This window comes from Rhizobium sp. rho-13.1 (assembly GCF_007000305.1).
GTDB classification, from domain to species: Bacteria; Pseudomonadota; Alphaproteobacteria; order Rhizobiales; family Rhizobiaceae; genus Rhizobium; species Rhizobium rhododendri.
The window spans coordinates 282,243-508,447 of sequence record NZ_SCFL01000002.1 but is presented as its reverse complement, the minus strand read 5'-3'; the positions used below and the strand labels follow the sequence as shown (position 1 = coordinate 508,447).

Below are 226,205 nucleotides of genomic sequence, written 5' to 3'. Positions count from 1 at the left end.
AAGGCCGGCGGCGAGGCGACGGAGATATATATGCGCTTGCCGCGCGTGTCGTCGAAGGCGGCGTTCTTGGTGTATTTGTAGCTGCCGTCCGTGTTGATCAGCAAAGTTTCGCCGTTACCGATATCGGCAGGCTCGCCGGCCTTGAAGGCTGAGGGGTCCTGCGCCTTGACGCCGAACGCACTGACCTTGCCGAGCGAACCCGCATTCGAAAAGACCGAGCCTGAGATGACGTAGTTTGTACCGTCCTGCTGCTGCTTGTCTGCAGCGTCGAGCCGTACTGCTGTCGTCTGTGAGGAGCCGTAAAAGGCCGTCCACCAGCCGGAGACGGTAATCTGATCCTTGTCGCGCAATGCGGTGACGAAGATGCCGAGTGTCGGCACCAACCAGACGATGACGATCAAAAGCACCATGGCGTGGAAGAACAGCCGGGCTGGGCCAATGCTGAAGAAGTTCCTGTCGAAGGTCATCTCAGTGCTCTCCCGTTTCCTGGTTGGCGCGCCGGACGTTCCAGATCATGATCGGCATGACGGCGACCATGATGATGAGGGCGATAACGGCGCTACGGCCGCTGTCGCCACCGCCACGGAACATCCAGTTGAACATCAGGTTGGCGAGTACCATCGAGTCCCACTGACCGTTGGTCATGGTGAGAACGATGTCGAAGACTTTCAGCACGAGGATGGTGATCGTCGTCCAGACGACGGCGATCGTTCCCCAGATCTGCGGCACCATGATCTTCCAGAAGATCTGCCAGCCGTTGGCGCCATCGATGACGGCAGCCTCGATGGTCTCCTCCGGGATGCCACGCAGGGCTGCCGACAGGATGACCATCGCAAAGCCGGTCTGGATCCAGATGAGGATGATCATCAGGAAGAAGTTGTTCCAGAAGGGAATGGAGATCCAGACCTCAGGCGTGCCGCCGAACAACTGCACGATGGCGTTCAGCAGGCCGATCTGGGTGTCGTTGCCACCACGATATTCGTAGATGAACTTCCAGATGACGGAGGCGCCGACGAAGGAGATGGCCATCGGCATGAAGACGATGCTTTTCGCGATATTTCCCCACCAGATCCGGTCGGTCATCACTGCGATGACGAGGCCGAAGAAGGTGCAGGCGGCCGGCACGACGGCCAACCAAAGGATGTTGTTGAAAATGGCCTGGTGGAACTCGCGGTCACCGATTGCCCACTGGTAATTGGCGAGCCCGACATATTGCTCGCCGCCCTTGTCGTAGAAGGACAGGATGAACGTGGCAACGACCGGGTAGACGAGATAGACGACCAGCAACAGCAGTGCCGGCCCGATGAACAGCCAGGGGCGGATGATCGAGCGACGCCGCAGATTGCGTGATGCGACGAAAACGTCGTCGCCATCCCGGGCCGGGAATGCGAAATCGAGCAACTTGTTGGAAAACAGGAAATAGGCGGCGCAGGCGGCGACGCCCAGAACCACGGCGCCCAGTGCCGAAGCGATCTGCCAGATCATAAGTCCCTCCCCTTGCGCATTTGATTGCTGCTTGTGGCGGCCGCCATCGTCGTCCTCCCCGACGCTGGCGGCCATCCTGACCGCCGCCGGATACCGGCGGCGGCTTTTCAGATGAGGGTCTTACTTGATGCCGTCCCAGGCTTTCTGGATATCGTCTGCCGAGGCCTGTGCGGACTTGCCGCCGACGAAATCCACCATGCCGGTCCAGAAGGCGCCGGCGCCGATCTTGCCCGGCATCAGGTCCGATCCGTCGAAACGGAAGGCTGTGGCCGAAGTCAGAAGCTCGCCTTCCTTCTTCAGCGTGTAGTTGGCGTAGGCACCGGTGTTGACGGCCTTGTAGGGCGTCAGGAAGCCGGATTGTGCCATCCACACTTCATGGGCGATAGGCGTCTGCAGGAATTCGATGAAAGCACGGGCGGCCTTCGAATCCTTGGTGATCGCAGCCAGAGTACCGGCGCCGAGAACCGGCTTGCCGAGCTCAGGATGCGAGGCATAGGGCGGGAAGTAGAAGAAGTCGGCGTCCTGCCCGAGCTTCGTTCCCTCAGGGAAGAAAGACGGGATGAACGAAGCCTGCTTGTGCAGATAGCACTTCGGCGGCACCGAAAAGAGGCCTTTCGGGCTGTCGCGGAAATCGGTCGAGGCAACGGCTGCAACGCCACCGTCGACATATTTCGCGTTCTTGGCGAACTTGCCGAATTCCTCGATAGCCCCCACGACCTTCGGATCGTTGAACTTCAGCTCGTTGGTGGTCCACTTGTCGTAGTCGGTCGGAGACTGCGTGCGCAGCATCAGATCCTCGATCCAGTCGGTTGCCGGCCAGCCGGTCGCGCCGCCCGATCCGAGCCCGATGCACCACGGCACGCCGCCGTCCTTGACGATCTGGTCGGAGAGCTTGATCAGATCTTCCATCGTCTTCGGCACGTTATAGCCGGCTTCCTCGAAGTTTTCCGGCACGTACCAGACGAGCGACTTCAGGTCGGCCTTGTAGGGGAAGGCGTAGAAGGCATCCTTGCCGTCCTTACCCTTGTAGGTGCCGTAGCTGACCCAGCTGTCGCCGGCGCCGTAGTTGGTCTTCACCCAGTTGGCCTGGTCGTCGCCGAGCGGCGTCAGGTAGCCCTTGCTGGCGAGATTGGCGAGCAGGCCCGGCTGCGGCAGGATCGCGACATTCGGCGGCGAACCGGCCTGGGTGTCGATGACGATCTGCTGCTCGTAGTTTTCCGACGACGAGTATTTCGCGTCAATGCCGGTAGCTTCGGTAAAATAGGCGAGAACGCTGGCGAACAGCTTTTCGTCTTCGCCACGCCACGGTCCAAAGATCGTGAGCGTCTGGCCCTTCAGATCGGCGTGGGCCGTCTTGAAGGTGTCGTAGCTCTTCCAGTTGAACTTGGAGTCTTCATTCGGCTTAAACTTCAGGTCGGCGGCCGATACGGAGCCGGCCATCACTGCGGCCAAAGCAATGCTCATCAGAAATGATGTCTTCATGTGATTTTCCCTCCCGTCACAATATCCAAAAGCATCTCCCACAAAACAGCGAGTGACACGCTATCCTCAAAGCGCTTTGGCTTGCGAATTCATTCTACTGCGGCTCTCTTGAGTCAAGCGATTTTACGAAACGACGACTGCAGATGCGAAATCTCGCATTGCAACATCGAATAAACGAAATATGACGCGATTTTTCTTGAGTCAAGGATGGCAAAGACATCATAATTGAAAGCGCTTTGGGAGGCGTTTGGGCGGAGCTGCCGGGTTTGGGTGGCCCTTTGTCCACTGTATGGAATGCGCGTGGGGAGGTCATCGGTGTGAACCTGAAACAGCTGTCGCAAATGCTCGGCCTGTCCCAGACGACTGTCAGCCGCGCCCTTAACGGATACCCGGAAGTCAGCCGCGAGACACGCGAAAGGGTGCTGGCCGCTGTCCGCGACACCGGCTATCGACCGAACACGGCGGCGCAACGGCTAGCCACGGGCAAGGCGGGCTCGATCGGGCTCGTCATGCCGACAGCGCCCGGACATCCGTCCGACGTGCATTTCGGAGAATTTCTCACGGGGCTTGGCGAGGAGGCGCTGCGGCACGATTTTCACCTCGTCATCATGCCGGCGCATCCGGAGGATGAAGTGGCGGCCCTGCGGCGCCTGGCGGTCAGTGGCAACGTCGATGCGCTGTTCGTCGCCTATATGCGGGCCGATGATCCGCGCGTCGTCATGCTGAAATCGCTGTCGATTCCTTTCGTTGTACACGGGCGCTCGTTCGGCAGCGAGCCTGACTACCCGTTCGTCGACATCGACAACGAGGCCGCCTTTTACGATGCGGCACGGCTGCTGCTGCAACTCGGGCATCGGAGGTTCGCGCTGATGAACGGGCCGGCCCATCTCGACTTCGCCATGCGCCGTCAAAACGGCGTGGTCGCGGCGCTCGCCGAACGCGGCCTGATGCTTGACGAGACCTCTGTCAGCAACACGCCGATGACCGACGAACAGGGCTTTGTGGCAATGGAGCGTTTCCTGCAGATGACGGAAAGACCGACAGCCATCCTCTGTTCCAGCACCGTTTTGGCGCTGGGTGCGATCCGCGCTGTCAATCAGGCCGGCCTCCGGCTCGGCGAGGATATCTCGCTGATTGCCCATGACGACGTGCTGGCGCTCTTGAAGCCGGAGAATTTCTCGGTGCCGCTGACGACCACCCGTTCATCGCTGCGGGCAGCCGGCGTCCGCGTCGCGGAGCGGTTGATCGGCGGGATCAAGAACCAGGGCCCCTACCCTGAACACGAACTCTGGAAGGCCGAACTTATCGTGCGCGCATCCACGGGGGCCGCACCAGCCTCCTGACGTTGCTTTAGAATGTCGGCGCGGTCCGGCCGGCGCCGCGATAGGCGGCAATCACCGTATTTGCCATCAGCATGGCGATCGTCATCGGGCCGACACCGCCGGGAACGGGTGTGATGACATCAGCGACATCGGCGCATTCGGCAAAGGCGACATCGCCGACCAATCGGGTCTTGCCCTCGCCGCGCTCCGGTGCGGCAATGCGGTTGATGCCGACATCGATCACCGTCGCGCCCGGCTTCACCCAATCGGCCTTGACCATCTCGGGCCGGCCGACGGCCGCTACAAGGATATCGGCGCGGGCGCAGACGGTGGCCAGATCCTTCGTGCGCGAATGAGCGATGGTCACCGTCGCATTGGAATTGAGCAGGAGCTGGGCCATTGGCTTTCCGAACAGATTGGAGCGACCGATGACCACGGCATTGAGACCCGACAGATCGTCACCGTGGGTCTGGCGGACGAAGAGCATGGCGCCGGCTGGCGTGCAAGAGATCAGTCCTGTCGCGAGATCGCCGGTAGCGAGCTTGCCAGCATTGACGACATGCAGGCCGTCGACATCTTTTTCAGGCAGGATAGACTGGATGATCGCGTCCGAATCCAGGTGCTTCGGCAAGGGCAGCTGCACCAGGATGCCGTCGATGGCCGGATCTGCATTGAGAGTTGAAACCAGGGTTGCGAGTTCGTCCTGGCTCGTCTCCAGAGGCAAGGTATGCTGGATTGAATTGAAGCCGCATTCCTTGGCCATGCGGCTCTTGGCGGCGACGTAGGTGTGGCTGGCGGCGTCGTCACCGACGATCACGACCGCAAGGCCGGTTTTTTTGCCGGTTTCCGTTGCCAATACGGATGCAGCCGCCTTCACGGCCTCGATGACCGATGCCGCCACCTGCTTGCCGTCGATTACTGTCGCCACGCGTATTCTCCCGGATATCGATGCCGCGGCAATCTAGCCCTGCCCTGCAGCGGGGATTTGCCTGTCTACGCCCTATGATGTCAAAACACGATATTTGCAAGACGGCGGGAAGACTTGTTCAGCGGCCAGCGGCCTGGCGCCGCGAAGCGTAGTTGGCGACCCTTTCGCGCAGCAAGGCCACATCATCGATGATTGCGGCCAGTGCTGTTTCAGGCTCTGTGCGCCCGGCAACCGGTTCCAGGCGGTCGTTGGCAACAGCGACACTGGCGTCAAAACGTTTCTGCGGCTGATCCAGCGGCACCCGAACCGGCGCCTGATCCTGAGGAAAATCCACCAGTAGATCGACCTTATCGAAATCGACGGCGTGATGGTCGTCCGACGGGCGTCGGAACGATCTCCGGACCAGCAGACGGGCGGCCACGAGCGCCAGCGCGATGGCAAGACCGCCGAGCGCGCTGCGAAGGCTCCGCCATGTCATATCGTCATCGATGGGTGTTGCTGCAGGCACGGCAGGTGTGGTCAGCGCCAGCGGAACCTCGGAGGGCTTCGATTGCGGGGCTGTTTCTTCAGATGCCGTGAGTGCCGCATCATAGGCCTGCCGGGCGGTCTCGACATTCTCCTGCAACCGGCGGAATGCCTCGAGATCGACATCGACCTTCTGGCCATCGAGTTCGGCGAGGCGATCCTTCAACTGTTTCACCTCAGTCGTGGTCGTCTTGACTTCGGCGTCGCTGGCAACCACCAGTTTGCGGATCTCGGCAAGGATCGACGCCCCCAGGGTATCGATGCTCGACTGAGCCGCGATCAGGCGCGGATGGCGCGGGCCGAGCTGCGTCGACAACTGACTGAGCGTGCTCCTCGCCGCTGCATAGCGATTGCGCAGGTCTTCGAGCGCTGCAGGCGAGCCGAGGTCTGGGGAGATCGCACCATCGAGCACGTCGGCCATCCTGACAGATTTGGCCGCTGTCAGGCGGATGGAAGCTGCCTGGACTGCAGCGTTTGCCGTGGCAAGCCGGTTGCCGAGAGCCTCGCGGCTGGCCATCAGATCGGTCGCGGCGGCTATCTTCTCGTCACCGGCAGCCGCTTTGAAATTCGCAAGGGCGGAGGTCGCGTCGTCGAAACGCTTGCGGTCGCTTTCGAGCGCAAGCTCAGCCGCGCCGGGCACTGAAGCCAAAGGATTGGTCGCGGCGTCGCGGACGGCGATGTCGGCAAGAAGGTTGGCGATGCGGGCAGACTTTGCCGGATCTTCCGACCGCGCCACAAGCGCAATGGCGCCAGATTGCAGATCGGGAGCGATGGTCAGTCTTTGCTTGAGGGCAAGCTGGGCGCGTGAAAAACTGTCGGCTGCAGCACCGCTGTCGGTGAAGAGGTCCCTGATGACGCTATAGGCCGTCGCCTTTCCGCCGCTGAACTCCGCATCGTGATCCAGTTTCAGGCGCGTCACGACCTGGGCCAGCGCATGCTGCGAGGTGATCCGCTGGAGGGTCGCGTCCATGAAGCCGGGCGTGGTGCGGGCAGCGCCCAGAAACTGCAGGCGGGATTGGGCGGCGTAGTGTGGCGGGGTCGCAAGCATCGTCGGCACGAGAGCACTTCCGGCCGTGACCGCGAGGATGAAGGCTGCAGATCCCCAGGAAATGGCTGCGCGTTTTTGCGGCTCGGAGAGCGACGGAGAGTACTCGGTCGGGGGCTGCAAATCGGCGTCGAAATACGCGGCATCCACCGCTGATGATTCGGCCGACGCAGGCTGAACGGGCGCTGGCTCGTCTATCGCCATGGATTGAGCCGGTTCGTCCATCTCCGGAGCAGCCGGTCGGCTGTCATCGGTGCGCAGGATTTCCCGAATCCGCAGGGCAAGCGGCACTGTCGCTTCCGGCGCAGTGCGGGCACCAGGAGCGGAAACGGGAAAAGGTTCGCCAGCCAGGGACCGCTGCAGGAAATCCAGCAATTCGGCCTGGCTCAGCCCGGATTGGCGGCGGTCGGGAGTAGTGTCGATCCGGTCGTTGTCGGACTGGAACACTCTGTTATTAAAATCGCTCTGTACCATGACGGCCGATCTCGCGCACAGGACCGTCGATCAATCGGCGGCAACTTCGGATGATTAACCGATTGTAAATTTTGATAGGAAAGAAAAGGTTAACAGTCGGCCGCGGCAAGCGACTTTCCACGATTAGCGCGCTGTTTTAGTGCGTTTTCTCAGCCTTCACCGCGTCGCCGCCGGGCGGGGCTTCCGGTGGGACAATCGGTACCGTCTTCATGTTTTTCTTGACAGGCGCGCCCTCGTTGGCGCGCACCTCGTCCTTGGAGAGATAGTCGAGCTGCTCGATCACCACGCTGTCGACATACTCGCCGCCCAGATGGCCGTTCAGGTTCTTCTTGATCTCGTCGCGAAAGGCTTCGACATTGAACGCCTTCGGCTTTGACATATCGATCATCTTGTTGCCGACCAGCAGCGTAAACAAAGCATCCGTCGTCAGGGCCGGCAAAGGTGTTTCGAGATCCTTCGCCTTGTCCTTGTCCATCATGTAGGAAATCTTGGTGATGAAATAGCCGCTGACGCCTGTGTCGCCAATGATCGGGACATTGATCGACTCGCCCTTGACGAATTCCTTGGCAGAAGGCTTGGCATCCGGGCTTGCGGCCGGGGCTGTCGCCATCTGGATGGAAAAGTAGACCGCCACCAAGGTGACGACGCACACCCAAAGGCCTGTGGCGACGAGCTTGATCATCCTGCCTGACGCACCGCGAACTGTTCCTGGGAATAGGTGCCGTCTGCATCGGCATCCTGCACGGCATTCTTCAGAATTTCAGCCACAGCGCGCACGGCTTCCAGATGGGCTTCGACGCGACGCGCGTTAAGCACCAGCTTCTTCTTCAGGCCGTGCAGCTGCTCGATGTGGGCAGCTGCCATTTCAGCGGGGTCGGTATCGCGAAACAGCATCGACAGTTCATAAAGGCAACGGCTCTTGTGGGCGTTGGAGACTTTGAGATCGAATTCCGCGTCCTTGCCGATGCGGTTGTTCTCGTTGTCGATGATCAGTTCCAGCCGGCCCAGGACAGACTTGATCCGGTAGTCGTTCGAAATAATTTCCATAGCCTTGCCCCACTTACACTTTCTGCGACGTCAGGGAATCCTGATTGGTCACGGTCGTACCGGTATTGTCGTTTTCTGCCGACGGCGTTCCGAACGTCTTGCGCTCGAAGTCGTCGATCATGCTGAGTGCCTGCCGCTTGTCGTTGTCGCTCGTCTCGACGTGGTCGGCGCCGGTTCCCCGGGTCTTGGAAAGCTGCTCGTGGTACATCTTCGCTGCGATGCCGACGCCGCCATCCTTGGCCATGGTGTTACCGAGCTGTTCGGCCATCATGCCCTTCCACATTTCACCGGCAGTACCCTTGCCGTAGAGCGTGTCGCTGTTTGGCAGGATGTTCTTGACGAAATTCTGGAGGACCATGGCCTCGAACTTCTGATAGGCGGCAGGCACCTTGCCCGTCGTCGATCGTTCGTTGGCATTGGCGAGACCCGCCTGCGTGCCGGCCTTGTTCAGAACGTCGACCGTCGACGCAAAGCCGTTTCCGGCTTCTGCAAGGCTGGTGGCGGCAAAGGCTGCGCGGTTGGCCTGAAGCTTGGCCTGCGCTGCCTGCAGGTCTGTCGGGTCGGCTGCTCTTACAACATCCAGGACCAAATCACTGGGGGGCGAAATAGCCACGTCACGTTCCTTTCGTATGAACTCGTGACGACTATGGTTTTTGAACCTTGCTGGAGGCTGGTGCGACGGCGGCAAATCGCTGATCGATGATATCGTAGACCGCATTGTCGTCGGATTCGCGTAATTCTGCGGCGCGGGCATCCATCATATGCTCCTCGAGCCGGTCCGCCTTGGTCCGCTCCTTCAGCACATTCATCTCGATAAGCGCCTGCATACCCTCAAGCTGCTGGTCGCGCAGTGTCAGGCGACCCAACCGCCAGGCATATTGCTGGGCAAAGGCCATATGCACTACATCGATCGAGCCGATGGCATCCACCACCTGGTCGATGGAGTGCCCGACCTCGGCGCGCACGCGCATGGCCTCCGCCAGCTCCTGCTCGGCCATCTGCTCCAGATGGCGCTGAACGGCCACGAGACGCTTCAGTTTCTTGGATCGGCTCTGTTCCGCCATTTCGTGCCCTGCCCGCTAATGACCGTTGTAGACGCTGAGGAACGCATCGGAAAACTGGCTGATCATCGCCGCCAGACTGAGATAGAGCATGAAAAGTCCGCCCATCAGCAGATAGGGCGTAGAGATGAAGTAGACCGGGATCTGAGGTGCGAGCTTATTGATGAAGCCGATCGAAACCTGGAACATCAGGCCGTAGATCAGAAAAGGGCTGGCAAGCCGCAGCATGATGTAGGTGGTCGCCTGCAGGGTATCGGTAAAAGAGATCAGCGTCGCCTGCATCTCGATATGACCGCCGAAGGGGATCAGCGTGTAGGAATCGATAAGCGCGCGGAAAACGTAGTGGTGGAAATCCATGATGAAGAGGATCATCAGGCCGCAGAAGGTAATCACGCCGGAAATGGCGGTTTCGCTGCCGTCTTCCACCGGATCGGCACCGCCCGGAGACGTCAAACCGATCATCATGGCGATGATCGTCCCGGCGAACTGCAATCCCAGCGTATAGAGCCGGGCCATCATTCCATACATCACGCCGATCAGCGATTCGGTGGCGATCAGCATCACATATTGCGGCCCACCGAGTGAGGCCTTCGGATAGATAGTGTCCCACAGCACTGGCAGAACCGCCATCGACAGCGCCACCGCCAGCAGCACGCGAATCTGCTGCGGCACGCGGGCCGATGAGAACCCCGGGAGAACCATCACGCAGCCGCCGATGCGACAGAAGCACAAAAAGAGTGCGAGGACGGTCCCCTGAGGGTCTGTAATCATGAAATAGCGCCCAGAATCTTGATCTCGATTCCCTTGGCCAATTCCACATGCGACAGGACAGGCAGCGTCGCAAACAGGCGTTCGATGATCATGCGCACATAGGAGCGTGTTTCCGGCGACGTGACAAGTACGAAAGGCAAGCCCTTGTCCATGAATTCACGGATAACTCGCGTCGCCTGCTCGCTGAATTCCTCGAGATTGCGTGGATCGATGTCGAACTCGATGATTTCGCCCTTTGGATCGCGCTTCAATGCCTGGTGGAACACCAGATCCCATTTCGAGCCCAGCCGCAGGACGCGCAGCACACCATTGTCGGCAAGGTCGCCGCAGAGCTGCTGCGACATGCGGACCCGGACGTGCTCGACGATCTGCTCGGTCTTGCGCACATGCGGCGCCAGTTCGGCGACCGCTTCGAGAATGAGATGCAGGTTGCGGATGGACACGCGCTCGGCAAGCAGCAGCTTCAGCACGGCTTGCAGGCCCGAGTAGGACATGTGCGAGGAGCAGATCTCATCGGCGAGCTTCTTGTATTCCGGGTCGAGGCGATCGATCAGGATCTTGACGTCCTTGTAGGACAGCAGCGCCGGAAGGTTGTTCCGGATGACTTCGCTCATGTGGGTGAGCACCACCGAGACGTTGTCGATCGGCTGGAAGCCTTCGCGCTTGAGGTCTTCCGTGAAGGCTTCGAGGACCGAGACGGCCGGCATGCCGAAGGCTGGTTCGCGGATATCGTCGCCCGGAACGGTCGGCTTGCGGCCGGCGCCGGTGACCACCAGGACTTCGCCCACGCGCAGCAGGTTGGACGCGATGGTCGTGCCGTGGATTCGGATCTGGTAGGATTTGTCGGCAATGGAGATATCGTCGGTGACCTTGATCTCCGGAACCACGAAGCCGTATTGCGAGGCGAACTTCTTGCGCATCTTGCCGACGCGGAATGCCAGTTCCTGATGGGCGCCGAGCAGCCTTGTCGAGACGATCTTGCCGAGTGCCAGCTCGATCTCGGAGGTCTTGAGGACGTTCTTGACCGAATCCTTCTCGAGATCCTTGGACTGGCTGACCTTCTGTTCTTCGGCGTCGCGGCGGAGCTTGTTGAGAGCCTCTGCCTGGCGCGGGATGAACCAGGCGCCGGCGCCCATGATGCCGCCAAGTGTGATGAACGGAATGAACGGAAGTCCGGGCATGATAGCCAGCAGGCACATCATGCCGGCGGCAACGCCGAGCGCACGAGGATAGCCGCTCAGCTGGTTGACGACGGCCTGGTCGGTGGACCCTGACGTGCCGCCGCGCGAAACGAGCAGGCCGGCTGCAAGCGAGATGATCAGCGCCGGCATCTGCGCCACAAGGCCGTCACCGACCGAAAGCTTGACGAACACATCGGCCGCCTGGCCGATCGGCATGCCATGGCGGAAATAGCCGATGATGATGCCGCCGAAGATGTTGATCGAGGTGATGATCAGGCCGGCGACCGCATCGCCGCGCACGAACTTCGACGCACCGTCCATCGCGCCGAAGAAGGAACTCTCCTCTTCCAGCTCCTTGCGCCGGCGCTGTGCCTCTCGCTCGTCGATGAGGCCGGCCGAAAGGTCGGCGTCGATGGCCATCTGCTTGCCGGGAATGGCATCGAGGGTGAAGCGGGCGCCGACTTCAGCGATACGCGTTGCACCCTTGGTGATGACTATGAAGTTGATGGTGATGAGAATCAGGAAGACGATCAGTCCGATGACGAAGTCGCCGGACATGACGAGATTGGCGAAGCCTGCAATAACGCCGCCGGCCGCATAGTCGCCCTCGTAGCCATGGGCCAGGATCACGCGCGTCGTCGCGATATTCAGCGCCAGGCGGGTCATCGTGGCGATCAGAAGAATGGTCGGGAACGACGAGAATTCAAGCGGCTTCTGGATCCACAGCGCGACCATCAGGATGAGGACGGACAGCGCGATCGAGAAAGCCAGGCCCATGTCGATGAGGAACGGCGGGATCGGCAGGAACAGGATGCAGAGCATCGAGACGATGCCGACGGCAAATCCTACGTCGCGGAAACTCGGGGCGACTTTCGGCAGGGGCAGCGAAGGAGGTAACGCCATTCTTCAGGTCCGTCTCTTCATGAGAGGAGGCCGGCGGACGAACCGCTTGCCGTATTCTCCTGTCGAGTTACGGGATGAAGCTTGCGCGAGGATGGCTCACACGCCTGCAGCCCGATCTGGTCCGCTAGAAGCCAGACTGGATACGGGAAAAGACCAGATTAGTGAAAATGCCGATCTGCGAACCGACAAACGGCGCCGTGATGCCGATCGTCACGAAAACAGCGACAATCTTCGGCACGAACGTCAAGGTCGCTTCCTGAACCTGCGTCAGCGCTTGGACGAGCGCAATGACGATGCCGACGATCATCGCTGCGGCAACCGCCGGACCGGCCGATATCAGCACGGTCCAGATCGCCGCCTGAAAGATATCCAATGCATCGGCTTCGTTCATCTCGGCCAATTTCCTGTGTTCAAGGCACGCTCGCCAGCCGCGACCGCGCCAATATATTTTCGGTTTCAGTGGACCTCCACAGCAGGAGTGACTGAAGCCAGATCGAAAGCTCTATTTGGCTGTCGAAGCGGTGTCTGTCGTCGTGCTCGTGCCTGTCGGCTTCACCACTGTTCCGTCGGTGACACTGATTCCCGGCTGTATCAGGACCTTATCGCCGGCAGCGGTAATTGCAAGGATACCGTCCGAATAGACGCTGACTTCCTTGACGACGCCGGTTACCGTGGCATCGGCGCTGACGATCGTCTTGCCGACGTAGCTTGCCGCCTGGGACAGCATCTGGTTCGACAGGACAGTTTCCAGATGGGCGTTCGTCTTGATCTGCTGTTCCACCTGCGAGAAGCTGGCGAGCTGCGAGATCTGCGCGCTGGCGTCCATCGGTGACGTCGGATCCTGCGTCTTCATCTGGGCAATCAGCAGCTGAAGGAAGTCGTTGTAGTTCAGCGATGCGCTTGCCGCCGCAGTCGTCGCGTTGGTTGCTGCGGCGCTGCTTGTCCCCGTGGCGGTAGCAGTTGCCGTGGCCCCCGTCGCGGTAGCACCTGCGACGGTGCTGACTGGTGTTACCGCCATGGTGCGATTTCTCGGCGGATCTGCTCAATGGTGGCAGCCGGCATTTCCGGGCTGTTGAGGATGCTGTCTTCAACGACGTAGAGGCCGCGGATAGACTTCAGTGCATCGAATGCCTTGCCGGTCGCGACCAGCCCGTCGATGCGCTTCAGTTCGGCCAGGACTTCTTCATTCTTGAAGCAGCTGAGCAGCATGACGATCGACTTGCGGAACAGCACCGTCGACTGATCCTTGCCTTCCGGATTGATCAGGATCATCTGGGCGATGAAATAGAGCTGGCGCAATGGAGTCGTTGCGTCCTCGGGCTGGAGAACGTGGTTTTCCAGGAGGAATGTCACGTCGTTCAGGAATTCGAGAGCGACCTTGCGGTCGACGCGCAGCACGGCTCCGTTGATGAAGATCCGTTCGCCGGCTTTAAGCGATATGCGAAGTGTACTTTTCATTTAAGTCCATCCCTGATGATGGTTGTGACGTCGATGATACCCTGGTAGTTTGTCGACTTCCGTCGCCTGATCCTGTCGCATTCCTTCAAGATCCAGATGGCGATAGAGATAAGGTTCGCACGCAGGGTGACATCAAGCTGATTTTCGGGGTTCTTGAGATCCTCGATGAAGGCAACCCAGACACGTCTTGTGTAAAAAAGTGCCTCGATCGATTCTCGACCGTATTTTTCTTTTTGCATCGCAGCCGTCAGAAGAGCGACCGACCGATCAAGGACCTGGCGTTCCCGCTCCTTGGCGTCGGCCACTGCGTCCTGCATGATTTCTGCATATGAGAACTGATACATTCATGCATCCTTCCTGGTCATTACGCCCCTTTGATCATCAAAGGTAATTTACGAGACTCAACTGCTGAATTTTCGAGACTATGGTGTAGGCAGTCTGCAGCTGGGTTTCCAAACTGTTGACCTTGGTAGATGCCTCGTATGGATCGACGCCCTGGAGGTCGACGATCCGGTTGTTGATGATGTCCTTCTGGGCACTGATGGCGTCGTTCGCCTTGGTGACCCGGGACTGCGACAGGCCAAGCTGGCTGGCCTGCGCATTCATGCCGTCGATGCCCTGGCGGGCGAAGCTGATGGCGTTCGTCGTCACCGCGTTCAGCGCCGCCTTGCTGATATCGGTTCCCATCAGCGCCTTTGCGACCGTGGCCGACAGCGCCATGTAGCGCATGCCGGAAGCGTTGCTGTTCGTCGACGTCTCGATCACTTCGGAGTTGTTGATCCGGCTTGTCATGTTCTGGTCGGAAGCACTCGACCAGCTGCTCCAGTTCGGGGCCGGCGACGTGTCGTCCAGGAACATCGGCTGCACCTTGGTGCTGATGAAATCGTTCATCTGGTCGGCAGTCAGGTCGCTCTTGGCAGTCACCGGTGGCGACTGGGCCGCCATGTAGTCTGTGAGTGCCGACTGTATTGCTGCCGTTGCGGCCGTGGTCTGATCGGTGACGGGCTGGACGTCGGTATTGGTGCCCGCAAAGATGTACTGACCGTTCAGCTGCGTGTTTGCGTCGGCAACGAAGGAGGAGATCGTCGATGTTGCCGTGGTCTGGGACAGCGCGATGCTGCTTGCATCTTGATTGCCCTGCAAGGCTACCAGCTGATCCAGGAATGTCTGCGACTGGCTCGTCATATCCGCAAGCCCGCTTTGCGTCGCGGTCATGCGCGCCGCCGCCGTGGAATTGCTGGCCGTAAGCGAGTCGAGACGGGAAACGTCGCGCGTCATGTCGATGCTCTGCGAGATGTTGCCACCCAGCGATACGCCCATGTCGGCATAGACGCCAGTCGTTGCCTCCAGAGAGGCCTTGGTCATCTCGTTCTGCGACTGCTTGATCGTCAGCCGCATGGCGTTCTGAATGGCACTACTTGAGATGGCGGAGAGTTTCATGGCTTAACCCGTCAGTTCAGTTGAAGGAGGGCAGTGAGCATATCGTTGACCGCGCTCAGGATTTTTGTGCCGGCCTTGTAGGACTGCTCGATGTCCATCATCAAAGTGAGTTCTTCGTCGAGGTTGACCCCCGTTCCGTTCGAATAGGCTTCCGTCGAGCGAGACGAGGAAGCTGCCGTATTTTCAGCTGCGGTCGATGCGGCGCTGCGTTCGCTTTCCACCCAGCCGACTGAGTTCGATGCAAAATCCATGATGCTGGAATTGCTGTCGACGCCGGCGCTGGGATCGAAATCTATGGCTGTGCCCATTGCCGTGTCGTAAGCATCCAGCTGCGTTGAATAGCCTGCGTCGCCGGACGTATTGTTGACGTAGTCGGTACCGTTGATACCACCATCGCGCAGAAGGTTCGGGTTGCCGCCCGCCGAGGTAATGACCGCCGGATTGACGGTGATCGAGGCAGCCATGCCGTCGATAACGGTAGCCGATGTCGGCGTGTCGCCCGGATTGCCGCCGGAGTCCGTATAAGTGAACAGGCCCGGGAGCTTGGAACCATCCGTCGTGTTGGTCTCGGAGAACATCGTGACCAGGCCGCGGCCGATCTCGTCCAGTTGCTTCTGATAGGTCGGTGCCTCGACGTCGCGGATCTGAAGCAGAGCCTGCAGCGTACCCTTGGCCGTGGTGTTGGCGCCACTTCCCGGTGCGAGGGCAACGCCGTCGATATAGACGCTGTTGCTGGGGCTACCGGCCGAATAGCCATTGGTCGGGGTGAAGGTGACTGCCCGGGGAAGTGTTTCAAACAGGGTCGCGCCGTCAGACGTATACAGTGCCATGTCGCCGTTAGCGCGATTGACCGTCTTGACCCCTACGATGGAAGAGATCTGCTTGAGGATCGCATCGCGCTGATCGAGCGCGTTGTTGGCGTCTGCGCCCGAGCCCGTCGCCGTCTTGACGGCATCGTTGGCGGTCTGGAACTGGCCGAGCAGTGAGTTCAGCGTACCGACAGTGGTAGCGATTTCCTTGTCGGCATTGGTGCGGATGGTCTGCACCGATGCAGTAGACTGGTTCAGCGAATTTGCAACGTCCTGGGCCGCCGTCACAGCGGCCTGCGCTGTCGTGTTGCTGTTCGGGGCCGCAGCATAAGCCTGGAGAGCCTCTCGGAAATTGGCAAGGTAGGTTGACGGCGCTGTCTCGCTGTCGTTGCCGCCGATCGTCGACTGGATATCGCCGAGGCCGGTCAGAAGCCGCTGCTGGGCGGCATCTGCCGAGGTTGACGCCAGCAGCTGGCGCTGAAGCGAGGGTTCTGCCGAGCGGGCAATCTGTACCACCGTCGCACCGTCGGCGGAGATGGTAGTCATCGCCTGACGTCGGGTGTAATCCGCGTTGCTGGAGTTGGCGATGTTGTTCGACACGACGGCGCTTTGCTTGCCCGTGTTGTTGAAGATCGCCTGCGCGGTATTGAGTGCCTGGGTGAGTGTCATGCTCGGCAGTACCTTAATTTATTATCGGACGAGGTTCACAAGAACGTCCATCAGATCCGAACCGGTCTGAAACACCTTGGAATTCGCCGTATAGCTTTTCTGTGCCTGGATCATCGTCGTCAGTTCGCCGGCGAGATCGACGTTGGATTCTTCCAACGCCCCTGCCTGGATGTAGCCAAGACCGCTCGACTGCGGGAAACCGGTGACCGTCACGCCTGACTGTCCATTGGCGGAGTAAACGTTGCCGCTGAGAACCGTCAGATTGTCCGGGCTCGCCACATTCGCCAGCGGAATGCGATACAGTGGCTTGCTGGTGCCGTCTGCATATTGCGCCGTTACGGTGCCATCGGTGCCGACGGTGACCTTGTTGACTGCGCTCGGTGCCTGACCGTCTGCCTTGCCGGTCGCGCCGAAAGAGGCGGCGAGCTGCGAGAAGCCCGAGATGTCGACAGCGATGTCTTGTGTACCACTGACAGCATTGGGGTCGCTGATGGCAAGCGTACCACCACTGGTAATCTTGCCGCTGGAATCGAAGGCCAACGTCCCGGAGCCGACTGCTGCAGATGAATACGGAAAGGATGACGTGCCGCCGGTGGCGGCATCGGAGCCGCGATAGACCGAGACGTCCCAGGTATCAGCCGCCGTCTTCGTGTAGTAGAAGTCGTACTGCACCTTGTTGCCCTGGGTATCGTAGGCAATCAGCGAAGTCTTCTTGGTATCGGTTGTCACCGGAGCCGTGTTGCTTGCGGGCAAGTTACCGGTGGCGACTGCCGCTGTCGAATCGAGATTGCCGGAGAACGAAGCTGTGGTGGATGCGACAGCCGTCAGGCCCTGGGATTCCGTATTGATTGGCACGAGACCATCAAAGCCGTTGACGACCACCGACGGCGAACCGGAGCCGTAGGAATAACCCATAAGGCTGTAGCCCGCAGCATTGACCAGGTTGCCGTTTGCATCCGGCGAAAAGTCACCGGCGCGTGTCAGGTAAGGGGTTCCGGCCGCATCCTGGACGACGAAAAATCCTTCGCCCTGGATGGCCAAGTCCGTCGTGGACGAGGTGTAGGAGAGACCGCCCTGCTGTGAAATCGCATACTGTACCGAGGTGGCAACACCACCGGAACTGTAAGTGCCGGCCGTGGTCGGCAGGACGAGCGATGAAAAGCTTGTCGACGAGGACTTGTAGCCCGTCGTTGCCGAATTGGCGATGTTGTCGGAGACCGTGCTCAAGCGGTTTGCTTGGGCATTCATCCCCGAAACCGCCGTCTTCATGCTACCGAAAAGACTCATCTGAAATCCTCGTTTTCCCGTTATCGCAAGACTAATCAATGGGCCTTGCGTGAAGCTGTCTGGTGGGGAGAGGAAAAGCAGATCATCATGAGGCGGCTTTTCGGGTAGTTCAAAATCGACTGGAAATCATTCCCAGTCGAAGCCGCAGGCTTAGCTCCAGTCGATGCAGTAGCCAAGGAAACGCTTGGAATCGACCGGGTCGAAGCCGAGCTTCCTGCGCAGCTTCTTGCGCAGCTTGGAGATATGGCTTTCGACGACGTTCTCTTCGACTTCTTCGTCGAAGATGCCGTAGATCGCGTTGAAGATCTGGGTCTTGGTGACGCGACGTCCGCGGTTGGAAATCAGATATTCCAAGATGCGGCGCTCGCGGCGCGGCAGGGCGAAAACTTCGCCGTGCACTTCCGGATCGCGGCCATCGGAGAAAACCCGGATGGCACCGACGTCGGTGAAATTTGCAACGGCCTTCAGGCGACGGCGGATGGCCGCTGCCCGTGCCAGGATCTCGCGAGGGTGCACTGGCTTGCGGACGACATCGTCGACACCACAATCAAAAAGTGCAAGCGTCGCTTCAAGCGAGGGGTGATCGCTGACCGCGATGACCGGCGCAAGTGTCCGATCGCGGATCGCCCGGGGGAGCTGATGTACATGCTCGCCCTGGCCGATGAGGAAGGCCTCGACTGCCGCGATATCGCTATCTGCTGCCGTCTGGACCCACTCGCCGAACTCCTCGGGGTCGAACCCCGTTGAAGGAATTCCCTCTCGCCCAAAGAGAGATGTGTAGCCGTCTTTAACAAGTCCGCGTTCGTCAACCACTACGATCATTCGCCGCCTCCGAATCAGTTGTGGATGTTTCCAATGTCGCTATGGGTACGAATCGAGCGAATCGCGAACAACTGTGGGAAGTGAGTGGCGAGAGTTAATAATTGCTTAAGTTTGACGCCCCGATTTGAACCACATCTAGTGGGTGGCGCATCATTTTAACACAAGAAAGCGGTGGAAAAATTAATACATTTTGAAGACGGCTATTGCCATGCCTTTTTCGTTCACGTTCTCGCCATATTGAGAAGCGCTAAAATGTGGCATTAATACAACTTTATCGGGGGTCATTCCCGGCAAAATGTGGCTGCGTTAGGCGTCCATTTTCCGTAACCGGTGGCGACGAGATTGGCGATCACCCGACAGACGTAAACCTTCTGCGCCGGGTTGTTGTTCGGACCCGCATGATAGCGCGCCACCGCCATCGTCCAGGTCTCGTGCTTGTCGTGCAAAACGCTCAAAAACTTGGCCGCATATTCGACATTGCTGTGCGGATCGAACATCGCCTCGACCGACGCGAAGTTCTCGCCATGAAAGTATTGGTTGATCTGCATACAACCAATATCGATCAATTTGGCACCGCTCTGATGCGCTTGCGCGAAGAGCTGCAGTGCCGCATTTTCAGATGCCGGGAAAAATGGCTTGCCTTCGATATTCATGGCGAAGGGGTAGAGGGAGCCCTTGCGGCCCGTTTCGGTCAACCCGACCGAGTAGAGTATGCCTTCGGGAATTCCGTATTTCAGCGCCGCCGCCTGGATTTCCCGCTCGCACATTCCTTCCGTGGTGGAAGCGCTGGCGTCAGAGATAGACGCCCCCGGCACGAGCCCGCTGAGCACTGCCAGCAACGCTATCGTCCGTACCCACGTTGCCTGCGCGCGAGATACCATCTTGATCACCGGCCTGTCGTCCTGAATTCTGTCTGCGAGCCTGGCCATCGCTGCCCTGCCCCTGGCTTGTGCCGGGTTGTTGCTGCTGCTGGCCCTGGGGGCTCTGCTGGTTGTTGCTCGATGTGTCCGGCGCGGTGTAGGTCACGGTCATGCGATCGACGCTGTAGCCCTGCTGGCGCAGTGAATCGATCATCGCGCTCTGGTCGTTGCTGAGCTGCCTGTAGGCCTCGGCAGAATGGACCTTGAGATCGACGGAAAGCTGCTCGCCCGAAAGCCGCATGGTCGCGGTGACGATCCCGAGATTATCCGGATTCATCTGAATTTTCAGAGTGTTCATGACTTTGCTGGCACTGGTCGTCGCCGATGCTCCGGTCAGCGCCGCATTGGGCTGCATGGCCGCTGCCCAGTCCTTGTTGCCCGTCAGCGAATTGGCAACCAGTGCCGAATTCGAGCCATCGGCGAGGCCGACGAAACGTCGGGAGTCGAGGACCGTAACGGTGGCCCCGGTGTCGCCGCTTGCCGATTTGATATCGAGCTGAGGCGTATCGTCAGCATTCCGGCTCGCTGAGAGATCCAGCGACTGTACCTTGCCACTCGCCCGATCGACGTTGAAGGTTACGGGGGCGTCACCGTCGGTTGAGGTGCCGGCAACGGCATTGCCCTGGCCAGCGCTGCCCATTGACGGCGCCAGCATGGCCATGCCTACGGCAACAGCGTCGCCGCTGTCGTCCGCGGCGTCGGCTGGAAGCGCATTTGCAACAGAGGCCGCGCCGGGATCGATCTTGCCATTGCCGGTGTGGAGCTGCCCGGCTGCGGCCAGAACGCTGGCTGATGTCTGTGCGGGGATGACGGCGGCCGACAAACCGGCTCCGAGCAGCGACAGCACGTCAGCCACCGCACCGTTGGCGACACTGGCGTCTGATGCATTGGCATCGGCGTCCTTGCTATCGTCGGAGTCAGCGCCGCTTTTGCTGCCCTTGACGCCGGGAAGATCGCCTTTGACGGGTGTGGCTGGCTCGCCTGTCGCCGCGCCGGCAACGACATCGGCCAGCTGCTGGGCGATATCGGCGGCTGGCAATTTCACCGCAGCACCATCATCTGCAGGGACGACAAGAGCGAGGGCAGCGGGCACGGCCACCGGGGCAGCGGGCAGCGAAACGAGGGGGGCGCCGGGCACGGGTGGCGCGACCGGAGGTACGGGAAGCAACGTGCCGTCGCCGACTGGCGCCGGGGTGGCCGACCCAGTGGCCGAGTTGCTGGCTTGAAGCAGGGTCTCGCCTGTTGCCTTGCCGGTATCGGGCTCAGAAGCGGTCGTGTCGACCGAATTTGTATCGGCAGTGCTGCGCTTAGACGCGGCATTCGCATCCGTGCTGTTTCCGGAGCTGCTGAGCGCATCCTGGAACCGCTGGGAATCGCTACCCGAGCCCTTGCTCCGGCTGCTGCTTTTTGAAAGAGAAACGACATCAGACCCGGCGGAAGCGCTGGTGATACCGATACCGGCCATGGTCAATTGCCTTCCTGCTTCAAAAGTCCGTCAAGCGCGTCGAGCTTCGATTGGCTTGATGTCACGAATGTGGTGAACGAAGAGTCGGCATCCTGCCCCCCTCCATCATGGGGTTGAGCCGCGCTTGCGGCGGCTCCTTGCCCGACAGCCGCCGCAGCGGGACTTTTCGTCCCTAGCGTCTCGACGCTTGCGGCTCCATCGTGTCGGGTCTCTCCGTTAGCAGGCTTAGTGCGTGAAGCTTGCGTCAGGCTTTGCGGCTCGGGAAGCCGCGTCACCGCGTCGGCGACCGTCTTCGCAGCGTCGCGCAGCGCCCGGTCCCTGGCGTTCAACTCGCCCTCTGGAATTTCGTTGATATCGTGGGCCGCGGCGTCAGCCTTGTCCGTCGAGACATTGGCGACGCCACCGTAGAAGTTGGCAAGCTGGTTGAACGAGTCGCCGCCATCGCTCGGAATAGCCGCCGCCTGGGCCGATGCCATCCGGGCTAGATCGTTCTTGCCGGCAATAGTCGCGCTCCTGGCGATACGAAGATAAACCTCACGCTTTCGCGCCCCGTCCATGAAGGAGAGGATATCGATTATGTCCTCCGGCTTAATCTCGGTGTTGTGATCGACCACGAGCTTTACGAAGAGATCGGCAAACTGGCTGGCATAGGGCGAATGCAGGAAGCGGCGGGCGTAGAGCTGCGAGTAGGTAAGGCTTTGCGGAACCATCTTTGCCTCGGTCGACAAAGCCATCGAGCGCCTGAGGGCCGCCTCTTCGACGATTGTCCCGGGGCTCGTCAGGCGCGCCCAGTCATAGAGCTTGAGAGCAGCCTTGGGGTCCTTGGCGCTCATGACATTGGCTGCGACCAGCGACAGGTAGGGACCGATCTTCTTGTCGCGATATTCCTTGGCCGTGTCGGCCAGCGTCTTGACGATGAGAAGGCCTTTGCCACTCAGGTATTTGCGCAGGACATCCGCGACGCGGTTGTCGAAATGACCGTCGACATCCCGTGCCATCAAAAATTCCAGAGTGTCCGGATTACCGCCGCTCATCGTATACACCAGCGCCGCATCGACATTGCGGACATCCTCGAAGACGGACCTGTCGGCAGATCGCAGGCGATCGTCGATGGTGGACAACATGAAGCGCTGCATCTCCTCGGCAGAGTGATCGCCGAGCACCACCGAATCCTGCACGAACTGCAGGGATCTCAGCATCTTGTGGGGCGCCAGATCCTTGTCGTCGGCATGCCCTACTCCCGGCAACAACGCGCCGAGAGCCAGGGTGAGCGTCAGCCCGTATCGATGCTTGCTGCGCGCCATGAACTATCCCTGGCTCCCCTGAACCAGGATCTCGATACGACGATTGGCGTTGTTGAACGGGTCCTCTGGCATCTTCAGGCGACGGTCTGCGAAGCCTGAGACCTGCGAAATGCGTTTCTCATCAAGGCCGCCGTGGACGAGCATGTAATAGGCGCTCTGGGCGCGGTCCAGCGACAGGCGCCAGTTGTCGCTCTCGCCAGCTTTGTACTGCCGGCCGTCGGTGTGTCCGCGCAGCACAATGGCGCCGGGGCGGTCAGCAAGGATCTTGCCGATCTTCGCCATTGCCAGAACCATCTCCTTGCGCGGCACGGCTGAGCCGATATTGAACATCGGATCGTTGCTCTGGTCCGAAATGGTCACCAGCAACCCACCCTCGGCCGGTGTGACGACCAGACCTTCGGCGAGTTTCCCGGCGACGCCACCGATCTCCTTCTGGATCGTCGCCTGCAGCGTCTTGGCATCCTGCGTCTCGGCGGCGGTCGATGCGGGCTTTGCCGCATCGGCAGCCTTTTCTGCAGCGGCCTCTGCAGCCTGCGCAGCATCGGCTGCTGCTTTCTCGGCAGCATCCATCGGCTTCTGCATACCCTCCGGCATCTTTTCGGGAATCGGCGGATTGGTGGGCGGCGGTTGCTGCGCCTGATCGCTGGCAGAGGCCTGCGTCTCGGGTATTTGCGGCTTGTCGGATACCGGACCGTTATCGGACGCGGTGGCCTTTGCCATGGCAACCACCTCGCCCTTTGGCTCGTCGTCCGTCTTGCTGGCTTCGCCGCCGTCCGGTTTGGAGCTAGGAGTAACCTTCACCTGCTTTGTCCAGAAATCGGGATCGAAGGGATCTCGGTAGGCCTTGCCGCCATCGGCGCCGGTTGCCGGACCGGAGGTGCTGGCACCGCCATCGCCCTTGGCGCTGACATTGGCCTGCTGACCCACCTCTTGGGCGATTTCCGACAGAACCGAATAGGGGTTCTCGAAGAAATCGGCTTCGGAATAATTGGTCTGGTCGCCAGCCGTCGACGTCTGGTCCTCGCCGGAAGCGGCCGAGGCGCCATTGGTCTGCTGGTCGGAGTTTTCCTTGGATTTTTCTTGCTTCTGCTCACCTTCCGCCGCGTCCACAGGCTTTTTAAGGCCTTTTTCGGTGGGCTTGGTATCGGCAAGCTTGATGGGATTGAAATAGGACGCAACGGACGCCTTGGTTTCCGCATTCGATGCATTGACCAGCCACATCACCAGGAAGAAGGCCATCAGAGCGGTCATGAAGTCGGCATAAGCGATCTTCCAGGCACCGCCGTGGCCACCCTCGTGGTCGCCGCCGCCGTGCCGCTTGATGATGATGATTTCATTCTTGCCGTTGTGGTGATTTTCAGCGTCGCTCATGAAAGGACGTTCCTCAGGCTATCGGCCCAGGCCGACATGCGGGTCACGAGCACGGCGTCGCCAATGGTAACGCAGAGGTCGACGTCCTGCGCCTCGACGAAGGTCAGAAGCACGCCGTCCGGATCGATCTTGGCGGCAAGGCTGTCGAACATGACGCGCCGTCCACTAACGGCAATCGGGCCCACAGCGCCGTCGAGAACCGCCGCCGTGACGCGGCTTGCGAGTTCGTCGATTGCCTTCTGCGTGAGCGTTTCGGTGAGGATCGGCGATAGCGCGCGAGCAACCTCGGCACTGACGGCGAGACCGATTGCAGTCGCCATCTGCTTGAAATTCTCGGCGATGCGCTCCACCGCTTCGGTTTCAAATTTCTGTTTCAATTCTTCCAGCGCCGCTTCATGGGCGAGCATGATCGCGTCCAGTTCCTCCTGGTGCGCCTCGGACAACGAAAGCGTGGCAGCCTCGTGGCCTTCGGCATAGGCTTCGCGACGCTCGGCCGCGAGATCGACCACCGGTAGTTCTTCCGGTTCCGGAAAGATCATGGTGTCTTCGAAAGGCATGCTTCTGAGCACCGGCGCCGGGGCGGCTGCCGGGGCCGGCTGCTCCGCACCGAAGTCCTTCAGGTAACGCGATAGCATCCGGGTCATGATGCTACCCCGAATGCCTGCCGGAAAACCGTCTTCAGACGTGCGGCGGCTGGCGCCGTCGGTGGGACTTTGGTGTTCAACACGTTGATCATTCCGCTTCCGGTTCCGTCAAGCGACTGCAAATTCCGTCCGGCACGCCCAGTCGTTCGATCGACAGGTTCGTACCCGATGACGGGAAAGTAGGAGTTCAAACTTGTGCGAAGGTGAATGATGCCACCCGGCCCGTTCGATCGACCCTCAGCCGTTCTGCAGCAAGACCAGGATCTTGCTGGCCATCGTGTTTGCAATGGAAAGCGACTGGACGCCCAGTTGCTGGGCTGTCGTCAGAGACGTGACGCGCGCCGAGGCCTCTTCCATGTTGGTATCCACGAGGTCGCCGACACTGGTGTCGATGGCGTCCTGAAGACCCGCAACGAAGGTCGTCTGGCTGTCGATGCGCGCCTTGGTGACGCCCATGTTCGATGCCGCAGACGTTGCTGCCGTCAGCAGCGAATGCGTGACATTTAGCATGTCGGTCACCTGGCCGGACGTCGTGGCGGCGCTCAGCGAGATTTCCGTGCCTCCAGACGTCCCTGTCGAGCCTGCCGGCGCCAGAAGATAGTAATTGCGGGCCGTGCCTGTGCCGTCGGAAGCGATGCTGTTGGCATCGACGGTCTTGGTGAGCAAGCCGCGGCTGGGATCGGCCGTATCGATCATCAGGGACTGCGAGGAATCGTAGTCGATCGTGTTGAGCGTGACCTGGCCTGAGGTACCGCGAACGAAATTGCTGATGACCGACTGGCTCGTGTCGGCGACCCCTTGCGAATTGTACAGCCAGTTCGAACCGGCAAAGGACGCGGATTCGACGGTGGATTGCAACTGCGCCTTGAGTGCCTGGATATCCGTATTGAGCTTGTCCTTGTCGACACCCGTCTCGCTCGCGCTGACGAGCTTTGCCTGGATCTCCGTGAGCACGTCGATCACCGAGGTCATCGCGGTGTAGGCGGTGTCGACCTTGCTGGCGCCAAGCGACATCGCGTCGCCGATGGTCTTCAGGCTCGAGCTGTCCGACTTCATCGTCATGGACATCGACCAGTAGGACGGATCGTCAGCGGCAGAGCCGATACGGTAGCCGGACGACACCTGCTGCTGGGCCGTGCTCAGGTCCTTGTTGACACCGCGCAAGACAGTGAGTGCGCCAAGCGCAAAAGCGTTCGTGGTCAAGCTGCTCATGGAATGATGCCCGCGATGTGTGTGAAGGTGCCAGGCCGGGCTGACCGGCGGCGACTTTTCGGCTTCATGCCAGCCTGCGCGGATGTTCTCCGGCTCGGCCTGTCGCTTGCAACAAACTGCTGCGTATTATCATTAACAAGCGATGAAGCCACGCGGCAAGCGCTAAATCGACCTTAGCAATTGCCGCGCAAGCTACACTCAAGGCTTGGCCTCTGAGACCGCCGGATGGCGGGCCGTTATTTGAACAGCGACAGGACGTTCTGGGCGCTGCTGTTGGCGATGGACAGGGACTGGATGGCGAGCTGCTGCTGGGTTTGCAGGGCAGTCAGCTTGCTCGATTCCTCTTCCATATTGGCATCGACGAGCTTGCCGACGCCGGCATCGATCGTGTCGCCCAGCGCCGAGACAAAGTTCGTCTGCAGATCAATGCGATTGGCAAGCGAGCCCAGTTGCGATGCCGCTGTGGTCATCGCCTGCAGCGCTGATTCGACCATGGTCAGGGCCTTGTCGACCTGTCCGGAGGTCATGCCCTTGATATCGAGGCTGTAGACAGAAAATGTCGTCGCGCCAAAAAGGGAGCCGCTGCCGATGATGCCGCTGGAGGTGTTGACCTCTCCGTAGGCGTTGGAGCCGAACAGGACATTGCCCTGCGAGCTGGCATTGAAGCGATAGCTGGTGCTGTTGACCGCGACACCGCCGGTGCTGGTGCGCACGAACGACGATACGACCGAGGCTGAGGCACCGTCTGAAGCGATCATCCAGTTCTGGCCGGAGAAGGACGCGGACTCGGCAACGCTTTCCAATTGCTGCTGGAGCTGGGAGATTTCTTCCTGGACATCCTTCTTGTCGACGCTGCCTTCCTTGGCGGTGACGAGCTTGTTCTTGATGTTCTGGACCACCTCGATGGCGCTATCCATAGCCGTGTAGGCTGTATCGACTTTCGCGGCGCCAAGGCCAAGGGCGTCGGAGACAGCTGAAAGGGCGCTGTTGTCGGAGCGCATCGTGGTCGCAATCGACCAGTAGGCCGCATTGTCCGAAGCCTTGCCGACGCGATATCCGGAAGATACCCGGCTCTGCGTGTCCTGCAGGTTGGTATTGATGCTGCGCAGTGTCTGCAATGCAGACATGGCTGGAACGTTGGTAAGAATGCTGGTCATGTCGAGGTGCCCCTTGATCGGCGTGAATTAGAAGGGACATTCCGGAAGGGCCGGGAACGGAGACCGGCGTCATGCCTGTTAACAGACCATTAGGACAGGTTAACCAACCGTTGCGTTAGCTCGAGATGACACAAATTTGGTTAACAGATCGTTAACTCTGGCCTTTTTTATGTATCGTAAAAATAAAACCGCGCCCCTTGGGGCGCGGCTCAGTGATCGGCTTATGTAGTAAGGCGTACGCTTACTTGAACAGCGACAGGATGTTCTGCGAAGAGGAGTTGGCAATCGACAGCGACTGGACCGCCAGCTGCTGCTGCGTCTGCAGCGCCGAGAGCTTGCTCGATTCCTGTTCCATGTTGGCATCGACGAGCTTGCCGACACCCGAGGTGATGGCATCGCTCAGCGACGAGGCGAACGTCGTCTGGAGGTCGATACGGCTGGACAGCGAACCGAGCTGGGCAGCAGCAGTGGTCATGGCCTGCAGGGCAGATTCCACCATGTTCATCGAGCTGTCGATGCCGGAACCCGTCATGCCGCGGATATCGAGGCTGTAAACGGAGAAGTCCGAGGAGCCGATGTGTTCGGTCGTGCCCAGAATGCCGGAGCTGGTTTCGGCTTCGCCGCTACTGTTGACGCCGAACAACACGTTGCCCTGCGACCCTGTGTTGAACGAGTAGGAGGACTCTGTGACAGCGACGCCGCCCGAACCGTTGCGCACGAAGGAGGAGACGACCGAAGCAGAACCGCCGGAGGCGGCAACAACCCAGTTTGCACCGTTGAAGGAGGCCGATTCGGCGACGCTCTTCAATTGCGCCTGAAGCTGGCCGAGTTCTTCCTGGACCTTTGCCTTGTCGACACTGCCTTCCTTGGCTGTGACGAGCTTGTTCTTGATCTGGCCGACGATGTCGATGGCGCTATCCATCGCCGTGTAGGCCGTGTCGACCTTGGCAGCACCCAGACCGAGGGCGTCCGATACTGCGCCGATCGCGCCGATATCCGACTTCATTGTGGTTGCAATCGACCAATAGGCTGCGTTCTGGGAAGCGTTGGAAATACGCAGGCCCGAAGAGACAGCGCTCTGGGTCGACTGGAGACTGCTGTTGATTCCACGCAATGTGGAAAGGGCTGCCATCGCAGCATTATTGGTGTTGATGCTCGTCATAAGATTTTTGCCCCTTGGCGGCGTGATTAAAAGGGACATTCCGGGTCTGTGCCGGAAACAGCTTTCAGCATCATGCCTAGCAACCCAAATCGCAGAGGTTAACTTGCCGTTTCAATGACCCTAGATGACACCATCATGGTTAATGAAAACTGAACACCTGATGAAAATTTAGATAAAAAAAACCGCGCCTTAGAGGGGCGCGGTTAACCTATTTTTAAGAGTTCGATCAGCGGCCGAAGCTTTTACCCTGCGGTTCTTAACGGAAGAGCGACAGGATGCTCTGCGACGAGGAGTTGGCGATCGACAGCGACTGGACGGCCAGCTGCTGCTGCGTCTGCAGGGCAGACAACTTGCTCGATTCCTGCTCCATGTTGGCATCGACCAGCTTGCCAACACCCGAGGTGATGGAGTCGCTGAGCGAAGAGGCAAACGATGTCTGCAGATCGATGCGGCTCGACAGCGAACCCAGCTGTGCAGCAGCACTCGTCATGGCAGACAGAGCAGCTTCAACCATGTTCATGGCGCTATCGATGCCGGCGCCGGTCATGCCCTTGATGTCAAGGCTGTAGACCGAGAAGCTCGACGAGCCGATTGTCTCGGCGGAGCCGAGGATACCGGTGGTCAGGTTGGCACCGCCGGAGCCGTCGGAGCCGAACAGGACGTTGCCCTGCGAGCTGGCGTCGAAGGCAAAGGCCGACGTGGTGACGGAAACGCCGCCGGAAGCATTACGAACGAAGGAAGACACGACCGAAGCGGAACCGCCGGAAGCTGCAACGACCCAGTTTTCGCCGTTGAACGAAGCCGACGTGGCAACGCTCTTCAGCTGCGCCTGCAGCTGGGTGAGTTCGCCCTGGACCTTGGACTTGTCGACGCTGCCTTCCTTGGCAGTGACGAGCTTGTCCTTGATCTGGCTGACGATGGAGATCGAGCTGTCCATGGCAGTGTAGGCTGTGTCGACCTTGGCAGCACCGAGGCCGAGGGCGTCGGATACGGCACCGAGGGCGCCGACGTCGGACTTCATCGTGGTAGCGACCGACCAATAGGTAGCGTTGTCGGCAGCCTTGGAAATGCGCAGGCCTGTCGAAACGGCGGTCTGCGTGTTCGTCAAATTGGCATTGACATTGCGCAGTGTCTGCAGAGCGGACATTGCTGCATTGTTGGTGTTGATGCTCGTCATAGGATTCATTGCCCCTTTGGCACTGGTTAATAGAAGGGACATTCCGGGTCAGGGCCGGAAACGGCATCCAGCATCATGCCTGTTAACCTTTAATGTTAGGATTAACTCACCGTTTCATAGGCCTAGATGACACCAATACAGTTAAGGAAAGAAGAACGTCAAAGAAGAAATAGATTAAAAAAAACCGCGCCTTAGAGAGGCGCGGTTAATTCTTTGTTTAGGAAGGTTTACCGATCGCGAACGATCGGTATTTTTAGCCTTAACGGAAGAGCGACAGGATGCTCTGCGACGAGGAGTTAGCGATCGAGAGCGACTGGATGGCCAGCTGCTGCTGTGTCTGCAGGGCAGACAGCTTGCTCGATTCTTCTTCCATGTTGGCGTCGACCAGCTTGCCAACACCCGAGGTGATGGCGTCGCTCAGCGACGATGCAAACGTCGTCTGCAGGTCGATACGGCTGGACAGCGAACCCAGCTGTGCAGCAGCGCTTGTCATCGACGACAGAGCTGTTTCCACCATGTTCATGGCGCTGTCGATCTGGCCGCCGGTCATGCCGGAGATATCAAGGCTGGCGACCGAGAAGTTGCCGGCGCTGGTGTCCTTGGTGCCGAGAATGCCCGACGTCAGATCGATGCTGCCACCGCTCGAACCGAACAGAACGTTGCCCTTTGCACCTGCGTTGAAGGTGTAGCTTGCGGAAGATACCGACACGCCGCCCGAGGAATTGCGAACGAAGGAAGAGACGACCGAAGCATCGCCACCGGAAGCGGCAACGACCCAGTTTTCGCCGTTGAACGAAGCCGACTGGGCAACGCTTTTCAGCTGCGCCTGGAGCTGTGTAAGTTCAGCCTGAACCTTGGTCTTGTCGACGCTGCCTTCCTTGGCAGTGACGAGCTTGTCCTTGATCTGGCCGACGATGTCGATGGCGCTGTCCATTGCGGTGTAGGCTGTGTCGACCTTTGCAGCACCGAGACCGAGCGTATCGGAGACGGCACTGAGGGCGCCGACGTCAGACTTCATCGTCGTGGCAACCGACCAGTATGTGGCGTTGTCGGAGGCCTTGGAAATGCGCAGGCCGGTAGAAACAGCGGTCTGCGTGCTGTTCAGGTTGGTGTTGACATTCCGCAGTGTCTGCAGTGCTGCCATTGCGGAGTTGTTGGTCTGAATACTCGTCATTAGGCTTGTCCCCTGGACTGGATACAAATGGAGGGACATTACCGGACTTCTTTACCGGCGATCACGGAGCGGCTTCATGCCTCGGTGCCATCGCAATGGACACCAAACCCGTCATGTGTGATCAAAATCACATCTATTTATTTCCAACTACTTAAATCCTTTTGGAACCGCCGGAGTCCTTGGAGTCATCATTAACGACTGCTGAATCCGCTAATTTACGCTCCGGCCTGACGCAAGGTCCGGGCGCCATTATGGCACTCGAATCTCTGGAGACGGGCGTCGTCCGTCCCTGACTGTCATCACGATCCGCGTGGAGTTTGGCTCTTGAATTACAAAGCTGCTTTTTCGATCGCCTCCGATCACTACCGAAAAGGCCACTACACGCGGGCCCTCGAGGCGCTCAACGCGCTGATCGACGTCGATACCTCGCCGAAGACCTACGCCCTGCTTGGGAAGACACTGCAGAAACTCGGCTTCAAATCCGAGGCGGCCAGTTCGTTCGAACTCGCGGGTCGCCAGAAGCCCGTGCGGGAGGAATATCTGCGCGACGCCCTGCTGCTGCACTTCGAGAGCGGCAATGAAGACGCAGCACTGGCCATCGGCTCGCTGATCTTCCCTTTGGCGCTCAAGGACCCCGACGTGGCCTATGTGCTGGCCACCATCCTGCTCGCGCGACAGCAGAAGGCACTGCTGGGCGGCCTCAAGAAAATCCTGGCAGACGGGTTGCACCTGCGCCATCTGACGCTGGCGGCCAAGCTTCTCAGCGACGATCTCTACGACGATGGCAACCGCCATATCGCGACAACGCTTTTCAAGCGATATCCCGACAACATCACCTTCCGGACGCTCAGCCTGATCTTCAGCCGCGAGTTCTCGGATCTTGCCACCATCGATATCCAGGCAGCACCCGTTTATGCGGCAACGGCTGCGGGCAAGCTCGACTACGTCCGCTACGACAACCCCTTCTTCCACCTGCACTGGTGTGGCGACGAGGCGCTGAACAAGCTTGCGGTGCACGATTCGTCGCCGATTGCCGAGGGACACAGCGACAAGCGCCGCAAGATGCCACACACATGGGGCGAGAAGATCCGCCTCGGCTATCTGTCATCGGACTTCTGGCCTGGCCATGCGACGATGAAGCTGATGCAGCGTGTTCTCGAGTTGCAGGACAGGGATCGCTTCGAGATCGTCCTCTTCGATCATTCTCCGCTGGACAGCCAGCAGGCCCAACCTTTCGACTTTTCCAAATGGGGCCGTGTCGTCGATGTCCGCGACATGAGCGACAAGGCAGCAGCGGATCTCATCCGGTCGCATAACATCGACATTCTCGTCGATCTCAAGGGCCACACCAAGGATACCAGGGCAAAGATCCTCAACCACATGCCGGCGCCGATCCAGGTAGCCTGGCTTGGCTTTCCCGGCACGACCGTCAACATCGACCTCGACTACATCATCGGCGACCACTATGTGCTTCCCGATCACTCCAAGGCGCATTTCCACGAAAAGTTCTGCAGGTTGCCGGAATGCTACCAGCCGAACGATCCGACCCATCGCCCGAAGCCGCGCCCGACCAGCCGTGCCAAGCACGGCCTGCCGGAAGACGCCTTCGTGTTTGCGTCATTCAACGGCAACCGCAAGATTACCTCCCAGATGGTCGACGTCTGGTGCAATATCCTCAGGCGGACCAAGAACACCGTGCTCTGGGTCGTCTGCAACGGACCGCGCGCGGAAGCCAATCTTGCCGCCCGCTTCGAGGCACGCGGCATTCATCGCAAGCGCATCGTATTCACCACCCGCATCCGCTATGACGAGCATATCGACCGCCAGGCGCTGGCCGACCTCGGCATCGACACCTTCCCGGTCAACGGCCATACAACGACGTCCGAACAGCTCTGGGGCGGCCTGCCCGTCCTCACTCTCAAGGGTACGAACTTCGCCTCCAGGGTCAGCGAGAGCCTGCTGAATGCCATCGGCGTACCCGAACTGGTTGCCCCGGACATGCAGGGCTACGAGGACATGGCCGTTGCGCTGGCCAACGATCGCGCTCGCGTGCAGGAATACAAGGAACGGCTGATCCGCAACCGCTACGTCATGCCGCTGTTCGACGCGGAGCGCTTCTGCGATCACCTGCAGATGGCTTTTGAAACGATGTACGAGCGCGGCAGACAGGGGCTGGAGCCAGAGCACTTCGATGTGCCTGCCCTGCCCCCGCGCACCGTGCCGTTCATGGTCGAGGACGAAAATCCGCACGCTATCGCCGCAGAATAGTTCGCGCGCGCCGGGGGATACTCCGGCGCCGGCGCGCTGGCGTCACGACTTACATCAAATCAGGTCAGTGGAAGGATCGGACGAGGCTGCCGACCAGCAGGTTCCAGCCGTCGATCAGCACGAAGAACAGGATCTTGAACGGCAGCGAGATGGATGTCGGCGGCAGCATCATCATGCCCATCGCCATGACGATGGTCGAGACGATGAGATCGATCACCAGGAACGGCAGTACGACGAGGAAGCCGATTTCGAAGCCGCGGCGGATCTCGGAAATCATGAAGGCCGGGATAAGAACACGGTAGTCGATCTTGCTGTCGACGACGACCGTCTGGCCGCGCTCCTGGGCGAGATCGACGAACAGCTTGATGTCCTTCTCACGCGTATTGGCGGACATGAAGGTTCTAAACGGTTCGGCAATGCGCTGCACGGCCTCCGTCTCGTTAATCTGGTTTGCCAGAAGCGGCGCGCCGCCATCCTTCCATGCCTGGTCGAAAGTCGGTGCCATGACATAGAAAGTCATGAACAGCGCCAGGCTTAGCAGGATCATGTTGGACGGGGTGGTGGAGAGGCCCATGCCGGAGCGCAGGATCGAAAATGCGATAATGAAGCGCGGGAAGCTGGTGACCATCACCAGGATGCCCGGAGCCACCGACAGGATGGTCAGAAGGCCGAATGTCCTGATGATCCAGGCCGCCGCCGAGCCGCTGACAGGCGCGTTGAACAGGTCTGTCGGAAGCTGTTGCGCCGCCGCCAACTCGGGCACCGCCATGATGGCGATGAAAAGGCATAGAAATCGAATCATTCGATGACGAAGGTTCTGAACATCACCTTCGATACGCGCCCTTCCGAGCGCAGGTCAACACGTTCCTGAATGTCGTCCCTAAGATATTGAAAGCCGCGCGGACCCTCGATCTGCTGGAGGGAAACCGTGCGGATATAGGCGAGGATATCCTGGTGGATATCTTCGGCCATCTTGACGTCCGTCGGCCCCTTGAACATCAGCGCGACCTCGAGCCGAACCCAGTTTTCCGACGGGTAGGCAAGGTTGGACGTGATGGGGTCCAGCTGGAGGATACCGTTGGCCTCGGGGACAACGGTTGGCAACGCGCCGTCCTCACCCTTCTTGCCGCCGGCCTCGGGCTTGGCCTCGGCTGCCTGGGCCTTTTCAGCTGTAAGTATCTTCGGAGCGACCATATTGCCGATGGCCCAGCCGCCGCCGGCGCCGACCAGGGTCAGCACCAGCACGCCGCCGATCAACGGGATCAGGGTACTCTTCTTTTTCTTGCCGTCTTCGTCGTCTGCCATGACGGTCCGCCTTTCATTGTATCTCGTCTACAGCCGCTACAATGGCGACAGAAGGTCGACAGCCTGCTGGCCGCGCGGCGGCTGCTGGATTTCCGTCAGGCGACCGCGACCGCCGTAAGAGATGCGGGCTTCGGCGATCTTCTCGTATGAGATGGTATTCTCAGCGGTGACATCCTGCGGCCGGACGATACCGGCGACGTTGAGAATGCGGATTTCCTGGTTCATGCGAACTTCCTGCGAGCCGCTGATGACGAGGTTGCCATTCTCCAGGATGCCGGTGACGACGGCGGCCACCAGCAGTGTGACCTGCTCGGAGCGCTGCATCTTGCCCTTGGCATCGGTTGAGGTGTCAGAGCCGTATGTCCCGGCGCCCGACGTCTTCGGGTTCCAGCCCAGAATATTGGCGTTGACGTCGTAGTTCATGCCGCTCTTGTTGGTCCGGTCGCGATTGGTCTCGTTATCCCAGTTGGCCTTGTCGTTGATCGATATGTTGACCGTCATGATGTCGCCGACATTCAACGCGCGGGCGTCCTTGAACAGCGCCGCCTGCGAATCGCTCCACAGCGAATAGCCCTGTGCCACCTGATGCGGCCGCTTCGGATAGAGAGACATCTGCGGCGTCTGGGCATATTGCAGCCCGCTGCCGATCGGGCTCATGGCCGGCGCCCGACCGATTTCCTTGATCGCCTGCGACTGGCAACCGCCGAGGAACACCATTGCAGCCAATGTGACGGGGAGCGACTTGTTCATTGTGTGTCCTTGGCCTTCGACGTGTTCGGATCAGACGCGCTGGACATGATGTTGGTCACGGTCGCCGCCTTCTGCGGGTCCATTTCGCTGAGGATGAGGCTTGCCTGGCTTGGTTTCAGCTTCATGATGATCGCAGAAGCGATGGTGATCTTCACGTCGTTGAGGCTGGCGGCGGCGGCATCCGGCTTCATGTTCTTGTAGATCTGGACCAGGCCGTCATCAGCCTTGGCAAGGAAATCGTTGCGGCGCTTCAGCCAGTCCTCGTACTCAGCCTTGCGCTGGTCCATGATGGCAATGCGGACGTCGACATCGGCCTGAAGTTTTTCAAGCGCCTGCTTCTGCAGCAGGTAGCGCTGGTCGCGAGCCGGCTCCGCGATATTGGTGCAGAACTGGCGGATCTCATCCTGGCTGCTCGATGGATCGACCGCCGGCTTTGCCGTATCCTCGGCAAACGCACCGGGGATGATCAGCAGCGCCGCACCGACCGCCGCCAGGGCGACAGTCTTGCAGTTCGCCCGAAGATGCACGAGGACGTCTCTACCCATCATTGAAGAACGAGCTCCGCTTGCAGTGCGCCAGCCGATTTTATGCCCTGGAGAATGGCGATGATGCCATCGGGCTTGACGCCGATATTGTTGAGACCGGACACCAGGGTCTTCAGGTCGGGCCCCTGCAGGACTGCGACGCGGCCGCCGGACTTGGTCGCCGAGATGTCGGTCTGGTCCTGGACGGCCGTCTCGCCGTTGCTGAATGGCTGCGGCTGGATGATCTGCGGGTTCTCGCTGACCTGAACGGTCAGCGTTCCATAGCTCACGGCAACCGGCGAGACCCGGACGTCGGCGCCGATGATGATCGTTCCGGTGCGCTCGTTGATGACGACCTTGGCCGGCGTATCGGTCTGGACTTCGAGATTTTCGAGATCGGCCATCAATCGGGTAAGATCGGCCGTCTTCGGCTTGGCGATCGCCACTTCCTGCGAATCCTTGGCTTCGGCAATCGGCGCGCCGAAACGGGACGAGGCGTAGGCATTGACCGTGTCGGCGATGCGGATCGAGGTCGAGAAATCGGGGTTGCGCAGCTGCAGGACGAGATTGACCGAGTCCTTGAAGCGCGACGGCAGCTCGCGCTCGACGATGGCGCCTCCGGGCACGCGACCGGCAGTCGTGACGCCCTCGGTCACCGTTGCTGCCGCGCCCTGGGCCTGAAAGCCCGAAACGATGACGGAGCCTTGCGCGACGGCATAGATCTGGCCGTCGGCACCGCTGAGCGATGTCATGATCAGCGTACCACCGCGCAGCGAGCTTGCGTCGCCAAGCGAGCTGACCGTCACGTCGATGCGGCTGCCGGGGCTGGCGAATGGCGGAAGGTTCGAGGTGACCATGACAGCGGCGGTGTTCTTCGCGCTGGACTGGCCGCCTTGCGTCGAGATACCGAGATTCTGGAGCATGGCGCGCATCGATTGCTCGGTGAACGGCGACGAGCGCAGGCCGTCGCCGGTGCCCTGCAGGCCGACGATCAGGCCGTAGCCGATCAGCTGGTTGTCGCGGCCGGCCTGCAGCGAGGCAATGTCCTTGATGCGCGAACTCATCGCTGCCGCCGGACCGGGTGCGGTCAGGCTCGGCAGCATCAGCAGGATGGCCAGGAAAAGACGCAGGCTTCTCATTTTGCTACCACACGGATCGTACCGTTCTCGAGGACCGTGCCGTTGACGATGATGCCGGAATCGATGTTGCGGGCGCGGACCTTGTCACCGATAGAACCGTCGTCGAGGGGCGTTCCGGCAGCCGAAATCATCATATCGCCCATGCTCATCACCAGCCGGACGTTGGAACCGCGCGTCACGGCAAAGGGCTGGCGAAGCGCAGAGATCGCGATCGTACGTCCGGAGAGCAATGTCCGCTTCGACACCCGACCGACGACCTCGTCGATCGAGCGGGCGAAGTCGCCGGTGAGGTTCGGATTGGTGATCTGCACCTCTTCCAGCTGACCGCTGCTGATAACGTCTCCGGGATAGATGGCTTCCGTCGGAACGACCGCCTTGCCCATTCCCAGATCTTCCGCACTGGCGCTGGGGGCCAGCACGAACCCGCAGGCCAGGCCGACGACGGCGAGCCACGCGACTGCAACGCTTTTTGCCTGGCGAACGATCATGTCCGGCTCTCTCTTTGCTACTTGAGGTTTTTGCTGACCACCGAGGCCATGTCGTCGGCCGTGGTGATAACCTTGGAATTCATTTCATAAGCGCGCTGGGCCGTAATCAGCTCGGTGATTTCCTTCACCGGGTCGACGTTCGACGATTCCAGGTAGCCCTGCTTGATCGCGCCGAAGCCATCGAGATTGGGATTGGAAACGACGGGATCGCCAGAGGCCGGGGTCTGGGTGAACAGATTGCTGCCCATGGGCTGCAGGCCTGCCTCGTTGACGAAATTGGCGAGCTGCATTTGCCCAAGGATCGTCGGCGTGGCCGACGTGCCGATGGTGGCGGAAATTTCGCCGGAGGTGCTGATCGTGATCTTGCTGGCGTTGCTTGGAACGGTGATCCCAGGCTGCAGGACATTGCCGTCTACGGTGACGATCTGGCCGGTGTCGCTCTTGTTGAAGGAGCCGGCGCGGGTGTAGGCCGTCGTGCCGTCAGGCATCTGGATCTGGAACCAGCCACGACCGACAACCGCGACGTCGAGATCGTTCTCGGTCTGCGACAGCTCGCCCTGGATATGAATGTTGCGGACGGCGGACGTCTGCACGCCGAGACCGATATTGGCGCCCTCGGGTACGGCTGCCTGGTTGGGGCGGTTGGAGATGCCCTTGGCCCGTTCCGTCTGGTAGAGAAGGTCCGAAAACTCGGCGCGGGAGCGCTTGTAAGCCGTCGTGTTGATGTTCGCGATATTGTTCGCGATGACCTCGAGATTGGTCTGCTGGGCATCCATGCCCGTAGCCGCAATGGCAAGCGCTCTCATGTCTTCGTCCGATCCCGTTAAATCTGCATTTTCGTGATGTCTAGGAAGGCCGAAACAAGCTTGTCACGGACTGCGACGGTCGTTTGCAGGGTCTGGTTGGCCTGCATGACGGCATCGACCACCTCGCGAGTGCCCATGGTGCCCTTGATACCGGCGAAGGAAGCCGCTTCAGCTCCCTTCAGGGTGCTGACCGTATCCTTGGCCATGTTGCTCATGACAGAAGCAAAGCTCATGCCGGTGTCGGCGCCAGGCGTTGCACCCGGGGTGGTCACGCCAGTCGACAGGCCGGGCATCAAGCCTGTTGTCAGCGACGAGGACGCATCTTCCGAAACGCTGCCGAGGCCGCGCGTCATCGAAGAAAGTGAGGTGAGACTTTTGATAGCGTCAATCATGATCAGGACTTCAACAAATCGATGGTGGAATTGATTAGATCGCGCGATTGCTTGATCGTCTGGAGATTGGCCTCGTAGGAGCGATTGGCTTCGCGCATATCGGCCATTTCAACGAGAACGTTGACATTCGGCATCTTGACGTAGCCCCTCTGGTCCGCAGCTGGATTGCCGGGGTCGTATTCCTCGACGAACTTGCCCTGGTCCTGACCGACTTTCTTGACGCCGACCGTGGTCAGGTTGTTGGTATGGTCGAGTTCGGCGCCAAAGGTTACCGTCTTGCGGCGGTAGGGGTTGGCGCCCGGCGTGTCGCCCGTCGAACGGGCGTTTGCGATATTTTCCGAAACGATGCGCAGGCGGGTCGATTGAGCTTCGAGACCTGAGCCTGCCACCTTCATGGCAGCAGTTAATGGATCCATTTTTTATTTCCCCACGACCATCATCATCATGCGATTGAAGGAACTGACGAGGGCGGTGTTCAAACCGTACTGCCGCTGAATTTCACCGGTCTTGGTCAGTTCGGATTCCAGGCCAACGGTGTTGCCCGATTCCTGGACACCGATTTCCTGGTTTAGAGAGGCTTCCTCGACACCGATTTTGTCGGTGCTGCCCATTTCGGTGCCTGAAAGATGCGCCGGGTTCGTGCGCGCCATGCCAACCGTCTGGTTGTTGAGCACGGCTTCGAACGGCGTGACGTCCTTGGCATGGAATTTGGGGGTGTTGGCGTTGGCGATGTTGCCTGCAACCACCTGCTGACGCACCGACAACCATTCTGCTTGGCGCGATGCTAGGTCAAAAAGCTGGATCGGTTGCATGGGGATCATCTCCATTCGTATGCCTAGACACTAGGCCGGTAATCTTGCGTGGGACTTGCGGCAAACGCGTTTGATTGCGTAACTTCGAATATGCGCGGCCGTCGCCGATACGCCTCTCCGCCCAGCACCGCGCGGGCGATGCTGCCGTCCTTCCGTCGGGAGGTTTTTCCATGAAACGAAGCGCCCAAAAGGCGCGCCGTCAGTTGGCGTCGTAGACAGCGCCGGTCGAGGTGATCATCACCCACTTGCCCTTGCGCTGCTCGAGGCGCGAAAGGCGGCTGTTGTCGGGAAGGACAGACCCGATCCTCACGACATACATGCCGGCTGCATCCTGGATGAGCGCACGCCCGTTGGAAACGTGCAGCAGGCGAAAATCGGACACGCCCGGAAACGGCTGGTTTTCGGCATCGGCGCCTTTGACGTCGGCGGGAGCGGCGGTGCCGGTCGTCGCCGTGGTCAATCGATCGGTATCGACCAGGGGCTTGCTGTCCGTCTCGTTGCTGTTGGCCAATCCCATCGGAGAGACGCTGAAGACGTTGCGCTGCTCCCAGCTGCTCGGCAAAGCACGGGTGCGTTCGCCCTCAGCCACCTGCATGCCGAACTTGTCGGGGTTCAGGAATACATACCAGGGGAAGAAAGCCGACAGTGCGGCCAGCGCCAGACCAGCACCCTTCAGCGCCGTATCGCCACGCAAGACACGCTTGCGCTTCTGCTCCGTCAACGGCTTTGCGCCGGCGTCTGTATCGATTGCTTTCACGTCAGCCTCTGGGTCTTGCGTTGGCCGGGGCGGCAGCACCATTCTTCAACGCCGTTGCAAGGTCGGTGAAGGCATCGATCGAGGGGCGATCGTTCGGCAACTGCTTAAGAACGTCGTAGATGAGCGGGACCTGCTTGATCGCCATGTCGACGTCCGCGTCACTGCCGGCCCGGTAACCGCCGATGAGACGGAGATCTCGAGTTTCCTCGAAGCGGTGGACGAGAGACTTCAGCCGCGACACCAGCTTCTCCTGGTCCGGCGTCCATGCCTTTCGGGCAAGACGCGAGACTGACGACAGCGGATCGATCGGCGGATAGCGTCCCTCTTCGGCTAGGCTGCGCTGCAGGACGATATGGCCATCGAGAATGCCGCGGGTGGAATCGGCGATCGGGTCGTTGTGATTGTCGCCGTCGACCAGGATCGAGATGATCGCGGTGATCGTCCCGGTACCTTCCGGGCCGGGACCGGCGCGCTCGAGCAGGCGCGGCAGTTCGGTAAACACAGAGGCCGGATAGCCACGGGCAATCGGCGGCTCGCCGGACGCCGTCGCGACTTCGCGGATGGCGTGGGCAAAGCGCGTGACGCTGTCGACGATCAGAAGCACATTGTCGCCGGCATCGCGAAAATGTTCGGCGATGGTGATGGCTGCGAGCGGCGCCATCTTGCGCAGCATAGGGCTTTCATCGCTGGTGGCGACGACTGCGACCGACTTGCTCATATGCGGACCGAGCGTGTCTTCGATGAACTCGCGGACTTCGCGGCCACGCTCGCCGACCAGCGCGATGACGACCTTGTCGAAAGCCTCGGCGCGCGCCAGCATCGACAGCAGCGTCGATTTGCCGACGCCAGAGCCGGCAAAAATGCCGAGGCGCTGGCCGAGGCACAGCGGCGTAAAGATATCGATGGCGCGGACGCCGGTCTTGAACCCGGTCTCAACGCGCTGACGGGTCATCGACGGCGGGGCGAGGTTTGAGATCGAGCGGGGCGTGGAGCCTTGCGTCAGGGGACCCAGCCCATCGATAGGCTCGCCCAGCGAATTGATCGTGCGCCCACACCAGTCGCTGGATGGGCTGATACGGAAGGCACCCTTCTGGATGACCTTGTCGTGAATGCCGATCGGCTCGCCCGGCTCGATCGGGCAGACGAAGATCAGGTCCTGCTCGACCCGCACGACTTCGCCGAGGTGGACGCCCGTCGGAGACAGATGGCCGACGAATTCGCCAAGCCGGACGTGCCGCGAGAGGCCGGAGACGGTGTAGTGGCCAGCGGCAATGGTCCTGACATGGCCGCCATGGGCAACGGCGTTCTCCGGCGTGCCGTAGTAGCGGGCAAGCTCGGCGAGTTGCCCAAGCTTCTGCGAAATCGGTATTTCCGGGAGCACAGGGGCCGCCGGCGTCTCATCCGGATCTTCGAGGCCTAGCGGATCCAAGATCGTGTCTTCGAGTTGATCCATCTACCGACCCCTTAAGATGACTTGCTGCCGAGGGTCTTGATTGCCTCGTCGAGCGAGCTTTCGCTCGAGCCCGTCAGCGTCGATATGTTGTCGAAGGCGCGGCTGACTTCGATCAGCTGCGTCATCTCGCGCATGCCATTGACGTTGGAATTTTCGAGATATCCTTGAGCAACGCCGACCTTGGAACTGTCGACGACCGCCTGCGGTGTCTGCGAGGCAATGATGCCGCTGTTGGAATATCGCACGAAGCCCTTGCTGAGGTCGGCGGTGTAGAGACCGATCGTGCCCATCTGCTTGTTGTTCTGGAAGATCTCGCCGTTGGCCGTGACATTAGGCTCTCCGCCCTGCGGATTGAGCTGGATCTGCCCGCCATTGGGATCGAGGACAGGGAAGCCCCGCTCCGATACAAGGGCTCCAGTCGATGTCATCGAAAACCGTCCGTCGCGTGTCAGAACTGTGCCGGCGGGAGTATTGATGCCGAACCAGGCATCGCCCTTGACCGCGAAGTCGAACAGGCTGCCGGTATTCTGCAGTTCGCCGGACTCGGTTGAAAGATAATCGTTGCCTTGCGTCACGAAGGCGACCTTGGAGCCGAGCTTGTTGTCGGTGTTGCTGAGCACCTGGTTGAACTTGACCTCCGTGCCGCGAAAGCCAGTGGTGTTCACATTGGCCATGTTATCGGCGATCGTCGTCAGCCGCCGCTCGAGGGCCATCTGCGAGGATAGAGACACATAGATACCAGACTGCATGGCAACGCCCTCCGGACATTGGAGAATAACGGAAATGGAAGCCGCCGGTGACGTGCATGTCCATTCGTTAGATGGGCATGGATGCCCTTGCCCTGCCTTATCTCAGCACTTCCTTGTGCGAAGCTGACACTATGGAAGACTTGGCAAAAACGGCGTGGGAAACAGCCTCACGCAAGATAGGCAACCTACTCCAGACATCAGAAACAACGTCAGGTATGGACCGTCGATGAACATCATAATCGGATTCGTTGTGACCTTTGGTTGCATCATCGGTGGCTTTATGGCCATGGGTGGCCATCTCGGTGCGCTTATGCAGCCATTCGAGTTCCTGGTGATCGGGGGTGCCGGCTTCGGCGGCTTCATCATGGCCAACACCATGAAAGTCATCAAGGATTCCGGGAAGGCACTGGGCGAGGCGTTCAAGCATTCGGTGCCAAAGGAACGCAACTACCTCGACGTGCTCGGCGTCCTCTATGCCCTGATGCGCGACCTGCGCACCAAGTCGCGCAACGAGATCGAAGCACACATCGACAATCCGGACGAATCCTCGATCTTCCAGACGGCTCCGACGATCCTGAAGAACAAGGAACTGACGGCCTTCATCTGCGACTATGTCCGCCTGATCATCATCGGCAATGCCCGCTCACACGAGATCGAGGCGCTGATGGACGAGGAAATCAACACCATCCTGCATGACAAGATGAAGCCATTCTACGCGATCACGACGATGGGCGACGCCTTCCCGGCTATCGGTATCGTCGCGGCCGTTCTCGGCGTCATCAAGGCCATGAGCCATATCAACGATCCGCCGGAAGTGCTGGGCGAGTTGATCGGCTCGGCACTGGTCGGCACCTTCCTCGGCATCCTGCTGTCCTATTCGGTGTGCGCGCCGCTGGTTTCGCAGATCAAGATCGTCCGCAGCAAGCAGCATCGCCTCTATGTCATCGTCAAGCAAACGCTGCTCGCCTACATGAACGGCTCCGTACCGCAGGTTGCCTTGGAATACGGCCGCAAGACAATTTCGGCTTATGAGCGTCCCTCGATCGATGCCGTCGAGCAGGAAATGATGAATCCGGGCGGCGAGAACAAGGCAGCTTGATGATGGATGATACACCGCGTACGCCGATGAGTCCGACCCTTCTCGCCAAGCTGACCGGCGGCCTGGGCGATCACCAACGGGTCGAGAAACTTTGTGCCTCGATCGGTCAGGTCTACAGCGAATTCCTGCCTGACCTTATCAAGAGCGAGATCGGCATCGACGTCGTCGTCTCCTATGCCGGCAGCAAGACCGGCGCCATGGACGAGCTGATCGAAGGGCTCGGCGCGAACGTCGCCGTCGTCCACGGCTCGTTGCGCAACTGGTCGCCGAACTTCGTGCTCGGCTGCGGCGCCGGATTTATCCTGACGCTGATGGAGCGGATGCTGGGCGCGATGCCCGAGACCATCACAACGCCGAAGCTGCGGCCGCTCTCGCTAATGGAGCTCGACCTTGCCGTCATGGTGTTCGACAAGATCGCCAGCGTGCTGCGCTCCGCCGTCAACGCACCGGGCGGTTTCGAGCCCTACCTCGAGCCAGCGCAGAATATCGAAGACGGCAAGCCGCCGGCGGAAGGCCAGCCGGACGAGTATGCGGCAGCCATCAAGATGTCGATCAAGCTGGGCGCCGCCACATCGCATTTCATGCTGGTGGTGCCGCAGAAGGTCCTCTTGAAAACCGTCGTCACGCCACCGAAGGCGAAGAACCAGACGGTGAAGTCGGAAGCTTGGACCCAACAGATCACGGAGCAGGTTCACCGTTCCCATGTGACGATCGACGCCCGCATCCGGCTGCAATCGCTGACGCTGGAGACAATCTCCAAGCTTGCCGTCGGCGACGTCATTCCGTTCATGGACAGCAGCGATGTGAACGTCGAGGTCAGCGCCAACGGCAAGGACATCTACATCTGCGAATTCGGCAAGTCCGGCGAAAACTACACGGTGCGTGTCAAGGACACCGTCAACTCCGATAGCGAATTGCTCAAGCACCTCATGAATTGATCGGTTTCCAAAGCCCGGGGCTGCCAACGGCAGCTTGAGGCAAGTTTCAAATGGAATAGTAAAGTTATGGCACCCAGGAAAACAAAAACTGTTGGCGAAGACGCTCTCGACCTGCCCGGCAACGAGGACGAGTTGAACGATGCGATCGACGGTTTGCGCGGCGTCCTGAAAAAGGATGCCGGCGACCTTTCAGACTTCGGCGGCGATTTCGGCGCTGAGGACGACGACGCTGCAGCCTCGCCGATGAGCCTTTCCAGTTTTGGCGATTTCGGCGATGATAGCGCATCGACAGATTCGGATCTTAGCGACCTCGGAGATTTCGGCGGTTCGTCGTTCGAGACACAGCAGGCGCCAGGCAGCGCGCTGACGTCGAACATGGACCTGATCATGGACATCCCGATCGATGTCCAGATCGTGCTTGGCAGCAGCCGCATGCAGGTCTCCGGCCTGATGAATTTGACGGAAGGGGCGATCATCGCCCTCGACAAGAAAATCGGCGAGCCGGTCGAGATCACGGTCAACGGTCGGCGGATTGCTCGTGGCGAAATCACCGTGCTGGAAAATGACGATACGCGCTTCGGGATCAAGCTAATTGAAGTCTTGGGCACGAAGAAAGCCTAATACCCCCCAAGTCTGGGACGGAGAAGACCATGATGGACTTTGACGATTTCGGCGGCGCTGTAGCCGAGAAACCGTTATCTCAGGCTGAAAAAGCCGCGGCCGTCCTTCTTGCCATGGGCAAGGAGGTCGCGGGACGTTTGTTGAAATATTTTACCCAGCACGAATTGCAGCTGATCATTTCGTCCGCCCAGTCGCTGCGCCCCATTCCCCCGGACGAACTGGCAATCCTCGTTGCCGAATTCGAAGACCTGTTCACCGAAGGTGCCGGTCTGATGGATAACGCCAAGGCTATCGAGAGCATTCTCGAGGAGGGCCTGACGCCAGACGAGGTCGACAGCCTGCTCGGCCGTCGCACAGCCTTCCAGGCCTTCGAAACGTCGATCTGGGACCGCCTCGGCGAAGGCGAACCGGCTTTTGTCGGCAGCTTCCTCCTGAAAGAGCATCCGCAGACCATCGCCTACATCCTGTCGATGATGCCATCGTCGTTCGGTGCCAAGGTGTTGATGCAGATCCCGGACGCCCAGCGCGCCGACATCATGAACCGGACGGTCAACCTCAAGGACGTCAGTCCGAAGGCGGCACAGATCATCGAAAACCGCGTCGTGGCGCTGTTGGCGGAGATCGAGATGGAACGCAACGCAGGCGGCTCGGCCAAGGTTGCGGAACTGATGAACGAAATGGAGAAGCCGCAGGTCGATACGCTGCTGAGCTCGCTCGAAACGTTGAGCCAGGCTTCCGTCGACAAGGTCCGTCCGAAGATCTTCCTGTTCGACGACCTGATGCTTATGCCGCAGCGCGGCCGCGTCCTGCTGCTCAACGACATCTCCGCCGACATCCTGACGATGGCCTTGCGCGGGTCTTCCGGCGAGATGCGCGAGACGGTGCTTGCCTCGATCAGCCCGCGCCAGCGTCGCATGATCGAATCGGATCTTGCCGCCGGTACGAACGGTATCAACCCACGCGAGATCGCCATCGCCCGCCGCGCAATTGCCCAGGAAGCGATCCGGCTGGCCAATTCCGGCCAGATCCAGCTCAAGGAACCCGTCGTTGCCGACACCGAGGCCGCTTAACCGCAGCTGTTGACAAGGCCGTTACGGCACATAGCCCGAGTTGAACCCGGCGACCGGGAGGTCTAGACTCTCACAAAGATCAGGCTGCGCATGATGCGCGGCCTTTCGGTTTGAAAAGGGCAGCGGATTTGGCCGACGAGGACAAAGACAGCAAGACCGAGAATCCGACCGAGAAAAAACTTCGGGAAGCGACAGACAAGGGCAATATCCCGATGTCACGGGAGGCAACGCTGTTTGCCTCCATGCTTGCCACCTTCATCTACATGATCTTCTTCCTGCCGGATCGGATGGCCCGGATGGGCCAGGTGCTTCGCGACCTGTTCGAAAATCCGGACCAATGGAGCCTGGAAACCGGCTCTGACGTGATGTCGCTGTTCGTCAAGATCGGCTGGGAAGTTGGCAACCTGCTGTTACCGGCGGTCGTGCTGTTCTTCCTGTTCGGCATCAGTTCCTCGGTCGCCCAGCACCTGCCCTCACCCGTGCTCGATCGCATCCGGCCGCAGATATCGCGCATTTCGCCGGTTGCCGGCTGGAAGCGCATCTTCAGCGTCCCCGGACTGGTGGAATTCGGCAAATCGATGATGAAGATCGTCGTTGTCGGGATCATCATGTTTTTCGTGCTGCGCAGCGAGTTCTTCAGCTCGATCGATTCGATGTTTTCCGATCCGCAGACGATTTTCGTCCGGCTTGCGAGCATCATCAAGAAAATCCTTGTGGTCGTGCTGCTGGCGACCGCGATCGTCGGTATCATCGATTTGTTCTGGACGCGCTACCATTGGTACGACCAGCTGCGCATGACGAAGCAGGACGTCAAGGACGAATTCAAGCAGTCGCAGGGCGACCCTATCGTCAAGGCACGCCAGAGATCGATCGCCCGCGACAGGGCTCGCCGGCGGATGATGAAGAACGTTTCGCGCGCAACACTTGTCATCGCCAACCCGACCCACTTTGCCGTGGCGCTACGTTACGTCAGGTCGGAAAACGATGCGCCGGTCGTCGTGGCAAAAGGCCAGGACCTGATTGCACTCAAAATCAGGGAAATTGCCGAGGAAAACAACATCCCGGTGTTCGAGGATCCGCCACTTGCGCGCTCCATGTTTGCGCAAGTCTCGGTCGATAGTGTCATCCCGTCAGTATTTTTTAAGGCCGTCGCAGAACTGATTCATCGTATCTATGCGGCGAAATCAAATAATAAGCGGGTACCATAACGAATGAAAAGATGCCCCTACTCCGAAAAACGCGAACAGATCCTTGCCGAGGCCATTAGCCCTGTGGCAAGCGAACTGAGACTGCTTGACGCAGCGGACCTGATTTCCCTGCTGCGTTTTGAATCCTATGGCAACCTTGCCGACCTGGTTGCCTCTGCCGCAGAACTCTACTTCCTTCCGGGCACGGTCAATTTTGGCCTAGGGGGCGACTATGCCCTCGAATGGGGCGGCCCGGCGGAAGTCAGCATCGACCTCGAGATCAAACCGGTCGGCATAACCGTCTACGCCAAGCTGGCGTTGACCGAACACCATGCCGGCGTGGAGATCAACCACATCGCCTTCGACAATCCGTCGAGCGATCCGGACGAAAATACGGCTATGCTCGCCCAGAGCCTCAGCCAGGCACGTTACACCATACCGACATCCCCGGCGATGGACGCCTGAAGCGTCTGAACTGCCGAAATCCCATTACGAAACCAGGGCGACGCATGACCGTCGCCCTGGTTTTTTGTCCGACGTGTTCAGCCCCGCATCCCTGCAGCATTACACGGCATGGCGGCCAACATTGCCACGGAGTAATGCTGGCTGCGATTTGAATTACTTTTCTGTAATTCCGACCCCTAATCCCGCTTTATCGGCGAAAATGTGGTCATATCCGCGATATTCTGATTATTTATGTTTAACATGACACCCGTTTCGAGCGGGCTATTACTTGGCGTCGAAGTTCAGGCGAACCCATCTGCTGCATGGCAGACCTGCCTGAGCCTTTCATGCAATCGACCGCTAACGCGAGACAGGCGGCCCGGCATCGTGTTCACACGCTCGCAAGGGACCAATATCATGTCGTCAATTCTTCAGAGACACCGGACCGCAGCCCTCGTTGGCGCTGCTTTCATCCTGGGGGCGGCCTCGCTGCCGCTGGTTTTCAATAGCACGGCCGCCAATGCCGCAGGCCAATCCGGCGCTGTCGGCGGGATCATCGCCGCCAACGGCTCGTTTGCGCCGATCGTCAGCGCCGACAAGCCTGCGGTCGTCACCATCACCACGACGATGAAAGCCGACAATGTCAGCGACGACAGCGACAGTTCGCCGATGGACCAGCAGTTCCGCCAGTTCTTCGGCGGTCAGGGCATGCCGATGCCGCAACAGGCGCCGCAGGGCCGCCAGGGTCACAGCCAGGCCCTCGGTTCCGGCTTCATCATCAGCTCGGATGGCGTGATCGTCACCAACAACCACGTGATCGACAAGGCCATCGACATCAAGGTGACCCTCGATGACGGGACGGAGCTCCCGGCTAAGCTGCTCGGCGCCGATCCGAAGTCCGACCTCGCCGTCATCAAGATCCAGTCTCCCAAGCCCCTTGCCACCATCGCATGGGGCGATTCCGACAAGCTGAAGCTCGGCGACCAGATTCTCGCCATCGGCAATCCCTTCGGCATCGGCACGACGGTCACCGCCGGCATCGTTTCCGCCCGTGGCCGCGACCTGCACAGCGGCCCCTACGACGATTTCATCCAGATCGATGCGCCGATCAACCACGGTAATTCCGGCGGTCCGCTGGTAGATAGCGACGGCCAGGTGGTGGGCATCAACACGGCGATCTACTCGCCCAACGGCGGCAGCGTCGGCGTCGGCTTCGCCATTCCGTCCGACGAGGCAAAGACCATCGTCGCCAAGCTCGAGAAGAGCGGCTCGATCGACCATGGCTATCTCGGCGTCGAGATCCAGCCGGTGACGCAGGATATCGCCGAAGCCGTTGGCTTGACCCAGCCGCAGGGTGCCCTGGTGGCGCAGGTAAGCGACGGGACGCCGGCCGCAAATGCCGGCGTCAAGAGCGGCGACATCATCACCGGGCTCGGCGGCAGGTCCGTGAAAATGCCGAAGGACCTGTCGCGCTTCGTGGCCGACCTGTCGCCGGGTACGAAGGAGAGCCTGACAGTGTGGCGCGACGGTAAGTCCGTTGACCTGCCGGTAACGGTTGGCGGCAACGACAAAGGCGACGAGCAGGCTTCCGTCGAGAGCGGCGACGCGCAGCAGGGTCACAAGCCTGCGCTGGGCATCGGGCTTGCGGAACTGACGCCGGAAGTTCGCCAGTCGCTCAATCTTCCCGATAGCGTCACAGGCGTCGTGGTGGAAAGCGTCAATCCCGACAAGGCTGCAGCGTCCGCCGGCATCCAGCCAGGCGATGTGATCGTCTCGGTCAACCAGAAGCCGGCCCGCAACGCCCATGACGTTCAGGCTGAGGTGGCGCAGGCCAGCAAGGCCGGTCGCAAGTCAGTTCTGCTGATGATCGAACGGGACGGCACAAAGACCTTCGTGGCCGTGCCTTTCGCCGCTGCCTGATACTGTCCAGAGCTCAAGCTTCACCCGGCACACGCCGGGTGAAGCGCGTTTCGGCCTGCAGTGAAGGAATGGATGACGGTGATGTCAGCTGATATAGCCAAGCCGGATGGACTTCGCGATTGCCTGGATGCGATTGACGCTATCGAGCTTGATCGTCGCCGAGCCGAGATAGGCGTTGACCGTATGCACGGAAAGGCCAAGCTTGTCCGCTATTTCTTCGCTGATCCGGCCGTCTCCGGCCAGTTGCAGGCAGGCGATTTCCCGCTCGCTCAACGATTCCACCGCAGAGTTGCGCCGTTCGTCCAGCGATAGCAGATCCATCATGATCTGGCAGCTTCGACCATGCAAATCGACGATGACGTCGCTGCTGACGTCGATAAAATTGGCGGTGAACAGGACGATTCCGTTACCCACGGTTCCCAGCCGGACCGGAAACACAATGCCGGCATAGGGCAGCATCTTGGATTTCAGCCGCAATGTGAACGAGGCAAAATCGATGGCTTCGGCCGTGCTCTCGTCGTCAACGCCGTTCCACATGAGCGGCAGCAGCGATTTTTCGAGATGCTCCAGCATGTCATCGCCGTAAGCGTCGAGAATGGCCTTCGTGACCAGGGGATTGGCCGGACCGAAGTTTTCCAGCTCGCAGACCAGACGCAGCCTGTTGGGAAGGCCAGAACCGGCGACGCGGTAAATTGCGAAATTCTGGGCGTCGATCAGTTTCTGCATCGCGACTAGGCGCGGGAAAAGGTCGGAACGGCTGGAGATACGGTGAACCCGCGTCATCTTCAGTTCGCGCGATACGGTCGTTCTGTCCGGCGCGTATTTCATCGTGACCCCTCAGACCAGATTGTTTCTGACCGCAAACGCGATCGCTTCGGACCGGGTCTTGGTTGCGGTCTTGCGCATGACGCTGGTTATGTAATTGTTGATCGTGTTGCGTGAGATGCCGAGAATCATGGCGATTTCGTCGCTGGTCTTGCCCTCGGCGATCCAGAACAGGCATTCCAGCTCCCGGTCCGTCAATTCGAAGCTGCGCTCGCCCTTGCCCTCGACGCAATGCCCGAAGCTCGCGAAATAGGCCGTCAGCAACCCGACTTCGCGAAGACGTTCGGGCGACAGGATGAAACCGTCACGATAGAGCAGCATCAGCGACAGCCGGGTGCGGCCGACATTGAGTGTCAGCGAGCAGTACTGGCGGCTCGATCCCTCCGGCAAGGTCACGTCGTCGGGCAAAACCGAAAAGCTTGGCTGGAACAGCAACATGCACTTCTCGATCTCGGTGGTCCGCACATAGGCGCCGACGAGATGGGATGCCAGCCGCCGGACGAGATCGAACGGCCAGTCGGACGACATGACGAAATCGAGGCCGCTCTCCTGGAGCAGGTCGCAGCGGGCGAGCATATAGTGGGAGGCGCCGATATAATCGGTCAGGGCGCGCAGGCCCGAATGGATGTAGGGGGAGCCTGCGACGTCCATCAGACGCAGGATAAGCTGGTCACGGGTCATGCTCTTGGCGGGAAGCGTTGGGAGAATAACATCCCCTTCGCTGCGGCTCGCCTGAAGTATATTCATGTCCATTTGCATTTCCTGCCATGTTAAACGTTTAACGTGGGCGCTAGGACGTCCTGCCTGGACTAAATCTGACCTTGAGTGTTTTAACTCTCTGTCCCCGAATCACTATGAACAAACGTACACCCTGGAGCAGCAGACCTCCAAGTTCTAAGGATTTCGGAGACATCTATTCTCTGTATTTGAATATACGATCAAAATCGGCCCCCTGATCCATTCCCCGGTTCAACGTTAAAACGATTCTGCAAAACCATCAATGGCCGGCTTTCGGGAAGAACAAAGGCGTCGGACCGATCACGAAAAAAGGCCGGGAATGAACCCGGCCCTTGTGTCAGGCGGCGACGTCGACTGCCCATTTTCGGAGGATTTTCGCAGCGCGTTCTTCGCTCATTTCCACCATGCGCGACAGGCGACGTTCCGGGCCTTCCTTGACGCGGCGATTGAAGTTGCCGTCGTCGTCGCCCATCGTCAGCAGGTCGTCGGTGCTGTCGAAGCCGAAGTCGGAGCCGAAGCCGTCCATCAGGGCGCCACCGGCGCCGGCACCGCCCGGAGCAAAGTCCGGCAGCTCCAGGCCTGCTGCATCCGGCAGGGCGCTATCGGCTTCTGTACCGGCCAGGCGTCCACCGGCTACCGAGCGGATCAAAGGACGGAAGCCCATCATAATGATCAGGAAGGCGACGACGACGAAGGCGAGCGAGTTGATGATGCCAGCCATGTTGCGGCTCAGCATGTCCATGATGCCGGGGCTAGAGGCCGTGTCGTCGAGCAACTGGGTGTCGAGGAAATCCATGGCGTTGACGGTAATGATATCGCCGCGCTTGGGGTCGAGGCCGGCAGCCGTCGCGACGATCTTCTGCATGTCGGCGATATAGGCGTCGATCTTCGCCTGGTCGGCGGGTTCACCAACCATCTTGGCGATGCGACCCTTGTTAACGACGACGGCGACCGAAAGCTTCTCGAGCTTGTAGCTGTTACGGACGGTGGCCGTGGTCGTGCTGTTGATCTCGTAGTTGGTCTGCTCGTCCTTCTTGTCGGTCTGGTCACTGTTTTGCGGGCTGGCGCCACCCGATGCGGGCGCCGCCTGGGGGATGTTCTGTTCGACCGTCGCAGCCGTGTCAGACTGCTGCTGCTGTGATTTCTGGTTTTCTTTGGTGGTGCGGACCGAGCGCTCGACCTTGGATTCCGGATCGTAGACCGTCGACTGGATCTGCTGCGTGTCCGTATTCAGCTGCGCCGTGACGCTGGAGCGGAAATTGTCCATGCCGAGGAACGGAGCAAGCGCCTTGTCGATGTTCTTCTCGACCTCGCTCTGGACGTTCTGGACAATGCCGAGGTTACGGTTGAGGGCATTGTTGCCCGGATCGTCGCCGGAGGCGAGCAGCTGGCCGGTGGAATCCAGGATCGTAACGTCGTCGACTTCGAGGCCGGGCACGGCCGAGGCGACGAGATGGCGAATGGACTGGGCAGACTTGCGGCCAGCTTCGGAGCCGGCGCGGATCATGACGGAGGCTGTGGGCTTTTGCCCGGCTTTGCGAAAGTTGCCGACATCGGGCATAACGATGTGAACGCGGGCGGCGCTGATGCCGTTGATCGAGGTGATGGTGCGACCGATCTCACCTTCGAGAGCGCGAACGCGAGTGACTTCCTGCATGAAGGAGGTCAGGCCGAGAGAGCCGACATTGTCAAACAGTTCGTAGCCGGCATTGGTGCTGTTGGGGAGGCCTTTTTCGGCGAGCAGCAGACGCGCCTTGCCTGTGGTGCCTGCAGGGACCGTGACGCTGGTCCCGTCGGTGCCGACCTGGAATGCGATATTGGCTTCTGCAAGCGCGATGCTGATCTGGTTGAGGTCCGGCTTGTCCAGGCCGACGTAAAGTGTCTCCTGGGCGGGCTTATTGACGTAAAGGGCTGCGCCCAGAACCACGGCAATGGAAAGCACTGCGACGCCGCCTAACGCCATAAGGCGGTTTCGGCCTAGATTCTGAACATTCTTCAATATCTGAAGTAGTTGATTTAACAGATTCATTCTGTTCTCGCACGCTTCGTCAAAGACCAAACTGGCTTTGTGCCCTGCAGCGAAGATAGGCAGCGAAGCTTGCGCGAGCGTTTCTTCCAACGCGGTCGGGGGTCGCGTGGGCTCGGAGTAAGCCGCGGAAGACCGCGTCTTGCGTTTCGATTTGCGTGGCGACTAGAAGAAGTCGAAGTCGCCGGCAGCCTTACTTAGCGGCTGCGAATGGCCGTGACGAACGCCGCCGCCGAGGGCCCTTTGCATTTCGGAGAGCTTCACCAGGCTCAGTGCGGTCGCGACGTCGACGATCCACGCTTCCGGAATTTCAGCCGTAAAGGTATCGATGAACTCGGCGATGCCGCGGGTTTTCTGCACGGCGAGATCGATGCCCTGCATGACCTTCATGGAATCCGGCGACTGCGCGTCGATGCCTTTCAGTTCCAGCAGTTGCGGCTCGATGCGCTCGATCAGGTAGGCGACGTCATGCAACTCAGAAACTATCCGCATGAGGATGGCGGGCAGCGCCTCCTCGACAGTCGAAGCCTCCGTAGACGAGATAGCGTTCATGAGTAGACCTCGCTTTTCAAAAGAATTCGACCGTGTTTTCGACAGGCCTGGCTGCAACGACCGGACGGCGCTCAAGATCGACCGTCTTCTTGGTTTCGGCACCGGTCAGCGGATATTGCCGCGCCCGACCCGATACCGGCCAGAATTCAACCTTGCGCCCGTGGTCGCCCCCCGTGCTGGAGCCGACGACACGAATGCCTTCGTCACGCAGGAACTGCACGGCAAATGCGGCATTCTGTTCGCCGACATTCGAGAAGGTCGCAATCGTCTTCGCACCCCCAAATATCTTGGCTTCCAGCCGATCGCGGCGGGCTCCCTGCTTAAGGAGCCCGTTGATCAGCAATTCCATGAGATGGACGCCATAGCGCGTCGCATCTCCGCCGGTCATCGGCGAGCCGGCATTGCCCGGCAACAGAAAGTGGTTCATGCCGCCGACACCGGCGACAGGATCACGCAAACATGCAGCCACGCACGAGCCGAGAATGGTCGACAGCACCGCATCCGGGTCGCTGAGAACCTTGTACTCGCCTTGTATGATGTGCACGCGCCGGACTGCACCCTCGGTGATCATTTCAGGGCTCCAAACACAGCCTCGATAGCCGCCTTCATCTTCTCGATGGTAAAGGGCTTGGCGAGAACGTTGTTTGCACCCAGGGCCGCCGCCTTCTGCACCAGGGCACGGTCGCCCTGCGCGGTCAGGATGATGAACGCGGCTTTCTTGGTGGCCGGATTCGTCCGGACCGCCTGGAGCAAGCCCAGGCCGTCCATCTTCGGCATGTTGAAGTCAGAGATGACAAGATGATGGGGCTGCTGCGCCATGATCTTCATCCCCTGTTCGCCGTCGCCAGCCGACGTGATTTGCTTGAAGCCGAGTTGGGTCAAGGCATCACTCAAGAGTAGGCGGCTGGTGACCTGATCATCAACGATCAGGACTTTGATTTTCTCCGCAAGAGACATTATTCGCTCTCCTTTCGGGCGGCTGTCATTTTCAATATTTCGTCACCGATGGCAGACAGTGCAAGCTGCTGCTCAACCGCGCCAAGTTCGTGTGCAACTCTTGGCATTCCGTAAACAACGCAGGTTTTTTCGTTCTGTCCGATGGTTCTTGCACCAGCATGGCGCATTTTTAGTAAACCTGCGGCCCCGTCACGACCCATCCCGGTCAGGATCACACCCACGGCGTTGCGCCCGGCCAGTTCTGCAACCGAATCGAACAGAACGTCTACGGAGGGCCGATGACCGTTTACCGGATCGCGGTCGATCAGACGGCAATGCGGCGCCGAGGCACTGGCGACCTGCAGATGACGCTCGCCACCGGGTGCGAGATAGATCTTGCCGATCTCCAGCCGTGCACCGTCAGTCGCTTCCTGCACCACCGGTGCGCAGAGACGGTTCAGCCGCTCGGCAAAGCTTTTGGTGAAGGTCTGCGGCATGTGCTGGGTAATAACGGTCGGCGGACAGTTTGCCGGGAATTTCTGCAGGACGGCGATCAGCGCCTCTACACCACCTGTCGACGAGCCGATGGCAACGATCTTCCGGCCGACCCGGAAGTCGGCGACGGCAGTTGGCGTTACCGGAGCCTGGCGGGCCGCCTGGCTGGCAAACTGGCGCTGCGAGCGGGCCGCAGCCTTCACTTTTTCGACGAGATCGCCGAAGGGGTTACGCTCGCCGGCGACAGGTTTGCCGACGCAATCGAAGGCGCCGATCTCCAGTGCCGCGAGGCTCGCCTCGGCGCCCCGGTGTGTCATGGTCGATACCATGATCACCGGCATCGGCCTAAGCTTCATGATCTTCTCGAGGAACTCCAGGCCGTTCATGTTCGGCATCTCGATGTCGAGCGTGATGACGTCGGGATTGAGTTCCTTGATGGCGGCACGGGCCTCCAGGGCATCGCTCGCCTGGCCAACGACGTTGACCCCGGGATCGGAACTGAGGATCGCCGTGATCAGACCCCGCATGGTGGCGGAGTCATCAACGACAAGGACGCGGGCCGGAGCGCTCATGACTTGTTCCCCGCGCCTTTGCCGATATAGCGGTAGGTGGTGATGCCGATATTGTCGAAGACGTCCTTGGCCGGGCCGGACACGCGCTCGGAGTGGCCGATATAAAGATGCCCCTTGTCCGGCAGAAGACCGGCGAAGCGCTGCCAGATTTTCACCTGGGTCGGCTCGTCGAAGTAGATGACGACGTTGCGGCAGAAAATGACGTCGAAATTGCCCTTGAACGGCCATTGTGCCATCAGGTTCAATTCGTTGTAGGTGACCAGCCGCTTGACGCGATCGTCGACCTGGAACTTCCTGCGGCCCTGGATCTCGACTTCCTGGAACCATTGCTTGCGCATCGCAGGCGAGACCGTCTCGAGAGCCGCTTCGTCATAGGCGCCGGTGCGTGCGATAGCCAAGATCTTCGGGTCGATGTCGGTCGCCAGGATCCGGAAATCGTAATCCGCGGCGTTCGGCATCAACGACAGTACGGTGAGCGCGATCGAATAGGGCTCCTGACCGTCTGAACTGGCTGCCGACCATATCCGCACCCGGCCGCCGGCCTTGGCACGGGCGAGCAGGCCCGGCAACACTTCTGTGCGCAGATGGTCGAAGTGATGATTTTCGCGGAAGAAGCGGGTGAAATTGGTGGTCAGGTGCGACAGCATTTCCCTGCGGGCAGCAGCTCCGGCAGGCGACGACACGAGCTGACAATATTCGCGAAAGCCGGAAATGCCGAGATTGCGGATATGCTTCGACAGCCGTGAGTAAACGAGCGATGCCTTGGTCTCGTTGAGCGAAATACCGGCATCTGCGTAAATCATCGCGGCGACTTCCATCAGGTCCCGGCGTGTCAGCGGATATTCACCACTGGCAAGGACTTCATCGGGCGACTGCCGGCTTTCTGCAAATCCCATAACACTCATGCTGCTTGGCTTTCGATGTCGGGGAACAGGGTTTCGAGTTCGATCAGGCAGATCATCCGACGATCGATCGACAAGATCCCGCGGGCGAACTGCTTCTGCAGGTCGGACGCCATTTCAGGCGTCGGCTGGATGATGTCTTCGTTGATCGTCAGAATGTCGGAGACGGCCTCGACCAGCAGGCCGACCGTGTGCCTTCTCACCTGCGTCACGATGATAACGTGGCGGACGCTCGGTTCGGACGGCCGCATGCCGAGGCGGGCGGACAGGTCCATGATCGGCAGCACGACGCCGCGCAGATTGATGACACCGAGGACATAGGGTGGAGCGTACGGGATCCCCGTTGCCGGCGTCCAGCCGCGGATCTCTCGTACCGACATGACATTGATGCAGAATTCCTGATCGCCGATGCGGAAGGCGATCAGTTCGCGCATACCTTGTGCTGCAGCCTTGAGCGGTTGGGACATGATCTTACCCCGCCGCCGCGTAGGACATCTCGGCCTTCAGTGCCTGGCCGCGCGAAGCCGCCACGACGGCATCGACGTCCAGGATCAAGGCCACGCGACCGTCGCCGAGGATTGTCGCTGCCGCGATACCCGGGACATGGGTGTAGTTGGCCTCGAGGCTCTTGATGACGACCTGGCGCTGGCCCTGGATGGCATCGACCATGAGCGCGCGCTGCCCTCCGCCTTCCGATTCCACCAGCAGTGCGACGCCCTCGACCGGGTTGGCCTGGGTGGCACGGAAGTTCAGGATGCGGCCGACGTCGATCAGTGGGCAGAAGGAATTGCGGATCGAGATCAGGCGATGGTTGGCGCCGAAGGAGTGGATGGCGGCGGCTTCCGGCTGCAGGGTTTCGACGATAGCGGTCAAGGGCACGACGAGGGTCTGGCCGGCAACAGTCACCACCATGCCATCGAGGACTGCGAGGGTCAGCGGCAGGCTCATCGTGAAGACGGAGCCGTGGCCCGGCTTGGACGTGATGTTGATACGGCCGCCCAAGGCCTGGATGGAGCGCTTGACCACGTCCATGCCGACGCCGCGACCGGAGATGTCGGAGATCTTGTCGGCAGTCGAGAAGCCTGGAAGGAAGATCAGGTTGTCGATTTCCTCGTCCGTCAGATTGGCGTCGGACGGGATCAGCTCGTTCTCGATAGCCTTCTGGCGGACACGTTCGCGATTGATGCCGGCGCCATCGTCGGCCAGTTCGATCAGGATGCGACCGGAGCGGTGCTTGGCCGTCAGGCGGACGGTGCCCTCGGGGTTCTTGCCGAGCGCAATGCGCTTTTCCGGGCTCTCGACGCCGTGGTCGACGGCGTTGCGGATCATGTGGGTCAGCGGCTCGGCGAGCTTGTCGATAACCGTCTTGTCGACTTCGGTATTTTCCCCCTCGGTGACGAGACGGATCTGCTTGCCGGTCATGTCGGCGATTTCGCGGACGATACGCGACATGCGCTGGAACACCGGCTTGACCGGCTGGGCGCGGATCGCCATGACCGAGTCCTGGATCTCGCGGGTGAGCTGCTGCAGCTCCTCGAGGCCCATATTGATCGACGATGTGCCGTTGCTGTCGTTCTCGACGACGCTCTGTGACAGCATTGCCTGGTTGATGACCAGTTCGCCGACGAGATTGATCAGCCTGTCGACGCGGTCGAGGTCGACGCGGATGGTCTGGCCGGCGGCGACGGTGCTGTTGGCACCGGCTGCATTCGCAGCGGCGGCCGGCGGCTCCCTCTTTTCAGCGCGGGCAGCGGCCGAGGCGATGGGCGTGACATTGCTTGCGGTGTCCGCAGCCATGACAGCGGCGGCGGCCGGCGTGGACGCCACTTCATCGTCTGCGGGTGCAACGTCGTCATCAAGCGACGAGAGATCGAACGGCACCGGTATCATCGGAAGTTCTTCCGCCGAGACGGCTGCGTCGAGATCTTCAGCGACCTTGATCTCCAGTTCGCAGTCCCATTCGGCAAATTCGAATACGGTACGGACCGCGTCTTCGCCCCTATCGGTCTTGATCGAGATCGTCCAGCTGAAATAGGCGCCTTCCGCATCGAGATCCTGCAAGGCGGGGAGCGTCTGCATGTTGCAGCGGATGCTCATCTCGCCTAGTCGCGACAGGTCGCGCAGCAGGAGCGTCGCGTCGTTGCCCTTGGCATATAGCTCGTTGCGAGGCTTGAAGCTGATATCGTATTGCGGCAGCTCGGCCACTACGTCCTCGGCGCCGTCGAACTCGTCGAAGGTAAAGGGCACAGGCTGGAAGCCGCTGTCGTCGCTCGGTGCGGGCGCAGCAACGGGAGCAGCAACCGCGACAGATTTGGGCGCGGGTGCCTCGTGATGGTGCGACGAGGCGGAGGGCATGACCCCCTGAGCCAGTGCTTCGAGTTCCTTGACGAGGCCACGGCTTCTGCTCTGGTCGACGGTACCGCCGTCGCGGGCGACGTTGGTGAGGTCGGCGAGCACATCGGCCGCCTTCAGCATGACCTTCAGAACGTCCTGGTTCGGCTCAAGCTTGTTGGAGCGGACGCAATCGAGCGTCGTCTCGAAAACGTGGGCGAAGGCAACAAGGTCTTCGAGACCGAAAGCCCCTGCCCCACCCTTGATGGAATGAACGGCACGAAAGACGGCATTGACGGTTTCCGGATCGCGGTCGCCATCATTCAACTTCAGAAGACCCGATTCCAGTTCGGCGAGCTGTTCTTCGCACTCTTGGAAAAAAATCTCTTTGATTTCGTTCATATCCATCGGAAGAAATCCTAATTAAGCGGTTACACGCTCGATAGCATCGATCAGTTTGACCGGGTCGAAGGGCTTGACGATCCAGCCGGTGGCGCCGGCCTGGCGTGCGCGGTTTTTCTTTTCCGCGTCGCTTTCCGTCGTCAGCACCAGGATCGGGATGGCGCGGAACTTTTCGTTGCGGCGGACACCTTCGATGAAGCCAAAACCGTCGAGACGCGGCATGTTGATGTCGGTGACGATGACGTCAGGATTGGCGCCTTCCAGCACTTCCAGGCCTTCGATGCCGTCCTCTGCCTGGATCGTTTCGAAACCGGCATTGTTGAGGGTGACGAGCAGCATGTTTCGAATTGTCCGTGAATCATCCACGGTGAGCACTTTTTTCTTCATTGCCGGATCTCCTTTGCGAGCAGGTGATCTATGTTGACCCCGATCAGCTGCATGGTTTTCTGAAATGCATCCGACACCTTCGAAAAGGTGAAGGAAAGCTTGTCCTCTTCCCAGGTCTTGGCAGCAGCCATGATCACCTGGACGCAGAGGGCGCCGACCCGTTCGACGCCGGAGGCGTCGACCACAACATTGTTTCCACGTAGCCCCATGAGCTTGCTGCGGAGCGTCGAGGCCTCGTTGAGGTCCAGCACTGCCACCAGGCTGATCTTTTTGTCTGCCTTCTTCGCTGCCATTACTGCCTTCCTTGTCGGTTGAATTCTGTCTTCGACGCATGCGGCCGAGAGGTGCGATCGTCAGTAAACACTCCGGTCACCCCCGAAGCCTGCGACCCGCAACGGGAAATCGTAGTGATCCCCGGCTGCCCCTTCGCCGAGCGGTGCGACGGGCTTGATGTCCGGGCGTACCGGCGCAACCCTGTCGCTGGAAAACTGCTTCTGGCGCGCCACGCGGAATTCGCGGATCGTCTGGCCGAGCTCGACCACCACCGTGTGGAGGTGATCGGCCTCATCGCCCGAACTGCGGGCAAGGCTGCTCGATGCGGCGACCTTCGTGCCCAGCATGTCGACTTCTGCGGTGACCGCGCGAAGGTCGGCTGCCTGTGCATCGGTCGCATCGGCGATACCCGAGATGGCGTCGTTGATACCGGTAACCTGGAGGACGATGCCGCCGATGGCATCCTGTGTGCGGCCAACCATCTGGACGCCGGCAACGACCTGCGCCTTGGTGCCGGTCACCAGTGTCTTGATCTCGCGGGCGGCCTCGGCGGAGCGCTGGGCTAGAGCCCGCACTTCCTGGGCGACGACAGCAAATCCGCGGCCTGAATCCCCGGCCCGGGCTGCCTCGATGCCGGCATTGAGGGCGAGCAGGTTGGTCTGAAAGGCAATCTCGTCGATGCTGCCGATGATCTGGCCGATCTTTTCGGCGGAGGTCTCGATGTCAGCCATGGCGGCAATCGCCTCGCCGACAATCTGGCCACTGTCTTCGGCGGCCTTGCGCGTCTTGACCGCTTCCCGCTCGGCCGAGCGCGTCGTCGCAGCATTGTCGCGCACCTGATCTGCCAGCCCGGCCAGAAGCCGTGCATTGGCGATCAACTGCCCGGCGTGGTCGGCGGCTGATGTATCGAGGCTGCGGCTGTCGACGGCGATGCGGTCTGCGGCGGTCTCTATCGTCTGCACACGGGCGGAGAGCGAACCGAATTCACCCTGTATGGCTTCGAGCGTCGTGTTGAGCATTGCGACAAGCTCGGCATAGGCTTCGGGGACGTCGGTCGGTGCGCGCACCGTCAGGTCACGTTCACCGAGACCACTGATGACATCGGCGAAGATGGCGCGGGCCTCGGCCTGGTCGGTGACGCGCTGCTCTGCCAAGGTGCGCTGGTGCTGGATGCGCATTTCATTGAAGCGCAATGACACGGCGATTTCGACGTCGACCATGACAAGCCTGACGAGGCTCGCCACGAGTTCGGCAGATTCCCGGGCACGGCGCTTGCCGGCCGGCAACATCGAACCACCGGCGAGATCGCCGATGACGCCCGCCAGCAGATGTTCCAATATGACACCATGGCCGGCAACGTGCCAACGCGGGTCGAGGCCCATCTTGCTCTCGGAATCAGCGAGGACTTTGACCCGCTCGGCATAGAGACTGTCGAAGCGCGCATCCGTCAGCACATCCCAATGGGACGATTGCAGATCGTGCAGCCGCTCGAGCTGCGCTTCGCTGGTGAAATTTCGTGCCGCATCGGGCATGGACTGGAAGCGGTGGAAGAGATCGCGCAGGCCCGCTTTCAGATGCGACTGGAGCATCGGGCGGTGGCGGCGGAGCGCTTCGCACTGGTCGGCATCGAGGCCGGCAAAGCGCAAACGATCGCGAAGGCTGCCTGCCTGCGTCCTTTGTCCCTGCTCTGGTATCGAGTCCTGTGTCAAAACCATTCCCGCCGCGATGCCGGGACGAATGTCCCAGCGGAATTATGCAATCGTTCAATATCAACGGTCTGCGATGGGGCACGGGCATTGGGGATCTTGAGACCCGACGGCAATGCGCGACGCGTTCATCTAGGTTGAAACTGTCTAGGAGAGATCCGGGCCAATATCCGGTACGAGGGGGCGGCGTCATGCCTGGTGGGGAGGAGCAATATCTTCCCATTCCGACGTGTAACTCAATGTTTATGGTTAATTCCTTGCTTGAAGGTTAACACACCGTCGAAGATGAGCGCATTCGAATAAATCTTTTATGCGGCGAAGTATTATTGCTGCTAGAGTAGAGCCACAAGTCACACGCAAGGTTGACGGCCTAACTGTAAAGTCAGAGTCACGTCCACGCCCCTTTGAGGTAAGAGCAATGATTGTTCTTGGTCTGAGCGCTACGCTCATTGCCAGCATAACGCTGTTTGCATTCACCATTTTGAGCCGCATCGACGACTCGCGGCAAAAGGTTGCCCTCCGGGTTCTTTAAGCAAGCTTCGCAAACGCAACTTCAATAATATCGCGATCTGCCACGCGATGGATATTCGATACGTTGTCGGAAGCCGACGCATTTCCTCGTGGCAGCGAGCCACCTGTCCCAATATCTTGAATGAAACCTTCAGGCGTTGACAGGATTGATTGCCGGCTGGAAAGTATCGTCAGCTTTCTTCGCAGTCGAAGTCGCTCGAAGGTCTAACTCCTACCCTGGTGGATGCTTCACTTCCGCAAACCGACGGTCCATCCAAGCGGATCGATGTTGGTAAAGACGACGCCGCCGTCTTCTAGAGCCAGTTTAAGCTGTGCTTCGGTGGCGCGATGGATGTCGTGCCGGGCGCCTTCGTAGTCGCGTATGGTGCTGCGCGAGACGCCGGCTTTTTCCGCAAGGTCGCTTTGCGTCCAATCCAGGAAGCCGCGCGCCGCACGACAATGCGCGGGCGTCAGAATAGCTGGCTTACTGCCTTGATTCACGGCTCAAAAATACCCATATTGGTCACTCTAGACCATATATGTCATATTATTTACAGGATTTCCAGCCGGGGGACACCACGATGCCGCACGACACACCTTTGATCTCAACGATCGTCATGGGTCTCGTGCTGGCTTTCATCTTCGGCGCCATCGCCAACAAGCTTCGCATGCCGCCGCTGGTCGGCTACCTCGTCGCCGGTGTCCTTGCAGGCCCCTATACGCCGGGCTTCGTCGCCGACCAAGGGTTGGCACCCGAGCTTGCTGAAATCGGCGTCATTCTCCTGATGTTCGGCGTCGGCCTGCATTTTTCGCTGAAAGACCTGCTGTCGGTGCGCTTCATCGCGGTTCCGGGAGCTCTCGTGCAGATCGCCTTTGCCACACTGCTCGGCTGGGGGCTCGGCGAATTGATGGGCTGGTCGCTCGGCGGCAGTCTCGTCTTCGGCCTGGCGCTGTCTGTCGCCTCTACCGTCGTGCTGCTGAAGGCGCTGCAGGAGCGTCGTCTCGTCGAGACAGAGCGCGGCAAGATCGCAGTCGGCTGGCTGATTGTCGAGGATCTGGCGATGGTTCTGGCGCTGGTGCTGATCCCCGCCGCCGCCAGTATTTCCGGCGATGGTCATGCGCCGGTCGAGCCGCTTTCCGCCGCTGTCAACAGGCTGTTCGATCTCGATCTCGGAATTGGCGGCATCATCGGCATGACCTTGCTGAAGGTGGCGCTGTTCGTGGCGCTGATGCTGGTCTTCGGGCGCCGCGTTATTCCGTGGATCCTGCATCGCACCGCCCATACCGGCTCGCGCGAACTTTTCCGTCTTGGCGTGCTGGCGATTGCGCTCGGCGTCGCCTTCGGTGCGGCCAAGCTGTTCGGCGTGTCGCTGGCACTCGGCGCCTTCTTTGCTGGCATGGTGCTTGCCGAAAGCGAACTCAGCCATCGCGCCGCGCAGGAAAGCCTGCCTCTGCGCGATGCCTTCGCGGTGCTGTTCTTCGTCTCGGTCGGCATGCTGTTCGATCCCAGCATCCTGCTGGAGCATCCGCTGCTGGTGTTGGCGACGGTGTTCATCATCGTGGTCGGCAAGTCTGCCGCCGCCTTCCTGATCGTGCTGGCATTCCGCAAGCCGATCGGCACGGCGCTGACGATTTCAGCAAGTCTGGCGCAAATCGGCGAATTCTCCTTTATCCTCGCAGCAATGGGCGTCGAACTCCGCCTGCTGCCCGAGCAGGGCCGCGACCTCATCCTTGCCGGCGCCATCATCTCGATCATCCTCAACCCACTCGTCTTCTATGGCTGCGGCCGGCTCAAGCGTCGTCTCGATGCCAAAAACAGCTCGTTGCAGGACGCCAGTGCTGAAGCGGATGCAGCGGCACAGACGCACGCTGCGGAAGAGGAGGTGCCGGTTATCGGCGCCGAGCGGGACCCTGGCCCGACGACACTCACCGGACATGTCGTGGTCGTCGGGTACGGCCGGGTCGGCAGCATCGTTGGCCAGAACCTCCTGTCTTCCGGTACACCATTCCTGGTCATCGAAGATGCAGAAAAACGCGTCATCGACCTCAGGGACAGCGGCATAGAGGCAATTTCCGGCAATGCTGCCTCTGCGGAAGTTCTGGGGTTCGCCAATCTCACCGCCGCCCGCAGCCTCGTGATCGCCATCCCGAATGCCTTTGAGGCCTGCAGTGTCGCCGAACAGGCGCGCAGCCTCAATCCATCAATCCTGATCGTCGCGCGGGCCCATTCTGACGCCGAGGTGGACGAACTGACGCGCTATGGCGCCGATACCGTCATCATGGGCGAGCGGGAAATTGCGCTGGGGATGGTTGACCGGCTGCGTCAAGTGCATCATGACAGGCCTCTCTATGAAGATGCGCCGTCGGCTGATAGAATAGCTGACACGCTTGTAACTGCACGTGAATAGGTCGTTTAGCCCTTGAGCCTGTCCGACGACGGCATTGCCGACAGCGAAGAGATGAGACAGCCTCGCGGCGCGGTGCCCCGCGTGATGGCGTCGTTGATCGTTGCTTTCTTTGCCTATCTGGGTCTTGCCCTCGGTGGCGGCTTTGCAACGTTCGCCAGTACAGAGACCAACAATTTTTCTGCGGCCAAGGGCAGCCAGCAGCCTCATTACATCACCCAGCGCGACAATGCCCGGGGCGTCGTCGCTGCCGAGCGCAGTGCCGAGCCCAAGGCCAGCTGGCATGATGGCAACGCTGCGCTGCTAGCCTTCGCCACGCCGATCCACATTTTCGACGACGACGCCGGGTGCCTGCCACCGCTGGCTTCATCGCTTTCCGGGCCCGGCAACGTCCGCGCCTACCTGGCCCGTGGCCCGCCGGCTGCTTCCGCCTGACCGAACGCGCGCTTCGGCGCATCTCCCTTTACACCAGACACACGCGCCAGCGCTTTTCCCGCTGGCAAACGCGTATTCAAGGATAGACATCATGCGCACCTCTCCATGGCTCGTGTTCACCTACTCGGTGATCATCGTGCTTGGCATGCTCATCGCCCTGCCGAACGTCCTGCCGCAATCGGCTCTCAACCGCATTCCCGCCTGGCTGCCCCATAGCCAGGTCGCACTCGGCCTCGATCTTCGCGGCGGCTCCCACCTCGTTCTCGAAGTCGACGAAGGCGATCTGGTGCATGAACGTCTGCAGACGCTTGTCCAGGATGCCCGCCGCGTGCTGAGGGCGAAGAACATCCAGACCAAGTCGGTCGTCCAGAATGCGACGCAGGTCGTCATTGCGCTCACCGACCCGTCGCAGAGCGACGCGGCCGTGACCGAGCTGAAGACGCTGGCAAACACCATCACCACCGGCATCAGCGCCGGGCAATCCGACCTCAACGTGGCCTCGAATAACGGCATCATCACGCTTGCCTATTCGCAGGTCGGCATCAATGCCAACGTCGATGCCGCCGTCCAGCAGAGCCTCGAGATCATTCGCCAGCGCGTCGACCAGGTTGGCGTGTCCGAGCCGACCATCCAGCGTATCGGCAACAACCGCGTTCTCGTGCAACTGCCGGGCACCCAGGATCCTTCGCGCCTGCGCGAATTGCTGGGTTCGACGGCGAAAATGTCGTTCCACATGCTGTCTGACAGCGGCGACATCACCAACCCCGGCCCTGGCGTCACCGTCATGAAGGACGACAAGGGCAACAGCTATGCGATCCAGGATCGCGTCGAGCTCTCCGGCGACCGCCTCGCCGATGCCCGCGTCTCGTTCGACCAGAATACCCACGAACCGCTGGTGACGTTCCGCTTCGACAGCGCCGGTGCCAACCGCTTTGCTGAAATCACCCGTGCCAATGTCGGCAAGCCATTTGCCATCATTCTCGACAACAAGGTGCTGAGCGCGCCGGTCATCCGCGAACCGATCACCGGTGGCTCCGGCCAGATCTCGGGCAACTTCACCGCCGAAAGCGCAACCACGCTGTCGGCTCTGCTGCGCGCCGGCGCCCTACCGGCCAAGCTCACCGTCATCGAGGAGCGCACGGTAGGCGCCGATCTTGGCGCCGATGCCATCAAGATGGGCATCTATTCAGGCCTCGTCGGCTTTGCCCTCGTCGCCCTGTTCATCTTCGTGCTTTACGGCACCTGGGGTATCCTTGCCAACGTCGCCCTGCTGATCCACACGATCCTGACCTTCTCGGCCCTGACGCTTGTCGGCGCCACGCTGACGCTGCCGGGCATCGCGGGTATCGTCCTCGGCATCGGCCTTGCAGTCGACGCCAACGTGCTGATCAACGAGCGTATCCGTGAAGAGACCCGCAAGGGACGCGGAGCCTTTGCCGCTATCGACAACGGTTTCCGTCGCGCCTACTCGACCATCATCGACGGGAACATGACGGCGCTGATTGCCGCCGCCATCCTGTTCTACTTCGGCTCTGGCCCGGTGCGCGGCTTCGCCGTCACCATGGGTCTCGGCCTGATCATCTCGATGTTCACCTCGGTCGCCTTCGTGCGCGTCGTGATGATCGCCATCGCCCGCCGTCGCAAGCTGAAGGTCATCAACATCCAGTCGATGTTCCGGTTCTCACCCTATGACCGGCACATCCAGTTCATGAAGGCCCGCTTTTTCGGCGTCGCAGTGTCGGCGATCCTGTCGCTCGCGTCGATCGGACTGTTCATCTATCCGGGCCTCAACTACGGCGTCGACTTCCGTGGCGGCATCCAGATGTCGGTGAAGACGCAAGGGACGGCCGATCTTTCGACGTTCCGCGAAGGCCTGAACACACTCGGCCTGGGTGAAATCACCCTGCAGTCGTTTGGCGACAAGAACACCATTCTGGTCCGGGCCCAGCGCCAGGATGGCGGCGAGGAAGCCCAGACGGCAGCAGTTACAAAGCTGAAAGCCGAAGTCACCAAGATCGACCCGACAGCAACGGTCGAAGGCACCGATGTCATCGGCCCGAAGGTTTCGGGCGAACTGGCTTGGGCCGGCATCCTGTCGGTGGTTATCGCCAGCTTCGCGATGCTGTTCTACATCTGGTTCCGCTTCGAATGGCCGTTTGCCGTCGGCGCCATCGTGACCTTGGTGCTTGACGTCACCAAGCTGGTGGGCTTTTTCGCTATCACCGGCCTCGACTTCAACCTGACGGCCATCGCCGCGGTGCTGACGATGGTCGGCTACTCGGTCAACGACAAGGTCGTCGTCTACGACCGCATGCGTGAAAACATGCGTCTCTACAAGTCGATGCCCTTGCGCGAGATCATCGACAAGTCGATCAACGAAACCCTCGCCAGAAGCCTTTACACCAACGCTACCGCATTCCTGGCGCTGGTCCCGATGGCGATCTGGGGCGGCAGCGCCGTGTCGAGCTTCGCCATTCCGATGGTGTTCGGCATCCTCGTTGCCGGTGCATCGTCGATCTTTATCGCGGCGCCGATCCTGCTGTTCCTCGGCGACTGGCGCACCCGCCACCGCGCAGTTACCGTCGCAAACGACGCCAAGGCAGCAGAAGCCGAAGCGGCCAAGCCGAAGAAGCAGCTTCCGGCAGCGGAATAAAAAAGAAAGGGCGCCCCGGCAGGAGGCGCCCTTTTTCTTTACTCCATAGCCGGATCAGATCTTTGGACGGTGCAGCGGCAGCCCCGGCTTGGGCGCCGGGATGCGCTCGATGGCGCCGTGCTCCTGTTCGGTGATCAGCACCTGCTTGCCATCGACGGTGAAGGCGACGTTGCTCGGCAGCGTGCCGTTCGTGCGGATATGGCCAGAGAGCTTGCCGGACGTGTCGATCAGGCAGATGTCGCCCTGGCCATACACGGCGCAGTACAGTGTATCGTCGCGATCGAAGGCCAGTCCGGCAGGTCCCTTCAGGCGCGTCCCCATCGGCGAGCGCAGGGCGTGGGCAAAGATTTCCTGCCGGCCGCCAAGCACCTGGCGGTAGATATTCCCCGTCAGCATCTCGCTGTAATAGAGCAAGCCGTTCGAATCGAAGGCAATGCCGCTCGCCAGCAGCAGACCCGCAGCCAGCGACCGGAGCACGCGCCCGTCGGCGGGATCGATCTGGTAGATGCAACCATTGTAGGGCGCATTCAAAAAGTCCGGCCGGATTGTTTGGCCGATGACGAGATCGGCAATCCGAACGCCGGCGTCGCTCATGTACAGAAGCCCGTCCGGACCGAAGGCGAGATCACGCGGCAGGACGAAGGGTCCCGTCTCGCTGCCTTCGATCATCTGCAGCATACGACCTTCGGGCGACAGGCGAACCAGCGAGTTTTCCGGACCGCCAGCCACCCAGAAGCAGCCATCGCCATCGACAGCCAAGCCTGACGGACGTCCTCCCGGTCGGCAGATTTCCCGGCGTTGGCCGTGCGGTGCGATTACCGATACGCACCGGCGGCCGTCTTCCATCTCGACATATGCGATGCGCCCATCCTGCAGTCCGACCGGCCCGTCAGGCTGGTGCAACCCGACTGCAATCGTCTCATTCATTCCGACGCATCTCCCGGGGTACGCAATAACATTAAAGACATTGCTAACCTTTCCGATTCGTTAAGTAAACGATAGCCGACCGCCGTCCCTCTGGGCATCGTTGCGTCAAACAGACCCAAGCTCGCTTGACAGTTTTCGCCGATTCAGAACATTTAACGAACATTCGGGCAATCTAATGGTGCTCCGAAAATCTTCGGAAACTCAATAACGGCATGGCAGCGGCCGCTCCGGAGCAATAGAGGAGAGCCGATGAACGCCGCCTATCTGGAAAAACTCAATCCCGAGCAGCGGCTGGCCGTCGAGCACGGCACCGACATCGACGGAAGCCATGTCTCCGGACCCCTGCTGGTGATCGCCGGTGCCGGCTCCGGAAAGACCAACACGCTCGCCCACCGCGTGGCGCATCTCATCGTCAAGGGCGCCGATCCGCGCCGCATCCTGCTGATGACCTTCTCCCGCCGGGCTGCTGCCGAGATGGGCCGCCGCGTCGAGAAGATCTGCGCCCAGGTGCTCGGCCCGAAAGCCGGGATCATGACGGACGCACTGGCCTGGAGCGGGACATTCCACGGCATCGGCGCGCGCCTGTTGCGCGACTATGCCGAACAGATCGGCCTCGACCCGGCGTTTACGATCCACGATCGCGAAGATAGCGCCGACCTGATGAACCTTATCAGGCACGACCTCGGTTTTTCGAAGACCGAGAACCGCTTTCCGACCAAAGGCACCTGCCTTGCCATCTATTCGCGCGCGGTCAATTCCGAGACGCCGCTGGACCAGGTTCTGCGCGATGTCTTCCCGTGGTGCGCCACCTGGGAGAATCAGTTGCGGGAACTCTTTGCCAGCTATGTCGAGGCGAAGCAGGTGCAGAACGTCCTCGATTACGACGACCTGCTGCTCTACTGGGCGCATATGGTGCATGAGCCGCTGATCGCCGAAGACATTGGCAACCGGTTCGACCATGTCATGGTCGACGAATACCAGGACACCAACCGGCTGCAATCGTCGATCCTGATGGCGCTGAAGCCCGGCGGACAGGGCCTTACGGTTGTCGGCGACGACGCCCAGTCGATCTACTCCTTCCGCGCCGCGACGGTGCGCAACATCCTCGATTTCCCCACATCATTTTCGCCGGCCGCCCGTATCGTCACGCTCGACCGCAACTATCGCTCGACGCAGCCGATCCTTGCCGCCGCCAACGCCGTCATCGATCTCGCCTCGGAGCGCTTTACCAAAAACCTGCGCACCGAGCGGACATCGGCACAGCGCCCGAAGCTGGTGACCGTTCGCGATGAGGCCGACCAGGCCCGCTACATCGCCGACATGGTGCTCGAGAACCGCGAGGGCGGGACAATTCTCAAACAGCAGGCGGTGCTCTTCCGGGCCTCGCACCACTCCGGCCCGCTGGAGATCGAACTGACGCGGCGCAACATTCCGTTCGTCAAGTTTGGCGGCCTGAAATTCCTCGACAGCGCCCACGTGAAGGACATGCTGGCCGCACTGCGCTTTGCCCAGAACCCGCGCGACCGCGTGGCCGGTTTCCGACTGATGCAGCTTCTGCCCGGCGTCGGGCCGTCGACAGCACAAAAAGTGCTCGACCGGATGGACGACGAGGCGAGCCCGATTACCGCGCTGACCGAAATCCCCGCCCCGCCTCGCAGCGGCGATGACTGGACCAGTTTTGTCGAGACCTTGCAGGCGGTGAAATCGGGCAAGGCCGGCTGGCCGGCTGAAATCGGCCTGGTGCGGGAATGGTATGCGCCACATCTGGAGCGCTTGCACGAGGATGCAGCGACACGGCAGGCGGATCTTCTGCAGCTCGAGCAGATCGCCTCGGGCTATCCCTCGCGGGAACGTTTTCTGACCGAACTGACACTCGACCCGCCGGATGCGACGAGCGACCAGGCCGGAGTTCCGCTGCTCGACGAAGATTATCTCATCCTCTCGACCATCCATTCCGCCAAGGGCCAGGAATGGACCAAGGTATTCATGCTGAACGTCATCGACGGCTGCATTCCCTCGGATCTCGGCGTCGGCACCAGCGCCGAGATCGAGGAGGAGCGTCGGCTGCTCTACGTGGCGATGACCCGCGCCAAGGACAATCTAGACCTGGTGCTGCCACAGCGCTTCTTCGTCCACGGCCAGAACGCCCAGGGCGACCGCCACGTCTATGCCAACCGCACCCGCTTCATTCCTGCGACGCTGCTACAGTTCTTCGAAGTCTGCGGCTGGCCCACCGCCCGCTCAGACTCACCCGCCGCGCAGCAGGCAAGGCAGATCCGGGTGGATGTCGGCGCGCGGATGCGAGGGATGTGGCGGTAGCGGCGGTCCCTCATAGCGGCGCCAAGACCAAGTGGAATGTTCCGTTCGACGTCTTCCGGATTGAGTTTCCATTGCCGTCTATAACGCCTCTGACCATGCGGCGCATGTTGGAGAAGCCAGCGAAGGTCACCGTATCCACCGGTTCATCAAGCCGGATAGAGACGGAATAATATTTCCCCGTGGAGGACAAAGCGTTGATCGCGCCTTTGAAAACCTGTCCAAGATACCGCCCCTGCACCCTTTGACGCAGGAAAAAAGGCGCAGGCACTGCCTTTGCCAGGCGTGCCGACAGGGTGTTCCAATCGCGAGCATCGGACTGATGCGCAATCACCTCGAGTGCCTGGCCATGACCCAAACTTAGACCCTGGAGAGCTAAGGCGGTCTTCAGTTTATTTGCTTGCGCTTTGGCTTCCGCGATGGTTCTGACAGTCATGACGGGCTCCCCATGCCACTCAGGCCTATCCCGCCCGTGAGCCTACGCGTTTTCAAGGCAGCAGACAGCACCAGCAGAGCGACAATCGCGGTGAGACTATCTGCCAGCGGATAGGCGAACCAGATAAGATCGGCGCCCCCTATCGCTGCAATAACCGCGATGAGCAACGGCAGCAGCACGAACGGCTTGGCTACCGTCAGCAAGCCCGCCAGCGCCGGTTGGCCCACGGCCTGGAAATACATTCCGAAGACAAAAATCGGTCCTGAAACCAGATAGAACGCCGCCATAGGCCGAAAAAGCCTTCCGGTTTCGGCAATCACATCGGGATTTGAGACAAACAATGCGCCGACCCTACCCCCGGCGCAGAGCAGAAAAACTTCCACTGCAAAACAATAGACCAATACGGTTGTCGCCGCGATCCAAAGGGCCTTGTCGGCGCGGGCGGAGAAGCCGGCACCAACATTGTTGCCGACGACGCTCTGCATAGCCACCGCGATCGCCATGATCGGCAAAAACGCGAAACCGAAAACGCGGGTCACGATGCCATAGGCGGCGATGGATTTCTCGTAATCTACGCTGATGCCGAGACGCAGGGCAAGAAGCACGGCCGTTCCCGAAAGTGCTATGCCTATGAAACCCAGACTGACCGGCGCTCCTAGCGCCAGCAGCCGTCGCCATTCCCCTGTCCAGCGGTTCCGCCAGAGGCTCCCAAGGGGCATCATCCCGTCGACAAACGGGCGCAAGCCGACCAACAGTCCCAACCCTATTGCCTGCGCGAGTATCGTGCCGAGCGCCGATCCAGCGATCCCGAGTTCTAGCAGCACGATCATGAAGTAGTTCAGCACAATATTGATGAGCGTCACGGCAAGCGACATGAGCGCCATCAACCCCGCTTTTCCCTCGTTCCTCCAGGCATCGGCGTGAATCCCCAACAGGAACTGCACCGGAGTTCCGAATATGCTAATCGCCAGAAAGACCCAGACCATTTCCGCAACCGATCTGTCGGAGCCGGCACTTCGCAAGGCAAAGCTCCATCCTCCCGCCAGAAATATCAGGATCAGCATTGCGGCGATGAGCAGGGCAAGCCCATGGGCGGCCGCAAAGGTCGCGGCAGCGGCCTGGCGGGCAGCGGCGCCAAGCTGGCGAGCCAGGAAACTGGACATCCCGGCGCTGACGAGCGTGGAGAGGGCAATGGTTAGCATGAGCACGGGGAAGGCGATGCCGACCGCTGCCATGGCTTTCGTGCCGACGAACCGACCGAGGAATGCGGCGTCGACGATACCAAGAAGCCCATTCATCAGCATGATGGCAGCCATGGGCAAGGCGGTAGCGGCAAATATTTTGTGCACAGGCGCAGTCAGAAATAGGTTGTCGTCAGAATGTCCTGTGGACATTGCTCACTCCTCCAGAGAGGCATTTCGGCTGAGGATGGGAGCCCGCATTGCCACCACCGAAATGCTTCGAGGGTGAGGATAATCTGTCTGCCGAACTTCACCGTGACTTGCGTCTGCAGGCGGCAGGTGTTCGTAACCCGTGCCACTTCAATCACTGCGGGAAATCTTTGTCAACGAGCCAGTTTCCGGGGGACTTCGCTTCAAGAGCCGCGGAGGGGTGCCGGGGCTCCGAATTCTGGCGGATTTAGCCGACAAGCTTTGGTGTGCCTCACACTGGTCTGGAGAGCAGGCCCGTGGCCAGTGCCTGAAACGCGTCGATGGCCTTCGGGAGGACGGTCTCGGCATCTTCACTTGCAGCGACCCACAACGCGGCATTCAGCGCAGCCCCGCTGAGAAGTCGGGCAACCGCTTCGGCATCCAGGGGCTTGAGTATCCCTTTTTCCATAAGCCTTTGCACCGCCTGCCTTGTCACATCGAGGCAGTTGTCCTGACTGGGCCATTTCGATGGGTCTCCGAGGACAGCGGGGCCGTCCAGCAGAACAATCCTTTGAACCTCGGGGTCAAGCGCCATCTGGATATAGGCCGTCGCCTCCGCGAGCAGACCCTGCCACTCGTCTGATTGGGCCGCACCAATCGCCTTGGCCCGTTGCGCCATCTCTGAATCAATCTCGTTGACCACGGCGGCGAGCAGTCCGCGCTTGTCTCCGAAGTTGTGGTACAGCGCGCCGCGCGTCAGGCCAGCATCAGCCGTCAATTCGTCCATGGACGCGGCGAAATAGCCTTTTTCCGCAAACGCCTTGCGCCCGGCGGCAATGAGCTTGCCGCGGTTTTCTTCCATCGTCTCGGCGCGCCGCTTTGCCATTCATCATTCCAATTTCACATACGTACCGTATATAGATTGACATACACGTCGTATGTCATCTACTTTCGCATACGCAACGTATCTCAAATTGTCCGCCGTGGGAAGCCTGATGGCGAAGCTCCCACGGTGGCCAGAAGGAATAAAATGACCACGCGAAACGCAATATTTCCACCTCATAGACATGCGCTCTACGAAGCACACGGCTATTCGGCAGCGATTCAGTCCGGCGACCTGCTGTTTGTCTCCGGCCAGGTCGGCAGCCGCATCGACGGGACACCTGAACCCGAATTCCAGGGCCAGGTTGAACGTGCCTTCGAGAACCTGGCTGCCGTGCTCAAAGCAGCGGGCTGCACCTTCGAGGATGTGATGGATGTCACGACGCTCCACACCGATCCGCAGAACCAGTTCGACACCATCATGCCGGTCAAGCAGCGCTACTTCGGGGAAAAGCCTTATCCAGCCTGGACTGCCGTCGGGGTGACATGGCTCGCCGGCTTTGATTTCGAGATCAAGGTGATCGCGCGCCTGCCGGCAAAGGCTTAGATTCGACCGCGGTGTTGTCTCACTGCTGATACGAACCCGAAACCGGCGATGGCTGCCAGGGCTGCGGGCAGCCATCGCGAATTGCGACCCTTGCCGAGGACGGGCGCGCGAATGCGGGCATGTGGCGGCAGCGGTCAGACTTTGCCCGCACTCACCTCTGCGACGATGGCATCGATATCGGCGATCACCTCACGCAGGTAACCGATCTCGGCCCGTAACCGGTGCTGCCCGTGCTTAAGCGCCGATCGTTTGGTGATGCCGATGTAGGGAGCCGCCCAGTCGTTGATGCGATTGGCTTCCGCTAGCTGCGCTTCGAGCGCCTTCAACCTGATATCGAGGAGGCGCGGCAGTTCGGCGGCGCTGGCGGGGTCGAGCCGGATCAGGGCAAGGTCGAACGGGTCGTGTTTGTACCAGATGTCGGTGAGGCCCGAACGGCGGAGATCGGCGAGAACGCGCCGACCCTCGTCAGTGATCTCATAGATCTGCCGCACGGGGCGATTGCCATCACGCTCTTCGCTGATCTGACGAAGAAGCTTCTCCTCCGCCAGCCTCGACATTGCTCCGTAGACGGCTCCGACCGATATGTCGGTCCAAAGTGATACATAGCGGTTTTCGGCTTCTAGCCGGAGCCGATGGCCATGCATGGGCCCGAGCAGATCGAAGGACGACAGAATGAACAAGCGAATTGACGACATCTTACTCTCGCGATACTACTCTCGCAGGAGTATTCCCCTGCATCCCGATTTGTCGGGTATCTTTTCAAGGAGTAGAACGACATGAAGGCAAGCGGCAACACAATCCTCGTCACAGGCGGCGGTTCGGGCATTGGACGTGCGCTTGCCCAGCGCTGGCACGATGCCGGCAATCGCGTCATCGTCACCGGGCGCCGCCGCGAGATGCTGGAAGAAACAGCGCAGGATCGGGAAAATATCTTCGTCCACGAACTCGACATCGACGATGCCGCTGCGATTGAAGCAGGCGTCGGCGTGATCGTCGCTGCCTATCCGGACCTGAATGTGCTGGTGAACAATGCCGGGACCTACAAGAGCGAAAATCCGACCCGGAAGCGCGACCTCGCCGACGCGGAACGTATGATCGTGACCAATGTGCTGGGTCCGATCCGGATGACGAATGCGCTGATCGACCACCTCTCCGCGCAAAGCCATGCGACGATCATCAATGTTTCGTCCGGGACCGCCTTCGTGCCCTACCCGGCCTCGCCCACCTACAGCGCCTCCAAGGCAGCGATCCACTCCTACACTGCCGCCATCCGCCCGCTGCTCAAGGGACGGGTCGAGATCATCGAGATCATTCCGCCTCAGGTGCAGACCGAGCTGACACCTGGTCAATCCCTGGACCCGAACTCGCAGCCGCTCGGCGAATTTGCCGACGAGGTCTTGGCATTGCTCCATGGCAATGGCGACCAATCGCCGGAAGAAGTGAGCGTCGAGCGTGTGCGCTACTTTCGCAATGCCGAACGGGCGGGACAATTCGACGAGGTGCTGGCGATGATGGTCGAATATACGCCCAAGGACTGAGCGGGGGCGACGCAGCCGTTTTTACCGGTCGAACAGCTTTGCCTCGGACACCTCAAGGAAGCGTTCCAGCGCCGCCTCGTCCACCGCATCGAGGCTGTCGGGGGACCATTGCGGATTGCGGTCCTTGTCGATGATGGCGGCGCGGATACCCTCGTAGAAATCGGTAGTCTTGAGGATCTGGCGGCAGGCGCCGAGTTCCCGCTCCAGACATTCGGATAGATCCCGGCTCTTCCGCCCGGCGCGCAGCAGGAGCAGCGTCAGCTTCAGGCTGGTCGGGGAGCGCGTGGCGATGGCTTTCAGGCTGTCGGCGGCGAAGGCGTCAGGCTCCATGGCCAGCGCCGCCATGATGGCCTCGACGCTGTCATGGGCAAACGCACGGCCGATCGTCACGGCGTTGGCGACGAAGATGCCGTCTTCCGGCGGCGTGGCAAAGGCTGCAATTGCCGTATGGACGTCTTCCGCCGAAGCGCCCGGCGGCAATCCGCCAATGGCAGCAAGCACTTCGGCGAGGTCCTGCGAGGCTACGTGATGGTCGGCAAGGCCGGCATCGATCGCATCCGCAGCGCCGATGGCAAGGCCTGTCAGGGCAAGCCAGGTGCCGGTCTCGCCTCCATCGCGGGAGAGCAGCCACGTGGCGCCGACATCGGGGAAGTAGCCGATACCGGTCTCGGGCATAGCCAGGCGCGTCCGCTCGGTAACGATGCGGTGGCTGCCATGGGAGGAGAGGCCGACGCCGCCACCCATGGTGATGCCGTCCATCAGTGCCACATAGGGTTTCGGGTATTCGGCAATCATCCGGTTGAGCCGGAATTCCTCGCGCCAGAAGCTGGTGGCGTCCTTGCCGCCGGCGCTGCCGCTCTGATGCAGGGCGCGGATGTCGCCGCCGGCACAAAGTCCTCGCTCGCCCTCGCCCATGATAGCGACACTGGCAATCGCCGGATCGGCGGCGAAGCTTTCGAGGCTGCCGGCTATGGCCCGAACCATGGATAGCGTCAGGCTGTTCAGCGCCTTCGGTCGGTTAAGCCGGATGACGCCGAGCGAGCCGTTGCGTTCGATGATGATCTCGTCTGCTGCCTGCATTGCCGAACTCCGCCCCTTTTTGCGAAGGAGATGGGCACCCTCTACCGGTCTGTCCAGCGCCATCTGAGAATAAGACGCCGGGATTGACAAGTACGGCGACAGACGCACGCGCACTGTGCATTCCGTTGCGATATCAGCAGACGGCGGCGACGGGGGCTGGGGTCGTGAACCGGTCGGCCTCGCGGCGCTGCGCCAGATGATTTTCCCAGGCGAGCGACGAGCGCACGATGGTTTCCATGCAGTTGCGCCGTGGCGTCCAGCCGAGCACATCGCGAGCGAAGCTTGCATCGGCAACGACGCAGGCTGCATCGCCCGGCCGGCGCGGCGCGTGGTTTATCCGGAAGGCGCGTCCGTGAACCCGCGTCACCATGTTGAGCACGTCGAGGACGGAATAGCCCATGCCATAGCCGCAATTGGCAATCAGCGAAGGCCCGCCTGCCCTTAGGTGCTGCAGGGCCTTCAGGTGCGCCTCGGCGAGATCGCTGACATGAATGTAGTCGCGTACGCCGGTGCCGTCATGGGTCGGATAGTCGGTGCCATAGATATCGACGGCCGGGCGCCGGCCGAGTGCTGCCTCGCAGGCCACCTTGACGAGATGCGTGGCACCTTCCGTCGACTGGCCGGTGCGGCCTTCCGGGTCGGCTCCGGCGACGTTGAAATAGCGCAGTGCGACATAGCGGAAATCGTAGGCAGCAGCGGCGTCGCGCAGCATGTACTCCGACATCAGCTTGGAGAGCCCATAGGGTGTTTCCGGATTGAGCGAGGCAGTTTCCGGCACCGGTTCGCCCGTCGGCTGCGGCCCGTAGACGGCGGCTGTGGAGGAGAAGACAAAATGGCGAACCCCTGCCCTGACGGCAGCGCTCATCAGCACGCGCGTCTTGCCGGTGTTGTTCTCGTAGTAGGCGAGCGGATCCTTGATCGAGGACGAGACAATGGCCGAGCCCGCGAAATGGACGATCGCTTCGATATCGTTTTCGGCAAAGATCTTTTGCAGCACGGTCTCGTCGGCTGCATCGCCCAGGTAAAAACGCGCAGCCGGTGCCACAGCCCAGCGGAAGCCGGTCGACAGTCTGTCGATCACCACCACGTCCTCGCCGGCATCCAGCAAGGTCCAGACCATATGGCTGCCGATATAGCCGGCACCGCCCGTTACCAATATCGCCATGTCTTGCATCCCTGGCTTGTCATCGCGGGAGCATTGGCTCGCGTCATTTGATATTTGATTATCAATCCACCTTTCCACAACTTTAAGGGTCGGAGAATGGTGGCGTAGTTAGCAATGTCTTGATGAGATAGACAGGCTTTTAGCGAATTTGCGCGGAAGAACACACTCCTGAGCCTGTGCCGGGAGTGTGGAGACTTTCGCGTGGGCGATCAGAGGCTGAGGATATACTTGCTCAACCGCTCTGCGGCGTCGGTGATCTGTCGGGGATCGCGCAGGAAGCAGGCGCGCAGGAACAGTTCCCCGCCAGCCCCAAACGCCGTTCCCGGTGCCAGGCCGACGCCGGTCTTGTCGACAATATCGAGCGCTGCCTGGCGGCTGTCGGTAATACCGTCGATCTTGAGGAAAGCGTATAGCGCGCCGTCGGGCTTCAGCGTCTCGACGCGGTTGGTGGCAACCAGTGCCTCGCAGAGGATATCCCGCGACAGCGTCGCCTTTTCGATGTTGCTCTCCACGAACACGTCGCCGGCATTAAGCGCAGCGACCGCGCCCATCTGCATGAAGTGGGCAACGCCAGATGTCGAATATTGCACGAGGTTCTCCAGCACCTGCCCGGTTTCAGGCGGCGCGACGATCCAGCCGATGCGCCAACCGGTCATCGACCAGTTCTTTGAGAAGGAATTGACGAAGAGGATGCGATCATCCGGCTGCCTGGTATCGAGCAGCGATGGCGCGCGACCGCCTGCGTAGTGAAAACGCGCGTAGATCTCGTCGGCCATGATCCAGAGACCGTGCTTGCGGGCGAGCGCCAGGATCGTGGTCAGATCCTCACGGCTCGCAGTCCAGCCGGTGGGGTTGGACGGTGTATTGAGAAACAGGCCCTTGGTTTTCGGCGTGATGGCGGCCTCGATGCGACCGATATCGAGGGCCCACTTGCCGCCTTCGAAATCGAGCTGGACACCGACCGAGCGTGCGCCGGCGATTTCGAGGGCCGCTGCAATGTTCGGCCAGGCCGGGGTCAAATAGATCATCTCGTCGCCCGGCGAGGTAATCGCCTGGACGGAGAGCTGGATCGCCTGCATGCCTGAACCGGTGACGTAGAAATTGTCGGGTGAGAGCGCCACGTTGAAATGACGGGCATAATAATCCGATAGCGCTTGGCGCAATTCCGGGATGCCGCGCTGCCAGGTGTAGAAGGTGTCGCCGGCGGCAAGCGAGGCCATGGCGGCCTGGTTGATGAAATCAGGCGTCGACAAATCACCCTCGCCAACCCAGAGCGGCAGCAGGCCTTCCCGCCCACGTGCATAGTTGAGGACTTCGACGATACCGCTTTCGGGGGCTGCAAGCGCGCGCGGGCTGAGGCTGTTTACGATGGACATGCTGGGGTCTCCGGTTAGCCGCCTTCATAAGGCAGTTCGACGCGGAAATCCCATGACTTTGCTTGGATGACCAATCGATTTCAGTGATGGAAGAAACCCCACCGCAATGCGGCGGGTTCCGGTAAACACGATCATACGGCAGTCCGGCTGGCGAGAAGGTCGCGAATTTCTGTCAGCAGCGCGACGTCGGCCGGCGGAGGTGCCGCGGCTGTTGTCGTTTCTTCCTTGCGCTCCACCTGCCGGCGCAGCGCGTTGACGCCCTTGACCATCATGAAAATGATCCAGGCGAGAATCAGGAAATTGATGAGCACGGTGATGAAGTTGCCGTATGCAAAGACTGCGCCTTGCGCGCGCGCGGCTGCCAGTGTCGGCGCATTGACTGCACTCGAAAGGCCGATGAAATAGTTCGAGAAATCGAAGCCCCCGAAAACCGCGCCGACGACCGGCATGATGATGTCGTCCACCAGCGATTTGACGATGCCGCTGAATGCGCCGCCGATGATCACGCCAACGGCAAGGTCCATGACGTTGCCACGGGCGATGAAAGATTTGAATTCATTGAGCATGGACGCCCCCCTTTAGGATTGGCAGTACGTTGATCCCGATTTGATTAGCAACATCTTTTGCGACTGAATTCAATAGTCATTCTGCAACCGGGAGAGTGGCGTGCAGCCTCATATTCAAGTTGAGCCCCATCCAACTGTGGCGAAAATACGACAGCTTGGCGCAGAATGGTAACTCCTGGCAACACTCGGGGTGCTCGTTTGATCTCGCTCAAACCCGGCCTCCCACCAGCGCGCGATGATTGCCCTTCAGGAAGCAATTCCGCTTACGAAGGACGTAGATCCATGAAATTTTATAAACCGATCAGGATATTGTTGGCTGCCGGAATGCTGGCAGTGGCGACATCGGCCGGTGCAGCCGACACCACCGTAGATCCGTCGATATCCCTGCAGGCGCAAAGCCCCTGGCAGATCAGGCTGAGGGCGCTTGGCGTCATTCCGCGCGATTCAGGCCGGGTCGACGGTATCGACGGCTCCGGATTGTCGTTTTCCAATACCGTTATCCCGGAACTGGATGTGTCCTATTTCTTCAACGACAACATTGCCGTGGAACTGATACTTGGCACCACCAAATCGACAGTCCATGGCCAGGGATCGATTTTCAGCCTCGGAAATATCGGCAAGACCTGGATGTTGCCACCGACACTGACGCTGCAGTACCACGTCACCAGCCTCGGCGCGTTTCGCCCCTATGTCGGCGCCGGCATCAACTACACGATGTTCTATAACCAGTCCGGCAACAGCGCCGACAGCCTCAATGTGAAGAACACGTTCGGCGTCGCCTTCCAGGCAGGCTTCGACTACATGCTGGACCAACACTGGGGCCTGAACGTCGATGTCAAGAAACTGATCCTGCGGCCAGACTTCGACGCGACCGTTGGAGGAAGCCATGTCAGTGGCAAGGCCAACCTCGATCCTCTCATGATCGGCACCGGCATCACCTACCGCTTCTGACAGGCAGGCAGCACTCCACCGCGAACTGCCAAATGCAAAAAGGCCGGGACAAAGCCCGGCCTTTCCAGTCTGTCGTCACGGACGCTGGCAAAGCCTGCCGCCCGTGATGAAAATGTCTTAGGCTGCCTGAAGGCGGTCTGCAGACATCTTGCCCGAACGCTTGTCAGCAACGAGCTCGTAGGAGATCTTTTGACCTTCCTGGAGTTCGCGCATGCCGGCGCGTTCAACGGCCGAGATGTGTACGAAAACGTCGGCTGCGCCGTCGTCAGGCTGAATGAAGCCGAAGCCCTTGGTTGCGTTGAACCACTTAACTGTACCTGATGCCATAACGATATCCTTTTCGAATCGCGAGTAGAGAAGAACGCAACCCGGAAAACGCCCGGATCGCGGTGAAAACCGATTTTGAAGGGAAGTTCGCCAGCAACGGCTGGAATGGCCGCAACAAAGTTCATCTAGCAAGATCGATGGCGACGTTTATATCCGACCTCCGTCGCTGTTTCAAGCCACGGCGAGTGCAAAGTCTCACCGCCTGAAGCCTGTTACTCATACGGGTGCATTGATCGGTTGCCGGAAGGCCTTGCACGCCCGACGTTTGGATGGGGCAACGGCGTGGCGGGCGCGGCCCAAAAAAATGCAAATTCAACCTGGAATGGCTCTGTCAAAGTCTAAAATCCCAGGTCCACTTCCACCTTTGAGCGATGGCTCCCGAAGCGTCACGAATCAACGATTGCAGCAACTTTCAGGTCGTTCCCGGAAGTGGTTAGCGATACTCAATGCATTCACATTGTCGACACGCTAACCGCGATTTCCAGCAACCGATTATCCATGGAGCTTTCAAACTACGAGGGATCATTACTGTTAGTGTATAAACAGACAGCCAGGCTTTGCTTTTTCATGCGTTATTTCGTTTATTTCTAATGCTGGAATGGCACTGACTTGCGAAAGCGCAATTTTTTGCCGCGATATTCCGGCTGTTCATTGGCAATTTTAGAGATACATGGCCTCCTCTTTAGAATTAAGAATTACTTAGAAAGTATGTCCTACATTTTATTCGACTGATATGCATGGCTGAGTCGTCATCCAGCAGAGGTCAGCGGGTTTCGTGGGTAGGGCGCCTCTGTCAAAAATCGGCAGCATCCTCACCGTCCGCTTCTCACGGTCTGCCCGGTGAATGATTTGCTCGTGGCACCCCTCCCCGAAAAACAGATTTGCCGGAGTTGCAGGTGAAACACATATCTATCATTGGAAAATTTTTGCTCATCATGGCAGGCTTCGGGCTCTTTGCCATCGGCGTCTCGCTCTATTCAGGCCAGCAGCTCAGCAGCATCGACACGGGCTACAGTGCGCTGCTGGATCACGAGTCGGCAGCCGCGCTTAATTCGGCCCGAGCCAACCGCAGTTTGCAAACCGCGCGGGCGTCGATCGGCGATATCTTGATGGCGAATACGGACGAGCTCAATGCGCGCTCCGAGAAAAGCCTCAAAGAGGCTAGCGATGGCTTTGTCAAATTCATGGACCAAGCGATCGCTGCGTTACCCGAGAACGCTTCGCTGCCCCAACTGAAAACGGAAGGCATCCAAATTCTTTCCACGACCTGCGCACCAGCGATTGTTGCTGGTCGAGCTGCCACTAGTCCCACCGACGTTCTCGCTTCACAGCAACTTTTCCTGAGCCAGTGCCAACCTGCATTCGCTGCAATCTCTCCGAAATTTTCGTCTTTCGTCACTGACATTGCGGATGCGTCTTCCAAGGAAAGCGACCGGCTTACCAGTGTCACAAACGGTACGATCATGACGACCCTGATCATCGTCGCCGTTGGCCTTGTCGCGGTGCTCGTGCTTGGCTTCCTCGCCGTTCGCTCGTGGCTTGTCAGCCCGATCCAGAAATTGGCCAAAACCATGAATGTGCTTGCCAATGGCAACCTCGACGCAACAGTCGACGGCGTGGATCGGCGCGACGAGATCGGCACCATGGCCAAGGCGGTCCAGGTGTTCAAGGATAATGGACTGCGTGCCAAGGAACTCGAGCGGGATGCGGAACAGACCCGCACCGCAAGCGAGGCCGAACGCAGCCGCGTCGCCCAGGCCGATCGCCAGCGAGCCCAAGAAATGGCCCAGGCGACCTCGGGGCTTGCAAACGGGCTCAAGCATCTCTCGAGCGGCGACCTGACCTTCCGCCTCGACGAAGCATTTGCCGGCGACTTCGAAAGCCTGCGTGCCGACTTCAATGCTGCCGTCGACCAGCTTGCCTCCAGCTTGCGGTCGGTCTCCATTGCAACGGGATCCATTGACAACGGTGCGCGCGAAATCAGCCAGAGTGCCGACGATCTTTCCAGGCGCACGGAACAGCAGGCTGCATCGCTCGAGCAAACTGCGGCGGCACTCGACCAGATCACCATCAACGTTGCCAACTCCTCGAAGCGGACTGAAGAGGCGCGCCACGTGGCGATCGAGGCCAACAAGTCGGCGCGGCGCTCCGGCGAGGTCGTTTCCAACACGGTCGTTGCCATGCAGCGCATCGAGCAATCCTCCAACCAGATCTCCAGCATCATCGGCGTCATCGACGAGATCGCCTTCCAGACCAACCTTCTGGCCTTGAACGCAGGTGTCGAAGCCGCTCGTGCCGGCGAGGCGGGCAAGGGCTTTGCGGTCGTGGCCCAAGAAGTCCGCGAACTCGCGCAGCGGTCGGCCCAGGCCGCCAAGGAGATCAAGGATCTGATCCGCAATTCCGGCGAGGAGGTCAGCAATGGCGTCAAGCTCGTGCAGGAAACCGGACAAACCCTGAAGATCATCGAAGAACAGGTCATATCGATCAACACACAGCTCGATTCGATTGCGACATCCGCCAAGAAACAGTCGGTGGGGCTGGCTGAAGTCAACACGGCGGTCAACCAGATGGACCAGGTGACCCAGCAGAACGCCGCCATGGTCGAAGAATCGACCGCTGCAAGCGCCGCTCTGGCCGGGGAAGTCGAACGGTTGCGCGAGATCATCTCCGAATTCAATGTCGGCGGAGGCCGCGAAGCAACGCCGATGCGCCGTCCGGAAGTGGCCCATGCCAGCCACAAGCCCGTTCCTTCGCCCGCACGACGCATGCTTTCCAAGGTTGCCGGCGCCGTCGGCCTCGGAGGCGGCAGCTCCGCTGCAGCAGAGAACTGGGAAGAATTCTGAGCCCGTCGACGATCAAAGCCTGACACAGCACTCGAATTACCCAGAGGCCGGCCGCCAAGTCATTGGTGGCCGGCCTTCCGCATTTTCGCCTGACGACGACGATCGTCGCCGCGCAGCACTTGCGGCCGATGAGAGCTATCCTGGCAAAACATGCACGCCGTGCTTTTCATCAGCAATCCTTCACATAGTCTGGAACAACCTGTTCGAACACTGGTTGGTTGTCTGTAAAAACAAACCAGGGAGATACCCAATGTATTCCAAGATCTTGGCAGTGACTGCTCTGACGCTCGCAATGGCAACAAGCGCGATGGCAGCCGGCACCGGCAGCCCAGGTAGCAGCTCCGGGACATCCGGCGCCTCCGGTTCCAGCTCGGGCAGCGATAGCACAGGCAATGGCACCAGCACCGGAACGCCCGGCTCGAACACGGGAACCGGCGGCACAAGCGGTGGCATGACGAATGGCACCGGCACCAACAGCGGCGGCAGCAACGGCGACGGCAAGTCGCAGGATTGCAACGCTACAAAAACCAACAAAAATACGACGAATATGAAGTCCGACTCCGACAGCGCGCAGACCTCGAACTGCCAGTAATTTTATATTGGCTGATCAGCCCCGAGACCGACAGCCCCGAACTCCGCGGGGCTGTCTTCTATTTCGGACGTCAGGCAAATGGCACGTAATTGTCGCAAAATTGACAAAGTTCGTTTGACTTTCTGCGGAATATCGAACTAAATAATATACATGGTTGGGAGACCATGCGGAGGAGGATTTCATGAGCGATCGTGCAAAAGCATATGTCATAGCTTTCGAACTGTCTGCCTGCATCTGGGCAGCCATCGGGCTAATCGTCTGGAGCAGCCTCTGATCCACCGGCACAGAGCCGATTGCCTGATGCGCGAGAAAAGCGACGCTGCCGCTTTTCACCTTTGATCACATGATTTCGACGACGCTTTCGTCGCTACGACCGTTCCCGAAATGCGGCGATAGTCAACCTGACTTATGTCAGGCTGCGTTCTCCATCTTGTACGGATCGAACCGTCCGTAGAACGTTTCCCCGCTTGCGGCCATCTCGACCAGCAGCGGCGTCGGCTTGAAATGGTCGCCGTGTTCAGCCGCCAGTTTTTCGCAAAGCGCCACGAACGTCTTTGCTCCCATTCCATCGATGTAGGACAGCGTGCCGCCGGTGTAAGGCGCGAAGCCGAAGCCGAGGATGGAGCCGACATCGGCCTCGCGGGGGTCGGTGACAATGCCCTCTTCCATCGTCCGGGCAGCTTCGAGCGCGATTGTCACCAGCATGCGCTGCTTCAAGACCCCGACATGCACATCCTCAGGCTTCTTTTGAGAGAAGAATTCCTTCAGGCCGGGCCAAAGCGTCTTCTTCGCCGGTTTGGCAGGATAGTCGTAGAAACCACGCCCGTTCTTGCGGCCCCGACGGTCGAGTTCGTCGACCATACGGTCGATGAGCTTGATGTGCTCGGGATCGACGGCGGCAGGCCCGAGATCGGCTACCGTTGCCTTCAGGATCTTCTGGCTGAGATCGATGGCCACCTCGTCGTTCAGCGACAGCGGTCCGACGGGCATCCCGGCCATCTTGGCGGCATTCTCGATCATGGCCGGCGGCACGCCTTCGATCAGCATGTCATAGGCCTCATGGATGTAACGGAAGACACAGCGGTTGACGTAGAATCCACGGGTGTCGTTGACGACAATAGGCGTCTTCCTGATGGCGGCGACGAAATCCAGCGCCACGGCCAGTGCACGGTTGCCGGTCTCCTTGCCCATGATGACCTCGGTCAGCATCATCTTTTCCACTGGAGAGAAGAAGTGGATGCCTATGAAATTGGACTTGCGCTTCGAGTTTTCCGCCAGTCCCGAGATCGGCAGCGTCGAGGTGTTGGAGGCAAAGATCGCCGTCTCGGGCAACACCCCCTCAACGGCCTCGATCACAGCTTTCTTGACATCGCGGTCCTCGAACACGGCCTCGATGACGAGATCGGCATCGCCTAGATTGCTGTAATCGGCTGACGGCGTGATGTTGGCAAGCAGGGCTGCGCCCTCCTCCTGCGTCAACCGACCCTTTGCGATGGCATCCTTGACGAGCCCCTCGCCGGTCGCCTTGCCCTTGTTGGCGGCGTCCATATCACGGTCGATCAGGGTTACGCGCAGGCCCGCTGCGGCTGTGACATACGCGATGGAGGCGCCCATGAAGCCGGCGCCGACGATGCCGACATGGCGCAGGACCGTCTTTGGGATGCCGGCCGGGCGACGGGCGCCCTTGCCGAGCTCCTGCATCGAGACGAACAGCGAGCGGATCATCGAGAACGCTTCGGTCGTCCGCAGGACCTCGGTGAAGTAGCGCTGCTCGATCTTCAGGCCGAGGTCAAAGGGTACCTGCAGGCCTTCGTAAACGCATTTGAGGATGGCGAGCGCGCCCGGATAATTTCCCGCTGTCTCGCGGCGGAGAATGGCGGGCGCTGCCGGCCAGAGTTGGGCCGAGGCCGGCGTCCAGATCCCGCCGCCGGGAACCTTGAAGCCTTTTTCGTCCCACGGAGCGACGGGTTTCAGTCCATCCCTGATCATCTGCCTTGCCGCAGCGATCAGCTGATCCGGTTCGACGACCTGATGCACGAGGTTCATCGCCTTGGCGCGCGCCGGAGACAGCGAGGCGCCCGTCGTCATCATCTGCAGGGCGTCCTGGGCATTGGCAAGCCGCGAGACCCGCTGCGTTCCGCCAGCGCCCGGGAAGATACCGACCTTGACCTCCGGCAGCGCCAGCTTGACATGCTTGGCGCTGGAGACGACACGGCCATGGCAGGCGAGCGACATCTCGAAGGCACCGCCCATGCAGGTGCCGTTGATCGCCGAAACCCATGGTTTGCCGCAGGTTTCGAGCTTGCGGAAAAGGCCTGTCATGCGGCCCACAAGGTCGAACAGCTTTTGTGCCGCCGTCGCAGGGTCTCTCGCCTTCTCATCATTGTAGAAGGTGAACATCGACTTGATCATCGACAGATCGGCGCCCCCGGAAAAACTGGCCTTGCCCGAAGTGATGACCACGCCCTTCACGGCAGCATCGGCGACGCTTGCATCAATGATGGCGTCAAGCTCTCCCATGACCTCGGCTGTGAACACATTCATCGACTTTCCCGGCATATCCCAGGTGACCAGCGAAATGCCGTCTGCATCAGTCTCGACAGTGAAATTGGTGTAGCTGCTCATCGCGGGATTCCTCTCCCAGTAAATGTTCGTGGTTGCCGGGTTGCACACTCACTCGCTTGCCCCCATCAGGGGGGGGTGCGGAGAAAGCCATCAGACCCTTTCGATGATGGTGGCGGTGCCCATGCCGGCGCCGATGCAGAGGGTAACCAGGGCGACGTTGAGATCCCGGCGCTCCAGCTCGTCGAGCACTGTACCGAGGATCATCGCACCGGTGGCGCCGAGCGGATGGCCCATGGCGATGGCGCCGCCATTGACGTTGATTTTGCCATGATCGATGTCGAAAGCCTGGCAGTAGCGCAGAACGACGGCGGCAAAAGCCTCGTTGAGTTCGAAAAGATCGATATCCGCCAGCGACAGGCCGGAACGCTTGAGCAGCTTCTCGGTCACATCGACTGGCCCTGTCAGCATCAGTGCCGGGTCGGAGCCGATGTTGGCGAAAGCCTTGACGCGGGCCCGGGGTTTTAGTCCCATGCTCCCGCCACCAGCCCTGGAGCCGAGCAGTACGACGCCTGCGCCGTCGACGATGCCGGAGGAATTGCCGGCATGGTGGACGTAGTTGATGCGCTCGATTTCCGGATGCGCCTGGATACCGACGGCCTCGAAGCCGCCCATTTCACCGGGCATCTGGAAGGACGGATTGAGGGCGCCGAGCGCCTGCATATCCGTGCCGGGGCGCATGTGCTCGTCATGGGCAAGGATGGTCAGGCCGTTCTGGTCCTTGACCGAAATGACGGACTTGTCGAACCAGCCGCTTTTCCAAGCATGCGCCGCGCGCTTCTGGCTTTCGACAGCATAAGCATCGACATCGGCGCGCGAGAAACCGTATTTTGTGGCAATCAGATCGGCGGAGACGCCCTGCGGCATAAAATAAGCGGGAAAATTGACCGATGGATCCATGAACCAGGCACCACCGCCCATCCCGAGCCCGACCCGCGACATGCTCTCGACACCGCCGGCAATGACGATGTCGTCCGCGCCCTGGGCGATCTTGGCCGCAGCCAGATTGACGGCATCGAGGCCGGATGCGCAGAAGCGCGAGATCTGCATTCCGGGGGCACGGGTCGAATAGCCCGCCTCGAACGCCGCAGCCTTCGGGATGACCGCGCCGGCTTCCATTACGGGATCGACGCAGCCCATGATGATGTCGTTAACCGTCGCCGTATCCAGACCGTTGCGATCACGGATCGCCTCCAGCGTGCGTGCAGCGAGACGCACCGACGGCACTTCATGCAACGCGCCATCCTTCTTGCCACGACCGCGGGGCGTGCGGACATGATCGTAAATGAAAACCTCGGTCATCGTCTCTCTCCCAGGCGCCGCCGGCACCAAATTCGATCTCGTAATATTAGTCGAAGAATATAGTGATCCGGGCAAGCACTTCGAACATGATGAAATCCGGCACACTTTCCACGTATTTCCCGCCGCGCGCCCTGAGGTCGAGCGACCGCAGCTGATTGCACAGGATCACACCCGAACTCCGCGTTCCCGCGCCGGACAACGACACGGCAAATCCTTTGAAACGGGCAAACTCACCGCCGGTCGTTATAGGCACCACTATCGGCGTGCCGATGGCATTGAAGCTTTTCTTGGTAACCACCAGCACATACCGCGCGCCAGCCTGTTCACGTCCACGGATCGGTTCTAGATCGACGTGCCAGATGTCTCCGCGATCCACTAGATGACCTCTCGGCCAGACGGTGCATCATCGAGCCATTCCCGATCTTCCTCTGTAAACGGTGCATCAAGATCGCACTGCGCCAAAAGCTCATCGAGCGTGTACTTCGGCCGCTTGTGCGGAACCGCAACGACGCGCCCATCCTCTGCCAATACCTCGACCTTGGTATTGGCTGTCAGTCCCAACTCATCAACTACAGCTTTCGGGATCGTCATCATGACAGAGCCTCCCACATTGCGAAGTGTCGATGTCGCCATTTTCGCCTCCAAAAGTTATATCAATATATAACTTTCAATCATGCTTCACAAGATGCGGACTCGACCTCAGATACCGCTTCTGCAGATCAAAACGCCTCCGCCGGCAGCGCCATCATGGTGTCTGCGCCGGCCTCGACGCGGGTGCGGCGTAGCGCGGTTTCCGGCAGGATGCGCTCCATGTAAAAGCGCCCGGTCACCAGTTTGGCCTCGAAAAACTCCGAACGAGCACTGTCGCCGGAGGCAAGGCCTGTCTGCGCCGCTTTGACCATCTTCGCCCACATGTAACCGAGCACGACGAGGCCGAAGAGGTGCATGTAATCGGTGGAGCCGGCACCGGCATTGTCGGGCTTTGCCATGGCGTTCTGCATGAACCACATGGTCGCGGCCTGGGCGTCGCCGAGGCTCTTCTTCAAGTCCTTGGTGAACGGTGCCATCGCTTCGTCGGCGCGGTTCTCCTCGCAGAAATCGCCGATCTCCTTGAACAGCGCCATCACCGCGCGGCCGCCGTTGAGGCCGAGCTTGCGGCCGACCAGATCGAGCGCCTGGATGCCGTTGGCGCCCTCGTAGATCATCGCAATGCGGGCATCGCGGACATACTGGCTCATGCCGTTGTCCTCGATATAGCCATGGCCGCCGAACACCTGCTGGGCCATGACGGCGTGCTCGAAACCCTTGTCCGTCATGACGCCCTTGAGGATGGGCGTCAAAAGGCCAAGGATGTCGTCGGCCAATTGGCGCTCCCTTTCATCGGTCGCGCGGTGGGCGATGTCGGATTGCAGGGCCGTCCACAGCAGGAAGGCACGACCGGCCTCGTTGAAGGCTCGAATGGTCATCAGCGTCCGGCGGATATCGGGGTGGACGATGATCGGATCGGCCTTTTTGTCCGGCGCCTTTGCCCCCGACAGCGAGCGGCCCTGGATACGATCGCGGGCGTAGGCGGCGGCGTTCTGGTAGGCGACTTCCGAGATCGACACGCCCTGCAGACCGACGCTGACGCGCGCCTCGTTCATCATCACGAACATGGCGGGCAAGCCTCGGTTCTCGGTGCCGATCAGGTAGCCCGTCGCGTCGTCGTAGTTCATCACGCAGGTGGCGTTGGCGTGAATGCCCATCTTGTGCTCGAGGGCGCCGCAGCTGACACCATTTCTGGCGGCCGGTGCACCGTCTTCGCCAATCAGGAATTTCGGCACGATGAACAGCGAGATACCCTTGGTGCCCTCCGGTGCGCCCTCGATGCGGGCAAGCACGAGATGAACGATATTCTCCGTCAGGTCGTGCTCGCCCGCCGAGATGAAAATCTTCTGGCCGGAAATCCGGTAGCTGCCATCAGGCTGTAGCACGGCCTTCGTGCGCAGCAGACCGAGATCGGTGCCGCAATGGGGCTCCGTCAGGTTCATCGTCCCCGACCATCTGCCCTCGACCATTTTCGGCAGGTATGTGCGCTTCTGCTCCTCCGTGCCGTGCACGAGGATCGCAGACATCGCTCCGTGCGTCAGGCCGGGATACATCATAAGTGCCATATTGGCTGAAGAGGTATATTCGCCGACGGCCGCATGCAGCGTATAGGGCAGCCCCTGGCCGCCGAATTCCTCCGGCACTGCAAGCCCTGTCCAACCACCGGCGCAATAGGATTCATAGGCCTGCTTGAAACCTGTTGGCGTCGAGACATTGCCGTCATCGCTGCGCCGGCAGCCTTCCTGATCGCCAGAATAGTTGAGTGGAAACAGTACTTCCTCGGCCATCCGGGCAGCTTCGCCAAGGATGGCCTCGATCATCTCGGGCGTCGCATCGGCAAAGCCCGGCAGATTATTGTAGCGCTCGAGGCCGAGCACATCGTTGAGAATGAACAGCGTGTCGCTGACGGGCGCCCGATAGACTGGCATCGTTCAAATCCTCCAATTCGCAAAGACGAGGCCAAGGCTCCGTCCCTGCAACAAGCCTATGAAATATTGACGTGCGCGTAAACGTCAAATGTATGACCCGAGGGTAAAACTTTTGTGTCGGAGGGGCGATGGGTGCCGTATGCGAGACCCCAGGCGCTGGCACCGGGAGAAAGTGCGGCTCGGCTTCCTCAGAGATATCTTGTGTCCGCAATGGCCGGGCTGGTGCGCATTGAACAAAGGTTAAAGAAATTTTCGGGAAAGTTAACGGGTTCTTTACCACGTTTTGCGAATTTTGCGGCGTGAGCGGAGTGATCCGTATTCCATGCCGCAGTTTAGATTTTTGGAATACAGCGATCTCCACCGGTCACAGGAATGCGTACCGTAATACGCCCTTGCGTCTGGTGCTCTTCAGTCACTGCAGTTTTCGATGGCAGCGGCGCGAGTACCGGGGGAAACAGCCCGCAAGGGTCAAATGTCGAAGTGAGCAACACGATGAGCGGATCTCCATCACATCCTCCCCTGATGAACGACAGGACGGCTCTCGATGCACTCAGCCGCACGATCGAGGGTCTAGAGGCCCGCATCGAAGGTCTGATGGGCGCAGCAGGCGGTCTGGAAACGGCGCGCCCGCAGGCACCAGCGGCAGCCGTGTCGTCTGCAGCCCGCCCGGCGCTCGCAGAGAGATCCAATCGTCTGGACCGCGCTGTCGCCAGCCGCGAGGCCAACGACAGGCCATCGCGCGCCGAAGCACCGGCGCCAGCTCCACGCTCCGATCCCTTTGCCGAAATCCGCCAGCGCCAGCGCATACTCGGGGCCAGCCGCGACCGCAGCCAGGCCGCAGAGCAAGAGGCACCCGTCCGTCCGCCGCTCGCACCGCGCGCCGCAGAACCCGTGGCCTCGCGCCAGCCCGTTGCCCGCGTTGCGGCCGATAGCCGCCCTGCAGCGGATGCGATGACCGAGATCGCCCAGGCCCTGGTCAGCCTGCGCCACGACCTCAAGAAAGACATCGCAGACGGGGTAGCGCGCGAGATGGGCGCACTCCGGGCCGAGATCCGCACGATCAAGGGCGCCGCCGAAGACCATAATTTCGCAGACAGCATGCGCGCCGATCTGACGCGTCTTGCCGACAGCATCGACCAGCTGGCAAACACCGGTGCCAGCCACGGCTCCGAGGCCGCCGCCCTGAAGGCAGAGTTCGACGATCTTCGCGCGCTGATGGACGGGCTTGCCCGCGAGGAATCCGTGCGGGGAATGGAGAGCCGTTGGGACAGCGTGGAAGATCGGCTGCAGGCTATCGACACATCCGGCCTGCAGGAAAAGCTTGTCGCGCTGGCCTACCGCATCGACGATATCAAGCGGCAGCTCGGCGGCATGAACGATAGCCCTGCGGTGCATGCGCTGGAAGAAAAGCTGATTTCCATTGCCACTGCGATGGAGCAGTTCGGCAACCTCATGCAGCCGCGCGACCGCGCCATGACCGAGCAGTTCACCGCGATCGATACGCGCCTCGACGAAATCAGCCGGGCGATCGCCGCCAGCGGCCGCAGCACCGCCAACACGGCCGATCCGGCGCTGATCCAGCGCCTCGAAAACCGTATCAGCAGCCTCGCCGACCAGATCGACGTGATGAGCAGCGAAGCCATGTTGCGCTTCGAGCCGACCATGGATCTGGCAAGCCGTATCGAAAGCCTCAGCAGCCGCATCGACGACATGGCTCATGCGGAAACCGCGATCAACCTCGAAGAGCGACTGAACGAGCTGTCGCGGCTGATGGAAAGCTCATACAGCCAGGCGCCGCAGCCGGATCTCACCGTTCACCTCAGCGATATTTCGCGCAAGATCGATGCGCTCGACCAGGGTGCGGTCAACGACGTGCTGGCCGAACGGCTGGAGCAGCTGGCCCGCCGCATCGACCAGATCGACATGCATCCGCCGGCGTCGGCCTTCGACGAGACGGTCGTCGTCAGGCTCGAAAGCCGGCTCGCCGATATTGCTTCCCGGCTGGAGGAAAGCACCGCTGCCGCACCGACCGACAGTCACGCCTTGCGCGGACTGGAAGACCAGATCGCTCACCTCTCCGAACTCCTGAGCGAGCCGCGCAACGGCTTTCCGGTCGAATTCGACCAGCGCATGAGCGCTATCGAAGACTATATGAGCACCAACGACGAATACGTCATCGAAGCCGCTCGTCAGGCAGCCGAGACTGTCGTGCAGGCTTATTCCCGGCAGGGCGCGATGAACGGCGCGGCACCTGCGGCCGAGATGTCGGCATTGGCGGCGCTGGCCGAGGATCTTCGTCACCTCGAGGACATCAGCCGCAGCAGCGACGAGCGCACGCACCGCACATTCGAAGCCCTGCACAATACGCTGGTCCAGATCGCCGACCGTCTCGACAACATGGAGCGCAGCAAGCCCGCCGCCCGCATGCCGGCCGCCGAGTTCAACCCGCCGCCGCTCGAATATGCCGATGCGCCGCAAGCCCGTGCTGCCGCACCTGCGCAGAAGAGCGGACCGGTGATCCGCACCGCATCCGCTGCAGTGCCGATGGCAACCGTCGCTGCTGCGCGAGCCGCCGCCGATACCGCGGTACCGGGCGTAGCTGAGGTCACCAACGCCGACGCAATTCCTATGGATGCCGAAACCAAGGCGCGCATCAAGGCGGCGGTCAAGAGCGAAGGCGGCAAGCCGAGCCTCTTTGCAGCCCTCGGCAAGCGTCTGCGACCGGGCCGCAAGGCAGACACAGAGGCCTCGACCGACCGCCAGGTGATCGACCCGACGCCGTCGATCGATTCGGGCGACATGATGCATGCCGACGAGGCGAACGAGTTGCTGGAGCCCGGCTCCGGCGCGCCGGATATCAAGAAGATCCTCGAAAGGGTGCGGGCCAGCCAGAATGCCGCCCGCAATGGCGCAGGCAAGCCGCAGACCGAAAACGAACGTGCCGACTACATCGCCGCCGCCCGCCGCGCTGCCCAGGCCGCTGCCATGGAAGTCGACCAATCGCGAACAGCGCCCACGGTCAAGGGCCCCGGCAAGACGGGAACTTTCGCGCGCTACCGCCGCCCGATTCTGCTCGCCGTCGGCGCTGCATTGCTGGCGCTCATGGCGTTTCCGCTGGTCCACTCGTTGACCGGCAAGCAGGCACCGGCACCCGCCGAAGTGTCCGCTTTGACCTCGGCAGCGACCCCGGCGCCAGCAGCAACCGATCCTGCAGCCGCCGTTCAGCCGCAGCCCGCCCCTGGCCCGACACAGGCTGCGCCAGCAGAGCCTGGCATGGCGACGCAGACTGCCCACTTGGCATCGCCGGCTCCGGCCGGTAGCGATACCGCCAGCCAGCCGCTGACCTCGCCGGGCACACCTGCGCCGGGAATGGCGAATGCGACGCCGTCGGCGACAACCGCTCCGGACGTCGCTGCAGCCAACACCGCAGGCGATGCCACGACACCGGCAGCTCCTGCTGCCGTCATCGCCGTCCCGGACAGCATCCAGCCGCCGGCACTTGCAGATGCGGCCCGCCAGGGCGATCCTCTGGCACTCTTCGAGATCGGCGCGCGCTTCACCGAAGGCCGTGGTTTGCCGACCGATCTGAAGCAGGCGGCAAGCTGGTACCAGCTCTCTGCCGACAAGGGCTTTGCCCCGGCACAGTACCGTCTCGCCAGCATGTATGAAAAGGGCAATGGCCTCGACCGAGATCTCGCAAAAGCCAAGCAATATTACCAGCTGGCAGCCGACCAGGGTAACGCCAGCTCCATGCACAATCTGGCGGTTCTGTTCGCATCCGGCGCCGCTGGCCCGCAGGATTATGCCGCAGCTGTCGACTGGTTCACCAAAGCCGCCAATTTCGGCGTCTCGGACAGCCAGTTCAATCTCGCCATCCTCTATGCACGGGGCAACGGCGTGAAGCAGGATCTCACCGAATCCTACAAGTGGTTCGCCATTGCCGCCAAGGGCGGCGACAAGGATGCGGCACAAAAGCGCGACGAAGTGGCCAACTCCCTGAAGCCAGACCAGCTGCAGGCCGCCAAGGAAAAGGTCGATCTCTGGAAGCCGCAGCCACTGGACGACCAGAGCAACCGCGCCGATATTCCCGACGCATGGGCGGGCAAGAGCGTCCACACCGGCTCGGTCGATATGAAAAAGGCTGTCCGCAACATTCAGGCGATCCTCAACAACAACGGCTTCGACGCCGGCACGCCTGATGGCAACATGGGCGACAAGACGGTTGCAGCGCTGAAAAGCTTCCAGAAATCGGTCGGCCTGACGCCAGACGGCAAGATCACCGATCAGGTCGTCAAGCAGCTGCTGGCCCGCAACAAGCCCGCCTGAGACCGATCATTCATCCGCAAATGCCCGGCCGGAGAAATCCTGTCGGGCTTTTTCGTATCGAGATTGTCGAGAAAAAAAGGTCTCTTCAGCCCCGCATCACTGGCGGCATAGATTACCCGAATCTCATAAAGTTAACCGGAATGAACCAAAGTCGGATTGCTGCGTTACAGAGCGAAATCCAAGCAAGGGTGGCGAATGAAGTTTTTTGCGCTGACGTCTGCGTCTCGTGGCATGGCCATCCTGGTCGCGGCTCTTATCCTCCAACCCATCAGTGGTGCTTTTGCTGCCGATAGCGAAACGACGGAAGCGCCGCCCATCCCGGTCACGGCAATAACCGCCAAGCGCGAAACCATCCACAGGGTCATCAACGGTATTGGAACGGTGTCTTCGCTCCAGTCCGTTCTGGTGCGTCCGCGCATAGACGGGCAGGTGATGGAAATCCCTTTCACGGAGGGGGAGATCGTCCAGAAAGGAAGCGTCCTGCTGCGGCTGGATGACCGCCAGCTGGTATCCGACCTGACGTCTGCCAAGGCGAAGAAAGCCCAGGACGAGGCCCAGCTGCGCAGCGCCAAGGCGGATGCGGAGAGATATGCAGGCCTTGCGCAAAAGGGCATCGCGTCCACTGCAACCGTCGAGCAGAAAAATGCGTCCAGCGACCAGCTTTTCGCCGCCGTCCAGTACGACGATGCGGCAATCAAGAATGCCGAGACCCAACTCGGATTTGCGACCATCGTCGCCCCTTTCACCGGCCGCACCGGTTTTCGCCAAGTCGATACGGGCAGCGTCATCAGCGCAAGTTCGTCGACGGGGATCGTGACGATCACACAGATGGACCCCATCGGCGTGTCGTTCGTCGCTCCCGGCGATCGGTTTGCGGAAATCCGGGATGCTCTGAAACAGGGCATTGCCGAGGTCGAGGTATCGGCAACAGATGGCACCCGGCAACTTGCCAAGGGCAAACTCTCGGTAATCGACAATTCGGTCGATGCGAGCAATGGGTCGATCCACCTTCGTGCCGATTTCGACAATGGCGACAGCCGCTTGTGGCCCGGCCTGCCGGTTGCGACGCGCTTGACGGTCGAGGTTCGCGACGGCGTCGTGGTGCCCGACAAGGCTTTGGCGCGCGGCCCGTCGGGTCTCTATGCCTATGTCGTCGGAAAAGACGGCAAGGTTGAGAAACGCGATGTCGTCTCCGCCTTCGTGACAGATGCCCGTGCTTTGGTAACGAAGGGCATTTCGGAAGGCGATCAGGTCGTCATGGACGGCCAGTCGCGCATCGGCGACGGCGTCAAGGTCAGCGTCACCCCCTGGACCGGTTCCACGACCGGAGAACTTGCGGAGAAGCAATCCCCATGAGCGGCATCGATCCCTCCCAGACCGCTCAGCCTAAAGACTCGAATTTCTTCAGTTTTTTTATCGATCACCCCGTCGCCACCGGCCTTATCATGGCCGGTATTTTCCTCGTCGGTGCCATTTGCTATCCGCTGATGCCCGTATCGGCACTGCCGCAGATCGACTTTCCAACGATCCAGATCGCGGCAAGCCTTCCCGGCGCGTCGCCGGAGACGATGGCATCGAGCGTTGCCCAGCCGATCGAGGAGGCGCTTTCCCGGGTCAGCGGGATCACCGAGATGACATCGAGCAGCTCGCTCGGCACCACGTCGATCACCATCCAGTTCGCGCTCAGCCAGGACATACAGACAGCGGCGAGCGATGTGCAGACGGCGATCAGCGAGGCGTCCGCAACGCTTCCGAAGGACATGCCGTCCCTGCCAACGGTCCGGAAGGTCAATCCCGCCGATGCGCCGGTCATGCAGCTGTCGGCGACCTCGGACACGCTGACGCTACCGGAGCTCGACGAGTACATTGAACGAAACGTCGCCACCAAGATCGGCCAGGTTTCCGGCGTTGCCTATGTCAATATCGGCGGCAAGCAGAAGCCGGCGATCCGCATCGGTGTCGATCCCGGTCGCCTCGCGCAATCAGATGTGACGCTGGAAGATGTCCGCTCTGCCATCGGCAATCTCAGCCTCAGCGCCCCCAAGGGCAACATCGACGATCCGACCCGGACGTTTCCGATCTACACCAACGACCAGATTACAAAGTCGGCCGACTGGAACGATGCTGTCATCGCCTACCGCAACGGCGGGCCGGTGCGTATCCGCGATATCGGTGCCGCCGTCGATGGCGCCGAAGACTCGAAGATGGCACACTGGACGAACGGTGAGCGAGGGATAGCCCTCGACGTATTCAGGCAGCCGGGCGCAAACGTCATCGGCGTCGTTGACGCAATCAAATCCCAGCTTCCCGCCCTGCAGGCATCGTTGCCACGCGCTATCAAGCTGGAACTCGTGACCGACAGGACATCGACGATCCGGGCGTCCGTCGAGGATGTCCAGTTTACGCTGATGCTGACCATCGGGCTCGTGGTGCTGGTGATCTTCCTGTTCCTGCGGGATATCAGGGCAACCATCATCCCGGCGCTTACCCTGCCGATTGCCCTTGTTGGCTCGCTCGCACCGATGTGGGTGCTGGGTTTCAGCCTCGACAACCTGTCGCTCATGGCGCTGGTGGTGGCCGTCGGCTTCGTCGTCGACGACGCGATCGTCATGCTCGAAAACATCACCCGCCTGATCGAGGAGGGTCTGGAGCCAAAAGAGGCGGCCCGGAAGGGAGCGCGGGAGATCGGCTTCACGATCATTTCCATCAGCCTTTCGCTGATCGCCGTTCTCATCCCCATCCTGCTGATGGGCGGCATCGTAGGCCGAATGTTCCGCGAGTTCGCCGTGACACTGACGATTGCCATCGCGATTTCGGCCTTTGTCTCGCTCACGCTGACACCGATGCTGGCGTCGCGCTTCATCAGATCCGTGCCCAAGGAGCAGCATGGACGGCTCTACCGCATGGGCGAGGCATTCTTCGACTGGTTGCTCTCGCTCTACGCCCGCAGCCTGGCCCGCGTGCTGCGACACCCCTACGTGACACTGACCGTCTTCCTCGGGACCATCGCGCTGACGGGGTACCTCTTCTATATCATCCCCAAAGGCTTTTTTCCGGAGCAGGACACCGGCTTCATCGCAGGCCAGTCACAGGCTTCACCGGATATCTCCTACACCGAGATGGCCAAGCTGCAGGAGCGCGTCAGCGCCATCATCCTCAAGGACCCAGCGGTCTACAGCGTGTTCATGGATGTCGGCGGCGGCAATGGCGGCAACGCGCTCAACCAGGGCCATGTCAACATCACGCTGAAACCGCTGTCGGAGCGCGATGCAAGTGCCAAGGAGGTGATCCAGCGGCTTGGTATTGCCCTCAACCAGCAGCAGGGCATCAAGCTCCTCATGCAGTCCGCGCAGGATATCAACATCGGCGCACGGCCCGCCAAGACCCAGTATCAATATACGCTTCAGGACGGCAATATCAGCGAGCTCTCGCAATGGGCAACGAAGGTGACGAACAAGCTGCAGAGCCTGCCGGAACTGCGCGACGTCGGCAATGACCAGCAGGCGGAGGCTCCTAACCTGTCGATCCATATCGACCGGGCTGCTGCCTCGCTTTACGGCGTCCTTCCGGCAACGATCGACGACACCCTGTACAATGCCTTCGGACAGCGGCAGGTGGCGTCCTACTCGACACAGACCGACACCTTCCACGTCATCCTCGAGGTGCTACCAGACCTGCAGCGCAAGATCGCAACGCTCGACCAGCTTTCCGTCCGCTCCAGCAGCGGCACGCTAGTTCCGCTGTCAGTTGTTGCCAAGTGGACGACGAACGGGGTGTCGCCGGTTTCGATCTCTCATCAGGGACAATCGCCGGCAGTGACGATCTCGTTCAACCTGGCACCCTCTGTCGCACTCGGACAGGCAACGCAGGCAATCGAGGCCGCGGTACAAGGGTTGCAACCACCGGCATCGCTGCAGGCGAGCTTTTCCGGCAGCGCCAAGGCCTTCCAGGAGTCGCTGGCGACGGTACCGCTGCTGATCCTGGCTTCGCTGATCGTCGTCTACATCATCCTCGGCGTGCTCTATGAAAGCCTGCTGCATCCGCTGACGATCCTATCGACACTGCCGTCCGCAGGCCTCGGAGCGCTGGCGGCTCTGATGATTTCGGGCTTCGACTTCGGTCTCGTCGCCATGATCGGCGTCATCCTGCTGATCGGCATCGTCAAGAAAAACGGCATCATGCTGGTGGATTTCGCCATACAGGCGGAAAAGGACGAGGGCCTGACCAGCGAACAGGCCATCACCAAGGCGGCGCATCTGCGTTTCAGGCCGATTCTGATGACCACCATGGCAGCCTTGCTCGGCGGAATTCCCTTGGCGATAGGACATGGCACGGGATCAGAACTGCGCCAGCCCCTCGGTTACGCCATCGTCGGCGGCCTGATCGTCAGCCAGATCCTGACGCTCTACACGACCCCGGTGATCTATCTGCTACTCGACAGGCTGGGAAAACGGCGCGCAAACAGCAATCCGGAGCTAAAGGCAGGGGCCGCCTCTCCGGCGTGATGCACGACGGTCGTTCGGGTCCTTTGGGACGAAAGTTCCCGTCGAACATAACGCGCGCAGTATCGATGTCATGAGAGCCGAGCGTCTGGCCATTGCCATGGAGCCTTCGTTTATTTCATATAATATGATCGTGCCGCTTCTAGCCCAGTGAAAGTCCGCCGCAACAGACAGTGAGAAGTACCATGACCGAAACTGCCTCACGCATACCGCTCAAATTTATTGCCAGCGTCGCAGTCATCGCGCTGGTCGGACTGCCGGTTATATTGGGTTCCTGGTACACGATCGATCAAGGCGAACGCGGTGTGATCACGCGCTTCGGTGCAGTCGTTGGCACGGCGGATCCGGGCCTTGGCTTCAAGACGCCGTTCGTCACGGTCGTTACGCGCTTTCCGGTCCAGACACAGATCATCAAGATCGAGGATACGGAAGCCTACTCGCAGGACCAGCAGCCTGCCCATATGCAGCTTTCCGTCAATTACAGCATTACGCCTTCGCAGGTCGTGGATGTCTATAGCCAGTTCGGCAGCGCCGAGGGACTTGCCGACCGTCTGATCCGTCCGCGTATCCAGCAGCAGGTCAAAAACGTCTTTGGACATTACACGGCGGCAACGGCCATCAGCCAGCGCGACAAGCTCAACACCGATATCCGCCAGGCGCTGAGCGACTCCGTCAAGGGGCCGGTCATGATCGAAGGCGTACAGCTGGAAAACATCAAGTTTTCGAAGCCGTACGAGGAGGCAATCGAAGCCCGCATGACAGCGGAAGTCGAGGTTCAGAAATCGGCACAGAAAGCGCAGAACGAGAAGCAGCTGGCGCAGATCACCGTGACCAAGGCGCAGGCCGATGCGGATAGCCAGCTTGCCCTCGCGACTGCCCAGGCCAAAGCCATCACGCTCCGTGGTGAGGCCGATGCGAACGCCATCCGGGCCAAGGGAGAGGCGCTCCGCGACAACCCTGCGCTTATTCAATACCAGGCTATCGGCAATGGTTGGGACGGCAAGCTGCCCACCTCGATGACGCCCGGCGGCGCCTTGCCGTTCATCGGCGTCAGGTAGCCAGATCTGCCGACCGTTGACGCGGCGCGCTGGCGGGGAGATATTCTCCTCGTGAAGCCTCGTCCTGGCGGCATCAACGTCCCCCCGTGAGTGGGGAGCCTAATCCGGAGTGCTTATTTGCGTCATGTGGCCCTCATCGCGTTGAGGTCGTTGATCATCAGCCTGACAATTGTCGCGGCGCAGCATTTTTGGGGAATTGCATTTCCGCATGACAGCGTAAAATACTCGCTACCATCGTTTGGAATCCTGTTTCTGGTCGGATTTGTTCTCTCGTTGTTTTTCGAGATGTTCCAGAAGGCGCGATGAGCGACAGCATTCCTGCGCGGTGTCGGCGTTGTGGCATTTACCACACCTTTCGGAAAAATGCTTCGGCCCAGGAATGGCGATTGACTTAACATCGCCAAACCCAAACTTTCCTTAACGGGTTCCGGCTAGGGTTTCGTATGAGCGTCGCGCGTTCAAAGGGGAAATTTCATTAGGCGCCGGGTTTGCTGAACGAGCGCAGTTCATTTGGGGTCCGGCCGTGACGATTTACCTGCCGATAGCGGAATTATCGGTCAATATCTTCATCATCCTCGGCATGGGCGCGGCGGTCGGCTTCCTGTCGGGCATGTTCGGCGTCGGCGGCGGGTTTTTGATCACGCCACTGCTGATCTTCTACAACATTCCCCCAATTGTCGCCGTCGCCACAGGCTCCAACCAGGTCGTTGCCTCCTCGGTTTCCGGCGCTATCAGCCATTTCAGGCGCGGCTCACTGGATCTAAAGCTCGGATCGATCCTGCTTGCCGGCGGCCTTGTCGGCTCGACGCTTGGCCTCTGGGTCTTCGTGATCCTGCGGCGCGTCGGCCAGATCGACCTGATCATCTCGCTTCTCTACGTGTTCCTGCTCGGCACGGTGGGAACGCTGATGCTCTGGGAGAGCATCAATGCGCTGCGACGCGCAGCCGGCAAGGGCAAGCCGCTGCCCAAGCGGCCCGGCCACCATAACTGGGTGCAGCGGCTGCCGCTGAAAATGCGTTTCAAGAAATCCAAACTCTATCTCAGTGTCATTCCGGTATTCGGCCTCGGTTTCTTCGTCGGCGTGTTGACCCCCATGGGGATCGGCGGCGGCTTTATCCTGGTTCCAGCGATGATCTACCTTCTGCGCATCCCGACCAATGTCGTGGTCGGCACATCGCTGTTCCAGGTCATCTTCGTCACCGGCTATACGACCATCGTCCAGGCAGCCACCAACTATTCCGTCGATATCGTGCTCGCCTTCGTGCTGATGGTGGCCGGCGTCATCGGCGCGCAATACGGCGTGCGGGTCGGCCAGCGGCTGCGCGGCGAGCAGCTGCGTGCCCTGCTCGGCCTGCTCGTACTTGCCGTCGGCGTGCGCCTTGCCATCGCCCTGATCGTTACGCCGACCGATATCTACTCCATTGTCATGGAGGGTATCGGCCAATGATGGGACGTGCGCTTATCCTTGCCGCCGCCCTGCTGCTGGCAGCGTTTGGCGCCCGGGCGCAGGTCATGCTCGACGCACCGGCGACGCCCCTGCCCGAGACGATGGAGATCGGCACCTCGACCAGCGAAATCGCCATCACGTCGGATTTCGCCGGCGCCGACCTGACGATTTTCGGCGCACTCGGCAATACCGACCAGCTTTTGCTGGCCATCGGCCAGTATGACATCGTCGTGGTGCTGGAAGGTCCGCGCGAGAATGCCACGGTGCGCAAGAAGCAACGGGTGTTCGGCATCTGGGTCAACACACGGTCGATGACCTTCGAGCGGGTGCCGGAAGCCTATTCGCTGTCGAGCACGCGTGCCGTCGACAGCGTCACGACGCCGCTGGAACTGAACGACCACGGCATCGGCCTCGATCATATTCCGCTCAACCCGGTCGGCTTCGTTGGCGACGTCGGAAACCTGCGTGAGTTCCGCGACGCGTTCCGGAGGCTGCAGGAGAGCGGCGGCCTCTACGACCGCGATCCGAGCGGCGTGCGCTTCGTCAGCTCCAGCCTGTTCAAGGCGACGCTACGCCTGCCGGCCAACGTGCCCAACGGCGTACACACTGTGCGCGCCTATCTCTTCAAAAGCGGCAAATTTGTCGCCGAAAAGTCGCTGCCGCTGCGCGTCATCAAGACCGGCATCGAACAGACCATCACCGACGCCGCCCATGAGCAACCGATCGCCTACGGTTTCTTCGCAGTTTTCCTCGCCGTCGTGACGGGCTGGACCGCCAGCTTCGTATTCCGGAAGAGCTAGAGAACTCGCCACTTCGCTGTCGCGCTAAGCACGGAAATTGCGTTGGTTTGCAAGGGACTATGGGGCGTCGCACGAGAGCACCGACGATATATGCTACGGCGACGGAACAACTTTGGTTCGAGACCATTGAGCAGCATGAAAACAACCGCGCTCCTCACCACCCTCGCCCTCCTCGTCCCCTTTGCCGCCACGGCTCAGGAGATGAAGCCCGACGCAATCAATGCCTCGTCGCTCGCGTCGATCCCGGCGGACCGTCCGGCGACCGCTTCCGACAATCCCGATCCGGCGATTGTCCGCCTGCAGGTGCTGCTCGACCGCGCCGGCGCGTCTCCAGGGGTGATCGATGGTTTCTACGGCGAGAACGTCAGCAAGGCGGTCGCAGGCTTCGAGGCGATGAACGGGCTGGCGACTGACGGCAAGGTTGGACCTGATGTCACCAGCCGTCTCGATGGCAAGGTTCCGGTGATCGAGAGCTACGTGATCACCGCTGACGATGCCACGGGCATCGTCGATCACATTCCGACGGACTACGCCGAAAAAGCCAAGATGGAGAGCATGGGCTACACCAGCGTCGCCGAGAAGCTTTCGGAGCGTTTCCACATGGCTCAGGCGCTGCTGGAAAAACTCAATGAAGGCAACGATTTCGCGGTTGGCAAGACGATCCAGGTGGTGATGCCGGGTCCGCCGATGCAGGGCCAGGTCAAGCGCATCGAAGCCAACAAGAAGAGTGGCCAGGTTTTTGCCTATAACGCAGAAGGCAAGCCGATCGCCGTCTATCCTGCGACAGTGGGCAGCGAGGAAAATCCATCGCCAAAGGGACTGCACAAGGTCAAGCGCGTCGCCCGCAACCCGGTCTATCGCTACGACCCGGACAAGAACTTCAAGCAGGGCAAGAACGACAAGGTCCTGACGATACCCAAGGGACCGAACGGCCCTGTCGGCAGCGTCTGGATCGACCTCACCGAACCGACCTACGGCATCCACGGGACGCCGGAGCCCGACCTTATCGGCAAGGTCGGCTCGCACGGTTGCGTCCGCCTGACGAACTGGGATGCCGAAGAGCTGGCCGGCATGGTCAAACCCGGCGTGGTCGTTGAATTCGTAAACTGATCGAGCCCGTGCCGGCAGCACTGCCTGCGCGGAACCGACAATGCATAGTCTGACGGTCCTTTCCTCGGCACCGAGGCGGCATCTGCCACAACTTTGCTTGGCTATGTCCGCCACAAATCTGTCGCTCAATGTTCACGTAATCCTATTACATGCCGCTTCGGTCACCTTCTGACCGGAGCGGCATTTTTCGTTGCAATCACGCGGCCGGTCGCTCTTTCCCATGGAGCCACCATGTCGTTAAAATCCATCCTCATCGCCAGCCTGATGTTTGCTGCTGCGGGGAGCCCCGCTGGCGCGGGCGCGCTTTCCCCAGACAAATACATCGCAGTCATGCGTCACGGCGTCCGGCCGCAGACCAGCAGCCGGGAGCTGCTGCATTACTCGTCCCGGCAGTGGCCGACATGGGACGTCGCCGACGGCATGCTGACAGGGCACGGAAAAGTGGCGGCCGAGAAACTCGCCGCCTGGGAGGTTTCCATGCTGCGCGCCAAGAACCTCGTTCCCAAGAGCGGTTGCCCTGTCCCTGGTTCCGTCTTCGGTTGGGCCAATGGTGCCATCCAGCGCACCATCGATACCGGGAATGTGCTGTTATCGGCGATGTTCCCCGGCTGCGGCCTTTCCGTCGGCTTCAACGGGACCAGGGATGTCGACGCGCTTTACGCGGCCTCGGAAACCTCCCTTGGGGCCGTCGATCCGGCCAAGGCGGAAGCTGCCATCCTTGCCACGGCCGGCGGCAGTTTCGATGCGATGAAGGCCAAGGCGGCGCCCTTGATGAAGGAGCTCGACACCATCCTCGGATGCGCGACGCCTGCCTGCTCGATGGAACAGCGGCCCTGGACGATCGAGACCAAGGCGGCAAAGGACGGAAAGCCGGCAAGCGTTTCCATGAAGGGACCCATCGTCGAAGCCGGCACGATCGTGCAGGTTTTCCTGCTGCAATATGCCAATGGTTTTCCTGCAGACCAGGTGGCCTTCGACAAGGCATCCAGCGCTGCCGACATCATCCGCCTGTCGCAGCTGCGCCAGGTCAAATACGACATTGGCAACCGTGTACCCTACCTTGCGGCGCGCGACGTTTCGAATTTCCTTAACCAGGTGCTGCTCGCCATCGCTGCCGACCCGAAGGACGCGAAATCAGCGGAAGGACCACCGAACGCCAACTTCCTGCTCTTCATGGGCAGCGATACCCAACAGGCCGAAATCGCGGCGCTTCTTGGTCTGCACTGGCACATTCCGCCCTATCTGGACGACGAAACGCCTCCGACCGGGGCGCTGACCTTCGAGCGGTTGCGCGATGGCGCGGGCAAGGCCTATGTCCGTCTCGGCTTCGTTGCGCCGACCCTGGATCAGATTCGTGACGCCTCCACGATCGATGCAGCCTCGCCGCCGCTCCAGGCAGAGATAACGATGCCCGGCTGCGAAAGCGAGAGCGTCGAGGGTGCCTGCCCGCTCGATCGCTTCCTGGCCCTGGCACGACCGAAGCTCGATATGACGGCTGTGGCAAGCCAGGCTTACCACTGACAACGGGAAGTCCACAGGATCCCGATTAGCCGATGAGGCTTGCATACCGGACTGAATAGATACGGTCCCGACCGAGCAGGTGGGCAACCAGTAACGGGTGGTCGAACAGTCCGGCCATCGCCTTGTGACCGAGATCGAGGCCGCCACTCATCAGGCCGAAAGCCGGCATCAGCATGCGACCTCCGTCCGTTGCAAAGCACGGACGGCGGATCGACTTCTCCCGTCTGCGCACAGTGGCCGAGGGATGCAGGTGGCCGGCGATCTCTCCGGCCTGTCGGCCAGCCTTCGGTTCGTGCCGGAATGTCAGGCCGCTGTGTACGAGTTCGTCCAGCGATTGGCCGGGAAGACCGGTTGTGCCATCCGGGTCGTGGTTACCGTTGATCCATATCCATTCGCGACCTCGGGCCATTCCCGAGATCAGCGTCCGGAAAGCCTCCGGCATCAGGGCCGATCCCTTGCGATCATGGAAATTGTCGCCAAGCGAAATCACCAGCTTCGGATCGTAACGAGCGATGACGGCGGACAAGACCGTCAGCGTTGCCAGCGTATCGTAAGGTGGCAGCATCATGCCGCGACGGGCGAATGCTGCACCCTTCTCGAGATGCAGGTCCGAGACGACGAGGATGCCCGCATCCGGCAGGTAAAGGCCACCAAGAGGATCGCAGACGGCAGCGACGCCGTGGACGCTGGTTTCCGCGCCGGCTGATGTGGCAATGCCGGTCATGTCGCGCGCAAGCGCCAGTCTGGTTATCAAAAGTCCGCTTTCCAAGTTTCGTTCATGCCTGTGCCTGTCGAGACGCCGGAGGATCAAATCTCCCCCGCCATACCAACCCCCGTCAGCTCAGCGCCTCGGCGATCAGATCGTCGGCGGCTTCGGCCAGCAGCGCGTCATGGGCCTCTCCTGGAACGGATTCCCGGCCTATTTCGAGCATGACCGGTACGGCCAGCGGCGAGATGTGGTCGAGCGCCCGGTGGGTGATGTGGCCCTTGATTCGCCTCAGCATATCGCCAAGCCGGGCAATATCCAAAAGCCCCGTTGCCGCATCCTGCCGCGTCGCCTGAAGAAGGATGTGATCGGGTTCGTGGCTGCGCAACACGTCATAGATCAGATCGGCCGATACAGTCACCTGGCGGCCAGACTTTTCCTTGCCGGGATGGCGACGTTCGATCAGGCCGGAGATGACAGCGCAATTGCGGAAGGTGCGCTTCAGGAGGAAGGACTCGTCCAGCCACTCCTCGAGATCGTCGCCGAGCATGTCCTCGTCGAACAGCGTGGACAGGCTGAGGCGGCCGGTGGCGATCATCTGGCCCATGTCCTCCAGCCCCCAGATGCCGAGCGAATAATCTGTGGCGACGAAGCCGAGCGGCTTGGCGCCGGCACGCTCCAGCCGCCGGGTCAGCAGCATGCCAAGCGTCTGGTGGGCAAGCCGTCCTTCGAAGGGATAGGCCACCATGTAGGCGCGGCTGCCGCGCGGAAATGTTTCGATCAGCAGTTCGTCGCGTTTCGGCACCATCGACTTTTCCCGCTGCAACGCTAGCCAGTCGCGCACCTGGTCCGGTAGCTCGTGCCAGCGGTCGGGATCGGCCAGCATCGAGCGGACCTGGTCAGCGAGATAGGTCGACAGCGGGAACTTGCCGCCATTGTAGGAAGGGATCTTCGGGTCGTTGGAATAGGCCTGGCTGGCCAGCGCCTCGTTTTCGCGGATACCCTCATAGCGCAGCACCTTGCCCGAGAAGATGAAAGTGTCGCCCGGCGAAAGCTGCTCGAAGAAGTACTCCTCCATCTTGCCGAGCGTTGCCCCGCCGCGGCCGATGCGTCCGCCGGCGCCGCGTTTGACCATCTTCAGGTTCAGCATCGGCGATTCGACGATGGTGCCCGAGTTCAGGCGGTATTGCTGCGCCACGGCCGGATTGGAGATGCGCCAGCGGCCGTCCTCCATCTTGCGGATGCGGGCGTAGCGCTCATAGGCGCGCAGCGCGTAGCCGCCGGTGGCGACGAAATCGACGATCTGCTCGAAGGTCTCCCACGATAGATAGGCATAGGGAGAGGCGCTGGTGATCTCGTCGAACAGTTCGAGCGGATCGAAGGGCTCGGCGCAGGCCATGCCGAGCACGTGCTGGGCCAACACGTCGAGCGTGCCCCGGCCGACCGGCGGGGTGTCCTGTGCGCCGATGTAATTGGCATCGAGAGCAGCCTGGCACTCCATCACCTCGAAGCGATTGGCCGGTACGAGAATCGCCTTCGACGGCTCGTCCATGCGGTGGTTGGAGCGGCCGATGCGCTGGGCCAGCCGCGAGGCACCCTTGGGTGCACCGACATGGATGACGAGATCGACATCGCCCCAGTCGATCCCGAGGTCGAGCGTAGATGTGGCGACGACGGCGCGCAGCTTGTTGGCCGCCATCGCCGCCTCGACCTTGCGGCGCTGGCCGACATCGAGCGAACCATGATGCAGAGCGATCGGCAGATTGTCGTCATTGACCGTCCAGAGTTCCTGGAACAGCATTTCAGCCTGGCTGCGGGTGTTGACGAAGAGCAACGTCGTCTTGTGGTCGAGCAACTGGCTGTAGACGTCGGGGATGGCGTATTTCGCCGAATGGCCGGCCCAGGGGATGCGTTCTTCGCTGGCAAGGATCGAGATATCAGGCTTGGCGCCGCCGGCGACAGTCACGAGGCCTGCGTGACGATCCTCGCCCTCGCGCTGGCCGACCAGCCATTTCTGCAGTTCCATGGGGTCGGAGACGGTAGCGGACAGGCCAATGGTCTGCAGACCGGGCGCCAGCCGCCGCAGCCGCGCCAGCCCCAGCGACAGCATGTGGCCGCGCTTCGAGGAGACCAGCGAGTGCAACTCGTCGAGGACGATATATCTCAGATCGCCGAAGAAGCGCTGGGCCTGGCCATTAGCGAGCAGCAGCGCCACCTGCTCCGGTGTGGTCAGCAGGATGTCCGGCGGCGAGAGCTTCTGGCGCTGGCGTTTGGCGCTCGGCGTATCGCCCGTGCGGTTCTCGACGGTGACCGGCAGGCCCATCTCCTCGACGGGCTTCATCAGGTTTCGCTCGATATCGACGGCCAGCGCCTTGAGCGGTGAAATGTAAAGCGTGTGGATGCCGGAGAAGGCCGACCCTGGCGGTATCTTCCCGCGCCGCGTCAGGTCCGTAAGCGAGGGCAGAAAGCCGGCCAGCGTCTTGCCGGCACCTGTCGGCGCAATCAGCAGCGTGCTTTCGCCAGCTTCCGCGCGGGCCAGCAGTTCGAGCTGATGGGCGCGGGGCTGCCAGCCCTTTTCCGCAAACCAGCGGGTGAAGGGAATGGGCAGGGCCAGTAGCGTCTCAGTCTCGATGCGATCCACGTGACCATATGTAGTTCAGGTGACGCTAAATCCTAGCGGCAAGAGGCGTCAGCACATCACCTTCAGCCATAAAGCCAATCATCCCGCTTGACACCGCCTATTCGCGGATATAATTTATCCATGATTGAAGGAGATATCATGAAACTGGGTGACGGGGTCGAGCAGGCACTCCATTGTGTGGCGATGCTGGCTGGACTTTCAGAGGGCGGCGTTTTGTCCGCGGCCGCGCTTGCCGAGTTTCATGGCGTGTCGACCAGCTATCTGTTGAAGCATCTACAGGCGCTTTCGAACGCCGGCATCGTCAGCACGCTGCCGGGTCCGAAGGGTGGTTACCGGCTGGCGAGAGCAAAGTCCGAGATTACCCTGCTCGATGTCGTTCTGGCAGTCGAAGGCCCGGCGCCGGCCTTTCGCTGCAACGAAATACGCCAGCGCGGACCGAACCCGGTGTCGTCGCGCTTCTTCGCGCAGCCGTGCAATATCTCTTCGGCGATGTTGCGGGCAGAGCGCGTCTACCGGGCAGAGCTGGCCAAGACCACGATTGCCGACCTTATCGTGGAACTGACAGACATCGACGACGGAAGCATTGCGGCCCGAGGCTGTGCTTTTCTCGCGATCCATGAACGCAAGACGAGCCGCTGAGGCTCCAACCCAAGGAGACTATCATGCAACCACGCCTCAATTATTTTGAAGCCTCCCCGTCGTCCTATAAGGCCGTGTCGGCCCTGGAAGTGCATGTGCAGAACTCGGGCCTGGAAAAGCGTCTCATCCACCTGATCAAGCTGCGAGCCTCGATGATCAACGGCTGCGCCTTCTGTGTGGACATGCACGTGAAGGAAGCGCGACATGACGGCCTCGGCGAACAATGGATCAACCTCTTGAGCGTCTGGCGTGAATCGCCGGTCTATGATCCGCGTGAACGGGCGCTGCTCGGCTGGACGGATGCGGTGACCAACATTGCCCAGACCGGCATTCCGGACGACGCCTATGACAATCTTCGCCAGCACTTTTCCGATGAGGAAATGGTCAAGATCACCGTGGCCATCGGCGCGATCAACGTCTGGAACCGTCTCGCCGTCGGATTTCGTGGCCAGCACCCGATCGACAAGGTCGCTGCGGCTGCTTGAAGAGAGCCAACCGACAATTGCGATCCCGCCTAGATAGAGGCGGGCTCGTAGCCGGACTGCTTGAACAGAACTGCCTTTTGCGGGTCGGGGAAACCGAACCAGACAAAACCCTCGGCAATGTTCTTGCTGAGCAGCTGATTGAAGATCATGCCGCTGGTGATCAGCCCGTTGGCATCGGCCCATGCCAATGTCTCCCGCAGATCCTTTGCCAGTGCGTGATTGCCGCGACCGGCATGGTCGAGCTTGAAGAGGAACCTCTGTTTCAGAGGGACCGCTTTGATATGGTCCTTACCCGTTGTGATCGCCTTGAAGAGCGCCTTCAGCCTAGAGACACCGCCATGCATCTGCGTGTCGCCGAAACTGAGCACCACCCTGTCGGTCGGCGTGCTGAGATGCACCTCCGCCAGGAAATCGTCATCCGCAGTCATCCAATCCACGGCCGAATTGATATTTTCCTGTATCAGGGGTGACGGGATGAAACTGCTCATGCCTGTGTCTTTTCCAATTGGCTTGCGACTGCATGCGACAGTCATTTGGCCAAGCGATAACCTTCCGCCGCCAAGGACGCCAGACTTTCCACCATCTAATTCGACATTTTGCAGCGAACCGGCATAAAATGGCCACCGTCGAAACCGATCTGTGCGCCCAACGACCCAACGACGGGGGAGCAACTGGAGGCGCATTTGTGCCTCTATTGGATGAGGATCCGCTGAGGCATGCGGTCTACGACGTGCCGGATGCTACTTGTTGATGCGGTAGCCGATGCACATGGTGGTGCCCCAGGACCCTGCAGCCTCGACGATGCGGCCATCGGAGACGAGCTTGCGAGCCATCTGGCGGTCGGCGAGCCGCATCGGATAGACCTGTCCGTGAAATCCCGTGGCGCTCTTGATTGCGTCGAGCAGACGTTCTTCGGTTTTAGGCATCGTTTCCCTCATTTCCGCTGTCGTGAACCAAGCCTTCACCTTCGCGGTGCGGCCTGACTTCGCTCGGTTGCCCGAAGACTGGGGGAACAGCTTCGGCAGACACCGGGACGTTGCCCGTGTAGGGTAAATTCTGCGACAGGCGGATGACAAAGCCTGTGTTTTTTACCTTCTCGTAAACCTTGGCGGAAAGTTCCGCCATGACAGGCGGCCTGTCAACCCTTTGCTCCGCCTTTGTGTGGATTGTCACAATGACGATGGCGGCAGGGTGTCGCCAATGCACGGATTTTCGTCGGGCTGCCGAATTAAAGGGCGATGTAGCGGTCGGAGCGATGGTTGATGGCGACGAAAAGATTGAGGACGACAGCCCCCGCCACCGAGCAAAGTACGATGTAGGGCGTGGTAACGGCAAAGGCGACGGCGAGAACGCCCATGTCGACGACGAGTTGAACCAGCCCGGCGCGGATACCGAAACGCTCCTGAAGATAGATACCGAGGATGCCGACCCCGCCGAGGCTGGCGCGGTGTCTATAGAGCGCCAGCAGGCCGAAACCGAGGAGCACGCCACCGAGGATCGCCGACCAGAGCGGATGGATATGGGCGATCTCGAACAGGCGTGGCTGCAGATTGGTGAGGAGCGAGGTCAGCGCGATGGCGATGAAGGTCTTGATGGTGAAGGCGCGGCCCAGTTGCTTCAAGGAAAGATAGAAGAACGGCAGATTGACGACGAAGAAGGCCAGTCCGAAATTCACGCCGGTGGCGTAGTGCAGCAGGAAGGCGATACCGGCCGTGCTTCCGGTCAATAGCCCCGCAGCCGAAAGGATGAAGAGCCCGAGCGAGGAGACGATGCTGCCAGTCAGCACGCCCTGAATATCCTCGACCAGCGAATGACGGGTAGCGCTGGTGTTCCAGACGCCCAAAGCACTTTTGAGTTTCGACATGCTGCATCCCCTTTTTTTCCGCAGGTTGCGGAAAGAGGCGGTGACAATCAAGCGTCAAAGCGTAAGGAATGCTGACCTATCTCGTCTTTGCAATAAACCGGATTTCAGGCGACCATTTGCGCAACAAACAGCAGGCCTGAGACAGGTTGCCCGGCGTCCAGGCGAAGGAAGGTGCGGCTCTCCGCACGAATCGCAAATCCGTGTTGTCCGCAGATCTCCTGCACATAGTGTCTGGTATGGGCATAGCGCAGCGAGCGGCCGAGGCGGAAGCCCGTGCCCTCCCCGGCATCCTCGACGGAAAACGCAAACACCGCTTTGGGCGCCGAAAGACGACCCAGCAAGGCAAACAGATTTTCGAGGGCGCCGAGATAGATGAACACGTCGGACGCGGTGATCAGATCGGCGCGATGGTCGGAAAGGTCAGTGCCGAATAGCCCTGAGCCGGCCGCGGGCAAGGAGAGGTCGGCGATGCCAAGCAGGTCATAGACATGCTTTTCCGCAGCCTTGGCCAGCATGTTGCCCGAGAGATCGAAACCCTCGAGGCGATCGATCCCATTGCGGATTTCCGGGCCTAGCAGGCCGGTGCCGCAACCGAGATCGACGGCAAGGCGAAAGTGCTGCGGCAGGCCCTCCGTCTCGGCGATCAGTGCAGCGAGCTTGCGGGGAACGCTGTAGGCGAGCTTCTTGATCAGCGCATGGTCGAAACGCTCTGCGTAGTCGTCGAAGAGCCGCTCGACATAGAGGCTCGAGGGGTGATCGGGCATCGCGCCGGCACCGAGCGAGGCCAGCATGAGAGGCGCGCCAAAAAGGTCGCCCCGGTCGAGCGGCACGACCCGTTCGAAGGCGGTGGTGGCGCCTGCGAAATTGCCGGCCTTCTCTCGGTATATGCCGAGGTTGAACCAGCCGGCGGCCCATTCCGGGGCACGCTCCAGCGCCTGCTCCATCAACTCGGCCGCGCTCCCGGGCTCGCCGTTCTCGTCAAGCATTTTTGCGTAGTCGGCGCGCCGGTCGGCCGTGACATCTCCGGAAGAAAGCTGGCTCGGCAGCATATTGGGCAACCCCTGTTCACAACAGGCTGTGGGCGCGGCCACAAAAAAACTCAAGTCCTATTTCAGGCAAGACCGCTGCGAGGGATCAAAACTGCTTGCAGCGCGGAATTGCCCGGCTTATTTCAGGGCGAACAGGAGAGATCAATGTCAGATCAGGTGAACAGGTTTCTCGGAGACTCGCTGGGGCGGACGATCGTCAAGCTCATCGTCGTGTCGCTGATCGTCGGATTCGTGATGAAGATCTTCGGTTGGCGGCCGATGGATCTGATCGAAAATGTCCGCCATTTCATTCTCGAACTCTGGCACACGGGCTTTGCAGCGCTTGGCAGTATTGGCGATTACCTGCTGCTTGGAGCGACGATCGTCATTCCGCTTTTCATCCTCTTCCGCATCTTCAACTATCGAAACTGATCATGACCCTGGAAAATTCCCTCCTGACCCGGCGCAATGCATTGCGCCTCGGCGGCGTTGCGCTTGTCGCCGGTGTTGCAAGCTGCGCCACCAAGCCCCTGCCCGTCGCCAGAAACCTTCCCGGTGCTGACCAGACGGCCGCAGCCCTGCCGCTAGTAAATGCCCTTCGTGCGCAACATGGCCTGCCACCTCTCGCCATCGATCCCGCAGCCACCGATGCGGCGCTCTACCAAGCCAAGCGCATGGCAAACCTCAGGAAGATGGCGCACCTGATCGGCTTTGGCGACGATTTTGGCCGACGGGTGAAGGCCAGCGGCGTCAAGCTGCCGGCTGCGGAAAACATTGCCGAGGGCCAGCGCAGCGTCAATGCGGTGGTCAATGCCTGGATACATTCGCCGCATCACCTCGAAAACATGCTAGGCCCCTATACCGGTCTCGGCGTTGCGGTATCGCCAGGTTTTGCTCCCGGTCAGATGCCCTATTGGTCTATGGTACTGTCTCGCCTCTAGGCCGCTCGACTCGCAAGGCAGGACAATGGATCACACCGTGAACGGCAAGCGCGGCCCGGCCTTTACGGTAACGCACCGGCTCGTTCTCTCCATCGCCCTGCCGATGACGCTCGCCTTCATGACGACGCCGCTGCTAGGGCTGACCGACACCGCCGTGGTGGGCCAACTGGGGCAGCCAGACGCGCTGGCAGGCCTGGCGATCGGTGCAGTGCTGTTCGACCTCATCTTTGCCAGCTTCAATTTCCTGCGGGCCTCGACAACGGGCCTCACTGCCCAGGCTTACGGGCGCGGCGACCTGACCGAGCAGCAGGCGATCTTCTGGCGGGCGCTTGTATCGGCGCTCGTCTGCGGAGCGGTGCTCCTGCTTCTGTCGCCGCTTTTGCTCTTGGCCGGCCTGAAGCTGATGGGGCCGGAGGGTGGCGTCGCTGTCGCCACGCGCAGCTATTTCTCGATCCGCATGCTGTCCGGACCGGCCGCTCTTGCCAACTACGCCATTCTCGGCTTCGTGCTCGGTCGCGGCCAGGGCAGCATCGGCCTTTTCCTGCAGACGCTGATCAACGGCATCAACATCGTTCTGGCGCTGGTGCTCGGGCTCTGGCTCGGATGGGGCGTTGCGGGTGTCGCCTGGGGAACGATGATCGGCGAGACGATCGGCGCTGTGGCTGGCCTGATGATCGTGCTGCGTGGGTTTGTCGGCGTCCCCCGGCCATCGCGATCCGATATTCTCTCGCGGGAGAAGCTCGGCCAGCTGTTCGGGCTCAATCGCGATATCCTGATCCGTACCTTCGTGCTCCTCGGCGCTTTTACGCTAATGACCCGTATCGGCGGTCATTTTGGCGCGGTGACGCTGGCCGCCAATGCGGTTTTGATGAATTTCGTGCTGATCTCCGCATTCTATCTCGACGGCCTTGCCAATGCCGCCGAGCAGATTACCGGCAGGGCCATCGGCGCCGGCGACAGGACGGCCTTTGATCGCGGCCTGAAACTGACCATCCTCTGGTCGTTCGGGCTGGCAGGCCTTGCTGCCATTGTCTTCCTCGTCTTCGGAGCCTCGATCATCGGCGTGCTGACCACCTCGCCCGATGTGCGGGCGATGGCCCTGAAATACCTGCCCTACGCCGCGATTTCAGGGCTGACCGGTGCGCTTGCCTATCTGATGGACGGCGTGTTCATCGGCGCCACCTGGTCGGGCGAGATGCGCAACCGCATGCTGCTGTCGTTCCTCTGCTATCTCGCAGCACTCGCCGTCCTCGTGCCCTCGTTCGGCAATGCCGGCCTCTGGCTGTCGCTGAACGGCTTTCTGCTGTTTCGCGGCTTCTTTCTCGCCACCCGCCTGAAACCGAAGGCCGATCAGACCTTCCAACTGGCCCAGTAGTCAAGGCGGCTGTCGCGGAGTTCGCGGATCGATGTCACCTGTTCGCGATCCAGCAGCTTCGACAGGCCGGTAAGGATGCTGCCGGCGAGACCAGGGCCTCCATAGACCATGCTGGAATAAAGCTGCACCAGATCGGCGCCGGCGCGGATTTTTTCCAGCGCAGTCTCCGCCGAGGAGACGCCGCCGACACCGATGATGGCCATCGATGGACCGACCCGCTTGCGCATGCGGGCGAGCACCGCCGTCGATGGTTCGAACAGCGGCTTGCCGGACAAACCGCCCGCCTCGCCAGCCTGGCTCCGGTCCTTCAGCCCGTTGCGCGCGAGCGTCGTGTTGGAAACGATCAGTCCCTCCAGCCCATGCGCCAGGGCTTCGTCGGCGATGTCGTCCATACCCTCTTCCGTCAGATCGGGGGCGATCTTCAGGAACACCGGGATCTTCCTGTTGGCCCTGGCTGCTTCGGCATCGCGTGCGGCAAGGACAGCGGAAAGCAGGGTTGAAAGGCTTTCACGGGCCTGCAGATCGCGCAGGCCGGGAGTGTTGGGCGAAGAGATGTTCACCGTGAAATAGCCGGCTAATGAATAGAACCGACGGATGCCGGCGACGTAATCGGCTGTTCGATCGACGCTGTCCTTGTTGGCGCCGATGTTGACGCCGATGATGCCGGCATTGCGGATGGTTGCCAGCCGGGCATAGGCGGCATCATGACCCTCATTGTTGAAACCGAGGCGGTTGATCACCGCCTCATCCTCGACCAGGCGGAAGACGCGCGGCTTTGGATTGCCTGGCTGCGGCTTCGGGGTGACCGTCCCGATCTCGGTGAAGCCGAAGCCGAGCTTCAGCAGCGCCTCGGGCACCTCGGCATTCTTGTCGAAGCCGGCGGCCATGCCGAGAGGATTGACGAAGTCGAGGCCAGCAACCGTCTGCCGCAGGCGCGGATCGGCGGGCAGTTGGCAGGCCGGCACAAGTCCGGACTTCAAAGCGGTAATCGACAGGCCATGGGCCGTTTCGGGATCGATAAGGAACAAGCCGCGACGGGCGACGGCCTTGAAGAGATCGATCATGGCAGCATCTCCGGAAACTGATGGGCGCCATCCTTGTCCAAAGGCAGCGGCGTGGCCCAGAGGACGGAGGTTGTCGACAGAAGTCCGTAGAGATGGGGAAACAGATCTCCACCGCGTGACGGCTCGAATTTGAGAGCATCCCCGAGGACCTCGCTATCGACGGCAACCAGCAGCAGGTCCGTCTGGCCAGCGAAATAGCGTGCCGCCGTTTCCTTCGCCTGGGCTGCGGTCGAAAAATGGATGTAGCCGTCGGCAAGGTCGATCGACGCACCGTGGAAGATGCCCTCTTCCCGGGCTTCCTGCCAGGCGAGTTCCGGTACGATCTTGTAAATCACGGCCATGGCGGTGCTCCCAGCGAGAAAACAGTCGCATAGGGATTTGCCGAAAAGGCGGAGGTATGTCCATGGTCCGGCGGTAAATTATCGCGGAATACCTTCTATTCCTCCAAGGGCCCCGATTGCCCGGCAATAGCCATCACAGAGCGGGTGTCGATGGCCGGTGCGGAGTCTTGTGCCAATGGAACGGGTTGGTCCGGAGCTCGATCACCGCACGCCAGGCGGCGATCGAGACCAGCATCCAGTAGAACGGCACCGTCATCCATCGCCAGCGGATACGCTTTTTTTCAGGCGCGATCATCGCCGCAGTACCGAGCAACAGGAAGATGGCGTAGCTCCCGAAGATGTTGGAAAAATCGATGACGAACATCGTCATATCGAACGATGAAATTGCTTCCGTTGGAACATGCAGCATCGCCGTCAGCGACCGCAGCAGAAACAGCATGATCAGCGGATGACCGAGCGACGAGAGCAACATTCCGCCGATCAGCAGCTGGAATATGGCGAATGCTTTGAAGCCCATCTGGCGCTGCAGGCCCCGCGGGTCTCGCATCAGCACCAGCCAGGTTTGCAGCCAGCCCTTGAACCAGCGCGTGCGCTGCCGGGACCAGATGGCTATGCCGGTCGGTGCATCCTCGATGGTCTGACGATCGATGACATCGGAGCGATAACCGAGGCGATAGAGCCGCATGCCGAGATCGGCATCTTCCGTGACGTTGAATGGATCCCAGGCGCCGGATGACCGGAGGATATCGGTGCGGAAATGATTGGACGTGCCCCCGAGCGGCAGCGGCATGCGATACCTTGCCAGCATCGGCAAAAGCGCCCGGAACAGCGCCGAATATTCCAGCGCGAACATGGCGCTGATCCAGTTCTCGCCGCCATTGCCGATCACCAGCGGCGCCTGCAGGCAGGCTACATCGGCCGGCGCACTCCGAAACTTGGCATACGCTTCCCGCAATTGCTGGGGATGTGGGCGGTCCTCTGCGTCGTAGACGGCAACATAGGCGCCCCGCGCACCGTTGAGTGCGTAGGTCAGCGCTTTCGGCTTCGTGCGCGGATGCATCGGCGGCACCTCGACGATCTCGAATTGCGGTCCCAGCGTCTGGGCGCGCAGGGCCGCAATCGTTTCGCGATCGTCCGCCTCGCAGACGAATTTGATATCGAGCCTGGAGACGGGCCAGTCCAACCGCTTCAGCGTCGCCACCAGTTGCGGCACGATTTCGGCCTCGCCATAGACCGCGATCATCACCGTATAGACGGGACACGGGCCACAGGGATCGACAGCTAGCCTTGGCCGCCGCCGCCGACGCTGGACGACGGCGCGACCCCGCAGCATCAGAGTGGTGAGATAGGAAAAGGACAGCAGCACATGCAGAATAGTCTGGGTGTTCGGATCCGAAACCAGCCCGACCGCCAGCAGGCTTAGCCCGACGCCGGCATAAAACCCCTGATAGCCATGGAAGACAACGCGAGCGCTGAACCCCGGCTGGCTTTCAAACAGGTCGCCGACTGTCTTGCGGACGCGACGATCCGCACCCGCCTGCCATACGGCGGCGCGAATGGCGCCCGGCGTCGTGACTATCAGACTGTGCTTCAGGTCCGGGTAGCGTCTCAGCAGGACGGCCACCTCCTCCAGCCGATCGATCTGCGGCGCGATCAGGGTGAGCGGTGGGCGAAGCGGATGATTGACCCGCAGCGTGGTCGGTCGCAACAGCTGGCTGTCGAGGCCGGCGATATCAATGACGCTGCCACCGGGGATTGTTTCGGTAAACGGCACTCGAAGAGCCCGGGCTATGGCGCCGTAGTAGGCATCCTCCCGGACGAGCGTTCCCGCCAACAGCTCCTGTTCGATACGCGTTCCGTTGAGAAGCGCCGCTGCGGCTGCCGTCGCGACATAGGGCCGGCCTATGCCGATCCGTTCCAGTGCCACGGCCTCTGCCTGCAATCGACCGAAGAATACGGGAAGTGCCGCATCTGCCGGCAGTATTTCACCAACGATGTCTGATAGCGCCACAGCCGCCGTGCTTGCCGCTTGTGGTGGATATTCCCCGAAGCGCATCAAGGTGATACATCCTTACGCAATGCAACGCCCCACGCCGCTTAGCCTTGGATGATAATCATGCGCAGGTTTAAATCACCCCTCAATTTAAGGGGTTTTTACACGGTATGCGCGATATTTTCATCTTTTCTCATGCCGCAGTCAACCTTTGCCGATGAAAAGCCTGTTGGCAACCTGCCAATCCTGTTCGATTCCCGTGAGCGATTGCCAAAACCCGATCTTTCGTCGCTGGTTCGCCTGCGTTTTCTGACCGCAACCGACTTCCCGCCTTTCAATTTTCTGGACCAGTCCGGAAAGCTTGCCGGCTTCCATGTCGATCTCGCTCGCGAAATCTGCGCAGAATTGGCAATTGCCGACAGATGCCAGATCCAGGCATTGCCGTTCGGCGAACTTCGTCCGGCGCTTGCCGCATCGCAGGGCGACGCCGTGCTCGCCGGCATCGCGGTGACAGCGGATCTGCGAAACCAGTTCGCTTTCTCGAGGCCCTATCTGATGTTGCCGGCGCGCTTCGTCCGCAATCTCAAAGCCGACCTCCCCGGAACTACGGCGGCGGCGCTTTCGGGCAAGCGCGTCGGCGTGATCAAGGCAACAGCGCATGCAGCGATGCTCAAGGCCTTCTTTCCGGCCATCACGGCTGTTGAATTCGACGACAGCGCGCAGCTTTTGTCAGCCGTGAAAAGCGGTTCGGTGGATGCAGCCTTTGCCGACGGGCTGCAATTGTCCTTCTGGACAACATCGCCTGCGGCAGAGAAATGCTGCGCCCTCTTCGACGGCCCCTATCTTTCGCAACAGTTTCTCGGCGAAGGGATGACCGTCATGTTGCGTCAGCAGGATACCGATCTGACGGCAGCCATCAACCACGCGCTGGCGACGTTATCGCGCAACGGTCGCCTTCAGGAAATCTATCGACGCTATTTCCCGACCAGCCTCTATTAGGCTTGGATCAGGCCTTGCGGTAGCGGGCAATTGCACTGCGCTCGATTGCAGCGCAGGTGAGCTTGTCGAGTTGCAACCGGTCGCGCAGCATCGCCAGCAACCGCAGCTCTTCGGCAGTCACCGAAAGATCGGCAGCGGCGACCTCGACTGCAACCGCGTATGCGGTGTCGTAGAGGCGGGGCGGCACGGCGTCGCGGATCGTCTCCAGCACGATGTCCAGCCCCTCGGCGCCCGAGAGCAAGGTCGCACAATCACGCGATACGGCGATCAAGCGATCCTCGTCAAAGCCTTTGAAAACCGGCAATGCCTCGATCAGCTCGCCGATCCGGCCCAGCTCCCGGTCGTTCATGGTACGGTCGACGGCTGAAGCCATGACCATGACGTAGATCAGGGCGTCCTGGGCGGAAAGCTGTGCATTCATAATATGTGTCCCTCTAAGCTTCCCCGAGAGTAGGAAGTCACGCCAGCGATAACAAGGGTCGGGATAAAATCCCTGATGGCCGACAGTAACTTCCGGCGTCAGATGGGATTGAGCGGATCTTCCTTCGGCGGCTCGGGCGCCAATGTCGACTGATGCTTTTTGCGCGGATCGTTGCCATAGACGCCACGGCCGGCCTTGCGGGCTTCGTCCGCGGCACCGGCAAACGGCGAGCCTGCGGCCACTTCGGCCCAGCCATTGCGCGCCAGCCAGTCGCCGAGATTAACCCTCGAAAACCGGCAATCTGCCGTGATCGAGCCTTTCCACTCAGGGTCGGGCACGTCGCAGGTGATGGTCCTGCCAAGCAGGAAGGAGCGGAGCGCGGTACGGGCCAGCGTGCCGCACGGCCATTCCTTGCCATTCGGGCCGGTACAGCTGCGTGACGGATCGGTTGGCACAATGCCGGCAAGCTGCACGCTCCTGCCACCGATGGTGAGGATACCGGCGCGCTCGGCAAAGGGACGGGAGAGATCGATCGGCTTCAGGTCCGCATTCGCTTGCGGAGTGGCGCCAGCATCGCCTTCCGGCCGCTCCGGCTGCGGCGCCAGCGCGGCAGATTGCGTCGGCGGTGCCTGCTTGCCCGAAGATGCGACCGCGTCCTTGTCATCCGAAGGCAGAGGCTCGGCGCTGGCAAGTTTTTCCGCTGGCGGCTGCGGTCTCGTCAGCGGCGTCGGAACCGAGGCTGCAAGCGGCACCGGGGGTGTCGGCGGAGTCGGAGAGGACGGAGGCATCGGCGGCGGCGCCATTCTGTCGGCAATGGCGCTGTCTTCCACCGGTGAAGACGGGGGTTCGGCCGTGGCAACCGGCGGCGTCCGGTCCGGCAATGCCGCCGACGGGCTTGTCGCCTCCTTCGACGTGGCAGTTACCGGGGCAGCGGGCGGCAAGGCCGCGACAGCGGGAGCGCTGGGCGACGCGGGTTCGGGAGAGGGAAGCATTTGGCCGGTTGCGCCCGGCTCCGGAGTTGCCGGCCGCGGCGATGTAGCCGCCACGACAGGCGGAGCAGGCGGCAGCACTGCAGCGGCGGGCGGCGGTGGTGCTTCAGAAGGTGGAACCGGGGTCGATGGCGACACTGGCGCTGGCTCGGCGGGAGATGACGACGGCGCGGGGGCCGGCATCTCACTAGCAGCGGAATTGTCTGAACTTTGTGGTGTCGGCGCCGGCGCCGGCGCCAAGGAAGTCGCGGGCTGCTCCGAAACTTTCGGAGACGCCGTAGGCTCAGGCGCCGCTGTCACAGGCTGCGGTGCATCCGGCTTCTCCGGCGGCTTGTCGAGACTGGCCACGCGCGGTGCCGGATCGCCGAAGGTGATATGCGGCTGCAGGTTCATCGCCGTCAGCCCGACGTAGACCAGGACCATGACGGCCACGGCGCCGGTGACACCGGTCAGCAGAGTGGGGGAACGCATCAAGACAACTTTCCTATTGGCTCGCCCAGATGATCCGCGCCATCCACTCCACATCGACAAGCTCGATGCTTCTGTTGGGATGGGCCGGATTGAGCGACAGAAGCTCGATCGACTTCGGGCTCTGGCGCAGCAAGACCTTGGCCATGACCTCGCCCTCACGCGTTTTAACAACCACGCGGTCGTTGCGCCGGACCTGCGCACCGGGCTCGACGATCAGCACGTCGCCATCGCGATAAAGCGGCATCATGCTGTCGCCCTGCACTTCCAGCGCGTAGACGCCAGCTTTCTGCGCCGGGGTCGCCGGGAACTCGACGACATCCCAGCCCTGCCCCGCCGGAAAGCCGCCATCGTCGAAAAAGCCGCCTGCTCCGGCCTGCGCAAAGCCCAGCAGCGGAATAGAGCCCGCCTGCGGCGGAAAGGCACCGTCCGGCATGCCTGACGGCATGGACCCAGGCCGCAGCAATCCCATGAACTGCTCGACGCTGGCCCCTGTTGCATCGAGCACCTTGGCAATGGATTCCGTCGACGGCCAGCGCTGGCGGCCATCGGCACTCAGTCGTTTGGATTTGTTGAAAGAGGTGGGGTCGAGACCTGCACGACGCGCGAGGCCGGAGGGCGTCAGGTCATGCCGCTCGGCAAGCCCGTCGATTGCACTCCATATCTGATCGTGTGACAGCATCGTCGCCTGGCCTTGAGATCGAGGCGTCCCATCCCCATCCACGCGCGAGGTTAATCTAAGTGTTAACATTCGTAAAGACGCCAAGAGGAATAAAATCCTTGGTACCTACAGTTTATCACAACAGCCGTGTCAAGTTCGGGAAGGTGTGTTGCGGTAGCACATCTGCGGCGAGAGCTTCAAAGCTCTGCCTGTCCGCTCAACGGGTCGGACAAAGAAATGACTGGAGCGGGTGAAGGGAATCGAACCCTCGTATTCAGCTTGGGAAGCTGCTGCTCTACCATTGAGCTACACCCGCACGGCGCGAAGCCTTCCAACAGTTCGGCCGGGCTGTCAAGATGGAATGGCCGGTCGGGATGGCTGGTTACAAGCGGAAATGCTTGGAGAGTTTCAGGCCCTGCGCCTGATAGTTGGAGCCGGCGCCGGTGCCGTAGAGGCTGGCCGGGAGCTCCAGCATGTGCTCGTAGATGAGGCGGCCGACGACCTGGCCATCCTCGAGGATGAACGGGACTTCGTGGCTGCGCACTTCGAGCACCGCGCGGCTGCCACGTCCCCCGGCTGGCGCATGACCGAAGCCGGGATCGAAGAAGCCGGCATAGTGGACGCGGAATTCACCGACCAGCGGATCGTAAGGGGTCATTTCGGCGGCGTAGTCCGGCGGCACGTGCACCGCCTCGCGCGAGACCAGGATGTAGAATTCGTCGGGATCGAGGATAAGCTCGGTCCGACCGCGGCTGTAGAGCGGCTCCCAGAAATCGAAAATGTCGTGCTGGGCCTTCTTGTCGACATCGACCACCGCCGTGTGATGCTTGCCGCGATAGCCGATCAGCCCATTGCCGTCGCCGACGAGGTCGATCGACAGTGCGATGCCGCCGCCGGTCACGTTTGGCTTCTTGCTGGCGACGAGAGTTTCGGTCTCGTGCAGCGTCAGCAATTCCGGCTCAGACAGCATGGCATGGCCGATCCGGAAACGGATCTGCGACAGGCGCGAACCACGGCGCACGACGATCGGGAAGGTGCGTGGCGAGATTTCCAGGTAGAGCGGCCCGGAATAGCCGGCCGGGATCTTGTCGAACTCCTGCGCATAATCGGTGATGACGCGGGTGAAGATGTCGAGGCGGCCGGTCGAGCTTTTCGGGTTGGCCGAGGCGGACATGTCCGATGGCAGGTCGAGACGCTCCATCAGCGGCACGATATAGACGCAGCCGGTCTCGAGCACGGCGCTTTCGTTGAGGTCGATGACATGCAGGCTGAGCCGGTCCAGTTTATCGGAGACGAGATTGTTCGGACCCGGCATGAAGCTCGCACGGACGCGAAACGCTTTCGCCCCCAACCTCAGGTCAAGGCTCGCCGGCTGGATCTGATCGAAATCGAGCTCCCTTTCGGTCGTCAGCCGACCGGCGTCGAAAAGAGCGGCAATGGCGCGATCCGCCAAAATTCCAGTGTCGCGAGCCATGTGCTCAATCCTTGTTTTGTCGCGGACAAAACCATATACGGGCCTTGTTTTGCCCCAGACAAAACCAAATACGGGGAATTGACGCAAGCGGCCAACGGCAGTATTGCAGTCTTATCCCGTGGTGATTTGGCCGGTCGGCTTGCAGCCACGTTAAATAAATGGCTAAAAAGACCGGGTTGAAAACCGGTCTGCTTTTGCGACCGGTTTTTTTGTATCACGAAGGTGGTGATGGCATGACCAAGACTTGGCGCCCCGCAACACAACTTGTCCATGGCGGCACGTTGCGCTCGCAATTCGGCGAGACATCCGAAGCAATCTATCTGACACAGGGTTTTGTCTACGACAGCTCGGAGGCGGCGGAAGCCCGCTTCAAGGGCGAGACGGAAGGCTTCATCTACGCGCGCTATGGCAGCCCGACCAACGACATGTTCGAAAAGCGCATGTGCATGCTGGAAGGCGCCGAGGAAGCGCGCTCGACGGCATCAGGCATGGCGGCGGTCAGCGCGGCGATTCTCTGCCAGGTGAAGGCAGGCGACCATATCGTTGCTGCCCGCGCCCTGTTCGGCTCGTGCCGCTGGGTCGTCGAGACATTGGCGCCGCGCTACGGTATCGAATGCACGCTGGTCGACGGCCGCGATCTGGCCAACTGGGAACAGGCCATACGCCCGAACACCAAGGTGATGTTCCTGGAGAGCCCCACCAATCCGACGCTCGAGGTGGTAGACATTGCCGGCGTCGCGAAACTCGCCAACCAGATCGGCGCCAAGCTTGTCGTAGACAATGTGTTTGCTACACCGTTGTTCCAGAAGCCGCTCGAACTCGGCGCCCACATCGTCGTCTATTCGGCCACCAAGCATATCGATGGACAAGGTCGTTCGCTCGGTGGCGTCGTTCTGTCGGACAAGGACTGGGTCGACGAGCACCTGCAGGACTATTACCGGCACACCGGCCCCGCTATGTCGCCGTTTACCGCCTGGACGCTGCTGAAGGGTACCGAGACCCTGCCGGTGCGCGTCAAACAGCAGACTGAAAATGCCAGCCGCATTGCCGACTTCCTTGCCGACAGCGGCAAGGTGGCCAAGGTGATCTATCCCGGCCGCAAAGACCATCCGCAGGCCGATATCATCGCCAAGCAGATGACCGGCGGCTCTACGCTGGTCTGCATGGAACTCAAGGGCGGCAAGGAAGCGGCGTTCGCGCTGCAGAATGCGCTGGAAATCGTCAAGATCTCCAACAATCTCGGCGACGCCAAGAGCCTGATCACCCATCCAGCCACCACCACCCACAAGAACCTGACCGACGAGGATCGCGCCGAGCTCGGAATTTCCCCCGGCACTGTACGGTTTTCGGCCGGCATCGAGGACACGGACGATCTCATCGAGGATTTCGCCCAGGCGCTGGAGAAGGTCTCGGCCTGATCGGATACCAAACAGGCTGCCCGGCCTTGCCGGGCGGCGACACGCCGGGTCCGTGTTAACCCCGCACATTATCCTTAATATTCAAAAGGCCGCGTCAGCCATCGCATTTGGCCTTAATTAGGCTTCCCTTCCTTGACGAAGGTTGAAGGCTAGAGGATATCGTAACCAAATTCATTGAAGGTGGCTGGGATGTACCGCGCCCTTACACGAGATATCGAAGTCATCGTCGAGCCGTTCTATCTGGAGGAGCAATCCGATCCGGAAGACAGCCGCTATGTCTGGGGCTATCGGATCGTCATCTCAAACCACTCGACATCGGCAGTCCGGCTGGTTACGCGCTACTGGCATATCACCGACCAGAACGGCCAGGTCGACGAAGTCACCGGTCCCGGCGTCGTCGGCGAACAGCCGCAGTTGAACCCCGGGGATACCTATGAATATTCGTCCGGCTGCCCGCTGGATACGCCTTCGGGCATGATGTTCGGCCATTACTCCATGGAAAACGACCGAGGCGAAACGTTCGAGGTCGAAATCCCGGCTTTCTCGCTGGATTCGCCCGGCCTGATGCGGACGCTGAACTGACGCCGCCCGAAAACGGCGCCTGTTCTATCAGCTTTTGACCAGTATCTCCGCTGCCTCGTAGCGGTAGGTTGTCGAGCAGAATTCGCAAGTGACGGAAATCAGCCCGTCTTCCTCGCTCTCCGCCATCTCCTCCGCAGAAAATCCCTGCAGTACGCCCTTGATCTTGTCGCGTGAACAGCTGCAACGGTCGAAGACCGGTTGCGGGGCGTAGACGCGGGCACCGCGCTCGTGGAACAGCCGATAGAGCAGGCGCTCGGTCCCGACCAATGGATCGGTCAGTTCATCGGCATCGACCGTTTCCAGCAGCGAGCGGGCCTCGGCCCAGGCGTCGTCGTCCGTGTGGTCGATGGCGTTCTCGTCGCCGTCGCCGCCGTGGAGATCCGGCAGGCGCATGCGCTCCGGCGCGTCCGGCAGAAACTGTGCAATGACGCCGCCTGCCCGCCAGCGATGGCGCGGCTTGCCGGCCTCGTCGCGGTCGAACAACTCGGCGGCACCGAGACGAACCCGGGTCGGGATCTGCTCCGACTGGCGGAAATAGACGCCGGCTATATCTTCCAGCGACGATCCGTCGAGCGGCACGATGCCCTGGTAGGGCTGCGAATATTGGCCCTGGTCGATGGTAAAGGCGAGGATGCCCTTGCCGAGCAGTTGCTCGGGCTCGGTTTGTCCGGCCTTGATGGCGGAGGCCAGTGCTTCCTCATCGAAACGGGCATAGGCGCGGACGTTTTCCGGTGTCGAGAAATCAGCCACCAGCAGGTCGACCGGTCCGTCGCCCTTGGTCTGGACAGTGAACTTGCCTTCGAACTTCAGCGACGTGCCGAGCAACACGGTGAGTACGATGGTTTCGGCCAGCAGCCTTGCCACCGGTGCCGGATAATGGTGGCGCTCGAGGATTGTGTCGAGCATCGGGCCGAGCTGGACGGCACGGCCGCGCACATCGAGGCTCGCGACCTGGAAGGGCACAACATGATCGTCGCCGGCATAACCGAACTCTCCCAGCGCTGCTGCACTGTCTGGCATGGGTCTACTCCTTGCTGCCGGCGGATGGCCGCCCAGGCAGCCACCGTTTACAACGGCGGCTTGGTTGATCTCAGATCGCGCCCAGGCACCATGCAAGAATAGACTTCTGCGCATGGAGGCGATTTTCCGCCTCGTCGAATACAACGGATTGCGGGCCGTCGATCACCTCGTCAGTCACCTCTTCGCCGCGATGGGCGGGCAGGCAATGCATGAACAAAGCGTCTTTTCCTGCCTCTGCCATCAGAGCCGCATTGACCTGGTAGGGCTGGAAGACATTGTGACCACGGGCCCGATGCTCCTGATTCATGGAAACCCAGGTATCGGTCACCACGCAATCGGCGCCGGCGACCGCACGGTCGGCATCATGGCTGAGCATGATCTCGGCGCCCTGATTGCGGGCCCAGTTCAAATAGTGATCCTTCGGCTCGGAGCCAAGGGGGACCGCCATATTCATGCGATAGCCGAAACGCGCCGATCCCTCGATCAGCGAATGCAGCACATTGTTGCCATCGCCGGACCAGGCGACCGTCTTGCCCTTGATCGGACCACGGTGCTCCTCGAAGGTCATGATATCAGCCATCACCTGGCAAGGATGCGTGTCGTCGGTGAGCGCGTTGATGACCGGCACCGTTGCGTGCTCCGCCATTTCCAGCATGCGCGAGTGCTGGGTGGTACGGATCATGATCGCATCGACGTAACGTGACAGGACCTTGGCGGTATCGCCGATGGTCTCGGCGCGACCGAGCTGCATCTCGGTACCGGAGAGGAACAGCGTTTCGCCGCCGAGCTGGCGCATGCCGACATCGAATGAGACGCGGGTGCGGGTCGAGGGCTTTTCAAAGATCATCGCCAGCATCTTGCCTTCCAGCGGCCGGCCGGCAGTACCAGCCTTTGTCGCCTTCTTGCGGAGGATTGCGTCATCGAGGATCTTGCGCAGGTCGCCTGACGCAACAGTCGAGAGATCGAGGAAGTGTTTCGGGGAGGCCATGTCTAGCTGTGCTCCAAAAATGAAAACGCCCGTGGCGGGCACGAAGCCCGGAACCCACGGACGTAGAATTCAAGCCGATTTGCGGGATTTCTGGGCGCGCAATGCTTCTGCGGCACGCTCGATGCGGGCGAGACCTTCGCGGGCGTCTTCGGCAGTAGCGATGAGAGGCGGCAGCAGGCGAATGACGTTGTCGCCGGCGGGAACGCCCAGCAGGTGTTCGGCACGTATGGCATGCAGCAGTTCGCCAGCCGGGATCGCCGCCTTGATACCGAGCAGCAGCCCCTGGCCGCGCACCTCTTCGATGATGTCGGGATAACGGTCCTTGAGCGATGCCAGCCCCTGGCGGAAGACCAGGGATACGTCGTTGACATGCTGGAGAAAGCCTTCGGCAAGAATGACGTCCAGCACCGCGCCGCCGACGGCCATGGCCAGCGGATTGCCGCCATAGGTCGAGCCGTGGGTGCCGGCCTTCATACCGGAGGCAGCTTCTGCAGTGGCGAGGCACGCACCGAGCGGAAAGCCGCCACCGATGCCCTTGGCCACGGCCATTATGTCAGGCGTGATGCCAGACCATTCGTGGGAGAAGAATTTGCCGGAGCGACCGACGCCGGACTGGACCTCGTCGAGGATCAGCAGCAGGCCGTGCTCGTCGCAGAGTTCGCGAAGCGAACGCATGAACTCCTTGGCAACCGGGCGAACGCCGCCCTCGCCTTGCACCGGCTCGATGAGGATCGCTGCGGTCGCATCCGAGATCGCCGCCTTGACGGCCTCGAGGTCGCCGAACGGAACCTGATCGAAGCCGGGGGCCTTCGGGCCGAAGCCTTCGAGGTATTTTTCCTGGCCGCCGGCAGCGATCGTCGCCAACGTCCGGCCGTGGAAGGCGCCTTCGAAGGTGATGATGTGGAATTTTTCCAGATGGCCCTTCGAATACTGGTAGCGGCGGGCCGTCTTGATGGCGCATTCGAGCGCCTCGGCACCGGAATTGGTGAAAAACACCTTGTCGGCGAAGGTCGCATCGGTCAGCCGCCTGGCAAGCATTTCCTGGCCCGGGACCTCATAGAGGTTCGACAGGTGCCAGACTTTTTCAGCCTGCGTCTTCAGCGCTTCGACAAGGTGCGGATGTCCATGACCGAGCGACGACACGGCGACGCCGGCGCCGAAATCCAGATAGCGCTCGCCCGTTTCCGTGATCAGCCATACGCCCTCGCCTCGCTCGAACCGCAGGGGCGCGCGCATATAGGTGTCGTAGAGTGGCGCGGCTTCGGCCATGGCGCAATTCCTTCGATCGATCAGGACGTGACGGCTGTTGTCCTGCAACGCCGCCGTCGGCAATGAAAAATGCCGCCTTGCGGCGGCTTGGGCACTATTGTCGTTCCGCGGAACCATGTCAACAAACAGTGGATTAGTCAACGAATAGTTGATTTTAACCTTGCGGCAAAAGCCATATCGTGAGGGTCTGGAGACGGGCATTAAGGCTATTGCAGAAATACCACAGTAGGCAGCAAGTTGGGGAAAACTTGGAAATCGATTCTCCGCGATTCCCGCGACTCTTGTCACGGAGTCAGCCTCACACTAGGTTAAATCTTGATTACTAGACTGCAATGCGGCGGACCTAGTCACCACAATTTAAGAGCGTTTTGTGCCTCGATAGCATTCGAGGCAATGGCGAAGGATTCCGCCATCATGAACGCAGTCGGAGACAAGCATGAATTGGACGGACGAGCGCGTCGAAAGGCTCACGAAATTATGGGCCGAAGGATTGAGCGCCAGCCAGATCGCGGCGCAGCTCGGCGGCGTCAGCCGTAACGCTGTCATCGGCAAGGTGCATCGACTTTGCCTGCCAGGCCGAGCAAAGGCCGGCGGCACATCGTCGACGGCGCGCTCCACCAAGCGTAACGTTGCTCCCGCCCGGCCGACCACCTTTGGCGCCCGCCCTGCCGCCCCGCGCTCGACGGTTCGTGCCGAAGGCGCAACCATGGTCAAGGAAGATGCCGAGCTAGACGCAACGGCACCCGTGCAGTTCCGCCCATCCTCCAATGCCATCGCGCCGGTTGCCCGCCGCATTGGTCTGACGGACCTGACGGAACGCACCTGCAAGTGGCCGGTCGGCGATCCGCTGAAGGACGACTTTCACTTCTGCGGTCATGAATCGCCAGATCAGTCTCCCTACTGCACATACCACCAGAAGTTGGCGTACCAGCCAGTTCACGAGCGCCGTCGCGCCGCCCGCTAAGCCGGGTAAAAACGACAACAGAGAACGGGCCGCGAGGCCCGTTTTGCGTTTCAGGTTTTGATGGCCCAGAAACGTGTCAGGGATGCAAACTCGCACCTTTGACGATCTTGTCCACGAGCTTCTTTTCGGCCCGCAGCGCGATGCCGACCAGCCTGGCGGTGTCGGGACCGAACTCGAGGAATACGGCCCGGTTGGCGGCATCGTGACCTGTCGCGAACATTTCTTCGATATAGGCCGATACTCGCGCCTGGCGTTCCAGCGCGCGCTTGTGGATAGTCCTTAGCACGTCCTGATCCGCCACAAGCACGACCATCGGCTGAACGCTCATGGGACTGTAGACATGGCCGAGAGCATCCCGGTATGCTTCGCCGATGATTTCCGGCGACTGGGCAGTGATCCCGCTCACAAGGAAGGCCGTGACGTTGAGCTTCTGCCAGGTAGCGAGGTCATGGCGGATGACAATCGCGATTTTGGTATCGAACATGTACAAGAACTCCATGGAAGGCATCGAAAGAACCGATCGAATAGCGCCTGCCCATGCCCTCGGTCTTGAACGTTCGTGCAAGATCGGTTTTCGCGACGGATTGAGCATCGCCGCGTCCAGCCACGGCATCGAGCGCATGGAAGCGCGCTTTCACGGCAACGGCTTTTCGCCGCACAGACATGACACATATGCACTGGGTCTGACCCTCCGTGGTGTCCAGACGTTCCGCTATCGCGGCGCGGAGCGCTTTAGCCGTCCCGGCAACGTGATCGTTCTGCATCCCGATGAAGTCCACGATGGCGCGGCAGGCACCGACGACGGACTGATCTACCGGATGCTCTATTTGCCGCCCGCGGTGGTCGGCCTCCTCGAGGTGGGCAATCGGGCCCTGCCCTTCGTCCGCGATCCCGTCGTGACTGACGCTGGCCTATTGTCTGCGCTGGCGGACGTCCTTTCGGATCTCGACCATGCGCCGAACGATCTGGCGATGGACGACGCGGTTGCGCGGCTGACGGCGGGACTCTTCCGACAGGCCGACGACCCGAGGAAAGCACCCACGAGAATCGATCGCCCAGCTGTCCTGCTGGCGCGTGATTTTTTGACCGAGCATTGCGAAGAGGGTGTCAGTTCCGAAACGTTGGAGGCGATCAGCGGTCTGGACCGTTACGAACTGTCGCGGCAGTTCCGGCGGGCCTTCGGCACCAGTCCGCACCGTTATCTCGTGATGCGTCGTCTTGACCGAGCCAAGCGGCTGCTAGGTGCCGGCTATGGCCTTGCCGGAGCCGCTGCAGAAGCGGGGTTTGCCGATCAGGCACATTTTACCCGCCATTTCCGGGCCGCCTTCGGTATGACCCCGGGCAGATGGCTGGCAATGCATGATTGCCAACCCTAGTAGTGTCAGCCCGCTAAATGCACCGACTGGATGGCACCGGCACCATCATCGGCGCCTGCACTCCAGCCTCAGACTTCCATGGAATAGCCGGCGCCGCGCACGGTGCGGATGACGTCCTGCATGTTGGAAAAATTCAGGGCCTTGCGCAGCCGGCCGACATGCACGTCAACGGTGCGTTCGTCGACGTAGATGTCATGGCCCCAGACGCCGTCGAGCAGCTGCGAGCGGGAAAACACCCGGCTTGGCGATGCCATCAGGAATTCCAGCAGGCGGAACTCCGTCGGGCCGAGGCGAACCTCGCGGCTCTTGCGATGTACCCGGTGCGTCTCGCGGTCGAGTTCGATGTCGCCGCAACGAAGGACGCTGGACAGCACCTCCGGGCGGGCGCGGCGCAGCATGGCGCGGACACGGGCCATCAGTTCCGGCGTCGAGAACGGCTTGACGACATAGTCGTCTGCACCGGTGGAAAGGCCACGGACGCGCTCACTTTCTTCGCCACGCGCCGTCAGCATGATGATCGGCAGACGTTCGGTCTCCGGCTTCATGCGCAGGCGGCGGCAAAGTTCGATGCCGGAAACACCCGGCAGCATCCAGTCGAGGATCAGGAGATCCGGAATGCGCTCCTGCAAGCGCATCTCGGCTTCATCGCCCCTCAGGATCGTATCGACTTCGAAACCTTCTGCTTCAAGGTTATAGCGCAGCAGCACGCTCAGCGCTTCTTCATCTTCTACGACGGCAACTCTCGGAACCATGGGGCCCGCTCTCCTTCAAAAACCCTTCAGGCCTATTCCGTCATGGCGCCGACGGTATTGGCAGTATCGTCCTTCGGGCGGTCGCCCTCAGGCAATGCACCGGTCGCCATGTAGAAAATCGTCTCGGCGATGTTGGTGGCGTGGTCGCCGATGCGCTCGATGTTCTTGGCGCAGAACAGCAGATGCGTGCAGGTGGTGATGTTGCGCGGATCTTCCATCATGTAGGTCAGCATCTCGCGGAACAGCGAGGTATACATCGCGTCGATTTCCTCGTCGCGCTCGCGGATGGAGACCGCCTTGTCGGGCGAGCGGGTCGTGTAGACGTCGAGAACTTCCTTCAACTGGACGAGCGCCAGTTCGGACAGATGCTCGATGCCGCGTGCCAGGCTGCGCGGTACGCCGGTGCCCTGCACGGCGATAACGCGCTTGGCCGTGTTCTTGCCGAGGTCGCCGACGCGTTCCAGATCGGCGGCGATCCGGATCGAGCCCATGATTTCGCGCAGGTCGGCAGCCATCGGCTGGCGGCGGGCAATCGTCAGGATCGCCTTGTCGCCGACTTCGCGCTCGGCATGATCGAGGATCGTATCGTCAGAGATGACCTTCTGAGCCAGCCCGACATCGCCATTGACCAGCGCGCGGACGGATTCACCGACCATCTGCTCGGCAAGGCCGCCCATCTCGGAGATGCGCCGCGTCAGGAATTTCAAATCTTCGTCGTAGGCGGAATGAATGTGTGTCGAAACCATTTTCTATCCTCAAATTGAAAGGCGTCACGGAACGTAGGTCTGCTCGGCGCGGCGACGGCAACGGGTTTCGCCTTTTCGAGGCCCTTTTTGATATCGGCCTAATGCTCGCCCTTTTATGTCAGCCCAATGAAACAATTATGACAATCGAAATCATTGAATTAATTCAATTTTCGCAGCCTCGAATAAGGTGTCACCGGGTTATTCAGAAGCGCACCGTGAAATCCGTGCCGCGGCCGACTTCGGATTTGACGATCAGCCTGGCCCGGTGACGGGTCAGGATGTGCTTGACGATGGCGAGCCCGAGGCCTGTGCCCTTCTTGGACCGGCTGTTTTCGACGCTGACGCGATAAAACCGCTCGGTCAGGCGCGGCACGTGTTCGGCCGGAATTCCGCCGCCGCTGTCGGACACGGTGACCTCCACAGGCTCGCCGGGCTTGTTGCGCAACGTCACGTCGACGCGCTTGCCCTCCTGACCGTACTTGCAGGCATTCTCGATCAGGTTTTCGAACACCTGCACCAGTTCGTCGCGATCACCGGTCACCTCCGCCTTGCCTGACGGCATATGCAAATTGATAGTGACATCGAGATCCATCGCCAGCGGCACCAGCGCATCGCGCACATGGCCAAGCAGCGGCACGAGATCGACCTTCTGGTCCGGCGCCAGATGGGACTTCAACTCGAGCCGCGACAGCGACAGGAGATCGTCGACCAGCCGGCTCATGCGGGTCGCCTGATCGAACATGATCGCCAGAAAGCGCTCCTGCGCCTTGGGATCGTTGCGCGCTGGCCCCTGGATGGTCTCGATGAAGCCGCGCAGCGAGGCCAGTGGCGTGCGCAACTCATGGCTGGCGTTGGCGACGAAATCCGACCGCATGCGGTCGATATGACGCAACTCCGAGACGTCGCGAAACGACAGCAGGAAGAATGTCTGGTTGCCGAGATCGGAGAGCGCCAGCTCGACAGGCGCAATCCGCACTATGAAGACACGCTCCGACGGCAGACGCTCGGAATGCTCGATCTGGTTGGGCACGCCGGTGGCAATCGTTTCCCGCACCATGTCGAGAATGCCGGGCGAGCGCAGCTTTGCCGACAGGTGGGCGCCAATCGGGAAGAGGTCGAGCGCCCTCTCTGCTGCAGGGTTCTGATAGAACACCGACGCCTCGCGATCCAGCACCAGAACTGGCATGTCGAGACCAGCCAGGCCTGCGGTCATCGGCCTCAGGACTGCCGCCAGATCTACCGGGGCCGGCTCGACTTTCGCCGGCTGCGCCCTGCGCGCCACCAGGGGTGCGCGCAGCAGGGCAACGGCAACCACGACCAGCAGCACGGCGAGGATGGCCACCACGTCGGTACCCTCCGCCATGGCCAGAATGGCAACCAGCACGGCCAGAATCAGGATCGCTCTTTCCTGCTTCAAGCGCTGCCCGAGCCGATTTAAAATTGATGTATTCTCTTCCAACGCCGCCGGTCCGATTCTACGTCCACACGTCTAAGACTCGGACTGATATAGCAAATTCATGACAGAAGTTTTCAGCACTATCCACAGTCGTGGAACCCTTGGGCTCCCTCGCCAGTCATAGTCGGCGGAAGGCTTGAAATGACACAGTAAATATGTGTCTTCTGAGCCGGTTTATAATTTTTACGAACTGAGCCCCTGATGGCAAATACAGGCCAATGGCCCGAGGAGGATCTATGGGAGACGAAGTCGAAAGCCGCATGGTCGAGCTGGAGCTGCACGGCAAACGGCGTATCTTCGACGTCGACGACCCCGTTCTGCCCGACTGGGTCGCAGACAAGGCGCTGTCGTCCGGCCACTTTCCTTATAAGAAAAAGCTGAAAAGCAGCGAATACATGGACGATCTGAAAGCGCTTCAGATCGAACTCGTGAAGGTCCAGTTCTGGCTGCAGGCGACGGGCAAGCGGATCATGGCCATTTTCGAGGGCCGGGATGCTGCCGGCAAGGGCGGTGCGATCTTTGCGACCTCCGCCCACATGAACCCACGCCTCGCGCGGGTCGTGGCACTCAGCAAGCCGAACGACCGCGAAGCCGGGCAATGGTATTTCCAGCGTTACGTGGACCAATTCCCGACATCGGGCGAATTCGTCCTGTTCGACCGCTCCTGGTACAACCGCGCCGGGGTCGAGCCGGTGATGGGGTTTTGCACGCCGGAGCAGTACGAGCAGTTCCTTCACCAGGCGCCGCAGATGGAGAAAATCGTCGAGCATGAGGGCATCATGTTCTTCAAGTTCTACCTCGACATCGGCCGGGAAATGCAGCTGAAACGCTTTCACGACCGGCGCCACGATCCGCGCAAGGTCTGGAAGCTGTCATCCATGGATATCGCCGCCCTCGACAAGTGGGACGACTACAGCGAAAAGCGCGACCGGATGCTGAAGGAAACCCACACGGACTATTCGCCGTGGACCGTTCTCCACGCCAACGACAAGCGGCGCGCCCGCCTCAACCTGATCCGGCACATACTTTCGACGCTGGACTATCCCGGCAAGGATAACGACGCTATCGGCGAGATCGATGGAAAGATCCTCGGCTCGGGACCGGGGTTTCTCAAATGATGACTAAGAGTGCGCCTCAGGGCGCCTCGTTTCCGGGAAGCACGCGGATGGCGTAGATATTGACGCCGGTCGACTTGCCGTCGACATCCGTATTGAACACGAGGTTGCCGGAAGCATCAGCCGGCAGCGGCTTGTTGAAACGCAGCTGGAACAGCGCATCGGACTTCTGGCGCGTCACATCGAACCGGTGACGGCCGCAACCGCCATAGGTACCGAAACTGCATTCGACGGTAATCTGTGTCGGTGCATCCGAGATCGCCTGCAGCGTCATGGCAACCGTTGCCGGCTTGCCCGAGAGCTTCTGCAGGGTAGCCGATGGAACAGGGATCGCGACATTGCCGGTGGTGTCGGGCGACTGCGAGGTCAGACGGACTGTCGGACCTTCATTTTCCGAGGCGTTTTCGATCTTCGCCTGGGTGCCGCTGACAGCCTTTGCGGCATCGGTCGGCCCGAAGATCTGGATCCAGTCGGCCGAGAACCGGTCCTGCGGGTCGATCGTCGCCAGACCGGCGTTGCTGCCGGAGTCGAGATCGGCGTTGTTGTCGTTGGCGTCTTCGCCTTCGGGAGTGATCTGCGCCGGCTGGTTCCGGACACTGGTGTCGCGCTGCGCTGCTGTCAGAAGCACGCCCGAGGTCTTAACCCACCAGGCACCGATGCCGAGAAAGGCGACGACGATGCAAAACACCAGCAGGCGGGAAAAGAACTTGCGCGGCTTGCGACGGCTGACCGCCCGCTCCGGCTTGAAATCCATGCTGCGCGACGGCGCCGCCATCGCCGGCTCCTCGTAGGCGCCGGGTTCGGCTGCCAGGTGATCGCCGGGACCTGCATGGATGCCGCCGAGGTCACCTTCATCCGTGTGGCCGGAAGAAGACGTATCGGCACCGCGCGTCTCGCCGCGCAACTCCATTCCGGGCTCCATGCGTCCCGGCTGCTGTGTCGCCTCTGGCCGCACTGCGGCGCCGAGCGGTGGCGCTGCGGCGGGCGAAATAGGCGCAGGCCGGGGAGCTGCCATGGACTGGGCAGCGACCGGCCGTGAAGCCGGCTGCACCACCGGCCTTGCAGGCTCCGGCACAGGCTCGGAGGGTCGCGTGGGAGACGGGACGGGCTCGGCAGCTGGCTGGACAACGGCAGCATCGCGAAGCCTCGCCCGCTCCTCGCCCTCGATCGCTCGGATCGTCAGTTCCAGACGCTGGCGCTGGGCGGCAACCGTTTCGACGTCGGTGATGTCCTGCTTGCGCAAGCCAGCTTCCAGTGCCTGGCGGGCGGACTGGTAAACGCGAGCCCGAACCTCGGGGTTGTCGCGCTCGGATCGCTCCAGGGCGCTTCTGATGGCCGTTTCTAATCCGCTCACATCCGGTCCTTCACTCTGACTGGCGACGCCATGCAATCCTGACAAATGACTGGCAGGAATCGGTAATGCCCTGTCCGGCGATACGCAAGGGTCGGTACCATGCAGATGCCATTAGACCGGGGATAAGACAGGTTACCACGGTATTTGCTCAAAGATAGCGGCGCTTCAGCCACCATCAAGGGCAGCGGCAGCATCGCCGCCCTGATCGGAAAGCGACTTTTCCCGCCGATCCGAACCTGATAGCAAAAACGTGGCGCATTTATCGGCGCCAGTGAGCACAGGAGCTTGCCAATGGCGCTTCCACCGATCCTGACGCGCGGCCTGCGCCTGCCGGTCGTAGCATCGCCGCTTTTTATCATTTCCCACCCGACGATGACACTTGCGCAGTGCAAGGCAGGCGTCGTCGGCAGCTTTCCGGCCCTCAATGCTCGCCCGGAAAGTCTTCTGGACGAATGGCTGGCTGAAATCACCGAGACGCTGGCTGCACACGACGCTGCCCATCCCGATCAGCCAGCCGCGCCCTACGCCGTCAACCAGATCGTCCACAAGTCCAACCGGCGGCTGGAGCACGACCTCTCGCTCTGCGTGAAATACAAGACACCCATCGTCATCTCATCGCTGGGGGCGGTGCCGGAGGTCAATGCGGCCGTCCACTCCTATGGCGGCATCGTGTTGCACGATGTCACGACCCTGCGCCACGCCCGCTCGGCTATCGCCAAGGGTGCGGATGGCCTGATCGCGGTGGCAGCGGGTGCCGGCGGCCACGCGGGGTCGCTGTCGCCCTTTGCGCTCGTCCAGGAAATCCGGCAATGGTTTAACGGCCCGCTGCTTCTCGGCGGCGCCATTTCCACAGGCGGCGGCATTCTGGCGGCCGAGGCGATGGGCGCCGACATGGCCTATATCGGCTCGCCTTTCATCGCGACCGAGGAGGCCCGGGCGAGCAGCGCCTACAAGCAGGCAATCGTCGACGGCAAGGCCGCCGACATCGTCACGTCCAGCTACTTTACGGGGGTCAGCGGCAACTATCTAAAAGCCTCGATCCTCGCCGCCGGGCTTGATCCCGACAGCCTGCCCGAGGATTCTGCGACAATGGACTTCGAACAGGCAAGCTCGGGCGCCAAGGCATGGAAGGACATCTGGGGATCGGGACAGGGCATCGGCGCCATCGATGCCGTCGTCCCCGTGCGGGATCTCGTCGACCGTCTGGAGCGGGAATACCGGCAGGCGCGCGCCCGACTGCTGCGGTGAAACGGCCTGCGACGGTTTTTTGGCGATCTGCCAACAGAGCGCTTGAAATCTTGTCCGAGAGACTGTATCAGCCCCATGCACATCGAAGGCTGTCCCAGACGCCGCGATTGCCGCTTTAGCTCAGGTGGTAGAGCACATCATTCGTAATGATGGGGTCAGAGGTTCGAGTCCTCTAAGCGGCACCATTTTCTCAGTCTTTAAAACTACACAAAGATCGTTCACCCATGCATTTCGTTGAAGGCGTCCAAGCCCCGGTCGGGAGCTGGCTTGCGGACATATGCTGCCCTGCGTGCGGCCATCGAAATGTGATGCTCGGATTTTCCCGGGTGCCGGATCTTCAGTGGTCCTACGGCGAGAGCAGCGGTTCGCAGCCTGGGGCCGTCATCTATTATGCCGGACTTCGACAGTGCCCCAACCCCGAGTGCCATGCTGTCATCTCGGCGTTTTCGGACAGCGAGGGAGGCCGTTCCGTTCACCGGCCGGAAGTCCTCGTGTTCTCCGGGAACACCCTTCCGCCCAGCCTCATGGGGACAATCGAGGAGGCGGTCCAGTGTCATGCGGTGGGGCTCTACGTGGCCTCGGCAGTGCTGGTCCGCCACATGCTCGAGCATCTCTGCAACGATATCGACGCCGACGGAGAAGGCCTGCAGAGCCGCATCGCTGCCCTCAACACATTCACGCCCATGACCGGAGAGCACCCCGGCATCGCGGGCGGCGCTCGCATCGTGATCAACGATGATGCGGAGATACAAGCGCGGGAGCCCTTTAGCGCCAACCGGGAAGAAAGCGAACTCGCCATCTACCTGGCAAGGCAGCTTTTGCGCGCAGTCTACCAATACGGCAGCCTCCGGTCGCGACTGATGGCACTCAGAACCGCTCCCGGGATGGGGTGAACATACCAAACCGGCTCCGATCAGGCATGATAGCCAGCCGCCGTTCAGGCCAGCTCGAACTGCGGGAAGGATTTGCGATCAATGTGGTAGATCGCGAGATAGTCGTTTTCCCTGAAGAAATCCGCGTCCTGCGCGTAGGCAAAGGCATTTGCCCACCGCACGGGATTGATTTCGCGGTGAACCCTGCCAACCATGGCAGCCGGCTTGAACTCGAGCGAATGGGCGATCCCTTCCACCGGGACGAACGAGAAGCCGCCGTGCAGCCCCATGTAGAACTGGTAGGTGATGTGATCGTAGAGGTTATGGGCAAACCTTTCGACGAATTGCAGGCTGGTGTCCCACTCTATCCAGTTCAGAAATCCGGGAACGCTTCCGGCTGCGTAGACCGGAATATCCCACCACCAGCTATAGAATCCCCAGTTGCGCGATATCGCCTGGATATCGGCGTGCTCTGCATGCGGCGATAGCGCCATCGACGAGGCGTGCATGATGTTGCGTTCAGCCGCGTGTTTTTGCGTCAGCAATCCGGCATACCAACGGGCCTGCGAAACGACCTGCTCCGCCGCCGCCGTCCATCCGGTCGGCCGGAGAATGAAGGTCTCGGCATCGACGCAGAGAATATAGTCGTAGGACTTGTGGACCAGCGAGAGCGCGAGAAACTTCTTGACCGTCGGCCAAGTCTTGCGATCGGCCACGACAGAGATCGCGCTGCCGGTTAAATGATCATCGAGGACGATCGCATGGTAATAAAGGGACGCCGATGGCTGGTGCATCGTTGCAAAAGCCCGACGGTCAGCATCGGTCGAGAACACAAAGACGATGTCGTAGTCGGAATCGACGCTCTGGTAGAGAAGGTTGATGCCATAGATGAAATAGGCGTCGTGGATGGGAACGACGAGTGCTGTCCGGTTCAAAGGCCGTGCGATTTCTCCGCACTCCTGCAGATAGTGGATTTCTCCTGTACCGCCGAGGCGAAATCGTCCTTCCATCGTATACTTGCCGTCGTTCTCGATTATGCGATCGAACCGGGTGGAAACAGCACCGTCCTGATTGAGAAACTCGATAGCGCCCGCCTTCACTCTCCAGGCGTTCTCGTTTGGGTGCGAGTAGTCCTGCAGATGGCCGCCGGATTGCAGGCTGAGCCTTGGCGAGACCACCGCTTTCGTATCAACGTTGCCGAAACTCCAAGCTTTGTTCTTCATCAGAATTTCGAGGGAAAAATCGTCGAACTGATGCGCCATGGTCTGTTCCTGCATTTAACGGAAATCTCCGGCACCGACGAAAAGATGGGTAGGACACCCATCTGGCGGAAGCCGTCTGCAGCGAAAACTTTTGGCGATGGACGCGCAACGTCCAATACCTCTCCGCCTCCCCGCAATACCCGCAGGAATAGAGATGCGACCTTGTCCGGGCCTGATGGTTCGGGGTGGTGGTGCCTGTCGCGCGGCTGGGTGCGAGACGACGAGATTGCAGCGACGGTCGCAATACGAAGACGTCGAGCGGATGCGGGCGCCGTCTGCGGCGCCCGCATCCGCTCTCGGATCAGAAGACCTGGCGCAGGATCACGTAGAGAACGAAAGCGATGGCGATCGAGGCTGGCAGGGTGAGAACCCAGGCGGTCAGCATGTTGCGGATGGTCGACCATTGCAGGCCAGAGCCGTTGGCTGCCATAGTTCCGGCGACGCCGGACGAGAGCACGTGGGTGGTGGAAACCGGCAGGCCGAAATGGTCGGCGGCGCCGATGGTGATCATCGCCACGACTTCGGCAGCGCCACCCTGGCCGTAGGTCAGGTGTGTCTTGCCGATCTTTTCGCCGACGGTGACGACGATGCGTTTCCAGCCGATCATGGTGCCGAGCCCGAGTGCCAGCGCAACGGCCACCTTGACCCAGGTCGGGATGAACTTCGTCGCGTTGTCGACGGCCTTGTGATAGCCGGTGACAGCGGCAAGGTCTTTCGCATCCATCGCCAGAAGCTTCTGCTTGTCGATGAGCTTCAGCGCTTCGCCGATCAGATAGATGTCGTTGCGGACGTTGCCGACCATGTTCGGAGGCACGGCTTCGAGGGTTGGAAAGGCAGCGACTTCCTGGCTGGTGATGTGGATATATTGCTGCAGCGCCGGTGTGGTCGCGTCGGTCCATGTCTTTGTCTTGACCGCATCCGATACAGCGGCCTTCGCATCGGCGACGACGATGCCCGGTTTGACATACTTGCCGAGCGCGGTCTCGACCTGTGCAGAGGCGGACTTGTAGGCTTCGAGATAATTGACGTCCGGGGTCCGGTTGAGCGCAAAGGCGGTCGGCACGAGACCGATCAGGATGAGCATGATCAGGCCCATGCCTTTCTGGCCATCGTTGGAGCCGTGCGCAAAGCTGACACCGGTGCACGTGAAGATCAGCAGGCCGCGGATCCACAGCGGCGGAGGACCGTTGGTCTTCGGCTCCTCGTAGAGCGCCTTGTTCTTGATGAAGACCTTCATGACCAGAAGCAGGATTGCGGAGAAACCGAAGCCGATCAACGGCGAGATCAGCAGCGAAAGGCCGATATTGGTCGCCTGCGACCAGTCGACGCCGCTGGTGGCGCTGCCGGCGGGGGCTAGGAACTGGTTGGCCAGGCCAACGCCAATGATCGAGCCGACCAGCGTATGCGAACTCGACGACGGGAGGCCGAGATACCAGGTCCCGAGGTTCCAGACGATGGCGGCGATCAACAGCGCGAAGACCATGGCGAGACCCGAACCGGAGCCGACCTGCAGGATCAGTTCTACCGGAAGCAGGGCCAAGATGCCGAAAGCCACGGCACCCGACGAGGTGAGAACCCCGAGGAAATTGAAGAAACCGGACCAGATGACGGCGAATTCGGCAGGCATCGAGCGCGTATAGATGACAGTCGCCACTGCATTTGCCGTGTCGTGGAAGCCGTTGACGAATTCAAATCCGAGAGCAATCAGAAGCGCAAGGCCGAGGAGTATCCACGGAACAGCGGAGGCGGAGGTGAGATCACGGTCCAGCGCATAGGCGATATAGCCGAGTCCGCCGAGAAGCACGAGAACGAGAAGGGGTACGAACCACTTGCCGGAGCCCCCGGTTTTATCCAGCGGGTGGCCGATCCCGGCGTTGCTCCGCTCAGCGCTCATATCGACCATTTAATCGCTCCCTCATCTAAACTTATCAATTGTTAATAAAATGGCTCTGTGAAGGTCTGGTGACATCCCGGCCATTTGCAGGCGCCGGGACGGGAAACGATGGCTGCGGGATGCCGGTTTGTCACATTCCTGTCGCCAACTCCTGCTCCTGTCTGTGTGCAAACGAAGGAACGCGCCAATGTCCGATCAGGAAGACCAGCTTCGCCGCATCAAGGATGAAATTGCCGACAGCTTCGACGAAGAGCTGGAGATGCAGATGGAGGAAGACCGGCTCGACGAGCTCGTCGCCGAAGGCATGGTCGAGCCGGCGGAAGCAACGCTCGAGCGCAAGGTCTATTTCCGGGAGCTGTTCCGGCTGCAGCACGAACTGGTGCGGCTGCAGGACTGGGTGCAGTACAAGAAGCTGAAGGTTGCGGTCATCTTCGAAGGGCGCGATTCTGCCGGCAAGGGCGGCGCCATCAAGCGCGTGACGCAGCGGTTAAACCCGCGCGTCTGCCGCACGGTCGCCCTTCCTGCTCCGACCGAGCGCGAGCGCAATCAATGGTACTTCCAGCGCTATGTCGCGCATCTGCCGACGGCCGGCGAAATGGTGTTGTTCGACCGCAGCTGGTATAACCGGGCCGGCGTAGAGCGCGTCATGGGCTTTTGTACGGAAGACGAACTGGAGGAATTTTTCCGGTCCGTGCCCGAATTCGAGCGCATGCTGGTCCGCTCGGGCATCATCCTCATCAAATACTGGTTCTCGATCACCGACGAGGAGCAGGAATTCCGGTTCAAGATGCGCATCCACGATCCGCTGAAGCAATGGAAGCTTTCGCCGATGGACATGGAAAGCCGCATCCACTGGGAAGAATATACAAAGGCCAAGGAAGACATGCTGGCGCGCACCCACAGCGATGCGGCGCCTTGGTGGGTCGTACAGGCCGTGGACAAGAAAAGGGCGCGCCTAAACTGCATCGCCCATCTCCTGAAGCAGATTCCTTACGAGGATGTGCCAAAGGCAGAAGTGGAACTGCCCGGCCGTATCCGCCACGAAGACTACAGTCGTTCGCCGGTGCCCCCGGAAATGTACGTGCCGGAAATCTACTGAGGACTTACGCAGCAAGTTCCAGATAGTGTCCTTCACCGGGCGCCATCTGGAACAGCAGATGCGCGAGTAGCTCAGGCTTCAGGGCTGGCTTCAGCCGCCGCAGGCTTGCGCTTCGCCCGGACGCGCTTTGGCGCAGGCTCGGCCTTGTCCTTGGTCGCGATCGACGGAGCGACGCTTACTTCATGGGTTTCTTCGGAATCCTCAGGCGTTACCTGGTCCAGGCGATGCTTGATAGCCAGCGCGTAGATTGTGTTCAGTACATTGCCATCGCGCAGATCGGGGTCGCTCAGTGCAAGCAACGAAGCACGCACGATCTTCTTGCTACTGGTCTTGCCGCATTCCTTTTGCACGAATTCATAGAGGGCGTTGTCGCTGAGACCAGCGGTCGCGCCATCAACCAATGCATGATAGATTTTTTTCTTCTCGCCCAATTTTTCAGCTCTCCGACTGCGCGTTTTAAGGTGCAGAACCAATAAAAAATTACTTCTGAGCTACCTTTCGTCATTCTACTGTCACAAACAACCCCATTTCGCGGCAGAAAAATCGGCTAAAATCACTGGTTAAGGCGCCGGCGGCACGCTTGCAACTTTGGCGTCTATTGAAACCATGACGCGACGTTGCTTGCACGTTTGGTAAAAACAACGCCGCGCGGACTAAAATTCAGCATGATTTTCCACGCCTTTACCGCAGCATCGGCGATAATGCCTGGCTGGTCGCAATTGGCAGGCGAGTCCTATCGATATTTCGTAGACAAGCGCTAATTCATCGCAACTGACTATCGGACGAAATGACGGCCAGTAACGCATGTGCCATCCGGTCAGCGTTGGGGGCGTGACAGAGATCATTGGGGTAAAGGGAACACTATGCTGAAAACACTTACCGTCGCCGCATCGCTTGCGGCCTTCATCGCTACCGGCGCCAGTGCCGCAGATGTCGTCGTCTCGTCGAAGATCGACACCGAGGGAACGCTGCTCGGCAACATCATCCTGCTGTCGCTGAACGCTGCCGGAATCAAGGCGCAGGACCGCATCGCGCTCGGCACCACGCCGGTTCTGCGCAAGGCGATCACATCGGGCGAAATCGATATCTATGCCGAATACACCGGCAATGCCGGCTTTTTCTTCAACAAGGCGGATGACGCGGCCTGGAAGAGCAGCGACGCTGGTTACGCTCTTGCCAAGAAGCTCGACTACGACGCCAACAAGATCGTCTGGCTGACACCCTCGCCTGCCAATAACACCTGGGCGGTAGCCGTGCGCAACGACGTGGCGGGCCCCAACAAGCTGAAGACCATGTCGGATTTCGGCAAGTGGATCTCGGGTGGCGGCAAGGTAAAGCTGGCGGCATCTTCTGAGTTCGTCAATTCGGCCGCAGCGCTTCCAGCCTTCCAGACGACCTACGGCTTCAAGATCAGCCCTGACCAGACGATCGTTCTCTCCGGAGGCGATACAGCGGCCACCATCAAGGCCGCCGCCGACCAGACCAACGGCGTCAACACCGCCATGGTCTACGGCACGGACGGTGCTATCGAGGCTGCCGAACTGACCGTCATGGAAGACGACAAGGGGGTACAGCCGGTCTATGCACCGACGCCCATTATCCGCGAGGCAGTCTTGAAGGCCAACCCGAAGATCGAAGAAGTACTGGCCCCGATCTTCAAGAGCCTGACGGCCGAGGAACTGCGGACCCTCAACGGCCGTATCCAGGTAGACGGCGAGCCGGCCAAGGCGGTTGCCCAGTCCTACCTGAAGGACAAGGGCTTCCTGAAATAACAATCGACATTTTCCTATGGCCCCGCCCATTGTGCGGGGCCATAGTTCGTTTTCGACGTCTGGAGCCGGTGGATGGATGATGGGTACAGGGTCCGTGGAGCGGATCGTCTCGGCATTGTACTTGTAACCGTCGGCCTTCTGGCAACGGCAACGATGCCGCTTATCATTGCCAAAGCTAACCGGATTGCTGCCGGCAAGCCGCTGGCCCTGACCCAGCTTCTCGGCCAACCCGTTGTGCTGGCTCTCATGGCATTGCTGCTGGCCACCGGAATTGCCGCCATCTTTGTCCGGAATGCACCCCTGCGCCTTGTCATCGCGACACTTTGCCTTGCCACCCTGCTGCTTGCCATCGGCCTTGTGTCGACTGCTTCCACGCCTAATGGCAGCGCGTCTGCTCGCATGACGCCCGGCGGTACGTTCTGGGTGCTTCTCGCCGTTGTGGGGCTGGTTATTTCGGACGCGCTGGTGAAGCTGCAGCTCACGCCTTGGATGCGGGTGGCATCGCTGCTGTTCTATGCGGCGCTCCTCGCGGCATTTCTCTTTTCAGGCAGTCTCGACAGCCTGTCGATCATGAAGGAATTTGCTATTCGCTCCGAACAGTTCTGGGGCGAGGCAGTAATTCATGTTTTTCTCGCCTTCGGTTCGGTCATCATTGCCATCTTCCTCGCCTTGCCGCTCGGCATCCTCTGCTTCTGGGTGCCGAGGCTAAGGGCAATCGTGCTGCAGGTGCTGAGCATGGTACAGACCATCCCCAGCCTCGCCCTGTTCGGGTTGCTGATGCTGCCGCTCGGCTACATCGCAACCCACGTGCCTGGCGCCGCTGACCTCGGCATCCGCGGTATCGGTGCCGCGCCGGCGCTGATCGCGCTGATCCTCTATTCGTTGCTGCCGGTTGTCGCCAATACGGTCGTTGGCCTCGAGGGAGTCGATCCGGCCGTGCGCGATGCCGCAGCAGGCATGGGACTGACGCGGCTGCAGATCCTGTTCGGCATCGACCTGCCGCTTGCCTTTCCCGTCATCCTCACCGGCATCCGCATCGTTCTGGTCCAGGCAATCGGACTGGTGACCGTGGCAGCGCTTATCGGCGGCGGCGGTTTCGGATTGTTCATCTTCCAGGGACTGGGCCAGACCGCGATGGATCTGGTGCTGCTCGGCGCCGTGCCGACCGTCTTTCTGGCATTTTCATCGGCCGTCGTTCTCGACGCCGTCATCGACACCATCCGGGGACGCCGCGCATGAATTCGACCGGGATACAGCAGGAAACGATGATCGAATTTCGCAACGTGACGAAGCGATATGGCGACGCTACTGTTGTCGACGACGTCAGCATGACGGTCACCAAGGGCTCGGTGACCGTCGTCGTCGGCACCTCCGGCTCAGGCAAATCGACACTGCTGCGGATGGTGAACCGGCTGGTGCCGATGACAAGCGGCCAGATCCTGGTTGGCGGCAGGGATGTCGTTTCCGTGCCGGTGACCGAACTCAGGCGACGGATCGGCTACGCCATTCAGGGTCACGGTCTGTTTCCCCACCGCACGGTGGCGCAGAACATCGCGACCGTGCCGCAGTTGCTTGGCTGGGACAAGCCGCGCATCGATCGACGGGTTGAGGAACTGCTGTCGCTTTTCCGCCTGGACGCAGCGACCTTCGCCGGCAAATATCCGCATCAGTTGTCCGGCGGCCAGCAGCAGCGTGTCGGTGTCGCCCGGGCTCTTGCGGCAGAACCGGAGGTGCTGCTGATGGACGAGCCGTTCGGAGCTCTCGACCCCGTCATCCGCGGCAAGGCCCAGGACGATCTGCTGGCGATCCAGAAACAATTCGGCACGACCATCATTCTTGTCACCCACGATATGGACGAAGCGTTCCATCTTGGCGACCGCATCGCAGTGATGAGCGAGGGCAAGCTGCTGCAGTGCGCCTCGCCCGAGACTATCCTGACCGAGCCAGCCGACAGCTTCGTGGAGCAACTCACCGGGACTTCCGATAAGGCGTTGAAGCTGATGGCCATGCTGCCGTTGAAAGCCGGCATGGAGCCGGCAAAGGCAGGTCTTGGCTTCGGCCTTCCCGAAACCCTGAACTTGCGCGACGCGCTGTCGGAAATGATCTGGCAGGGGATAGACGAGGCCTCCGTCCGCGACGAGAACGAGAACCCGGTAGGCTCGATCTCGATGCAGCGACTGCTACAATTGGGCAAGCGCGCATGAGGCTCTTCGTCGCCAACGTCTTCAGGCTTACCGCGCTGGCGCTTCTTCTCATCCTCTTGTTCAGGACGGAGTGGCTGACTTTCCTGCTGGCGCCGCTTACCAACTACGGTGCGCCGCCGGTCTATACGCAGAACAGTCTGGTACTGCTGGCAGCCAACCACCTCGAGCTTGTGGCGATCTCCATAGCCGGCAGCGCGGTGCTTGCCGTTCTCGGCGGCATATTCGTGACGCGGGCGAGCGGCGCCGATTTCCTGCCGCTGACCCGGGCCATCGCCAATGCCGGCCAGACGTTCCCGCCCGTGGCCGTGCTGGCACTGGCGGTGCCGGCCACCGGCTTCGGGATGGCGCCGACACTGATCGCGCTCTTTCTTTACGGCCTGCTGCCGATCTTCGAGAATACCGTAGCCGGGCTGCAGCAAATACCGGCGTCCCTGCTCGAGGCCGCAGACGGGATGGGCATGAGCCCGCGCCAACGGCTTTTTTCGATCGAGCTGCCGTTGGCCATGCCTCTCATACTCGAGGGATTGAAGGTCGCGACCGTCATCAACATCGGTACGGCGACAATCGGCTCGACTGTCGCCGCCAAAGGGCTGGGAGAGGTGATCATTGCCGGGCTGATTTCCGACAACACCGCCTTTATCCTGCAGGGTGGGCTGATCGTCGGGTTGATGGCCGTATTGATCTATGATGCGATGGCGCAGGTCGAGCGGCTGCTCGCCAGACGAACTGGCCTGCGTGCAGCATAAGGCTTACCCGTCGCTCGTAGATTTCGGCACATCAAAGGAGACCGCCATGGCGAAAATGATTCATTCGATGATCCGCGTGCTCGACGAGGCGCGGTCGGTCGAGTTCTACGAAAAAGCATTCGGCCTCGAAGTGGCCGATCGCATCGCCTTCGAGACATTCACGCTGGTCTATCTCAGCAATCGCGAGACCGGCTTCGAGCTGGAGCTGACAATCAACCTCCAGCGCGTCGAGCCCTATGCCATCGGCGAGGCCTACGGTCACCTGGCGGTGTCGGTCGACGACATCAAGGAGGAGCATGCACGTTTCACGGCACTTGGTCTCAATCCCGGCAAGATCACCGAGCTCAACCGCGACGGAACCTTGCTCGCGCTGTTTTTCTTCGTGACCGATCCAGACGGCTACAAGATCGAGGTGCTGCAGCGTCATGGCCGGTATCAGTAAAATGAAGTGCCCCTCAGCCGACCGATCCGGTCTGCTGTCGTTTCACGGCCAATGCGACGGCAGCGATTGACCCCCGGCGTGCAGTCGGCCTAGTTTCATGCGAGACATGCGTCGGCGTGGTGGCCAGCGGGAGGCTTCCACCACAACCACCGGCGAAATCACTGCAGCGGTTGGGCTGCGGGAGGAGAGTGGCATGAGCGAGGCGCCCACCTACACCGGACCGGCACAGGATCGGATCTGGCTTTCGTCCTACCCTGATTGCGTGCCGGCAGACCTGCCGCCACTTGAGCATCAGTCGCTGAGCGAACTTTTCGAGGATAGCTGCGCCCGCTACGCCACCCGTCCGGCCTTTACCAGCATGGGACGGGCCATGACCTATGGCGAGATGGAGCAGCAGACACGCAAGATCGCCGCCTGGCTTCAGAGCCGTGGGTTTGTCAAAGGCGACCGCGTCGCCGTGATGATGCCGAACGTGCTGCAGAACCCGGTCGCGACGTTCGGCATCCTGCGGGCAGGGCTTATCGTCGTCAACGTCAACCCACTCTACACACCTCGAGAACTCGAGCATCAGCTGCGCGACTGCGGCGCCAAGGCCATTTTTGTGCTGGAGAATTTCGCCCACACTGTGGAGCAAGTGCTCGATCGCACCGCGCTTCGCCATGTGGTCGTCAGCTCATTCGGAGAGATGATCGGCCTCAAGGGCCACATCGTCAATTTCATCGTCCGACATGTCAAGAAGCTGGTGCCGTCCTGGTCCATCCCGTCTCACATAGCGTTTTCGAAGGTGTTGGCCGAAGGCGAAGGTCTGAAGCTGGAACGGGTGGCACTGACGCAAGGCGACACCGCGTTCCTGCAATATACTGGCGGGACGACTGGCACTGCAAAGGCGGCGACGCTCACCCACGCCAATCTACTCGCCAACCAGCTCCAGCTGCAGCTGTGGCTGAACTCGGCGTATATTTCCAAGCCACGGCCGGAGATCCTGACCTTCGTCTGCGCCCTGCCCCTCTACCATATCTTCGCGCTGACGGTGAATTGCCTGATGGGCGTATCACTTGGCGCACACAACGTGCTGATCGCCAATCCAAGGGACATCCCGGGCTTCATCAAGGAACTGGGCAAGCATCGCGTCGACATCTTCCCGGCGTTGAACACGCTCCTGAATGCGCTGATGAACAATCCGGATTTCGGCAAGCTGGACCTTTCACAGGTGAGCACGCTTGCCGGCGGCATGGCCGTGCAGCGGCCGATCGCGGAGCGCTGGCATACGCTGACCGGCGCCTGGATCACCGAAGGCTACGGCCTCTCCGAGACCTCTCCGGTGGCCAGCGCCAACCGTTTCGACAGCACCGAATTTTCCGGCACCATAGGCCTGCCGCTGTCGTCGACCGATATCGATATTCGCGACGACGAGGGCCATTCGCTGCCGCTCGGCACCGTCGGCGAAATCTGCATCCGCGGACCGCAGGTGATGGCCGGCTACTGGATGCAGCCGGAAGAGACTGCGCGGGCTATGACGCCGGACGGCTATTTTCGCTCCGGCGACATGGGCTTCATGGATACTCGCGGCTATACCAAGATCGTCGATCGCAAGAAGGACATGATCCTCGTTTCGGGCTTTAACGTCTATCCCAACGAGATCGAGGAAGTCGCCGCGATGCATGCAGGGATCGTCGAGGCGGCTGCGGTCGGCGTAGCAGACGAGCATTCCGGCGAGGCCGTCAAGCTCTTCGTGGTCCGCCGCGATCCCGCACTCACCGAGGCTGACATCAAGGCCCACTGCGCCCGGTACCTCACCAACTACAAACGCCCACGCTTCATCGAATTCCGCAACGAACTGCCGAAATCGAATGTCGGCAAGATCTTGCGGAAGGAATTGCGTGGGTAGAAATACTTCAATTGAAAGCAACCAGAAAGAGTGATTGTAGCACCCTGTTTCAAGGCAGAAGCAGTAGGGGCCGCGACCAGCCGGCCCATCGGTGAGGATGGGCCGCACCGACTTTGGCAAGAGCCTTGCTTTTGAAACGGAGGTGCGGCACCTCTCCGCTTTTTTACGAATAGTTTGTGACCCAACTTGATTTAGGCATCACAAAGCGAATAGTTTCCGCGACCTTCTCCGAACCCCTAAGGAGCTTCCCATGCAAGCGATCGTCGAACAATTGAAGAGCACGGCTGCGGCCACCAATGCCACCGACATTCGCGCGGCATTCGCCGCCGATAGCGGCCGTTTCTCCCGCTACACCGCTTCGCTGGACGACCTGCTGATGGATTACTCCAAGACGGCGGTCAATGACGAGATCATGGCGCTGCTGCTGAAGCTTGCCACCGAGGGCGGGGTCGAGAAAAAGCGCGACGAGATGTTTTCCGGCGCCCCTATCAATTTCACCGAGGGGCGCGCTGTGCTCCATACCGCACTCCGCAACCGCTCGAACACGCCGGTGATGGTCGATGGCAAGGACGTCATGCCTGATGTCAACGGCGTGCTGGCAGCGATGGGCAAGTTTGCCGATGGTATCCGCTCCGGCACCATCAAGGGCGCCACGGGCAAGGCGATCACCGACGTCATAAACATCGGTATTGGCGGCTCAGATCTCGGCCCGGTTATGGCAACGCTGGCACTGGCGCCTTTCCACGATGGCCCGAAGTCGCATTTCGTCTCCAATATCGACAGCGCCCATATCGCCGATATCCTGAAACTGGTGCAGCCGGAAACCACCCTGTTCATCGTCGCCTCGAAGACGTTCACGACCATCGAGACGATGACCAATGCGCAGACGGCGCGCGACTTCATTTCCAAGGCACTAGGCGAAGCGGCCGTGCAACATCATTTCTGCGCCGTCTCGACAGCGCTCGACAAGGTCGCGACCTTCGGCATCGACAGCGCCCGCGTCTTCGGCTTCTGGGACTGGGTTGGCGGACGCTACTCGATCTGGTCGGCCATCGGCCTGCCGCTGATGATTGCCGTCGGTCCTGAAAATTTCGGCAAGTTCCTGGATGGCGCGCATGCGATGGACAACCATTTCCGCACGGCACCGATCGAGAAGAACCTGCCGGTGCTGCTGGGCCTCATCGGCTACTACGACCGCAACGTCCTCGGCTATGCGACGCGCGCCATCCTGCCCTATGACCAGCGCCTGTCGCGTTTTCCGGCCTACTTGCAGCAGCTTGACATGGAATCGAACGGCAAGGGCGTCACCATCGACGGCACCCCGGTCGAGGGCAATTCCGGCCCGGTCGTCTGGGGAGAGCCTGGGACCAACGGCCAGCACGCTTTCTACCAGCTGATTCATCAGGGCACGAGCGTCATCCCGGCGGAGTTCATGATTGCCGCCAACTCCTTTGAGCCTGAACTGCGCCACCAGCACCAGCTGCTGATCGCCAACGTTCTTGCCCAGTCGGAAGCGCTGATGAAGGGCCGTACGTTCGAGGAAGCCAAGAAGCAGCTGACCGACAAAGGCATGGAGGACAAGAAGGCCGACTTCATCGCGCCGCACCGCGTCTTTACCGGCAATCGTCCGTCGATCACCTTCGTCTACGACCAGCTGACGCCGTTTGCGCTCGGCCGCCTGATTGCCCTCTACGAACACCGCGTCTTCGTCGAAGGCGTGCTGTTCCGCATCAACTCCTTCGACCAGTGGGGCGTCGAACTCGGCAAGGAACTGGCGACCGGCCTGCTACCTGTCGTCGAAGGCAAGGAAAGTGCCGAGGGCCACGATTCCTCGACCATCGGTCTCGTCGCCGCGCTGAAAGCTCGCGCCAAGTCATGACCGTCCCTGTCCTGCGTGTCGCAAGACCGACGGACGACATCGCCCGGCTCCGCCCCTTCTACGAGGCGGGGCTGGGATTTGAGGTTCTCGTTGCCTTCGAGGGTCACAACGGCTTTGACGGGCTGGTCCTAGGTCACCCGCACTGGCCCTATCACCTGGAATTCACCCATCACCGCGGCCACACTGTCGGCCGGGCTCCGACGCAGGATAACCTGCTGGTGTTGTACCTGCCGGATGAGGCGGAGTGGCGGGCTGCCGTGGACCGCATAGAAGCCGCAGGATGCGCGACGGTCACGTCGTACAACGACTATTGGGACGTACAGGGAAAGACATTCGAGGATCCGGACGGCTACCGCGTCGTTCTGCAACAGGCCGCCTGGAGCCGATAAAGAGATTTCTTAAGCCGGGTAAATAACACCCTTGCGCAGGATGATATTGCCGTAGAGCCGAGGTTCGCTTGTCTGGATAAGGGCGTGGGCGCCTTTGACGCGAGCGTAGAAATCGGCGGGCAGCAATGGCACGACCTTGATGTCCGGCACGTGCCGGGCGCAGCATTCGACCATCTCCCGGTGGACTGGATCGAGGGTGTCGCGGTCCTGCTTGACGGTGGCGCGGAAGATGGCTTCGTCGACGAATTCGTCTATCGGCAGGACGCTCAGAACAGCATTCAGCACGGCAATCACGCCATGACCATCGAGGCGGATGAGGCGGCGCGCGTCGGTCAGGCCGGGATAATTCCCGTCCACCAGCGCGATTTCGTCGCCATGTCCCATGGCCCTGAGGGCGAAGAGAAGTTCCGGGCTCAGCAGCGGGTCAATGTGCTTCAGCATTGTCAATTTCCTTGAAGAGAATGTTCTGGTCTATGAGATAGCGGGCAAAGATCGGCAGACTGGCGCCACCGATGGCGCGTGCCTGGGTGCCGACCGACCCCTCGACGATTTCGGGCATCACGACGCCCTGCAAGTCGAGTTCGGCAGCAGCCTTGATGGTGGCCTGGACAACGCGCTGGCGGACCCAATCGGGGAACCCGCCGTCGATCACCGCAGCACTGAAATCGATGATCGATGCCGCGGCGACGATGGCCTGCGCCAGGGCTGCGGCCGTATCCTGGATCCAGATCTCGAGCGGCGGCCCGAAATCGATCCAGTCGTTGGCGGAATACCACAGCGGCTGCGGATCGATGCCATGCTCGCGCAGGAGATTTTCGAGCACGAAGATCGAAGCAATCTTCAGCAGCTGGCGCGTCTCACCGTGGCGATCGCGCACGGGCAGCGGTCCGATGGCGCCGGCTGTGCCGGTACGACCGACGAAGATCGACGAATTGAGGACGATGCCGCCGCCGATGAACGAGCCGATGAACATGTAGACGAAATCCGGATAGCGGGCGCCGGCGCCGAAAACCAGTTCCGCTCCACAGGCACTGGTGGCATCGTTCTGCAGATAGACCGGATGCGATACGCGCGCGCCGACCTCGATCTGCAGGTCGAAGCCGCGCCAGACCTCCATCGCACCATCGGGAGCCCCGACTTCTTCGGCCCAGCTCCAGAGTTCAAAGGGTGCGGCTATGCCGATCCCGGCAATATTGCCGCGTTCTTTGGCACTCATCTCGCCTTCGATCTGGCGAATACCGCGCGTGACGAACTCGATTATCTCGTGCGGCAACGGATAGGCGTAGGTCTGGTGGAGTTGCTTGCGGATGTTTCCGACGAAATCCATCAACACGAGATCGGCACTGCGCCGGCCGATCTTGACGCCGAAGGAGAGGACGGCATCGGCGTTGAGACGCATCGGCGTCGAGGGCTGGCCGACACGGCCGCGTACCGGCTCGTCACGCAAGAGCAAGCCTTCCTTTTCCAGCACCCGCATGATCACCGATACGGTCTGGGCCGACAAACCTGTCCGCCGGGCGATGTCGGCCTTCGAAAGTGCTCCGTGGCGGCGCACAAGCGACAGCACCAGCCGCTCATTGTAGGCGCGGACGCGAACCTGATTGGCTCCGCCGCTGGCTTCCAGATTGTATGACGACGGCAATGTGCTTGCCGGATCTTCCACGGATGACATCGGCCGACTCCTCCCGTAATGGCCATGCCTCATTTTTCAGCATCATGCCACAGTCGATTAATAATTCAATTGGATTTATTTATTGACAGGGCGCGACCTTTCCGCTTTAAATCGCCGATATGGAGGCGCGGCACGGCTTTGGAGGAAGCGTGCAGATCAAATTTAAAGCATTTGCCGCAACTGCATCCCGGACCCTGTTTGGGCCGGCCTGTTCACATCCTGGGAGGATCGCATGAAGAAATCCGTTATCACTGCAGCGCTCGCCGGACTTGCTCTTGGCGTCGTCTTCGCCATGCCGGCAAATGCCGCCGACACGACTGTCTGCCTCATCACCAAGACCGACACCAATCCGTTCTTCGTCAAGATGAAGGAAGGCGCCACGGCCAAGGCCAAGGAACTCGGCGTTACCCTGAAGGCTTATGCCGGCAAGATCGACGGCGACAGCGAAAGCCAGGTTGCGGCCATCGAGAGCTGCATTGCCAGCGGCGCAAAGGGCATCCTGATCACTGCATCGGACACCAAGGGCATCGTTTCCTCGGTCAAGAAGGCTCGCGACGCCGGGCTCGTTGTCATCGCGCTCGACACTCCGCTTGAGCCAGCCGATGCTGCCGACGCAACCTTTGCCACCGACAACCTGCTTGCCGGCAAGCTCGTCGGCGAATGGGCCAAGGGCACCATGGGCGACAAGGCCAAGACCGCAAAGGTCGGCTTCCTCGACCTGACGCCATCGCAGCCTTCCGTCGACGTCCTGCGCGACCAGGGCTTCATGATTGGCTTCGGCATCGATCCCAAGGACCCGAACAAGATCGGCGACGAAACCGATCCGCGCATCGTCGGTCACGACGTGACCAACGGCAATGAAGAAGGCGGCCGCAAAGCCATGGAAAACCTTCTCCAGAAGGATCCAGGGATCAACGTCATCCACACGATCAACGAGCCTGCTGCAGTCGGCGCCTACCAGGCACTGAAGGCTGTCGGCATGGAAAAAGACGTGCTGATCGTCTCCGTCGACGGCGGTTGCCCGGGCGTCAAGTCCGTCAAGGAAGGCGTCATCGGAGCGACATCGCAGCAGTACCCGCTGATGATGGCAGCCATGGGCGTCGAAGCCATCAAGAAGTTCGCCGACACGGGCGAAAAGCCGAAGCCGACACCTGGCAAGGCATTCTTCGACACTGGCGTCTCGCTCGTCACGGACAAGCCGGTTAACGGCGTACCGTCGATCGACGTCAAGGAAGGCACTGCGAAGTGCTGGGGCTGATATTCGTCTGACATCTTCATCCGGCCGGGGTCAGCCCCGGCCGGAATTTCGTAACTAGCCAACGAACGTTCGCCGCCTGCCGGCATCACGCCCGGAGACATTGGTGAGGCTTTCTGCGCCGTTTGGCGCGCAGAGGAGGAAATATGACCGGAGCACAGGAATTCGAACGTGTTCTCGACGACAGCGACAAGAATGTCGTCTCCTTCGAGAATGAAAAACTTTCCCTTTTGAAGCGCGCCCAGCACTTTTTGCATTCGACGCCTGCGGCCGTGCCGCTGATCGTTCTCGTGCTTGCCATCGTGGTTTTCGGACTGGCGATCGGCGGACGGTTCTTTTCGTCCTACACTCTGACGCTCATCCTGCAGCAGATTGCCATCGTCGGCATTCTCGGTGCCGCCCAGACGCTGGTGATCCTGACGGCGGGTATCGACCTGTCGATCGGCGTCATCATGGTCATCTCTTCAGTCATCATGGGTAATTTTGCCATTACCTATGGCTTGCCAACACCGATTGCGGTTGTGGCAGGCATGTTTGCCGGCGGCGTCTGCGGACTGCTCAACGGCCTCCTCGTCGCCTACATGAAGCTTCCGCCGTTTATCGTGACGCTCGGCACATGGAACATCGTGATGGCGACGAATTTCATCTATTCGGCCAACGAGACCATTCGCGACACGGATGTCCAGGACAAGGCGCCCCTGCTGCATCTCTTTGCCGTCAGCTTCAAGCTCGGCAGCGCGGTCCTGACGCTCGGCGTTGTTGCCATGGTGCTGCTGGTTATCCTGCTCTGGTATGTGCTGAACCACACGGCCTGGGGCCGCCATGTCTATGCGGTCGGCGATGATCCCGAGGCTGCGAAGCTTGCCGGCATCCAGACCAAGAAAGTTCTCCTCACAGTCTACGCAATCTCCGGCGTCATCGCAGGGCTTGCAGCATGGGTGTCGATCGGCCGCAATGGTTCGGTTTCCCCGTCTTCGGCCGTCACCGACTTCAACCTACAGGCCATCACGGCAACCGTTATCGGCGGTATCTCGCTGTTCGGCGGCCGTGGTTCCATCCTCGGAACGCTGTTTGGCGCAATGATCGTCGGCGTCGTATCGATGGGCCTCAACATGCTCGGCGCCGATCCGCAATGGAAAGTTCTGCTCACCGGCGTTCTCATCATCGCCGCTGTCGCCATCGATCAGTGGATCAGAAAGGTTTCGGTGTAACATGGCCGCTCAACCCATTCTCACCGCCCGTGGCCTCGTCAAGCGCTACGGCCGCGTAACCGCCCTCGACCATGCCGACTTCGACCTTTATCCGGGCGAGATCCTGGCGGTCATCGGCGATAACGGCGCCGGCAAGTCGTCGCTCATCAAGGCCATTTCCGGAGCTACTATCGTCGACGAAGGCGAGATCAAGCTGGAAGGCCGTGTGGTTCAGTTCAAGTCGCCGCTCGAGGCCCGCGAAGCCGGCATCGAGACGGTCTACCAGAACCTGGCTCTTTCGCCGGCGCTTTCGATCGCAGACAACATGTTCCTCGGTCGCGAGATCCGCAAGCCTGGCATTCTCGGCAGCGTGTTTCGCATGCTTGACCGGCCGGCCATGGAGACCAAGGCCCGCGACAAGCTTTCGGAACTCGGGCTCATGACGATCCAGAATATCAACCAGACCGTCGAAACCCTCTCCGGCGGCCAGCGCCAGGGCGTGGCCGTGGCGCGCGCTGCAGCTTTTGGATCAAAGGTCATCATCCTCGATGAACCGACGGCAGCGCTCGGCGTCAAGGAAAGTCGTCGCGTTCTCGAACTGATCCTCGACGTGCGGTCACGCGGCATTCCGATCGTTCTGATCTCCCACAACATGCCGCATGTCTTCGAAGTGGCCGATCGCATCCACATCCATAGGCTTGGCAAGCGCCTGACGGTCATCAACCCGAAGGACTACTCGATGTCCGACGCCGTTGCCTTCATGACAGGCGCCAAGGGCGTGCCCGCCGAGACCGTCGCTGCATGAGCCCGACTGTCGAGGACATGGCCGGCCAGATCATCGACAGGGCTGGATCGGTCAAGCGGTTCATGGTGGCGATTGCCGGTCCTCCCGGGGCCGGCAAATCGACGCTGGCCGATAACCTGGCCGATGCACTCAAAGCACGCGGCGAAAGCGCCGAAGTGCTGCCGATGGACGGTTTCCACATGGACAACGCCATCCTGATCGCCCGGGGCCAGCTTGCCCGCAAAGGCACGCCGGAAACTTTCGACGTGCGCGCCTTCCTCGACATCGTCAAGGCCGTACGGCCTGGCGACCAGGAAGTTCTCGTGCCGGTCTTCGACCGGTCGCGCGAACTGGCGATCGCCTCCGCCCGCGTTGTCTCGCCCGATCATCGCTTCATCATCGTCGAGGGCAACTATCTCCTGTTCAGCCAGGGAAAATGGGCTGAACTGGAGGGCATGTTCGATTTTTCGATCCTGATGGCGCCGCCGATGGAAGTGCTGGAGGAGCGCCTCTGGGCGCGCTGGCGCGGCTACAAGCTGAGCGAAGAGGAAGCCCACGCGAAGGTCTACGACAACGACCTGCCGAACGGCCGGCTGATCCTCGGCAACAGGCGCCCGGCAGACGTGACGCTGGAAATCGCCTGATACCTACTTGGCAGCACCTTGACGAAGACAGTTGTCATCGGCGGTGCATGAATGTTATCCCGGCGCGACGCCATAAGCCCGCCTCCGGGAGACATCGATGCAAAAGCTTACCATCCGCCGCCCCGACGACTGGCATCTGCACCTTCGCGACGGTGCAATGATGGAGGGCGTGATCGGAGACAGCAGCCGCCACTTCGCCCGCGCCATCATCATGCCCAATCTCGTACCGCCAGTGGTGACCACTGCCGATGCAATAGCCTACCGGGAACGGATCATGGCGGCGTTGCCGGAGGGCGACAGCTTCCAGCCACTGATGACGCTTTATCTCACCGAACACACCAGCCCCGACGATGTCGAGGAGGGCAAGAACAGCGGCCTGATCACTGCCGTAAAACTTTACCCGGCGGGCGCCACGACAAACTCGCATGGTGGAGTGCGCGATTTCAACAAGGCGATGCCGGTGCTGGAGCGTATGGCGAAGATTGGCCTGCCACTCTGCGTCCACGGTGAGGTAACGGCTGCCGACGTCGATATATTCGATCGTGAGGCGGTGTTCATCGAGACAGTTCTCGATCCGCTGCGCCAGCGCCTGCCCGAACTGAAGGTGACGATGGAGCATGTCACCACCTCCGACGGGATCGACTATATCAAGTCGGCAACCGCCAACCTGGCCGGGACGATCACCACCCACCACCTGATCATCAACCGCAACGCCATCCTCGTCGGCGGTATCCGGCCGCACTATTATTGTCTGCCGGTCGCCAAGCGCGAGAGCCATCGGCTGGCTTTGCGGGCGGCAGCGACAAGCGGCGACCATCGGTTTTTCCTTGGTACCGACTCCGCGCCCCATGTCGACCCGCTCAAGGAATGTGCCTGCGGCTGCGCCGGCATCTACACCTCGATCAACACGATGAGCTGCCTTGCGCATGTCTTCGAACAGGAAGGCGCACTCGACAAGCTGGAGGCCTTCGTGTCGCTGAACGGACCGGCATGGTATGGACTGCAGCCGAATACGGAGACGATGACGCTGGTCCGCCGGGTCGAATCGATTGCGTTTCCGGAGAAAATAGAGACGGGAGCGGGTCCAGTGACAGTTTTCGACCCGATGTTCCCGCTGCATTGGGCCGTCGAACCTTAGGCAGCTATAATGTCCGTCATTGGACATGCCTTCATGCGACAAAACCAGGCTTTTTGCGCATGATGGTAACCGATTGGATACCTATGTCAGAATAGTCTCGCGCTGATACCATGCATCGCGGAATGAACCCGTAGAGAGACGGCATGATGCTCGACTATAATTCTCTTCTGATCGCGCTGGGTGCATCGACGTTTTGCCTTGCGGTGACGTTGCTGGGTAGCTGGCTCAACCGCCGACCTGAAACATTCCTCCTAACCTGCGCCATTGGGTTGCTGTTGGTCGTCGCAGCGATCTGCTGTTACAGCTTCTATGTAGCTCATCCGACGATGAGCCTCGCGATCGTCTCCTTCACCATCGCTCTCTCCGGTTTCTCCGTCATCTGGGCGGCAGGCTACCAGTTCAGGAAGGATCGCCTGTCTCCCGTCAGGATCGTCGCCGGTACTGTCCTGGGGCTGGCCATAAGCGTGCCGCCGATGTTGCTCGGTTATGACGGGCTGGCCTTCATCGTCTACAATCTCGTCATCGCTGCGATGCTGTCAGCCACAGCTTATGAATATTGGCTCGGCCGCGCCGAGGCGCCCGCTCCGATCTACGGTATCACGACTCTCTACCTCCTGACCGCGTTCACCTTCGTGCTCTGCTCCGCCGTCCTCATCTCCGACGGCAAGATGGTGATTGGCAAGGCGCCTCAAAACTGGGCGGAAAACCTCAGCATCGCGGTTGCCATCGCTGCCATGACGGGAATCGGCGCCCTGTCGCTGGCCCTCCATCAGTGGCGCCAGGCGACCCGTCACCGGTCGGATGCCATGACGGACCAGCTGACGGGTCTGATGAACCGCAGGGCGCTGTTCGATCGTTGCGGAAACAGGAGCTTTTCGACTGTGATGGCCGCTGTTATCTTCGACATCGATCGGTTCAAGGCGGTCAATGACGAATTTGGCCATGCGGCAGGAGATGCCGTTCTCAAATTGTTCGCCGAAGAACTCGTCACCAATCTCAGGGCCTACGACGTCGTGGCCCGTCTCGGCGGCGAGGAATTCACGCTGGTGCTCGACAATGTCATGCCCGGCCGGGCCGAACAGATCGCCGACCGCATACGCGAGTGTTTTGCGGCACGCTCCTTTTCCTTCGAAGGCAAGACCGTCAAATGTACCGTCAGTGCCGGCATCGCCTTCGGCTCAAACGAGGGAGCCGATTTCGAAGGCGTCCTCCAGGCTGCCGACCGGGCGCTTTATGCCGCGAAACGTAACGGCCGAAACCGCGTGGAGACCGCTGAGTATCTTCATGTCGTCACGAGCGAGACGGAAAATCCACCGGAAACTGAATCCGCTACTGCCTGACTGCGACTTCCGCGACAGGCCTGGCGGTATCCCAGTGAACGGCATTACGTCCGCCGTTCTTAGCCGCATACAATTTGCGGTCGGCTGCCATCATCATCGTTTTCAGTGTCTCGGTGGTCGGATCGCCGCAGTAGACGCCGAAGCTAGCGGTAATCCGCCCGGCGGGCACGGGGCCGACCGCCCGGGTTGCCAGCTCCCTTCGCAAACGTTCGGCAATGGCAATCGCCTGCGCGGTGTCGGTGCGCGGCAAAAGGATGCAGAACTCTTCGCCGCCGATACGCGCTGCGATATCGTAAGGCCGCATGTTGTGCTGGATGATCGCGCCGGTCACGGTCAGCACCTGGTCGCCCACCTCGTGCCCATGCTCGTCGTTGATGGTCTTGAAGTGATCGAGATCGAAGACAATGACGCAAACCGGCTCATTTTCGCGTTCTGCGCGCTGGAGTTCCGAAGTGCCGATATCGCGCAGCCAGCGGCGGTTGCCGAGGCCGGTCAGCACATCGGTCGTCGCCTGGCGGCGTAGTTGGGATAGAGTCGCATGCAGTTCTGCAATCAGCGTCGACACCGCGTTGACGACGACGCCGATTTCATCGCGGCGCTGGCTGCGGATCGTCGATACCGCACCGGTTTCCCGGTAGGCCTGCACGGTTTTGGTCACAGCCTCCAGCGGCCGCAGCAACAGCCACACCGAGAGAAAACAGAGCCCCGTGCCCAGTAACGTCGCCAGCAGTGCAGTGGCGAGGATCGGCATCGCTGCCGCTTCATAGCCCGTCAGCAGATAGGCGATCAGCGCCAGCAGCGGCAGATGCGTCGCCAGGAAGCAGATCGAGAAGATCTTCAGCGTAAGCGACGAACCAAATTTCTTCAGTGCCGCAGATCGTGGCAGGCGCATTCCGGTCTCCTTGCATGCCCCATTTGGCGGGTGGAAACTAAGGGTAATTTAGAAACCTCAATCCTAAGCAAATACCAACCATTTTAATGAATTTTTCAACCGCAACCCACAATGGCAAGGAAACGACCAGGATATATATCTTATTAGTTATTACTTAATAACAAACTTCGCTGTGGATGAGGCGAAGCTGTCCATATGGCGCCGCATCACGGCTTGAACAGGTCTGAGCCTCCCCTGGTGGCCTCATTTTTAACAGGCGCTCCGCGTAATTTAAGCCCGTAAACGTGGTCGCCTTCTGGAAACCGCCGCGCCTTGCTGCTATGCCGCAGGCAACGTTCAAAGCCTGAGGAGAGCCGCATCATGCAGACGACATTTCCCGACCGCGCCGTGATGGCTGAACTTCTGGCAAAGATGCTCTGGGAAATCAAGGCTGTGCATTTCAACGCCGAGACGCCCTACAAATTTGCCTCGGGCATGGCCAGCCCCGTCTATATCGATTGCCGCAAACTGCTTTCCTATCCACGCGTCCGCTCGACGGTCATGGACTTTGCTGCCAGCGTGCTGTTGCGCGATGCCGGGTTCGAGCAGTTCGACTGCATCGCCGGCGGCGAGACGGCCGGGATCCCCTTTGCAGCGCTGCTCGCCGACCGCCTCGGCCTGCCGATGATCTATGTCCGCAAGAAGCCCAAGGGCCATGGCCGCAACGCCCAGATAGAGGGCGACATGCCGGCCGGCGCGCGCGTGCTGGTTATCGAGGACCTGACAACGGCCGGCGGCAGCATGTTCACGTTCATCGACGCGATCCGCGCTGCCGGCGGCATCGTCGACCACGCGATTGCTCTTTTTTACTACGGCATTTTTGACGAAGGGGCGTTGCGGTTTGCCGACGGCAAGGTGCACTTCCATCATATCGCCACGTGGCGCAACGTGCTTGCCGTCGCCAAGGCGCAGAAGCTTTTCGACGAGAAGACGCTGTCCGCCGTCGAGGCGTTTCTCGATGCACCGCTCGCCTGGTCGGGCGCGCACGGCGGCATCACCCAGCTTTCGGCGACGTGACGCTTTGCATTTCTTCGAAATCGCTCTAACCGTTTTTGACAGTGTACAAGATAGAGACACGCTCTCTGGGAGGCCGGAATGATATTGTGCTGCGGCGAAGCTTTGATCGACATGCTGCCCCGGGAAACGACGCTGGGTGAAAAGGCCTTTGCGCCCTATGCCGGCGGTGCGATCTTCAACACCGCTATCGCGCTCGGTCGCCTCGGCGTCGAGACTGCCTTCTTCACCGGCCTTGCCGACGATATGCTGGGCGAAATCCTGATCGAGACGCTGAAGGCGAGCAACGTCGATTCCAGCCCCTGCGCCATCGTTTCGCGGCCCAGCACCATCGCCTTCGTGAAGCTGGTCAACGGCCAGGCGACCTATGCCTTCTACGACGAAGGCACCGCCGGCCGGATGATCACCGAAGCCGATCTGCCGGACCTCGGCGACAGCTGCGAGGCGCTGCATTTCGGCGCCATCAGCCTCATCCCCAGCCCCTGCGGCGAGACCTACGAGGCATTGATGGCGCGCGAGCAGGCCCGCCGCGTCATCTCGCTCGATCCGAACATCCGGCCGGGCTTCATCAAGGACAAGCCGGCCCATATGGCGCGCATCAAGCGCATGGCGGCGATGTCGGACATCCTGAAATTCTCGGACGAGGATCTGGAATGGTTCGGCATGTCCGGCGACCATGACCAACTGGCCTCCCATTGGCTCGACCACGGCGCCAGGCTGGTTGTCATCACCAAGGGGGCGGAGGGCGCGACGGGATACACCAAGTCGCAGAAGGTCTCTGTGCCGAGCGAACGCGTCACTGTGGTCGATACAGTCGGCGCCGGCGACACATTCGACGCCGGCATCCTCGCATCGCTGAAGATGAACAATCTGCTGACGAAGGCGCAGGTCGCCTCGCTCGACGAGAAGGCGTTGCGCGATGCCCTCGGGCTCGGTGCCAAGGCTGCGGCCGTCACGGTGTCGCGCGCCGGCGCCAATCCGCCATGGGCCCGGGAAATCGGGCTTTAGAAGGCTAGATACCTTCATCGGCCCTTGGGGCACCTCCTCCCCGAGGGGAGAAGGGGAAGGTTATTTACCTGCGCCGATCTCGCCGGCGGAGGGGCCCCAGACGTCCGTCAGCGCGAAACCGGCTGCGAGAGGATCGAAGGGGTCCAGCGACACCTGCGACAGGCCGAAGGTGAAGCCTCGGCCGGTGATTGTCGGAATGATGGCGGGCTTGCCGGCTACCTCCGTGACGGCGGAGAGGCCTACTTCGAATTCCGACCCGATGATCGAGCGCGACTTGAAGACGTCGCCGACCTTCGCCTTGCCGCGCGCGTACAGCGTCGCGAGATTGGCGGAGTTGCCGGTACCGCAGGGCGAGCGGTCGACCCGGCCGGGCCACATCGTGGTGCAAGTGCGGATGGCACCGTCGGCATCGATATCGCGGAACATCACGTAGGCAACGCCCGAGATCGCCGGGATTTCCGGATGGACGATGGCCATCGTACGGTTGATACGATCGCGCAGGACCATGCCAGCTTTCACCAGCTCGGCCGCCTTCGACGTCTCGATGGTGAGGCCTACCTGTCCGACATCGACCAGGGCGTAGAAAATGCCGCCATAGCAGATGTCGACGCTGATCGCGCCCCATTCCGGCGTGTCGAGCAGCACGTCGAGTTCGTGGACGAAAGATGGCACCATGGTCAGCCGCACTTTCTCGCAGCGGCCATCGCGGCAGGTGGCAACCGCCCGAACGAGGCCTGCGGCGGTGTCGAGCGTGACTGTGGTTTCCGGCTCATGCATCTCGACGATACCGGATTCCAGCAGCGCCGTGGTGACGCAGATCGAGTTCGAGCCGGAGCTCGCATGGGCCTGGTCGGGCTGCAGGATGATGAAGCCGGCATCTGCATCCGGGTGCTTTGCCGGCAGCAGCAGGTTGACGGAGCCGATCGGCGCGCCGCGCGGTTCGAGCACCAGGAAGCGCCGGAGCTCTTCGCCTTTCGGATCGGTGTTCATCCAGTGCAATTGCTCGGCTATCGTATTGCCGGGGATCTTCGGCACGCCGCCGATCGCGACCCGGCCGATCTCACCCTCGCAATGAACATCCAGCAGCTGGATCGTCCGCTTCCATCTCATATCATCTTCTCCAATCAGACGTGCCGGGTGACGCCGCCGTCGACGCGGATATTCTGGCCGGTGATGTAGCCGGCACCGTCGGACAGCAGGAAGGCTGCGGTCTTGGCAACCTCCTGCATCTGGCCAATGCGCTTCATCGGGATCTTCTCGGCCGTCTCAGGCTTGTGGGCGAGGCTATCGATGTAGCCCGGCAACAGGCAATTCATGCGGATATTGTCCGCGGCGTAGCGATCGGCATAGAGCTTCGTGAAGGCACCGGCGGCTGCACGGTACGCGCAGGAGACCGGGAATACCAGCGAGGGCTCGTATGCGGCGAAGGTGGTGATGTTGACGAAGGCACCCTTGCCCTGGCGCAGCATCACCGGGGTGACCAACCGCGCCATGCGCACGACGCTGAGCACCATCATGTCGGAGCCGAGCGTCCAGTTTTCGTCGGAAATGTCGAGCAGATCGCCCTTCGGCGGATGGCCGGTATGGTTGACCACCGCATCGATGCGACCATAGGTCTTCATGGTCAGGTCGAAGATTGCCTGGATGTCTTCCGCCTTTTCCGCCACGCCGCGCGAGGCGACTCCGCCGAGTTCGGCAGCCAGCTTCTCGCAGCTTTCGGAGGGCGACATCAGCGCGACACGATAGCCGGTGGCCACCAGTTCGCGGGCGATCGCCTCGCCCATGCCCCGGCCGCCGCCGGTAATGAGAGCGACTGGCTTTTGGGTATCGGACATCGGCTTTCTCCTAATAACGGTTGATGCGGAACGGCGTCATATCGATCGACGGTTTCATGCCACCGATCATATCCGCCATCAGGCGGGCTGTCGTGGCGGAATAGGTGAGACCGAGATGACCGTGACCGGTTGCATACCAGACGCCCGGTAGTCGGGAGGACGCGGAAATGATGGGGATGGTATCCGGCAACGAGGGGCGATGGCCCATCCAGTCGGTGGCCTCCTCTACCTTGAGGCCGGGCAGCGCCCTCTGGGCATGGCGGACGAGGACGCGGGGACGGCGATAATCCGGCGGCGCATCGAGGCCTGCAAGCTCGACGTTGCCGCCGACGCGGATGCCGCCGGCGGTCGGCGTCACCATGAAGGCGCGGGCCGGCCAGATGATCGAGTGGCGCATGGAAATGCCGGGGGCCATGATCTGCGTGTGATAACCCCGTTCGGTCTCGAGCGGGATAGGCTCGCCCAAAGCCTTGGCGATCACCCGCGTCGGCACGCCGGCAGCAACCACCGCATCGTCGGCATCGAGCCTGCGGCCATCGGCGAGCATGACTGTGACACCGCCGCCCGCCCGGCGCTCCATCATGGTGGCTTCGCCAGAGACGAAGCCTGTACCGGCCGCTTTCGCAGCATCGACCAGCTTCAGAACCAGATGATAGGGATTGCGGATGGACTTGTTGTTCGGCAGCAGCACCGCCTTGGCAATGTGGGTAGAGAGGGCCGGTTCGAGAGCGCGGAGGTCGGCACCGCTGACGACCGAATGCTCGAAACCATTGCGTTGCATCATCTCCAGATGGCCGCGATCGCCCGCAAATTCAGCCTCGGTTTCGTAGATGGCAAGGCATCCGTCCTCGGTCATCAATTCGGGTGCGCCTATTGCATCCAGCATGGCGCGAAAATCGGCAAGTGCAGGAGCCGACAGGGCCATCCCGGCATCCTCGATCTGACGCAGACGCGATGGACGGCCGGCGGCGAGGAAACGCAGGAACCACGGCAATATCTTTGGCGCATAGGAAGGCCGTAGCCAGACGGGCCCTTCCGGATCGAGCAACCACCCCGGCATCTTGCGCCATGTCGAGGGGCCGGAGCCGGCGGCAAAATCGAGCGCGATGCTGGCCATGTTGCCAAACGACGTGCCCCTGCCAGGCTCGCCCTTGTCGACAAGCGTCACCCGGTGGCCACGTCGTTGCAGTTCGAAAGAGATGGCAGCGCCGACAATGCCGGCGCCGATGACGATGGTGGTTTTCCGGGTGTCTTCCGTCATGGGCCTGCATATCCGAACACGGCTGCGCTGCGCAGCAAATCAATCGCAGAGATATATCAGGCGCTGCCCTGGTGCCTATAGATTTTTGAAAGACTGGACCTCTCCATCACAGACGTCCGATGGAGCGAATGGCCGGTAGAAACGATGGCTTTGTCGGGAGATGGTGAAACCAAATTGGCGGCTGCGACGTAGATGGCTTTGTATCAACCGACCAGAGGTCAAAGATGAAGCCGTTGCTCCCTGCACTCCTTGCGCTCGCAGCGCTCCTTCCAGTCTCCGCCCGGGCCGAAGCTATGACGGACAACGATATCCGCAGCGATATCATTGGCCGCACGATCTATCTCGCAGCCCCGCTCGGTGGCGAAATGCCCCTTACCTACCACAAGTCCGGAACCGTCGACGGCAATGGCGAGGCGGTCGGCCTTGGCAAGTTCATCAAGCCGAACGACGTCGGGAAATGGTGGATCAAATCCGACCGGCTCTGCCAGCAATTCAAGACCTGGTACGACGGCGCGCCGATGTGCTTCGTGCTCGAACGGGACGGCGCCGGCAAGGTCAAATGGACGCGCGACAACGGCCAGACAGGCGTGGCGCGTATTGGAGACTGATATTGGCTGAGCTGGAAACTTAAAGAGCCCGACGCGGGAGGAGGATGCGTCGGGCTCTTAATAGAGATCGGCAACTGGGAGGAGGAGTGCTGCCGATCGAAGAAGGAAGCGCCGGGAGGAGGAGTGCGCTGCCTTCGAAACAATAGATACAGTCACTGCCCGCTTTTTAAAATGACTGACATTGCATTGCAGCAATGCGCTTGATGCATGAGTAAGTCAGGCTTATTGAGCCAGCGCCTGCATTAGAGCATGCCTCTGCGACAATTCGCCTAATTAGCAGCCGAGAAAGTGAGCGTTTGGGATATTGACAGAGCGACGGGCAAATGCTCGCGCGACCGTAAGTCCATGGGTTTCGTGAGATAATGCCGAAAGTGACGGCGTTGCTTTTGTCACTTTCGGCTGTTGTCACTTTCGGCTGCCGCTCTGGCTCAGGCGGCCTTGAAGACCTTCCTGCCTTCCGCGTCGAGGGCCTTGAACTCATCCTCGGACAGGGTGAAGTTGACCGCCGCCACGTTCTCTTCCAGATGCTTGACCTTTGACGTCCCGGGGATCGGCAGCATCACGGGACTGCGCTTCAACACCCAGTCAAGCGCGATCTGGCTCGGGGCTGCGTTGTGGCGCTTGGCGATGGTATCCAGCAGCGAACCGGGCTTGGCGAGATCGCCGGCGGCGAGCGGGTACCAGGGAATGAAGCCGATTCCGTGCTTCTCGCAGTAATCGAGCACGTCTTCGCTGGTGCGGTCGACGAGGTTATAGCGGTTCTGCACCGTCGATACCTTGAAGACCTTCGAGGCGGCTTCGATCTCGGCCACGGACACCTCGCTCAGGCCGGCGTGGCGGATGATCTTGTCGTCCAGCAACGACTTGATGGCATCGAACTGTTCCTTCGCCGGAACCTTTGGATCGATGCGGTGCAATTGCCAGAGGTCGATCTGTTCGACGCCGAGATTACGCAGGCTCTTGTGGGCTTGCTGGATGAGATATTCGGGGCGACCGACGGGTATCCAGACCTCAGGACCGGTGCGCGTCAGACCGCCCTTGGTGGCGATCACCATATTTCCGTAGGGGTGCAATGCCTCCTTGATCAGCTGCTCCGAGACATCAGGGCCGTAGGAATCGGCGGTATCGATGAAGTTGACGCCAAGCTCGGGCAGTCGCTTGAGGGTGCGGATGCTCTCCTCGCGATCGGCGGGGTCGCCCCAGATTCCCTTGCCTGTGATGCGCATGGCGCCGAAACCAAGACGGTTGACGGTGAGATCGCCGCCAATCTTGAAGGTCCCGGACTTGGATGCATTCAATTCGGTCATGATCGTCTCTTTCTCAATCTATCTTTCGGAAATTCTTCGAGGCCGGAGGCATTTTCTGCGCAAGGCCATTCGCTGCCCGGCGTAGAGGGAGATGGGTAGGCGGGACGAAGATACAACAAGCGACGCCGAAACGGCTGGTTCTGGCCCTCCGCGATCGTCGTCACTGACCGCTCCCCGGATGCAGTACCGTCGTCCCCTGCCGGACCGGCAGCGATGGTGTGAATTGGCCGGGGGCTTCTATGCCAAGCCGCTGGTCTTCTGCGGAAAAAAGGCTTCCAATGGTGTGAACGGCGGCATCAATGCCTATCTGTGATTCGATAGACCCGGGAAGCGCGCCGACGAGGTAGTTTCTGCCGGGCTAAATTCTTTACGAGACGGAGAAATCCATGAGTGGTGATCCCTACCAGCTTCTCGGCGTCAAGCGGGACGCGGCGCAGAAGGACATCCAGAGCGCCTACCGCAAGCTCGCCAAGAAGCTTCATCCGGACCTCAATCCGGGAAACAAGCAGGCAGAAGAAAAATTCAAGGAGGTTTCGGCCGCCTATGCGATCCTCGGCGACGAGGAACAGCGGGCGCGCTTCGATCGCGGAGAAATCGATGCCGGCGGCAGCGAAAAAGCTCAGCAGCGCCAGTATTACCGCGACTATGCCTCGAACGAAGGACGCGGCGGGCCTTACCAGAACAGCGGCGGTTTTGCCGACTTTGGCGGTGCTGACGATATATTCTCCAGTTTCTTTTCGCGCCGTGGGCAGGGAGCCCAGCAAATGAAGGGCCAGGATAGACGCTTTTCGATGGAGGTCGACTTTCTCGACGCCGTCAACGGCACCAAGACGCAAGTCAAATTGCCGAACGGCCCGTCGCTCGACGTGCAGATCCCGCCGGGCACTGCCGATGGCCAGACACTGCGACTGCGCGGCAAGGGCGATCCGGGCTTGAACGGCGCTCCGGCCGGCGACGCGATGATCGACATCAAGGTCCGGCCGCATAAATTTTATGTGCGGGACGGAGATGACATCCGCTTCGACATGCCGATCAGCCTGCGTGAGGCGGTGCTGGGCGGCAAGGTGCGAGTACCCACGCCATCGGGCGCGGTCGCCATCACGCTCGCCCCGAACTCGAACACGGGCAAAGTGATGCGCCTGAAAGGAAAAGGCGTTCCCAAGCGTGGCGGCGAACATGGCGACGCCTATGTCACATTAAAGATCGTGCTGCCCGAGACACCGGATGCCGAACTGACGGCCTTCGTGAAAGACTGGGCAGCCGGGGAGAAACACGAACCCAGAGCCAGCATGGGAGGCTGAACCATGGACGATCGTGAATTCCGCCAGTCGCTGCATATCGAAGTCTCGGTTCTTGACGTCTGGATCGAGCAGGGATGGCTTGTGCCCGATGCCACCGAAGGGGGAAGAGCGTTCCGCGAAGCCGATGTCGCGCGCGGCAGGCTGATACTCGACCTAATCGAGACGATGGGGCTCAACGAGGCCGGTGTCGATGTGGTGATGGAACTCGTCGATCAGGTGCACGGCCTGCGCGGCACGCTTCGCGATCTGGTCGATGGCATCAAGGCCCAAGGCGACGAGGTGCAACAGCGCCTCATCGCCGAGATCGAGCAGCGGAGAGATTTTCACAACAGCTGAGCTGAGGCTCGTCAACCTGCGCCGATTGACGGGCAAGCTCCGGGCAAGCCCTTTCGCCTAGCCTTGGGACAGTCGCGCTGCCGGCGCTGCGAGGGTTGTCCGGGGGTGCCACGCAGTGGCCCTTTCACAACGACCTCCTCGCAAGCGGCAGCGTTCACACGCCAGGCCGAGCACGCAAACGGGCGGGTTGGCATCGCCCAGGAAGGCCCCAGATGGTTACCGCCCTCTCCTCCACGCGACTGATCGCCGCCCAACTGGCCCTCAAGGTTTTGACCTCCGGAGATACCAGCAGCGACAGCAGCGGCAGCGGCACGTCCGACAGTTCGCTGCTCGACGGATCGAGCGTCGGAAAAAATGTCTCGAGCCTGCCGTCATCGGCTCAGGCATCGCTTGCCAGCATGCTCAACAGCCTCTCGAACAGCCAGTCCGACGAAACTGCGACGACATCCTCGACAGATAACTCGGACACGGCGAGCACCGACATCACCACGACCTCGTTCATGGCGCTGCTGAAGCAGAACCTTACCGCGACCGCAGCCGGCACCAGCGACGGCGCGAAACAGGCGAAAGCGATGCTCGACGCGCTCAGCGGCGGCACCCTCACCGTTTCCGATCCGACGCAGGGAGTATCAATCGCTGCCTGGGATCCGACATCGAAAACCAACAGCAGCGCTGACACGACCGCGACAGCTGACACCGCCAAAACCATCCCGACCAGCGACTGGAACGACTATCTGAAGGCGCATCTGCAGCGCAACGGCGACGGCACACTCAGTCGCGCCGCCGACAACAGCTTCATCGACAAAACCACCGGCAACGCCGCCTATTTCGGCCAGGTCGGCACGCAGTTCTACTATCTGAGCTGGACAGGCGCCAACATCACTTCCAGCACAGGTACTCCCGCGACAGACGCTGCTACCGCCTGACGGCCGCTCTTTCCACACGCATGCCAGATGCAAACCCGGCGGCACATCAAATTCCAGGGCGTCGCTTGCTTGGCACAATTGCTGGCGGCAATATTTCGAAGCGGCAACGCGCCCGCCTTCGAAATGTCCTAATGAAGGATGAACGCTGATCCTGGGCTCATGGGATCCGTTAATCAATTTTTGGCGAACACACCGGCTTCATCGTTCTGATCGGGAACCTGCTCGCGGCTCATCCGTTAGCAATCGCGATATTCATTAAAGACTATCCGGCGTTTGGCGCCGATACGACGATAAACAGGAGAGAAAAATGAAAAAGACAATTGCAATGGCGCTGGCCGCCGCATCGCTGACCTTCGCCGTTGCTCCGGCTGTGTCTGCTGCCGACATGGTCACCAACTACGAAGACCAGGACAACAGCAACGGCGTCAAGATCGGCTACCTGACCTGCGATATCGCTGGCGGCGTTGGCTACGTCCTCGGCTCGGCCAAGAGCGTCGATTGCACCTACACATCTGCAAACGGTAGCGGCCGCGTCGATCACTACACCGGCGCCATCCGCAAGTTCGGTGTCGACCTCGGCTTCACAACACGCAGCCGTCTGGTCTGGGCTGTTTTCGCACCGACCGCAGGCTATCACCACGGCGCACTTGCCGGCCTCTACCAGGGTGCCACTGCTGAAGCTACCGTCGGTGCCGGTGTCGGTGCTAACATGCTGTTCGGCGGCACAACGGGTGCAATCCACCTCCAGACCATCAGCGTAACCGGCCAGCTCGGCCTCAACATCGCTGCCACCGGCACATCGATGACGCTCGCATCCGCCAGCTAAGTCCTCAATACCGAAAAACGCCCGTTCTGCCGCCGCAGCACGGGCGTTTTTTTATGGTCGCCGTTGCGATCGTTGGCGCTATCTGCGTGTCCAGGTCTCCATATTGACCTTTTTAGCGCCACCATAAGTCCAGACGCCCTGCCACGTTCCGTCGGGCTGTTCGAAATACATGGCGATGCCAAAATTGTTCTTCGATGCGTATCCGACCGAGATTGCCGTGTCGTCTGACGATGCCGGCCCCATCTCAAAGCGGTCGCCGGTAAACTTCGCACCGATCCCCGTTCCGACAAATTTTTCGCCGGCAATGGTCCATTGCACATCGTAGGTACCGCCGGTGCGGCTGACTTTTACGGTCCCTGAATAAGCGCTCCCATCGCCGCTTCCGGTCACGTCGAACGTTCCGGTGGGGTCGGCGAGCGCCAGTGCAGGCAGAGCAAGCAATATGCAGGAAGTCATAAGCGTACGAAAAAGCATCTCGTCCTCCGGGATCACAGTGGCATTTACAGCCCTGAGAGTAGCTCAACCGGAGCTCGCTTTCGCGATGGTTCTATAGAGAGAGCCGGTTCATTTTCGGCTGTGTCGCGTGCGTGGAGATGCGCAGGAGTTCGACACAAACGACAGAGTTTCAGGAGCCTGGCGATCAAATATCGATCTTACGCGGCTTCTGTCACGACACTTGCATACACAAACATTAGGAGAAAATGGCGCACCCGGAGCGATTCGAACGCCCGACCCCCAGATTCGTAGTCTGGTGCTCTATCCAGCTGAGCTACGGGTGCGGAAGCAAGTGGCTGAGCCGCTTGCGTGGCGATCCTCTAAAACGTCCGCAGAGTGAAAGCAAGCGGATTTCTTGAAAATCTGCTGTTTTTCGGTTGGCGACTGTGGAAAGCGCCGAGCCTCCTCAGGTTTCGGTGGCGCTGCGGCCGCGATAGGCCTCGAGGGAAATCGGGCGGTCCGGGATCTCTATACGGAACTGGGTCCCAGGGGACGGCTTTTCGACAAGAGCGATGGTGCCGCCATGGGCAAGCACCAGCTCGCGGGCGATGGTCAGGCCGAGACCGGTGCCACCGGAGCGCGCCGAGCCACGGAACGCCGTGAACAGGTTTTCCCGCGCCTTCGGAGCCATACCCGGACCGGTGTCGTCGATGGTGATGCCGACGACACTGCCGATCCGGTGGGCCGCGACAGTGATGCGGCGAACGCTCTGCGGCTGCTGCTCTCCATAGGCGATGAGTGCCTGATGGGCGTTGCGGCAGAGATTGTGGATAACGCGGAAGAGTTGCTCGCTGTCGGCATCCACCTCGAGCTCATGGGACACCACCTCGACAAATTCGATCCCGCTTTCGGGATCGATCGCCATGATGTCCCTCACCTCGGCGGTGAGATCGTGGAGCTTAAGGCGACGGCGGCGTGGCGCCGATTCGGATGCCTGGCCATAGGATAGCACCTCGTTGGTATAACCGACGGCGCGGTCGATGGTGCGCAACAGCTTCGGCGCGAAACGCTTGACCATCGGGTCGTCGATGTCAGCAAGCCGGTCGGACATCAGCTGGGCGGAGGCGAGAATATTGCGCATGTCGTGGTTGATCTTCGACACCGCAAGACCGAGAGCGGCAAGGTTCTTCTGCTGCTTCAGCGTCTTCTGCAGCTGCGCCTGCATCGTCGCCAGATGGCGGCCGGCAACGGCGAGTTCGTCGCGCCCGTCATCCGGCACCAGAACCCGCGCAGGATCCTCCGGATCGTCGGAGTAGGATTGCATGCTGTCGGTCAGCTTGCGGATCGGCTTGATCATGATCCGGTTGATGGCGAAGAAAATCAGGGTTGCGGTGAAGAAGGAAAGCAATAGCGAAAGAAGCAGTACGTTTGTCGAATAGCGCAGCATGGCCTTGCGCAGGCTGGCGTCCTTGAGCACGACCTCGACGCCCATTTTCGTTTCCCCGACCGGGCCGTAGACGCGCATGATCCGCTCGCCGCCGAACAGCAGCGTATTCAGCGCATCGTGGACAGCCGTCGGCAGCGAAACGTCGGTCAGGTCGAACTGGTCGTCGACGGATGTGGGCATATCGGCGGTGGCAAGCAACCGCGAGGTGCCGTCCTTGCGCAAGATGATGGCCCTGGTGCCGGTCGCCATCAGAGTTTCCTTCTGCAGCGAGCGCGGCAGCTCGACGGGCTGCAGGCCGTCGATAACGATCGCCGCAGCCGCAGCTGTGTTGAGGCGGTCCTGCAGCCAACGCAGCCGCATATAAGCGACAGAGGGCACGAAGATCAGGATTTCCGCGACCATGACGAAAACGACGGTCAGCGACAGGAGCTTGCCGGACAGGCCGCCAAAAAGTCCGGTCGGTCGCGACGCGCATATCCTGTTACCCATGCCGGCTTTGGTACCCAGCGGAAATTTCATTTCCGGCCATCCCATTCAGCGGCAATGCAGATTGCCTTGGTCAATTAGGCAATACGATAAGAGTTTTTGCCGGTGTCTTCAATGCGCCATCGTAACGCGGCCGTCCTTATGAAGGTGGCAGACCGATGAAAAAAGGCGCGGCACCGGGTGCCGCGCCTGGGCGAACGTTAAAGCCTGCGTGCGATCAGAATTCTTCCCATTCCTGAGAAGCGGGCTGGGCCGCCGCACCGCCGCGTCCTCCGGACATCATGCGGGAACCTGATACAGCCATCTGGCGAGGCGGAGCGGCTGCCGGGCGGCGCGTGTCCAGACGCGCAACGGCCGGAGCGATATTGCGAGCGCCGGTGACCTTGAAGCCAGCAACGAGCCGCACGAGGCTGTCGGCTTCGGCGGTGAGCTTGTGGGTTGCCGCCGACGTTTCCTCGACCATGGCGGCATTCTGCTGCGTCACCTGGTCCATCTGGTTGACGGCGGTGTTGACCTCGGCAAGACCGGTTGCCTGTTCACGCGCCGAGGTGGCGATCGAATGGATATGGTCGTTGATCGCCAGCACGCGGGTTTCGATGTCGCCGAGTGCTTCACCGGTTTCCTGCACCAACTTGACGCCGGCCTGCACCTCGCTGCCCGATTTGGTGATCAACCCCTTGATGTCCTTGGCTGCCTTTGCGGAGCGCTGGGCCAGTTCGCGCACCTCCTGGGCGACGACGGCAAAGCCTTTGCCAGCCTCGCCTGCCCGGGCAGCTTCCACCCCTGCATTGAGCGCCAGCAGGTTGGTCTGGAAGGCAATCTCATCGATGACATTGATGATCTGGCTGATTTCGCGCGATGCCTGCTCGATGCGGCCCATCGCATCGACTGCATTGCGCACGACAATGCCGGATCTCGCAGTGTTGTCCTTGGCCTCGGTGGCCATGATGCTGGCCTCCTGGGCGCGGGTGGTCGAGTTCTGCACCACGGCAGTGATCTCGTCGAGCGCCGCCGAAGTTTCCTCGAGGGCTGCAGCCTGCTGCTCGGTGCGCTTGGCAAGATCGTCGCCGGCAACGCGCAGTTCGTTGGCATTGCCATGGATCGAACTCGTCGTGTCGCGAACCTCGCGCATGGTGTCCTGCAGTGTCGACAGGGTCGCGTTGACGTTTTGCTGGAGTTCGGCAAATGCACCCTGATAGGTGCCGCGCATGGTCTGCGTCAGGTCGCCGGCAGCGAGTTCGGCGATGACGCGTCGGGTCTCCGTGATCCCCGCATCGACGCTAGCGACAAGCTCGTTGACGTTGCGTGCGAAGCGATCGAGATTTTCGTCGTTGTAGGTCTTTTCGATCCGGCGGCTGAAATCCCCCGCAGCAGCCGAGGCCACCACATGCGACATGCCCGACTGCAGATCGTCGCTCTTGGCGCGCAGCACTGCCTCGTCGGAATGCATGCGCTGGACCGCAAGGCCGCTCTGCTTGAACACCTCGACGGCCGCTGCCATGTCGCCGATCTCATCGCCGCGACCGACATAGGGAACGTCGACGTTGAAATCGCCACCTGCCACCTGCTTGATGGTATCGGTGACCTTGTTGATCGGGCGCGTCAGATGGTTTGTGCCGATATAGAGGCCAAAGCCAATGCCGCTGACGATACCAAGGCCGGTGGCTGCGAGCACCACCCAGAAAATCATGTCGCCAAACGAATCGATGTCGGCACGGACAGCGGTCAGTTCCTGCGTGTCGGCCTTCACGACGGCGTCGATGTCGGCCTGAAAAGCTTTGCGATTGGCGCGATTGTCTTCGTTATTGCCTTGCTTGTTGGCTGCAGGCGGCCCCTCCGCCAAAAGCAACCGCACGGTCTCGCTACGGAACCCGTTGAACTCCTTGGACTTATCGAGCAGCTTAGCGAAATCGGCCTTCTGGCCTTCCGGCACCAGCGGCGCCCACTTGGCGATGATCTTGTCGATTTCGACGAGATCGGCAGTTAGTCCGTCGGCAAAGCCCTTGGCGGATTTGATATCGGGGGCGCCGTAGATGCCTCGACTTTCCATGACGACCGCCGTGACATAACGGTTGAGGCGCTCACCGAGATAAGCGCGGGTCGAAGCGCGTTCATATATCCTCAGTTGGCTGTCATACTGGTTTATGGCAAACAGCGCGGTCGCGCCTATAAGCATTGCTGCGCCTGCCATGACAGCAACGAGCAAATTGATCTTGCCACGGATTTTCAACTAAATACCCCCCAAAATATATGGGCTTCAAAACAGGAGAGCCCATTCATTTTGTATTATCGAGGCCAATCGTTAAGGTAGCCTTTCCTATATTGAAATATAAAATACGAGATAAACTTGCCTCTATTGGCGCCAATTGGTAAGTTAAGACATTATACATCAGCTTCACGCCGAACGGATTATATCAGCTCTTCGCGTGCGCAGCATTGGCGGAAAATCCGGGGCGCCTCCAAAGTATGGAGTGCGCGCGAAATCGACACTGGCGGCATGCGTTGCTGCAAACTGTGAATCCCGGGCCCGATAATTGACTTTTCCGGCCTTCATCCCTATAAGCCGCCGCACGTCCGGTTTCGGAGCCTGCCTAGCGGGCTACTTCCGTGCGTCCAACAACGCTCCTTGCACTATGCAAACCCAAGAAGGGCCGCACTCCGCGGTGTTAAAATAAATGAAGCGTACCTACCAACCATCGAAGCTCGTTCGCGCTCGTCGCCACGGTTTTCGTGCTCGTATGGCAACAAAGGGCGGCCGCAAGGTCATCATCGCCCGGCGTGGCCGCGGTCGCAAGCGTCTTTCGGCTTAATCGCCGAATAGGCCCTGTCGCGATGGCGGGCGAATGACGAATAAACGACCCAATACCAAAACTGTCGGGCGGCTGAAAAGCCGGCCGCAGTTTCTTGCCGTGCGCGTGGGAGAGAAACGACGGGGCAATTTCTTTCTGGTCGAGGCGCTCGATCGCGCCCTGCCTGATGAGCCGCCACGCGTCGGTTTCACTGTCACCAAAAAACATGGCAATGCCGTCGAGCGCAACCGCATGCGCCGCCGCCTGAAAGAAGCGGTACGGCTGAAGGCCGGGTTTGCAATGCAGCCGGGACACGACTATGTGGTTGTCGCGCGCCGCGATGTATTGACTGCGCCCTTCGAAGCGCTGGCCCGGGAGTTGTCAGCCCGCTTTGAAGCCATGCCGAAACACCGCCGGTCGCAACCGGACCGCTCCAGGAAAGAATGATGGAAAAGAACCGCAATTACTTCATCGCGATCGCCCTGTCGGTGGTGATCGTCCTCGGGTGGCAGTTCTTCTATATGAACCCGCGCATCGAAGCGCAGCGCAAGGCCGATGCGGCCCTCAAGGCGCAGCAGCAGACGACGCAGCAGGTTCAGCCGAACGGCACCGCAGCGGCACCGACCCCCGGCACCAACACCACCGCTGGCGCCCCCGTTTCCGGCCAGGCCGCCATCGGCACCATGACGCTGCAGCAGGCGCTGGCAAAAACGCCGCGTGTCGCCATCGAGACCACATCGCTTCTCGGCTCGATCAATCTGGCCGGCGGGCGCCTGGATGACCTTCGTCTCAAGTCGTACCATGAGACGGTCGACAACATGAGCCCGATCATCACGCTGTTCAGTCCGGCCGAAACAAAGGACGGCTACTTCGCCGAACTCGGCTACATCGGTGACGACAAGACCGGCGCTGTTCCTGGCCCTTCGACCGTCTGGACGGCACCTGAAGGTGCAAAGCTCACCGACAAGACGCCGGTGACGCTGACCTACACCAATGACAAGGGACTGACTTTCTCGCGTACGATCTCCGTCGACGACCACTACATGTTCACGGTTGCAGACAAGATCACCAATGCCAGCCAGCAGCCGGTCTCGGTTGCCAGTTACGGTCGCGTCATCCGCTACAGCTTGCCTACAACGCCGTCTGCCTACGTGCTGCACGAAGGCTTCATCGGCGTAATCGGCGACGACGGCCTGCTGGAAACCAAGTACACGGCTGTCGACAAGGAACCGACAACCCCGGCAAAGGCAACCACCGGCTGGCTCGGCTTTACCGACAAGTACTGGGCAGCCACCATCGTGCCGCCGCAGACGACCCCCTACGATGCCCGCTTCTCGCATTTTACCGATGGCCAGCCCCGCTACCAGGCTGACTACAAGCAGGATGCCATCAGCATCGCTGCCGGACAGTCCGTCGACCTCAAGAACCTCGTCTTTGCCGGCGCCAAGGAAGTGCCTGTCATCGACCGCTACGAGGAAAGCTACTCGATCCCGCGCTTCGACCGCCTGATCGACTGGGGCTGGTTCTACTTCCTGACCAAGCCGATGTTCAAGCTGATGGACTTCTTCTTCCGCTACTTCGGCAACTTCGGCGTCGCCATCCTCTGCACGACCATCGTCGTCAAGCTCCTGTTCTTCCCGCTGGCCAGCAAGCAATACGCGTCGATGGCCAACATGAAGAAGATGCAGCCACGCATGGCTGAGCTGAAGGAAAAGTTCGGCGACGACAAGATGGGCCTGCAGCAGGCCACGATGAAGCTCTACAAGGAAGAGAAGATCAACCCGGTCGCCGGCTGCTGGCCGATCGCCCTGCAGATCCCGATCTTCTTCTCGCTCTACAAGGTCATCTACATCACCATCGAGATGCGGCATGCACCGTTCTTCGGCTGGATTCGCGACCTGTCGGCGCCCGACCCGACGTCTATCGTCAACCTGTTCGGCCTGCTGCCGTTCGAGGCCCCGACCATCCTGCATCTTGGCGTCTGGCCGATGATCATGGGCGTGACCATGTTCCTGCAGATGCGCATGAACCCGACGCCGCCCGATCCGACGCAGGCAATGATCTTCAACTGGATGCCGCTGGTATTCATGTTCATGCTGTCGAGCTTCCCGGCCGGCCTGGTTATCTACTGGGCCTGGAACAACACGCTGTCCGTGATTCAGCAGGCGATCATCATGCGGCGCCACGGTGCCAAGGTCGAGCTGTTCGACAATATGCGCGGGTTGTTCAAGCGGAAGAAACCGGCGGAAACGAAATAGCCTTGAAAACCCCGGCTTAGTCCGGGGTTTTCTTTTTCAACGCGGGGGGCCTTTGTCCCAAGAGCGGCAAGTCTTGACATCGGCTGCCAAAACCGTGAAGCCAAACCATCAACAAACGATCGCGAGCCATGGCCGAAGCACCCGTACCCACCGAAAAGCCGTTGTTCGGCCGCCCCTGGATTTTCATTCGTGGCGTGCCCTCGATGAAGTTCCTGCCGCCGGAAGGCCCGCCGGAGATTGCCTTTGCGGGACGCTCGAATGTCGGCAAGTCGTCGCTGATCAATGCGCTCGTCGGCCACCATGGGCTTGCCCGGACATCAAACACGCCGGGCCGGACACAGGAACTCAACTATTTCGTGCCCGACGGCTATTCCGGGGAAGCCGGCGACCTGCCGCCGATGGCGCTGGTGGACATGCCTGGCTACGGCTATGCGAAGGCGCCGAAGGACAATGTCGATGCCTGGACAAGGCTGGTATTCGACTACCTGCGCGGCCGGGCGACGCTGAAGCGCGTCTACGTGCTGATCGATTCCCGCCATGGCATCAAGAAGAACGACGAAGACGTCATGGCCCTGCTCGACAAGGCTGCCGTTTCCTACCAGATCGTTCTCACTAAGACGGACAAGATCAAGGACGCCGGCGTGCCGAGGGTTGTTGCCGAGGCAGCCGAGATGACCCGCAAGCGCCCGGCCTGCTTCCCCGGCATCATACCGACCTCTTCCGAAGAGAACGAAGGTATGGATGACCTCCGCCAGGCAATCATCGAAACTGTCGGCTACGGCGCCTGACGTGACTGAACGCAAAAAGGCCGCCGCGCGGTGAATTACCGGAGCGACGGCCTTCGAAGTCGATGTTGATTACATCTTCGGCAGCAGAACTGCGTCGATGACGTGAATTTCGCCGTTGGACTGCTTGACGTCGGCGATGGTGACATGGGCCGTGCCGCCGGCTTCGTCGGTCAGCGTAACCTTGCTGCCCTTTGTCATGGCCTTGATCACGCAGCCGCCGACAGTCTTGATGTCGTATTCGCCACCGGCGTCCTTGACCATCTTCTTGACAGCGGATGCCATGATGTCGCCGGAGACGACGTGGCAGGTGAGGATCTTGACGAGCTTGGCCTTGTTTTCAGGCTTCAGCAGGGTTTCGACCGTGCCGGCCGGGAGTTTTGCAAATGCTTCATTGGTCGGGGCAAATACGGTGAAAGGGCCTTTGCCTTCCAGCGTTTCTACGAGGCCTGCAGCCTTTACAGCGGCAACAAGCGTCGTGTGGTCTTTCGAGTTGACGGCGTTTTCGATGATGTTCTTCGAGGCGTACATCTTTGCGCCGCCGACCATAGGGTCCTTGGCGTAAGCTGCGCCGGTGGCTGCGGACAATGCGACGGCCAGAGCGGCAATGCGAAGCGTGGTCTTCATCATGATCTGATTCCTCTTCCTCTTATATCCCCGATCCAACTCACCTGGGCTTGTGCCCTATCCGCCGGGGACACTGGTAGTACGGAACGCTCCTGAAAACAGTTTCAAACTGCTCGCTGATTTTTAACGAATTCAAATGAAACGTAAAAACCACGAAAAACGCCGCAAACACTGGAGTTCGCGGCGCATGGTGTCGACAATCTGGGGAAATGACTAAAGGCTACGGGTTTTACCCGCAGCGATAACGGGTCCGGTCGGCGCGCCGGATGGTGACCCACCGAAGGGCTCGACGCTGATGGCGATGGTGGCGCCTTCGCCAAACTGGCTGCGCATATTGGCTGGCACGGCGATTTCGCCCTCGCCGCTCTGGGGCAGAACGCCCAGTGCTTTTGCTGGGTCGCTGCCCTTGATCAACCATAGCTCCAGCGATTTCTTTTCGGTCTGCGCTGCTGCAACCGGCGTTATCTTCAGGCGTCCGCTTGAAGTGTCGTAGCTTGCAACAAGGTTGAGGGCACCGTTGACGCTGGCGGGGACCGCGAGGTCGGCCACCATCCGCCTGGAGCCGGACCCGACCTTCAGACCACCGTTTGCATCGTAGAAAATCGCACCGGCAGCCAGCACGAGCGAGGCAAGCGTCAGCCCGCGCCAGACCGGGAGCGAGTTCCAGACGCCGCCGCGGCGCTTTGGGCGTTCGCCGAAAATCCGTTTTTCGACCTTCGGAAACACCGATGCCGGCGGCAAGATCGCTTCGTATTCGTCGTTGAACGACGACAGGTTCTGTTCCCAGCGGTTGACGATCGCCGCAAAGGGGCGATCGCTGCGCATGCGCGTCTCGACCTTCTGCCGGTCTTCCAGCGACAGAACACCCAGCACGTATTCGCCGGCCAGTACCTCGTCGCGGGAGCGGCCTCCCTTGCTTTGATCGGGTGAACTCATCGGTCCATGCACTCTCTCAGTTTGATCAGGCTTCGGCGCAGCCATGTGCGCATGGTATTCAAAGGCACTGCGTATTGATCGGCGAGTTCCTGATAGCTCAGTCCCTCGACGTAGGCACTGCGAACTGCCTGGGCGCGGCCGTCCTCCAGGGTTTCCATGCAGAGATCGATGCGCCTGCCCTCGCCCTTGATGACAGCCTGCGTCTCCGGATCGGGCTCGTCGTCAGCCAGATCATACACCGCGTCGATCTCGTCCGCCACGGGCTTGCGAGCCCGGATGGCGTCGATGGACCGATTGCGGGCGATCGACGTCAGCCACCCCATTGCCGGGTTTTCCGACGCGACGAAACGATCTGCACGCTGCCATATCCGGACGAAGACTTCCTGAAGAACTTCTTCCGCATCTGTCCTGTCTTTCAGGATACGCAAACAAACGGCAAATAGTTTCGGGCTTGTCTTCTTATAAAGTTCGGAAAACGCACTCTGGTCACGCATTGCAACGCGGCTGACGAGGGTGGCTATATCGTCAGTGGCCATCCATGATCCCCGCTCCCGTTCCCAATACCGTCATATTAGGATGTTTGAGCGGCCGGGCAAGACGAATAACACTTCAGGCACCTTCCTCGCGGTGGATTTCCCGATCAAAACTTATCGCCTCGACGTTATTCCCTCTGTCAAAAACTTGAGATAAAACCCCTCGAACAATTTCAGCGGGGTGTGTCATGGCCGAATCCGAAAACGAACTGCAGGCACGCCTGCTGGCAAAAGCCCTGCCGTTCATGCAGCGCTACGAAAACAAGACGATCGTGGTAAAATATGGCGGCCATGCCATGGGCGATGCGGAACTCGGCAAGGCATTCGCGGCCGATATCGCCCTGCTCAAGCAGTCCGGCGTCAACCCGATCGTCGTACACGGCGGCGGCCCGCAGATCGGTGCGATGCTGACCAAGATGGGCATCGAATCGAAATTCGAAGGCGGCCTGCGCGTGACCGATCGCAAGACGGTCGAGATCGTCGAAATGGTACTCGCCGGTTCCATCAACAAGGAAATCGTCGCTCTCATCAACCAGACCGGCGAATGGGCAATCGGTCTTTGCGGCAAGGACGGCAACATGGTGTTTGCCGAAAAGGCCAAGAAGACCATCGTCGATCCGGACTCGCATATCGAGCGGGTGCTGGATTTGGGCTTCGTCGGCGAGGTCGTCGAAGTCGACCGTACGCTGCTCGACCTGCTCGCCAAGTCGGAGATGATCCCGGTCATCGCACCGGTCGCCCCCGGTCGCGATGGCGCCACCTACAACATCAACGCGGATACCTTTGCCGGCGCTATCGCCGGGGCGCTGAATGCGACGCGCCTGCTGTTCCTGACTGACGTTCCGGGCGTGCTGGACAAGAACAAGGAACTGATCAAGGAACTGACGGTGGCCCAGGCACAGGCGCTGATCAAGGACGGCACCATCTCCGGCGGCATGATTCCCAAGGTGGAGACCTGCATCGAGGCAATCCAGGCCGGCGTTCAGGGTGTCGTCATCCTCAATGGCAAGACCGCCCATTCGGTGCTGCTCGAAATCTTCACGGAGCATGGCGCGGGCACGCTGATCATTCCCTGATCACGATAAAATGCGGTTTGCCGGCAGGCTGGCGCATGGCATAAGGGCGGCCATGACACAGCCAAGAAACATGCCCGCCGCCGCCGATTTCGCTGATATCCGTGATTGGGTATTCGATCTCGACAACACGCTCTACCCGCACAATGTCGACCTGTTTTCGCAGGTCGATGTCAACATGACGAGCTATGTCGCGGATCTGCTAAAGACGGACAGGGCTTCGGCGCGCAAACTGCAGAAGCAGTATTATCTGGAACACGGCACCACGCTGCAGGGGCTGATGCTGCATCACGGCGTAGACCCCGACGACTTTCTCGAAAAGGCGCATGCGATCGACTATACCGGTCTTACGCCGCAGCCGGCGCTTGCCGCCGCCATCAAGGCGCTGCCTGGCCGCAAGTTCATCTTCACCAACGGCAGCGTCAAGCACGCGCAGGATACGGCCGGAGCGCTTGGCATCCTCGACCATTTCGACGACATCTTCGATATCGTCGCGGCAGACTATCTGCCGAAACCGGCTGCCGGCACCTATGACAAGTTTGCCGGCCTGCACAAGATCGACATGCAAAACGCTGCCATGTTCGAAGACCTGCCGCGCAACCTGACTGTACCTAAGGCACTGGGCATGAAAACCGTGCTGATGGTGCCTCAGAATGTCGAAGGCAGTTTCACCGAATGGTGGGAGCGCCACAGCGACGACGACCAGCACATCGACTACATCACAGACGATCTGACAGCGTTCCTGTCGGCGCTCGTCTGACGAAAACTGCTTTAATTACAAAAGTTTCATCCATCTTACCGATGTTTAACTGGGTGTTTCGGGTCCGCCGCCCTACCTTTGAGTAGTCACCACGGCAACCAAAGGAAACACCCAATGATCGGGAAGAAAATTCTCATTACGGCAATGTCCGCAACCCTCCTCCTTGGCGGCGCGGCGGCAACTTTTGCAGCCAACGGCCATCACATGGGTGGACGTCACGGCCCTCGTATTCCCCCTGAAGTCATCTTCGTGCGCATGCTGCAGCAGTTCGATACCAACGGCGACATGAAGATCTCCAAGGACGAGGCGACAGCCGGCGCCGACAAGCTGTTCGATGCCATCGACACCAACAAGGATGGCTCCATCACGCCCGGTGAATACCGCGAGTACCGCAAGACCCAGATGAAGGCGATGTGGGAAGAGCGCAAGAAGATGATGGAAGACAACAAGGACAAGGCAAAGCCTGACCAGGCGATGAACGACGATGAAGGCGGCAAGCCTCCGCGTGACGGCAAGGACGGCCCGCGCGGCGAAGGTCGCCACGGCAAGGGCATGCGCGGCGGCATGATGGGCGAGATGCTGTTCAAGCGCATCGACACCGACCAGAACGGCCAGATCAGCAAGGCCGAGGCCGAAGCCGCCATGGCCAAGCTCTTCGACCGGATGGACCGCAACCACGACGGCTTCATCGCGCTCGACGACATGCCGAAGATGCCGCTCCTGTAAGGAACGGCACGTCCTAGCAGGACAAACGGAAGCCCGCCTCGCAGTCTTGCGATGGCGGGCTTTTTGAATGGGGTCTGAGCTTAAACAACTGTGCAGAGATCGGCCCCGTCACACGCTCACACGGCTAAGGCAGCGCAACCAGTTATCAAGGCATTTACGGTTTGAGGACATCTTCAACGATGACGCTGTGCCCAGTGATATCCCAGTGCTCGATGTGCTTGTAGATGATGACTTTGCCCTTCAACATGCCTCCATGTGTCCGACAGAAATTTTCAAGTTCGTGACGATCTCCGATAAGCTCGACGCACATGGTGAGATCGGGGTTGGATATCTCAAATCCGTCGTCTGCCACCCTGCCGCCATTGCTGTATCCGAAGTGGGTGGAATGAGCGACGGCGTTCAGAATGCCCGCAGCCTTCGCCTGCAGGATCAGTTCGCGATAGAGCAGGGATCCACGAAGCCAGCCGCTTTTGCCAGGCACCTTTTCGCGAGGCTTCATGTAGATGCGCACCATACCGATTTCTTTCTGTGAGATGGAATGCCGGGTCATGGCTGGTCCTTCCTGGCTGAATGATCGGAGGCGCGGATATGTAATGAATCGCCGTTCATCCCGACCGGAGCGCGCTTTTGGAGGTCGCGAAGATGCCGAACCGCCGTGCCCGGAGGAATGTGGCTGCCGGCCGAGGTTTTAGGGATGGCAATCCGCTGGGACAGATAGATGCTCGAATGGCCGCTGCAGAGATAGGCGACGAAGCAGGCAATCGCGATGTAAACAGCATGGGTTGCGCCAAAGAGCTCGATGCCCATGATCATGCAGGCAAGCGGCGTGTTCGTCGCTCCAGCAAATACGGCAACGAAGCCCAAAGCGGCGAACAGGTCAACGGGAGCGCCCATCAGACCTGCCAGCGCATTTCCCAACGCTGCGCCGATGAAAAATAGCGGGGTGACTTCACCGCCCTTGAAACCGGCGCTCAACGTTATGATCGTGAAGACCATTTTCCAGAGCCAACTCCAGCTGTCGATGTGATCCGGGCGGAAAAAGCCGAGAATGGTCGCGTCGTCGTGATCAGGAGACCAGACGCCGAGGCCAAGGTATTCCCGCGTGCCAAGCAGGTGCACCAAGCCCAGGATGACCAGGCCTGCCAGCACCGGGCGCAGCGGCGCATAGGGTATCAGCCGCTTCAGGAGAGAGGAGAGGCGATGGGAGGCGTCAGCGAAGAGATGCGCAACAATGCCGAAGGCCGCGCTCGCCGCAACGGCTTTGAGGAGAAGAAGCGGCTCGAGATGGAAATTACCCGTGGTCCCCAAAGCCGACAGATAGGAAATTGCGTAGCGGACATGCGTGATCCCCCAGGCCTGGCATGTCCAATCGGCGATGACCGACGCCATCAGTGCTGGCAGCAGTGCCTCGTACTGCATCCGTCCTATCGTCAAGACCTCCAGCGCGAAGACGGCTCCGGCAATCGGCGTGCCGAAGACAGCTCCGAACCCGGCCGCAATACCTGCCATCAGCAGGATCCGGACATCGGCTCGGTCCAGCCGGAATGCCCTGCCGAAGGCGCTGGCAAGGCTACCCCCCATCTGGACTGCGGTGCCTTCGCGACCGGCGGAGCCGCCAACCAAGTGCGTGAGAACGGTGGAGACGAGGATGAAAGGCGTCATCCGCAACGGCACCCCGCCGCCTGGCTCGTGGATCTGGTCGACGATGAGGTTATTTCCACCCTCGGCAGAAACGCCGAAGCGACCATACGCGAAAACCATCGCGAAACCCGCAACCGGCAGAGCATAGATCAGCCATGGATAGGCAAACCGTGCCTCGGTCGCCCGGTCTAGGCTCCAAAGAAAGAGCGCGACCAGAGACCCGATTGTGATCGCCATCGGCGTGACAACAGCCATCCATTTCAAAAGGCTGCGAGCTAGCTGCAGGCGTATGCCAAGAATATCGGAGAAAACCATCACGCGGTCACTCCGGCAGGCACTACATGTGAGGATTGGTTCTGGATATCAGGCACGACTCTACTCCTTCGCATAAGCGCGTTGAGTAGGAGTCATCAGCTTCATCCGGGAAGCGGTTCGACCTTTTCTGGTCCGGCAGAATCCATTACCGTTCGCTGTGATAAGCGAACGGGTGATTGCGTGTCAACCGGGTTGGAACGACGCGATTGAGACTTTCGCGCATTCCTCAATGCTCATAGAAATCGCTGACAATCTTCCATGCGGCTTCGGCTGTATCGACGAAGCTGATCAGGTTGACGTCGTCGGGGGCGATTGTACCGAACTCGGCGAGTGCGTCGAAATTGATGATCTTGCGCCAGAAGGCTTCGCCGAAAAGGATCAGCGGCAGGCGGGCCATGCGGCCGGTCTGGATCAGGGTCAGGCATTCGAAAAATTCGTCGAGCGTGCCGAAACCGCCGGGAAAAACGGCGATGGCCTTGGCACGCAGCATGAAATGCATCTTCCGGATCGCAAAGTAGTGAAAATTGAAGCTCAGCTCCGGGGTGACATAGGCGTTCGGGGCCTGCTCGTGCGGCAGGACGATGTTGAGGCCGATCGACGGCGCACCCTCCTCCGAAGCGCCACGGTTTCCCGCTTCCATGACCCCCGGGCCGCCGCCGGTGACGACGACATATTCGTGAAAACCTGAGGCTGCGGAATAGCGAGCGCAGAGCCGGGCGAACTTGCGGGCTTCCTCGTAATAGACAGAGGCGGCCTCGAGATTGGCGCGCTGGACATCGTTGCGCGCGGCCCAGGCGCTCTGGCCGGGTGCTGGAATGCGTGCGCCGCCGAACATCACCACAGTCGACTTGATGCCGCGCTCGGTGAGCTCCATTTCCGTCTTCATCAGCTCCAGCTGCAGCCGGACTGGCCGTAATTCCTCGCGGCAGAGGAAATCCTCGTCGGCATAGGCAAGCCTGTAGGATGGCGACAGCGACTGCGGGGTCTTTGGAATGGCTTCGGCGCGGGTCTTGTCGGCGCCGCTGGTCTTCAGCGGATCCCAGACGCCGTCCTTGCGCCGCAGCTTGCCGTTCCTGCCTTTAGCCATTGTCCTGCCTTCCATAACTCAATGGGACCGCAGCCCGAATCGGCGCAGCCTCCGCATCTCCAGATATGCCGCGATCGGGCGCCCAATCCAGATGCAATGCGGCAGGAAAGATCATTCCATTTCCGGGACGGCTGTTGTAGAGCAGATCACCGGCCAAGCGATCACATCTGCGAATGATCCACCGGCCGGGACGAAATCCACAGATGTTCAAGGAATTGTCATGAGCGCCACCGATCTTGCCTCGCTTGAAAAGACCATCGAAGCGGCGTTCGACGCGCGCGACAGCGTCAACCTCTCGACGTCAGGCGAAATCCGCGATGCGGTCGACACGGCGCTGACCCTGCTCGACGGTGGCAAGGTGCGTGTTGCGGAACGCGGTGCCGATGGCGTCTGGACAGTCAATCAGTGGCTGAAGAAGGCGGTGCTGCTATCCTTCCGCCTCAACGACATGACGATCATCGAGGGCGGTGCTGGCGGATCGACCTGGTGGGACAAGGTCCCCTCGAAGTTCGAAGGCTGGGGCGAAAACCGCTTCCGCGAAGCGGGCATCCGCGCCGTACCGAACTGCGTCGTACGGCGCTCGGCCTATATAGCCCCAAATGCCATCCTGATGCCGTCCTTCGTCAATCTCGGCGCCTATGTCGGCGAAGGCACAATGGTCGACGCCTGGGCGACAGTCGGCTCCTGCGCCCAGATCGGCAAACATGTGCATCTTTCCGGCGGCGTCGGCATCGGCGGCGTACTGGAGCCCATGCAGGCCGGCCCGACGATCATCGAGGACAATTGCTTCATCGGCGCCCGCTCGGAAGTCGTCGAGGGCTGCATCGTCCGCGAAGGCTCGGTTCTCGGCATGGGCGTGTTCATCGGCAAGTCGACGAAGATCGTCGACCGCGCCACCGGCGATATCACCTATGGCGAAGTACCGCCCTACTCCGTCGTCGTCGCTGGATCGCTGCCGGCAGCCAAGCCGATGGCAAACGGCCAGCCCGGCCCCGGTCTCTACTGCGCCGTCATCGTCAAGCGCGTCGATGCGCAGACGCGTTCGAAGACCGGTATCAACGAACTTTTGCGCGACTGAGCGGCAATTGGATGGACGCTCCCGGCAACGGGAGCGTCCGGAACAGCAAAAGCTCCATTTCGAGCCTGAGTATTTATCGCCGTTCCGACATTTGCCATCGCTTTGCCATTTCCCGCCGGATACATCGTTGTCATGAACACCACCGATCCCGTCGCCAATCTCCAGACCCTGATCCGCTGCCCGTCGGTAACACCCGCCGACGCCGGTGCTCTTTCGGCACTGACCGACATGCTGTTGCCGCTCGGCTTCGTCGTCGAACGGATGACTGCCAGCGAACCTGGCATTCCCGACATCGACAATCTCTATGCCCGGCTCGGCCATGAGGGGCCGCATTTGATGTTTGCCGGCCATACAGACGTCGTGCCTGTTGGCGACGAAGCAAGCTGGAGCCATCCGCCCTTTGCCGCCGAAATCGCCGATGGCCAGATATTCGGACGCGGCGCGGTCGATATGAAAGGCGGTATCGCCTGCTTTGCTGCTGCTGTTGCCCGCTATATCGCCCGGCACGGCGCGCCAAAGGGCTCGATCTCGTTTCTGATTACCGGCGACGAGGAAGGGCCGGCGATCAACGGCACCACCAAGCTACTCAAATGGGCTGCCGAAAAGGGCGAGACATGGGACGCCTGCCTGGTGGGCGAACCGACCAATCCCGACAGGCTCGGCGACATGATCAAGATAGGTCGGCGCGGTTCACTGTCGGGCAGAATCACCGTCAACGGCGTCCAGGGCCACGCGGCCTATCCTGACCTCGCCGACAATCCGGTGCGCAGTATTCTCGCCCTGACGCAGGCGCTGATGCATCCGCCATTCGACGCGGGCACTGACAATTTCCAGCCATCCAACCTCGAAGTGACGACGCTCGACGTCGGCAACGGCGCTACCAACGTCATCCCGGCGAAGGCGACGGCAAGCTTCAATATCCGTTTCAACGACACATGGACGGCAGATACGCTGAAGGCCGAGATCGTCGCACGGCTCGACCGGGCGGCAGCCGACCAGACGCTGCGTCCGGGTCGTCCGCCGGCATCCTACGAGATCGCCTGGGCGGAGCGGCCGAGCCATGTGTTCCTCACCCGCAACAACGAGTTGATCGCCTCGCTTTCGTCAGCTGTGGAGACGGTGACCGGGCAGGCGCCCAGACTGTCCACGACCGGCGGCACGTCGGATGCGCGTTTCATCAAGGACTATTGTCCGGTCGTAGAATTCGGCCTCGTCGGCCAGACCATGCACATGGTCGACGAGCGCGTTGCGGTCGCCGATCTCGAAACGCTGACGGCAATCTACGAGACATTCCTCGAACGCTGGTTCCAGAATGCCGACGTATAGGGAAGTCCAGTACTATCTGGCCGGGCTCTGGCTGCTGGTGCGCAACGACGCGCGCGGTTTCAACTACCTCGACATCTCCGATCGGGGCCTGACACGGTCTTTCTGGGCCGTTCTCTGGTGCCTGCCACCGATCGGCATTTCCTGGCTTTGGTGGCAGCAGACCTATCTGTCGGCCATGCCGCCGGGCAGCGCCACCGGGCCAGCCTTCTTCTTCCGCCTCGGCCTCGTGGAGGCGGCAAACTGGCTGGTACCGCCCGTCATGGCAGGCTTGCTGCTGCTGCTTTTCAGGAGTGGCGAAAAATTCCAGCCTGTCGTCGTCGCCATGAACTGGCTGGGTCTGCCGCTTGCCTACCTGAACGCGTTGCTGATCGCGCTCATCGCCTTCGTGCCGGGATCGGCCGGCCTCACCGCCATCCTGTGGCTGGTGCTGATGATGGCGCTGATCTTCGCGCTTGCCCGCATCCTGCGGATGATCTGCGGACCGCATCCGCTGTTCGTCGCGGCGATGACACTGATGATGATGGTTCCGCCGATGCTGCTGACGGACTTCCTGCAGCATTTCCTCGGCATCTATCCGCCCGGCTCCTGACGCCTATTCCCGTGCCGGGCGCGGCTGCTCACTCTGGCGAATGCGGCGGGCATCGGGATCTGCGGGATAGTCGACCTGCAGGAAATATAGCCCCTCCGGCGGCGCTACCGGGCCGCAGGCCTTTCGATCCCGCGCCTCGAGCGCAGCGCGGACATCCTCGACCGACCATTTTCCCTCGCCGACCATCTTCAACGTGCCGGCAAAGGAGCGGATCTGATTGTGCAGGAAGCTCTGCGCCGTGGCGCGGATTTCAATCAGATCGCCATTGCGGGTGACATCCAGCCGGTCGAGGGTGCGCAGCGGACTGTTGGCCTGGCAATGGATCGAGCGGAAGGTGGTGAAGTCGTGATAGCCGATCAGCGTCTGGGCTGCCGCATGCATCGGAACATGGTCGAGATCCTTGGATACCCACCAGGCGCGCTTTGCCTCCAGCGCCAGCGGCGCCTTGCGGCTGATGATACGATAGAGATAGTGCCGGCGATGGGCGGAAAAGCGCGCGTCGAAGCGTTCATCGACCTCGGCGGCATCGATGATCGAGACACGCTCGCGGGCCTTGCCGAGATAGGCGTTCAGGGCATTGCGCAGGGTATGCGACGGCCACGTCTTCGACAGGTCGGCGTGGACCACCTGCCCCATCGCATGCACACCGGAATCGGTGCGGCCTGCGCCGCGCACCAGAACGGCCTCGCCCGTCAGCGCCAGGATAGCGTTCTCGATGGCCGACTGGACGGAATGGCCGTTGTCCTGCTTCTGCCAGCCGACATAGGGCGTGCCGTCATATTCGACAGTCATGCGGTATCGCGGCATCAGGCGAGCCTCGTGCCATGAGGTATCGGCGTGCCGCGCAGGAAATCTAAGGCAGCCAGCGGCTTGCCGCCAGCCTTCTGCAACCGCGTCAGCCGCACCGCGCCGGTCTCGCAGGCAATGGTAAGATCGTCAGACAGCACAGTGCCAGCAACGCCCTCGCCACCCGCCACCATCTCGGATGCCAGCACCTTGATGCGCTCCGGCTTGCCCGAGATCTCCATCTCGAACCAGGCGCCGGGCGCCGGCGACAGGCCGCGAATGTGGTTGTGCACATCGGCCGCGGATTTGTGGAAGTCGATCCGTGTCTCGGCCTTGTCGATCTTGGCGGCATAGACCGCGCCCTCGGCTGGCTGCGACGTCAGCGGCAGATCATTCATCTCCAGCCGGACCATGGCCTCGCCCATCGCCTTGGCTCCGACCTGGCTCAGCCTGTCGTGCAGTTCGCCCGCCGTCATCGTCTCTGAAATCGCGACCTCGCGGGTGAGCGCCAACGGGCCGGTATCGAGGCCCTTGTCCATCTTCATCACCATCATGCCGGTCTTGGTGTCGCCTGCCATGATCGCCCGCTGGATCGGCGCCGCCCCGCGCCAGCGCGGCAGCAGCGACGCATGGCCGTTGTAGCAGCCGAGCGCCGTGCCATCGAGGATCGCCTGCGGAAGCAGCAGCCCGTAGGCGACGACGACGGCGACATCTGCCTTGAGGTCGATAAAGCGCTGGCGCTCTTCGGGATCCTTGAAATTGACCGGCGTGTAGACGGGCAGGCCCAGAAGTTCGGCGGCTTGGTGAACGGGCGATTTCTGCAGTTCCAGCCCGCGCCTGCCGCCGGCGCGCGGCGGCTGCGTGTAGACAGCGACGATGCGATGACCGGCGTCGACCAGGGTGCGCAGGGTCGGCACCGAAAAGGCCGGTGTTCCCATGAAGATGATGCTGAGAGACATGCGATCGTCCGTCGTTGCGATTTAACCGCCTTCAAACGGCTTTATCGGCGCGAGATCAAGCCCCTCGAAGTCTTTTGTCTTGCGCGTCGCCAATGTCGCACCGTGTGAGAGGCATGTCCTGGCGATCGTCGCGTCCTTGGTTTGACGGAGGGGCCGGCATTTTTACCCTCCGAACTCCGCGCTTAGGTTTCCCCGTCGGGCAACCAGACTCTGAGTTCGCCGACCGCCCTGAAACCAAGCTTCGTCATTTCACCGAGCGCGTCGCCGCTGTCATATCCAACCAGCGGCGCATTGCGTGAAAACGCTGTCGCTGCCAGTGAAACTGCATCCCGGAATGCATCTGGCGTACCATTGAGGCTGAAGATGTTGGAGATGCCGACAGCCTTCGGCGATTGGTTCACGATGCATCCGGCATCAAAGCTGCCGCCGGCCAGTCGACCGTAGATATGTATGTCGGGATCCAGAAGCAGTGCGGGTGTGAAGACGTTGGCATCGGTCGGGCTACCTGAGTCTTTCCAGGATTGCTCCCAGCGAGCCAGCGCCGCCCCGTCGCCTATGCGTCCCCAGCCATGAGGTCTATCCGCCGGCAGGTCGTGGGGTTCAGCCCAAATCCATGAGGCGGAAAACAACATCTTGAACCCCCTGCTCACCAGATCGAGCCTGCAAAAGCCATCCTTCAAGCCGGGTCGTTTTCCCAGTCTCTCTGTCAGCCGAGCAATTTCAGACAGCTGCTCCTCGGTCGAATGAGGCTCAAGTGTTGTCATGTTGGAATAATACGGCGGCGCGACCGCATCGCTGGACCAGAATGCCGTGGTTCGCTGGTCGGCCAGTCCGTGGGAACGGAACATTGCCTGATAGAGGTCGGCATTGTTCGCGGCGCAAATACGGGCTTTTTCCAAGTCCGAGCGTGTCGTATCCGTTTGATAGTTGTTCCGAGACGAAATGCTCACCATGACAAAGCCTTTTTCTCGACACGTCCGAAACCTGTTCTGCACATCTCACGAAATGCGATTGTCCGTCGTTACGATTTAGCCACCTTGAAACGGGTTTATCAGAACTAGATCAAGCCCCTCGAAGTCTTTCGTGTTGCGCGTCGCCAGCGTCGCGCCATGCGAGAGGCAGATCGCGGCGATCATGGCGTCCTTGGTTTCGATGGAGCGTCCTGCATTTTTTCTTGCGGCACTGATAGTTGCATAAAGGTGCGCCGCACCCAGTGAAAAATCGAGAATACGTCCGGAGAATGCAGCTTCAATGCGATCAAAAGTCGATGCCAGTTGTTGGCGCCGCTTGCCTTCAGGTAGCAGCGCTATGCCGTACCGAACTTCTCCGACAGTAATCGTCGTCAGGAAAATCCGCTCGATCGCATAGTCATCCAGCCAGGCCAAGATCCCTTCGCTGTGCGTTCGCCCCTCCAACTCGGAAATCACGTTCGTGTCGAGGACGATCATCCGTCGAACCGGGGCGGCTCACGATCCGGTTGATGGCGGAAAGCTGAAATAGCTTCGATGTCGGCGTCGTCGAAACGCTCTTCGCCAAGTATAGCTCGCAAACGCCCACCGGCGGAGGTACCGGTATCGTCGGGAGTTGGCAATGCTCGTTGCAGTTGGTCGATGGCTTCTTCGGAAATGCTGCGTCCGTTGCGGCGAGCAATTTCCTCAAGCCTCATCTTCAAGGCTTGGTCTACGCCACGCAGCAGTAAGTTACCCATAGGCGCCTCCCTGATATCTCCCGTATCATAGAGGACGCTGCCAAGAGTTTCAATCTGGGCTTCAGCCCGCCTTGGTCTTGGCGGCCTTGGTGAACTTCTTGATGACCATTTCGCGCTTCAGTCGCGAGATGTGGTCGATGAAGAGGACGCCGTTCAGGTGGTCGATCTCGTGCTGCAGGCAGGTCGCGAGCAGGCCGTCGGCCTTGACGGTCTGCTTGACGCCTTCGACATCGAAATACTCGACCGTCACCTCTGCCGGGCGCTCGACTTCGGCGTAGTAGTCGGGGATGGAGAGACAGCCCTCCTCATAGACCGACCGCTCTTCCGACGACGCGACAATCTCGGGGTTAATGAACACCAGCGGCGTCTTCTCCTCTCCCTCGCGCGAAAGGTCGATGACCAGCATGCGCCGGTCGACACCCATTTGCACAGCAGCAAGGCCAATGCCCGGCGCGTCGTACATCGTGTCCAGCATATCGGTTGCCAGCCGCTTGGTCTCGGCGTCGAAGCGTTCGAACGGCTTCGAGACTACGCGCAGCAGCGGATCGGGGAGAATGATAAGAGGCTTGATCGTCATAAAGTCTCCCATAGCCCATCTTTGTTTGGGAGGGAATTATGAACATGGCCGCAAAACGGGTTTTTTGCGGCCATGTTTGATGGCCGCTCAGGCCGCGCGACGTTTCTCGCCCTGGATGTTGCCATTGCGGATATCGGCCTGCGTCTTGAAGCCGCTGAGAAGGGCGACGAGAGTATTCGCCTCATTGCGCAGATGCCGTGTCTCGGCGGATGTACGTTCGACCATCGCTGCGTTCTGCTGGGTTATCGTATCCATGTTGCGCACGGCGGCACTGACCTCGGCGACGCCGATTGCCTGATCCTTGGCAGCAGCGGCAATATCGCCGACAAACTTGTTGACGCCGTCGATCCGGCTGATCATGTCCGCAAGGGCGACGCCGGTGTTCGAAACGATGGTGACACCGGCGTTGACCTGGGTTGAGCTCTGCGAGATCAGATCCTTGATCTCCTTGGCGGCACTGGCAGAGCGCTGCGCCAGCTGCCGTACCTCCTGCGCCACCACGGCAAAGCCCTTTCCGGCATCGCCGGCCCGGGCTGCCTCGACGCCAGCGTTGAGCGCCAGAAGGTTGGTCTGGAAGGCGATCTCGTCGATGACGCCGATGATCTTCGAGATTTCGGTGGAGGATTTCTCGATCTCAGCCATGGCGGCAACGGCGCTGTTGACCAGATCGCCCGAGCTTTTCGCCTGCTGCTGGGTTTCGCCTACGGCAACGGAGGCCCTGGCCGCATTGGATGCCGTCTGGCCGACGCTGACAGCCAGCTGCTGCAGTGCTGCAGAACTCTGCTCGACGCCGGCGGCCTGCTGCGCCGTGCGCATGGAAAGGTCATCCGTCGCCTTCGACATAAGGTCCGTACCGCTCAACACCCCTTCGGACGTGGCGCGAACACCACCGATGGAATGGCGGAGAGCCGCTACCGCGTTGTTGTAGTCGCTGGCCATCTTCTGAAAGGCGCCCGGGAGGTTTTCCGGCAATACCGCCTCGAAGTCGCCCTTGGACAGAGATTCGAGGCCGCGGCTCAAATGCTCCATGGCTATGCGCTGATCGGCCTCGGCGCGGGTTCGATCCTGCTCCAGGACCTGGCGTTTCTCGTCCAGTTCGGCGAGGTAGACGGAGATCGCGTAGTCGATGTCGAGGAAAGTCGCCTTGACGACGGCCGCCAGCTTGTTCGACAGGCCCCGGGCGTGGCGTTTGCCGAAGCGCGACGGCCAGTGCTTCTCCATGATGCCATGCATCAGTTCCGTCAGCACCAGGGCGTAGCCGCCGATGTACCAGCTGGGATCGAGGCCGATGCGCGCATGGGTCTTGCCGACAGCAGTTACGCCAGCCACGTAGTTGGAATCGAATTGTCCATTCGACAGATGTCCCCAGTGGCTTTCCTGGCGCGCCTTGGCGCCGTCCATGTGGGCTTTGTCTCGGAAGAAATGGGAAATAGCGGGTGTCCGGCCCATCTTCGCATAAAGCTTGTCGAGCGCGCCGCCGAGGAGCTCCGAAAGCGTCGGGCGCATTTCGCGCAGGGTCTCGCGGGTGGCGTCGTCGATCTCGATGAAGTCCAGGCGTTGTCTGAGGGTGGATGTGTCGGGCGCAGCTTTCATCTTGATCTCGGTCTGAATGAGGCTTCCGCACGCCAAGCGTGCAGGTTAAAGGCAATCTGCCAGACTTGACCGATTTGCATTGACCATCCGTTAACTTTGTTACCCAGATTTCGCCCGGTATAGACAGTTTACATTGTTCACGTTTTGATCTGGCTTTTACCCTGACTGGCGTTATAGTCCGGCGATCTCCAACTATCGCCAGGATGCCATGACGATCTCCCTTTTTGGTTCCGACTTCCAGACGGTGCAGTTGCTGTACAGCGCGGTCGGCCTGCTCGTTCTTGTCATCGTGATCCTGCTGGTCCGCAGTGCCGGGAGAAGGCAGAGCGACGACGAGATGGATTTTCGCGCAGCAGAGGCGGAGCAGCGGATGGCGGAGATGCTGCGGCTTCAGGCCGAGATGCAGGGCCGTCTGGCGACGATGACCGAGGTGTTTGGCAGTCGCCAGGCGGAGTTCAACCACGCCGTCAACCAGCGTCTCGACGGGATGTCGCACCGGGTGACCAGCACGCTCAACGAACAGACGAAATCGACGCATGAAAACCTGCAGAAACTGCAGGAGCGGCTCGGCGTCATCGATGCCGCACAGACCAATATCCAGTCGCTTGCAAAGGATGTCGTCGGGCTGCAGGCGATCCTGTCCAACAAGCAGACGCGCGGCGCCTTCGGCCAGGCACGGATGGAGACCATAGTTGCCGACGGCCTGCCGTTCGGCGCCTATGCCTTCCAGCACACGCTGTCGAACGGGTCGCGGCCCGATTGCATCATCCATATGCCAAACGGACTGCCGCCGCTGGTGGTCGATGCAAAATTCCCGCTGGAAGCCTGGAACGCCATCCGCGCGGCCTCCAGCCCGGAAATGGTACGCATCGCCGGCCAACAGTTTCGCCGCGACATGGAAGTCCACATCCGCGATATCTCCGAGAAATATCTGATCCAGGGCGAGACCCAGGACACTGCCTTTCTCTTCGTACCATCGGAATCGATCTTTGCCGAGATTCACGAAAAGTTCGAGGGTGTTATCCAGAAAGCGCACCGCGCGCAGATCGTCATCGTCTCTCCGTCCCTGCTGATGCTATCGATCCAGGTGATCCAGTCTGTCCTGAAGGATCAGCGGATGCGTGAGCAGGCGCATCTCATCCAGGGCGAAGTGGCGCTGCTGATGGCCGATCTCGGTCGTCTCGATGAGCGTGTCACCAAACTCCAGGGACATTTCTCCGCTGCCCAGAAGGATGTCGAGATGATCGCCACGTCCTCCTCGAAGCTTGCGAGGCGCGGCCAGAAGATCGAGGCGCTGGACCTGACAGAGCACTCCGAGGCGGTACGCGAGCCGGCAGAACCATCACGCGGTGTCGAAAGCCGTACTGGACTTCTGAAGCTGAGGGTGGTTGACGAGGACTAAGCGCTTCGGCAGTGTCGCGCCGACATTCCAGCAGAGCAGGCATTCCCATGATCACAGTATTCGGCTCCATCAACATGGACCTCGTTGCAACCACGGACCGGCTGCCGAAGCCCGGGGAAACCGTTGCCGGCAACGGCTTTGCAACGGCTGCCGGCGGCAAGGGTGCAAACCAGGCGCTGGCCGCCCGGCGCGCCGGAGCAACGGTGCGCATGGCCGGAGCTGTCGGCACCGATGGCTTCGCCGAACCTGCGCTGGCGCTGCTGGCAGAAGCCAGCACCGATCTCGGCGCGGTAAAGCATGTCGAGGGCCCAACCGGGACAGCACTCATCCTCGTCGGCGGCGACGGTGAAAACGTCATTGTCGTGGTGCCCGCCGCGAATGGTGCCGTCACCGCCGAAGACGCCACTGCTGCGGTGGCCGGACTGAAGGCCGGCGATATCCTCATGCTGCAGCTCGAGGTGCCCGGGAATGCGGTGGAGGCGGCGCTAGGCGCTGCCAAGGCCGCCGGCGTCCAGACCATCCTCAACCTCGCGCCGCTAACATCAGATGCCAAGCGGCTTGGCCGGCTGGCCGACATCGTCATCGCCAACGAAACCGAATTCGAGCTTCTGGCAGGCCAGGACGGAATGACGGCTGCCGACCGTGAAGCGGCAATGACCCGACTGCATGGGGAAACCGGGCAGACGCTCATCGTCACACTCGGCGGCGACGGTGTGGTTGCCATAAGGGACGGCGTACTGTCGCGCGCCAAGGGCCTCGTTATCGAGCCCATCGACACGGTCGGTGCCGGCGACACGTTCTGCGGATATTTCGCCGCGAGCCTCGATCAGGGCCTGGATTTCGAGGCCGCACTCCGTCGCGCCGCCGTCGCCGGCTCCCTCGCCTGCCTTTCAGCCGGAGCTCAGCCATCGATACCCCTAGCCGAAGCGGTCGCCGCAAGGCTCTGATCGGTGTCTCACGGATAATCTGGTGTAGTTCTGCCCGGAATGTACGGCAAACTTAGCAGTGCTATAAAAAGCGGGAATTGACTGAAATAACAAAGGCCGCCGGGACAATCCGGCGGCCTTAAACCCTGTTCCGAATTCTCAGATCCGCGCAAAGCGCTCCGTAAGCAGCGCAAAAAATCCATCGGCGTCGACGGATCGCATGAACCGGGCGTTGCGCTTGCGATCTGTCACGTGCCACCAGTCGACGACCATCATGCCGATTGTGAGCTCCGAGTTGACCTCGATCTCGACATTGCAGGTGCGGCCGTCGAAAAGCTCTGGCTTCAGCAGGTAGGCAATGACGGTCGGATCGTGCAGCGGGCCGCCGTCTGAGCCGTATTTCTCGATATCGAAGCGCTCGAAGAACTCCAGCATCTCGGCCATGGCCTTCGCCGGCGGGGTGCCGATGTCGGCGATCTTGCGGACCCTGTCCTTGCGGGTCAGCAGCTGATGGGTGACATCGAGCGGCATGATGACCACCGGTACGCCCGACTGCATGACGATGTCGGCCGCCTCGGGATCAACGAAGATATTGAACTCGGCGGCCGGCGTAATGTTGCCGCCCTCAAAGAAGCCGCCGCCCATCATCACCAATTCCTGAACGCGCCCGACGATTTCCGGCGCCTTGCGGAACGCCGTGGCGATATTGGTGAGCGGGCCGAGGGTGCAAAGCGTCACCGTGCCCGCGGGCTCGCGCAACAGTGTCTCGATGATGAAGTCGACGCTGTGTTGCGGCTGCAGCGCCATCGTCGGCTCGGCAAGCTCCGGACCATCCAGCCCCGTCTTGCCGTGCACGTGCTCCGCAGTCACCAGCGGCCGGGCAATCGGCCGGTCGCAACCGGCAAAAACCTTGATATCGCGGCGATCGCAAAGCTCGCAGACGATCCGCGCATTGCGGCTGGTCATGGGCAGCGGCACGTTGCCGGCTACGGTGGTGATACCGAGAATTTCAAGCTCGTCCGGGCTGCCGAACGCCAGCATGATGGCTGCTGCGTCGTCCTGTCCCGGATCGGTATCGATGATGATCTTCCTTGCCAAACGAGCGTCCTCTTCCCTTGTCACTGCGGCGTCACTGCGCCTGTTCCACCCCTTTTTGACGCCATTCGAACTGCTTTTGTCAAGCAAGTGCTGCAACCATAGCGGCATCGAATATCCCGCTGGATTCCGATTGCGTCAGGCAGCGTGCTTGCGCCGAAAGCAGGCAATGCCCATATTGCGGCCATCCGGATGCTGAGATGCAGGTCCGGCAGGGTCGCTTGACAACCAAGGACTTGTAGAGATGAGCCGTATGACGCCTTTTGCCAGCCCTCTCCTGTTGGGCTTCGACGCCATGGAAAAGACCCTCGAGCGGATTTCCAAGATCAGCGATGGATACCCACCCTATAATATCGAGCGAATGCAGGCCGAACCGGCAACTGGCGAACCGGAGCGATTGCGCATCACGCTTGCCGTTGCCGGCTTCAGCGAGGACGAACTCGAAGTCACAACGGAAGAAAACCAGCTGATCATTCGCGGCCGGCAGATCGAGCAGGAGGCACGTGACTATCTCTACCGGGGCATCGCAGCCCGGCAGTTCCAGCGCGTCTTCGTACTGGCCGAAGGGATGCATGTCCTTGGCGCGGCATTGAAAAACGGTTTGCTTTCGGTCGATCTTATCAGACCGGAACCGCCGCGTGGGGTGAAGAAAATTAACATTTCGGTCCCAGAGTAAGGCAACGGCGAATCCGAGCCGTTGGTCCCCCACGCTGGAGGAACGGGAAATGTTACTCAAAGAAGCCACCGCACGCCTCACCGAAAACGAACTCGTATCGCTCGGCAGCGGCGAAGTCGCCTATGTCCGCAAGATCCGCCAGGAGGAAGTGTCCCGTTGCTTCCCGGAAGCTCCGGACATCGATCCCACAGTTGATCTGTGGGCTCTTTTCGGCGCCGACGGCACCCCCATCCTGTTGACCGACAACCGTTCCAGCACCTTCTTCAAGGCTGCCGAAGACGAGTTGAAAACCGTCAGCCTGCACTGAGTTTGCAGCTGGTCCAGGCGGCAAAATGCCAACGGGCTTTTTCCGCCCAACGCAAAATATAAATAAGCCGTTCGCCAAATCCGACGTGCTCTTAAAGCGGTGCGGCGGCTATAGCGGCACCGGCGGATCTCCCGCTGCAGGTATTCTGCTACCGGGCGTCAGACACCGCTCGTGCTGCCTTGACGTTATCCGCGTTATGGCCGACCCAGTCGACCAGGCCTTGGAGCGCTGGCAACAGGCTCTGCCCCATGGGGGTCAGCTCATATTCCACCCGTGGCGGCACTTCCGCGAAAATCTCCCGGATAACCAGACCGTCCCGCTCCAAGTTGCGGAGCGTGAGTGCCAACATTCTCTCGGAAATAGTGGGTATCGATCTATTTAGCTCCGAAAACCGGGCCCGCTCACCCGGCAGCATGGAGAGCGCAAGCATCACGAAAATACTCCACTTGTCTCCGACCTTTGTGAGCAGCTCACGGAAGGCGATCGGGTCTTCATGGCCGCACAGGAGCCCGGGCGCCAGCTGCTTTTTCGCGATGATCTTCGCCATACTTACTTCCCTGTTCGTAGCAGCGGTGAACGTGCGTTCTTGTGGAGAAACAGCTATCGACGTACAACTTACTTACGAAAGGTTAGCTTAGCACCGAAAGGAAGACAACCGCACTGCGGTCGTCTGGATCAGAGGTAGTACAGCTTTTCGAACGTATAAATCCAGAAGACAGGACGTCATCATGCTTGACCACATCATCCTGACCGTCAGCGACATTAAGGCTTCGTTGGCGTTTTACGAAGCCGTATTGGAGCCGCTGAACATCAGATTTTTCGTGCCCTACAAAGGTGAAAACGGCCACCCTGATCTCTGGGTTTTGGCGACGGTCAAAGCGCTATTTTCTGGCTGAAGCAAGGGAAACCCAATCCTGACGCTATTCACTGGGGTTTCAAAGCGGTCAGCAACGCCCTTGTGGATAGATTTTATGAAGTGGCCATCGCCGCCGGCGCGCGTGACAATATCTCTCCACGGGCGCGGCTTGAGTATTATCCCGGTTATTACGCCGCCGACGTCATCGATCCTGATGGCTATTCGTTCGAAGTTGTCCACAAGAGCTGATCCCGCCACTGCGGCATGCGGTTGTGCGTGCGGTGCCAGGTGCCGAGTTTGATTGCGCTGCTTGGAGCTGCGGATTGTCGGCATGAAAGGTTAAGGCGGTGGTCAAACCCGCTTAAACGTCAGATAGGCCGAGGAGCGGCCTTCGCGTTTGGCTTTGGCTTCGTAGCGCGTGCCGGGCCAGCCGTCATAAGGTGTGAGCCAGTCGGCGGCGTTTTTCGCCGTCCATTCGAAGCCGCCATGGGCCTTACAGTGCTGCAGCGTCCAGTTGATGTATGTGTCGATGTCGGATGCGAAGCAGAATATTGCGCCGGGCTTCAGGACTCGGTGAAAGCGGGCGAGATTGACCGCGGAGACGAAGCGGCGTTTCCAGTGGCGTGTTTTCGGCCAAGGATCCGGATAGAGCAGGTCGATCTGGTCGAGACAGGCGTCCGGCAGCCAATCGAGCAACTGCGTGGCATCGTCGTTGTAGACGCGGATGTTCTGCACACCCGCTTCCTCGACATGGGCAAGCAGCTTCTGCATCGAATTGACGAAGGGCTCGACACCGATGAAACCGGTCGTCGGGTTTTCCTTGGCCCGGTGGATCAGGTGCTCGCCGCCGCCGAATCCGATTTCGAGCCGCAGTCGTTCAACCTGAACTGGAAACAGCGCCTGGAGAGAAGCAGGCGCAGGCGTGTCGAGATCAACCATGAAGGCGGGCAGTAGGGTTTCCAGCCGCCCTGCCTGCTGGCCACGCAGGGGCTTGCCCTTGCGCCGACCGTAGAAGGCTTCCGTTGCCCGCGATCGGCGCTCGGTATCGTTCATGACATTCAGGCCTTGATGGCTTCCTTGAGCGGCTTCACGAGGTCGAGCTTCTCCCAGGAGAAGGAACCGTCGCGACCGGCCTTGCGGCCAAAGTGGCCATAGGCGGAGGTCTTGGCGTAGATCGGCTTGTTGAGGTCCAGATGGCGGCGGATACCGGTCGGCGACAGGTCCATCACCTTACGGATGGCAGCTTCGACCTGATCCTCGGTGTACTTGCCGGTCTGGTGCAGATCGACATAGATCGACAGCGGCTGGGCAATGCCGATCGCATAGGCGATCTGGATGGTGCAGCGGTCGGAGAGACCGGCGGCAACGACGTTCTTGGCGAGATAGCGGGCTGCATAGGCAGCAGAGCGGTCGACCTTGGTGGTGTCCTTGCCGGAGAAGGCGCCGCCGCCGTGCGGAGCAGCACCGCCGTAGGTGTCGACGATGATCTTGCGGCCTGTCAGGCCGGCGTCGCCATCGGGACCGCCGATGACGAACTTGCCGGTTGGATTGATGTACCAGGCGCAATCGGCAGCGACCGGCAGGTCGCCGAATGCTTCCATGATGTAGGGCTCGACGACCGAGCGGACCTTCTTCGAGTCCCAGCTTTCGTCGAGATGCTGGGTCGACAGAACGATCGAGGTGACTTCTGCAGGCTTGCCGTCGACGTAGCGGACGGTGACCTGGCTCTTTGCATCCGGGCCGAGCTTGCCGGCTTCGCCTTCATGCTTCTTGCGGGCGGTGGCAAGCAGCTGCAGGATCAGGTGCGAATAGTAGATCGGTGCCGGCATAAGGTCCGGCGTTTCGCGGCAGGCGTAACCAAACATGATGCCCTGGTCGCCAGCGCCTTCATCGCCCTGCTTGTCGGACGCGTTGTCGACGCCTTGCGCGATGTCGGCCGACTGCGAGTGCAGCAGGACATCGATCTTCGCCGTCTTCCAGTGAAAGCCTTCCTGCTCGTAGCCGATATCCTTGATCGCCTTGCGGGCAGCTGTCTTGAACTTGGCCGGATTGATGACGTCCTTGCCGTCCTTGTCCTTCTTCATCAGGCTCGGCGGCAGGCGGACCTCACCGGCGATAACCACCCGGTTGGTGGTCGCCAGGGTTTCGCAGGCAATGCGGACACTCCAGGGATCGATGCCGGTCTTTGCGGCTTCACGGTAGACCAGATCGACGATTTCGTCGGAGATGCGGTCACAGACCTTGTCCGGGTGACCTTCGGCAACAGACTCACTGGTAAAGAGGTAGTTGGCACGCATGCGGGAATTCCCCTCAAAGAATAAAGCTGGGTCTGTGTTAGTCAGTTCAAAGCCGAATGACAAGGCACAGAAGGACATGGATATATCTTTATATCCCACTTTCCGGTTAAGATTTTTGCGCCAAACATGCAAAAGGCGGCCAAAATGACCGCCTTTGCGTCTTCATGTATAGCCGGCGCTTACTCGGCGTCGGCTTCGGCAGCCAATGCCTTGACCAGTTCGACGACCTTGCGGCGAACCTTTGCATCGGAAATCTTGACGAAAGCACGATTGAGCTGCAGGCCTTCCGAGGACGACAGGAAGTCCACGACATAGTTGGAGCTCGAGGCTTCAGCCATGCCGCTGGCGGACGTCGAGTGATCGCCCGGTGCGTCTTCAAAGAAGAACGAGACCGGCACGTTGAGGATGCTGGAAATATTCTGAAGACGACTGGCGCCAACGCGGTTGGTGCCCTTTTCGTACTTCTGGATTTGCTGGAACGTGATGCCGAGGCTTTCGCCAAGTTTTTCCTGGCTCATGCCCAGCATGGTGCGACGGAGACGGATCCTGCTACCGACATGGATGTCGATTGGATTCGGCTTCTTCTTATTTTCGATCATTATAATGCCCTAACTAGCTCTGGTTGAATCGGCTTCTTCGCCCCCACTACCCCCGACCATGCTTATATAACGCCACGTTGCAGAGCTATATTCGCTTGATCGCCATCTTACGTACAGATTAGCGTCCTGGACCACTATGCATTTTTAGGGGTTTTAGGTCAATTCAGGGCTGAAATAAAACCCATGCGTGAAATCACTGCAATCAGGCCCATGCACGCAAGTGCCAACCAAAAGTACAGAACCCGCAGTTTTTCGCCTATTTTAGTTTGGTCTACGCTACCCAAGGTGGCGTCGACAAATCCCTGCTGGCCAAGATCGAGGCCGGCGACGAGACGTCCATGAGAATCGACCAGAGCAGAAATTCCGCTGTTGGCGCTGCGGATGAGCGGCAGGCCGTATTCGACGGCGCGGACACGGGCCTGCTGAAAATGCTGGTAGGGTCCGGGTGTATTGCCGAACCAGGCATCGTTGGTGACATTGACGATAGCGTCGGCCTTGGCGATATCGGGCGTCATCTCGTCGGGAAAGATGATCTCGTAGCAGAGCAACGGGTAGAGCCGGATGCTCGATGGCAGGGTCAACAGCGAGCGACGGGCGGCAGCGGAAAAACCGCCCGGCATCTCGACGATGTTGGCTATGCCGAAATTCTGGAGGATGCTCTCGAAGGGCACATACTCGCCGAACGGCACCAGGTGCACCTTGTCCGCAGCGCCGATGATCTGGCCGCGGCCATCGATCACGTAGATCGAATTGTAGTAGCGCGGCGGCGTCCCCGGCCCCATGTCCTCGGCCCGCACGGCGCCGGTGATGAGGATCTGGTCGTCGGCGAGGACATCGGCAATGCGGGTCAGGGCGTCCCGGTTGTCGGTCAGGAGAAAGGGGAGCGCCGTTTCCGGCCAGACGATGATGTCAGGCCGCTTGCCACCATCCTGCGGTGGCGCCGCTGACAACGCCAGATGCTTCTCGAAGATCGCGGTGCGATCGCCGTCAGTGTCCTGCTTGGCCTCTTGATCGATGTCGGGCTGGATGACGCGCACGACCGGCGCCTTTGCATCTGCACGGAAGGCAGACTCCGGCTGGTTTAGCGCGTAGTAGCCGTAGCCGAGATGGGCAGCGAACAGGAGAGCCGCGAGTGTAATTCCGGGGATGGCGCCGTTGCGGGTGCCTAACAGCGCCGGCGCCGCAAATACGAAGACGGACAGCACCGTCACCCCCAGCATGCCGATCATGTGGGCCGACTGCATCATCAGCGGCGTCGGCATCATGCCATAGCCGATGGCATTCCAGGGAAAGCCGGTGAAGACGAAACTGCGCAGCCATTCGATAAGCCCAAATGCGAAGGCCAGTGCCGCGATCCGTCCAAGACCGTCGGACCATACGAGCCTCGCCAGCGCGGCGGCGAGCCCGTAGAAGATCGCGAGAAATGCCGGCAGGCCGAGGATCGCCAGAGGCAGGGCCCACGCGAACTGCTCCGCATCGATCATCAGCGCATGGCCGAGCCACCAGAGGCCGGCGACGAAATAGCCGAAACCGAACAGCCAGCCGGTCACGAAAGCTGGCCACAGACGGCGGAGGATGCCGCTGCCTGGAGCGGCAGTGGCGCCGTCAAGCAGCCAGACAAGCAGGGTGAAGGAGACGAACATCGCGGCAAAAAAGCCGAAGGGCGGGAGCGCCAGCACGCCGATAGCGCCGGCACCTATGGCAAGCAGGGCACGCCTGAAACCCCAGACCAGAATGACCCTGTCCGCAAGCCATTCCATGCACGCTCTCCCTTGAAACACCACGAATCAAACCCGTTGCGCAGTGTTTCAAAAAAGGCGCGGTTTGTCCCTTGAAGGCTTACGACAGTAGCTTAGCCGGCTGCGTTGCGATTGACGGCACCGCCATCGGATGGCCCGTCGACAGCCGGATGGTCTTTGTCATTACCGGATGCCTCCACTTCACCCTTGACGGGGCGACGGCGGACCGGATGGCGCTTGCGGGTGATGCGGACGCGCTTGATGCGGCGCGGATCAGCCTCGAGGATCTGAAACTCGAACCCGGGAAGCCCCTGGACAAGCTCGCCGCGAACCGGAATGCGACCGAGCGCCGAGAAGATGAGGCCACCCAGCGTATCGACGTCGTCGACTTCCTCGCTGACATCGAAGTCTGAGCCGATAGCCCGGGCGATGTCTTCGAGTTCGACGCGGGCATCGGCGACGAAGACGTCTTCCGATACCTGCTTGAACATGACCTCTTCGTCGTCGTGCTCGTCGTCGATATCGCCAACGACCATCTCGACGATGTCCTCATGCGAGGCCAGACCGTCGGTTCCACCATATTCGTCGATGACCAACGCCATCTGGGTGCGGTTGACCTGCATGCGCCGAAGCAGGTCGGAGGCCAGCATCGACGGCGGCACGAACAGGATCTTCCTGATGATACCGGCTTCGGCAACGGTCTTGCGAAGATCGACCCGGGCGAGATCGAAGTTCGGCTTGGCGGAACGCGGTGCCTTTTCGGCCTTCTCGGCAGCAACAGCGGCGACCTGCGGATCGATTGCCGCAGCCTTGGCGCCGACCCGGCGCTTGTTGCGCGCCTGCTTGGCAACATAGGAAAGCAGGTCGCGGATGTGCACCATGCCGCGGGGATCGTCGAGCGTATCGCAATAGACGGGCATGCGCGAACGTCCGCTTTCCTCGAACAGGATCATCAGTTCCCCGATGGTCAGGCTCTGGTCGACAGCCTCGATATCGGCACGCGGCACCATGACGTCGGCAACGCGCACCTCCCGGAAGCGCAGGATATTGTGCAGCATCGCCCGTTCGTCGGCCGAAAAACCGTCATCGTCGGTGCCGTTCACCATTAGGGCGTCGGTGAGGTCCTCGCGCAGGCGCGAGCCCTGGGCCGGACGCAGCACGCGCGCCGCACGGCTCCAGAAGGTGGATTGGGATTTGTGCCCCGCCCTGCCGTTGCTACTCGCCGCCTCTTCGGAGGCTGCGTCCTGCTCTTTGGCGTCAGTGGCCGGTTTTGCTGTAAAGTCGCTCATGGTTCCAATCAGATCGGGTCTTGACCCGCATAGGGATCTGATAGGCCAAGTCTCGCCAAAATACGAGTCTCAAGGCCTTCCATCAGTTCGGCGTCTTCATCATTCATATGGTCGTAGCCAAACAGATGCAACAATCCATGCACCATCAGATGGGTGAGATGCTCGTCGACACCCTTGTCGAGATCAACCGCCTCGCGCTCCACCGTCTCGCGGGCGATGATGATATCGCCCAGCATGGGGCCGGGCATGCCGCCCGGAGCAAGCGGAAAAGCCGGGAACGACAGGACATTGGTCGGCTTGTCCTGCTTCCGCCATTCGGCGTTGATCGCCCGGATAGAGGCATCGTCGGTGAAAACCAACGAGAGTTCGGGCTCCATCGATGGAAAAGGCTGATGGACCTCCGTCTGCAGAAAATCTGCGGCATTGCCGAGCACGCGCTCGGCCATTGCCTGAAGTGTTTCCTCGGAGGGCCAGCGGCCCTCCTCGATGCTGATCTGTATGTCCAGTCGGGTCATGGCGTCATGCCGGCATCAGCTCTGCCGATCGGCCTCTTCGCTTTCGGGCGTCGCGTACATCGTATCGTAGGCGCGCACGATGCGGCCGACCAGCGGATGGCGGACGATGTCGGTGTCCTTGAAGCGGATCACCGAAATGCCCTCGACGCCGGTCAACAGCTGCAAAGCCTCGACCAGCCCGGATTTGACGCCGCGCGGCAGATCGATCTGGCTCGGGTCGCCGGTGACGATCATCCGCGAGTTTTCGCCGAGACGGGTAAGGAACATCTTCATCTGCATCGAGGTCGTATTCTGCGCCTCGTCGAGGATGACGGCGGAGTTGGCCAGCGTACGGCCGCGCATGAAGGCGAGCGGCGCGATTTCGATGACACCGGCGATGATCGCCCGCTCGACCTTGTCGCCCGGCATCATGTCGTAGAGCGCGTCATAGAGCGGCCGCAGATAGGGATCGACCTTCTCTTTCATGTCGCCGGGCAGGAAGCCCAGCCGTTCGCCAGCTTCCACAGCCGGGCGCGACAGGATGATCTTTTCGACCGCGCCGCGTTCCAGCAGCTGGCAGGCCTGCGCCACGGCAAGATAGGTCTTGCCCGTACCGGCCGGGCCGCAGCCGAATACCAGTTCCGAGCGTTCGAGTGCGCGGAGATAGGCATCCTGCGTCGGCGTGCGCGCGACGATGGTCTTCTTGCGGGTCGAAACCTGGGCCATGGTCAGCTTGGCCTTGCGCTCCATGGTCGGCAGGATCAGCTGGTCATCGGCCGCCAGCGCCATGCGGATGGCGCCCTCGACATCGGACGGCTCGACGCTGCCACCCTTCTGCAATTTTTCGTAGAGGTAATCGAGAGTGCGCCGGGCCTGGTTGGTGGCCAGCACATCGCCGGTGATGACGACGGAGTTGCCGCGAGCGCGGACGTTGATCTTCAGCCGCTCCTCGAGCAGCTTCAGGTTCTGCTCGAACTGACCGAACAGCTCGCTGGCGAACCTGTTGTTTTCGAAAGTCAGAACGAAGTGATTGGCGTCGGTCGCGGCAGGGGACTGGCGCGGAGTAGAGGAAACCAATTCTTGTGCGTTCAAGCGGTCAAGCTCCTTTGCCAATCTCGGACCTACACCTGCTCTGCAAAGAGACTGTTGGTGCTTGTCCCGGTGATTCGTACATTGATAATGTCACCGATTTGCGATGCCTTTGCATCAACATTCACCGATTGCAGCCACGGAGAGCGACCTATCAACTGTCCTGGCATGCGACCGGGCTTTTCGAGCAACACATCGACCACGCGGCCGACGCAGGCTTCGGCAAATTCCTGCTGCTGGCGCATCAGAAGCGCCTGCAACCGTTCCAGCCGTTCAGCCTTGATCTCTTCGGGCACCTGATCCTTCAAGTCCGCGCCGGGGGTGCCGGGACGCGTCGAATATTTGAACGAGTAGGCCTGTGCATAGCGCACGGCCTTGACGAGGGTGAGCGTATCCTCAAAATCCTCGTCTGTCTCCCCCGGAAAGCCGACGATGAAATCTCCGGACAGGGCAATATCCGGGCGCGCGGCCCGGATGCGCTCGACCAGGGCCAGGTAGTCGGCCGTGGTGTGGCGGCGGTTCATCGCTTTTAGGATGCGGTTGGAGCCTGCCTGCACCGGCAGATGCAGATAGGGCATCAGCATGCGCAGGTCGCGGTGGGCATTGATCAGCCTGTCATCCATGTCGCGCGGATGACTTGTGGTATAGCGCAGCCGCGCCAGACCCGGAATATCGGCAAGCCGATACAGCAGGTCGCCAAGGCTCCATTCCTCGCCATCCGGTCCCTTGCCGTGCCAGGCGTTGACGTTCTGGCCGAGCAGCGTCACTTCGCGCACGCCACCAGCGACCAGTTTCTCCGCCTCGTCGACGATCTGCGACACCGGCCGGGAAACCTCGGAACCGCGCGTGTAAGGCACGACACAGAAGGTGCAGAACTTGTCGCAGCCTTCCTGCACCGTCAGGAACGCCGTGACGCCACGGGCGCGGATTTTGGCGCTTTCGGCCATCGGCAGATGCAGGAACTTGTCTTCGATGGCATATTCCGTATCGACGACGCGCTGGCCTTGCTTGGCGCGACGTAGCGCCTCAGGCAGGCGATGATAGGTCTGCGGACCGATCACCACATCGACGGCGGGCGCCCGACGCAGGATTTCCTCGCCCTCGGCCTGGGCAACGCAGCCGGTGACGCCGATCATCATCTCGCGACCGTCTGCAGCCTTGCGCTTTTTCATGTCGCGAAGCCGGCCGAGCGCCGAATAGACCTTTTCGGCCGCCTTCTCGCGGATATGGCAGGTGTTGAGGAGGACGAGGTCGGCCTCTTCCATGTCGTCGGTCGGCTCGTAGCCGTCCTTGGCCAGCGCGTCGCTCATCCGGGTGGAGTCGTAGACGTTCATCTGGCAGCCGTAGGTCTTGATGAAGACCTTGCGGCTGTTGCTGCCATCACGGGGTTCCGGGGCGATCAGAAGGGCGCTGTCCTGGGTCATGGCGGCTATCTAGTGGTTTTTTGACGGTGTGAAAAGACAATCTTGAGTATCAGGTCTTGTGGCGACCGAGCAGCAGGCCCGAAAGCAGGGCACGAATGCGCTCGGTGACTTCCGCTGCGACCTGCTTGCGGTTGCTGTCGGCGCGATAATCGACCGTCTCGCCGAAATGCACGTCGACATCGATTGCGCCGCAGGCAAGCACGCCCTTCAGCGACGGCAGCATCTCGATGTCTCCCGGCCATGTGGCAACGGGCCGGTGATAACGCCCCATCGGCATGCCGTGGATGCCTGTATAAGCGACCGCGACCGGCTGGACGTGCACCACGCCTTCGGGTGCGGCCGGAAGTGCGGCGGCCGCCGCCCCGAACAGCGAGGACTTCACCTCCAGCAGGCGGTTGCCGTCCGACGTTGTGCCTTCCGGAAACAGAACGACGATCTCGCCGCCGGCCATGCGCTCGGCAATCTCGTTCACCTGCTCGCCCGTCTTGCGCTTCTGCTCGCGGACGACGAAGATCGTCTTCTGCAATCGCGCGAAAAGTCCGAAGATCGGCCAGTCGCGCACCTCGATCTTCGCAATAAAGGCGACATCGGCAACTGCCGACAGCACCAGGATATCCAGCCAGGACGAATGGTTCGATGCCAGCATCAGTGGCCTCCGACGATCCGGCACGCCATGAACGCGGATGTGCAGCCCGAAGGCATAGCAGACGAGGCGGTGCCAGAGGCGCGGCAGGTAGCGGCGCAGCCTCCAGTCAAAATAGAGGCAGACACATTGCAGCGGCAGCAGGAAAACGCTGGCGAGCACCACCAGCAACAGACCGAAGGCAAGGCGAAGCCGGTGGATCAAGGCCGTGCCTCATCAAGTGTTTTCGGATGCGTACCTACCACCTCACCGCAAAGCTGCGGTTTCCGAATGCATAAGCTTCGTCCGGCCCTGTCGCAGACATCAGGCACTCAGTGCTCGTCCTTCTTGATCGGCACGCCATAAAGCTCGAGCCGGTGGCCTACCAGGCGAAAGCCGTGCTCGCGCGCTATACGTTCCTGCAGGGCCTCGATTTCCGGCGAATGGAACTCGACGACGTCGCCGGTCTTCAGGTCGATCAGGTGGTCGTGGTGCTCTTCCGGAACCGTCTCGTAGCGCGAACGGCCGTCTCGAAAATCGTGGCGGGTGATAATGCCGGCGTCCTCGAACAGCTTTACCGTGCGGTAGACCGTCGAGATGGAGATTTTCGAATCGATCTTCACCGAACGGCGATGCAGTTCCTCCACATCGGGATGATCCTCGGCATCCGCAATGATTCGAGCGATGACGCGCCGCTGCTCGGTCATGCGCATGCCGCGTTCGGCACAGAGCTCCTCGAGCGATTTGGCAATATCTGTCATCGATGTCGTCTTCTGGCCCGTGGATCCGACCCTAGGGACTAGCGAAGATCGCGGCGCATGACAAGCGCCGTCGATTTTGTACCGGATGCATCCGTGTAATAGGCCTTACGCTCGCCAACCGTGGCGAAGCCCAGCTTGCGGTAGAGCCCGACTGCCGCAACATTGCCAGCATCGACCTCCAGAAACATGCTTTCACCGCCGCGCCGGTGCGCCTCGCGCATCGCCGCCTGCATCAACCGCCAGCCGAGACCGGCGCGACCGAGCTTCGGCTGCACCGCAACCGTGAGGATCTCCGCCTCGTCGGCGACATGGCGAGCCAGCACGAAACCGCAAAGTGCCGGCTTGCCGTTGGTCTGGCGGGCGACAAAGCCGAACACCGGCTCCTGCGACAGCAGGCTGTGGAATTCGCCTGTGCCCCAGGCTTTCGGAAAGCGGGCGCTGTGCAGCGCGGATACGTCGGCGCAATCGCGCGAGACCATGGCAACGATCTCGTAATCCGGCTTGCTTCTAAGGAATGACGGCAGCATCGCCTATTGCCTCGCGACGGCAAAGCCGAGCTGCGGCTTGGCATCGGGGCCGCGCAGATAAAGCGGCTTCGGCTTCTCGCCGACAAGCATTTTTGCACCCAGCCGCGCAACATGCGAGATCGGAAAGGCATTGCCAGCCGCGTCTGCCGGCGCATCCTCCGCCGTGGAGCTCAAAAGCGGCACGGCCGAGCCGGCCAACAGGCCATCGAACTCGGCGGCCAGCGCTCGAGCATCCTGCACTAGCACCGCCGCAGACTCGCTAAGAGGCATTCCGTCGGCACCGAATGTCTGCAGGTAGACTTCGCCCCGCTTGGCGTCCATTGCCACCAGCATCGGCCGGCCCGCAGCCTTCGGGCGATGGGCAGCCGCGATCACCTCGAGTGTCGTGACGCCGACAGCCGGGATGCCGAGCGCAAGGGCAAAGCCACGGGCCGCAGCGACGCCGACCCGGATGCCGGTGAAGGAGCCGGGACCGACAGTCACCGCGATCCGCTCGACTGCATCGAGCTTCAGGCCAGCCTTGTCGAGCACACGATCGACCAGCGCGATGAGATGCTCGGCATGGCCCTTACCGATGGTTTCGGTAATTTCGGCGAGCACGCGGTCGCCGTCGCTGTCATAGACGGCGGCGGCGCAATCGATGCCTGCGGTATCCAGCGCCAGTACGATCATTTTCGACGTTTCCGGAAAATCCCGATCAGACCGCTTCGACTTCCAGCACTTCGGGCACGAAATGGTGGAGGAGGTTCTGGACGCCGTGCTTCAGCGTGGCGGTGGACGAAGGGCAGCCGGCGCATGAGCCTTTCATGTTGAGAAAGACGGTGCCATCCCGGAAGCCGCGGAAAGTGATGTCGCCCCCATCCTGGGCGACGGCCGGACGGACACGGGTCTCCAGCAGTTCCTTGATCGTCAAGACGATGGACTCATCGCCCTCGGCGAAGAACTCGCCATCGGCATCCGTGACTTCCGACAATGCCGAGGACGTGCCCATGACGGGCTTGCCGGACATGAAATGCTCCATGATCGAGCCGAGGATAGCTGGCTTCAGATGCTGCCATTCCTGATCATCCTTGGAGACGCTGATGAAATCATAGCCGAAATAGACGCCGGTGACTCCGGGCACGGTGAACAGGCGGGCCGCGAGTGGCGAAACCTGCGCGTCGGCGGCGCTGCGGAACTCCGCCGTGCCATTTTCCATGACAACCTTGCCAGGCAGGAATTTCAGCGTTGCGGGGTTCGGCGTGGACTCGGTCTGAATGAACATCGTCATCTCCATGACGGCGGCATGAGCCTGTCCGTCGTTTAGAACTCTTCAAAAGAAAATAGGCCTTTTCGGCCAACCAATCAAGACCGCCACACTCAACAAATCGGCAACGGGATCAGCAAAGAGCGTCGATTTCCTCGTTTGTCAGCGAATCCGGCAGCACCGTGACCGGGATCGGGAAGGCTGCGGAGCGACCGGCGACGGACGATACCAGCGGCCCCGGACCTTCCTTGTTCGATCCCGCTGCCAGAACAAGAATGGCGACGTCGCGGTCCTCGTCGATCACTGCATTCAGCTGTTCCGCAACATCGCCCTCGCGGATGACCGTTTCGGGCTCGATGCCGATGGTTTCCCGCACAAGCTGGGCAGCCTTGGCGACAACAGCTTCGGCCTCCTCGCGCGCTTCCGCGCGCATGATTTCCTCGACCCCCAGCCACTGCTGGAAATCACCATCGGGAATGACGTAGAGCAGCAGCAGACCGCCATTGGAATTCTTCGCCCGCCGGCCAGCGTAGTGCACCGCACGCTGGCATTCCGGAGTGCCGTCGATCACCGCCATGAACTTGCGGCGATGGCCTTCTAGCCGTGAAAGTCGCTGTGATACCATGGCCGGACTCTGACACGTGATGGCCGATTTTTGCAAGCCCCCGTCTTCTCCTTCTCCCCAGCAGGGAGAAGGAGACTGGACACGTGACCTAGGAGATGAAGCCGACGATATCGCGGACCTGCTGCATGGTGACTTCGGCCCGGGCCCGGGCCCTTGCTCCACCATCGCGCAGCACGGCATCGATATGACCGGGGTCGGCCATCAGCCGGCGCATTTCGCCGGTGATCGGCGCCAGGGTAGCAACCGCGACATCGACCAGCGCCGGCTTGAAAACCGAGAACTGCTGGCCGCCGAATTCGGCGAGGACCTCCGCCTTGGTCTTGTCGGCAAGTGCTGCGTAGATGCCGACGAGATTGTCGGCTTCCGGGCGCCCGGCAAGTCCGGCGATCTCGCTCGGCAAGCCATCCGGATCGGTCTTCGCCTTGCGGATCTTCTTGGAGATGGTCTCCTCGTCGTCCATCAGGTTGATGCGCGACAGGTCCGATGGATCCGACTTCGACATCTTCTTGGAGCCATCCTTCAGCGACATGACACGCGGCGCAGGGCCATCGATCAGCGGTTCCACCAGCGGGAAGAAGGCATGCACCGGCTGTTCGCCAACGACGATATCAAGCCCGGTGCCAGCGCGGCGGATGTGCTCGGCGTAGTCGATGTTGAACTTCATGGCGATGTCGCGGGCAAGCTCCAGATGCTGCTTCTGGTCATCGCCGACGGGCACATGCGTGCCGCGATAGACGAGAATATCGGCCGCCATCAGGCTTGGATAGGCGTAGAGCCCGAGCGAGGCATTTTCACGATCCTTGCCAGCCTTGTCCTTGAACTGCGTCATGCGGTTCATCCAGCCGATGCGGGCAACGCAATTGAAGATCCAGGCGAGTTCGGCGTGCTGGGGCACGGACGACTGGGCGAAGACGATATGCTTTTCGGGGTCGATGCCGGCAGCGAGAAAAGCTGCGGTAATCGAGCGGATCTGGCCAGGCATGTCGTCGTGGACGAGTTGCGCAGTCAATGCGTGCATGTCGACGACGCAGTAGATGCAGTCGTTATTGTCCTGCAGCGCTACGAATTTCTTGATGGCGCCGAGATAATTACCGAGATGCAGGTTGCCGGTCGGCTGGACGCCGGAAAATACGAGTTTCTTGAATTCGGTCATGTCGTCCTCAATAGGCTTGTGGAAGGCCCCAGGGCTTTTCCGCCCATGTTGCAACATCGCGGCTTATGCACGGCGACAACCTGCCGAGCAAGAGGGATCTCAGGCAGAATGCTCGATCAGATCCCAGCGGTTGCCATAGGGATCGGCAAACACCGCGACCGTGCCATAGATTTCGCGCCGGGGCGCCTCCAGGAAGGTGACGCCCTTGTCCAGCATGGTGGCGTGATCGCGGGCGAAATCGCTGGTCTTCAGGAAAAAGCCGACGCGACCGCCGGTTTGGTTGCCGATTGCCGCACGCTGATCTTCACCCTCCGCCCTCGCCAGCAGCAACGCTGCCCCATCCTTGCCCGGAGGCCGCACCACGACCCAGCGCTTGCCATCGTCCTGCACCTCATCCTGCTGGCAATCAAATCCAAGCGCGTCGCAATAAAATGCCTTTGCAGCATCGTAATCGTCGACAACGAGGGTGACGAGAAAGACGGATCGGTCGGACATGTCGGGCTCTCTGTTATCTGGACGATGGTGTCGTGGGTTACTTAGGGCGGACGCCCACCGTCGAGTTAGGCAAAGGGTCGTCGGGATATCGACGGCCACCATACTTTACGGGCGTTGTCGGCGGAACTAAAGGAAGCATATGCCGAACATTCAAATCGATCGCGTCCATATTTCGGATGCTGAAGACCTCATCGAGGCAAACAGGAAGAGCAGAGCTTTTCATGCGCCCTGGATTGCTCCATTCACGGATATGGATGGCTTCGACGCGTGGTACGCCAGGACGATAACCGGACCCAACCTCGGCTTCGTCGCACGCGAGCGAGCAAGCGGTTCCATCGTCGGCGTGGTGAATATCAGCGAGATTGTTTGGGGCGCGTTCCGAAGCGGATACCTCAGCTATTACGGCATTTCCGGGCTTTCGCGGAAAGGCTTCATGACCGAGGCGGTCGATAGCGTCTGCAAACACGCTTTCGCGGAAATTGGTTTGCATCGGCTGGAAGCAAACATCCAGCCGGATAATGTTGCGTCACTGGCCCTGGTGCGGCGAGCCGGATTTCAGCGCGAAGGCTTTTCCGAAAGATACCTCAAGATCGCCGGCGAATGGCGCGACCATGAGCGGTGGGCGAGGCTATCCAGCTAGAGGGCACCGCACCATTGCAGTGCGGCGCCCCGAGTTTGCCTTAGCCAGCAGACACGCCGTCGAGGGCCCTGAGGACATCTTCGGTAAGCTGAAGGTCGGCAGCAGCCAGATTTTCCTTGAGATGCCCGACGGACGAGGTGCCAGGAATGAGCAGGATGTTGGGAGAGCGGCGGAGGAGCCAGGCAAGGGCAACCTGCATCGGCGTGGCGCCAAGGCTCGCAGCGACGCTGTCGAGAGCCGAGGACTGCAGCGGGCTGAAACCACCAAGCGGAAAGAACGGCACATAGGCGATGCCGTCGCGGGCGAGATCGTCGATCAGCGCGTCGTCGCTGCGGTGGGCGAGATTGTACATGTTCTGGATGCAGACGATGTCTGCGATACGCCGGCCTTCGGCAATCTGCGTCGGGGTGGCATTGCTGAGCCCGATGTGGCGTACGAGGCCCTGGCGCTGCAGGTCGGCCAATACGGTCATGGGCGCCTCGAGCGAGCCTTCGGCCGGCCCATGGGCGCTGAACATCAGGCGCAGGTTGACGACATCGAGCACATCGAGGCCAAGGTTGCGCAGATTGTCGTGCACGGCCTCGGTCAACTCGGCAGCAGAGAAGGCCGGGTTCCACGATGCGTCCGAGCCACGCTTGGCACCGATCTTGGTGACGATCACCAGATCGTCGGCATAGGGGTGAAGCGCCTCGCGGATCAATTGGTTGGTGATATGCGGACCGTAGAAGTCGCTGGTGTCGATGTGATCGACCCCGGCCTCGACAGCGGCGCGGAGCACAGCGATGGCGGCGTCACGATCACGGGGCGGCCCGAACACGCCGGGTCCGGCAAGCTGCATGGCGCCGTAGCCCATGCGTTTGACGCTGTGACTGCCGAGAGTGAATGTGTCTGGCTGATGGGTAGCGGACATGGCTTTCTCCTGTGAAGCAGGAGGTAGAAATAGGGCTCGCTGCCCCATCTGGAAATAACCGCAATCCGCACAGGCTGTGCGGCATCGTGAACAATGACGGCGCCCGCCCCCATGGCATGATGGAGTACCGAGCGCTGCACGAAAGCGGCAACATCAGCGTATCTGCAGGCTCACCCAATAGAGCATCAGCATGCTGAGGAGTGTCAGCGAGACCTGTTTAAACCGTCTTACCCTTTTTGTGCGGACACCTGTCCAATCGTACTGCATCAAGCAGCCCTCTCCTTATCGCGTCCTCAGCAATCATTGCCATGGAGCGCGGCAGCAGCGAGCCGCATCCTCGCCTGAGCTTGGTATATTACGAAACTTGCGTATAGCATTTGTACCGCTTTCAGCTTCGTGCAACGCCTATGAAGACTGAGACGGGGCGGCACGTTTACGCACGACCATCATCAGGTTTTCCTTGGGACGCAGCGTGACTTTCATGATGGCCTTCTTATCTGCCGCACCATGATTGCCGAGCCTCAGCGCTGGCAAGAGTACAGCGAGGATAGCGACGGCCTCCATGACGGCGAAAGCATTGCCGATACAGACCCGTGGCCCTGCCCCGAACGGCATGTAGGCGTAACGGTGGCGGGCCTTGGCGGCATCCGGGGCAAACCGAGCGGGATCGAATGTCTCGGGATCGGACCAGAGCGACGGATGACGATGGAGTGCGTAGATCGGCACGTAGATATCCGCACCTGCCGGGATCCTGAATTCGCCCAGTGCGAACTCACGCAAGGCCGTCCGGGTGATGATGGGAGCCGGCGGATAGAGCCGCATGGCCTCCGAGAAGACTTGCCTGGTGTAGCCGAGCCTCGCGACGTGTTCCGGGCGCAGCGGGCCTCCCCCGGTCACCGTTGCGATTTCCGCGAGGACAGCGGCCTCATATTCCGGGTGCTTTGCCAGGAGATGGAGTGTCCAGGCAAGGCCCAGCGCCGTCGTCTCGTGTCCAGCCGTAATGAAGGTCATGAGGTTATCAACGATTTCGCCGTCGCTCATGCTACGGCCGCTTTCCGGATCGGAGGCGGAGAGCAGCATCGATACGAGGTCGTAACGGGCATCGGGCGCAACCCGGCGCTCGGCGATGACCCTGGCGAGGCTCGAGCGCAAAAACGCCACTGCATCCCGCGCCTTGCCGCGACCGGGAAAGGGAACCCATTCCGGAGCGCCGAGCATGGCGAGTGCGAATGTCCAACCGCTAGGTTTCAGGTAGTCGGTGATCCCCTGCTCGACCCGCGCCACGTCGATTCCATGGCCGCCCGACATCATGGTCTCGACGATAATGTCGAAGGTGGTGCGCATCATTTCGTGGCCGATATCGACGGTGCTGCCCTCGGCTGCCAGAAGCCGGTCCCGGGTGGTTTCCGCCGCTGCGATCATGGCGGGTTGCAGTTCGACAAGCCGATCATGGCGAAATGCGCCGGCGACTGCCTGTCGCTGCCATTTCCAGTGCGACCCGTCGGCAGTGAGAAGCCCTTCGCCGAGGGCCGGACCCAGCGCCCTGCGCACATTCTCGCCCTTGCTCAGCGCATCCGCATTGCCAACGAGAGCTTCGTGAATGAGGACGGGATCGGTGAGATAGACATGAGTCTTGCCGGCGCGCTTGGCGAAAACCACGCGTTCCGTGAACACTTGCGGGGGCAAGGCCTGCAGCGGATTTCTGATCACCGCGACAATTGCTGCGGCGGTGGACCGGCGGGGAATAAACGGCAAGTTGGACGATGAGGGCACTGCGGTTGCGGCTTGCATGCCTGGCTCCTTGTTCGAACGCAGAAACTGCGATAGCGTCTACCTTAAGGTGATTACCTTAAAGAGAAATAAGGTGAATACCTTATATTTGCAAGGGGCGGATATGGTCGATGGTGATTTGCCGGCAGGAAAGTCGAAGAAACGCATGCCCACGCGCGACAGGATCCTGGTCGCAGCGCTTTCGCTGTTCAATGAAAAGAGCCCCGGTCGTGTGACTACAGCCGAGATTGCCGGCATGGTCGGGATCAACGAGGGAAACCTTTATTACCACTTCCGCACCAAGGAGTCGCTGATCACCAGCCTGTTTTCAGGGTTCGAGACGGCGGCGGCCGGCTTTGTCACGAGCGCGCACTCCGCTCCTGCCAACGATCCGGCGAGCTATCCCGGCCTTCTGCGCCAGTGGTTTTCGCTCGTTTGGGACTATCGCTTCCTGTTTCGCGACCTTGTCGACCTGCTTGCGGTTGCTCCATCGCTCGCCGAGGCAATCCGGAGTGTCAGCACGCTGATGGGCCACGCGCTGGACGAAATCCTGAAGCGTATGGAAAGCGAGGCCCTGATCACCGTACCAGCCGACGACAGGGCGCCTCTGCTGGCAAATGTGTGGATCGTCGCCACCTACTGGGCCGTGTATCTCAACCTGCAGCAGCGGGTATCGGCGCTCGGAGAGGAGCACCTGGACTGGGGTATCAACCAGGTATCCGCGCTTTTCCGCCCTTATCTCAGCCCCGCCGCAAGGCAGGCATTCGAAGAAATCCGCGAGACAACCCTGTCGCCCCAGGCAGTCGTCACGCTGTAGGCCCCTCATCCTTTGCCACCGGCTTGCGATTGAGGTTTCGGCGAATCATGCCAAGATTTGCGCCGCCGATGAGGAAGGCGGTGGCGAAATAGACAACCATCGAAATGGCGATCAACAAGCCGAGAGTGCCGAGCTTGGTCGGTAGCGATGCACTGGACGCCAGTTCGGGTGCCCAGCGCTGCTTCAGATAAAAGATGACGGCACCCATGACGCAGGCGGCCACGACCAGCAGCGCGGCACGGCGGGCCAGCGCCCATTCCCACACCAGGTGGCCGCGACGCAGGAGCGTGCCAAACAGCAGTACCGTGCTGATCCAGCCTGCCGTCGCCTCGGCCACTGCAATGCCGGGAGCGCCCATATGCGGGAATAGGGTCAGCGCCGTGGCGCAGTTCACAGCGACGGCGACAGCGGAAAAGCGCATCGGCGTTTTCGTATCCTCGCGGGCGTAAAAGCCCGGCTGCAGCGCCTTGATCATGACGAAGGCAGGCAGGCCGATGCCGTAGATGGCAAGGATAGCGCCGACGACGGCGGTGTTCTGCGCGTGGAAAGCGCCGCGCTCGTAGAGCAGCCGGATGATCTCGTCGGAGAGGATCCACAACGCGAAGGCGGCGGGAATGGTCATGAACAGCACGAATTCGATCGAGCGGTTCTGCAGGTTGCCGGCCTCGCGCAGGTTGCCGCCCTTCAGCGAACGGGCAAGTTCCGGCAGCAGCACGACGCCGACTGCGACGCCGACGACACCGAGCGGCAGCTGGTAGATGCGGTCGGCATATTGCAGGGCGGCGATGGCGCCTTCCTGGCTGGAGGCGATGGCCTGGCCGATCATCTGGTTGATCTGGGTAATGCCGCCGGTAATCGCGGCAGGAACTGCCAGAATAAGCAGCCGCTTGACGTTGGGCGTGATTTTCGGAAAGCGGATACCGATCGAGATGCCGGCATGCAGCACGCCGAAATAGACGACAGCCAGCTGCAGGATGCCGGCGACCAGCACACCCCAGGACATATACCAGGCAGTCGAAAGCGGTGGCGCGCCGACATAGAGCGCGTAGAGCAGCGCGCCGATCATCACCACGTTGAGGAAAACCGGCGCGATGGCGGCAGCGAAGAAATGATGCAGCGAATTCAGCATGCCGCTCATCATCGCCGTCAGCGACATGCACATCAGATACGGGAACATCACTGCCGCCATGCGCACCGTGATCGACATCTTGTCGGCATCGTCGGCAAAGCCCGGCGCGATGACAAATCGAACCAGCAGCGGCATGCAGAGTTCCATCACCACGGTGATGAGGAACAGCACGGAAAACAGCACGCCAAAGACTTCCTCGGAAAACCGCTTTGCGCCGTCGATGCCGTTCGCCTCGATCTCCTTGGCAAAAAGAGGCACGAAGGCGGCATTGAAAGCGCCCTCTGCAAAGAGCCGGCGAAACAGGTTGGGAAAACGGAAGGCGGCGTAGAAGACGTCGGCCATCGGCCCGGTACCGAGCGCTGCCGCCATCAGTGTTTCGCGGGCGAAACCAAACATGCGGCTGCCGAGCGTCGCGCCACCGACGGTCGCAAATTTACGTACGAGACTCATGCTGCGGAACCGGCCTTTTCTTCATGATCGTCGAGCGGCGTCTCCGAGGGGGCGATAATGCCCGACGGCATGCGCTGGCGCAGCTCGTCCTCCTCGCCAGCCATCACAGCCTTCAGCCGGGCGATGATGTTGCCGCGCTTGTTCTCGTTGGAAATCTTCTGGCCGACGAGATCGGTGACGTAGAACGTATCGATGACCTTTTCACCGAAGGTCGTGATGCGGGCCGACTGGATGTCCAGCGACAGATCGGAGAGGACCGCCGTCACCTCCGACAAAAGTCCGGTCCGGTCGAGACCCTCGACCTCGACGACGGTGAACTTGTTCGACAGGCTGTTGGAGATCGTTGCCGACGGTGAGACGACGAACGCCTTGCTCTTGCGCTTGAGCTTGGTGCGATTGGCGATCACCTCGGGAAGAAGCTTGCGACCGGACAAAACGTCCTCGATCATCTTGCCGATGGTGGCAGCACGACGCAACTCGTCGGCATCGTCCGGAAACTCGCGACTGACATGGATGGTGTCGAGCGCACGGCCGTCAGCCGTGGTGAAAATCTGCGCGTTGACGATGTTGGCGCCGGACGCCGCACAGGCACCGGCAATCACCGCCAGCAGGCGCGGATGGTCGGGCGACAGGACCGTGATCTCGGTAATGGCGTGGAAACTATCGGTCCGGACCATGGTCGCCAGCACCTGTCCGGCCTTGTCTGTCTGGCGAATGAACCCGGTATGGCGGATCTGGTCTTCCAGGGAGACGGACAGCAGATAGGGCTGGTAGTGCAGCTTGACGTAGGCTTCGCGGTCGTGCTCGCTCCAGTCGGACAGCGCATTGAACAACGCCTCGGCAGCGTATTTGGCGCGTTCGTTTCGCGACACTTCCGAAAAGCCGCCAGCCAGGAGCAGCTCTGTCTCGTAGTATAGCGTGCGCAGCAGCTGGCCCTTCCAGCCGTTCCAGACCCCGGGGCCAACGGCGCGGATGTCGCAGACGGTCAGGATGACCAGCATCTTCAACCGCTCGAGAGACTGCACACGGTCAGCAAAATCGATAATCGTCTTGCGGTCGTTGAGGTCGCGGGTCTGGGCTACCATCGACATCGTCAGATGTTCCTCGATCAGCCAGACGACAAGTTCGGTCTGCTTCGGCGACAGGCCGAAGCGCGCCGCCAGTTTGCGGGCGACCCTTGCGCCGGCAATCGAGTGATCCTCGAGCCGACCCTTGGCGACATCGTGCAGCAGCACGGCGACGTAGAGGGCCTCGCGATCCTCGACATGGGGCATCAGCTTGTTCACGAGCGGATGAATTTCCTCGGCCTTGCCCTTGTCGATCTCCGACAGGATGGCAACGGCGCGGATCAGGTGCTCGTCGACCGTGTAGTGGTGATACATGCTGAACTGCATCATCGCGACGATCTTGCCGAACTCGGGAATGAAGCGGCCGAGCACGCCGGCCTCGTTCATCCGGCGCAGGATCAGCGCCGGATCGCGGGGCGAGGTCAGGATCGACAGGAACAGCCGGTTGGCTTCCTCGTCCTCGCGCAGCCGGATATCGATCAGCGACAGCGAGCGTGTCACCAGCTTCAGCGCATCGGGGTGGAATTCCAAATTGTTGATGTCGGCGACATGAAACAGCCGGATCAGGCTGACAGGATCCCGCTTGAAAACATCGGGATTGGCGAGCGCGATGCGGCCGCGATCCTCGACGAACTCGATAGAGCCGGCGATCTTGCGCGAGCGGTGGGTGAAGCGGCTGAGCACGCCGGACAGCCCCGGCGTTGCCTTGGCCTGCTCGTCCTCCAGAGCGGCACAAAGGATGCGCGTGAGATCGCCGACATCCTTGGTCACCAGGAAATAGTGCTTCATGAAACGTTCGACAGCAGAAAGACCGGGACGGGCGTGATAGCCGAGCGCCTCGGCGATTTCGCGCTGGATGTCGAATGACAGCCGCTCCTCAGCCTTGTTGGTGAGGAAATGCATGTGGCAGCGCACCGCCCAGAGAAAATCGTCGGCCTTTTCGAACAGCCGGTATTCGCTCTTCGAGAGTACGCCAAGCTTGACGAGTTCGATCGTGTTGCGGACGTGATAATAGTATTTCGAGATCCAGAATAGCGTGTGCAGGTCGCGCAGACCGCCTTTGCCTTCCTTGACGTTGGGTTCAACCAGATAGCGGGTATCGCCGGCCTTGCGATGACGCTCGTCGCGCTCGGCCAGTTTGGCAGCAACGAATTCCGGCCCGGTGCCGATGACGATTTCCTTGTCGAAGCGCCCCTCGAGCTCGGTCGCCAGAGGCCGGTAACCGCAAATGAAGCGGGTTTCGAGAATGGCGGTGCGGATCGTCATGTCCGACTTCGACAGGCGAATGCACTCTTCGATGGTTCGGGTGGCGTGACCGACCTTGAAGCCCATGTCCCAGAGAACATAAAGCACGAACTCGACGGCCTTGTGGGTATCGTCCTCGGGCTTTGGCTGGAACAGGAACAGCAGGTCGATGTCGGATCCCGGCGCCAGCGTGTCGCGACCGTAGCCACCGACCGCGGCGACGGCGAACTTGTCCTTCTGGCCGGGGTAGACCTGCGTGACCGCGACATCATAGAGGATGGTGATCAGCTGGTCCTGCAGCCAGGAAATCTCGTGCGCGCAGTCGAGACCGCTGCCATGGGCAAAGAGCCGCAACCGGGCGCGCTCGCGTGCCTCCTGGCTGGCCCTTTTTAGAGGCGGCAAAAGCGCGTTGCGCAGGTCTATCCGGGTGCCCTTGTGTGCGGCGATGACGGCGTCGCATTCGGCCCTGACGGCGGTCACGTCCAGAATGCCGGGATAATCGATGACAGCCATCCTGCGCCGGCCAAGGTGCTTCTCGTTGTCGGCCATCCTCTGCTGGAGCGCCTCACTCTTCGTTGCCATGCGCTATAGCCCTTCTGACTCGCCGATGACAGGCATCATAAAAACCAGAGTGTTTATATTTGACGAAGGTGGACGAAGCCGGTCGCGGGGAGCATCCGTGCACACCTGATGTCCCGCCTAGGCTTCACTGCGGCCTTCAGCGATATTCTTTGCCTCGATAGCCTTCATGTCATTGATATGATAGAGGATCTGTCGAGACTGCGCACCGATTTGTGCCAGCAGTTCGCGGTCGCACTCCCAATAACCGGCAGCCGAAATGCGGGTGGAAATATCCGAGATGCGGCCGCAAGCAAGCACGATGTCAAGCAGGCCACGGGCGGAATGCCACTCGATGGTCGCTTCCGGCTTCGGTCGCGCTTCGGGCATGACGAAACGGTCGGAGAGATTTCGAACTTCGGTGAGCAGTTTTTCGATATGCATGACGCGATCCCGTTTCCGACTTCAGCCGGCCTCACTGAGCTTCTTCTTCAATTCGTAGAGCGCGTCAAGCGCCGCGCGCGGTGTCAGGTCATCGAGGTCGATGGCCCTCAACGCCTCTTCGACCTTGGACGTTCCCCGTGCGCGGGACGCCTCGTCGCGGCGAACCGCCACCTGGAACAGCGGCAGGTCGTCGATCAGCGAGGATGCCGGGTTCTTGCGGTCGGCGTCCTCAAGCCTCGTCAGGACATCGCGGGCGCGCTCCACGACGGAAGCCGGCAGACCGGCCAGTCGCGCCACCTGGATTCCGTAGGAGCGATCGGCGGCACCCGGTCCGACCTCGTGGAGGAAGATAACCTCGCCATCCCACTCCCGGACCCGCATCGTAGCGTTGGCCAGACGCCCGAGTTTTTCCGACAGTGCGGTCAATTCGTGAAAATGTGTGGCAAACAGGCCCCGGCAACGATTGCCTTCGTGCAGGTGCTCGACCGCTGCCCATGCGATCGACAAGCCATCGAAAGTCGCAGTGCCACGGCCGATTTCATCCAGGATGACCAGCGAACGGTCGCTGGCCTGGTTGAGGATGGCCGCTGTCTCGACCATTTCGACCATGAAGGTCGAGCGCCCGCGGGCAAGATCGTCAGATGCACCGACGCGCGAAAACAAGCGGTCGACGATGCCGATATGGGCCGACGTTGCCGGCACGAAGCAGCCCATCTGGGCGAGAATGGCAATCAGCGCATTCTGGCGCAGGAAGGTCGACTTGCCGCCCATGTTCGGGCCGGTCAGCAGCCAGATGGCGCCGTCCCGCGCCCCATCGCGCGGTGAGAGATCACAGTTGTTAGCGACGAAAGGACCTGCCGACTGGCGACGCAGGGCCTGCTCGACCACCGGATGGCGGCCGCCACCGATGGCAAACATTTTCGAATCGTCCACCGTTGGCCGGCAGTAGGCCTGCTCTTCGGCCAGCAACGCCAGGCCGGCGGCGACATCGATGACGGCGAGCGCCCGGGCACCTGCCTTGATCGCCTCGGCCTTGCGAACCACGGCTGCCACCATTTCGTCGAAAGCCTTCAGTTCGATCGCCAGCGCCTGGCCGCCGGCATTGGCAATACGGCTTTCGAGATCGGCCAGTTCCGGCGTCGTGAATCGCATGGCATTCGCCATCGACTGGCGATGGATGAAGCGTCCCTTGGCCTCTGGTGTATCGATCATCGGGCCGGCACTGCCGGCGGTGACTTCGATGAAATAGCCGAGCACATTGTTGTGCTTGATCTTCAGTGACTTGATGCCGGTTTCCTCGGCATATTGCAGCTGCAGCCCGGCGATCACCCGGCGCGACTGATCGCGCAGGGCCCGGACCGCATCGAGATCAGCATCGGCACCCTGTCGCAGAAAGCCGCCATCACGCTTCAACAGCGGCAGCTCATCGGCGAGCGTGCCGGTGAGCAGCGATTCGAGCTCTTTCGGCAGCGTCTTCAGCCCGGCAAGAGCATCGTCGAGTTCGCCCGGCAGCAGCGCTGCGCCCAGCATCTCGGCAATCGCGAAAGCCGCGCC

At 60.7% G+C, this 226,205-nt stretch carries 221 protein-coding genes, 4 tRNA genes, 1 pseudogene and 2 riboswitches (2 of these 228 cut by a window edge); of the genes and pseudogenes, 80 read left to right on the top strand and 146 right to left on the bottom strand.

Features of this window, described 5'->3' with window-relative positions:
- From EQW76_RS08920 to EQW76_RS08910, 3 genes are all read right to left on the bottom strand, one after another.
- A protein-coding gene (locus EQW76_RS08920) for a carbohydrate ABC transporter permease (RefSeq protein ID WP_142824035.1) crosses the window boundary here: on the bottom strand, positions 1-467 show its start. The gene continues 697 nt to the left of window position 1, outside the view; only the first 467 of its 1,164 coding nucleotides appear in the window; the start codon lies at positions 465-467; its stop codon lies beyond the left edge, outside the window.
- A gap of 1 nt (position 468) precedes the next feature.
- The gene (locus tag EQW76_RS08915; RefSeq protein ID WP_142824452.1) at positions 469-1,485 is read right to left on the bottom strand and encodes a sugar ABC transporter permease; all 1,017 of its coding nucleotides are present in this window, start codon (positions 1,483-1,485) and stop codon (positions 469-471) included.
- Between the two features lie 120 nt (positions 1,486-1,605).
- On the bottom strand, positions 1,606-2,967 hold the full coding sequence (locus EQW76_RS08910) for an ABC transporter substrate-binding protein (protein WP_142824034.1): 1,362 nt from the start codon (positions 2,965-2,967) through the stop codon (positions 1,606-1,608).
- Between the two features lie 317 nt (positions 2,968-3,284).
- Here EQW76_RS08910 and EQW76_RS08905 point away from each other — a divergent pair, with 317 nt between their 5' ends.
- Entirely contained in the window at positions 3,285-4,310 is a 1,026-nt protein-coding gene (locus tag EQW76_RS08905; protein WP_142824033.1) for a substrate-binding domain-containing protein, read from the top strand.
- 7 nt (positions 4,311-4,317) lie between these two features.
- On the opposite strand, the gene folD is transcribed toward EQW76_RS08905, so the two are convergent.
- The 26 genes from folD to EQW76_RS08775 all read right to left on the bottom strand — a co-directional run bounded on the left by folD (position 4,318) and on the right by EQW76_RS08775 (position 30,295).
- Positions 4,318-5,217 (bottom strand): bifunctional methylenetetrahydrofolate dehydrogenase/methenyltetrahydrofolate cyclohydrolase FolD, encoded by a 900-nt coding sequence (gene folD, locus EQW76_RS08900; protein ID WP_142824032.1) that lies wholly within the window; start codon positions 5,215-5,217, stop codon positions 4,318-4,320.
- 118 nt (positions 5,218-5,335) lie between these two features.
- Entirely contained in the window at positions 5,336-7,261 is a 1,926-nt protein-coding gene (locus tag EQW76_RS08895; protein ID WP_142824031.1) for a hypothetical protein, read from the bottom strand.
- A 136-nt stretch (positions 7,262-7,397) separates the two neighbouring features.
- Positions 7,398-7,943 carry a flagellar basal body-associated FliL family protein gene (locus tag EQW76_RS08890; protein WP_142824030.1) on the bottom strand — a complete coding sequence of 182 codons (546 nt, stop codon included), beginning with the start codon at positions 7,941-7,943 and terminating at the stop codon, positions 7,398-7,400.
- A complete protein-coding gene (locus EQW76_RS08885) occupies positions 7,940-8,308 on the bottom strand; it encodes a hypothetical protein (protein WP_111217407.1) in 369 nt (122 codons plus the stop codon). Before EQW76_RS08885 ends, EQW76_RS08890 begins: the two co-directional genes overlap by 4 nt.
- A 13-nt stretch (positions 8,309-8,321) precedes the next feature.
- On the bottom strand, positions 8,322-8,921 hold the full coding sequence (locus tag EQW76_RS08880; RefSeq protein ID WP_111217405.1) for a rod-binding protein: 600 nt from the start codon (positions 8,919-8,921) through the stop codon (positions 8,322-8,324).
- Between the two features lie 31 nt (positions 8,922-8,952).
- The gene (locus EQW76_RS08875; protein ID WP_142824029.1) at positions 8,953-9,372 is read right to left on the bottom strand and encodes a hypothetical protein; all 420 of its coding nucleotides are present in this window, start codon (positions 9,370-9,372) and stop codon (positions 8,953-8,955) included.
- A gap of 15 nt (positions 9,373-9,387) precedes the next feature.
- Entirely contained in the window at positions 9,388-10,140 is a 753-nt protein-coding gene (gene fliR, locus EQW76_RS08870) for a flagellar biosynthetic protein FliR (RefSeq protein ID WP_142824028.1), read from the bottom strand.
- Entirely contained in the window at positions 10,137-12,224 is a 2,088-nt protein-coding gene (gene flhA, locus EQW76_RS08865) for a flagellar biosynthesis protein FlhA (protein WP_142824027.1), read from the bottom strand. Before flhA ends, fliR begins: the two co-directional genes overlap by 4 nt.
- Before the next feature lie 124 nt (positions 12,225-12,348).
- Positions 12,349-12,615: a flagellar biosynthesis protein FliQ gene (gene fliQ / locus EQW76_RS08860; protein ID WP_111216865.1), complete on the bottom strand. Its 267-nt coding sequence runs from the start codon at positions 12,613-12,615 to the stop codon at positions 12,349-12,351.
- A 111-nt stretch (positions 12,616-12,726) separates the two neighbouring features.
- On the bottom strand, positions 12,727-13,242 hold the full coding sequence (gene flgD, locus EQW76_RS08855; RefSeq protein ID WP_142824026.1) for a flagellar hook assembly protein FlgD: 516 nt from the start codon (positions 13,240-13,242) through the stop codon (positions 12,727-12,729).
- Positions 13,233-13,682: a flagellar biosynthesis repressor FlbT gene (flbT, locus tag EQW76_RS08850; RefSeq protein WP_111216862.1), complete on the bottom strand. Its 450-nt coding sequence runs from the start codon at positions 13,680-13,682 to the stop codon at positions 13,233-13,235. The genes flgD and flbT overlap by 10 nt, the downstream gene beginning before the upstream one ends.
- Positions 13,679-14,026: a flagellar biosynthesis regulator FlaF gene (gene flaF / locus EQW76_RS08845; protein WP_111216860.1), complete on the bottom strand. Its 348-nt coding sequence runs from the start codon at positions 14,024-14,026 to the stop codon at positions 13,679-13,681. Before flaF ends, flbT begins: the two co-directional genes overlap by 4 nt.
- Positions 14,027-14,063: 37 nt before the next feature.
- Positions 14,064-15,122: a flagellar hook-associated family protein gene (locus EQW76_RS08840; protein WP_142824025.1), complete on the bottom strand. Its 1,059-nt coding sequence runs from the start codon at positions 15,120-15,122 to the stop codon at positions 14,064-14,066.
- Positions 15,123-15,133: 11 nt separating this feature from the next.
- Positions 15,134-16,600 carry a flagellar hook-associated protein FlgK gene (gene flgK / locus EQW76_RS08835; protein WP_142824024.1) on the bottom strand — a complete coding sequence of 489 codons (1,467 nt, stop codon included), beginning with the start codon at positions 16,598-16,600 and terminating at the stop codon, positions 15,134-15,136.
- A gap of 21 nt (positions 16,601-16,621) precedes the next feature.
- A complete protein-coding gene (locus EQW76_RS08830) occupies positions 16,622-17,887 on the bottom strand; it encodes a flagellar hook protein FlgE (protein WP_142824023.1) in 1,266 nt (421 codons plus the stop codon).
- A 150-nt stretch (positions 17,888-18,037) separates the two neighbouring features.
- Positions 18,038-18,709 carry a winged helix-turn-helix domain-containing protein gene (locus EQW76_RS08825; protein ID WP_142824022.1) on the bottom strand — a complete coding sequence of 224 codons (672 nt, stop codon included), beginning with the start codon at positions 18,707-18,709 and terminating at the stop codon, positions 18,038-18,040.
- Between the two features lie 281 nt (positions 18,710-18,990).
- The gene (locus tag EQW76_RS08820) at positions 18,991-19,590 is read right to left on the bottom strand and encodes a transglycosylase SLT domain-containing protein (RefSeq protein WP_142824451.1); all 600 of its coding nucleotides are present in this window, start codon (positions 19,588-19,590) and stop codon (positions 18,991-18,993) included.
- On the bottom strand, positions 19,502-21,094 hold the full coding sequence (locus EQW76_RS08815; protein WP_142824021.1) for a flagellar hook-length control protein FliK: 1,593 nt from the start codon (positions 21,092-21,094) through the stop codon (positions 19,502-19,504). The genes EQW76_RS08820 and EQW76_RS08815 overlap by 89 nt, the downstream gene beginning before the upstream one ends.
- Before the next feature lie 2 nt (positions 21,095-21,096).
- Positions 21,097-22,398 (bottom strand): chemotaxis protein MotC, encoded by a 1,302-nt coding sequence (gene motC / locus EQW76_RS08810; protein ID WP_142824020.1) that lies wholly within the window; start codon positions 22,396-22,398, stop codon positions 21,097-21,099.
- 3 nt (positions 22,399-22,401) lie between these two features.
- Positions 22,402-23,769 (bottom strand): MotB family protein, encoded by a 1,368-nt coding sequence (locus EQW76_RS08805; protein WP_142824019.1) that lies wholly within the window; start codon positions 23,767-23,769, stop codon positions 22,402-22,404.
- Entirely contained in the window at positions 23,766-24,413 is a 648-nt protein-coding gene (locus tag EQW76_RS08800; RefSeq protein ID WP_142824018.1) for a hypothetical protein, read from the bottom strand. Before EQW76_RS08800 ends, EQW76_RS08805 begins: the two co-directional genes overlap by 4 nt.
- Positions 24,414-24,650: 237 nt before the next feature.
- A complete protein-coding gene (locus EQW76_RS08795; protein ID WP_142824017.1) occupies positions 24,651-25,625 on the bottom strand; it encodes a flagellin in 975 nt (324 codons plus the stop codon).
- Positions 25,626-25,861: 236 nt separating this feature from the next.
- On the bottom strand, positions 25,862-26,782 hold the full coding sequence (locus EQW76_RS08790) for a flagellin (RefSeq protein WP_142824016.1): 921 nt from the start codon (positions 26,780-26,782) through the stop codon (positions 25,862-25,864).
- Positions 26,783-27,023: 241 nt separating this feature from the next.
- Positions 27,024-27,944: a flagellin gene (locus EQW76_RS08785; RefSeq protein ID WP_142824015.1), complete on the bottom strand. Its 921-nt coding sequence runs from the start codon at positions 27,942-27,944 to the stop codon at positions 27,024-27,026.
- A gap of 256 nt (positions 27,945-28,200) precedes the next feature.
- Positions 28,201-29,121, bottom strand: a complete 921-nt coding sequence (locus EQW76_RS08780) for a flagellin (RefSeq protein WP_142824014.1) — start codon at positions 29,119-29,121, stop codon at positions 28,201-28,203.
- Positions 29,122-29,380: 259 nt separating this feature from the next.
- Positions 29,381-30,295 (bottom strand): flagellin, encoded by a 915-nt coding sequence (locus tag EQW76_RS08775; RefSeq protein WP_142824013.1) that lies wholly within the window; start codon positions 30,293-30,295, stop codon positions 29,381-29,383.
- A gap of 324 nt (positions 30,296-30,619) precedes the next feature.
- Here EQW76_RS08775 and EQW76_RS08770 point away from each other — a divergent pair, with 324 nt between their 5' ends.
- Positions 30,620-32,563, top strand: a complete 1,944-nt coding sequence (locus EQW76_RS08770; RefSeq protein WP_142824012.1) for a glycosyl transferase — start codon at positions 30,620-30,622, stop codon at positions 32,561-32,563.
- A 64-nt stretch (positions 32,564-32,627) separates the two neighbouring features.
- Here EQW76_RS08770 and fliP read toward each other — a convergent pair whose 3' ends face one another.
- The 13 genes from fliP to flgF all read right to left on the bottom strand — a co-directional run bounded on the left by fliP (position 32,628) and on the right by flgF (position 41,738).
- Entirely contained in the window at positions 32,628-33,365 is a 738-nt protein-coding gene (fliP, locus tag EQW76_RS08765) for a flagellar type III secretion system pore protein FliP (RefSeq protein ID WP_142824011.1), read from the bottom strand.
- The gene (locus EQW76_RS08760) at positions 33,362-33,868 is read right to left on the bottom strand and encodes a flagellar basal body-associated FliL family protein (protein ID WP_142824010.1); all 507 of its coding nucleotides are present in this window, start codon (positions 33,866-33,868) and stop codon (positions 33,362-33,364) included. The genes fliP and EQW76_RS08760 overlap by 4 nt, the downstream gene beginning before the upstream one ends.
- Before the next feature lie 36 nt (positions 33,869-33,904).
- On the bottom strand, positions 33,905-34,618 hold the full coding sequence (gene flgH / locus EQW76_RS08755) for a flagellar basal body L-ring protein FlgH (protein ID WP_142824009.1): 714 nt from the start codon (positions 34,616-34,618) through the stop codon (positions 33,905-33,907).
- Positions 34,615-35,166, bottom strand: coding sequence for a MotE family protein (locus EQW76_RS08750; RefSeq protein ID WP_202617127.1), 552 nt, complete (start codon positions 35,164-35,166; stop codon positions 34,615-34,617). The genes flgH and EQW76_RS08750 overlap by 4 nt, the downstream gene beginning before the upstream one ends.
- Positions 35,163-36,281 carry a flagellar basal body P-ring protein FlgI gene (locus tag EQW76_RS08745; RefSeq protein ID WP_111216822.1) on the bottom strand — a complete coding sequence of 373 codons (1,119 nt, stop codon included), beginning with the start codon at positions 36,279-36,281 and terminating at the stop codon, positions 35,163-35,165. The genes EQW76_RS08750 and EQW76_RS08745 overlap by 4 nt, the downstream gene beginning before the upstream one ends.
- Positions 36,278-36,769, bottom strand: a complete 492-nt coding sequence (flgA, locus tag EQW76_RS08740) for a flagellar basal body P-ring formation chaperone FlgA (protein ID WP_142824008.1) — start codon at positions 36,767-36,769, stop codon at positions 36,278-36,280. The genes EQW76_RS08745 and flgA overlap by 4 nt, the downstream gene beginning before the upstream one ends.
- A 17-nt stretch (positions 36,770-36,786) precedes the next feature.
- Positions 36,787-37,575 (bottom strand): flagellar basal-body rod protein FlgG, encoded by a 789-nt coding sequence (flgG, locus tag EQW76_RS08735; RefSeq protein WP_111216819.1) that lies wholly within the window; start codon positions 37,573-37,575, stop codon positions 36,787-36,789.
- 17 nt (positions 37,576-37,592) lie between these two features.
- Positions 37,593-37,967 (bottom strand): flagellar hook-basal body complex protein FliE, encoded by a 375-nt coding sequence (locus EQW76_RS08730; protein ID WP_142824007.1) that lies wholly within the window; start codon positions 37,965-37,967, stop codon positions 37,593-37,595.
- A gap of 2 nt (positions 37,968-37,969) precedes the next feature.
- The gene (gene flgC, locus EQW76_RS08725; protein ID WP_142824006.1) at positions 37,970-38,383 is read right to left on the bottom strand and encodes a flagellar basal body rod protein FlgC; all 414 of its coding nucleotides are present in this window, start codon (positions 38,381-38,383) and stop codon (positions 37,970-37,972) included.
- A 3-nt stretch (positions 38,384-38,386) separates the two neighbouring features.
- Entirely contained in the window at positions 38,387-38,779 is a 393-nt protein-coding gene (gene flgB, locus EQW76_RS08720) for a flagellar basal body rod protein FlgB (RefSeq protein ID WP_142824005.1), read from the bottom strand.
- 199 nt (positions 38,780-38,978) lie between these two features.
- Positions 38,979-39,536, bottom strand: coding sequence for a flagellar protein (locus EQW76_RS08715; RefSeq protein ID WP_142824004.1), 558 nt, complete (start codon positions 39,534-39,536; stop codon positions 38,979-38,981).
- A gap of 1 nt (position 39,537) precedes the next feature.
- Positions 39,538-40,989 (bottom strand): flagellar protein export ATPase FliI, encoded by a 1,452-nt coding sequence (gene fliI / locus EQW76_RS08710; protein ID WP_142824003.1) that lies wholly within the window; start codon positions 40,987-40,989, stop codon positions 39,538-39,540.
- Between the two features lie 11 nt (positions 40,990-41,000).
- Positions 41,001-41,738: a flagellar basal-body rod protein FlgF gene (gene flgF / locus EQW76_RS08705; RefSeq protein ID WP_142824002.1), complete on the bottom strand. Its 738-nt coding sequence runs from the start codon at positions 41,736-41,738 to the stop codon at positions 41,001-41,003.
- Between the two features lie 226 nt (positions 41,739-41,964).
- Between flgF and motA the strand changes: the two genes are divergently transcribed.
- The 7 genes from motA (at position 41,965) to EQW76_RS08670 (ending at position 49,017) form a co-directional block, all read left to right on the top strand.
- Positions 41,965-42,837 (top strand): flagellar motor stator protein MotA, encoded by an 873-nt coding sequence (gene motA / locus EQW76_RS08700; protein WP_142824001.1) that lies wholly within the window; start codon positions 41,965-41,967, stop codon positions 42,835-42,837.
- Between the two features lie 2 nt (positions 42,838-42,839).
- Positions 42,840-43,775 carry a FliM/FliN family flagellar motor switch protein gene (locus EQW76_RS08695; protein WP_142824449.1) on the top strand — a complete coding sequence of 312 codons (936 nt, stop codon included), beginning with the start codon at positions 42,840-42,842 and terminating at the stop codon, positions 43,773-43,775.
- Between the two features lie 66 nt (positions 43,776-43,841).
- Entirely contained in the window at positions 43,842-44,396 is a 555-nt protein-coding gene (gene fliN / locus EQW76_RS08690; protein WP_142824000.1) for a flagellar motor switch protein FliN, read from the top strand.
- Between the two features lie 29 nt (positions 44,397-44,425).
- A complete protein-coding gene (gene fliG, locus EQW76_RS08685) occupies positions 44,426-45,466 on the top strand; it encodes a flagellar motor switch protein FliG (protein WP_111216802.1) in 1,041 nt (346 codons plus the stop codon).
- Between the two features lie 128 nt (positions 45,467-45,594).
- Positions 45,595-46,674: a flagellar biosynthesis protein FlhB gene (flhB, locus tag EQW76_RS08680; protein WP_142823999.1), complete on the top strand. Its 1,080-nt coding sequence runs from the start codon at positions 45,595-45,597 to the stop codon at positions 46,672-46,674.
- 3 nt (positions 46,675-46,677) lie between these two features.
- Positions 46,678-47,118: a hypothetical protein gene (locus EQW76_RS08675; RefSeq protein ID WP_142823998.1), complete on the top strand. Its 441-nt coding sequence runs from the start codon at positions 46,678-46,680 to the stop codon at positions 47,116-47,118.
- A 396-nt stretch (positions 47,119-47,514) separates the two neighbouring features.
- Entirely contained in the window at positions 47,515-49,017 is a 1,503-nt protein-coding gene (locus tag EQW76_RS08670) for a DegQ family serine endoprotease (RefSeq protein WP_142823997.1), read from the top strand.
- An 84-nt stretch (positions 49,018-49,101) separates the two neighbouring features.
- Here EQW76_RS08670 and EQW76_RS08665 read toward each other — a convergent pair whose 3' ends face one another.
- From EQW76_RS08665 to EQW76_RS08600, 14 genes are all read right to left on the bottom strand, one after another.
- Entirely contained in the window at positions 49,102-49,845 is a 744-nt protein-coding gene (locus tag EQW76_RS08665; RefSeq protein ID WP_142823996.1) for a helix-turn-helix transcriptional regulator, read from the bottom strand.
- A gap of 9 nt (positions 49,846-49,854) precedes the next feature.
- Positions 49,855-50,595 (bottom strand): helix-turn-helix transcriptional regulator, encoded by a 741-nt coding sequence (locus tag EQW76_RS08660; protein ID WP_142823995.1) that lies wholly within the window; start codon positions 50,593-50,595, stop codon positions 49,855-49,857.
- A 322-nt stretch (positions 50,596-50,917) separates the two neighbouring features.
- Positions 50,918-52,609, bottom strand: coding sequence for a flagellar basal-body MS-ring/collar protein FliF (gene fliF, locus EQW76_RS08655; RefSeq protein WP_142823994.1), 1,692 nt, complete (start codon positions 52,607-52,609; stop codon positions 50,918-50,920).
- A 162-nt stretch (positions 52,610-52,771) separates the two neighbouring features.
- Positions 52,772-53,158 (bottom strand): hypothetical protein, encoded by a 387-nt coding sequence (locus tag EQW76_RS08650; RefSeq protein WP_142823993.1) that lies wholly within the window; start codon positions 53,156-53,158, stop codon positions 52,772-52,774.
- Positions 53,159-53,174: 16 nt separating this feature from the next.
- Positions 53,175-53,729, bottom strand: coding sequence for a chemoreceptor glutamine deamidase CheD (gene cheD / locus EQW76_RS08645; RefSeq protein WP_111216786.1), 555 nt, complete (start codon positions 53,727-53,729; stop codon positions 53,175-53,177).
- Entirely contained in the window at positions 53,726-54,115 is a 390-nt protein-coding gene (locus tag EQW76_RS08640) for a response regulator (protein ID WP_111216784.1), read from the bottom strand. Before EQW76_RS08640 ends, cheD begins: the two co-directional genes overlap by 4 nt.
- Positions 54,115-55,161, bottom strand: a complete 1,047-nt coding sequence (cheB, locus tag EQW76_RS08635; RefSeq protein WP_142823992.1) for a protein-glutamate O-methylesterase CheB — start codon at positions 55,159-55,161, stop codon at positions 54,115-54,117. Before cheB ends, EQW76_RS08640 begins: the two co-directional genes overlap by 1 nt.
- Positions 55,158-56,066: a protein-glutamate O-methyltransferase CheR gene (gene cheR, locus EQW76_RS08630; protein ID WP_142823991.1), complete on the bottom strand. Its 909-nt coding sequence runs from the start codon at positions 56,064-56,066 to the stop codon at positions 55,158-55,160. Before cheR ends, cheB begins: the two co-directional genes overlap by 4 nt.
- Positions 56,063-56,530: a chemotaxis protein CheW gene (locus EQW76_RS08625; protein ID WP_111216778.1), complete on the bottom strand. Its 468-nt coding sequence runs from the start codon at positions 56,528-56,530 to the stop codon at positions 56,063-56,065. Before EQW76_RS08625 ends, cheR begins: the two co-directional genes overlap by 4 nt.
- 4 nt (positions 56,531-56,534) lie before the next feature.
- Positions 56,535-58,802 (bottom strand): chemotaxis protein CheA, encoded by a 2,268-nt coding sequence (locus EQW76_RS08620; protein ID WP_142823990.1) that lies wholly within the window; start codon positions 58,800-58,802, stop codon positions 56,535-56,537.
- A 15-nt stretch (positions 58,803-58,817) separates the two neighbouring features.
- A complete protein-coding gene (cheY1, locus tag EQW76_RS08615; RefSeq protein WP_111216774.1) occupies positions 58,818-59,183 on the bottom strand; it encodes a chemotaxis response regulator CheY1 in 366 nt (121 codons plus the stop codon).
- The gene (locus EQW76_RS08610; RefSeq protein WP_111216772.1) at positions 59,180-59,476 is read right to left on the bottom strand and encodes an STAS domain-containing protein; all 297 of its coding nucleotides are present in this window, start codon (positions 59,474-59,476) and stop codon (positions 59,180-59,182) included. Before EQW76_RS08610 ends, cheY1 begins: the two co-directional genes overlap by 4 nt.
- Before the next feature lie 60 nt (positions 59,477-59,536).
- Entirely contained in the window at positions 59,537-61,171 is a 1,635-nt protein-coding gene (locus EQW76_RS08605; RefSeq protein WP_142823989.1) for a globin-coupled sensor protein, read from the bottom strand.
- Positions 61,172-61,921: 750 nt separating this feature from the next.
- Positions 61,922-62,173, bottom strand: a complete 252-nt coding sequence (locus EQW76_RS08600) for a helix-turn-helix transcriptional regulator (RefSeq protein WP_142823988.1) — start codon at positions 62,171-62,173, stop codon at positions 61,922-61,924.
- A gap of 80 nt (positions 62,174-62,253) precedes the next feature.
- On the opposite strand from EQW76_RS08600, the gene ybaL reads away from it, so the two are divergent.
- From ybaL to secD, 3 genes are all read left to right on the top strand, one after another.
- Positions 62,254-64,080, top strand: coding sequence for a YbaL family putative K(+) efflux transporter (ybaL, locus tag EQW76_RS08595; RefSeq protein WP_142823987.1), 1,827 nt, complete (start codon positions 62,254-62,256; stop codon positions 64,078-64,080).
- Positions 64,081-64,092: 12 nt separating this feature from the next.
- The gene (locus tag EQW76_RS08590) at positions 64,093-64,512 is read left to right on the top strand and encodes a hypothetical protein (protein ID WP_142823986.1); all 420 of its coding nucleotides are present in this window, start codon (positions 64,093-64,095) and stop codon (positions 64,510-64,512) included.
- A 91-nt stretch (positions 64,513-64,603) separates the two neighbouring features.
- Complete coding sequence (secD, locus tag EQW76_RS08585) at positions 64,604-67,165, top strand: protein translocase subunit SecD (protein ID WP_142823985.1); 2,562 nt, start codon at positions 64,604-64,606, stop codon at positions 67,163-67,165.
- A gap of 54 nt (positions 67,166-67,219) precedes the next feature.
- Here the strand turns inward: secD and EQW76_RS08580 are convergent, their stop codons facing one another.
- Positions 67,220-68,092 (bottom strand): SMP-30/gluconolactonase/LRE family protein, encoded by an 873-nt coding sequence (locus EQW76_RS08580; protein WP_142823984.1) that lies wholly within the window; start codon positions 68,090-68,092, stop codon positions 67,220-67,222.
- Between the two features lie 249 nt (positions 68,093-68,341).
- On the opposite strand from EQW76_RS08580, the gene EQW76_RS08575 reads away from it, so the two are divergent.
- Positions 68,342-70,411 (top strand): ATP-dependent helicase, encoded by a 2,070-nt coding sequence (locus EQW76_RS08575; RefSeq protein WP_142823983.1) that lies wholly within the window; start codon positions 68,342-68,344, stop codon positions 70,409-70,411.
- A 10-nt stretch (positions 70,412-70,421) separates the two neighbouring features.
- Here EQW76_RS08575 and EQW76_RS08570 read toward each other — a convergent pair whose 3' ends face one another.
- The 3 genes from EQW76_RS08570 to EQW76_RS08560 all read right to left on the bottom strand — a co-directional run bounded on the left by EQW76_RS08570 (position 70,422) and on the right by EQW76_RS08560 (position 73,100).
- A complete protein-coding gene (locus tag EQW76_RS08570; protein ID WP_142823982.1) occupies positions 70,422-70,844 on the bottom strand; it encodes a glyoxalase superfamily protein in 423 nt (140 codons plus the stop codon).
- The gene (locus tag EQW76_RS08565; protein WP_142823981.1) at positions 70,841-72,238 is read right to left on the bottom strand and encodes an MATE family efflux transporter; all 1,398 of its coding nucleotides are present in this window, start codon (positions 72,236-72,238) and stop codon (positions 70,841-70,843) included. Before EQW76_RS08565 ends, EQW76_RS08570 begins: the two co-directional genes overlap by 4 nt.
- A gap of 268 nt (positions 72,239-72,506) precedes the next feature.
- On the bottom strand, positions 72,507-73,100 hold the full coding sequence (locus EQW76_RS08560) for a TetR/AcrR family transcriptional regulator (protein ID WP_142823980.1): 594 nt from the start codon (positions 73,098-73,100) through the stop codon (positions 72,507-72,509).
- A gap of 144 nt (positions 73,101-73,244) precedes the next feature.
- On the opposite strand from EQW76_RS08560, the gene EQW76_RS08555 reads away from it, so the two are divergent.
- Positions 73,245-73,643, top strand: coding sequence for a RidA family protein (locus tag EQW76_RS08555; protein WP_142823979.1), 399 nt, complete (start codon positions 73,245-73,247; stop codon positions 73,641-73,643).
- A 134-nt stretch (positions 73,644-73,777) separates the two neighbouring features.
- Here EQW76_RS08555 and EQW76_RS08550 read toward each other — a convergent pair whose 3' ends face one another.
- The gene (locus EQW76_RS08550; protein WP_142823978.1) at positions 73,778-74,338 is read right to left on the bottom strand and encodes a helix-turn-helix transcriptional regulator; all 561 of its coding nucleotides are present in this window, start codon (positions 74,336-74,338) and stop codon (positions 73,778-73,780) included.
- Between the two features lie 81 nt (positions 74,339-74,419).
- On the opposite strand from EQW76_RS08550, the gene EQW76_RS08545 reads away from it, so the two are divergent.
- Complete coding sequence (locus EQW76_RS08545; RefSeq protein WP_142823977.1) at positions 74,420-75,181, top strand: SDR family NAD(P)-dependent oxidoreductase; 762 nt, start codon at positions 74,420-74,422, stop codon at positions 75,179-75,181.
- Between the two features lie 21 nt (positions 75,182-75,202).
- On the opposite strand, the gene EQW76_RS08540 is transcribed toward EQW76_RS08545, so the two are convergent.
- The 4 genes from EQW76_RS08540 to mscL form a co-directional block, all read right to left on the bottom strand.
- Positions 75,203-76,261, bottom strand: coding sequence for an enoyl-CoA hydratase/isomerase family protein (locus EQW76_RS08540; RefSeq protein ID WP_142823976.1), 1,059 nt, complete (start codon positions 76,259-76,261; stop codon positions 75,203-75,205).
- A 133-nt stretch (positions 76,262-76,394) separates the two neighbouring features.
- Positions 76,395-77,426: a UDP-glucose 4-epimerase GalE gene (gene galE / locus EQW76_RS08535; protein ID WP_142823975.1), complete on the bottom strand. Its 1,032-nt coding sequence runs from the start codon at positions 77,424-77,426 to the stop codon at positions 76,395-76,397.
- 209 nt (positions 77,427-77,635) lie between these two features.
- On the bottom strand, positions 77,636-78,802 hold the full coding sequence (locus EQW76_RS08530; protein WP_142823974.1) for a pyridoxal phosphate-dependent aminotransferase: 1,167 nt from the start codon (positions 78,800-78,802) through the stop codon (positions 77,636-77,638).
- Between the two features lie 131 nt (positions 78,803-78,933).
- Complete coding sequence (gene mscL, locus EQW76_RS08525; RefSeq protein WP_142823973.1) at positions 78,934-79,368, bottom strand: large conductance mechanosensitive channel protein MscL; 435 nt, start codon at positions 79,366-79,368, stop codon at positions 78,934-78,936.
- 282 nt (positions 79,369-79,650) lie between these two features.
- Here mscL and EQW76_RS08520 point away from each other — a divergent pair, with 282 nt between their 5' ends.
- The gene (locus EQW76_RS08520; protein WP_142823972.1) at positions 79,651-80,319 is read left to right on the top strand and encodes an OmpW family protein; all 669 of its coding nucleotides are present in this window, start codon (positions 79,651-79,653) and stop codon (positions 80,317-80,319) included.
- Between the two features lie 117 nt (positions 80,320-80,436).
- On the opposite strand, the gene EQW76_RS08515 is transcribed toward EQW76_RS08520, so the two are convergent.
- Positions 80,437-80,646 carry a cold-shock protein gene (locus EQW76_RS08515; protein WP_111216728.1) on the bottom strand — a complete coding sequence of 70 codons (210 nt, stop codon included), beginning with the start codon at positions 80,644-80,646 and terminating at the stop codon, positions 80,437-80,439.
- An 896-nt stretch (positions 80,647-81,542) separates the two neighbouring features.
- On the opposite strand from EQW76_RS08515, the gene EQW76_RS08510 reads away from it, so the two are divergent.
- Entirely contained in the window at positions 81,543-83,489 is a 1,947-nt protein-coding gene (locus tag EQW76_RS08510) for a HAMP domain-containing methyl-accepting chemotaxis protein (RefSeq protein ID WP_142823971.1), read from the top strand.
- Positions 83,490-83,739: 250 nt separating this feature from the next.
- Complete coding sequence (locus EQW76_RS08505) at positions 83,740-84,081, top strand: oxidoreductase (protein WP_142823970.1); 342 nt, start codon at positions 83,740-83,742, stop codon at positions 84,079-84,081.
- A gap of 411 nt (positions 84,082-84,492) precedes the next feature.
- Here the strand turns inward: EQW76_RS08505 and EQW76_RS08500 are convergent, their stop codons facing one another.
- The 5 genes from EQW76_RS08500 to EQW76_RS08480 all read right to left on the bottom strand — a co-directional run bounded on the left by EQW76_RS08500 (position 84,493) and on the right by EQW76_RS08480 (position 90,521).
- Positions 84,493-86,706, bottom strand: coding sequence for an FAD-dependent oxidoreductase (locus EQW76_RS08500; protein WP_142823969.1), 2,214 nt, complete (start codon positions 86,704-86,706; stop codon positions 84,493-84,495).
- 90 nt (positions 86,707-86,796) lie between these two features.
- Positions 86,797-88,005, bottom strand: coding sequence for an acetyl-CoA C-acetyltransferase (locus tag EQW76_RS08495; RefSeq protein WP_142823968.1), 1,209 nt, complete (start codon positions 88,003-88,005; stop codon positions 86,797-86,799).
- Between the two features lie 46 nt (positions 88,006-88,051).
- Positions 88,052-88,381 carry a type II toxin-antitoxin system PemK/MazF family toxin gene (locus tag EQW76_RS08490; protein WP_142823967.1) on the bottom strand — a complete coding sequence of 110 codons (330 nt, stop codon included), beginning with the start codon at positions 88,379-88,381 and terminating at the stop codon, positions 88,052-88,054.
- Entirely contained in the window at positions 88,381-88,638 is a 258-nt protein-coding gene (locus EQW76_RS08485; RefSeq protein ID WP_142823966.1) for an AbrB/MazE/SpoVT family DNA-binding domain-containing protein, read from the bottom strand. Before EQW76_RS08485 ends, EQW76_RS08490 begins: the two co-directional genes overlap by 1 nt.
- An 86-nt stretch (positions 88,639-88,724) precedes the next feature.
- Complete coding sequence (locus EQW76_RS08480) at positions 88,725-90,521, bottom strand: acyl-CoA dehydrogenase C-terminal domain-containing protein (protein ID WP_142823965.1); 1,797 nt, start codon at positions 90,519-90,521, stop codon at positions 88,725-88,727.
- Positions 90,522-91,013: 492 nt separating this feature from the next.
- On the opposite strand from EQW76_RS08480, the gene EQW76_RS08475 reads away from it, so the two are divergent.
- The 8 genes from EQW76_RS08475 (at position 91,014) to EQW76_RS08440 (ending at position 105,285) form a co-directional block, all read left to right on the top strand.
- The gene (locus EQW76_RS08475) at positions 91,014-94,847 is read left to right on the top strand and encodes a peptidoglycan-binding protein (protein ID WP_142823964.1); all 3,834 of its coding nucleotides are present in this window, start codon (positions 91,014-91,016) and stop codon (positions 94,845-94,847) included.
- Positions 94,848-95,042: 195 nt separating this feature from the next.
- A complete protein-coding gene (locus EQW76_RS08470) occupies positions 95,043-96,203 on the top strand; it encodes an efflux RND transporter periplasmic adaptor subunit (protein WP_224128227.1) in 1,161 nt (386 codons plus the stop codon).
- Positions 96,200-99,352, top strand: a complete 3,153-nt coding sequence (locus EQW76_RS08465) for an efflux RND transporter permease subunit (RefSeq protein ID WP_142823963.1) — start codon at positions 96,200-96,202, stop codon at positions 99,350-99,352. Before EQW76_RS08470 ends, EQW76_RS08465 begins: the two co-directional genes overlap by 4 nt.
- A gap of 182 nt (positions 99,353-99,534) precedes the next feature.
- Entirely contained in the window at positions 99,535-100,407 is an 873-nt protein-coding gene (locus tag EQW76_RS08460) for a prohibitin family protein (protein ID WP_142823962.1), read from the top strand.
- A gap of 523 nt (positions 100,408-100,930) precedes the next feature.
- A complete protein-coding gene (locus EQW76_RS08455; RefSeq protein WP_142823961.1) occupies positions 100,931-101,854 on the top strand; it encodes a sulfite exporter TauE/SafE family protein in 924 nt (307 codons plus the stop codon).
- Positions 101,854-102,654 (top strand): TIGR02186 family protein, encoded by an 801-nt coding sequence (locus tag EQW76_RS08450; RefSeq protein WP_142824447.1) that lies wholly within the window; start codon positions 101,854-101,856, stop codon positions 102,652-102,654. Before EQW76_RS08455 ends, EQW76_RS08450 begins: the two co-directional genes overlap by 1 nt.
- Before the next feature lie 135 nt (positions 102,655-102,789).
- A complete protein-coding gene (locus EQW76_RS08445) occupies positions 102,790-103,764 on the top strand; it encodes a L,D-transpeptidase (RefSeq protein ID WP_142823960.1) in 975 nt (324 codons plus the stop codon).
- A gap of 231 nt (positions 103,765-103,995) precedes the next feature.
- Positions 103,996-105,285: a histidine-type phosphatase gene (locus tag EQW76_RS08440; protein ID WP_142823959.1), complete on the top strand. Its 1,290-nt coding sequence runs from the start codon at positions 103,996-103,998 to the stop codon at positions 105,283-105,285.
- Between the two features lie 25 nt (positions 105,286-105,310).
- Here EQW76_RS08440 and pdeM read toward each other — a convergent pair whose 3' ends face one another.
- Together pdeM and EQW76_RS08430 are read right to left on the bottom strand one after the other, a co-directional pair.
- Entirely contained in the window at positions 105,311-106,039 is a 729-nt protein-coding gene (pdeM, locus tag EQW76_RS08435; protein WP_202617126.1) for a ligase-associated DNA damage response endonuclease PdeM, read from the bottom strand.
- Positions 106,040-106,121: 82 nt separating this feature from the next.
- Entirely contained in the window at positions 106,122-108,632 is a 2,511-nt protein-coding gene (locus EQW76_RS08430) for a ligase-associated DNA damage response DEXH box helicase (RefSeq protein WP_142823958.1), read from the bottom strand.
- A 138-nt stretch (positions 108,633-108,770) separates the two neighbouring features.
- Between EQW76_RS08430 and EQW76_RS08425 the strand changes: the two genes are divergently transcribed.
- Positions 108,771-109,271, top strand: coding sequence for an Rrf2 family transcriptional regulator (locus tag EQW76_RS08425; protein ID WP_142823957.1), 501 nt, complete (start codon positions 108,771-108,773; stop codon positions 109,269-109,271).
- A 23-nt stretch (positions 109,272-109,294) separates the two neighbouring features.
- A complete protein-coding gene (locus EQW76_RS08420) occupies positions 109,295-109,756 on the top strand; it encodes a carboxymuconolactone decarboxylase family protein (RefSeq protein ID WP_142823956.1) in 462 nt (153 codons plus the stop codon).
- A gap of 29 nt (positions 109,757-109,785) precedes the next feature.
- Here the strand turns inward: EQW76_RS08420 and EQW76_RS08415 are convergent, their stop codons facing one another.
- The 5 genes from EQW76_RS08415 to EQW76_RS08395 form a co-directional block, all read right to left on the bottom strand.
- The gene (locus EQW76_RS08415; RefSeq protein WP_142823955.1) at positions 109,786-110,244 is read right to left on the bottom strand and encodes a hypothetical protein; all 459 of its coding nucleotides are present in this window, start codon (positions 110,242-110,244) and stop codon (positions 109,786-109,788) included.
- A 252-nt stretch (positions 110,245-110,496) separates the two neighbouring features.
- Positions 110,497-110,682, bottom strand: a complete 186-nt coding sequence (locus EQW76_RS08410) for a hypothetical protein (protein ID WP_142823954.1) — start codon at positions 110,680-110,682, stop codon at positions 110,497-110,499.
- Positions 110,675-110,881: a hypothetical protein gene (locus tag EQW76_RS08405; RefSeq protein WP_142823953.1), complete on the bottom strand. Its 207-nt coding sequence runs from the start codon at positions 110,879-110,881 to the stop codon at positions 110,675-110,677. The genes EQW76_RS08410 and EQW76_RS08405 overlap by 8 nt, the downstream gene beginning before the upstream one ends.
- 103 nt (positions 110,882-110,984) lie before the next feature.
- Complete coding sequence (locus EQW76_RS08400) at positions 110,985-111,620, bottom strand: YitT family protein (protein ID WP_111216688.1); 636 nt, start codon at positions 111,618-111,620, stop codon at positions 110,985-110,987.
- Positions 111,621-111,724: 104 nt separating this feature from the next.
- Positions 111,725-112,669 (bottom strand): methyltransferase domain-containing protein, encoded by a 945-nt coding sequence (locus EQW76_RS08395; RefSeq protein ID WP_142823952.1) that lies wholly within the window; start codon positions 112,667-112,669, stop codon positions 111,725-111,727.
- 144 nt (positions 112,670-112,813) lie between these two features.
- On the opposite strand from EQW76_RS08395, the gene EQW76_RS08390 reads away from it, so the two are divergent.
- From EQW76_RS08390 to EQW76_RS08380, 3 genes are read left to right on the top strand one after another with little or no spacing between them, the layout of a single operon-like run.
- The gene (locus EQW76_RS08390; protein WP_142823951.1) at positions 112,814-113,080 is read left to right on the top strand and encodes a DUF6460 domain-containing protein; all 267 of its coding nucleotides are present in this window, start codon (positions 112,814-112,816) and stop codon (positions 113,078-113,080) included.
- 8 nt (positions 113,081-113,088) lie between these two features.
- Positions 113,089-113,589, top strand: coding sequence for a CAP domain-containing protein (locus EQW76_RS08385; RefSeq protein ID WP_142824445.1), 501 nt, complete (start codon positions 113,089-113,091; stop codon positions 113,587-113,589).
- Positions 113,590-113,614: 25 nt separating this feature from the next.
- Positions 113,615-114,964: an MATE family efflux transporter gene (locus EQW76_RS08380; protein ID WP_142823950.1), complete on the top strand. Its 1,350-nt coding sequence runs from the start codon at positions 113,615-113,617 to the stop codon at positions 114,962-114,964.
- Here EQW76_RS08380 and EQW76_RS08375 read toward each other — a convergent pair.
- The 3 genes from EQW76_RS08375 to EQW76_RS08365 all read right to left on the bottom strand — a co-directional run bounded on the left by EQW76_RS08375 (position 114,940) and on the right by EQW76_RS08365 (position 118,425).
- Positions 114,940-116,028 carry a quinone-dependent dihydroorotate dehydrogenase gene (locus EQW76_RS08375; protein WP_142823949.1) on the bottom strand — a complete coding sequence of 363 codons (1,089 nt, stop codon included), beginning with the start codon at positions 116,026-116,028 and terminating at the stop codon, positions 114,940-114,942. The two genes, EQW76_RS08380 and EQW76_RS08375, sit on opposite strands and share 25 nt — an antisense overlap.
- Positions 116,025-116,369, bottom strand: a complete 345-nt coding sequence (locus tag EQW76_RS08370; protein WP_142823948.1) for a DUF952 domain-containing protein — start codon at positions 116,367-116,369, stop codon at positions 116,025-116,027. Before EQW76_RS08370 ends, EQW76_RS08375 begins: the two co-directional genes overlap by 4 nt.
- A 133-nt stretch (positions 116,370-116,502) precedes the next feature.
- Positions 116,503-118,425, bottom strand: a complete 1,923-nt coding sequence (locus tag EQW76_RS08365) for a glycosyltransferase family 2 protein (RefSeq protein ID WP_142824444.1) — start codon at positions 118,423-118,425, stop codon at positions 116,503-116,505.
- Positions 118,426-118,557: 132 nt separating this feature from the next.
- On the opposite strand from EQW76_RS08365, the gene EQW76_RS08360 reads away from it, so the two are divergent.
- The gene (locus tag EQW76_RS08360; protein ID WP_224128224.1) at positions 118,558-119,361 is read left to right on the top strand and encodes a transporter substrate-binding domain-containing protein; all 804 of its coding nucleotides are present in this window, start codon (positions 118,558-118,560) and stop codon (positions 119,359-119,361) included.
- A gap of 7 nt (positions 119,362-119,368) precedes the next feature.
- Here EQW76_RS08360 and EQW76_RS08355 read toward each other — a convergent pair whose 3' ends face one another.
- The 5 genes from EQW76_RS08355 to EQW76_RS08335 form a co-directional block, all read right to left on the bottom strand.
- The gene (locus EQW76_RS08355; RefSeq protein ID WP_142823946.1) at positions 119,369-119,782 is read right to left on the bottom strand and encodes a tellurite resistance TerB family protein; all 414 of its coding nucleotides are present in this window, start codon (positions 119,780-119,782) and stop codon (positions 119,369-119,371) included.
- A gap of 98 nt (positions 119,783-119,880) precedes the next feature.
- Entirely contained in the window at positions 119,881-121,242 is a 1,362-nt protein-coding gene (locus EQW76_RS08350; protein WP_142823945.1) for a thermonuclease family protein, read from the bottom strand.
- Between the two features lie 13 nt (positions 121,243-121,255).
- Entirely contained in the window at positions 121,256-121,921 is a 666-nt protein-coding gene (locus EQW76_RS08345; RefSeq protein ID WP_142823944.1) for a helix-turn-helix transcriptional regulator, read from the bottom strand.
- Between the two features lie 221 nt (positions 121,922-122,142).
- A tRNA-Gly gene (locus EQW76_RS08340) sits at positions 122,143-122,216 on the bottom strand.
- A 66-nt stretch (positions 122,217-122,282) separates the two neighbouring features.
- On the bottom strand, positions 122,283-123,374 hold the full coding sequence (locus EQW76_RS08335; RefSeq protein ID WP_142823943.1) for a 2'-deoxycytidine 5'-triphosphate deaminase: 1,092 nt from the start codon (positions 123,372-123,374) through the stop codon (positions 122,283-122,285).
- 108 nt (positions 123,375-123,482) lie between these two features.
- Positions 123,483-123,561: riboswitch (SAM riboswitch) on the top strand.
- 46 nt (positions 123,562-123,607) lie between these two features.
- On the opposite strand from EQW76_RS08335, the gene EQW76_RS08330 reads away from it, so the two are divergent.
- On the top strand, positions 123,608-124,792 hold the full coding sequence (locus EQW76_RS08330; RefSeq protein ID WP_142823942.1) for an O-succinylhomoserine sulfhydrylase: 1,185 nt from the start codon (positions 123,608-123,610) through the stop codon (positions 124,790-124,792).
- Between the two features lie 189 nt (positions 124,793-124,981).
- Positions 124,982-125,374 carry a Co2+/Mg2+ efflux protein ApaG gene (apaG, locus tag EQW76_RS08325; protein WP_142823941.1) on the top strand — a complete coding sequence of 131 codons (393 nt, stop codon included), beginning with the start codon at positions 124,982-124,984 and terminating at the stop codon, positions 125,372-125,374.
- A gap of 27 nt (positions 125,375-125,401) precedes the next feature.
- Here apaG and EQW76_RS08320 read toward each other — a convergent pair whose 3' ends face one another.
- The 3 genes from EQW76_RS08320 to EQW76_RS08310 all read right to left on the bottom strand — a co-directional run bounded on the left by EQW76_RS08320 (position 125,402) and on the right by EQW76_RS08310 (position 128,651).
- On the bottom strand, positions 125,402-126,394 hold the full coding sequence (locus EQW76_RS08320) for an Hsp33 family molecular chaperone (protein WP_142823940.1): 993 nt from the start codon (positions 126,392-126,394) through the stop codon (positions 125,402-125,404).
- Between the two features lie 70 nt (positions 126,395-126,464).
- Complete coding sequence (gene argF, locus EQW76_RS08315; protein ID WP_111216608.1) at positions 126,465-127,382, bottom strand: ornithine carbamoyltransferase; 918 nt, start codon at positions 127,380-127,382, stop codon at positions 126,465-126,467.
- Positions 127,383-127,451: 69 nt separating this feature from the next.
- Positions 127,452-128,651, bottom strand: a complete 1,200-nt coding sequence (locus EQW76_RS08310; protein ID WP_142823939.1) for an aspartate aminotransferase family protein — start codon at positions 128,649-128,651, stop codon at positions 127,452-127,454.
- 436 nt (positions 128,652-129,087) lie between these two features.
- Here EQW76_RS08310 and EQW76_RS08305 point away from each other — a divergent pair, with 436 nt between their 5' ends.
- A complete protein-coding gene (locus EQW76_RS08305; protein ID WP_142823938.1) occupies positions 129,088-129,615 on the top strand; it encodes a GcrA family cell cycle regulator in 528 nt (175 codons plus the stop codon).
- 76 nt (positions 129,616-129,691) lie between these two features.
- Here the strand turns inward: EQW76_RS08305 and EQW76_RS08300 are convergent, their stop codons facing one another.
- A complete protein-coding gene (locus EQW76_RS08300) occupies positions 129,692-130,099 on the bottom strand; it encodes a DUF2000 family protein (protein WP_142823937.1) in 408 nt (135 codons plus the stop codon).
- A gap of 13 nt (positions 130,100-130,112) precedes the next feature.
- On the opposite strand from EQW76_RS08300, the gene EQW76_RS08295 reads away from it, so the two are divergent.
- Entirely contained in the window at positions 130,113-130,991 is an 879-nt protein-coding gene (locus tag EQW76_RS08295) for an AraC family transcriptional regulator (protein WP_244616942.1), read from the top strand.
- A 68-nt stretch (positions 130,992-131,059) separates the two neighbouring features.
- On the opposite strand, the gene phoB is transcribed toward EQW76_RS08295, so the two are convergent.
- The 3 genes from phoB to phoR form a co-directional block, all read right to left on the bottom strand.
- Positions 131,060-131,743 carry a phosphate regulon transcriptional regulator PhoB gene (gene phoB, locus EQW76_RS08290; protein ID WP_111216600.1) on the bottom strand — a complete coding sequence of 228 codons (684 nt, stop codon included), beginning with the start codon at positions 131,741-131,743 and terminating at the stop codon, positions 131,060-131,062.
- 32 nt (positions 131,744-131,775) lie between these two features.
- On the bottom strand, positions 131,776-132,489 hold the full coding sequence (gene phoU / locus EQW76_RS08285) for a phosphate signaling complex protein PhoU (protein ID WP_111216598.1): 714 nt from the start codon (positions 132,487-132,489) through the stop codon (positions 131,776-131,778).
- A gap of 202 nt (positions 132,490-132,691) precedes the next feature.
- Positions 132,692-133,948: a phosphate regulon sensor histidine kinase PhoR gene (phoR, locus tag EQW76_RS08280; protein WP_224128105.1), complete on the bottom strand. Its 1,257-nt coding sequence runs from the start codon at positions 133,946-133,948 to the stop codon at positions 132,692-132,694.
- Between the two features lie 233 nt (positions 133,949-134,181).
- Here phoR and ppk2 (EQW76_RS08275) point away from each other — a divergent pair, with 233 nt between their 5' ends.
- Complete coding sequence (ppk2, locus tag EQW76_RS08275; protein ID WP_142823935.1) at positions 134,182-135,063, top strand: polyphosphate kinase 2; 882 nt, start codon at positions 134,182-134,184, stop codon at positions 135,061-135,063.
- Between the two features lie 16 nt (positions 135,064-135,079).
- Here ppk2 (EQW76_RS08275) and EQW76_RS08270 read toward each other — a convergent pair whose 3' ends face one another.
- Positions 135,080-136,414 carry a hypothetical protein gene (locus EQW76_RS08270; RefSeq protein ID WP_142823934.1) on the bottom strand — a complete coding sequence of 445 codons (1,335 nt, stop codon included), beginning with the start codon at positions 136,412-136,414 and terminating at the stop codon, positions 135,080-135,082.
- Between the two features lie 291 nt (positions 136,415-136,705).
- Between EQW76_RS08270 and EQW76_RS08265 the strand changes: the two genes are divergently transcribed.
- The 3 genes from EQW76_RS08265 (at position 136,706) to EQW76_RS08255 (ending at position 138,555) form a co-directional block, all read left to right on the top strand.
- Positions 136,706-137,662: a nitronate monooxygenase family protein gene (locus EQW76_RS08265; protein WP_142823933.1), complete on the top strand. Its 957-nt coding sequence runs from the start codon at positions 136,706-136,708 to the stop codon at positions 137,660-137,662.
- 109 nt (positions 137,663-137,771) lie between these two features.
- Positions 137,772-137,847 (top strand) — tRNA-Thr (locus EQW76_RS08260).
- A gap of 123 nt (positions 137,848-137,970) precedes the next feature.
- A complete protein-coding gene (locus EQW76_RS08255; RefSeq protein WP_142823932.1) occupies positions 137,971-138,555 on the top strand; it encodes a hypothetical protein in 585 nt (194 codons plus the stop codon).
- Between the two features lie 44 nt (positions 138,556-138,599).
- Here EQW76_RS08255 and EQW76_RS08250 read toward each other — a convergent pair whose 3' ends face one another.
- Together EQW76_RS08250 and EQW76_RS08245 are read right to left on the bottom strand one after the other, a co-directional pair.
- Positions 138,600-139,796 carry a hypothetical protein gene (locus EQW76_RS08250; protein WP_142823931.1) on the bottom strand — a complete coding sequence of 399 codons (1,197 nt, stop codon included), beginning with the start codon at positions 139,794-139,796 and terminating at the stop codon, positions 138,600-138,602.
- 301 nt (positions 139,797-140,097) lie between these two features.
- Positions 140,098-141,699, bottom strand: a complete 1,602-nt coding sequence (locus EQW76_RS08245) for an inorganic phosphate transporter (protein ID WP_142823930.1) — start codon at positions 141,697-141,699, stop codon at positions 140,098-140,100.
- Positions 141,700-141,877: 178 nt separating this feature from the next.
- On the opposite strand from EQW76_RS08245, the gene ppk2 (EQW76_RS08240) reads away from it, so the two are divergent.
- Positions 141,878-142,789, top strand: coding sequence for a polyphosphate kinase 2 (ppk2, locus tag EQW76_RS08240; protein ID WP_142823929.1), 912 nt, complete (start codon positions 141,878-141,880; stop codon positions 142,787-142,789).
- Positions 142,790-142,860: 71 nt separating this feature from the next.
- Here ppk2 (EQW76_RS08240) and EQW76_RS29650 read toward each other — a convergent pair whose 3' ends face one another.
- Positions 142,861-143,220, bottom strand: a complete 360-nt coding sequence (locus EQW76_RS29650; RefSeq protein ID WP_224128600.1) for a hypothetical protein — start codon at positions 143,218-143,220, stop codon at positions 142,861-142,863.
- Between the two features lie 432 nt (positions 143,221-143,652).
- Here EQW76_RS29650 and EQW76_RS08230 point away from each other — a divergent pair, with 432 nt between their 5' ends.
- The 8 genes from EQW76_RS08230 (at position 143,653) to EQW76_RS08195 (ending at position 152,109) form a co-directional block, all read left to right on the top strand.
- Positions 143,653-144,561: an ABC transporter substrate-binding protein gene (locus EQW76_RS08230; RefSeq protein WP_142823928.1), complete on the top strand. Its 909-nt coding sequence runs from the start codon at positions 143,653-143,655 to the stop codon at positions 144,559-144,561.
- 72 nt (positions 144,562-144,633) lie between these two features.
- On the top strand, positions 144,634-145,800 hold the full coding sequence (locus tag EQW76_RS08225) for an ABC transporter permease (protein ID WP_142823927.1): 1,167 nt from the start codon (positions 144,634-144,636) through the stop codon (positions 145,798-145,800).
- 26 nt (positions 145,801-145,826) lie between these two features.
- Entirely contained in the window at positions 145,827-146,765 is a 939-nt protein-coding gene (locus EQW76_RS08220) for an ABC transporter ATP-binding protein (protein ID WP_162854761.1), read from the top strand.
- On the top strand, positions 146,762-147,511 hold the full coding sequence (locus EQW76_RS08215; RefSeq protein ID WP_142823925.1) for an ABC transporter permease: 750 nt from the start codon (positions 146,762-146,764) through the stop codon (positions 147,509-147,511). Before EQW76_RS08220 ends, EQW76_RS08215 begins: the two co-directional genes overlap by 4 nt.
- Positions 147,512-147,557: 46 nt before the next feature.
- The gene (locus EQW76_RS08210) at positions 147,558-147,953 is read left to right on the top strand and encodes a VOC family protein (RefSeq protein ID WP_142823924.1); all 396 of its coding nucleotides are present in this window, start codon (positions 147,558-147,560) and stop codon (positions 147,951-147,953) included.
- A gap of 193 nt (positions 147,954-148,146) precedes the next feature.
- Complete coding sequence (locus tag EQW76_RS08205; RefSeq protein WP_142823923.1) at positions 148,147-149,841, top strand: long-chain-fatty-acid--CoA ligase; 1,695 nt, start codon at positions 148,147-148,149, stop codon at positions 149,839-149,841.
- Positions 149,842-150,091: 250 nt separating this feature from the next.
- The gene (gene pgi / locus EQW76_RS08200) at positions 150,092-151,720 is read left to right on the top strand and encodes a glucose-6-phosphate isomerase (protein ID WP_142823922.1); all 1,629 of its coding nucleotides are present in this window, start codon (positions 150,092-150,094) and stop codon (positions 151,718-151,720) included.
- Positions 151,717-152,109 carry a VOC family protein gene (locus EQW76_RS08195; RefSeq protein ID WP_142823921.1) on the top strand — a complete coding sequence of 131 codons (393 nt, stop codon included), beginning with the start codon at positions 151,717-151,719 and terminating at the stop codon, positions 152,107-152,109. The genes pgi and EQW76_RS08195 overlap by 4 nt, the downstream gene beginning before the upstream one ends.
- Before the next feature lie 9 nt (positions 152,110-152,118).
- On the opposite strand, the gene EQW76_RS08190 is transcribed toward EQW76_RS08195, so the two are convergent.
- Both EQW76_RS08190 and EQW76_RS08185 read right to left on the bottom strand, forming a co-directional pair.
- Entirely contained in the window at positions 152,119-152,550 is a 432-nt protein-coding gene (locus tag EQW76_RS08190; RefSeq protein WP_111216568.1) for an RbsD/FucU domain-containing protein, read from the bottom strand.
- Positions 152,534-153,781, bottom strand: coding sequence for an ROK family transcriptional regulator (locus tag EQW76_RS08185; protein WP_142823920.1), 1,248 nt, complete (start codon positions 153,779-153,781; stop codon positions 152,534-152,536). The genes EQW76_RS08190 and EQW76_RS08185 overlap by 17 nt, the downstream gene beginning before the upstream one ends.
- Before the next feature lie 232 nt (positions 153,782-154,013).
- On the opposite strand from EQW76_RS08185, the gene EQW76_RS08180 reads away from it, so the two are divergent.
- The 6 genes from EQW76_RS08180 to EQW76_RS08155 all read left to right on the top strand — a co-directional run bounded on the left by EQW76_RS08180 (position 154,014) and on the right by EQW76_RS08155 (position 160,132).
- Positions 154,014-155,039, top strand: coding sequence for a sugar ABC transporter substrate-binding protein (locus tag EQW76_RS08180; RefSeq protein WP_142823919.1), 1,026 nt, complete (start codon positions 154,014-154,016; stop codon positions 155,037-155,039).
- Between the two features lie 143 nt (positions 155,040-155,182).
- A complete protein-coding gene (locus EQW76_RS08175; protein ID WP_142823918.1) occupies positions 155,183-156,247 on the top strand; it encodes an ABC transporter permease in 1,065 nt (354 codons plus the stop codon).
- Position 156,248: 1 nt separating this feature from the next.
- Entirely contained in the window at positions 156,249-157,031 is a 783-nt protein-coding gene (locus tag EQW76_RS08170) for an ATP-binding cassette domain-containing protein (RefSeq protein WP_142823917.1), read from the top strand.
- Positions 157,028-157,654: a nucleoside triphosphate hydrolase gene (locus EQW76_RS08165; RefSeq protein WP_142823916.1), complete on the top strand. Its 627-nt coding sequence runs from the start codon at positions 157,028-157,030 to the stop codon at positions 157,652-157,654. Before EQW76_RS08170 ends, EQW76_RS08165 begins: the two co-directional genes overlap by 4 nt.
- Before the next feature lie 97 nt (positions 157,655-157,751).
- Complete coding sequence (gene pyrC / locus EQW76_RS08160; RefSeq protein WP_142823915.1) at positions 157,752-158,792, top strand: dihydroorotase; 1,041 nt, start codon at positions 157,752-157,754, stop codon at positions 158,790-158,792.
- Positions 158,793-158,935: 143 nt separating this feature from the next.
- Positions 158,936-160,132, top strand: a complete 1,197-nt coding sequence (locus EQW76_RS08155; protein WP_142823914.1) for a GGDEF domain-containing protein — start codon at positions 158,936-158,938, stop codon at positions 160,130-160,132.
- On the opposite strand, the gene EQW76_RS08150 is transcribed toward EQW76_RS08155, so the two are convergent.
- The gene (locus tag EQW76_RS08150; protein WP_142823913.1) at positions 160,122-161,024 is read right to left on the bottom strand and encodes a GGDEF domain-containing protein; all 903 of its coding nucleotides are present in this window, start codon (positions 161,022-161,024) and stop codon (positions 160,122-160,124) included. The two genes, EQW76_RS08155 and EQW76_RS08150, sit on opposite strands and share 11 nt — an antisense overlap.
- Before the next feature lie 357 nt (positions 161,025-161,381).
- Here EQW76_RS08150 and EQW76_RS08145 point away from each other — a divergent pair, with 357 nt between their 5' ends.
- Both EQW76_RS08145 and EQW76_RS08140 read left to right on the top strand, forming a co-directional pair.
- Entirely contained in the window at positions 161,382-162,080 is a 699-nt protein-coding gene (locus EQW76_RS08145) for an orotate phosphoribosyltransferase (RefSeq protein ID WP_142824442.1), read from the top strand.
- 78 nt (positions 162,081-162,158) lie between these two features.
- On the top strand, positions 162,159-163,085 hold the full coding sequence (locus EQW76_RS08140; protein ID WP_142823912.1) for a carbohydrate kinase: 927 nt from the start codon (positions 162,159-162,161) through the stop codon (positions 163,083-163,085).
- Between the two features lie 60 nt (positions 163,086-163,145).
- On the opposite strand, the gene EQW76_RS08135 is transcribed toward EQW76_RS08140, so the two are convergent.
- The 3 genes from EQW76_RS08135 to EQW76_RS08125 are packed head-to-tail and all read right to left on the bottom strand — an operon-like array spanning position 163,146 to position 166,181.
- Positions 163,146-164,195 carry a 4-hydroxyproline epimerase gene (locus EQW76_RS08135; RefSeq protein ID WP_142823911.1) on the bottom strand — a complete coding sequence of 350 codons (1,050 nt, stop codon included), beginning with the start codon at positions 164,193-164,195 and terminating at the stop codon, positions 163,146-163,148.
- Between the two features lie 14 nt (positions 164,196-164,209).
- Complete coding sequence (locus EQW76_RS08130) at positions 164,210-164,920, bottom strand: SDR family oxidoreductase (protein WP_142823910.1); 711 nt, start codon at positions 164,918-164,920, stop codon at positions 164,210-164,212.
- Positions 164,921-164,930: 10 nt separating this feature from the next.
- Positions 164,931-166,181 carry an FAD-binding oxidoreductase gene (locus EQW76_RS08125; protein ID WP_142823909.1) on the bottom strand — a complete coding sequence of 417 codons (1,251 nt, stop codon included), beginning with the start codon at positions 166,179-166,181 and terminating at the stop codon, positions 164,931-164,933.
- A 389-nt stretch (positions 166,182-166,570) separates the two neighbouring features.
- Between EQW76_RS08125 and EQW76_RS28955 the strand changes: the two genes are divergently transcribed.
- Positions 166,571-166,668 (top strand) — tRNA-OTHER (locus EQW76_RS28955).
- A gap of 549 nt (positions 166,669-167,217) precedes the next feature.
- On the opposite strand, the gene EQW76_RS08115 is transcribed toward EQW76_RS28955, so the two are convergent.
- Complete coding sequence (locus tag EQW76_RS08115) at positions 167,218-168,096, bottom strand: aldo/keto reductase (protein ID WP_142823907.1); 879 nt, start codon at positions 168,094-168,096, stop codon at positions 167,218-167,220.
- A 386-nt stretch (positions 168,097-168,482) separates the two neighbouring features.
- Between EQW76_RS08115 and EQW76_RS08110 the strand changes: the two genes are divergently transcribed.
- The 4 genes from EQW76_RS08110 to EQW76_RS08095 all read left to right on the top strand — a co-directional run bounded on the left by EQW76_RS08110 (position 168,483) and on the right by EQW76_RS08095 (position 171,485).
- Complete coding sequence (locus tag EQW76_RS08110; RefSeq protein WP_142823906.1) at positions 168,483-169,397, top strand: DnaJ C-terminal domain-containing protein; 915 nt, start codon at positions 168,483-168,485, stop codon at positions 169,395-169,397.
- Between the two features lie 3 nt (positions 169,398-169,400).
- Positions 169,401-169,733, top strand: a complete 333-nt coding sequence (locus tag EQW76_RS08105; RefSeq protein WP_142823905.1) for a chaperone modulator CbpM — start codon at positions 169,401-169,403, stop codon at positions 169,731-169,733.
- A 212-nt stretch (positions 169,734-169,945) separates the two neighbouring features.
- Entirely contained in the window at positions 169,946-170,659 is a 714-nt protein-coding gene (locus EQW76_RS08100; RefSeq protein WP_142823904.1) for a hypothetical protein, read from the top strand.
- 307 nt (positions 170,660-170,966) lie between these two features.
- A complete protein-coding gene (locus EQW76_RS08095) occupies positions 170,967-171,485 on the top strand; it encodes a DUF992 domain-containing protein (protein WP_142823903.1) in 519 nt (172 codons plus the stop codon).
- Positions 171,486-171,563: 78 nt separating this feature from the next.
- On the opposite strand, the gene EQW76_RS08090 is transcribed toward EQW76_RS08095, so the two are convergent.
- The 4 genes from EQW76_RS08090 to EQW76_RS08075 all read right to left on the bottom strand — a co-directional run bounded on the left by EQW76_RS08090 (position 171,564) and on the right by EQW76_RS08075 (position 176,083).
- The gene (locus EQW76_RS08090) at positions 171,564-171,959 is read right to left on the bottom strand and encodes a hypothetical protein (RefSeq protein WP_142823902.1); all 396 of its coding nucleotides are present in this window, start codon (positions 171,957-171,959) and stop codon (positions 171,564-171,566) included.
- Positions 171,960-172,187: 228 nt separating this feature from the next.
- Positions 172,188-172,264 (bottom strand) — tRNA-Arg (locus EQW76_RS08085).
- 122 nt (positions 172,265-172,386) lie between these two features.
- Entirely contained in the window at positions 172,387-173,856 is a 1,470-nt protein-coding gene (locus tag EQW76_RS08080; RefSeq protein ID WP_224128606.1) for a HAMP domain-containing sensor histidine kinase, read from the bottom strand.
- 214 nt (positions 173,857-174,070) lie between these two features.
- A complete protein-coding gene (locus EQW76_RS08075; RefSeq protein WP_142823900.1) occupies positions 174,071-176,083 on the bottom strand; it encodes a methyl-accepting chemotaxis protein in 2,013 nt (670 codons plus the stop codon).
- Between the two features lie 445 nt (positions 176,084-176,528).
- On the opposite strand from EQW76_RS08075, the gene rpmH reads away from it, so the two are divergent.
- The 4 genes from rpmH (at position 176,529) to yihA (ending at position 179,688) form a co-directional block, all read left to right on the top strand.
- Entirely contained in the window at positions 176,529-176,663 is a 135-nt protein-coding gene (gene rpmH / locus EQW76_RS08070) for a 50S ribosomal protein L34 (RefSeq protein WP_111216528.1), read from the top strand.
- Positions 176,664-176,696: 33 nt separating this feature from the next.
- Positions 176,697-177,089: a ribonuclease P protein component gene (gene rnpA, locus EQW76_RS08065; protein ID WP_111216526.1), complete on the top strand. Its 393-nt coding sequence runs from the start codon at positions 176,697-176,699 to the stop codon at positions 177,087-177,089.
- Positions 177,089-178,900, top strand: a complete 1,812-nt coding sequence (gene yidC, locus EQW76_RS08060; protein ID WP_142823899.1) for a membrane protein insertase YidC — start codon at positions 177,089-177,091, stop codon at positions 178,898-178,900. The genes rnpA and yidC overlap by 1 nt, the downstream gene beginning before the upstream one ends.
- Positions 178,901-179,028: 128 nt before the next feature.
- Positions 179,029-179,688 (top strand): ribosome biogenesis GTP-binding protein YihA/YsxC, encoded by a 660-nt coding sequence (gene yihA / locus EQW76_RS08055; protein WP_142823898.1) that lies wholly within the window; start codon positions 179,029-179,031, stop codon positions 179,686-179,688.
- A 69-nt stretch (positions 179,689-179,757) separates the two neighbouring features.
- On the opposite strand, the gene EQW76_RS08050 is transcribed toward yihA, so the two are convergent.
- The 3 genes from EQW76_RS08050 to EQW76_RS08040 form a co-directional block, all read right to left on the bottom strand.
- A complete protein-coding gene (locus EQW76_RS08050) occupies positions 179,758-180,315 on the bottom strand; it encodes a fasciclin domain-containing protein (RefSeq protein WP_111216520.1) in 558 nt (185 codons plus the stop codon).
- 210 nt (positions 180,316-180,525) lie between these two features.
- Positions 180,526-181,248, bottom strand: a complete 723-nt coding sequence (locus tag EQW76_RS08045; protein ID WP_142823897.1) for an anti-sigma factor — start codon at positions 181,246-181,248, stop codon at positions 180,526-180,528.
- Entirely contained in the window at positions 181,245-181,784 is a 540-nt protein-coding gene (locus EQW76_RS08040) for a sigma-70 family RNA polymerase sigma factor (RefSeq protein ID WP_142823896.1), read from the bottom strand. Before EQW76_RS08040 ends, EQW76_RS08045 begins: the two co-directional genes overlap by 4 nt.
- 185 nt (positions 181,785-181,969) lie before the next feature.
- On the opposite strand from EQW76_RS08040, the gene argB reads away from it, so the two are divergent.
- The 3 genes from argB (at position 181,970) to EQW76_RS08025 (ending at position 184,340) form a co-directional block, all read left to right on the top strand.
- A complete protein-coding gene (gene argB / locus EQW76_RS08035) occupies positions 181,970-182,857 on the top strand; it encodes an acetylglutamate kinase (RefSeq protein WP_142823895.1) in 888 nt (295 codons plus the stop codon).
- 52 nt (positions 182,858-182,909) lie between these two features.
- A complete protein-coding gene (locus tag EQW76_RS08030; RefSeq protein ID WP_142823894.1) occupies positions 182,910-183,614 on the top strand; it encodes a pyrimidine 5'-nucleotidase in 705 nt (234 codons plus the stop codon).
- 114 nt (positions 183,615-183,728) lie between these two features.
- Positions 183,729-184,340 (top strand): EF-hand domain-containing protein, encoded by a 612-nt coding sequence (locus EQW76_RS08025; protein WP_142823893.1) that lies wholly within the window; start codon positions 183,729-183,731, stop codon positions 184,338-184,340.
- 154 nt (positions 184,341-184,494) lie between these two features.
- On the opposite strand, the gene EQW76_RS08020 is transcribed toward EQW76_RS08025, so the two are convergent.
- From EQW76_RS08020 to EQW76_RS08010, 3 genes are all read right to left on the bottom strand, one after another.
- On the bottom strand, positions 184,495-184,890 hold the full coding sequence (locus EQW76_RS08020) for a DUF190 domain-containing protein (protein ID WP_142823892.1): 396 nt from the start codon (positions 184,888-184,890) through the stop codon (positions 184,495-184,497).
- A complete protein-coding gene (locus EQW76_RS08015) occupies positions 184,887-186,296 on the bottom strand; it encodes a voltage-gated chloride channel family protein (protein WP_142824441.1) in 1,410 nt (469 codons plus the stop codon). Before EQW76_RS08015 ends, EQW76_RS08020 begins: the two co-directional genes overlap by 4 nt.
- A 79-nt stretch (positions 186,297-186,375) precedes the next feature.
- A riboswitch (Fluoride riboswitch) is annotated at positions 186,376-186,455 on the bottom strand.
- A 67-nt stretch (positions 186,456-186,522) separates the two neighbouring features.
- Positions 186,523-187,383 (bottom strand): LOG family protein, encoded by an 861-nt coding sequence (locus EQW76_RS08010; RefSeq protein ID WP_142823891.1) that lies wholly within the window; start codon positions 187,381-187,383, stop codon positions 186,523-186,525.
- Positions 187,384-187,603: 220 nt separating this feature from the next.
- Between EQW76_RS08010 and dapD the strand changes: the two genes are divergently transcribed.
- From dapD to EQW76_RS07995, 3 genes are all read left to right on the top strand, one after another.
- Positions 187,604-188,461 carry a 2,3,4,5-tetrahydropyridine-2,6-dicarboxylate N-succinyltransferase gene (gene dapD, locus EQW76_RS08005; RefSeq protein WP_142823890.1) on the top strand — a complete coding sequence of 286 codons (858 nt, stop codon included), beginning with the start codon at positions 187,604-187,606 and terminating at the stop codon, positions 188,459-188,461.
- Between the two features lie 132 nt (positions 188,462-188,593).
- Positions 188,594-189,787, top strand: a complete 1,194-nt coding sequence (dapE, locus tag EQW76_RS08000; RefSeq protein ID WP_142823889.1) for a succinyl-diaminopimelate desuccinylase — start codon at positions 188,594-188,596, stop codon at positions 189,785-189,787.
- Positions 189,774-190,376 (top strand): hypothetical protein, encoded by a 603-nt coding sequence (locus EQW76_RS07995; RefSeq protein WP_111216504.1) that lies wholly within the window; start codon positions 189,774-189,776, stop codon positions 190,374-190,376. Before dapE ends, EQW76_RS07995 begins: the two co-directional genes overlap by 14 nt.
- A 3-nt stretch (positions 190,377-190,379) precedes the next feature.
- On the opposite strand, the gene truA is transcribed toward EQW76_RS07995, so the two are convergent.
- The 8 genes and pseudogenes from truA to EQW76_RS07955 form a co-directional block, all read right to left on the bottom strand.
- Entirely contained in the window at positions 190,380-191,183 is an 804-nt protein-coding gene (gene truA / locus EQW76_RS07990; RefSeq protein WP_142823888.1) for a tRNA pseudouridine(38-40) synthase TruA, read from the bottom strand.
- Entirely contained in the window at positions 191,183-192,121 is a 939-nt protein-coding gene (fmt, locus tag EQW76_RS07985; protein WP_142823887.1) for a methionyl-tRNA formyltransferase, read from the bottom strand. Before fmt ends, truA begins: the two co-directional genes overlap by 1 nt.
- Positions 192,122-192,142: 21 nt before the next feature.
- A pseudogene (locus tag EQW76_RS29645) lies at positions 192,143-192,277 on the bottom strand (type II toxin-antitoxin system VapC family toxin); the annotation flags it as partial.
- Between the two features lie 26 nt (positions 192,278-192,303).
- Positions 192,304-193,074 carry a hypothetical protein gene (locus EQW76_RS07975; RefSeq protein WP_142823886.1) on the bottom strand — a complete coding sequence of 257 codons (771 nt, stop codon included), beginning with the start codon at positions 193,072-193,074 and terminating at the stop codon, positions 192,304-192,306.
- 75 nt (positions 193,075-193,149) lie between these two features.
- Positions 193,150-193,569, bottom strand: coding sequence for a type II toxin-antitoxin system VapC family toxin (locus tag EQW76_RS07970; RefSeq protein WP_142823885.1), 420 nt, complete (start codon positions 193,567-193,569; stop codon positions 193,150-193,152).
- The gene (locus EQW76_RS07965) at positions 193,566-193,829 is read right to left on the bottom strand and encodes a plasmid stabilization protein (protein ID WP_142823884.1); all 264 of its coding nucleotides are present in this window, start codon (positions 193,827-193,829) and stop codon (positions 193,566-193,568) included. The genes EQW76_RS07970 and EQW76_RS07965 overlap by 4 nt, the downstream gene beginning before the upstream one ends.
- A 61-nt stretch (positions 193,830-193,890) precedes the next feature.
- A complete protein-coding gene (gene def, locus EQW76_RS07960) occupies positions 193,891-194,406 on the bottom strand; it encodes a peptide deformylase (RefSeq protein WP_142823883.1) in 516 nt (171 codons plus the stop codon).
- 87 nt (positions 194,407-194,493) lie between these two features.
- Entirely contained in the window at positions 194,494-195,999 is a 1,506-nt protein-coding gene (locus EQW76_RS07955) for a globin-coupled sensor protein (RefSeq protein WP_142823882.1), read from the bottom strand.
- A gap of 208 nt (positions 196,000-196,207) precedes the next feature.
- Between EQW76_RS07955 and rmuC the strand changes: the two genes are divergently transcribed.
- Entirely contained in the window at positions 196,208-197,401 is a 1,194-nt protein-coding gene (gene rmuC / locus EQW76_RS07950) for a DNA recombination protein RmuC (protein ID WP_142823881.1), read from the top strand.
- A 47-nt stretch (positions 197,402-197,448) separates the two neighbouring features.
- Entirely contained in the window at positions 197,449-198,348 is a 900-nt protein-coding gene (locus EQW76_RS07945; RefSeq protein WP_142823880.1) for a ribokinase, read from the top strand.
- 138 nt (positions 198,349-198,486) lie between these two features.
- On the opposite strand, the gene EQW76_RS07940 is transcribed toward EQW76_RS07945, so the two are convergent.
- Positions 198,487-199,368, bottom strand: a complete 882-nt coding sequence (locus tag EQW76_RS07940; protein ID WP_244615241.1) for a nucleoside hydrolase — start codon at positions 199,366-199,368, stop codon at positions 198,487-198,489.
- Between the two features lie 298 nt (positions 199,369-199,666).
- Between EQW76_RS07940 and EQW76_RS07935 the strand changes: the two genes are divergently transcribed.
- Together EQW76_RS07935 and EQW76_RS07930 are read left to right on the top strand one after the other, a co-directional pair.
- Positions 199,667-200,098, top strand: a complete 432-nt coding sequence (locus EQW76_RS07935) for an Hsp20 family protein (protein ID WP_142823878.1) — start codon at positions 199,667-199,669, stop codon at positions 200,096-200,098.
- Between the two features lie 49 nt (positions 200,099-200,147).
- Entirely contained in the window at positions 200,148-200,405 is a 258-nt protein-coding gene (locus EQW76_RS07930) for a DUF1150 family protein (protein ID WP_142823877.1), read from the top strand.
- 148 nt (positions 200,406-200,553) lie between these two features.
- Here the strand turns inward: EQW76_RS07930 and EQW76_RS07925 are convergent, their stop codons facing one another.
- Positions 200,554-200,952, bottom strand: coding sequence for a helix-turn-helix domain-containing protein (locus EQW76_RS07925; RefSeq protein ID WP_142823876.1), 399 nt, complete (start codon positions 200,950-200,952; stop codon positions 200,554-200,556).
- 181 nt (positions 200,953-201,133) lie between these two features.
- Between EQW76_RS07925 and EQW76_RS29335 the strand changes: the two genes are divergently transcribed.
- Together EQW76_RS29335 and EQW76_RS29330 are read left to right on the top strand one after the other, a co-directional pair.
- Complete coding sequence (locus tag EQW76_RS29335; protein ID WP_202617125.1) at positions 201,134-201,301, top strand: bleomycin resistance protein; 168 nt, start codon at positions 201,134-201,136, stop codon at positions 201,299-201,301.
- Between the two features lie 62 nt (positions 201,302-201,363).
- Positions 201,364-201,510: a glyoxalase gene (locus EQW76_RS29330; protein WP_202617124.1), complete on the top strand. Its 147-nt coding sequence runs from the start codon at positions 201,364-201,366 to the stop codon at positions 201,508-201,510.
- A 102-nt stretch (positions 201,511-201,612) separates the two neighbouring features.
- On the opposite strand, the gene trmB is transcribed toward EQW76_RS29330, so the two are convergent.
- The 16 genes from trmB to EQW76_RS07840 all read right to left on the bottom strand — a co-directional run bounded on the left by trmB (position 201,613) and on the right by EQW76_RS07840 (position 215,621).
- Positions 201,613-202,314, bottom strand: a complete 702-nt coding sequence (gene trmB / locus EQW76_RS07915; protein ID WP_142823875.1) for a tRNA (guanosine(46)-N7)-methyltransferase TrmB — start codon at positions 202,312-202,314, stop codon at positions 201,613-201,615.
- 5 nt (positions 202,315-202,319) lie between these two features.
- Positions 202,320-203,558, bottom strand: coding sequence for a methionine adenosyltransferase (gene metK, locus EQW76_RS07910; RefSeq protein WP_142823874.1), 1,239 nt, complete (start codon positions 203,556-203,558; stop codon positions 202,320-202,322).
- 179 nt (positions 203,559-203,737) lie between these two features.
- Positions 203,738-204,157: a helix-turn-helix domain-containing protein gene (locus EQW76_RS07905; RefSeq protein ID WP_111216473.1), complete on the bottom strand. Its 420-nt coding sequence runs from the start codon at positions 204,155-204,157 to the stop codon at positions 203,738-203,740.
- A gap of 158 nt (positions 204,158-204,315) precedes the next feature.
- Complete coding sequence (gene lnt, locus EQW76_RS07900) at positions 204,316-205,917, bottom strand: apolipoprotein N-acyltransferase (RefSeq protein WP_142823873.1); 1,602 nt, start codon at positions 205,915-205,917, stop codon at positions 204,316-204,318.
- Positions 205,918-206,009: 92 nt separating this feature from the next.
- Positions 206,010-207,185, bottom strand: a complete 1,176-nt coding sequence (locus EQW76_RS07895) for a hemolysin family protein (protein ID WP_142823872.1) — start codon at positions 207,183-207,185, stop codon at positions 206,010-206,012.
- A gap of 8 nt (positions 207,186-207,193) precedes the next feature.
- Positions 207,194-207,700: an rRNA maturation RNase YbeY gene (ybeY, locus tag EQW76_RS07890; RefSeq protein ID WP_142823871.1), complete on the bottom strand. Its 507-nt coding sequence runs from the start codon at positions 207,698-207,700 to the stop codon at positions 207,194-207,196.
- A gap of 15 nt (positions 207,701-207,715) precedes the next feature.
- Positions 207,716-208,771: a PhoH family protein gene (locus EQW76_RS07885; protein WP_142823870.1), complete on the bottom strand. Its 1,056-nt coding sequence runs from the start codon at positions 208,769-208,771 to the stop codon at positions 207,716-207,718.
- Between the two features lie 29 nt (positions 208,772-208,800).
- A complete protein-coding gene (miaB, locus tag EQW76_RS07880; protein ID WP_142823869.1) occupies positions 208,801-210,192 on the bottom strand; it encodes a tRNA (N6-isopentenyl adenosine(37)-C2)-methylthiotransferase MiaB in 1,392 nt (463 codons plus the stop codon).
- A gap of 49 nt (positions 210,193-210,241) precedes the next feature.
- Positions 210,242-211,039: a lysophospholipid acyltransferase family protein gene (locus EQW76_RS07875; RefSeq protein WP_142823868.1), complete on the bottom strand. Its 798-nt coding sequence runs from the start codon at positions 211,037-211,039 to the stop codon at positions 210,242-210,244.
- A gap of 107 nt (positions 211,040-211,146) precedes the next feature.
- On the bottom strand, positions 211,147-211,575 hold the full coding sequence (locus EQW76_RS07870) for a Fur family transcriptional regulator (protein ID WP_111216460.1): 429 nt from the start codon (positions 211,573-211,575) through the stop codon (positions 211,147-211,149).
- Between the two features lie 38 nt (positions 211,576-211,613).
- Positions 211,614-212,102 carry an N-acetyltransferase gene (locus tag EQW76_RS07865; RefSeq protein WP_142823867.1) on the bottom strand — a complete coding sequence of 163 codons (489 nt, stop codon included), beginning with the start codon at positions 212,100-212,102 and terminating at the stop codon, positions 211,614-211,616.
- 3 nt (positions 212,103-212,105) lie between these two features.
- Positions 212,106-212,774 carry a tRNA (adenosine(37)-N6)-threonylcarbamoyltransferase complex dimerization subunit type 1 TsaB gene (gene tsaB / locus EQW76_RS07860; protein WP_142823866.1) on the bottom strand — a complete coding sequence of 223 codons (669 nt, stop codon included), beginning with the start codon at positions 212,772-212,774 and terminating at the stop codon, positions 212,106-212,108.
- Positions 212,775-212,799: 25 nt separating this feature from the next.
- The gene (locus tag EQW76_RS07855) at positions 212,800-213,366 is read right to left on the bottom strand and encodes a NifU family protein (protein WP_142823865.1); all 567 of its coding nucleotides are present in this window, start codon (positions 213,364-213,366) and stop codon (positions 212,800-212,802) included.
- A 115-nt stretch (positions 213,367-213,481) separates the two neighbouring features.
- Positions 213,482-213,973 carry a universal stress protein gene (locus tag EQW76_RS07850; RefSeq protein WP_111216455.1) on the bottom strand — a complete coding sequence of 164 codons (492 nt, stop codon included), beginning with the start codon at positions 213,971-213,973 and terminating at the stop codon, positions 213,482-213,484.
- Between the two features lie 88 nt (positions 213,974-214,061).
- Entirely contained in the window at positions 214,062-215,126 is a 1,065-nt protein-coding gene (gene trpS / locus EQW76_RS07845; protein WP_142823864.1) for a tryptophan--tRNA ligase, read from the bottom strand.
- A 99-nt stretch (positions 215,127-215,225) separates the two neighbouring features.
- Positions 215,226-215,621: a VOC family protein gene (locus EQW76_RS07840; protein WP_142823863.1), complete on the bottom strand. Its 396-nt coding sequence runs from the start codon at positions 215,619-215,621 to the stop codon at positions 215,226-215,228.
- A 139-nt stretch (positions 215,622-215,760) separates the two neighbouring features.
- Here EQW76_RS07840 and EQW76_RS07835 point away from each other — a divergent pair, with 139 nt between their 5' ends.
- Complete coding sequence (locus EQW76_RS07835; protein ID WP_142823862.1) at positions 215,761-216,261, top strand: GNAT family protein; 501 nt, start codon at positions 215,761-215,763, stop codon at positions 216,259-216,261.
- 40 nt (positions 216,262-216,301) lie between these two features.
- Here EQW76_RS07835 and EQW76_RS07830 read toward each other — a convergent pair whose 3' ends face one another.
- Both EQW76_RS07830 and EQW76_RS07825 read right to left on the bottom strand, forming a co-directional pair.
- On the bottom strand, positions 216,302-217,171 hold the full coding sequence (locus tag EQW76_RS07830) for an aldo/keto reductase family oxidoreductase (RefSeq protein ID WP_142823861.1): 870 nt from the start codon (positions 217,169-217,171) through the stop codon (positions 216,302-216,304).
- Between the two features lie 405 nt (positions 217,172-217,576).
- The gene (locus EQW76_RS07825; protein ID WP_142823860.1) at positions 217,577-218,962 is read right to left on the bottom strand and encodes a cytochrome P450; all 1,386 of its coding nucleotides are present in this window, start codon (positions 218,960-218,962) and stop codon (positions 217,577-217,579) included.
- A 145-nt stretch (positions 218,963-219,107) separates the two neighbouring features.
- Here EQW76_RS07825 and EQW76_RS07820 point away from each other — a divergent pair, with 145 nt between their 5' ends.
- Positions 219,108-219,758 (top strand): TetR/AcrR family transcriptional regulator, encoded by a 651-nt coding sequence (locus EQW76_RS07820; RefSeq protein ID WP_161990931.1) that lies wholly within the window; start codon positions 219,108-219,110, stop codon positions 219,756-219,758.
- Here EQW76_RS07820 and murJ read toward each other — a convergent pair.
- From murJ to mutS, 4 genes are all read right to left on the bottom strand, one after another.
- Entirely contained in the window at positions 219,748-221,337 is a 1,590-nt protein-coding gene (gene murJ / locus EQW76_RS07815; RefSeq protein WP_142823858.1) for a murein biosynthesis integral membrane protein MurJ, read from the bottom strand. The two genes, EQW76_RS07820 and murJ, sit on opposite strands and share 11 nt — an antisense overlap.
- Entirely contained in the window at positions 221,334-224,198 is a 2,865-nt protein-coding gene (locus tag EQW76_RS07810) for a [protein-PII] uridylyltransferase (RefSeq protein ID WP_224128604.1), read from the bottom strand. Before EQW76_RS07810 ends, murJ begins: the two co-directional genes overlap by 4 nt.
- Positions 224,199-224,348: 150 nt before the next feature.
- Positions 224,349-224,651 (bottom strand): hypothetical protein, encoded by a 303-nt coding sequence (locus EQW76_RS07805; RefSeq protein ID WP_142823856.1) that lies wholly within the window; start codon positions 224,649-224,651, stop codon positions 224,349-224,351.
- Positions 224,652-224,672: 21 nt separating this feature from the next.
- Positions 224,673-226,205, bottom strand: the 3' portion of a protein-coding gene (mutS, locus tag EQW76_RS07800) for a DNA mismatch repair protein MutS (RefSeq protein ID WP_142824440.1). The gene runs 1,125 nt beyond the window's last position; 1,533 of the gene's 2,658 nt are visible here — the last part of the coding sequence; the start codon falls outside the window, past its right edge; it ends in the stop codon at positions 224,673-224,675.

Bases quoted from the DNA above. Each gene is read 5' to 3' on its own strand.
- EQW76_RS08915 (WP_142824452.1), bottom strand. From the start codon at position 1,485: ATGATCTGGCAGATCGCTTCGGCACTGGGCGCCGTGGTTCTGGGCGTC.
- EQW76_RS08910 (WP_142824034.1), bottom strand. From the start codon at position 2,967: ATGAAGACATCATTTCTGATGAGCATTGCTTTGGCCGCAGTGATGGCC.
- EQW76_RS08895 (WP_142824031.1), bottom strand. From the start codon at position 7,261: ATGGTACAGAGCGATTTTAATAACAGAGTGTTCCAGTCCGACAACGAC.
- EQW76_RS08890 (WP_142824030.1), bottom strand. From the start codon at position 7,943: ATGATCAAGCTCGTCGCCACAGGCCTTTGGGTGTGCGTCGTCACCTTG.
- EQW76_RS08885 (WP_111217407.1), bottom strand. From the start codon at position 8,308: ATGGAAATTATTTCGAACGACTACCGGATCAAGTCTGTCCTGGGCCGG.
- EQW76_RS08875 (WP_142824029.1), bottom strand. From the start codon at position 9,372: ATGGCGGAACAGAGCCGATCCAAGAAACTGAAGCGTCTCGTGGCCGTT.
- fliR (WP_142824028.1), bottom strand. From the start codon at position 10,140: ATGATTACAGACCCTCAGGGGACCGTCCTCGCACTCTTTTTGTGCTTC.
- flhA (WP_142824027.1), bottom strand. From the start codon at position 12,224: ATGGCGTTACCTCCTTCGCTGCCCCTGCCGAAAGTCGCCCCGAGTTTC.
- fliQ (WP_111216865.1), bottom strand. From the start codon at position 12,615: ATGAACGAAGCCGATGCATTGGATATCTTTCAGGCGGCGATCTGGACC.
- flgD (WP_142824026.1), bottom strand. From the start codon at position 13,242: ATGGCGGTAACACCAGTCAGCACCGTCGCAGGTGCTACCGCGACGGGG.
- flbT (WP_111216862.1), bottom strand. From the start codon at position 13,682: ATGAAAAGTACACTTCGCATATCGCTTAAAGCCGGCGAACGGATCTTC.
- flaF (WP_111216860.1), bottom strand. From the start codon at position 14,026: ATGTATCAGTTCTCATATGCAGAAATCATGCAGGACGCAGTGGCCGAC.
- EQW76_RS08840 (WP_142824025.1), bottom strand. From the start codon at position 15,122: ATGAAACTCTCCGCCATCTCAAGTAGTGCCATTCAGAACGCCATGCGG.
- flgK (WP_142824024.1), bottom strand. From the start codon at position 16,600: ATGACACTCACCCAGGCACTCAATACCGCGCAGGCGATCTTCAACAAC.
- EQW76_RS08830 (WP_142824023.1), bottom strand. From the start codon at position 17,887: ATGAGTCTTTTCGGTAGCATGAAGACGGCGGTTTCGGGGATGAATGCC.
- EQW76_RS08825 (WP_142824022.1), bottom strand. From the start codon at position 18,709: ATGATCGTAGTGGTTGACGAACGCGGACTTGTTAAAGACGGCTACACA.
- EQW76_RS08820 (WP_142824451.1), bottom strand. From the start codon at position 19,590: ATGGTATCTCGCGCGCAGGCAACGTGGGTACGGACGATAGCGTTGCTG.
- EQW76_RS08815 (WP_142824021.1), bottom strand. From the start codon at position 21,094: ATGGCCGGTATCGGTATCACCAGCGCTTCCGCCGGGTCTGATGTCGTT.
- motC (WP_142824020.1), bottom strand. From the start codon at position 22,398: ATGGCGCGCAGCAAGCATCGATACGGGCTGACGCTCACCCTGGCTCTC.
- EQW76_RS08805 (WP_142824019.1), bottom strand. From the start codon at position 23,769: ATGAGCGACGCTGAAAATCACCACAACGGCAAGAATGAAATCATCATC.
- EQW76_RS08800 (WP_142824018.1), bottom strand. From the start codon at position 24,413: ATGACCCGGATGCTATCGCGTTACCTGAAGGACTTCGGTGCGGAGCAG.
- EQW76_RS08795 (WP_142824017.1), bottom strand. From the start codon at position 25,625: ATGAGCAGCTTGACCACGAACGCTTTTGCGCTTGGCGCACTCACTGTC.
- EQW76_RS08790 (WP_142824016.1), bottom strand. From the start codon at position 26,782: ATGACCAGCATTCTTACCAACGTTCCAGCCATGTCTGCATTGCAGACA.
- EQW76_RS08785 (WP_142824015.1), bottom strand. From the start codon at position 27,944: ATGACGAGCATCAACACCAATAATGCTGCGATGGCAGCCCTTTCCACA.
- EQW76_RS08780 (WP_142824014.1), bottom strand. From the start codon at position 29,121: ATGACGAGCATCAACACCAACAATGCAGCAATGTCCGCTCTGCAGACA.
- EQW76_RS08775 (WP_142824013.1), bottom strand. From the start codon at position 30,295: ATGACGAGTATTCAGACCAACAACTCCGCAATGGCAGCACTGCAGACA.
- fliP (WP_142824011.1), bottom strand. From the start codon at position 33,365: ATGATTCGATTTCTATGCCTTTTCATCGCCATCATGGCGGTGCCCGAG.
- EQW76_RS08760 (WP_142824010.1), bottom strand. From the start codon at position 33,868: ATGGCAGACGACGAAGACGGCAAGAAAAAGAAGAGTACCCTGATCCCG.
- flgH (WP_142824009.1), bottom strand. From the start codon at position 34,618: ATGAACAAGTCGCTCCCCGTCACATTGGCTGCAATGGTGTTCCTCGGC.
- EQW76_RS08750 (WP_202617127.1), bottom strand. From the start codon at position 35,166: ATGATGGGTAGAGACGTCCTCGTGCATCTTCGGGCGAACTGCAAGACT.
- EQW76_RS08745 (WP_111216822.1), bottom strand. From the start codon at position 36,281: ATGAGAAGCCTGCGTCTTTTCCTGGCCATCCTGCTGATGCTGCCGAGC.
- flgA (WP_142824008.1), bottom strand. From the start codon at position 36,769: ATGATCGTTCGCCAGGCAAAAAGCGTTGCAGTCGCGTGGCTCGCCGTC.
- flgG (WP_111216819.1), bottom strand. From the start codon at position 37,575: ATGAGAGCGCTTGCCATTGCGGCTACGGGCATGGATGCCCAGCAGACC.
- EQW76_RS08730 (WP_142824007.1), bottom strand. From the start codon at position 37,967: ATGATTGACGCTATCAAAAGTCTCACCTCACTTTCTTCGATGACGCGC.
- flgC (WP_142824006.1), bottom strand. From the start codon at position 38,383: ATGGATCCATTAACTGCTGCCATGAAGGTGGCAGGCTCAGGTCTCGAA.
- flgB (WP_142824005.1), bottom strand. From the start codon at position 38,779: ATGCAACCGATCCAGCTTTTTGACCTAGCATCGCGCCAAGCAGAATGG.
- fliI (WP_142824003.1), bottom strand. From the start codon at position 40,989: ATGGATCAACTCGAAGACACGATCTTGGATCCGCTAGGCCTCGAAGAT.
- flgF (WP_142824002.1), bottom strand. From the start codon at position 41,738: ATGCAGTCTGGTATCTATGTGTCTCTATCCTCGCAGATGGCCCTCGAG.
- motA (WP_142824001.1), top strand. From the start codon at position 41,965: ATGAACATCATAATCGGATTCGTTGTGACCTTTGGTTGCATCATCGGT.
- EQW76_RS08695 (WP_142824449.1), top strand. From the start codon at position 42,840: ATGGATGATACACCGCGTACGCCGATGAGTCCGACCCTTCTCGCCAAG.
- fliN (WP_142824000.1), top strand. From the start codon at position 43,842: ATGGCACCCAGGAAAACAAAAACTGTTGGCGAAGACGCTCTCGACCTG.
- fliG (WP_111216802.1), top strand. From the start codon at position 44,426: ATGATGGACTTTGACGATTTCGGCGGCGCTGTAGCCGAGAAACCGTTA.
- EQW76_RS08675 (WP_142823998.1), top strand. From the start codon at position 46,678: ATGAAAAGATGCCCCTACTCCGAAAAACGCGAACAGATCCTTGCCGAG.
- EQW76_RS08670 (WP_142823997.1), top strand. From the start codon at position 47,515: ATGTCGTCAATTCTTCAGAGACACCGGACCGCAGCCCTCGTTGGCGCT.
- EQW76_RS08665 (WP_142823996.1), bottom strand. From the start codon at position 49,845: ATGAAATACGCGCCGGACAGAACGACCGTATCGCGCGAACTGAAGATG.
- EQW76_RS08660 (WP_142823995.1), bottom strand. From the start codon at position 50,595: ATGGACATGAATATACTTCAGGCGAGCCGCAGCGAAGGGGATGTTATT.
- fliF (WP_142823994.1), bottom strand. From the start codon at position 52,609: ATGAATCTGTTAAATCAACTACTTCAGATATTGAAGAATGTTCAGAAT.
- EQW76_RS08650 (WP_142823993.1), bottom strand. From the start codon at position 53,158: ATGAACGCTATCTCGTCTACGGAGGCTTCGACTGTCGAGGAGGCGCTG.
- cheD (WP_111216786.1), bottom strand. From the start codon at position 53,729: ATGATCACCGAGGGTGCAGTCCGGCGCGTGCACATCATACAAGGCGAG.
- EQW76_RS08640 (WP_111216784.1), bottom strand. From the start codon at position 54,115: ATGTCTCTTGCGGAGAAAATCAAAGTCCTGATCGTTGATGATCAGGTC.
- cheB (WP_142823992.1), bottom strand. From the start codon at position 55,161: ATGAGCGCTCCGGCCCGCGTCCTTGTCGTTGATGACTCCGCCACCATG.
- cheR (WP_142823991.1), bottom strand. From the start codon at position 56,066: ATGAGTGTTATGGGATTTGCAGAAAGCCGGCAGTCGCCCGATGAAGTC.
- EQW76_RS08625 (WP_111216778.1), bottom strand. From the start codon at position 56,530: ATGTCCCAACCGCTCAAGGCTGCAGCACAAGGTATGCGCGAACTGATC.
- EQW76_RS08620 (WP_142823990.1), bottom strand. From the start codon at position 58,802: ATGGATATGAACGAAATCAAAGAGATTTTTTTCCAAGAGTGCGAAGAA.
- cheY1 (WP_111216774.1), bottom strand. From the start codon at position 59,183: ATGAAGAAAAAAGTGCTCACCGTGGATGATTCACGGACAATTCGAAAC.
- EQW76_RS08610 (WP_111216772.1), bottom strand. From the start codon at position 59,476: ATGGCAGCGAAGAAGGCAGACAAAAAGATCAGCCTGGTGGCAGTGCTG.
- EQW76_RS08605 (WP_142823989.1), bottom strand. From the start codon at position 61,171: ATGGTTTTGACACAGGACTCGATACCAGAGCAGGGACAAAGGACGCAG.
- ybaL (WP_142823987.1), top strand. From the start codon at position 62,254: ATGCCGCACGACACACCTTTGATCTCAACGATCGTCATGGGTCTCGTG.
- secD (WP_142823985.1), top strand. From the start codon at position 64,604: ATGCGCACCTCTCCATGGCTCGTGTTCACCTACTCGGTGATCATCGTG.
- EQW76_RS08580 (WP_142823984.1), bottom strand. From the start codon at position 68,092: ATGAATGAGACGATTGCAGTCGGGTTGCACCAGCCTGACGGGCCGGTC.
- EQW76_RS08575 (WP_142823983.1), top strand. From the start codon at position 68,342: ATGAACGCCGCCTATCTGGAAAAACTCAATCCCGAGCAGCGGCTGGCC.
- EQW76_RS08570 (WP_142823982.1), bottom strand. From the start codon at position 70,844: ATGACTGTCAGAACCATCGCGGAAGCCAAAGCGCAAGCAAATAAACTG.
- EQW76_RS08565 (WP_142823981.1), bottom strand. From the start codon at position 72,238: ATGTCCACAGGACATTCTGACGACAACCTATTTCTGACTGCGCCTGTG.
- EQW76_RS08560 (WP_142823980.1), bottom strand. From the start codon at position 73,100: ATGGCAAAGCGGCGCGCCGAGACGATGGAAGAAAACCGCGGCAAGCTC.
- EQW76_RS08555 (WP_142823979.1), top strand. From the start codon at position 73,245: ATGACCACGCGAAACGCAATATTTCCACCTCATAGACATGCGCTCTAC.
- EQW76_RS08550 (WP_142823978.1), bottom strand. From the start codon at position 74,338: ATGTCGTCAATTCGCTTGTTCATTCTGTCGTCCTTCGATCTGCTCGGG.
- EQW76_RS08545 (WP_142823977.1), top strand. From the start codon at position 74,420: ATGAAGGCAAGCGGCAACACAATCCTCGTCACAGGCGGCGGTTCGGGC.
- EQW76_RS08540 (WP_142823976.1), bottom strand. From the start codon at position 76,261: ATGCAGGCAGCAGACGAGATCATCATCGAACGCAACGGCTCGCTCGGC.
- galE (WP_142823975.1), bottom strand. From the start codon at position 77,426: ATGGCGATATTGGTAACGGGCGGTGCCGGCTATATCGGCAGCCATATG.
- EQW76_RS08530 (WP_142823974.1), bottom strand. From the start codon at position 78,802: ATGTCCATCGTAAACAGCCTCAGCCCGCGCGCGCTTGCAGCCCCCGAA.
- mscL (WP_142823973.1), bottom strand. From the start codon at position 79,368: ATGCTCAATGAATTCAAATCTTTCATCGCCCGTGGCAACGTCATGGAC.
- EQW76_RS08520 (WP_142823972.1), top strand. From the start codon at position 79,651: ATGAAATTTTATAAACCGATCAGGATATTGTTGGCTGCCGGAATGCTG.
- EQW76_RS08515 (WP_111216728.1), bottom strand. From the start codon at position 80,646: ATGGCATCAGGTACAGTTAAGTGGTTCAACGCAACCAAGGGCTTCGGC.
- EQW76_RS08505 (WP_142823970.1), top strand. From the start codon at position 83,740: ATGTATTCCAAGATCTTGGCAGTGACTGCTCTGACGCTCGCAATGGCA.
- EQW76_RS08500 (WP_142823969.1), bottom strand. From the start codon at position 86,706: ATGAGCAGCTACACCAATTTCACTGTCGAGACTGATGCAGACGGCATT.
- EQW76_RS08495 (WP_142823968.1), bottom strand. From the start codon at position 88,005: ATGACCGAGGTTTTCATTTACGATCATGTCCGCACGCCCCGCGGTCGT.
- EQW76_RS08485 (WP_142823966.1), bottom strand. From the start codon at position 88,638: ATGGCGACATCGACACTTCGCAATGTGGGAGGCTCTGTCATGATGACG.
- EQW76_RS08480 (WP_142823965.1), bottom strand. From the start codon at position 90,521: ATGCCAGTCTATCGGGCGCCCGTCAGCGACACGCTGTTCATTCTCAAC.
- EQW76_RS08475 (WP_142823964.1), top strand. From the start codon at position 91,014: ATGAGCGGATCTCCATCACATCCTCCCCTGATGAACGACAGGACGGCT.
- EQW76_RS08470 (WP_224128227.1), top strand. From the start codon at position 95,043: ATGAAGTTTTTTGCGCTGACGTCTGCGTCTCGTGGCATGGCCATCCTG.
- EQW76_RS08465 (WP_142823963.1), top strand. From the start codon at position 96,200: ATGAGCGGCATCGATCCCTCCCAGACCGCTCAGCCTAAAGACTCGAAT.
- EQW76_RS08460 (WP_142823962.1), top strand. From the start codon at position 99,535: ATGACCGAAACTGCCTCACGCATACCGCTCAAATTTATTGCCAGCGTC.
- EQW76_RS08450 (WP_142824447.1), top strand. From the start codon at position 101,854: ATGGGACGTGCGCTTATCCTTGCCGCCGCCCTGCTGCTGGCAGCGTTT.
- EQW76_RS08445 (WP_142823960.1), top strand. From the start codon at position 102,790: ATGAAAACAACCGCGCTCCTCACCACCCTCGCCCTCCTCGTCCCCTTT.
- EQW76_RS08440 (WP_142823959.1), top strand. From the start codon at position 103,996: ATGTCGTTAAAATCCATCCTCATCGCCAGCCTGATGTTTGCTGCTGCG.
- EQW76_RS08425 (WP_142823957.1), top strand. From the start codon at position 108,771: ATGAAACTGGGTGACGGGGTCGAGCAGGCACTCCATTGTGTGGCGATG.
- EQW76_RS08420 (WP_142823956.1), top strand. From the start codon at position 109,295: ATGCAACCACGCCTCAATTATTTTGAAGCCTCCCCGTCGTCCTATAAG.
- EQW76_RS08415 (WP_142823955.1), bottom strand. From the start codon at position 110,244: ATGAGCAGTTTCATCCCGTCACCCCTGATACAGGAAAATATCAATTCG.
- EQW76_RS08410 (WP_142823954.1), bottom strand. From the start codon at position 110,682: ATGCCTAAAACCGAAGAACGTCTGCTCGACGCAATCAAGAGCGCCACG.
- EQW76_RS08405 (WP_142823953.1), bottom strand. From the start codon at position 110,881: ATGGCGGAACTTTCCGCCAAGGTTTACGAGAAGGTAAAAAACACAGGC.
- EQW76_RS08400 (WP_111216688.1), bottom strand. From the start codon at position 111,620: ATGTCGAAACTCAAAAGTGCTTTGGGCGTCTGGAACACCAGCGCTACC.
- EQW76_RS08395 (WP_142823952.1), bottom strand. From the start codon at position 112,669: ATGCTGCCGAGCCAGCTTTCTTCCGGAGATGTCACGGCCGACCGGCGC.
- EQW76_RS08390 (WP_142823951.1), top strand. From the start codon at position 112,814: ATGTCAGATCAGGTGAACAGGTTTCTCGGAGACTCGCTGGGGCGGACG.
- EQW76_RS08380 (WP_142823950.1), top strand. From the start codon at position 113,615: ATGGATCACACCGTGAACGGCAAGCGCGGCCCGGCCTTTACGGTAACG.
- EQW76_RS08375 (WP_142823949.1), bottom strand. From the start codon at position 116,028: ATGATCGATCTCTTCAAGGCCGTCGCCCGTCGCGGCTTGTTCCTTATC.
- EQW76_RS08370 (WP_142823948.1), bottom strand. From the start codon at position 116,369: ATGGCCGTGATTTACAAGATCGTACCGGAACTCGCCTGGCAGGAAGCC.
- EQW76_RS08365 (WP_142824444.1), bottom strand. From the start codon at position 118,425: ATGCGCTTCGGGGAATATCCACCACAAGCGGCAAGCACGGCGGCTGTG.
- EQW76_RS08360 (WP_224128224.1), top strand. From the start codon at position 118,558: ATGCCGCAGTCAACCTTTGCCGATGAAAAGCCTGTTGGCAACCTGCCA.
- EQW76_RS08355 (WP_142823946.1), bottom strand. From the start codon at position 119,782: ATGAATGCACAGCTTTCCGCCCAGGACGCCCTGATCTACGTCATGGTC.
- EQW76_RS08350 (WP_142823945.1), bottom strand. From the start codon at position 121,242: ATGCGTTCCCCCACTCTGCTGACCGGTGTCACCGGCGCCGTGGCCGTC.
- EQW76_RS08345 (WP_142823944.1), bottom strand. From the start codon at position 121,921: ATGCTGTCACACGATCAGATATGGAGTGCAATCGACGGGCTTGCCGAG.
- EQW76_RS08335 (WP_142823943.1), bottom strand. From the start codon at position 123,374: ATGGCTCGCGACACTGGAATTTTGGCGGATCGCGCCATTGCCGCTCTT.
- EQW76_RS08330 (WP_142823942.1), top strand. From the start codon at position 123,608: ATGACCAAGACTTGGCGCCCCGCAACACAACTTGTCCATGGCGGCACG.
- apaG (WP_142823941.1), top strand. From the start codon at position 124,982: ATGTACCGCGCCCTTACACGAGATATCGAAGTCATCGTCGAGCCGTTC.
- EQW76_RS08320 (WP_142823940.1), bottom strand. From the start codon at position 126,394: ATGCCAGACAGTGCAGCAGCGCTGGGAGAGTTCGGTTATGCCGGCGAC.
- argF (WP_111216608.1), bottom strand. From the start codon at position 127,382: ATGGCCTCCCCGAAACACTTCCTCGATCTCTCGACTGTTGCGTCAGGC.
- EQW76_RS08310 (WP_142823939.1), bottom strand. From the start codon at position 128,651: ATGGCCGAAGCCGCGCCACTCTACGACACCTATATGCGCGCGCCCCTG.
- EQW76_RS08305 (WP_142823938.1), top strand. From the start codon at position 129,088: ATGAATTGGACGGACGAGCGCGTCGAAAGGCTCACGAAATTATGGGCC.
- EQW76_RS08300 (WP_142823937.1), bottom strand. From the start codon at position 130,099: ATGTTCGATACCAAAATCGCGATTGTCATCCGCCATGACCTCGCTACC.
- EQW76_RS08295 (WP_244616942.1), top strand. From the start codon at position 130,113: ATGGAAGGCATCGAAAGAACCGATCGAATAGCGCCTGCCCATGCCCTC.
- phoB (WP_111216600.1), bottom strand. From the start codon at position 131,743: ATGGTTCCGAGAGTTGCCGTCGTAGAAGATGAAGAAGCGCTGAGCGTG.
- phoU (WP_111216598.1), bottom strand. From the start codon at position 132,489: ATGGTTTCGACACACATTCATTCCGCCTACGACGAAGATTTGAAATTC.
- ppk2 (WP_142823935.1), top strand. From the start codon at position 134,182: ATGGGAGACGAAGTCGAAAGCCGCATGGTCGAGCTGGAGCTGCACGGC.
- EQW76_RS08265 (WP_142823933.1), top strand. From the start codon at position 136,706: ATGGCGCTTCCACCGATCCTGACGCGCGGCCTGCGCCTGCCGGTCGTA.
- EQW76_RS08255 (WP_142823932.1), top strand. From the start codon at position 137,971: ATGCTCGGATTTTCCCGGGTGCCGGATCTTCAGTGGTCCTACGGCGAG.
- EQW76_RS08250 (WP_142823931.1), bottom strand. From the start codon at position 139,796: ATGGCGCATCAGTTCGACGATTTTTCCCTCGAAATTCTGATGAAGAAC.
- EQW76_RS08245 (WP_142823930.1), bottom strand. From the start codon at position 141,699: ATGGTCGATATGAGCGCTGAGCGGAGCAACGCCGGGATCGGCCACCCG.
- ppk2 (WP_142823929.1), top strand. From the start codon at position 141,878: ATGTCCGATCAGGAAGACCAGCTTCGCCGCATCAAGGATGAAATTGCC.
- EQW76_RS08230 (WP_142823928.1), top strand. From the start codon at position 143,653: ATGCTGAAAACACTTACCGTCGCCGCATCGCTTGCGGCCTTCATCGCT.
- EQW76_RS08225 (WP_142823927.1), top strand. From the start codon at position 144,634: ATGGATGATGGGTACAGGGTCCGTGGAGCGGATCGTCTCGGCATTGTA.
- EQW76_RS08220 (WP_162854761.1), top strand. From the start codon at position 145,827: ATGATCGAATTTCGCAACGTGACGAAGCGATATGGCGACGCTACTGTT.
- EQW76_RS08215 (WP_142823925.1), top strand. From the start codon at position 146,762: ATGAGGCTCTTCGTCGCCAACGTCTTCAGGCTTACCGCGCTGGCGCTT.
- EQW76_RS08210 (WP_142823924.1), top strand. From the start codon at position 147,558: ATGGCGAAAATGATTCATTCGATGATCCGCGTGCTCGACGAGGCGCGG.
- EQW76_RS08205 (WP_142823923.1), top strand. From the start codon at position 148,147: ATGAGCGAGGCGCCCACCTACACCGGACCGGCACAGGATCGGATCTGG.
- pgi (WP_142823922.1), top strand. From the start codon at position 150,092: ATGCAAGCGATCGTCGAACAATTGAAGAGCACGGCTGCGGCCACCAAT.
- EQW76_RS08195 (WP_142823921.1), top strand. From the start codon at position 151,717: ATGACCGTCCCTGTCCTGCGTGTCGCAAGACCGACGGACGACATCGCC.
- EQW76_RS08190 (WP_111216568.1), bottom strand. From the start codon at position 152,550: ATGCTGAAGCACATTGACCCGCTGCTGAGCCCGGAACTTCTCTTCGCC.
- EQW76_RS08185 (WP_142823920.1), bottom strand. From the start codon at position 153,781: ATGTCATCCGTGGAAGATCCGGCAAGCACATTGCCGTCGTCATACAAT.
- EQW76_RS08180 (WP_142823919.1), top strand. From the start codon at position 154,014: ATGAAGAAATCCGTTATCACTGCAGCGCTCGCCGGACTTGCTCTTGGC.
- EQW76_RS08175 (WP_142823918.1), top strand. From the start codon at position 155,183: ATGACCGGAGCACAGGAATTCGAACGTGTTCTCGACGACAGCGACAAG.
- EQW76_RS08170 (WP_142823917.1), top strand. From the start codon at position 156,249: ATGGCCGCTCAACCCATTCTCACCGCCCGTGGCCTCGTCAAGCGCTAC.
- EQW76_RS08165 (WP_142823916.1), top strand. From the start codon at position 157,028: ATGAGCCCGACTGTCGAGGACATGGCCGGCCAGATCATCGACAGGGCT.
- pyrC (WP_142823915.1), top strand. From the start codon at position 157,752: ATGCAAAAGCTTACCATCCGCCGCCCCGACGACTGGCATCTGCACCTT.
- EQW76_RS08155 (WP_142823914.1), top strand. From the start codon at position 158,936: ATGATGCTCGACTATAATTCTCTTCTGATCGCGCTGGGTGCATCGACG.
- EQW76_RS08150 (WP_142823913.1), bottom strand. From the start codon at position 161,024: ATGCGCCTGCCACGATCTGCGGCACTGAAGAAATTTGGTTCGTCGCTT.
- EQW76_RS08140 (WP_142823912.1), top strand. From the start codon at position 162,159: ATGATATTGTGCTGCGGCGAAGCTTTGATCGACATGCTGCCCCGGGAA.
- EQW76_RS08135 (WP_142823911.1), bottom strand. From the start codon at position 164,195: ATGAGATGGAAGCGGACGATCCAGCTGCTGGATGTTCATTGCGAGGGT.
- EQW76_RS08130 (WP_142823910.1), bottom strand. From the start codon at position 164,920: ATGTCCGATACCCAAAAGCCAGTCGCTCTCATTACCGGCGGCGGCCGG.
- EQW76_RS08125 (WP_142823909.1), bottom strand. From the start codon at position 166,181: ATGACGGAAGACACCCGGAAAACCACCATCGTCATCGGCGCCGGCATT.
- EQW76_RS08115 (WP_142823907.1), bottom strand. From the start codon at position 168,096: ATGACCGAATTGAATGCATCCAAGTCCGGGACCTTCAAGATTGGCGGC.
- EQW76_RS08110 (WP_142823906.1), top strand. From the start codon at position 168,483: ATGAGTGGTGATCCCTACCAGCTTCTCGGCGTCAAGCGGGACGCGGCG.
- EQW76_RS08105 (WP_142823905.1), top strand. From the start codon at position 169,401: ATGGACGATCGTGAATTCCGCCAGTCGCTGCATATCGAAGTCTCGGTT.
- EQW76_RS08100 (WP_142823904.1), top strand. From the start codon at position 169,946: ATGGTTACCGCCCTCTCCTCCACGCGACTGATCGCCGCCCAACTGGCC.
- EQW76_RS08095 (WP_142823903.1), top strand. From the start codon at position 170,967: ATGAAAAAGACAATTGCAATGGCGCTGGCCGCCGCATCGCTGACCTTC.
- EQW76_RS08090 (WP_142823902.1), bottom strand. From the start codon at position 171,959: ATGCTTTTTCGTACGCTTATGACTTCCTGCATATTGCTTGCTCTGCCT.
- EQW76_RS08080 (WP_224128606.1), bottom strand. From the start codon at position 173,856: ATGGGTAACAGGATATGCGCGTCGCGACCGACCGGACTTTTTGGCGGC.
- rpmH (WP_111216528.1), top strand. From the start codon at position 176,529: ATGAAGCGTACCTACCAACCATCGAAGCTCGTTCGCGCTCGTCGCCAC.
- rnpA (WP_111216526.1), top strand. From the start codon at position 176,697: ATGACGAATAAACGACCCAATACCAAAACTGTCGGGCGGCTGAAAAGC.
- yidC (WP_142823899.1), top strand. From the start codon at position 177,089: ATGGAAAAGAACCGCAATTACTTCATCGCGATCGCCCTGTCGGTGGTG.
- yihA (WP_142823898.1), top strand. From the start codon at position 179,029: ATGGCCGAAGCACCCGTACCCACCGAAAAGCCGTTGTTCGGCCGCCCC.
- EQW76_RS08050 (WP_111216520.1), bottom strand. From the start codon at position 180,315: ATGATGAAGACCACGCTTCGCATTGCCGCTCTGGCCGTCGCATTGTCC.
- EQW76_RS08045 (WP_142823897.1), bottom strand. From the start codon at position 181,248: ATGAGTTCACCCGATCAAAGCAAGGGAGGCCGCTCCCGCGACGAGGTA.
- EQW76_RS08040 (WP_142823896.1), bottom strand. From the start codon at position 181,784: ATGGCCACTGACGATATAGCCACCCTCGTCAGCCGCGTTGCAATGCGT.
- argB (WP_142823895.1), top strand. From the start codon at position 181,970: ATGGCCGAATCCGAAAACGAACTGCAGGCACGCCTGCTGGCAAAAGCC.
- EQW76_RS08030 (WP_142823894.1), top strand. From the start codon at position 182,910: ATGACACAGCCAAGAAACATGCCCGCCGCCGCCGATTTCGCTGATATC.
- EQW76_RS08025 (WP_142823893.1), top strand. From the start codon at position 183,729: ATGATCGGGAAGAAAATTCTCATTACGGCAATGTCCGCAACCCTCCTC.
- EQW76_RS08020 (WP_142823892.1), bottom strand. From the start codon at position 184,890: ATGACCCGGCATTCCATCTCACAGAAAGAAATCGGTATGGTGCGCATC.
- EQW76_RS08015 (WP_142824441.1), bottom strand. From the start codon at position 186,296: ATGGTTTTCTCCGATATTCTTGGCATACGCCTGCAGCTAGCTCGCAGC.
- EQW76_RS08010 (WP_142823891.1), bottom strand. From the start codon at position 187,383: ATGGCTAAAGGCAGGAACGGCAAGCTGCGGCGCAAGGACGGCGTCTGG.
- dapD (WP_142823890.1), top strand. From the start codon at position 187,604: ATGAGCGCCACCGATCTTGCCTCGCTTGAAAAGACCATCGAAGCGGCG.
- dapE (WP_142823889.1), top strand. From the start codon at position 188,594: ATGAACACCACCGATCCCGTCGCCAATCTCCAGACCCTGATCCGCTGC.
- EQW76_RS07995 (WP_111216504.1), top strand. From the start codon at position 189,774: ATGCCGACGTATAGGGAAGTCCAGTACTATCTGGCCGGGCTCTGGCTG.
- truA (WP_142823888.1), bottom strand. From the start codon at position 191,183: ATGCCGCGATACCGCATGACTGTCGAATATGACGGCACGCCCTATGTC.
- fmt (WP_142823887.1), bottom strand. From the start codon at position 192,121: ATGTCTCTCAGCATCATCTTCATGGGAACACCGGCCTTTTCGGTGCCG.
- EQW76_RS07975 (WP_142823886.1), bottom strand. From the start codon at position 193,074: ATGGTGAGCATTTCGTCTCGGAACAACTATCAAACGGATACGACACGC.
- EQW76_RS07970 (WP_142823885.1), bottom strand. From the start codon at position 193,569: ATGATCGTCCTCGACACGAACGTGATTTCCGAGTTGGAGGGGCGAACG.
- EQW76_RS07965 (WP_142823884.1), bottom strand. From the start codon at position 193,829: ATGGGTAACTTACTGCTGCGTGGCGTAGACCAAGCCTTGAAGATGAGG.
- def (WP_142823883.1), bottom strand. From the start codon at position 194,406: ATGACGATCAAGCCTCTTATCATTCTCCCCGATCCGCTGCTGCGCGTA.
- EQW76_RS07955 (WP_142823882.1), bottom strand. From the start codon at position 195,999: ATGAAAGCTGCGCCCGACACATCCACCCTCAGACAACGCCTGGACTTC.
- rmuC (WP_142823881.1), top strand. From the start codon at position 196,208: ATGACGATCTCCCTTTTTGGTTCCGACTTCCAGACGGTGCAGTTGCTG.
- EQW76_RS07945 (WP_142823880.1), top strand. From the start codon at position 197,449: ATGATCACAGTATTCGGCTCCATCAACATGGACCTCGTTGCAACCACG.
- EQW76_RS07940 (WP_244615241.1), bottom strand. From the start codon at position 199,368: ATGCTGGCGTTCGGCAGCCCGGACGAGCTTGAAATTCTCGGTATCACC.
- EQW76_RS07935 (WP_142823878.1), top strand. From the start codon at position 199,667: ATGAGCCGTATGACGCCTTTTGCCAGCCCTCTCCTGTTGGGCTTCGAC.
- EQW76_RS07930 (WP_142823877.1), top strand. From the start codon at position 200,148: ATGTTACTCAAAGAAGCCACCGCACGCCTCACCGAAAACGAACTCGTA.
- EQW76_RS07925 (WP_142823876.1), bottom strand. From the start codon at position 200,952: ATGGCGAAGATCATCGCGAAAAAGCAGCTGGCGCCCGGGCTCCTGTGC.
- EQW76_RS29335 (WP_202617125.1), top strand. From the start codon at position 201,134: ATGCTTGACCACATCATCCTGACCGTCAGCGACATTAAGGCTTCGTTG.
- trmB (WP_142823875.1), bottom strand. From the start codon at position 202,314: ATGAACGATACCGAGCGCCGATCGCGGGCAACGGAAGCCTTCTACGGT.
- metK (WP_142823874.1), bottom strand. From the start codon at position 203,558: ATGCGTGCCAACTACCTCTTTACCAGTGAGTCTGTTGCCGAAGGTCAC.
- EQW76_RS07905 (WP_111216473.1), bottom strand. From the start codon at position 204,157: ATGATCGAAAATAAGAAGAAGCCGAATCCAATCGACATCCATGTCGGT.
- lnt (WP_142823873.1), bottom strand. From the start codon at position 205,917: ATGGAATGGCTTGCGGACAGGGTCATTCTGGTCTGGGGTTTCAGGCGT.
- EQW76_RS07895 (WP_142823872.1), bottom strand. From the start codon at position 207,185: ATGAGCGACTTTACAGCAAAACCGGCCACTGACGCCAAAGAGCAGGAC.
- ybeY (WP_142823871.1), bottom strand. From the start codon at position 207,700: ATGACCCGACTGGACATACAGATCAGCATCGAGGAGGGCCGCTGGCCC.
- miaB (WP_142823869.1), bottom strand. From the start codon at position 210,192: ATGACCCAGGACAGCGCCCTTCTGATCGCCCCGGAACCCCGTGATGGC.
- EQW76_RS07870 (WP_111216460.1), bottom strand. From the start codon at position 211,575: ATGACAGATATTGCCAAATCGCTCGAGGAGCTCTGTGCCGAACGCGGC.
- EQW76_RS07865 (WP_142823867.1), bottom strand. From the start codon at position 212,102: ATGCTGCCGTCATTCCTTAGAAGCAAGCCGGATTACGAGATCGTTGCC.
- tsaB (WP_142823866.1), bottom strand. From the start codon at position 212,774: ATGATCGTACTGGCGCTGGATACCGCAGGCATCGATTGCGCCGCCGCC.
- EQW76_RS07855 (WP_142823865.1), bottom strand. From the start codon at position 213,366: ATGTTCATTCAGACCGAGTCCACGCCGAACCCCGCAACGCTGAAATTC.
- EQW76_RS07850 (WP_111216455.1), bottom strand. From the start codon at position 213,973: ATGGTATCACAGCGACTTTCACGGCTAGAAGGCCATCGCCGCAAGTTC.
- trpS (WP_142823864.1), bottom strand. From the start codon at position 215,126: ATGACCGAATTCAAGAAACTCGTATTTTCCGGCGTCCAGCCGACCGGC.
- EQW76_RS07840 (WP_142823863.1), bottom strand. From the start codon at position 215,621: ATGTCCGACCGATCCGTCTTTCTCGTCACCCTCGTTGTCGACGATTAC.
- EQW76_RS07835 (WP_142823862.1), top strand. From the start codon at position 215,761: ATGCCGAACATTCAAATCGATCGCGTCCATATTTCGGATGCTGAAGAC.
- EQW76_RS07830 (WP_142823861.1), bottom strand. From the start codon at position 217,171: ATGTCCGCTACCCATCAGCCAGACACATTCACTCTCGGCAGTCACAGC.
- EQW76_RS07825 (WP_142823860.1), bottom strand. From the start codon at position 218,962: ATGCAAGCCGCAACCGCAGTGCCCTCATCGTCCAACTTGCCGTTTATT.
- EQW76_RS07820 (WP_161990931.1), top strand. From the start codon at position 219,108: ATGCCCACGCGCGACAGGATCCTGGTCGCAGCGCTTTCGCTGTTCAAT.
- murJ (WP_142823858.1), bottom strand. From the start codon at position 221,337: ATGAGTCTCGTACGTAAATTTGCGACCGTCGGTGGCGCGACGCTCGGC.
- EQW76_RS07810 (WP_224128604.1), bottom strand. From the start codon at position 224,198: ATGGCCGACAACGAGAAGCACCTTGGCCGGCGCAGGATGGCTGTCATC.
- EQW76_RS07805 (WP_142823856.1), bottom strand. From the start codon at position 224,651: ATGCATATCGAAAAACTGCTCACCGAAGTTCGAAATCTCTCCGACCGT.